The organism is Piscinibacter gummiphilus (genome assembly GCF_032681285.1).
Taxonomy (GTDB): Bacteria; Pseudomonadota; Gammaproteobacteria; order Burkholderiales; family Burkholderiaceae_C; genus Rhizobacter; species Rhizobacter gummiphilus_A.
On the sequence record NZ_CP136336.1, the window covers coordinates 3,078,922 to 3,304,049 of the forward strand.

211 protein-coding genes and 2 tRNA genes (2 of these 213 only partly in view) are annotated in these 225,128 nt (G+C 68.0%); 93 read left to right on the forward strand and 120 right to left on the reverse strand.

Going from position 1 to position 225,128, the window contains the following annotated elements:
• The 4 genes in view from tssM to tssJ are tightly spaced (at most 41 nt apart) and all read right to left on the reverse strand, a layout consistent with a single transcriptional unit that may run on beyond the window.
• Positions 1-2,328: the 5' portion of a type VI secretion system membrane subunit TssM gene (gene tssM / locus RXV79_RS14335; RefSeq protein ID WP_316698399.1), read on the reverse strand. Its footprint begins 1,269 nt before the window's first position; the window shows 2,328 of its 3,597 coding nt (coding positions 1-2,328); it begins with the start codon at positions 2,326-2,328; the stop codon falls past the left edge of the window.
• Positions 2,325-3,644, reverse strand: a complete 1,320-nt coding sequence (locus RXV79_RS14340) for a DotU family type VI secretion system protein (RefSeq protein ID WP_316698402.1) — start codon at positions 3,642-3,644, stop codon at positions 2,325-2,327. Before RXV79_RS14340 ends, tssM begins: the two co-directional genes overlap by 4 nt.
• 41 nt (positions 3,645-3,685) lie before the next feature.
• Positions 3,686-5,017 (reverse strand): type VI secretion system baseplate subunit TssK, encoded by a 1,332-nt coding sequence (gene tssK, locus RXV79_RS14345; RefSeq protein ID WP_316698405.1) that lies wholly within the window; start codon positions 5,015-5,017, stop codon positions 3,686-3,688.
• Between the two features lie 33 nt (positions 5,018-5,050).
• Complete coding sequence (gene tssJ, locus RXV79_RS14350; RefSeq protein WP_316698407.1) at positions 5,051-5,548, reverse strand: type VI secretion system lipoprotein TssJ; 498 nt, start codon at positions 5,546-5,548, stop codon at positions 5,051-5,053.
• Between the two features lie 188 nt (positions 5,549-5,736).
• Here tssJ and RXV79_RS14355 point away from each other — a divergent pair, with 188 nt between their 5' ends.
• Complete coding sequence (locus tag RXV79_RS14355; protein ID WP_316698409.1) at positions 5,737-7,470, forward strand: murein transglycosylase A; 1,734 nt, start codon at positions 5,737-5,739, stop codon at positions 7,468-7,470.
• Between the two features lie 11 nt (positions 7,471-7,481).
• Here RXV79_RS14355 and RXV79_RS14360 read toward each other — a convergent pair whose 3' ends face one another.
• From RXV79_RS14360 to RXV79_RS14370, 3 genes are all read right to left on the reverse strand, one after another.
• Positions 7,482-7,913, reverse strand: a complete 432-nt coding sequence (locus tag RXV79_RS14360; RefSeq protein WP_316698410.1) for a hypothetical protein — start codon at positions 7,911-7,913, stop codon at positions 7,482-7,484.
• Between the two features lie 108 nt (positions 7,914-8,021).
• The gene (locus RXV79_RS14365) at positions 8,022-8,582 is read right to left on the reverse strand and encodes a dihydrofolate reductase family protein (RefSeq protein WP_316698413.1); all 561 of its coding nucleotides are present in this window, start codon (positions 8,580-8,582) and stop codon (positions 8,022-8,024) included.
• Positions 8,583-8,626: 44 nt separating this feature from the next.
• A complete protein-coding gene (locus tag RXV79_RS14370) occupies positions 8,627-8,998 on the reverse strand; it encodes a cupin domain-containing protein (RefSeq protein ID WP_316698415.1) in 372 nt (123 codons plus the stop codon).
• Positions 8,999-9,046: 48 nt separating this feature from the next.
• On the opposite strand from RXV79_RS14370, the gene RXV79_RS14375 reads away from it, so the two are divergent.
• Positions 9,047-9,508, forward strand: coding sequence for a MarR family winged helix-turn-helix transcriptional regulator (locus RXV79_RS14375; RefSeq protein ID WP_316698418.1), 462 nt, complete (start codon positions 9,047-9,049; stop codon positions 9,506-9,508).
• 142 nt (positions 9,509-9,650) lie between these two features.
• Here RXV79_RS14375 and RXV79_RS14380 read toward each other — a convergent pair whose 3' ends face one another.
• On the reverse strand, positions 9,651-10,562 hold the full coding sequence (locus RXV79_RS14380; protein ID WP_316698419.1) for a LysR family transcriptional regulator: 912 nt from the start codon (positions 10,560-10,562) through the stop codon (positions 9,651-9,653).
• 124 nt (positions 10,563-10,686) lie between these two features.
• Here RXV79_RS14380 and RXV79_RS14385 point away from each other — a divergent pair, with 124 nt between their 5' ends.
• Together RXV79_RS14385 and RXV79_RS14390 are read left to right on the forward strand one after the other, a co-directional pair.
• Positions 10,687-11,589, forward strand: a complete 903-nt coding sequence (locus RXV79_RS14385; RefSeq protein WP_316698420.1) for a DMT family transporter — start codon at positions 10,687-10,689, stop codon at positions 11,587-11,589.
• Complete coding sequence (locus tag RXV79_RS14390) at positions 11,586-12,422, forward strand: hypothetical protein (protein WP_316698422.1); 837 nt, start codon at positions 11,586-11,588, stop codon at positions 12,420-12,422. Before RXV79_RS14385 ends, RXV79_RS14390 begins: the two co-directional genes overlap by 4 nt.
• A gap of 64 nt (positions 12,423-12,486) precedes the next feature.
• Here RXV79_RS14390 and RXV79_RS14395 read toward each other — a convergent pair whose 3' ends face one another.
• From RXV79_RS14395 to RXV79_RS14415, 5 genes are read right to left on the reverse strand one after another with little or no spacing between them, the layout of a single operon-like run.
• Positions 12,487-13,449 (reverse strand): ABC transporter substrate-binding protein, encoded by a 963-nt coding sequence (locus RXV79_RS14395; protein WP_316698425.1) that lies wholly within the window; start codon positions 13,447-13,449, stop codon positions 12,487-12,489.
• 39 nt (positions 13,450-13,488) lie between these two features.
• Positions 13,489-14,538, reverse strand: coding sequence for an ABC transporter permease (locus RXV79_RS14400; RefSeq protein ID WP_316698428.1), 1,050 nt, complete (start codon positions 14,536-14,538; stop codon positions 13,489-13,491).
• The gene (locus RXV79_RS14405) at positions 14,519-16,000 is read right to left on the reverse strand and encodes a sugar ABC transporter ATP-binding protein (protein WP_316698430.1); all 1,482 of its coding nucleotides are present in this window, start codon (positions 15,998-16,000) and stop codon (positions 14,519-14,521) included. The genes RXV79_RS14400 and RXV79_RS14405 overlap by 20 nt, the downstream gene beginning before the upstream one ends.
• Positions 16,001-16,016: 16 nt before the next feature.
• Complete coding sequence (locus RXV79_RS14410; RefSeq protein WP_316698431.1) at positions 16,017-17,207, reverse strand: Gfo/Idh/MocA family protein; 1,191 nt, start codon at positions 17,205-17,207, stop codon at positions 16,017-16,019.
• Between the two features lie 11 nt (positions 17,208-17,218).
• Positions 17,219-18,274 carry a sugar phosphate isomerase/epimerase family protein gene (locus RXV79_RS14415; protein WP_316698432.1) on the reverse strand — a complete coding sequence of 352 codons (1,056 nt, stop codon included), beginning with the start codon at positions 18,272-18,274 and terminating at the stop codon, positions 17,219-17,221.
• Positions 18,275-18,492: 218 nt separating this feature from the next.
• On the opposite strand from RXV79_RS14415, the gene RXV79_RS14420 reads away from it, so the two are divergent.
• The 4 genes from RXV79_RS14420 to RXV79_RS14435 are packed head-to-tail and all read left to right on the forward strand — an operon-like array spanning position 18,493 to position 21,697.
• Positions 18,493-19,386, forward strand: a complete 894-nt coding sequence (locus RXV79_RS14420) for a sugar phosphate isomerase/epimerase family protein (protein WP_316698433.1) — start codon at positions 18,493-18,495, stop codon at positions 19,384-19,386.
• Positions 19,387-19,399: 13 nt separating this feature from the next.
• Entirely contained in the window at positions 19,400-19,918 is a 519-nt protein-coding gene (locus RXV79_RS14425) for a VOC family protein (RefSeq protein WP_316698435.1), read from the forward strand.
• Positions 19,905-20,702, forward strand: a complete 798-nt coding sequence (locus RXV79_RS14430; RefSeq protein ID WP_316698437.1) for a FadR/GntR family transcriptional regulator — start codon at positions 19,905-19,907, stop codon at positions 20,700-20,702. The genes RXV79_RS14425 and RXV79_RS14430 overlap by 14 nt, the downstream gene beginning before the upstream one ends.
• 8 nt (positions 20,703-20,710) lie before the next feature.
• Positions 20,711-21,697, forward strand: a complete 987-nt coding sequence (locus tag RXV79_RS14435; RefSeq protein WP_316698438.1) for a hydroxyacid dehydrogenase — start codon at positions 20,711-20,713, stop codon at positions 21,695-21,697.
• Between the two features lie 9 nt (positions 21,698-21,706).
• Here the strand turns inward: RXV79_RS14435 and RXV79_RS14440 are convergent, their stop codons facing one another.
• Positions 21,707-22,741, reverse strand: a complete 1,035-nt coding sequence (locus RXV79_RS14440) for an NAD(P)H-dependent flavin oxidoreductase (protein ID WP_316698440.1) — start codon at positions 22,739-22,741, stop codon at positions 21,707-21,709.
• Between the two features lie 153 nt (positions 22,742-22,894).
• Here RXV79_RS14440 and RXV79_RS14445 point away from each other — a divergent pair, with 153 nt between their 5' ends.
• Positions 22,895-25,285 carry a penicillin-binding protein 1A gene (locus RXV79_RS14445; protein ID WP_316698442.1) on the forward strand — a complete coding sequence of 797 codons (2,391 nt, stop codon included), beginning with the start codon at positions 22,895-22,897 and terminating at the stop codon, positions 25,283-25,285.
• A 69-nt stretch (positions 25,286-25,354) separates the two neighbouring features.
• Here the strand turns inward: RXV79_RS14445 and RXV79_RS14450 are convergent, their stop codons facing one another.
• Both RXV79_RS14450 and RXV79_RS14455 read right to left on the reverse strand, forming a co-directional pair.
• Complete coding sequence (locus tag RXV79_RS14450; protein ID WP_316698443.1) at positions 25,355-25,807, reverse strand: PA2169 family four-helix-bundle protein; 453 nt, start codon at positions 25,805-25,807, stop codon at positions 25,355-25,357.
• Positions 25,808-25,868: 61 nt separating this feature from the next.
• Positions 25,869-27,269: a sigma-54-dependent transcriptional regulator gene (locus tag RXV79_RS14455; RefSeq protein WP_316698444.1), complete on the reverse strand. Its 1,401-nt coding sequence runs from the start codon at positions 27,267-27,269 to the stop codon at positions 25,869-25,871.
• A 304-nt stretch (positions 27,270-27,573) separates the two neighbouring features.
• On the opposite strand from RXV79_RS14455, the gene RXV79_RS14460 reads away from it, so the two are divergent.
• Complete coding sequence (locus RXV79_RS14460) at positions 27,574-28,557, forward strand: SDR family oxidoreductase (protein WP_316698445.1); 984 nt, start codon at positions 27,574-27,576, stop codon at positions 28,555-28,557.
• A 7-nt stretch (positions 28,558-28,564) separates the two neighbouring features.
• Here RXV79_RS14460 and RXV79_RS14465 read toward each other — a convergent pair whose 3' ends face one another.
• Positions 28,565-29,971 carry a sigma-54-dependent transcriptional regulator gene (locus tag RXV79_RS14465; protein WP_316698446.1) on the reverse strand — a complete coding sequence of 469 codons (1,407 nt, stop codon included), beginning with the start codon at positions 29,969-29,971 and terminating at the stop codon, positions 28,565-28,567.
• Positions 29,972-30,109: 138 nt separating this feature from the next.
• On the reverse strand, positions 30,110-32,572 hold the full coding sequence (locus RXV79_RS14470; RefSeq protein WP_316698448.1) for a hybrid sensor histidine kinase/response regulator: 2,463 nt from the start codon (positions 32,570-32,572) through the stop codon (positions 30,110-30,112).
• A gap of 225 nt (positions 32,573-32,797) precedes the next feature.
• Between RXV79_RS14470 and rpoN the strand changes: the two genes are divergently transcribed.
• The 12 genes from rpoN to RXV79_RS14530 all read left to right on the forward strand — a co-directional run bounded on the left by rpoN (position 32,798) and on the right by RXV79_RS14530 (position 48,847).
• Positions 32,798-34,231, forward strand: coding sequence for an RNA polymerase factor sigma-54 (gene rpoN / locus RXV79_RS14475; RefSeq protein WP_316698450.1), 1,434 nt, complete (start codon positions 32,798-32,800; stop codon positions 34,229-34,231).
• Positions 34,232-34,262: 31 nt separating this feature from the next.
• Entirely contained in the window at positions 34,263-37,079 is a 2,817-nt protein-coding gene (locus tag RXV79_RS14480; protein ID WP_316698452.1) for an ABC transporter transmembrane domain-containing protein, read from the forward strand.
• Positions 37,079-37,573 carry a hypothetical protein gene (locus RXV79_RS14485; protein WP_316698454.1) on the forward strand — a complete coding sequence of 165 codons (495 nt, stop codon included), beginning with the start codon at positions 37,079-37,081 and terminating at the stop codon, positions 37,571-37,573. The genes RXV79_RS14480 and RXV79_RS14485 overlap by 1 nt, the downstream gene beginning before the upstream one ends.
• Positions 37,574-37,632: 59 nt before the next feature.
• The gene (locus RXV79_RS14490; RefSeq protein ID WP_316698456.1) at positions 37,633-38,379 is read left to right on the forward strand and encodes an SDR family oxidoreductase; all 747 of its coding nucleotides are present in this window, start codon (positions 37,633-37,635) and stop codon (positions 38,377-38,379) included.
• On the forward strand, positions 38,379-39,008 hold the full coding sequence (locus RXV79_RS14495) for a cysteine hydrolase family protein (protein WP_316698457.1): 630 nt from the start codon (positions 38,379-38,381) through the stop codon (positions 39,006-39,008). Before RXV79_RS14490 ends, RXV79_RS14495 begins: the two co-directional genes overlap by 1 nt.
• A gap of 74 nt (positions 39,009-39,082) precedes the next feature.
• Positions 39,083-40,873: a carbamoyltransferase family protein gene (locus tag RXV79_RS14500; RefSeq protein ID WP_316698459.1), complete on the forward strand. Its 1,791-nt coding sequence runs from the start codon at positions 39,083-39,085 to the stop codon at positions 40,871-40,873.
• A complete protein-coding gene (locus RXV79_RS14505; RefSeq protein ID WP_316698462.1) occupies positions 40,870-41,850 on the forward strand; it encodes a glycosyltransferase family 2 protein in 981 nt (326 codons plus the stop codon). Before RXV79_RS14500 ends, RXV79_RS14505 begins: the two co-directional genes overlap by 4 nt.
• The gene (locus RXV79_RS14510; protein WP_316698465.1) at positions 41,847-42,803 is read left to right on the forward strand and encodes a glycosyltransferase family 4 protein; all 957 of its coding nucleotides are present in this window, start codon (positions 41,847-41,849) and stop codon (positions 42,801-42,803) included. The genes RXV79_RS14505 and RXV79_RS14510 overlap by 4 nt, the downstream gene beginning before the upstream one ends.
• A 16-nt stretch (positions 42,804-42,819) precedes the next feature.
• Positions 42,820-46,302, forward strand: coding sequence for a response regulator (locus RXV79_RS14515; RefSeq protein WP_316698467.1), 3,483 nt, complete (start codon positions 42,820-42,822; stop codon positions 46,300-46,302).
• A 21-nt stretch (positions 46,303-46,323) separates the two neighbouring features.
• Positions 46,324-47,154 (forward strand): CheR family methyltransferase, encoded by an 831-nt coding sequence (locus tag RXV79_RS14520; protein WP_316698470.1) that lies wholly within the window; start codon positions 46,324-46,326, stop codon positions 47,152-47,154.
• Positions 47,151-47,732, forward strand: a complete 582-nt coding sequence (locus RXV79_RS14525; RefSeq protein WP_316698472.1) for a chemotaxis protein CheB — start codon at positions 47,151-47,153, stop codon at positions 47,730-47,732. The genes RXV79_RS14520 and RXV79_RS14525 overlap by 4 nt, the downstream gene beginning before the upstream one ends.
• Entirely contained in the window at positions 47,729-48,847 is a 1,119-nt protein-coding gene (locus RXV79_RS14530; protein ID WP_316698473.1) for a hybrid sensor histidine kinase/response regulator, read from the forward strand. The genes RXV79_RS14525 and RXV79_RS14530 overlap by 4 nt, the downstream gene beginning before the upstream one ends.
• 21 nt (positions 48,848-48,868) lie before the next feature.
• On the opposite strand, the gene RXV79_RS14535 is transcribed toward RXV79_RS14530, so the two are convergent.
• Positions 48,869-49,603: an esterase/lipase family protein gene (locus RXV79_RS14535; protein WP_316698475.1), complete on the reverse strand. Its 735-nt coding sequence runs from the start codon at positions 49,601-49,603 to the stop codon at positions 48,869-48,871.
• Between the two features lie 204 nt (positions 49,604-49,807).
• On the opposite strand from RXV79_RS14535, the gene RXV79_RS14540 reads away from it, so the two are divergent.
• Positions 49,808-50,179 carry a four-helix bundle copper-binding protein gene (locus tag RXV79_RS14540; protein ID WP_316698476.1) on the forward strand — a complete coding sequence of 124 codons (372 nt, stop codon included), beginning with the start codon at positions 49,808-49,810 and terminating at the stop codon, positions 50,177-50,179.
• Positions 50,180-50,242: 63 nt separating this feature from the next.
• Here RXV79_RS14540 and RXV79_RS14545 read toward each other — a convergent pair whose 3' ends face one another.
• A complete protein-coding gene (locus RXV79_RS14545) occupies positions 50,243-50,671 on the reverse strand; it encodes a CBS domain-containing protein (RefSeq protein WP_316698477.1) in 429 nt (142 codons plus the stop codon).
• Positions 50,672-50,798: 127 nt separating this feature from the next.
• On the opposite strand from RXV79_RS14545, the gene RXV79_RS14550 reads away from it, so the two are divergent.
• Genes RXV79_RS14550 through RXV79_RS14565 form a run of 4 tightly spaced genes read left to right on the forward strand, consistent with a single transcriptional unit; the run spans position 50,799 to position 54,968 of the window.
• On the forward strand, positions 50,799-52,103 hold the full coding sequence (locus RXV79_RS14550; protein ID WP_316698478.1) for a glycosyltransferase family 4 protein: 1,305 nt from the start codon (positions 50,799-50,801) through the stop codon (positions 52,101-52,103).
• An 8-nt stretch (positions 52,104-52,111) separates the two neighbouring features.
• Positions 52,112-52,741, forward strand: a complete 630-nt coding sequence (locus RXV79_RS14555; RefSeq protein ID WP_316698480.1) for a D-glycero-alpha-D-manno-heptose-1,7-bisphosphate 7-phosphatase — start codon at positions 52,112-52,114, stop codon at positions 52,739-52,741.
• Positions 52,738-53,901 carry a lipopolysaccharide heptosyltransferase II gene (waaF, locus tag RXV79_RS14560; protein WP_316698481.1) on the forward strand — a complete coding sequence of 388 codons (1,164 nt, stop codon included), beginning with the start codon at positions 52,738-52,740 and terminating at the stop codon, positions 53,899-53,901. The genes RXV79_RS14555 and waaF overlap by 4 nt, the downstream gene beginning before the upstream one ends.
• Entirely contained in the window at positions 53,898-54,968 is a 1,071-nt protein-coding gene (locus RXV79_RS14565) for a glycosyltransferase family 9 protein (protein WP_316698483.1), read from the forward strand. The genes waaF and RXV79_RS14565 overlap by 4 nt, the downstream gene beginning before the upstream one ends.
• Here the strand turns inward: RXV79_RS14565 and RXV79_RS14570 are convergent.
• From RXV79_RS14570 to RXV79_RS14605, 8 genes are all read right to left on the reverse strand, one after another.
• Positions 54,953-55,774 (reverse strand): mechanosensitive ion channel family protein, encoded by an 822-nt coding sequence (locus tag RXV79_RS14570; RefSeq protein WP_316698485.1) that lies wholly within the window; start codon positions 55,772-55,774, stop codon positions 54,953-54,955. The genes RXV79_RS14565 and RXV79_RS14570 overlap by 16 nt on opposite strands.
• A 19-nt stretch (positions 55,775-55,793) precedes the next feature.
• A complete protein-coding gene (locus RXV79_RS14575; RefSeq protein WP_316698487.1) occupies positions 55,794-56,120 on the reverse strand; it encodes a plasmid stabilization protein in 327 nt (108 codons plus the stop codon).
• Between the two features lie 25 nt (positions 56,121-56,145).
• Positions 56,146-56,634, reverse strand: coding sequence for a superoxide dismutase family protein (locus tag RXV79_RS14580; RefSeq protein ID WP_316698489.1), 489 nt, complete (start codon positions 56,632-56,634; stop codon positions 56,146-56,148).
• 217 nt (positions 56,635-56,851) lie between these two features.
• Positions 56,852-57,901, reverse strand: a complete 1,050-nt coding sequence (locus RXV79_RS14585; RefSeq protein WP_316698491.1) for a class I SAM-dependent DNA methyltransferase — start codon at positions 57,899-57,901, stop codon at positions 56,852-56,854.
• A gap of 27 nt (positions 57,902-57,928) precedes the next feature.
• Positions 57,929-59,023: a CaiB/BaiF CoA transferase family protein gene (locus tag RXV79_RS14590; protein WP_316698493.1), complete on the reverse strand. Its 1,095-nt coding sequence runs from the start codon at positions 59,021-59,023 to the stop codon at positions 57,929-57,931.
• Positions 59,020-60,183, reverse strand: a complete 1,164-nt coding sequence (locus tag RXV79_RS14595; RefSeq protein ID WP_316698494.1) for an acetate--CoA ligase family protein — start codon at positions 60,181-60,183, stop codon at positions 59,020-59,022. The genes RXV79_RS14590 and RXV79_RS14595 overlap by 4 nt, the downstream gene beginning before the upstream one ends.
• Positions 60,184-60,306: 123 nt before the next feature.
• The gene (locus RXV79_RS14600) at positions 60,307-61,158 is read right to left on the reverse strand and encodes a CoA-binding protein (RefSeq protein WP_316698496.1); all 852 of its coding nucleotides are present in this window, start codon (positions 61,156-61,158) and stop codon (positions 60,307-60,309) included.
• Between the two features lie 19 nt (positions 61,159-61,177).
• Positions 61,178-62,326, reverse strand: coding sequence for an acyl-CoA dehydrogenase family protein (locus RXV79_RS14605; protein WP_316698497.1), 1,149 nt, complete (start codon positions 62,324-62,326; stop codon positions 61,178-61,180).
• A 175-nt stretch (positions 62,327-62,501) separates the two neighbouring features.
• Here RXV79_RS14605 and RXV79_RS14610 point away from each other — a divergent pair, with 175 nt between their 5' ends.
• Positions 62,502-63,476, forward strand: coding sequence for a Bug family tripartite tricarboxylate transporter substrate binding protein (locus tag RXV79_RS14610; RefSeq protein ID WP_316698499.1), 975 nt, complete (start codon positions 62,502-62,504; stop codon positions 63,474-63,476).
• A 2-nt stretch (positions 63,477-63,478) separates the two neighbouring features.
• Positions 63,479-64,453, forward strand: a complete 975-nt coding sequence (locus RXV79_RS14615; RefSeq protein WP_316698500.1) for an NAD(P)H-dependent flavin oxidoreductase — start codon at positions 63,479-63,481, stop codon at positions 64,451-64,453.
• Here the strand turns inward: RXV79_RS14615 and RXV79_RS14620 are convergent.
• The 9 genes from RXV79_RS14620 to cysS all read right to left on the reverse strand — a co-directional run bounded on the left by RXV79_RS14620 (position 64,438) and on the right by cysS (position 73,468).
• Positions 64,438-65,691, reverse strand: a complete 1,254-nt coding sequence (locus RXV79_RS14620; RefSeq protein ID WP_316698501.1) for a c-type cytochrome — start codon at positions 65,689-65,691, stop codon at positions 64,438-64,440. The two genes, RXV79_RS14615 and RXV79_RS14620, sit on opposite strands and share 16 nt — an antisense overlap.
• Complete coding sequence (locus RXV79_RS14625) at positions 65,688-66,383, reverse strand: c-type cytochrome (RefSeq protein ID WP_413816612.1); 696 nt, start codon at positions 66,381-66,383, stop codon at positions 65,688-65,690. The genes RXV79_RS14620 and RXV79_RS14625 overlap by 4 nt, the downstream gene beginning before the upstream one ends.
• A gap of 54 nt (positions 66,384-66,437) precedes the next feature.
• Entirely contained in the window at positions 66,438-67,556 is a 1,119-nt protein-coding gene (locus tag RXV79_RS14630; protein ID WP_316698502.1) for a metallophosphoesterase, read from the reverse strand.
• A gap of 114 nt (positions 67,557-67,670) precedes the next feature.
• A tRNA-Ser gene (locus tag RXV79_RS14635) sits at positions 67,671-67,763 on the reverse strand.
• Positions 67,764-67,812: 49 nt separating this feature from the next.
• On the reverse strand, positions 67,813-69,081 hold the full coding sequence (locus RXV79_RS14640; RefSeq protein WP_316698503.1) for an aspartate kinase: 1,269 nt from the start codon (positions 69,079-69,081) through the stop codon (positions 67,813-67,815).
• Positions 69,082-69,116: 35 nt separating this feature from the next.
• A complete protein-coding gene (gene tilS, locus RXV79_RS14645; protein WP_413816613.1) occupies positions 69,117-70,433 on the reverse strand; it encodes a tRNA lysidine(34) synthetase TilS in 1,317 nt (438 codons plus the stop codon).
• On the reverse strand, positions 70,402-71,373 hold the full coding sequence (locus RXV79_RS14650; RefSeq protein WP_316698505.1) for an acetyl-CoA carboxylase carboxyltransferase subunit alpha: 972 nt from the start codon (positions 71,371-71,373) through the stop codon (positions 70,402-70,404). The genes tilS and RXV79_RS14650 overlap by 32 nt, the downstream gene beginning before the upstream one ends.
• Before the next feature lie 63 nt (positions 71,374-71,436).
• Positions 71,437-72,075, reverse strand: a complete 639-nt coding sequence (locus tag RXV79_RS14655; protein WP_316698506.1) for a DNA-3-methyladenine glycosylase family protein — start codon at positions 72,073-72,075, stop codon at positions 71,437-71,439.
• Positions 72,076-72,079: 4 nt separating this feature from the next.
• The gene (gene cysS / locus RXV79_RS14660; protein ID WP_316698508.1) at positions 72,080-73,468 is read right to left on the reverse strand and encodes a cysteine--tRNA ligase; all 1,389 of its coding nucleotides are present in this window, start codon (positions 73,466-73,468) and stop codon (positions 72,080-72,082) included.
• Positions 73,469-73,764: 296 nt separating this feature from the next.
• Between cysS and RXV79_RS14665 the strand changes: the two genes are divergently transcribed.
• The 6 genes from RXV79_RS14665 to RXV79_RS14690 are packed head-to-tail and all read left to right on the forward strand — an operon-like array spanning position 73,765 to position 78,683.
• A complete protein-coding gene (locus tag RXV79_RS14665; protein WP_316698509.1) occupies positions 73,765-74,772 on the forward strand; it encodes a tetratricopeptide repeat protein in 1,008 nt (335 codons plus the stop codon).
• 5 nt (positions 74,773-74,777) lie between these two features.
• Positions 74,778-76,025, forward strand: coding sequence for a L,D-transpeptidase family protein (locus RXV79_RS14670; protein ID WP_413816698.1), 1,248 nt, complete (start codon positions 74,778-74,780; stop codon positions 76,023-76,025).
• Entirely contained in the window at positions 76,025-76,585 is a 561-nt protein-coding gene (locus RXV79_RS14675; RefSeq protein ID WP_413816699.1) for a peptidylprolyl isomerase, read from the forward strand. The genes RXV79_RS14670 and RXV79_RS14675 overlap by 1 nt, the downstream gene beginning before the upstream one ends.
• Before the next feature lies 1 nt (position 76,586).
• Positions 76,587-77,087, forward strand: coding sequence for a peptidylprolyl isomerase (locus RXV79_RS14680; protein ID WP_316698512.1), 501 nt, complete (start codon positions 76,587-76,589; stop codon positions 77,085-77,087).
• 20 nt (positions 77,088-77,107) lie between these two features.
• Complete coding sequence (locus tag RXV79_RS14685) at positions 77,108-77,899, forward strand: UDP-2,3-diacylglucosamine diphosphatase (RefSeq protein ID WP_316698513.1); 792 nt, start codon at positions 77,108-77,110, stop codon at positions 77,897-77,899.
• 4 nt (positions 77,900-77,903) lie between these two features.
• Positions 77,904-78,683, forward strand: coding sequence for a M90 family metallopeptidase (locus RXV79_RS14690; RefSeq protein ID WP_316698515.1), 780 nt, complete (start codon positions 77,904-77,906; stop codon positions 78,681-78,683).
• 41 nt (positions 78,684-78,724) lie between these two features.
• Here RXV79_RS14690 and clpA read toward each other — a convergent pair whose 3' ends face one another.
• Together clpA and clpS are read right to left on the reverse strand one after the other, a co-directional pair.
• Positions 78,725-81,025 (reverse strand): ATP-dependent Clp protease ATP-binding subunit ClpA, encoded by a 2,301-nt coding sequence (clpA, locus tag RXV79_RS14695; protein WP_316698516.1) that lies wholly within the window; start codon positions 81,023-81,025, stop codon positions 78,725-78,727.
• Entirely contained in the window at positions 81,022-81,378 is a 357-nt protein-coding gene (clpS, locus tag RXV79_RS14700) for an ATP-dependent Clp protease adapter ClpS (protein WP_201803153.1), read from the reverse strand. Before clpS ends, clpA begins: the two co-directional genes overlap by 4 nt.
• Positions 81,379-81,595: 217 nt before the next feature.
• Between clpS and RXV79_RS14705 the strand changes: the two genes are divergently transcribed.
• Positions 81,596-81,865, forward strand: a complete 270-nt coding sequence (locus tag RXV79_RS14705; RefSeq protein ID WP_316698519.1) for a cold shock domain-containing protein — start codon at positions 81,596-81,598, stop codon at positions 81,863-81,865.
• A 100-nt stretch (positions 81,866-81,965) separates the two neighbouring features.
• Here RXV79_RS14705 and icd read toward each other — a convergent pair whose 3' ends face one another.
• Positions 81,966-83,219: an NADP-dependent isocitrate dehydrogenase gene (gene icd, locus RXV79_RS14710; protein WP_316698521.1), complete on the reverse strand. Its 1,254-nt coding sequence runs from the start codon at positions 83,217-83,219 to the stop codon at positions 81,966-81,968.
• A 138-nt stretch (positions 83,220-83,357) separates the two neighbouring features.
• On the opposite strand from icd, the gene RXV79_RS14715 reads away from it, so the two are divergent.
• On the forward strand, positions 83,358-83,528 hold the full coding sequence (locus tag RXV79_RS14715; RefSeq protein WP_296718190.1) for a hypothetical protein: 171 nt from the start codon (positions 83,358-83,360) through the stop codon (positions 83,526-83,528).
• A 131-nt stretch (positions 83,529-83,659) separates the two neighbouring features.
• Complete coding sequence (locus RXV79_RS14720) at positions 83,660-84,103, forward strand: DUF192 domain-containing protein (RefSeq protein WP_316698522.1); 444 nt, start codon at positions 83,660-83,662, stop codon at positions 84,101-84,103.
• 70 nt (positions 84,104-84,173) lie between these two features.
• On the opposite strand, the gene RXV79_RS14725 is transcribed toward RXV79_RS14720, so the two are convergent.
• The 3 genes from RXV79_RS14725 to RXV79_RS14735 form a co-directional block, all read right to left on the reverse strand.
• Positions 84,174-84,755 (reverse strand): superoxide dismutase, encoded by a 582-nt coding sequence (locus RXV79_RS14725; protein ID WP_316698524.1) that lies wholly within the window; start codon positions 84,753-84,755, stop codon positions 84,174-84,176.
• Positions 84,756-84,843: 88 nt separating this feature from the next.
• The gene (gene xseA, locus RXV79_RS14730; protein ID WP_413816700.1) at positions 84,844-86,112 is read right to left on the reverse strand and encodes an exodeoxyribonuclease VII large subunit; all 1,269 of its coding nucleotides are present in this window, start codon (positions 86,110-86,112) and stop codon (positions 84,844-84,846) included.
• Between the two features lie 25 nt (positions 86,113-86,137).
• A complete protein-coding gene (locus tag RXV79_RS14735) occupies positions 86,138-86,323 on the reverse strand; it encodes a hypothetical protein (protein WP_316698528.1) in 186 nt (61 codons plus the stop codon).
• Between the two features lie 174 nt (positions 86,324-86,497).
• On the opposite strand from RXV79_RS14735, the gene RXV79_RS14740 reads away from it, so the two are divergent.
• The 7 genes from RXV79_RS14740 (at position 86,498) to RXV79_RS14770 (ending at position 91,185) form a co-directional block, all read left to right on the forward strand.
• On the forward strand, positions 86,498-87,139 hold the full coding sequence (locus RXV79_RS14740; RefSeq protein ID WP_316698529.1) for a MotA/TolQ/ExbB proton channel family protein: 642 nt from the start codon (positions 86,498-86,500) through the stop codon (positions 87,137-87,139).
• 11 nt (positions 87,140-87,150) lie between these two features.
• On the forward strand, positions 87,151-87,570 hold the full coding sequence (locus RXV79_RS14745; protein WP_316698530.1) for an ExbD/TolR family protein: 420 nt from the start codon (positions 87,151-87,153) through the stop codon (positions 87,568-87,570).
• A 54-nt stretch (positions 87,571-87,624) separates the two neighbouring features.
• On the forward strand, positions 87,625-88,638 hold the full coding sequence (gene lpxK, locus RXV79_RS14750; RefSeq protein ID WP_316698532.1) for a tetraacyldisaccharide 4'-kinase: 1,014 nt from the start codon (positions 87,625-87,627) through the stop codon (positions 88,636-88,638).
• Positions 88,639-88,648: 10 nt separating this feature from the next.
• A complete protein-coding gene (locus RXV79_RS14755) occupies positions 88,649-88,855 on the forward strand; it encodes a Trm112 family protein (RefSeq protein ID WP_316698533.1) in 207 nt (68 codons plus the stop codon).
• The gene (kdsB, locus tag RXV79_RS14760) at positions 88,852-89,604 is read left to right on the forward strand and encodes a 3-deoxy-manno-octulosonate cytidylyltransferase (protein ID WP_316698535.1); all 753 of its coding nucleotides are present in this window, start codon (positions 88,852-88,854) and stop codon (positions 89,602-89,604) included. The genes RXV79_RS14755 and kdsB overlap by 4 nt, the downstream gene beginning before the upstream one ends.
• Before the next feature lie 87 nt (positions 89,605-89,691).
• A complete protein-coding gene (adk, locus tag RXV79_RS14765; protein WP_316698537.1) occupies positions 89,692-90,345 on the forward strand; it encodes an adenylate kinase in 654 nt (217 codons plus the stop codon).
• An 81-nt stretch (positions 90,346-90,426) separates the two neighbouring features.
• Positions 90,427-91,185: a 3-hydroxyacyl-CoA dehydrogenase gene (locus RXV79_RS14770; protein ID WP_316698539.1), complete on the forward strand. Its 759-nt coding sequence runs from the start codon at positions 90,427-90,429 to the stop codon at positions 91,183-91,185.
• A 2-nt stretch (positions 91,186-91,187) separates the two neighbouring features.
• On the opposite strand, the gene RXV79_RS14775 is transcribed toward RXV79_RS14770, so the two are convergent.
• The 13 genes from RXV79_RS14775 to RXV79_RS14835 form a co-directional block, all read right to left on the reverse strand.
• On the reverse strand, positions 91,188-92,399 hold the full coding sequence (locus RXV79_RS14775) for a tetratricopeptide repeat protein (protein ID WP_316698540.1): 1,212 nt from the start codon (positions 92,397-92,399) through the stop codon (positions 91,188-91,190).
• A 5-nt stretch (positions 92,400-92,404) separates the two neighbouring features.
• Positions 92,405-92,836, reverse strand: coding sequence for an ExbD/TolR family protein (locus RXV79_RS14780; RefSeq protein WP_316698541.1), 432 nt, complete (start codon positions 92,834-92,836; stop codon positions 92,405-92,407).
• Positions 92,837-92,846: 10 nt separating this feature from the next.
• Positions 92,847-93,275 (reverse strand): ExbD/TolR family protein, encoded by a 429-nt coding sequence (locus RXV79_RS14785; RefSeq protein WP_316698542.1) that lies wholly within the window; start codon positions 93,273-93,275, stop codon positions 92,847-92,849.
• Positions 93,276-93,296: 21 nt separating this feature from the next.
• Positions 93,297-94,109 (reverse strand): MotA/TolQ/ExbB proton channel family protein, encoded by an 813-nt coding sequence (locus RXV79_RS14790; RefSeq protein WP_316698544.1) that lies wholly within the window; start codon positions 94,107-94,109, stop codon positions 93,297-93,299.
• 29 nt (positions 94,110-94,138) lie between these two features.
• On the reverse strand, positions 94,139-94,801 hold the full coding sequence (locus RXV79_RS14795) for an energy transducer TonB (protein ID WP_316698545.1): 663 nt from the start codon (positions 94,799-94,801) through the stop codon (positions 94,139-94,141).
• Positions 94,801-97,599: a TonB-dependent receptor plug domain-containing protein gene (locus RXV79_RS14800; protein WP_316698546.1), complete on the reverse strand. Its 2,799-nt coding sequence runs from the start codon at positions 97,597-97,599 to the stop codon at positions 94,801-94,803. The genes RXV79_RS14795 and RXV79_RS14800 overlap by 1 nt, the downstream gene beginning before the upstream one ends.
• A gap of 135 nt (positions 97,600-97,734) precedes the next feature.
• Positions 97,735-99,570 carry an ABC transporter ATP-binding protein gene (locus RXV79_RS14805; protein WP_316698548.1) on the reverse strand — a complete coding sequence of 612 codons (1,836 nt, stop codon included), beginning with the start codon at positions 99,568-99,570 and terminating at the stop codon, positions 97,735-97,737.
• Complete coding sequence (locus RXV79_RS14810) at positions 99,557-100,993, reverse strand: ABC transporter permease (RefSeq protein WP_316698550.1); 1,437 nt, start codon at positions 100,991-100,993, stop codon at positions 99,557-99,559. Before RXV79_RS14810 ends, RXV79_RS14805 begins: the two co-directional genes overlap by 14 nt.
• A gap of 7 nt (positions 100,994-101,000) precedes the next feature.
• Positions 101,001-101,984 (reverse strand): ABC transporter permease, encoded by a 984-nt coding sequence (locus RXV79_RS14815; protein WP_316698552.1) that lies wholly within the window; start codon positions 101,982-101,984, stop codon positions 101,001-101,003.
• Positions 101,981-104,221 (reverse strand): ABC transporter substrate-binding protein, encoded by a 2,241-nt coding sequence (locus RXV79_RS14820; protein ID WP_316698553.1) that lies wholly within the window; start codon positions 104,219-104,221, stop codon positions 101,981-101,983. The genes RXV79_RS14815 and RXV79_RS14820 overlap by 4 nt, the downstream gene beginning before the upstream one ends.
• Before the next feature lie 12 nt (positions 104,222-104,233).
• Entirely contained in the window at positions 104,234-105,169 is a 936-nt protein-coding gene (locus tag RXV79_RS14825; RefSeq protein ID WP_316698554.1) for an LD-carboxypeptidase, read from the reverse strand.
• Positions 105,135-105,728: a tRNA adenosine(34) deaminase TadA gene (tadA, locus tag RXV79_RS14830; RefSeq protein ID WP_316698555.1), complete on the reverse strand. Its 594-nt coding sequence runs from the start codon at positions 105,726-105,728 to the stop codon at positions 105,135-105,137. The genes RXV79_RS14825 and tadA overlap by 35 nt, the downstream gene beginning before the upstream one ends.
• Positions 105,725-105,949, reverse strand: a complete 225-nt coding sequence (locus tag RXV79_RS14835; RefSeq protein WP_316698556.1) for a hypothetical protein — start codon at positions 105,947-105,949, stop codon at positions 105,725-105,727. The genes tadA and RXV79_RS14835 overlap by 4 nt, the downstream gene beginning before the upstream one ends.
• A gap of 60 nt (positions 105,950-106,009) precedes the next feature.
• On the opposite strand from RXV79_RS14835, the gene RXV79_RS14840 reads away from it, so the two are divergent.
• Entirely contained in the window at positions 106,010-107,074 is a 1,065-nt protein-coding gene (locus tag RXV79_RS14840) for a DUF72 domain-containing protein (RefSeq protein ID WP_316698557.1), read from the forward strand.
• Here the strand turns inward: RXV79_RS14840 and RXV79_RS14845 are convergent.
• The 4 genes from RXV79_RS14845 to RXV79_RS14860 are packed head-to-tail and all read right to left on the reverse strand — an operon-like array spanning position 107,060 to position 110,421.
• Complete coding sequence (locus tag RXV79_RS14845; RefSeq protein WP_316698558.1) at positions 107,060-107,728, reverse strand: 2'-5' RNA ligase family protein; 669 nt, start codon at positions 107,726-107,728, stop codon at positions 107,060-107,062. The two genes, RXV79_RS14840 and RXV79_RS14845, sit on opposite strands and share 15 nt — an antisense overlap.
• A gap of 14 nt (positions 107,729-107,742) precedes the next feature.
• Positions 107,743-108,171 carry a DUF3830 family protein gene (locus tag RXV79_RS14850; RefSeq protein WP_316698559.1) on the reverse strand — a complete coding sequence of 143 codons (429 nt, stop codon included), beginning with the start codon at positions 108,169-108,171 and terminating at the stop codon, positions 107,743-107,745.
• Positions 108,168-109,634 (reverse strand): dihydropyrimidinase, encoded by a 1,467-nt coding sequence (hydA, locus tag RXV79_RS14855; protein ID WP_316698561.1) that lies wholly within the window; start codon positions 109,632-109,634, stop codon positions 108,168-108,170. Before hydA (RXV79_RS14855) ends, RXV79_RS14850 begins: the two co-directional genes overlap by 4 nt.
• A gap of 58 nt (positions 109,635-109,692) precedes the next feature.
• Positions 109,693-110,421, reverse strand: coding sequence for a maleate cis-trans isomerase family protein (locus tag RXV79_RS14860; RefSeq protein WP_316698562.1), 729 nt, complete (start codon positions 110,419-110,421; stop codon positions 109,693-109,695).
• A gap of 70 nt (positions 110,422-110,491) precedes the next feature.
• On the opposite strand from RXV79_RS14860, the gene RXV79_RS14865 reads away from it, so the two are divergent.
• The 8 genes from RXV79_RS14865 to RXV79_RS14900 all read left to right on the forward strand — a co-directional run bounded on the left by RXV79_RS14865 (position 110,492) and on the right by RXV79_RS14900 (position 119,701).
• Complete coding sequence (locus tag RXV79_RS14865; protein ID WP_316698563.1) at positions 110,492-111,226, forward strand: GntR family transcriptional regulator; 735 nt, start codon at positions 110,492-110,494, stop codon at positions 111,224-111,226.
• 190 nt (positions 111,227-111,416) lie between these two features.
• Positions 111,417-112,940: an amidohydrolase family protein gene (locus RXV79_RS14870; RefSeq protein WP_316698564.1), complete on the forward strand. Its 1,524-nt coding sequence runs from the start codon at positions 111,417-111,419 to the stop codon at positions 112,938-112,940.
• Entirely contained in the window at positions 112,937-113,683 is a 747-nt protein-coding gene (locus RXV79_RS14875) for an aspartate/glutamate racemase family protein (RefSeq protein ID WP_316698565.1), read from the forward strand. Before RXV79_RS14870 ends, RXV79_RS14875 begins: the two co-directional genes overlap by 4 nt.
• Positions 113,680-115,068, forward strand: a complete 1,389-nt coding sequence (locus RXV79_RS14880) for an amidase (protein ID WP_316698566.1) — start codon at positions 113,680-113,682, stop codon at positions 115,066-115,068. Before RXV79_RS14875 ends, RXV79_RS14880 begins: the two co-directional genes overlap by 4 nt.
• Positions 115,069-115,272: 204 nt before the next feature.
• Entirely contained in the window at positions 115,273-116,337 is a 1,065-nt protein-coding gene (locus RXV79_RS14885; protein ID WP_316698567.1) for an ABC transporter substrate-binding protein, read from the forward strand.
• A 27-nt stretch (positions 116,338-116,364) separates the two neighbouring features.
• Positions 116,365-117,279: an ABC transporter permease gene (locus tag RXV79_RS14890; protein WP_316698568.1), complete on the forward strand. Its 915-nt coding sequence runs from the start codon at positions 116,365-116,367 to the stop codon at positions 117,277-117,279.
• A gap of 1 nt (position 117,280) precedes the next feature.
• A complete protein-coding gene (locus RXV79_RS14895; RefSeq protein WP_316698569.1) occupies positions 117,281-118,078 on the forward strand; it encodes an ABC transporter ATP-binding protein in 798 nt (265 codons plus the stop codon).
• Positions 118,079-118,156: 78 nt separating this feature from the next.
• The gene (locus RXV79_RS14900) at positions 118,157-119,701 is read left to right on the forward strand and encodes an amidohydrolase family protein (RefSeq protein ID WP_316698570.1); all 1,545 of its coding nucleotides are present in this window, start codon (positions 118,157-118,159) and stop codon (positions 119,699-119,701) included.
• 11 nt (positions 119,702-119,712) lie between these two features.
• Here RXV79_RS14900 and RXV79_RS14905 read toward each other — a convergent pair whose 3' ends face one another.
• The gene (locus RXV79_RS14905; protein ID WP_316698573.1) at positions 119,713-120,690 is read right to left on the reverse strand and encodes an NAD-dependent epimerase/dehydratase family protein; all 978 of its coding nucleotides are present in this window, start codon (positions 120,688-120,690) and stop codon (positions 119,713-119,715) included.
• 99 nt (positions 120,691-120,789) lie between these two features.
• Here RXV79_RS14905 and RXV79_RS14910 point away from each other — a divergent pair, with 99 nt between their 5' ends.
• The 3 genes from RXV79_RS14910 (at position 120,790) to RXV79_RS14920 (ending at position 124,516) form a co-directional block, all read left to right on the forward strand.
• Positions 120,790-121,332: a TetR/AcrR family transcriptional regulator gene (locus tag RXV79_RS14910; protein WP_316698574.1), complete on the forward strand. Its 543-nt coding sequence runs from the start codon at positions 120,790-120,792 to the stop codon at positions 121,330-121,332.
• Positions 121,310-121,852: an SOS response-associated peptidase gene (locus RXV79_RS14915; RefSeq protein ID WP_316698576.1), complete on the forward strand. Its 543-nt coding sequence runs from the start codon at positions 121,310-121,312 to the stop codon at positions 121,850-121,852. Before RXV79_RS14910 ends, RXV79_RS14915 begins: the two co-directional genes overlap by 23 nt.
• Before the next feature lie 486 nt (positions 121,853-122,338).
• Positions 122,339-124,516 carry a GNAT family N-acetyltransferase gene (locus RXV79_RS14920; RefSeq protein WP_316698578.1) on the forward strand — a complete coding sequence of 726 codons (2,178 nt, stop codon included), beginning with the start codon at positions 122,339-122,341 and terminating at the stop codon, positions 124,514-124,516.
• A gap of 308 nt (positions 124,517-124,824) precedes the next feature.
• Here RXV79_RS14920 and RXV79_RS14925 read toward each other — a convergent pair whose 3' ends face one another.
• Positions 124,825-124,977 carry a hypothetical protein gene (locus tag RXV79_RS14925; RefSeq protein WP_316698579.1) on the reverse strand — a complete coding sequence of 51 codons (153 nt, stop codon included), beginning with the start codon at positions 124,975-124,977 and terminating at the stop codon, positions 124,825-124,827.
• Between the two features lie 273 nt (positions 124,978-125,250).
• Between RXV79_RS14925 and RXV79_RS14930 the strand changes: the two genes are divergently transcribed.
• Positions 125,251-126,462: a hypothetical protein gene (locus RXV79_RS14930; protein WP_316698581.1), complete on the forward strand. Its 1,212-nt coding sequence runs from the start codon at positions 125,251-125,253 to the stop codon at positions 126,460-126,462.
• 222 nt (positions 126,463-126,684) lie between these two features.
• Here the strand turns inward: RXV79_RS14930 and RXV79_RS14935 are convergent, their stop codons facing one another.
• Positions 126,685-128,073, reverse strand: coding sequence for an aminotransferase-like domain-containing protein (locus tag RXV79_RS14935; protein ID WP_316698583.1), 1,389 nt, complete (start codon positions 128,071-128,073; stop codon positions 126,685-126,687).
• A 291-nt stretch (positions 128,074-128,364) separates the two neighbouring features.
• On the opposite strand from RXV79_RS14935, the gene RXV79_RS14940 reads away from it, so the two are divergent.
• Genes RXV79_RS14940 through RXV79_RS14975 form a run of 8 tightly spaced genes read left to right on the forward strand, consistent with a single transcriptional unit; the run spans position 128,365 to position 135,386 of the window.
• Positions 128,365-128,847 (forward strand): MSMEG_0572/Sll0783 family nitrogen starvation response protein, encoded by a 483-nt coding sequence (locus RXV79_RS14940; RefSeq protein ID WP_201812159.1) that lies wholly within the window; start codon positions 128,365-128,367, stop codon positions 128,845-128,847.
• A gap of 1 nt (position 128,848) precedes the next feature.
• Entirely contained in the window at positions 128,849-129,841 is a 993-nt protein-coding gene (locus RXV79_RS14945; RefSeq protein ID WP_316698587.1) for a Nit6803 family nitrilase, read from the forward strand.
• Entirely contained in the window at positions 129,834-130,958 is a 1,125-nt protein-coding gene (locus RXV79_RS14950) for an MSMEG_0568 family radical SAM protein (protein ID WP_316698588.1), read from the forward strand. Before RXV79_RS14945 ends, RXV79_RS14950 begins: the two co-directional genes overlap by 8 nt.
• Positions 130,959-130,969: 11 nt before the next feature.
• Positions 130,970-131,539, forward strand: coding sequence for an MSMEG_0567/Sll0786 family nitrogen starvation N-acetyltransferase (locus tag RXV79_RS14955; RefSeq protein ID WP_316698590.1), 570 nt, complete (start codon positions 130,970-130,972; stop codon positions 131,537-131,539).
• A 7-nt stretch (positions 131,540-131,546) separates the two neighbouring features.
• The gene (locus tag RXV79_RS14960) at positions 131,547-132,575 is read left to right on the forward strand and encodes a sll0787 family AIR synthase-like protein (protein WP_316698592.1); all 1,029 of its coding nucleotides are present in this window, start codon (positions 131,547-131,549) and stop codon (positions 132,573-132,575) included.
• The gene (locus RXV79_RS14965) at positions 132,572-133,762 is read left to right on the forward strand and encodes an MSMEG_0565 family glycosyltransferase (protein WP_316698593.1); all 1,191 of its coding nucleotides are present in this window, start codon (positions 132,572-132,574) and stop codon (positions 133,760-133,762) included. The genes RXV79_RS14960 and RXV79_RS14965 overlap by 4 nt, the downstream gene beginning before the upstream one ends.
• 10 nt (positions 133,763-133,772) lie before the next feature.
• Positions 133,773-134,063, forward strand: a complete 291-nt coding sequence (locus RXV79_RS14970; protein WP_316698594.1) for an MSMEG_0570 family nitrogen starvation response protein — start codon at positions 133,773-133,775, stop codon at positions 134,061-134,063.
• A 21-nt stretch (positions 134,064-134,084) separates the two neighbouring features.
• Positions 134,085-135,386, forward strand: a complete 1,302-nt coding sequence (locus RXV79_RS14975; RefSeq protein ID WP_316698595.1) for an MSMEG_0569 family flavin-dependent oxidoreductase — start codon at positions 134,085-134,087, stop codon at positions 135,384-135,386.
• On the opposite strand, the gene RXV79_RS14980 is transcribed toward RXV79_RS14975, so the two are convergent.
• From RXV79_RS14980 to RXV79_RS15020, 9 genes are all read right to left on the reverse strand, one after another.
• Complete coding sequence (locus RXV79_RS14980) at positions 135,383-135,880, reverse strand: ureidoglycolate lyase (protein WP_413816614.1); 498 nt, start codon at positions 135,878-135,880, stop codon at positions 135,383-135,385. The genes RXV79_RS14975 and RXV79_RS14980 overlap by 4 nt on opposite strands.
• Before the next feature lie 9 nt (positions 135,881-135,889).
• Positions 135,890-137,302 carry a dihydropyrimidinase gene (hydA, locus tag RXV79_RS14985; protein WP_316698599.1) on the reverse strand — a complete coding sequence of 471 codons (1,413 nt, stop codon included), beginning with the start codon at positions 137,300-137,302 and terminating at the stop codon, positions 135,890-135,892.
• Positions 137,299-138,477, reverse strand: coding sequence for an amidase (locus RXV79_RS14990; RefSeq protein WP_316698601.1), 1,179 nt, complete (start codon positions 138,475-138,477; stop codon positions 137,299-137,301). Before RXV79_RS14990 ends, hydA (RXV79_RS14985) begins: the two co-directional genes overlap by 4 nt.
• Positions 138,478-138,482: 5 nt before the next feature.
• Positions 138,483-140,087: an ABC transporter substrate-binding protein gene (locus RXV79_RS14995; RefSeq protein WP_316698602.1), complete on the reverse strand. Its 1,605-nt coding sequence runs from the start codon at positions 140,085-140,087 to the stop codon at positions 138,483-138,485.
• 39 nt (positions 140,088-140,126) lie between these two features.
• Positions 140,127-141,596, reverse strand: coding sequence for an amidase (locus tag RXV79_RS15000; RefSeq protein WP_316698603.1), 1,470 nt, complete (start codon positions 141,594-141,596; stop codon positions 140,127-140,129).
• A 13-nt stretch (positions 141,597-141,609) separates the two neighbouring features.
• Positions 141,610-142,617, reverse strand: coding sequence for an ABC transporter ATP-binding protein (locus RXV79_RS15005; RefSeq protein ID WP_316698604.1), 1,008 nt, complete (start codon positions 142,615-142,617; stop codon positions 141,610-141,612).
• Positions 142,614-143,576, reverse strand: a complete 963-nt coding sequence (locus RXV79_RS15010) for an ABC transporter ATP-binding protein (RefSeq protein ID WP_316698606.1) — start codon at positions 143,574-143,576, stop codon at positions 142,614-142,616. The genes RXV79_RS15005 and RXV79_RS15010 overlap by 4 nt, the downstream gene beginning before the upstream one ends.
• Before the next feature lie 85 nt (positions 143,577-143,661).
• Entirely contained in the window at positions 143,662-144,525 is an 864-nt protein-coding gene (locus RXV79_RS15015) for an ABC transporter permease (RefSeq protein WP_316698608.1), read from the reverse strand.
• 2 nt (positions 144,526-144,527) lie between these two features.
• Positions 144,528-145,541 (reverse strand): ABC transporter permease, encoded by a 1,014-nt coding sequence (locus tag RXV79_RS15020; protein WP_316698609.1) that lies wholly within the window; start codon positions 145,539-145,541, stop codon positions 144,528-144,530.
• Between the two features lie 266 nt (positions 145,542-145,807).
• Between RXV79_RS15020 and RXV79_RS15025 the strand changes: the two genes are divergently transcribed.
• Together RXV79_RS15025 and RXV79_RS15030 are read left to right on the forward strand one after the other, a co-directional pair.
• Complete coding sequence (locus RXV79_RS15025) at positions 145,808-146,305, forward strand: GlcG/HbpS family heme-binding protein (protein ID WP_201812144.1); 498 nt, start codon at positions 145,808-145,810, stop codon at positions 146,303-146,305.
• An 18-nt stretch (positions 146,306-146,323) separates the two neighbouring features.
• On the forward strand, positions 146,324-146,989 hold the full coding sequence (locus tag RXV79_RS15030; RefSeq protein WP_316698611.1) for a cupin domain-containing protein: 666 nt from the start codon (positions 146,324-146,326) through the stop codon (positions 146,987-146,989).
• On the opposite strand, the gene RXV79_RS15035 is transcribed toward RXV79_RS15030, so the two are convergent.
• Genes RXV79_RS15035 through RXV79_RS15070 form a run of 8 tightly spaced genes read right to left on the reverse strand, consistent with a single transcriptional unit; the run spans position 146,967 to position 155,413 of the window.
• Complete coding sequence (locus RXV79_RS15035; RefSeq protein WP_316698612.1) at positions 146,967-147,638, reverse strand: response regulator; 672 nt, start codon at positions 147,636-147,638, stop codon at positions 146,967-146,969. The genes RXV79_RS15030 and RXV79_RS15035 overlap by 23 nt on opposite strands.
• On the reverse strand, positions 147,628-149,697 hold the full coding sequence (locus RXV79_RS15040) for an MASE1 domain-containing protein (RefSeq protein ID WP_316698613.1): 2,070 nt from the start codon (positions 149,695-149,697) through the stop codon (positions 147,628-147,630). The genes RXV79_RS15035 and RXV79_RS15040 overlap by 11 nt, the downstream gene beginning before the upstream one ends.
• Positions 149,698-149,729: 32 nt before the next feature.
• Positions 149,730-150,197, reverse strand: a complete 468-nt coding sequence (locus RXV79_RS15045) for a RidA family protein (RefSeq protein ID WP_316698615.1) — start codon at positions 150,195-150,197, stop codon at positions 149,730-149,732.
• A complete protein-coding gene (locus RXV79_RS15050; RefSeq protein WP_316698616.1) occupies positions 150,194-150,955 on the reverse strand; it encodes a cysteine hydrolase family protein in 762 nt (253 codons plus the stop codon). Before RXV79_RS15050 ends, RXV79_RS15045 begins: the two co-directional genes overlap by 4 nt.
• A 10-nt stretch (positions 150,956-150,965) precedes the next feature.
• A complete protein-coding gene (locus RXV79_RS15055) occupies positions 150,966-152,024 on the reverse strand; it encodes a BMP family ABC transporter substrate-binding protein (protein ID WP_316698618.1) in 1,059 nt (352 codons plus the stop codon).
• 47 nt (positions 152,025-152,071) lie between these two features.
• Positions 152,072-152,944 carry an ABC transporter permease gene (locus RXV79_RS15060; protein WP_316698619.1) on the reverse strand — a complete coding sequence of 291 codons (873 nt, stop codon included), beginning with the start codon at positions 152,942-152,944 and terminating at the stop codon, positions 152,072-152,074.
• On the reverse strand, positions 152,937-153,938 hold the full coding sequence (locus RXV79_RS15065) for an ABC transporter permease (protein WP_316698620.1): 1,002 nt from the start codon (positions 153,936-153,938) through the stop codon (positions 152,937-152,939). Before RXV79_RS15065 ends, RXV79_RS15060 begins: the two co-directional genes overlap by 8 nt.
• Entirely contained in the window at positions 153,935-155,413 is a 1,479-nt protein-coding gene (locus tag RXV79_RS15070; protein ID WP_316698621.1) for an ABC transporter ATP-binding protein, read from the reverse strand. Before RXV79_RS15070 ends, RXV79_RS15065 begins: the two co-directional genes overlap by 4 nt.
• Before the next feature lie 133 nt (positions 155,414-155,546).
• Between RXV79_RS15070 and RXV79_RS15075 the strand changes: the two genes are divergently transcribed.
• Positions 155,547-156,335 (forward strand): cysteine hydrolase family protein, encoded by a 789-nt coding sequence (locus tag RXV79_RS15075; protein WP_316698622.1) that lies wholly within the window; start codon positions 155,547-155,549, stop codon positions 156,333-156,335.
• A 9-nt stretch (positions 156,336-156,344) separates the two neighbouring features.
• Here the strand turns inward: RXV79_RS15075 and guaA are convergent, their stop codons facing one another.
• From guaA to ltrA, 4 genes are all read right to left on the reverse strand, one after another.
• Entirely contained in the window at positions 156,345-157,949 is a 1,605-nt protein-coding gene (gene guaA, locus RXV79_RS15080) for a glutamine-hydrolyzing GMP synthase (protein WP_316698623.1), read from the reverse strand.
• A gap of 23 nt (positions 157,950-157,972) precedes the next feature.
• Positions 157,973-159,238 carry an MFS transporter gene (locus RXV79_RS15085; RefSeq protein ID WP_316698624.1) on the reverse strand — a complete coding sequence of 422 codons (1,266 nt, stop codon included), beginning with the start codon at positions 159,236-159,238 and terminating at the stop codon, positions 157,973-157,975.
• A 120-nt stretch (positions 159,239-159,358) separates the two neighbouring features.
• Entirely contained in the window at positions 159,359-160,828 is a 1,470-nt protein-coding gene (guaB, locus tag RXV79_RS15090; protein ID WP_316698625.1) for an IMP dehydrogenase, read from the reverse strand.
• A gap of 168 nt (positions 160,829-160,996) precedes the next feature.
• Positions 160,997-162,697: a group II intron reverse transcriptase/maturase gene (gene ltrA / locus RXV79_RS15095; protein WP_316698626.1), complete on the reverse strand. Its 1,701-nt coding sequence runs from the start codon at positions 162,695-162,697 to the stop codon at positions 160,997-160,999.
• 1,106 nt (positions 162,698-163,803) lie between these two features.
• Here ltrA and RXV79_RS15100 point away from each other — a divergent pair.
• Positions 163,804-164,361, forward strand: coding sequence for a DUF4124 domain-containing protein (locus tag RXV79_RS15100; RefSeq protein WP_316698627.1), 558 nt, complete (start codon positions 163,804-163,806; stop codon positions 164,359-164,361).
• Between the two features lie 2 nt (positions 164,362-164,363).
• Here the strand turns inward: RXV79_RS15100 and RXV79_RS15105 are convergent, their stop codons facing one another.
• Together RXV79_RS15105 and RXV79_RS15110 are read right to left on the reverse strand one after the other, a co-directional pair.
• A complete protein-coding gene (locus tag RXV79_RS15105) occupies positions 164,364-164,672 on the reverse strand; it encodes an RnfH family protein (RefSeq protein ID WP_316698629.1) in 309 nt (102 codons plus the stop codon).
• Positions 164,659-165,114 carry a type II toxin-antitoxin system RatA family toxin gene (locus tag RXV79_RS15110; RefSeq protein ID WP_316698630.1) on the reverse strand — a complete coding sequence of 152 codons (456 nt, stop codon included), beginning with the start codon at positions 165,112-165,114 and terminating at the stop codon, positions 164,659-164,661. The genes RXV79_RS15105 and RXV79_RS15110 overlap by 14 nt, the downstream gene beginning before the upstream one ends.
• Positions 165,115-165,161: 47 nt before the next feature.
• Here RXV79_RS15110 and smpB point away from each other — a divergent pair, with 47 nt between their 5' ends.
• Positions 165,162-165,626, forward strand: coding sequence for an SsrA-binding protein SmpB (gene smpB / locus RXV79_RS15115; protein WP_316698631.1), 465 nt, complete (start codon positions 165,162-165,164; stop codon positions 165,624-165,626).
• Between the two features lie 90 nt (positions 165,627-165,716).
• On the opposite strand, the gene RXV79_RS15120 is transcribed toward smpB, so the two are convergent.
• From RXV79_RS15120 to RXV79_RS15150, 7 genes are all read right to left on the reverse strand, one after another.
• Positions 165,717-166,904, reverse strand: a complete 1,188-nt coding sequence (locus tag RXV79_RS15120) for a PLP-dependent transferase (protein WP_316698632.1) — start codon at positions 166,902-166,904, stop codon at positions 165,717-165,719.
• A 3-nt stretch (positions 166,905-166,907) separates the two neighbouring features.
• Positions 166,908-168,296 (reverse strand): 30S ribosomal protein S12 methylthiotransferase RimO, encoded by a 1,389-nt coding sequence (rimO, locus tag RXV79_RS15125; RefSeq protein WP_316698633.1) that lies wholly within the window; start codon positions 168,294-168,296, stop codon positions 166,908-166,910.
• 31 nt (positions 168,297-168,327) lie between these two features.
• Entirely contained in the window at positions 168,328-168,912 is a 585-nt protein-coding gene (gene phaR / locus RXV79_RS15130; protein WP_316698634.1) for a polyhydroxyalkanoate synthesis repressor PhaR, read from the reverse strand.
• A 99-nt stretch (positions 168,913-169,011) separates the two neighbouring features.
• Positions 169,012-169,308 carry a hypothetical protein gene (locus tag RXV79_RS15135; protein ID WP_316698635.1) on the reverse strand — a complete coding sequence of 99 codons (297 nt, stop codon included), beginning with the start codon at positions 169,306-169,308 and terminating at the stop codon, positions 169,012-169,014.
• A gap of 70 nt (positions 169,309-169,378) precedes the next feature.
• Positions 169,379-169,453, reverse strand: a tRNA-Val gene (locus tag RXV79_RS15140).
• A 43-nt stretch (positions 169,454-169,496) separates the two neighbouring features.
• Positions 169,497-171,752 carry a RelA/SpoT family protein gene (locus tag RXV79_RS15145; protein WP_316698636.1) on the reverse strand — a complete coding sequence of 752 codons (2,256 nt, stop codon included), beginning with the start codon at positions 171,750-171,752 and terminating at the stop codon, positions 169,497-169,499.
• A 7-nt stretch (positions 171,753-171,759) separates the two neighbouring features.
• Entirely contained in the window at positions 171,760-172,626 is an 867-nt protein-coding gene (locus RXV79_RS15150; protein WP_316698637.1) for an alpha/beta fold hydrolase, read from the reverse strand.
• A 62-nt stretch (positions 172,627-172,688) separates the two neighbouring features.
• On the opposite strand from RXV79_RS15150, the gene RXV79_RS15155 reads away from it, so the two are divergent.
• A complete protein-coding gene (locus RXV79_RS15155) occupies positions 172,689-173,459 on the forward strand; it encodes a 3-hydroxybutyrate dehydrogenase (protein WP_316698638.1) in 771 nt (256 codons plus the stop codon).
• A gap of 3 nt (positions 173,460-173,462) precedes the next feature.
• Here RXV79_RS15155 and RXV79_RS15160 read toward each other — a convergent pair whose 3' ends face one another.
• Genes RXV79_RS15160 through RXV79_RS15170 form a run of 3 tightly spaced genes read right to left on the reverse strand, consistent with a single transcriptional unit; the run spans position 173,463 to position 176,741 of the window.
• On the reverse strand, positions 173,463-174,164 hold the full coding sequence (locus RXV79_RS15160) for an SIMPL domain-containing protein (protein ID WP_316698640.1): 702 nt from the start codon (positions 174,162-174,164) through the stop codon (positions 173,463-173,465).
• A 14-nt stretch (positions 174,165-174,178) separates the two neighbouring features.
• The gene (locus tag RXV79_RS15165) at positions 174,179-175,339 is read right to left on the reverse strand and encodes a DUF1501 domain-containing protein (RefSeq protein ID WP_413816701.1); all 1,161 of its coding nucleotides are present in this window, start codon (positions 175,337-175,339) and stop codon (positions 174,179-174,181) included.
• 10 nt (positions 175,340-175,349) lie between these two features.
• Positions 175,350-176,741: a DUF1800 domain-containing protein gene (locus tag RXV79_RS15170; protein WP_316698643.1), complete on the reverse strand. Its 1,392-nt coding sequence runs from the start codon at positions 176,739-176,741 to the stop codon at positions 175,350-175,352.
• A gap of 176 nt (positions 176,742-176,917) precedes the next feature.
• On the opposite strand from RXV79_RS15170, the gene ompR reads away from it, so the two are divergent.
• The 3 genes from ompR to RXV79_RS15185 all read left to right on the forward strand — a co-directional run bounded on the left by ompR (position 176,918) and on the right by RXV79_RS15185 (position 180,100).
• Positions 176,918-177,652 carry an osmolarity response regulator transcription factor OmpR gene (gene ompR / locus RXV79_RS15175; RefSeq protein WP_201813413.1) on the forward strand — a complete coding sequence of 245 codons (735 nt, stop codon included), beginning with the start codon at positions 176,918-176,920 and terminating at the stop codon, positions 177,650-177,652.
• 76 nt (positions 177,653-177,728) lie between these two features.
• The gene (locus tag RXV79_RS15180) at positions 177,729-179,057 is read left to right on the forward strand and encodes a sensor histidine kinase (RefSeq protein WP_316704118.1); all 1,329 of its coding nucleotides are present in this window, start codon (positions 177,729-177,731) and stop codon (positions 179,055-179,057) included.
• The gene (locus RXV79_RS15185; protein WP_316698645.1) at positions 179,054-180,100 is read left to right on the forward strand and encodes a metallophosphoesterase; all 1,047 of its coding nucleotides are present in this window, start codon (positions 179,054-179,056) and stop codon (positions 180,098-180,100) included. The genes RXV79_RS15180 and RXV79_RS15185 overlap by 4 nt, the downstream gene beginning before the upstream one ends.
• Positions 180,101-180,107: 7 nt before the next feature.
• On the opposite strand, the gene ispF is transcribed toward RXV79_RS15185, so the two are convergent.
• A complete protein-coding gene (gene ispF / locus RXV79_RS15190) occupies positions 180,108-180,608 on the reverse strand; it encodes a 2-C-methyl-D-erythritol 2,4-cyclodiphosphate synthase (protein WP_316698646.1) in 501 nt (166 codons plus the stop codon).
• Positions 180,605-181,297 carry a 2-C-methyl-D-erythritol 4-phosphate cytidylyltransferase gene (gene ispD / locus RXV79_RS15195; protein WP_316698648.1) on the reverse strand — a complete coding sequence of 231 codons (693 nt, stop codon included), beginning with the start codon at positions 181,295-181,297 and terminating at the stop codon, positions 180,605-180,607. The genes ispF and ispD overlap by 4 nt, the downstream gene beginning before the upstream one ends.
• Positions 181,298-181,398: 101 nt before the next feature.
• Here ispD and mfd point away from each other — a divergent pair, with 101 nt between their 5' ends.
• Positions 181,399-184,839 carry a transcription-repair coupling factor gene (gene mfd, locus RXV79_RS15200; protein WP_316698650.1) on the forward strand — a complete coding sequence of 1,147 codons (3,441 nt, stop codon included), beginning with the start codon at positions 181,399-181,401 and terminating at the stop codon, positions 184,837-184,839.
• Positions 184,840-184,856: 17 nt separating this feature from the next.
• A complete protein-coding gene (gene serB, locus RXV79_RS15205; protein ID WP_316698652.1) occupies positions 184,857-185,567 on the forward strand; it encodes a phosphoserine phosphatase SerB in 711 nt (236 codons plus the stop codon).
• Positions 185,568-185,573: 6 nt separating this feature from the next.
• On the opposite strand, the gene RXV79_RS15210 is transcribed toward serB, so the two are convergent.
• From RXV79_RS15210 to RXV79_RS15220, 3 genes are all read right to left on the reverse strand, one after another.
• Entirely contained in the window at positions 185,574-187,130 is a 1,557-nt protein-coding gene (locus RXV79_RS15210; RefSeq protein WP_316698653.1) for a methyl-accepting chemotaxis protein, read from the reverse strand.
• A 165-nt stretch (positions 187,131-187,295) separates the two neighbouring features.
• A complete protein-coding gene (gene rraA, locus RXV79_RS15215) occupies positions 187,296-187,793 on the reverse strand; it encodes a ribonuclease E activity regulator RraA (protein ID WP_316698655.1) in 498 nt (165 codons plus the stop codon).
• A 103-nt stretch (positions 187,794-187,896) separates the two neighbouring features.
• Positions 187,897-188,967, reverse strand: coding sequence for a PhnD/SsuA/transferrin family substrate-binding protein (locus RXV79_RS15220; protein ID WP_316698656.1), 1,071 nt, complete (start codon positions 188,965-188,967; stop codon positions 187,897-187,899).
• Positions 188,968-189,299: 332 nt separating this feature from the next.
• Between RXV79_RS15220 and RXV79_RS15225 the strand changes: the two genes are divergently transcribed.
• Both RXV79_RS15225 and RXV79_RS15230 read left to right on the forward strand, forming a co-directional pair.
• Positions 189,300-190,532: a SorT family sulfite dehydrogenase catalytic subunit gene (locus RXV79_RS15225; protein WP_316698657.1), complete on the forward strand. Its 1,233-nt coding sequence runs from the start codon at positions 189,300-189,302 to the stop codon at positions 190,530-190,532.
• Entirely contained in the window at positions 190,529-190,843 is a 315-nt protein-coding gene (locus tag RXV79_RS15230) for a SorU family sulfite dehydrogenase c-type cytochrome subunit (protein WP_413816615.1), read from the forward strand. The genes RXV79_RS15225 and RXV79_RS15230 overlap by 4 nt, the downstream gene beginning before the upstream one ends.
• Here RXV79_RS15230 and RXV79_RS15235 read toward each other — a convergent pair whose 3' ends face one another.
• Positions 190,844-191,383 (reverse strand): Lrp/AsnC family transcriptional regulator, encoded by a 540-nt coding sequence (locus RXV79_RS15235; RefSeq protein WP_413816616.1) that lies wholly within the window; start codon positions 191,381-191,383, stop codon positions 190,844-190,846. It abuts the gene before it with no gap.
• A 46-nt stretch (positions 191,384-191,429) separates the two neighbouring features.
• On the opposite strand from RXV79_RS15235, the gene yedA reads away from it, so the two are divergent.
• Complete coding sequence (gene yedA / locus RXV79_RS15240; RefSeq protein ID WP_413816617.1) at positions 191,430-192,335, forward strand: drug/metabolite exporter YedA; 906 nt, start codon at positions 191,430-191,432, stop codon at positions 192,333-192,335.
• Here the strand turns inward: yedA and RXV79_RS15245 are convergent.
• Together RXV79_RS15245 and RXV79_RS15250 are read right to left on the reverse strand one after the other, a co-directional pair.
• Positions 192,313-194,025 (reverse strand): thiamine pyrophosphate-binding protein, encoded by a 1,713-nt coding sequence (locus RXV79_RS15245; protein ID WP_316698662.1) that lies wholly within the window; start codon positions 194,023-194,025, stop codon positions 192,313-192,315. The genes yedA and RXV79_RS15245 overlap by 23 nt on opposite strands.
• Entirely contained in the window at positions 194,022-195,269 is a 1,248-nt protein-coding gene (locus RXV79_RS15250; protein ID WP_316698663.1) for an MFS transporter, read from the reverse strand. The genes RXV79_RS15245 and RXV79_RS15250 overlap by 4 nt, the downstream gene beginning before the upstream one ends.
• 90 nt (positions 195,270-195,359) lie before the next feature.
• Here RXV79_RS15250 and RXV79_RS15255 point away from each other — a divergent pair, with 90 nt between their 5' ends.
• Positions 195,360-196,214, forward strand: a complete 855-nt coding sequence (locus tag RXV79_RS15255; protein WP_316698664.1) for an AraC family transcriptional regulator — start codon at positions 195,360-195,362, stop codon at positions 196,212-196,214.
• A gap of 9 nt (positions 196,215-196,223) precedes the next feature.
• Here the strand turns inward: RXV79_RS15255 and RXV79_RS15260 are convergent, their stop codons facing one another.
• Positions 196,224-196,667, reverse strand: coding sequence for a cache domain-containing protein (locus RXV79_RS15260; RefSeq protein WP_316698666.1), 444 nt, complete (start codon positions 196,665-196,667; stop codon positions 196,224-196,226).
• A gap of 537 nt (positions 196,668-197,204) precedes the next feature.
• On the opposite strand from RXV79_RS15260, the gene RXV79_RS15265 reads away from it, so the two are divergent.
• The 5 genes from RXV79_RS15265 (at position 197,205) to RXV79_RS15285 (ending at position 201,968) form a co-directional block, all read left to right on the forward strand.
• Positions 197,205-198,491 (forward strand): roadblock/LC7 domain-containing protein, encoded by a 1,287-nt coding sequence (locus RXV79_RS15265; protein WP_316698667.1) that lies wholly within the window; start codon positions 197,205-197,207, stop codon positions 198,489-198,491.
• Between the two features lie 151 nt (positions 198,492-198,642).
• Positions 198,643-199,527 (forward strand): hypothetical protein, encoded by an 885-nt coding sequence (locus tag RXV79_RS15270; protein WP_316698669.1) that lies wholly within the window; start codon positions 198,643-198,645, stop codon positions 199,525-199,527.
• Positions 199,528-199,674: 147 nt separating this feature from the next.
• Entirely contained in the window at positions 199,675-200,781 is a 1,107-nt protein-coding gene (gene nadA / locus RXV79_RS15275; protein ID WP_316698671.1) for a quinolinate synthase NadA, read from the forward strand.
• A gap of 7 nt (positions 200,782-200,788) precedes the next feature.
• Positions 200,789-201,655, forward strand: a complete 867-nt coding sequence (gene nadC / locus RXV79_RS15280; protein ID WP_316698673.1) for a carboxylating nicotinate-nucleotide diphosphorylase — start codon at positions 200,789-200,791, stop codon at positions 201,653-201,655.
• A 28-nt stretch (positions 201,656-201,683) separates the two neighbouring features.
• Complete coding sequence (locus tag RXV79_RS15285; RefSeq protein ID WP_316698675.1) at positions 201,684-201,968, forward strand: late competence development ComFB family protein; 285 nt, start codon at positions 201,684-201,686, stop codon at positions 201,966-201,968.
• Positions 201,969-201,991: 23 nt separating this feature from the next.
• On the opposite strand, the gene RXV79_RS15290 is transcribed toward RXV79_RS15285, so the two are convergent.
• Positions 201,992-202,810: a crotonase/enoyl-CoA hydratase family protein gene (locus RXV79_RS15290; RefSeq protein ID WP_316698676.1), complete on the reverse strand. Its 819-nt coding sequence runs from the start codon at positions 202,808-202,810 to the stop codon at positions 201,992-201,994.
• 167 nt (positions 202,811-202,977) lie between these two features.
• On the opposite strand from RXV79_RS15290, the gene RXV79_RS15295 reads away from it, so the two are divergent.
• From RXV79_RS15295 to RXV79_RS15310, 4 genes are read left to right on the forward strand one after another with little or no spacing between them, the layout of a single operon-like run.
• Complete coding sequence (locus RXV79_RS15295) at positions 202,978-203,943, forward strand: hypothetical protein (RefSeq protein WP_316698677.1); 966 nt, start codon at positions 202,978-202,980, stop codon at positions 203,941-203,943.
• Positions 203,944-203,961: 18 nt separating this feature from the next.
• Entirely contained in the window at positions 203,962-204,783 is an 822-nt protein-coding gene (locus RXV79_RS15300) for an enoyl-CoA hydratase (protein ID WP_316698679.1), read from the forward strand.
• A complete protein-coding gene (locus RXV79_RS15305) occupies positions 204,784-206,466 on the forward strand; it encodes a class I adenylate-forming enzyme family protein (RefSeq protein ID WP_316698680.1) in 1,683 nt (560 codons plus the stop codon).
• Between the two features lie 28 nt (positions 206,467-206,494).
• Complete coding sequence (locus RXV79_RS15310; RefSeq protein ID WP_316698681.1) at positions 206,495-207,463, forward strand: NAD(P)H-dependent flavin oxidoreductase; 969 nt, start codon at positions 206,495-206,497, stop codon at positions 207,461-207,463.
• Between the two features lie 7 nt (positions 207,464-207,470).
• Here RXV79_RS15310 and RXV79_RS15315 read toward each other — a convergent pair whose 3' ends face one another.
• Both RXV79_RS15315 and RXV79_RS15320 read right to left on the reverse strand, forming a co-directional pair.
• Complete coding sequence (locus RXV79_RS15315) at positions 207,471-208,748, reverse strand: cytochrome-c peroxidase (protein WP_316698682.1); 1,278 nt, start codon at positions 208,746-208,748, stop codon at positions 207,471-207,473.
• A gap of 3 nt (positions 208,749-208,751) precedes the next feature.
• Positions 208,752-209,195: a FixH family protein gene (locus RXV79_RS15320; protein WP_316698684.1), complete on the reverse strand. Its 444-nt coding sequence runs from the start codon at positions 209,193-209,195 to the stop codon at positions 208,752-208,754.
• Between the two features lie 89 nt (positions 209,196-209,284).
• Here RXV79_RS15320 and RXV79_RS15325 point away from each other — a divergent pair, with 89 nt between their 5' ends.
• Positions 209,285-210,085, forward strand: coding sequence for a helix-turn-helix transcriptional regulator (locus RXV79_RS15325; RefSeq protein ID WP_316698686.1), 801 nt, complete (start codon positions 209,285-209,287; stop codon positions 210,083-210,085).
• Positions 210,086-210,088: 3 nt separating this feature from the next.
• On the opposite strand, the gene nadB is transcribed toward RXV79_RS15325, so the two are convergent.
• Positions 210,089-211,750, reverse strand: a complete 1,662-nt coding sequence (gene nadB, locus RXV79_RS15330; protein ID WP_316698688.1) for an L-aspartate oxidase — start codon at positions 211,748-211,750, stop codon at positions 210,089-210,091.
• A gap of 166 nt (positions 211,751-211,916) precedes the next feature.
• On the opposite strand from nadB, the gene RXV79_RS15335 reads away from it, so the two are divergent.
• A complete protein-coding gene (locus tag RXV79_RS15335) occupies positions 211,917-213,197 on the forward strand; it encodes a hypothetical protein (protein WP_316698690.1) in 1,281 nt (426 codons plus the stop codon).
• A 57-nt stretch (positions 213,198-213,254) separates the two neighbouring features.
• On the opposite strand, the gene clpB is transcribed toward RXV79_RS15335, so the two are convergent.
• The 4 genes from clpB to RXV79_RS15355 form a co-directional block, all read right to left on the reverse strand.
• The gene (gene clpB, locus RXV79_RS15340; protein WP_316698692.1) at positions 213,255-215,846 is read right to left on the reverse strand and encodes an ATP-dependent chaperone ClpB; all 2,592 of its coding nucleotides are present in this window, start codon (positions 215,844-215,846) and stop codon (positions 213,255-213,257) included.
• A gap of 61 nt (positions 215,847-215,907) precedes the next feature.
• Positions 215,908-216,297: a fluoride efflux transporter CrcB gene (gene crcB / locus RXV79_RS15345; RefSeq protein ID WP_316698694.1), complete on the reverse strand. Its 390-nt coding sequence runs from the start codon at positions 216,295-216,297 to the stop codon at positions 215,908-215,910.
• Positions 216,294-216,776, reverse strand: coding sequence for a molybdenum cofactor biosynthesis protein MoaE (locus RXV79_RS15350; protein WP_316698696.1), 483 nt, complete (start codon positions 216,774-216,776; stop codon positions 216,294-216,296). Before RXV79_RS15350 ends, crcB begins: the two co-directional genes overlap by 4 nt.
• A gap of 19 nt (positions 216,777-216,795) precedes the next feature.
• Complete coding sequence (locus RXV79_RS15355) at positions 216,796-217,626, reverse strand: alpha/beta hydrolase (protein WP_316698697.1); 831 nt, start codon at positions 217,624-217,626, stop codon at positions 216,796-216,798.
• Between the two features lie 295 nt (positions 217,627-217,921).
• Here RXV79_RS15355 and dapA point away from each other — a divergent pair, with 295 nt between their 5' ends.
• Positions 217,922-218,809 (forward strand): 4-hydroxy-tetrahydrodipicolinate synthase, encoded by an 888-nt coding sequence (gene dapA / locus RXV79_RS15360; protein WP_316698699.1) that lies wholly within the window; start codon positions 217,922-217,924, stop codon positions 218,807-218,809.
• Here dapA and RXV79_RS15365 read toward each other — a convergent pair.
• The 7 genes in view from RXV79_RS15365 to RXV79_RS15395 are tightly spaced (at most 23 nt apart) and all read right to left on the reverse strand, a layout consistent with a single transcriptional unit that may run on beyond the window.
• Positions 218,806-219,432 (reverse strand): HAD family hydrolase, encoded by a 627-nt coding sequence (locus tag RXV79_RS15365; RefSeq protein ID WP_316698701.1) that lies wholly within the window; start codon positions 219,430-219,432, stop codon positions 218,806-218,808. The genes dapA and RXV79_RS15365 overlap by 4 nt on opposite strands.
• Entirely contained in the window at positions 219,429-219,680 is a 252-nt protein-coding gene (locus RXV79_RS15370) for a MoaD/ThiS family protein (protein WP_316698702.1), read from the reverse strand. The genes RXV79_RS15365 and RXV79_RS15370 overlap by 4 nt, the downstream gene beginning before the upstream one ends.
• Complete coding sequence (gene glp / locus RXV79_RS15375) at positions 219,677-220,918, reverse strand: molybdopterin molybdotransferase MoeA (RefSeq protein ID WP_316698703.1); 1,242 nt, start codon at positions 220,916-220,918, stop codon at positions 219,677-219,679. Before glp ends, RXV79_RS15370 begins: the two co-directional genes overlap by 4 nt.
• On the reverse strand, positions 220,884-221,420 hold the full coding sequence (gene mobB / locus RXV79_RS15380; RefSeq protein WP_316698705.1) for a molybdopterin-guanine dinucleotide biosynthesis protein B: 537 nt from the start codon (positions 221,418-221,420) through the stop codon (positions 220,884-220,886). Before mobB ends, glp begins: the two co-directional genes overlap by 35 nt.
• 2 nt (positions 221,421-221,422) lie before the next feature.
• On the reverse strand, positions 221,423-222,814 hold the full coding sequence (gene thrC / locus RXV79_RS15385; RefSeq protein ID WP_316698707.1) for a threonine synthase: 1,392 nt from the start codon (positions 222,812-222,814) through the stop codon (positions 221,423-221,425).
• Positions 222,815-222,837: 23 nt separating this feature from the next.
• On the reverse strand, positions 222,838-224,148 hold the full coding sequence (locus RXV79_RS15390; protein ID WP_316698709.1) for a homoserine dehydrogenase: 1,311 nt from the start codon (positions 224,146-224,148) through the stop codon (positions 222,838-222,840).
• A gap of 10 nt (positions 224,149-224,158) precedes the next feature.
• On the reverse strand, positions 224,159-225,128 hold the 3' portion of the coding sequence (locus tag RXV79_RS15395; RefSeq protein WP_316698711.1) for a pyridoxal phosphate-dependent aminotransferase. The gene runs 260 nt beyond the window's last position; 970 of the gene's 1,230 nt are visible here — the last part of the coding sequence; its start codon lies beyond the right edge, outside the window; it ends in the stop codon at positions 224,159-224,161.

Sequence of the window (225,128 nt, forward strand, 5' to 3'; positions counted from 1 at the left end):
GGTGAGGTAGAGGCGGCGCACCTCGTCGTTGAGCTGGAGCTTGATGTCCATGTTCTTCAACGCATCCTGGCGCTTGCTGTCGGTCACGCCCAGCACCCAGCTTTCTTCGTCGGCGAGCTGGCCAGACACCCGCTCCACCTCGCGCTGGAAGCCCTTGTGGTAGCCGTCGTGCGTGAAGAAGCCCGGCACGCCCTTGGTCAGCGGCTGGCCGCTGCCGCGCGTGAACACGAGCGGCGCGCCGGGGCCGGCCTTGCTCACGACGGTGAAGTCGGGGAACTCCGCGCCCAGGCCCTGCCGCTTCATGCGGCGGTAGATGCGCTCGGTGAGCGGCGTGGCCACGAGCCGCGCGCGGGTCTGCGCCACGAGATTCTTGTCTTCGGGCAACGGCGAGACGACCGCGCCTTCGGCCAGCAGTGCATCGAGGTGCGATTCGAGCGCGGCACGCTGCTCGGTGGTCACCGAACGAGGCAGCGTCAGCTCCCATTCGGCGGTGACGTAGAGCTTGAGCGCCTTGGGGTCGAAGCGCTCGGGGTCGTACAACATGATGTACGCCTTCAGCGCCTCGTACTGCGGTTCGGGGTTGTCGTTGCCGGTCTTGAGCTGCTCTTCGATGCCGAGCGCGATGCGCGGCAGCACGGCGTCGATCAGCATGCGGCGGTAGGCCTGCTGCGAGGCGGCGTCGAGCTTCTTGCCCTGATAGAGGCCGAAACCCAATGACCACGGCACCGAGTCGCCGATGCTCGCGCGCGCCAGGTCGCGCGTGGCTTCGAGCGCCGGCAGCAGCACCAGTACGTCGGGCGAGTTGCGATTGGGCGTGGCCTGCACGAGCTTCTTCACCTCTTCGGCGGCCAGGCCGACCTTGTCGACGTAGCGCTGGTTGCCGAAGTAGCTGATGCCCCACGCGGTGACGACGGCCGCGCTCACGAGGCCGATGGCCACATAGGCGCCAAGCGCGAGGAAGCCGCGGCGGCGTTCCCACTTGAGGTCGGTGCCGGCGAGCCCGCTCTCGGAGAACACCACCTCCTTCAGCAGGCGCTGGAGGAAGTAGCTCTTGCCGCTCGACTGGTTGGGCGGCACGACGGTGCGCTCGAGGCGATACGTGCGCGCGATGCGGCCCAGCATGCGGTCGATCGGCGTGCCTTCCTGCGTGCCGCTCACGAAGTACACGCCGCGCAGCAGCGGGTGGGCTTCGAACTGCGAGGGCGAGAAGACCTGCTCCAGGTAATCCCTCAGCAAGCCTTTGAGGGCCTCGAACTGCTGCGGGAAGGCGTAGATGCGCGCACGGCGGCCGGCGTCGCGCTCCAGTTGCAGCTTGCCGATGAGGCCATCGGTCAAACGCTTTTCCAGCGCATCGAACTCGGCGCTGAACGCCGACAGATCCGTGCGCTGCTGCTTGTCGAGCTTGAACGTGAAGCCCCACGGCGCGGCACGCGTGTCCTTGTCGACGTCACCGAGCGTCTCCATGAAGCCCGACAGCAGGTCGGTCTTGGTGACGAGCAGGTAGATCGGGAAGCGCATGCCCAGGTGCTGGTGCAGCTCCTGCAGGCGGGCCCGCACGGTGGCGGCGTGCAGCTGGCGCTCGGCGGCGCTTTGCGTGAGCAGGTCCGTCACCGAGACGGTGACGAGCACGCCGTTGAGCGGCTGGCGCGGGCGGCTGCGTTTGAGCAGGTCGAGGAAGCCTGCCCAGGCCTTCGCGTCGGTGTCCTTGTGGCTGTCTTGGGTGGTGTAGCGGCCGGCGGTGTCGATCAGCACGGCCTGGTCGGTGAACCACCAGTCGCAGTTGCGGGTGCCGCCCACGCCCTTGATGGAATGTTCGCCCGAGGTCGCCGCCAGCGGGAAGTTGAGCCCCGAGTTGACGAGCGCCGTGGTCTTGCCCGAGCCGGGCGCGCCGATGATCACGTACCAGGGCAGCTCGTACAGGTACCGCTTGCCCACGCGCGAGGAGAGCCCGCTCCACAGGCCCGAGATGCCGCCCTGCGGCTGTTCGAACTTGGCGGTCTTGAGCGTCTGCAGCGCCTTGGTGAAGCGCTCGTTGAGCGTCTTCAGCTCGGCATCGCCCGCGCTTTCGGTCGCGGCCGGCGCGAGCAACTGGTTGACCACCTTGTCGTTCCTCTTGCGCGACGCGACGAGCTTCCACACCTGGCGCAGCACGATCAGCAGCACGATCAGGCCGATGAAGACGAGCCGCGCGGTCGTGCTTTCGAGCGGCCGCCAGTTGCCGATGGCCACCAGCGGGCCCACGATCCAGATGACGAGCGACAGGGCCAGCAGGCCCAGCACCAGCAAGACCCAGGGGTTGAAGATGATGCCGAGGATCTTCTTGATCATGATCCGGCTCCGCGCGTCACGAACAAGGTGATCTCCACTCGGCGGTTGAGGGCCCGGTTGGCGGGCGTGTCGTTGGTGGCCACGGGCTCGCCATCGGCGCGGCCTTCGGCGCGCACACGGTCGGCGGGCAGGCCGTTGCCGACGAGGATCTCGCGCACGGTCTTGGCCCGCTCCTCTGACAGGTGCCAGTTCGACGGGAAGCTCGCGGTGCGGATGCGCACGTTGTCGGTGTGGCCGGTGACCACCACCGCACCCGGCACCTGCTTCAAGGCTTCGGCGATGCGCTTCATCAGCGCTTCGCGGTCGGCCGTGAGCGAAGCGCTGGCCGGTGCGAAGAGCCCGTCGCCGCGGATGGTGACCACCGAGCGATCGACCTCGTCACGCACCTGCACCTGCTCGCCCTTGATGTCGGCCACGAGGAATTGCGCCAGGCGCGGCTTGGGCGCCGGCAGCTTGACGGGCGGCTGCGGCGGGTTGAGCCTCAGCTCCTGGATGCGGCCAAACACCGGGTCGGACTCACCGCTCAGCTTGAACGCGAGCAGGCTGTAGATGGCCACCAGCAGCAGCGCCACCACGGCGGCCGTGACCCACAGCGGCAGCCAGGTGAGCATGCTGCGCTTGCTGGGCTTCACGCCTTCCCAGTTCTGCGCGAGCGCGGGCGCATAGGCGCCCCGCTCCTTCTGCAGGATCTGCGCAAGCCGCTCGCGCACCGCTTCGAGCTGCGCCTTGCCACCATCGAGCACGCGATAGCGGCCTTCGAAGCCGAGCGAAAGCACGGCGTAGATGAGCTCGAGAAGATCGCGGTTGGCAGCGGGGTTCTCGGCCAGCTTGGCCATCAGCTGGAAGACCTTCTCGCCGCCGCCCGTCTCGTTGTGGAACATCGCGAGCAGGCTGTGCCGGCCCCACTGACCTGAGGCGCCCCAGGGCATGGTGGCTGCCACTTCATCGAGCAGCGTGCACAGGATGTAGCGCGCGGCCAGCACCCGCTCGGGCGCGATGCCTTTGGCGCGGGCGGCCGCCTCGAATTCGCGCACACCCTGCGCCATCGACTCGCGCAGCGCGGCCGGGTCGGCGAGGTGGGTGGTTGCGCGCACCTGCGGCACGAGCGCGAGCAGCGGGTTGGCAAGGGCGACGAGCGGGTTCAGGCCACTCTCGGGCGTGCCGATGTCGGCGGCGACGTCAGCGCCCGACGCGCCCATGCGCGGCATGGCCGCCGCGGGCGCCGGGGCCGCGGCGCGCCCGCCGGGCGTGGGCATGATGAACGTGCGGCCGGTGTCGATGTCGGCGAACGGGTCGTCCGGTGTCGGGTTGCTCATCGCAGGCTTTTGTGTCGGTTTGTGGTGTCAGGAGAGCAGCACTACTTGCGGATGGCCCACAGCTCCAGTTCGAGCCCGGGGAAGTCACCCGCGGTGTGCATCGCGAAGCTGCCGTTCTGCTCGATCGGCTTCCACAGCTCGCCACCGCGGTCGAGTTCGAAGTAGAAGTAGCCCGCGTGGAAGGGCAGCTGGCGCGGGGCCACCGGCAGCGCACGCAGGCCGATGCCGGGCAGCTGCAGGTTCACGAGGTCGCGGATCTTCTCGGGCGGGCCGATCTTGGTCTGTGCCGGGAAGCGCTGGCGCAGCTGCTCGCCGGGCAGTTGCGCGTTGACGGCGAGCACGAAGGTCGCGCCGCGGGCCAGCTCCAGGTCGTTGACCACCGCGGTGCGCACGCCATGCTTGCGGTCGACGAGGTCGATCTGCAGCGCGTTCTGCTCCAGCACTGCGGTGAGCATGCCGCGCAGCGCGTCGAACACCGGCGTGAAGGTGCGTGCGAGGTCGTCGTGCCGGTACGGCGGGAATTCGGGCGGGCGCCGGGCGCTGCTGGAGAGGGTGGCCAGGTCGCCGGCCAGGCGCAGGCAGTCGCCATGCAGCTCGCGCGGGTGCGCGACCGGCGTGGCCGCGTGCTGGCTGAAGATGGGCTCATTGCGGTTGAGCGTCTGCAGCATCAGGAAATCGGCCATTTCCGAGACGCCGTGGCTGAGCTGGCCCATGCGGCCGGCGAGCTGCTGCGCACGTTGGAGGATCAACCCGTGCAGCAGCGAAGCGGTGGCCGAGAGCTGCGCGGTGGCATCGATGGCCACCTGCGGCGCGATGTAGTTGCGCTCCAGCGTGACTTGCCCATCGCTGCGGCGCTCGGCCACGAAGGCCACCCCGAGCAGCGCGTAGGCTTCGCCTGCCTCCTTGGCGCGCACGAGGCGCAGGCGCAGCCGGCCGGTCTGGATGGTCGTGGGTTCGTCGGACGCGTCGGTGTTGTCGCGCACCTCTTCTTCGATGGCGGTGAAGCGGGCCAGTTCGCCATCGCCCGTGCCGAAATCCACCTCGTTCAAGCCCTCGCGTTGCAGCGGCAGCGCGAGGTAGATCAACTCGCCCTTCACATCGGGCGGGATTTCGAGCGGCGCGGGCAGTGGGTCAAGCTGCGGCATGGCGAAGGGCGTGCCGTCGGGCAGCATGCCGCTCGCCCGGGTGAGGCCCACCTTGCCGAGCGCGAGCAGGCCTTCGTCGATCTCCAGGTCGGCAAAGCCCCACGCGAACGGCGAGACGCAGCGCGCACGCGCGTCGACCAGCCGTTCGAGGTAGCGGGTTTCCTGCTGGAAATGATGGGGCTGCAGGAACATGCCCGAGGACCACACGACTTTGGCGCGCCAGCTCATGGGTTGTGTCTTCTGAAGATGAGGATGTCTTGCTTACTTCGGTGACGTGCGCTTGGCCTGGATGACGATGCCGTCGAGGCCGATCTCGAGCACGTTCTTCTTGCCGGCCACCACCGGCACCACGGCACGCCAGCGCGCACGCTCCAGCTCGCGGAAGGCGGCCATCACGCCGATGAACTTGGTGTCGGGCGAGAGCGGCTTGTTGATGGGCTTGGTGTCGCCCGGGCGCAGCACGAATTCTTCGCGGCTCACGAACTCGGCGGCCAGCACCGCCTGGTCTTTCTCGAACAGCGACACGAAATCGGCCTGCTCGAAAAGCGTGGGCGCCTTCAGCTCGAAGACCCGCACCACCACCGGTGACGGGCGGCGCCGCGCATCGGGGTTGACCTGGGCCGACGCCACCACCGTCGTGCTCAGCGTGGCCGGGCCGCTGCTGAACATCCCGCAGCCGGGCAAGGCCACCGCGGCCGCGGCACCGGTGGCCGAAAGCAGCCAGCGGCGGCGGTCTTGGAGAAGAGACAGGTGGGTCATGTGCGAGCTTCGAGTTCGTCGATCGTTCGTCGGAAAGACAGGGGCGCGCGTGGCTCCCCCGAGAGTCGACCGCAGAATACCGGCAGCGCCCGGGCGCACCGCGTGACGAAGGTCATCCGGCCTGGCGCCAGGGCCCGGTTGACGAAGGTCAGTTGGACCGCCGCCACGCAAGGCCTAGGCTTCTCACCATGAATCGCTCGCTGACCTGTGCCGCCGCCCTGGGCCTGACGCTCGCCGTCGTGGCCGGCCTTGTCGGCTGCTCGTCCAGCAAGCCACCGCCCGCCCCCACCGCCCCGCAGCCCGTGGCCTCGCCCTCGCCCGCCCTGACGAACACGCCGCCTGCGCGCCCGCCCACCGGCGCGGCCAAGGCCGGCCCCAAGGGCCCGAGCGAGGTGCGCACGCGCAATGCGATGTTCAAGCTCGCCAGCTACGAAGAGCTGCCCGGCTGGCAGGACGACGACATGCGCGCCAGCTGGAGCGCGTTCCGCAACTCCTGCGACGTGCTGCAAAAGCGCGACGACTGGCGCGAGATCTGCACCTCGGCCAGGACCGTGCCCCCCACCACCCGCGCGATGCGCAGCTTCTTCGAGAGCCGCTTCACGCTGTTGCGCATCCTGCACACCGATGCGCGTGGCGATGGCGACGTGACCGGCTATTTCGAGCCCCTGCTCGAAGGCCAGATGCAACGCGATGGCGAGTTCAGCACGCCGGTGCTGGGCGTGCCGCGCGACCTCTACACGATGGACTGGTCACGCGTGCCCAAGGCGCAGCGCCGCTCGGTCGTGCGCGTGAGGGCGGACGGCAACCTGCTCTTCCCCGCCCAGCCGGGCGACGCCGCCACTTATGCGATGGACCTGCGCCGCTTCGAGCTCGACGACCGCGACCGCCGCCTGCGCGTGCGCTTGGTCGGCAAGGCCGGTGCCGCCGACGCACGCGTCGAGCCCTACTACACCCGCGCCGAACTCGAAGCGCTCGGCCTGCCGCAGGGCATCGACGCGCCGGTGGTGGTGTGGGTGAATGACCCGCTCGCGCTCTACGCGATGCAGGTGCAGGGCTCCGGCCGTGTGCGCATGCCCGATGGGCAGATCATGCGGCTGCAATACGCCGAGCAGAACGGCCACCCGTTCAAGCCGCTGCGCGTGGTGCCAAAGCAAAAAATGCGCATCGCCACCCGCGGCATCGGCGGCACTGAGGGCCCCGAGCAGCCCGACAGCTTCGTGATCGAGGGCGACACCGCCGAAGTATCAGCCGACGACGCGCCCGTGCTGACCCGCGGCATGTCGGTGAGCAAACCCGCCCAGGGTGGCAGCACGACGACTGCTGGCAACAGCGCCGCCAAAGACGACCCGCTCGTCGACGAACTGCTGAAGGGTGCGCGCAAGTCGCCCAGCGCCCCCGCGAAGCGCCCTGCCCCGGCCGCGATGCCGGCCAAACCCGCCAATCCCGCCCAAGGCTCCGTGGCCGGCCGCCTGTCGGCCGACCCGAGCTTCGTCTTCTTCAAGAGCGTGGCCGACCGGCCCGCGAGCGAAGGCCCGCAAGGCGCGCTCGGCGTGCCGCTCACGCCAGGCCGCTCGGTCGCCGTCGACCCCCGCGTCACCCCGCTCGGCTACCCCGTCTACCTGAGTGCGCCGGCCCCCAAGGGCTCGGCCATCTCAATGCAGCGCCTGGTGTTCGCGCAAGACACCGGCGGCGCCATACGCGGTGCAGTGCGGGCCGACTACTTCTGGGGATTCGGCAGTGAGGCCGGCCAGATGGCCCGCTCCACCAAGCACCGCGGGCAGATGTGGGTGATGTTGCCCACCGCCGAGGCCAACCGTCTCGCCACCAGCAAGCTCGTGACACGCGGCGTGTCAGCCGGCCCTGCCCTCAGCGACAACTCGTGCCTGGTGCCCGACGGCGAGTTCTGCGCCGAGGTGGATTGAGGGCGCGCGCCTCACAGCACATGCCACTGCGCAAGCGTGCCGAAGGCATGCAGCGCCCCCATGGCTCCGCACAGGGCGGACGACACCCACCAGAAGGTATCCGAGTTGCCGGCGAACATGGGCTTGAGCAGGGGAAACGCCAGGGCCCGGCCGAGGTAGATGCCCGAGATGAGCACCAACGCGAGCTTCGTCAGGGGAAGCGCGCCGATGACGCCCGCCCCCGACAACGCGTAGGCCGACCAGCCGAAGAGCATGACGGCGATCGTCAGCGTGACGAGTGCGGGCTGCAGCTTCCTCGCCTCCACCGCCCGGGCGATGCGCTCGCCAGCGCCCATGACGCGATAGGCCGGAGCACCGAGAACGATGCAGGCGAGGTGGGCGAGCGCGGCTGCGGCGCTGAGCGCGGCGCCGGCGATGAGGGCTTGGGAGCCGAGGTTGGACATGGTCTTGGGGTGAGCGCTGAGGAGAACGCCGCGGGCGGGAGTGTGCGCCGTCGTCCCCTGGCCGCAAGAGGCCCGAGTATGGGGCTCGCGCTCGATCGCGTGGGCGGTTCAGCCGCTTGAGCGCCGGTAGTGCATGGCGACCGCACCGTTGCCGAGCGGCGTCGCCGAGAGCAGCTCGAGCCGCCGAGTGCCGGGCAGCCCACCTTCATACAGCGTCGGGCCGTGGCCGGCGATCCTGGGGTGAACGAGGAACTGGTACTCATCGATCAGGCCCAGCCGGTCCAGCTCGGTCGCGAGCTTGCCGCTGCCCAGCAGCACGCCGGCCGCGGTCGCGTCCTTGAGCCTTTGCACACCCGAGCGCAGGTCGCCCTCGATGTGGTGGCTGTTGGTCCAAGGGAAGGCCGTTCGCGTCGTCGACGCCACGTACTTCGGCTTGGTCTCCAGCTTGACTGCCCATTCGCGCACCGCTGGCGGCGCTTGCACATCGCCCCGGGCGACCGCCGGCCAGTAGCTCTCCATCATCTCGTAGGTGGTGCGGCCCCACAGCATCGCCCCTGCCTCGTCCATGAGGCGGGTGAAGAAGGCATGCGTCTCGTCGTCGGCGATGCCCTCCTCGTGGTCGACGCAGCCGTCGAGCGTGAGGTTGAGGCTGAAGGTCAGGCGTCCCATGCAAGTCTTCTCCGAGTCGGGTGGGCCGCTGGAGTGTCGCCGGTTCACGCGGCCCAGGGCGGCGTGAATGCAGGCCGGTCCTCGATCACCGCCTGCCCGCCGACGGGGAACACGGCCAGGGCCCGGAACGGCAGCGTGCCCGTGTTCGACAAGGCCAAGGTCTGACCGGCGGCGACGACGAGCGCGCTGCCGGCAGCAAGCTCGTGGTGTTGACCGTCGACCTCGGCGAAGGCACACCCCTCGAGCGCGACGAAGGTCTCCTCGCGCGTGAGGCGGTGGGGCGAGCCCGCGACGCCGGGCTCGACGGTGACTTCCCAGACGGCGTTTTCGCGGGAACCTCGAGTCGGCGACGACAAGGTCGTGAAGCGGATGCCAGGAAGGCTGAAGGTGGGGGCTTCGGAGCGGAGCAGCAGCATGTGGATTCCTCGATATACTTAACCTTAGTTTATTAACCGAGGATAACGATGTCAAGCCCTGAACCGCTGGACTTTGGTGTGCTGCTGAACGTCGCCTTCGCGGCCTTCAGGGAGGCGCTCGATGCCGACCTCGCTGCGGCGGGGTTCGACGACATCGGCACCTCGTTCGGCTACGTCTTCCGGCTGCTGGCCGAGGTGCCATGCAACCTGAGCGAGCTGGCGGCGCAGCTCGGCATGAGTTCGCCTGGGGCGCTGAAGGTGGTCGACGACATGGTGGCCAAGGGCTATGTGTCGCGCAGCACCGATGCCGACGACCGACGCGTCAAGCGGCTCGCCTTGACCGCGCGTGGTCGTGCTGCGTTGAGCCGGGCGCGGGCTTTCCACGCCAGGTACGAGCAGGCCGTGGCAGAGCGACTCGGCGCACGCGAAGTGGCAGCAACGCGCAAGGTGCTGGAGGCCATGGCCGCCTCGCAGGGCGAACGCGGCGGTCGGATGCCGCGTCCCGTCTAGCGTTCGCCATGGAATACGTCCTCGTCAGCGCTTGCGTGCTTGGCAGTACGGTCCGGTACGTCCCTGACGGCAGCATCGGCACCACCCTCGTCCAGGCTCGACCATCTGCATCTTCTCGCGGCGCAGACACGCCCTTGACGGTTCACGGCGGGGCCAGGCTGCCCGGCGCCGTGAGATCGATGCTTTGCAGCCGCTCGACGAACCATGACAGCGCCGGCCCGCCTTCCGAGCCACGCCAGGCCACGCTGAGCTGAAGGCGGGGCTTGGGCGCGGCCACCTGCAGCGGCACGAGCTGCCCCTGTGCGATCGGCATGGCGGCGATGGGCTCGGGCAGGAAGCCGACTCCCAGGCCCGCCACCTGCGCGGCAAGCTTGGCATGCAGGCTCGACACGGTGAGCACGTCGGCAGCCTCGGCGATGCCCGTGGAACGCGGCGCGCCGCCGCGGGCGGAGTCGGCCACGACGACCACGCGGTGGCGGCGGATCGTCGCGACCTTGATCGGCTGCTTCTCGCGTGCCAGGGGATGATCTGGCGCCACGGCGAACACGAACGGCAGCGAGCCGATCGGGCGATGCGTGATGTCGGGGGCGCCGCGCGATTCGAGCTCGGTCACGGCCACGTCGGCACGCCGCGAGACGAGCGACTCCCACACGCCGCCCAGCACCTCGGTGCGCATGCGAATGCGCGTCGGGTGGCCGGCGCGATAGAAGTCGGCCACCGCGGCGAGCACCGTCTCCAAGGGCACCAGATCGTTGACCGCGATCTCCAGCTCTGCCTCCCAGCCGTCGCCGAGGCTGCGCACGCGCCGTTCCATCGCGCGCGCCGCATCGAGCACGCCGCGGCCTTCGTCGAGCAGCAAGCGCCCCGCGTCGGTGAGCTTGGCGCGGTGGCCGCTGCGGTCGAAGAGCTGGACGCCCAGGTCGTCCTCCAGCTTCTTCACGGTGTACGACAGCGTCGACGTGGTCCGGTGCAGCTCATCGGCAGCCGCTGCAAAACTGCCGCGCCGCTCGATGGCGTCGACCACCTGAAGTGCGTCGAGGGTGAGGCGGAGCATGCGGGTGGTCGTTCGATGGCTTCGATGGAGTTGGGCGAATTTATCCGTTTTCATTCGCAACGGCCGACCACCATCATGAAGCTCTCGATGCCACGCATCGGTCGACTTCACGATGGAGCAAACCATGACGACGCTCTTGCTGCTGCTCAACGGCTCGTTGATGGCCGGCATCTACGCCTTGGCCAAGGCCGGCACCGCTTCTGCGCTCGGGGTGCTGGCCTGGCAGCTTCTCTTCGCCACCACCGCCCTCACCGCCGTGGCCAGCTGGCGCGGCGAGCGGGCGGCTTTGACCCGCGCGAACCTCCGCTATGCCGCCATCGCCGGCATGCTGGGCATGACCGGCCCGAGCCTGGTGACCTTCTGCGCCCTGGCCCGCGTGCCGGCGGGGTTCATCGGCGTGATCGGCGCGCTGGCGCCGATGTTCACCTACGCACTGGCACTGGCGCTGCGCATCGAAGCGCTGCGCACGCTGCGCGCCGCGGGCATCGTGCTCGGCCTGGCCGGCGTGCTTGGCCTGCTGCTCCCCGCGGGCAGCCTGCCTGGCGATGGGTCGTGGCCGTGGGCGCTCGCGGCCGTGGCGAGCCCCCTGCTCCTGGCCGCAGGCAACCTGTTCCGTTCGCTGGCGTGGCCGGTGGGGCTTGCCCCGCTCGGCGCGGCGAGCCTGATGCTCGCCGTGCAGGCGCTCGTGGTCGTGCCGCTGGCGATCGCGCTGGGGCACTTCCAGTGGCCGCTTCCCGTCGGCGCACCGGCCGACGTGATGCTGCTGGGCGGTGGGCTGCTGACAACGATCTTCTACCTCGGCGCCTTCGAACTGCAGCGCCGCGGCGGCCCCGTGATCGTCGCCCAGCTCGGATACGTGATCACCGCGGCGTCGCTGCTGCTCGGCGCGGCCGTGTTCGGCGAACGCTATCCCGTCACGGCCTGGCTGGCCATTGCGGCGGTGCTCGGCGGGCTGTCTCTGGTCAACCGCGCGCAGCCAAGCCCTTCAACCCCCCACGCCCTGCAACCCTCGGATCGTCGATCATGAAACACACGAACTTCCTCCACCGTCTCGCCAGCCTCGCCGTGCTGTCGGCCAGCCTCACCGCCGCAGCATTAGCCGCACCGGTACCCGATGCCGACGGCTACATCGCACTCCACTACAGCGACGGCACGCCCGCATCCGTCGGCCTCGACGCCGTCAATGCGCGGCTGCGGACTGTCGGCGTGCGCGTGAGCGAAGTGGCGATCCCGGCCGCCGCGAAGCCGCTGCTGCAAGCCTCGCGCACCCGCGCCCTCAACACAGAGCAGGCGTCGGCACTGCTCGGGCACTTTGCGCTCGGGCGCAAGGAACTGGTGCAAGAGATCTCGCGTGCCGGCCGTGCCCCGGAAATGCCCCGTGGCGGTCATCTGCAGACCTCCGAACCCGGCGTCGCGCCCTATCCGAAGGTCTACGACATGAAGGCGCTCGACCAGCCGACCACGGCGTTCATCCAGCGCAAGTTCGGGCGCTTGCACGTCAACAGTTCCGAAGCCGGTGTCGGCATCGACGAGGTGATGACCATCGTCTCCGGCGGGCCCTACACATGGTTCTTCGTGTTTCCGAATGACGTGGTGGGCAAGCTGCGCTTCGGTCGCGTCGGCGATCGAGGCGTCGCCTGGCGCATCAGCTACCCGGGCCTCGTGCCGCACGGCGGCTTCTTCGACGCCCCGGACGGACTCGTGGTGGCCTACGCGCATGGGCCCGCATCCTTCGTGATGCGCTACGACGACCCGAGCGTCGACGGCGCCGCGACCCTCGGCGACAACCCCTGGATCGACTTCACCTCGGAGCGCCCGCGGCTGCTGTCGGCGCCCCGCGCAACGACCAAGCCGCATTGAGGCCGAATGAAAAAAGGGGCGCCCGACCTCGGCGCCCCGAACAGGGTTCCCCCAAACGGAACGCTCAGAACGGAGAGGCGGGCTCGTAGTACTTGGCCGCGTTGTCCTTCGTGATCAGCACCGACGGGATGATCGTGGTGGCCGGCATGGTGGTGCCCTTGGCGCGCGCTTCCGCCGTGAGCTTCATGGCGTCGGCAATCATGCTCGGCGAGTAGGTCACGTTGGCGGAGACGATCTTGTCGCCATCCATCACCTTCTTGATGTACTCCTTGGAGCCGGCTCCGCCCAGCACCAGCTTGATGTCGGTTCGCTTGGCCTGCTCGATGGCCTTCTGCACGCCTACGGCCATGTCGTCGTCGGACGCCCACACCGCGTCGATCTGCTTGAAGCGCGTCAGGTAGTCCTGCATCACCTTGAAGGCATCGTCGCGGTTCCAGTTGCCGTGCTTGGCATCGAGCACCTTGATGTCGGGGTACGAGGCCTTGAGCACCGCGTTGAAGGCGTCGACGCGCTGGTTGTCGATGACGGTCGGAATGCCGCGCAGCACCACCACGTTGCCCTTGCCGCCGAGCGCCTTGCCCATGTACTCGGCCGCCACCTTGCCGAAGCCCGGGTTGTCGCCGGCCACATAAGCGCTTTGCGCGCTGGCGTCGGTGAGGCCGCGGTCGACCACGGTCACGAAGACGCCCTTGCTCTTCACCTGCGCCACCGGCTTGGTCAGCGGTGCCGATTCGAAGGGCAGGATCACCAGCGTGTCGATCTTGTTGGCGGTGTGGAGGTCCTGCACCTGGTTGGCCTGCTCGGTGGCCGAGCCGGCCGTCTTCACGATCACCGTCATGCCGGGGTACTGCTTCTCCAGCTCGGCCTTGGTGCGGTTGGCCCAATACACGACGCCGCCGGTCCAGCCGTGCGTCGCGGCCGGGATCGACACGCCCATCGTGACCTTGTTCTGCGCCATCGCGGCAGCGCCGGCCACGAGGGCGGCGAGAGCGATGGCGGTGCGGATGGCGAATCTTCTGTTGTTCATGCTTGTCTCCTCGTCTTGAGGTCTGTGGGTGGAAAAACGTCAGCGTCGCGCGCGCTGCATGAACGCCACGACGATGATCACGAAGCCCTGCACCGCCGCGTTGAGGTACACGCTGATGATGCTGGTGAGGTTGAGGATGTTGCTGATGACCGAGAGCAGCACTGCGCCGATCACCGTGCCGGTGATGCTGCCCGCGCCGCCCTTGAGCGCCGTGCCGCCGACGATCACCGCGGCAATGGCTTCGAGCTCCCACAAGAGGCCGGTGGTCGGCGAGGCCGAGCCGAGGCGTGGCACATACAGCAAGGTGGCGATGCCCACGCACACGCCGAGCAGCACGTAGGTGATGACCTTGATGCGGTCGACGTCGACCGCCGCATAGCGCGCGACCTGCTCGTTGGAGCCGATCGCCTGCACGTAGCGCCCATAGGCCGTGCGGTTCAGGATGAGCCCTCCGGCCACCGCGGCCACGAGGAACACCCAGACCGGGATCGGCACACCCAGGAGGCTCGCGTAGTACACCGGGCTGTAGACGTCGGACAGCGCGTTGTCGAGCGTGATCGCCCCGCCGTTGGCGAAGTAGGTGAGGTAGGCGCGGAAGATGCCGAGCGTGCCGAGCGTCACGATGAAGGGCTCGATGCGGCCCTTGGTGATGAGCAGCCCGTGCGCGAGGCCGAACACGGCCCCCAGCAGCACCGCGAAGACCATGCCGAGCACCACCACCAGCAGCGGCGAGCCCACGGTGGCCGCCATGGCGTTCATCGCGAGGATCACCGAGCCGGCGATGAGCGCGGCCATCGAGCCCACCGACAGGTCGATGCCGCCCGAGATGATGACGAAGCACATGCCCACGGCAATGATGCCGATGAAGGCTGTGCGCGTGAGCAGGTTCATCGCGTTGTCGAAGCTCGCGAAGTCGCTGTTGAGCAGCGTGCCGGCGATGCACAGCAGCACCAGGCCCAGCAAGGGGCCCATGCTCCGCAGCCGCCCGTCGCGGCGCAGCCAGGCCTGCAGGCGCGCGCCGGGGCTCGCGCCGTCCGCCGCCGTGTGGGTGGAGACGGCCACGCTCGAATCAGTGGGTGCCGGTGGCATGTGCGATCAGTTCCTCTTCGGTCAGGTGGTCGGCGGCCAAGGTGGCCTGCAGGTGGCCTGCGCGCATCACCGCGACGCGGTGGCACAGGCCGATGAGTTCCATCAGCTCGGACGAGATCACGACCACTGCGCGCCCTTCGTCCGCCAGCTTCTGGATCAGGAAATAGATCTCGCGCTTGGCACCCACGTCCACCCCACGGGTGGGCTCATCGAGCACCACCACGCGCGGGTCGGGCTGCAGCACCTTGGCGATGGCGAGCTTCTGCTGGTTGCCACCCGAGAGCGCCGAGGCCCGGCTCTGCGGGTTGCCGCGAATGCCGAAGTCGGCGATGGCCTTCTTGAGCGCGGCCTGCTCCGACGCGCTGTCGAGCAGCGGCTTTGCATGGCTCGCCAGGTTCATGAGCGTGAGGTTCTGGTAGAGCGGAAACGCGACGTGCAGCCCTTTGCCCTTGCGGTCTTCGCTCAGGTAGGCCACGCCATGTTGCAAGGCCTCGCGCGGGTTGCGAAAGCGCACCGCACGGCCCTCGATCTCCACCTCGCCCGCCGACACGGGACGAAGCCCCAGCAACCCTTCGAAGAGCTCGGTGCGCCCCGCACCCACGAGGCCGGCGAAGCCGAGGATCTCGCCCGGGCGCACCTCGAAGCTCACGCCCTGCGCCCAGCCCGGCACGCTGAGGCCCTGCACCCGCAGCAGCGGCTCGCCTTGTGGAGCCGCTCGGCGCTCGGGGAACATGTCGGACAGTTCGCGCCCGACCATGAGGTTCGCCATGCGCTGGCGCGACAGGCCGGCGGTCGGCTCGCGCGCCACCAGGCGGCCGTCGCGCATGACCAGCACCTCGTCGGTGATGCGCTCCACTTCATCGAGCTTGTGCGAGATGTAGAGGATGGTCACGCCCGACGCCTTGAGCTGCGCAATGAGCGCAAAGAGGCTCTGCGTCTCGCTCGGCGTGAGCGTGGCGGTGGGCTCGTCCATCACCAGCAGCCGCGCCTGCCGCGCGAGCGCCTTGGCGATCTCGACCAGCTGCTTCTCGGCCACGATCAAGTCACCCACGCGGCGCCCCGGGTCGACCTGCAGGCCCACTTGCTCGAGCACCCGGCGCGAGGCTTCGCGCATCGCGGCGTCGTCGAGCCAGAGCCCGCGGCGCAGCTCACGGCCGAGGAAGATGTTCTGTGCGATGGTCAGGTCGTCGGCGAGGTTGAACTCCTGGTGGATGAGCACCACACCGGCGCTCTCGGCATCGCGCGAGCCGGCAAAGCGGCAGGGCTTGCCGTCGATGAAGAGCTCGCCGCCGCTGGCCGCCTCGTACCCAGAGAGGATCTTCATCAGCGTCGACTTGCCGGCGCCGTTTTCCCCCAGCAGGCCGTACACCCGCCCGGGTTGCAGCTCGAAGCTCACCCCGTGCAACACGCGCACCGGGCCGAAGTCCTTGGTGATCTCGGCGAATCGGACGTGGAGGCTCATGCTGCGGCGTCTTCCATCACAGGGCGAGCTGCGCGTCGACCCAGCGGCCGTCGGCGCGGCTCGACTCGACCACGGCCTCGATGAATTTCATGCCCCGCGCACCGTCTTCGACGCTCGGCACCAGGCAGGCCCGCGGGTCGGGCGCACGGCCTTCCCAGCGCGCGTGGATCTGCTCGGCCACGTCGCGGTAAAGCTGCGCAAAGCCTTCGAGGTAGCCCTCGGGGTGCCCCGAGGGGATCCGCGAGGCGTATTGGGCCGCGGCGCCCGCCGCGCTGCCGCCGCGGGTGATGAGGCGCGGCGTCTGGCCGAGCGGCGTGAACCAGAGGTGGTTGGGCTGCTCCTGGCAGAAGTCGAGGCCGGCCTTGCTGCCGTAGACCCGCACCCGCAGCGCGTTCTCGTTGCCCGGCGCCACCTGGCTGCACCACAGCATGCCGCGCGCGCCGCTGGTGTAGCGCAGCATCACATGGGCGTTGTCGTCGAGCCGACGCCCTTCCACGAAGCTCTGCAGATCGGCGCTCACCGCCTTCAGCGTGAGGCCCGAGATGAAGCGGCCCAGGTGCTCGGCATGGGTGCCGATGTCGCCGAGCGAGCCGCCGGCGCCAGCTTGTGCCGGGTCGACGCGCCACGCCGCCTGCTTTTGCCCCGTGGCTTCGAGGCCGGTGCTCAGCCAGTCTTGCGGGTACTCGGCGTGCACGAGGCGGATCTCGCCCAGCTCGCCCGCCTGCACCATCTCGCGGGCCTGCCGCACCATCGGGTAGCCGCTGTAGTTGTGCGTGAGCGCGAAGAGCCGCCCGCTGCGCTTCACGCGCTGCACCAGATCCATCGCCTCGGCGAGCGTGGTGGTCACCGGCTTGTCGCAGATCACGTCGATGCCGGCGTCGAGGAAAGCGCGGGCGATCGGCGCATGCAGGTGGTTGGGCGTGACGATGGCCACCGCGTCGATGCCGTCTTCACGCTCGGCCTCTCGCTGCGCCATCTCGCGGTAGTCGGTGTAGCTGCGGTCGGGGGCCACGTGCAGCTCGGCGGCGCTCGCGCGAGCCCGATCCGGCTGCGACGAGAGCGCACCGGCCACGAACTCATAGCGGTCGTCGAGGCGGGCGGCCATGCGGTGCACGCCGCCGATGAAGGCGCCCTGCCCGCCTCCCACCATGCCGAGGCGAATGCGCCGCGGCGTCGCGCCCTGGGCGCGAGATGCTTCGATGGTCATCGCGCGTCCTCTCAGGCCAGGCCCAGGATCTTGCGGTTCTTGGCCTGGTCGACGCCGCTCGCCGCGAAGTCGTCGAAGGCACGGTCGGCCACGCGGATGATGTGATCGGCGATGAAGGTGGCGCCTTCACGCGCGCCGTCTTCCGGGTGCTTGAGGCAGCACTCCCATTCGAGCACCGCCCAGCCGGGGAAGTCATACGCCGCCATCTTCGAGAAGATGGCCGGGAAGTTGACCTGCCCGTCACCCAGCGAGCGGAAGCGCCCGGCCCGGTTGACCCACGACTGGAAACCGCCGTACACGCCCTGGCGGCCGGTCGGGTTGAACTCGGCGTCCTTCACGTGAAAGATCTTGATGCGGTCGTGATAGAGGTCGATGTACTCGAGGTAGTCGAGCTGCTGCAGCACGAAGTGGCTCGGGTCGTAGAGCAGGCAGGCGCGCTTGTGCTGGTTCACGCGGTCGAGAAACATCTCGTAGGTCACGCCGTCGTGCAGGTCTTCGCCAGGGTGGATCTCGTAGCAGACATCGACGCCGCTCGCGTCGAACGCATCGAGGATCGGGCGCCAGCGCTTGGCCAGCTCGTCGAACGCGCCCTCGATCAAGCCCGCCGGCCGCGGCGGCCATGAGTACAGGTAGGGCCAGGCGAGCGCGCCGGAGAAGGTGGCATGCGCCGTGAGCCCCAGGTTCTCGGACGCCTTGGCTGCATAGAGCATCTGTTGCACGGCCCACTGCTGGCGCCGGGCCGGGTTGCCCCGCACCTCGGGTGCGGCAAAGCCGTCGAAGCCCTCGTCGTAGGCGGGGTGCACCGCCACGAGCTGGCCCTGCAGGTGGGTCGAGAGTTCCGTGATCTCGAGCCCGTGCCGCGCGAGCGTGCCTTTCACCTCTTGGCAATAGGTCTTGCTCTCGGCGGCCTTCTGCAAATCGAAAAGGCGACCGTCCCAGCTCGGCATCTGCACGCCCTTGTAGCCGAGGCCGGAAGCCCACGCCGCGATGGCGTCGAGCGAATTGAACGGCGCCTGGTCGCCCGCGAACTGCGCCAGGAAGATGGCGGGGCCCTTGATCGTCTTCATGCCTTGTCTCCTTCTGTCGGCGAACCTTGTGCCTCGTTCGCTCGGGGTCGGATGATCGCGCCGCAGATCGGCGGAGTCAACATCTGGTCTGACCAGTTGACACCCAAGCCGCCGCTTCCTAAGCTCGGGCCGGCTCGGTTTCAGCCCGGGCGAACCAGTAAAGTCCTCCTTCATGCCGAGGTGGCGCAGCCATGCGCGCCTGGCCCGAAGGAGACACCATGCACATTGCGGCCCACAACTGGATGCGCGCCGAACCCATTCGACGAACCATGGAGCGCCTGCGCGCACACGGCATCGACGCCCTCGAGATCGCGGGCGAGCCCGAGCAATACGACACCCGAGAGGTGCGCGCGCTGCTGAAGGAACACGGGCTCACCTGCTGGGGCGCCGTGACGCTCACGCTCGGCGAACGCAACCTCGCCGCACGCGACGCGGCGCGCCGCGAAGCCACCGTCGACTACATGAAGCGCGTCGTCACGATGGTCAAGGAGCTCGACGGCGAGATCGTCTCGCTCGTGCCGCTCACGGTAGGCAAGGTGGTGCCCGAAGCCTCGGCGGAGGACGAGTGGCGCTGGGTGGTCGAAGGCGTGAAGGCCGTGCACGAGCATGCGCGCCGCGAAGGCGTGCGCATCGCCATCGAGCCGCTCAACCGCTTCGAGACCTACCTCATCAACCGCACCGACCAGGCCCTCGCGCTCGCCGACGCCGTGGCACCCGACTGCGGCGTGTGCCTCGACGTCTTCCACATGAACATCGAGGAAGCCGACCTGCACGCCGCCTTCCGCCAGGCCAAAGGGCGCATCTACGACGTGCACCTCGCCGACAGCAACCGCTTCGCGCTCGGCATGGGCCACCTCGATTTCCGCGCCATCCTCGACACGCTGCGCGAGGTCGACTACACCGGTGCGCTGTCGCTGGAGTTCGTCGCCACGCTCGACCGCACGCCGGCCAATCCCTACGGCGCGCAGGCCGAGACGAGGCCGGTCGACATCTCGCCCGAGCAGAAGCAGTTCCTCATCGACCACGGTTCCAACCTGCTGTCGGACGAGTTCTACACCTCGCTCTTCACCCGCTCGATGGACGTGCTGCGCCCGCTGGTCGCGCCCCGCTGATTACCTGCCTGCCATGCTCTTCGGAAAACTCTTCCACACCGGCCTGCGCACCGCCGACCTCGCCTCGAGCGTGCGCTTCTACACCGACGTGCTGGGCATGGTGCAGGTGCCTCGACCGCCGTTCGACTTCCCCGGCGCGTGGCTGGCACCGGCCCAGGCCGGGGCCGAGGCCACCATCCATCTCTACGCGGGAGACGCTGCGCGCGAGCCCGATGGTTCGGTGCTCACCGGCTCGGGCGCCATCGACCATCTCTCGATCGTCTGCGGCGGCTACAGCGCCTTCCGCGCGCAGTTCGAGCGCTTCGGCCTGCCCTACCGCGAGAACCTCGTGCCTGGCACGCCGCTGTGGCAGCTCTTCGTCTACGACCCCAATGGCGTGCAACTGGAGCTGACCTTCCACGCCGCCGCCGAGCGCGAGCCGGTGCCGGTGATCTCACCCGAGCGTCTCTACAAGCCGCGCGAGCGCTGGTTCGAGCCGGCGGCCTACCGGCAGTTCTCCACCCCATCCAAGGACGACCATGGAAGGCCTTGAACAGACCGCCCGACTGCTGCACATGATCCGCGAGCGCGGATTCAAGCCCGGCGACAAGCTGCCCTCGGAGCGCGACCTGGCCGAAGAGTTCAACATGAGCCGCAGCGCCTTGCGCGAAGGGCTCATCCGCCTCGACACGCTGCGCATCATCGAGTGCCGCCCGAAGTCGGGCATCTACCTGCAGCCCTACGGCGCCGAGCGCAGCATCGAGGCGATGGTGCTCTTCGCCGAGACCAACACGCCGCTCTCGGCGGCCGAGGTGGCGCAGTCGGTCGAGCTGCGCAGCGTGCTCGAAACCGAAGCGCTGCGCCTGGCCTGCATGCGCCGCACGCAAGACGACCTCGACCGCATGCAGGCGCTGCTGGCCGAGAGCGAAGCCATCATCGAGCGCGGCGAGAGCCTGGCCGACCTTGACGCCGAGTTCCACAAGGCCATCGTCGCCGCCACCAAGAACGATGTGCTGCTGCGCTTCATCAACGTCTTCTATCGCATGTCGCGCCAGCGCCGCGAGATCTACTTCGACACGCCCACACAGAGCAAACGTTCGCACGCGCAGCACCTGGCGCTGTACCGCGCCATCGAGCGGCAGGACGCCGAAGCCGGCCTGCGCATCCTGCGGCGCCACCTGAAGGGCGTCGACACGTACTTCCGCATGTTCTTCTCCGAAGGCCCGGGCCAGGGCGGCAACGGGCACGACACCGAGGCCGTCGCCCCGGCCAAGGCCAGTGGCCGGCCGGCGAAACCGAAACGAGCCCTGGCCGCAGCGGCCACGGCGCGGCGTTGAGCACCGCCTTGCCGCGCGTTCTGCTCACGAACGCGATCCACCCCGAGGCGCACGCGAGGCTCTCCCGCTCGGCCGAGGTCGTCGTCGCGCCCGACACGGCGGCAGCCACGCTGCGCCACGCGGCCGCCGGCTGTGAGGTCGTGGTGGTGCGCGCCCAACTGCCCGACGACATCTTCGAGGCGGCGCCCTCGCTCATCGGCGCGGTGCGCCACGGCACGGGGATCGACATGATCCCGCTCGACGCCGCCACCGCACGCGGCGTGCTGGTCGCCAACGTGCCGGGCGTCAACGCCAACGCCGTGGCGGAACACGTGCTGCGCAGCATGCTCGCACTGGCGCGGCAGACGCCCCAGGTATCGGCAACGCTGAAGGATGCGGGCTGGGCGGCCGCTCGCGCCGCCGCCGAACGCGGGGTCGAGCTGCGCGGGCGCACGCTCGGTGTGGTGGGCTTCGGCCACGTGGGCCAGGCGGTGGCGCGGCTGGCGCACCTGGGCCTGTCGATGCGCGTGCTGGCACACAGCCGCTCGCCGCTTCGAGACGACACGCACGCGACGGCCGCCCACTCGCTCGACAACCTGCTCGCGCAAAGCGACGTGGTGGTGCTCGCCTGCCCGCTGACCGATCAGACGCGCGGCCTGCTGGGCGCCTCGCAGCTCGCGCGCATGCGCCCCGGCAGCTGGCTCGTCAACGTGGCGCGAGGCCCGGTCGTCGACGAAGCGGCGTTGATCGCCGCGTTGCGCTCCGGCCATGTGGCGGGCGCCGCGCTCGACGTCTTCGACACCCAGCCTCTGCTTGCCGGCCACGCGTTCTGGCAGATGCCGCATGTGATCGTGACCCCGCATGCCGCCGGCGTGTCGGAAGACAGCATGCGGGCGATGGGCCTCGGCGCCGTCGAGGCGGTGGAGCACCTGCTGCGGGGCGTTTGCCCGCCGACCTGCCGCAACCCGCAGACGCTGCCGGCATTCAAGCTGCGCTGCCAGCAACGCCGGGGCTGACGGGCAGCGTCACAAGCCTCGTGCAAGCGCCCGGGTGAGCGTGCCGGCATCCACGCCCTCGAGGTTGCCCACGCGCTGGCCCGACCACAGAGGCGTGAAGTCACCGATGCCGCGGGCCTCGGCCGCCGCACGCAGCGGTGCGATGGCGGCCGTGGCCGTCGGGAACTCGGGCGCATCGGGCGAGAGCGGCCCCACTTCGCGCATCACCCGGTTCACGATGCCGCGCGCCGGCCGGCCCGTGAAGAGGTTGGTGAGCGCGGTGTGGCGGGCCTGCGGGCTGCGCAGCGCCGCTCGGTGCAGCGCCGAGGTTTGCGCTTCGGGGCAGAGCATGTAGGCCGTGCCCACCTGCACCGCCGAGGCGCCGAGCGCCATCGCGGCCTTCACGGCATTGGCATCCGAGATGCCGCCCGCCGCGATCACCGGCACGCGCACGGCCTGCACGATCTGCGGCAGCAGCGTCATCAGGCCTTGCTGGCGCGTGAGGTCGTGGTCGAGGAAATGGCCCCGGTGACCACCGGCCTCCAGGCCCTGCGCGATCACAGCGTCGACACCGTGCTCCTGCAGCCACAGCGCCTCATCGACCGTGGTGGCCGACGAGAGGATGCGCGAGCCCCAGCTGCGCACACGCTTCATGAGCTCAGGCGCGGGCAGCCCGAAATGAAAGCTCACGATCGGCGGCTTGAAGGGCTCGATGAGGTCGGCGATCTCGCTGCTGAAAGGGTTGCGGCCGGCACCGGCGGGCACCTTGTCGATGTCGATGCCGTACTCGGCGTGGTAGGGCGCGAGGCGCGCGCGCCACCGGGCTTCACGCACGTTGTCGGGCGCGGGGTTGGTGTGGGCGAAGAAGTTGACGTTCCAGGTGCCGCCGTGCGCGGCCAGCGCCTTCAGCTCGTCTTGCAGCGCCTGTGGCGCGAGCATGGCCGCGGGCAACGAACCCACGCCACCCGCTTCGATCACCGCGATGGCCAGCCGGCTCGTCTGCACACCGGCCATCGGCGCCTGGATGATGGGCAGCTCGGTCTTGAGCAGGTCTTGGATGGGCATGGGTCGTGTTCCTCTGGGCGTCGTCAAGATGGGATGCGCTTCATCGTACCCCTGCCGTCACGACAGCGTCGGCGCAAAAGCCGAGCGCCGCTGACCGCGTGATGGCCCGCCGTCCTACAGCTTTCGCGCACCGGCCGCATCACCATGCCGGCCATGCCACCGCCCGAGATCGACCCACCGCAGCCCTCTCCTTCACGAGCGCCGCACGCCAGGCGATGGCATGCCGCCCGCATCGCCCTCTGGGCGGGCCTGGGAAGCGCGCTCCTGGCCGCCGCGGCCGGTGCCGCCTACCTCACCCACCTCGCGCGCAACGCCCCCGGCGTGCAGGACCTGCGCGAAGTCACCTCGGCGCGCCCTTCGGTGCTGCTCTCGGCCGATGGCGAGACGCTCGCCACCTTCAGCCGCGGGCCGTCGCAGCGCGTCACCGTCGACGAGGTGTCGCCGCACCTCATCCAGGCCCTGCTCGCCACCGAAGACCACCGCTTCCACGAGCACGGCGGTGTCGACTACAAGCGCCTCGTGGCGGCGCTCTACAACACCTGCATCGGCCGCACGCAAGGCGGCTCCACGCTCACGCAGCAGCTGGCGCGCAACCTCTTCCCCGAGGAGATCGGCCGCAGCCGCTCGCTGCACCGCAAGCTCAAGGAGCTGGTGACGGCCTTGCGCATCGAGCAGCATTACAGCAAGCGCGAAATCCTCGAGGCCTACCTCAACACTGCGCCATTCCTCTTCAATGCGGTGGGCGTGGAGATGGCCGCGCACACCTATTTCAACAAGCCCGCTTCGGAACTGAATGAAGTGGAAAGCGCCACGCTCGTGGGCATGCTCAAGGGCCCGCGCTACTACAACCCGGTGCTCAACCCCGAGCGCGCCCGCGAGCGACGCAACCTGGTGCTCGCGCAGATGCAAAAGCGCGGCTCGCTGGAAGCTGCACGCTTGCGGCAACTCGCCGCGCAGCCGCTGCGAGTGAGCCTCAACCGCTACGCCGACGCACCCGGCCCCGCGCCGCACTTCAGCGGCCATGCGCGCAAGTGGCTCCTGGCCTGGGCCGAGACCACCGGGCACGACCTGTACGCCGACGGCCTGGTGATCGAGAGCACGCTCGAGATGGACCTGCAGCGCGCCGCCGAGGAGGCCGTGGCCCGCCAGACCGAAGCCCTGCAGCAGATCGCCAACGTCGAGTGGAGCCAGGCCGAGCTGGTGGAGACCTCGCTCAACGGCGCGCGCCTGCCACGCCGCGCCGAGCCCTTCGGCTACTTCTGGAAGCAGCGCCCGGAGTTGCTGGCCGCCGCGGTGCGCGAAACGCCCGAGTTCCGCCGCGCGGTGGACGGCGGCGCCAGCGAAGCGCAGGCCGTGCGGGAACTGCTGTCCGACAAGGAATGGCTCTCGTCCCTCAAGGCCCGCAAGACGCGACTCGAAGCCGGTTTCGTGGCGATGGACCCGACCACCGGCGAGGTGAAGGCCTGGGTCGGCAGCCGAGACTTCGCACAAGACCAATACGACCACGTCGCACAGGCCGCGCGCCAGCCGGGCTCCACCTTCAAGCCGCTGGTCTATGGCGCCGCGCTCGAAGGCGGCATCCGCCCGCAGCGCGCCTACCTCGACCAGGCCGTCGAGATCCGCAGCAGCGATGGCAGCGTGTGGAAGCCCACCGACATGACGGCCCCGAGCGGCCTGCCCATGACGCTGCGCGACGGGCTCGTGCACTCGCGCAACATCGTCACCGCGCAGGTGATGCAGGACGTGGGCGTCGACCGCGTGGTGGCGTTGGCCAAGGCGTCCGGCGTGAACCAGAGCCGGCTCGACCCGGTGCCTTCGCTTGCGCTGGGCACGAGCCCGGTCACGCTCCTGGAGATGGTCAACGCCTACGCCACCATCGCGCACGAAGGCGTGCGGCGCGAGCCGCTCGTCATCAAGCGCATACGCGACCGCGAAGGCCGCGTCATCGCCGAGTTCGGCTCGTCACCACGGCGCGCGATGTCGCCCGACACCGCGGTCACGCTCGTCGACATGCTGCGCGGCGTGGTCACGCAAGGCACCGGCACCATGGTGCGCACGCGGTTCGGCATCACCCAGGCCGACGTGGCCGGCAAGACCGGCACCACGCAGAACAACACCGACGGCTGGTTCATCCTCATGCACCCGCGCCTGGTGGCCGGCGCGTGGGTCGGGTTCAACGACTCGCGCGTGGCGATGCGCAGCAACTACTGGGGCCAGGGCGGCCACAACGCCATCCTGCTGGTGGGCGACTTCTTCCGCGACGCGCTGCGTAGCGGTCTGGTCGACGCCCGCGCGCGCTTCGCGAGCCCGCAGACGCCGCAGGCCGTGATGGCCAGCTGGCCGGCCGTGGCCGACGAGCGTGAGGGCGCGTCCATCGCCCGGCTGGAAGTGCAGCCCGACACCAACCCCGACACCGCCCCGCCCGAAGATGCGCCGCCCAAGACCTCGCAGGAGCTCGATCAGCTCATCCAGACCATCGGGCGGCGCGAGGCGTGGTCGTCGTCAGGCTCGGCCGCCGGCGCGGCCATGTCGGTCACGCGCTGAACCGCTTCCTCACCAACGCACCATGAAAAAGGCCGGCATGATGCCGGCCTTTTCGTTGCAGTGCGACCGTCAAGCCGCCTTGTCGATGTCCCGCAGGCGCTTGATCTGATCGTGGTTGGCCTGCACGCCAAGCTGCTGGCGCGCGACGACCGCCCTCACCGACTCGGGCAGCGCTTCTTCCTTCAGTGCGGCGCGGTAGCGGGCAAGCGCAGCGTCTTCGCCTCGCTCGCACTCTTCGAGCATCGCGTGGTCGCTGTAGCCCGAGAGCGAGCCGCGCACCGCCACCCAGCCACGGTGCAGCGCGCCGGTGGCCGAACCGCCGGCGTCGGGCTTGCCGCCGTACTCGACCACCAGTGTCTGCAACTCGCCGGCGGCCGCGCGGCATTCCTCGGCGCGGCGCAGGAAGAGGTTGCGCAGGTCGCTCGACTTCACGTGCTTGGCGCACGCGGTGAAGCCGAGCTCGCCGTCTTTCGAGGTTTCGATCAGGTCGTTCAAGGTATCGACGATGTCATCGTGACTCATGGGCATTTCTCCTTTCAGTACTGCCAGAGGAGGCCCGCCACGAAGCGATTCGCCGCGGGCCCTAGTGCCCCTCCTCCACGGCCGTCTGGTTGGCCAAGGTGCCATCCGGCAAGGCTGCGTACTCCTTCAGCCGGTTGTAGAGGGTCTTCAGGCTGATGCCCAACGCTGCAGCGGTCTTTTCCTTGTGGTTGCCAAGGTGCTCCAGCGTTGCAAGCGTCACCCTGCGTTCGATCTCGGCAAGTGCTGTTCCGACCTGGATGGTCAGCGACGGCACCGCGGGCTTGTCCGACACGCCGGCGGCCTGTACAGGATCGCCCGGCAGGCAGGCGTCGTGGATCAGGGTGTCGGTGGCCATCACGTAGGCGCGGCACACCATGTTGCGAAGCTCACGCACGTTGCCGGGCCACTTGTAGGCCGACAGGCGTTGCAGCGCGGCGGGCGCGAACTGCTTGCGCTGACCTTCGCGCTTGGAGATCTGGTCGAGGAAGTGCTGCGCCAGCAGCGGAATGTCTTCCGCGCGCTCGCGCAGCGGCGAGAGTGCGATCGGGAAGACATTCAGGCGATAGAACAGGTCTTCACGCAGCTTGCCGGCCTTCACCGCATCCATCGGGTCGCGGTTGGTGGCGGCGACGAGGCGCACGTCGGTCTGCTGCACGGTCGTCGAGCCCACGCGCATGAAGGTGCCGGTCTCGAGCACGCGCAGGAGCTTCACCTGCAGGTCGAGCGGCATCTCGGTGATCTCGTCGAGGAAGAGCGTGCCACCGCTCGCGCGCTCGAAGAAGCCCTGGTGCTGGCGGTCGGCGCCGGTGAAGCTGCCCTTCTCGTGGCCGAAGATCTCGCTTTCGATCAGCTGCGGGGAAATGGCACCGCAATTGACGGCAAGAAAGGGTCGGGCGCGGCGGCGGCTGAGGTCGTGCACCGTGCGGGCCACGACCTCCTTGCCGGTGCCGCTCTCGCCGGTCACGAACACCGTGACGTTGGTGCAGGCCACACGCATCACCTGCTCGTACACACGGCGCATCACCGGCGAGCGGCCCCACAGGGCGCCGAAGTGGCCTTCCTTTTCCAGCTTGGCTTCGAGCTCCTGCGCTTCGTGCTGGAGCGGGCACGGCGCGCTGATGCGCGAAATCAGCTTCTGCAGCTGCTGGGGGGCGACGGGTTTGACCAGGTAGTCGGCCGCGCCGCGGCGCAGCGCCTGGATGGAGGTGTCGAGGCTCGCATGCCCGGTGACCAGCACCACTTCGGTCTGCGGCATGGAGCGGGTGTCTTCCAGCAGCTCGAGGCCGTTGCCATCGGGCAGCACGAGGTCGAGGAAGATCAGATCGGGCGGTTGCAGCGCGATCTGGCGGCGTGCGTCGCGAAGCGAGCCCGCCGTGGCGACGGTCATTCCTTCGGTGGCAACAAGCATGGCCAGGGTTTCGGCCGAATCGCTGTCGTCGTCAATAACCAGGACGTGTGGCATTCCGTTTGCTCCAGTACATCTGAATCGGTTGGAGAGGCAACCCGGTAGGGATTGCCGCGTGGTCTCCTTTGTCCGCGAAGCCAGTCTTGTGGCCTGGATCGCGGCGCTGTTGTCGTGACAGATATGCGTCGTGTCGAAGGCTTCATCTTGCCCAATGTGTGCAGAAAGCCGCGTCAGGGCGTGCCGATTTGCTTGTGGGAATCCGCTTACACGGCAACCACATCCGCTTTCAAAAAACGGAAAGATTTGCCGCCGATTTCACATGCCGGCATCTCCCCAATGACCCCATTTCACGGAGGCCTGCATGCCTGAACCCCGAGACAAACCCACCGTGCACAAGCAGCGCGACATCCAGCGCAGCCAGGACGAGCGCGACAAGGCCGCCAAACCCGAAGCGAAGCAGAAGGAATCGCAGCCCGTGCAGGCCGGCCTTCGCGAGCAGCCCGGCAAGCTGCCCGCGCAGCACCTCGAGAAGCCCGGGCTCGAAGCCGATCTCGAACTCAAGCCGCGTTTTCTCGCGCCCGACTACGAAGGCAGCCGCAAGCTGCAGGGCATGGCCGCACTCATCACCGGCGGCGACTCCGGCATCGGCCGTGCGGTGGCGGTGCTCTTTGCCCGCGAAGGCGCCGACGTGGCCATCGTCTACCTCGACGAGCACGAAGACGCCGAAGAGACCCAGCGCCACGTGGAGCACGAAGGCCGGCAGTGCGTGCTGATCCCGGGCGACGTGAAAGACCCCGCTTTTTGCCGCAAGGCGGTCGACCAAGCCGTGCAGGCCTTCGGCAAGCTCGACATCCTTGTCAACAACGCCGCCTTCCAGGAGCATGCAGCCTCGCTGGAAGACATCACCGACGAGCGCCTCGACGAAACCCTGCGCACCAACGTGCACGGCTACTTCAACATGGCCCGCGCCGCGCTGCCGCACCTGCGAGAAGGTGCCAGCATCATCAACACCGGCTCGGTGACGGGGCTCGAGGGCAGCCCGCAGCTGCTCGACTACTCGGCTACCAAGGGCGCGATCCACGCCTTCACCAAGTCGCTCGCGAGCAACCTCATCTCCAAGGGCATCCGCGTCAACGCGGTGGCGCCCGGCCCGGTATGGACGCCACTCAACCCGGCCGACAAGCCGGCAGAGAAGGTCGCCGAGTTCGGCAGCCAGACGCAGATGAAGCGCGCCGCGCAGCCCGAAGAGCTGTCACCGGCGTACGTGTTCCTCGCGTCGCCGGTGTGTGCAAGCTACATCACGGGCATCGTGCTGCCCATCACGGGCAGCGTCGGGGCCGAATAGCCGGCCCTCAGTCCGGCGCGCTGCTGCTGGCCTCGGCCTGCCGCAGCGCCGCCGCCGCTTCCTCGGCCGAGTATTCCTTCAGACGGTTGTAAAGCGTCTTCAGGCTGATGCCGAGCACGGCCGCGGCCTGCTCCTTGTGGTGGTTGTAGTAGCGCATGGTGGCGAGGATCAGCTGCCGCTCCGCCTCGGCCATCGAGGTGCCGATGCGGATGCGCAGCTCGTCGCCGCTCAGCGCCACCGACATCGCCTCGCGCTCGGGCCCGTTGACCGGCAACCACTCCTCGCCGATCACGCTGCCTTCGGTCATCACGTAGTTGCGCTGTACCACGTTGCGCAGCTCGCGCACGTTGCCCGGCCAGCGGTAACGCAGCAGCTTGGCCCGTGCGCCGGGCGAGAAGGTCTTCACCGCGCCTTCGCGGCTGCTCACCTCCGCCACGAAATGCTCGGCGAGCAGCTCCACATCGCCACCCCGCTCACGCAGCGTGGGCAGCGCGATCGGAAACACGTTGAGCCGGTAGAACAGGTCTTCACGCAGCTTGCCGGCCTTCACCGCCTCCATCGGGTCGCGGTTGGTGGCGGCGACCAGGCGCACGTCGGTCTCCTGCACGACGGTGGAGCCCACGCGCATGAAGGTGCCGGTCTCCAGCACGCGCAGGAGCTTCACCTGCAGCGCAAGCGGCATCTCGGTCACTTCGTCGAGGAAGAGCGTGCCGCCGTTGGCGCGCTCGAAGAAGCCCTGGTGCTGGCGCTCGGCGCCGGTGAAGCTGCCCTTCTCGTGCCCGAAGATCTCGCTTTCGATGAGCTGCGGCGAGATCGCGCCGCAGTTCACCGCAAGAAACGGGGCGTTGCGCCGCCGGCTCAGGTCGTGCAGCGTGCGCGCGACGAGTTCCTTGCCGGTGCCGCTCTCGCCGGTGATGAGCACGGTGACCGCCGTGCCGCTCACGCGCGCGATCTGCTCGTAGATGCGCTGCATCGGCGTGGAGCGGCCCCACAGGTGGCCGAAGCGGCCGCTGCGCTTCCACTCGTCGGTGAGGCCCTGCAGCTCGGCTTCGAGCGCCTTGGGTTGGATGATGCGCGAGAGGATGCCCTCGAGCTGGCGCGCGGTCACGGGCTTGATGAGGTAGTCGGCCGCGCCCAGGCGCAGCGCTTCGATCGAGGTCTCGAGCGAGGCATGGCCGGTGATGAGCACGACCTGCGTGTTGGCGATGGATTGCGGGTCGTCGAAGAGCGAGAGGCCGCTGCCATCGGGCAGTTGCAGGTCGAGCAGCACGAGCTCAGGTGGGTCGAGCGCGATGTGGCGCCGGGCCTCACGCAGGCTCTGCGCCGTGGCCACCGTGAAACCCGCCTCCGCCACCAGCGCCGCCATCATGCGAGCCGCATCCACATCGTCTTCCACCACCAGCACGCGACTCATTCAGTCTCCGACTTCATTCGATTCCACCCGACTCTAGGCGGCTCACTCTCACGCTTCAACGGAAATCGCAAGCCCCCGCGCGTTGATGGGTCATCGCCCTCGCGCACGCGGTTTGCTCTTAGCGTCTTGCCCATCGCATCACGCATGCATGTGTGCTCCGTCGCGCAGCCAGCGTCTCAGCTGCTGCGCATCCACCGGCTTGACGGCATGCAAGTCGAAGCCCGACCTCATCGCACGCTGCACGTCTTCGTTCTGCCCGTAGCCCGAGACCGCGATCATCCGCCCCGCGTAGCCACGCGAGCGCGCGGCGAGCGCCAGTTCGAAGCCATTGAGGCCGGGCAGGCCGATGTCGACGATGGCGACATCGGGCCATTCGGCGAGCAGCGTCTCCAGGCCCGCCGTGCCGGTGTTCTCGCCGCTCACCTTGTGGCCGTCGAGCCGCAGCAGGTCGCACATCGATTGCAGCGAATCGGGGTTGTCTTCCACCACCAGCACGCGAAGGCCCGGGCGCACGGCGCTGTCGGTGTGTGCCGGCGCGGCGCGTGCCGCCTCCACCCGCGGCAGGCGCACCTCGAAGCGTGAGCCCGCAGTCGAGCTGGCGGCACTCACCGTGCCGCCGTGCAGTTCCACCAGGCGCTTCACGAGCGAGAGCCCGATGCCCAGGCCTCCGGCCCTGCGATCCAGCGTGCGCTCGCCCTGCACGAAGAGATCGAACACCCGTGGCAGCAGGTCCGGCGCGATGCCGTCGCCCTCGTCGACCACGCTGAAGATCACCTCGCCTTCCTGTGCGCGCACCTCCACGCCGATGCGCCGCCCGACCGGCGTGTACTTGATCGCATTGCCCACGAGGTTGGTCACCACCTGCTCCAGGCGAGACGCATCGGCCATCACCCACGCTTCGTCGAGCTGGCGCTCGATGGGGTGCCGCGAGGTGTCGCCGGTGATCGTGAGCATGTCGAGCGTGCGCCGCACGAGCAGTGCGAGATCCATCGGCTCGCACACCAAGCGCTCCTTGCCCGAGAGGATGCGCGTCATGTCGAGCAGGTCACCGATCATGTGCGAGAGGTGCAGCGTCTGGCGGCGGATGATGCCGCGGGCACTGCGCGCCTTGGCGTCCGGCATCTCGCCGTGGTGCAGCACCTCCACCGCCGTCGAGATCGCGTTCAGCGGGTTGCGCAGCTCGTGGCCCAGCATGGCGAGGAACTCATCCTTCGACTGGCTGGCGGCCTTCAGCTGCTCGTGCGCTTCCACGAGCTGGGCCTCGACCTCCTTGCGCGCGCTGATGTCGACCATGGCGGCGATGGCGCCACGCGGGCGCCCTTGCGCATCGCGCAACGGCACGGCGTTGGCAATGGCGTGCACCACCGGCCGGTGCGGCGCGCGGATCTCCAGCTCCGTCACCGCCACCGCCTGGCCGGTGCGCGCGGCCACGCACAGCGGCATCTCGTGGGGCAGCACCGGCCGCCCCTCGTGGAAGACGCTCGGCTCCGCGTCACCGCCGCGGCGGCCGAAGAGCTGCACCATCGTCGCGTTGCGCAGCACGTTTTCGCAGTCGCGGTCCTGCGCGAAGGCGAGGCCGATGGGTGAGCTGTTGAAGAGCGTCTCGAATTCGTCGGCCTTGCGCCGAAGCACATCGCGCGCCGCCTGGTCTCGCTCGTGCGAGGCTTGCAGCGCGTCGCGCAGCGCCGCGATCTCGCGCACGTGCACCGTGCCCAAACGGGCCGCGCCACCGTCGCGCGCCAGTGCCTCCAGCGGGCGCCGGATGCGCCGCGCGAGCAGCAGCGCCATCGTCACACCCAGCAGCAGGCAGGCCGCCGCCGTGGCCCAGGCGATGCCGATGGAGCGGATCTGCCCGGCCGCCACCGGCGCCGTGGCCATGTCGCGGCGCACGCCCCAGCCGGCGAGCAGCACGCTGCGGGTTGCGGCATCCGTGCTCACGCCGGGGACAGCCGTGTCGGGCAGGCGCTTGCCCACGTGCTGCGGGTCGGTGGAGCGTGCGATGACACGCCGCTCGCGGTCGAAGAGCACGCTGTAGCCCTCGCTCGGCGCCGAGCGTTTGACGATCACCTGCCAGGCGGCCCAGGACACCCACACGCCGAGCCCGAAGCGCAGGTTGCCATCGATCACCACGGGAATCGCGATCACGGTCGCGGCCTGCCCGCTCGGCGGGTGTTGGAGCAGGTTGCTGACGAGCGGCTTCTCGTCCCACAGCATCTGGCGAAAACCTGGCACCGGGGGCAGCGTGCCGCGACGCGCAGCGCCCGTGGTGTCGAAGATGACGAGGCCACGCGTGTCGGTGAGGAAGCTGCCCTTCCAGCCGCTGCGCAGCGGCCCACGCCCGGCGATGGCACGCTCGAAGTCACGCACGTCGCCATGCCGCAGCGATTCGGAGAGCGCCACGATGCGCAGCGCCTCGATCGTCGCCTGCATTTCGTTCTCGACGGCCTCGGCCAGCACCTGGGCCTCGCGGTCGAGGTCGAGGCGCAGACGCTGCTGCTCGCTGCGCATCTTCTCCAGCAGCAGGTACGACATGAGCAGGGCCACGGGCACCGTGGCCACGAGCAGCATGGCCACGAAGGCGGTGCGCAGCGAGACCTTCATCGCCACCCGCCTTCGCGCGCAGCGGCACGCCGTTTGCTGCAAAAGCTGCCGGTGACCGGAAAAGTCTTCCGCCGGCGCGCCACCCGGCGTGCCGCGCCGCGAACGCCGCAGCGCGAGCAATCACGGGGCCTGCCGCCCGTCACGCCGGGCCCGCCGCCGCCAAGGCACGGTCGTTGCATTGAGGCTTGCCCATCTTTGGCTCTCACACGGCTTTCAATGACCTCGATGTACTTGCATACCGAGCAACGCCAGCAGCAAGGGCTTTCGCCGCGTTTGCAGCAAGCGGTGCGCCTGCTCCAGTTGTCGTCGCTCGATTTCGCGCATGAAGTGCAGGCCGCCGTCGACAGCAACCCCTTCCTCGACACGGTGGACGACGAAGCGCCCGACGAAGCTGCCGCCGCCGCGCCCGACATGCCGCTGCCCGAGGCCACGCATGCCGACGCCCTGGAAGCGCCGGCCGTCACCATGGCCGACGAGGGTGGCGACGCCCAGGACAGCTGGCAGACCGCCGGCCCGTCCGACACCCCGCGCAGCGACGACCTCGACGCCTCGCCGATGAACCGCGTGGCCGCCGAGACCTCGCTCAGCGAATACCTGCTGCGCCAGTTGCATGTGCTGCCCATCCCGCCGCGCGACATGCTGCTCGCCGAGGCCATCGTCGAGTCGCTCGACGACGACGGCTACCTGCGCATGGACGACCTCTCCGAGCTGATCCCCGTGATCGAGCTCGACCCCGCCGTCACCGTGCCCGAGTTGCAGATCGCACTCAAGCGCGTGCAGTCGCTCGAGCCTGCCGGCGTGGGCGCGCGCAGCGTGGTCGAGTGCCTGCTGCTGCAACTCGACGGCATCGAGGACGCGCGTGAGCGTGAATTGGTGCGCCTCCTCGTGTCGGAAAAACTCGAGAGCCTCGCGCACAAGGATGCCGCAACGCTCGCCAAGCAACTGGGCCGCCCGGTCGACGAAGTGGCCGCGGCCTGTGCCCGCATCCGCCGCCTCGACCCGCGCCCCGGGTGGCGCTTCGGCTCGGCCGACATCCGCTACATCACGCCCGACGTGATCGTGAAGAAGGTGCGCAACAACTGGACGGTGTCGCTCAACCCCGCCATCGTGCCCAAGGTGCGGCTGCACCGCGTGTACGCCGAGATGTTCCAGCGCCACCAGCAGGCGCAGCACCCCGAGCTCGCCTCGCAGCTGCGCGAGGCCCGCTGGACGCTGCGCAACGTGGAGCAGCGCTTCGCCACCATCCTCGGCGTGGCGCAAGCCATCGTGAAGCGCCAGCACCACTTCTTCGACTACGGGCCGCTCGCGATGAAGCCGATGGGCCTGAAGGAGATCGCCGAGGAGGTGGGCGTGCACGAGTCGACCGTCTCGCGCGTCACCAACAACAAGTACATGGCCACGCCGAGCGGCGTGTTCGAGCTCAAGTACTTCTTCTCGCGCGCGATGACGGCCACGAGCGGCACCGCGTTCTCGGGCACCGCGATCCGCGGGCTCATCAAGGACATGATCGAGAACGAGAAGCCCGACAACCCGCTGTCGGATGCCGAGATCACCCGCCAGCTCGCACAGCAAGGCTTCGTGGTGGCGCGCCGCACGGTCACCAAGTACCGCCACCTGTTGAAGGTGGAGCCGGTGGAGCGGCGGCGCAACGGCACCTGAGGCGGGCACCGCGCTTGCCGCGGCAGGCGCAATGACCCCTTCGCACAACCGCCGCCGCGTCCTTGCCGGCCTCTGGGACGCCGCCTGGCTTTACCGTCGCCGCACGCTGGCGGCCATCGGCCTGCTGTTGCTGGCGAAGGTGGCCACGGTGTGCGTGCCGCTGCTGCTGAAAGCCATCGTCGACCAGTTCAGCCGCCCCGAAGGGCTGGCGCAAAGCGTGCCGCAAAGCGCTGCGCCCGACCTGCCCGCCGGGCAGATCGTGCTCGTGATCCCGGTCTTCCTGCTGCTGTCGTATGCGCTGCTGCGCTTCGCCGGCACGCTCTTCACCGAGCTGCGCGACCTGGTGTTCGCTCCCGTGACGCGGCGCACGGTGATCGCGATGTCGCAGCGTGCCTTCTCGCACCTGCTCTCCTTGAGCCCGCGCTTCCACGTGCAGCGCAACACCGGCTCGCTGATCCGCGACGTGGAGCGTGGCACCGCAGGCGTGGGTTTCCTGCTCGGTGCCGGGCTCTTCACCGTGGTGCCCACGCTGGTGGAATTCGTCGGCGTGCTGCTGGTGATGGCCAGCGGCTACAGCCTGTGGTTCACGCTCATCATCATGGTGACCTTCGTGGTCTACGGCGCGGTGACGATGGGGCTCACGCAGAAGCGAGAGCTGCGCCAGCGCCGCGTCAACGAGATGGACTCGCGCGCCAACGGCCGGCTGGTCGACAGCCTGCTCAACTACGAGACCGTCAAGACCTACGCCCGCGAAGACTACGAGCGCCGCCGCTACGCCGAGATCTGCGACGAATGGGTGCGCGGCAGCGTGCACAACCAGCGCGCCCTCTCGGGCCTGCACATCAGCCAGAGCGCCATCATCGCGGGCGGCGTGGCCGCGGTGATGATGCTTGCCGCCGAGCAGACGGTGCGCGGCGTGATGACAGTGGGCGACCTCGTGCTCGTCAACGCCTACGTGATCCAGATCTGCATGCCGCTCAATGCGCTCGGCTTCGTGTTTCGCGAGGCCAGCGATGCACTCGTCAACACCGAGAAGCTCTTCAACCTGCTCGACCAGCGACCCGACATTGCCGACCAGCCTGGCACGCCGCCGCTGCAGGTGAAGGAAGGCGTGGTCAGCTTCGAGAACGTCGACTTCTCGTATGAGGCCGGCCGCCAGGTGCTCTACGGCGCCTCGCTCACCATCGGCGCCGGGCAGACGGTGGCGGTGGTCGGCGGCAGCGGCTCGGGCAAGTCGACGCTCGCGCGCCTGCTGCTGCGCCTGTACGACGTGAACCAAGGCCGCATCACCGTCGACGGGCAGGACATCCGCCACACCACGGTCGGCTCGCTGCGCGAGGCCATCGGCGTGGTGCCGCAAGACACGGTGCTCTTCAACGACACCATCGCCTACAACATCGCCTACGGCCGCCAGGGCGCCGGCATGGCCGATGTGATCGAAGCGGCCAAGGCCGCGCAGGTGCACGAGTTCATCCTCTCGCTGCCGCAGCAGTACGAGACGACCGTCGGCGAACGGGGGCTCAAGCTCTCGGGCGGCGAGAAGCAGCGCATCGCCATCGCACGCGCGTTTCTCAAGAACCCGCCGATCATGATCTTCGACGAGGCCACCTCCGCGCTCGACACCCGCGCCGAGCGCGCCATCCAGAGCGAACTCGACCGCATCGCCGAAGGCCGCACCACCCTCGTCATCGCGCACCGGCTCTCCACCATCGTCAACGCCGACGAGATCGTGGTGATGGACAAGGGCCGCATCGTCGAGCGCGGCAAGCACGACGACCTGCTCGCCCACGGCGGCCTCTACGCCCAGCTGTGGAGCCTGCAACGCCAGCAGGCGCAGTTCGAGCGCCTGGAGCGGCAGCTGGCGCGCCAGCCGGTGAACCTCGTGGCGCTGGTGGCAAACGCGATCGACGGGCTGCGCGAAGCGATCGACGCACGCCAGGTGCGGCTCTACACCGATGTCGACATCGACAACGCCAGCGTCACCGGCGACCCCACCACACTCGCGCAGGCGCTGCGCGAGGTCTGCGTCTGGGCCCTCGACGCCACGCCGGTGGGCGGCCGCGTGGCGATCAAGCTCGACCGCGTGGAGGGCCGCGTGCGCCTGAGCGTGACCGACGGCCGCGATGCCGCGTCGTCGCCCCACCTGGCGGCGAGCGACTGGCAGCGCCCGCACGGCACCGACACGCCGGTCGACCCGATGGAGCTGCGCTCCACGCTCGAGCGCCAGGGTGGCACCTTCCACATCGAGCCGCCCGGCTCCGTCAAGGGCATGCGCTACGTGATGGAGCTGCCGCTCAGGGCGGTGACCGTCGAGCCCGCCGCGCCGGCGAGGGGCGAAGAGCCCCCGATGCACACACCGGCCGACCCCTTGCAGGGCCTCTCGATCATGGTGATCGACGACAACGCCGATGCACGCGAAGCGCTGGGCATGGTGCTCTCGGTGCAGGGTGCCGAGGTGCTGTCGTTCGGCCGCGGCCACGATGCACTCTCGTGGCTGGCCAGCCACCCGAGCGGCCAATGGCCCGACCTGCTGGTGTGCGACATCATGCTCGACGAAGAAGATGGCCACACCGTGATGCGCCAGGTGCGGCAGCTCGAAGAGGAGCGCCACGTGCCGCTCGATCGCAGCATGCCCGCCATCGCACTCACGGGCTTGGCCGAAGCCGGCGACCGCATGCGCGCGCTGATGGCCGGCTTCCAGGTGCACCTGGTCAAGCCGGTCGAGCCCGACGAGCTGATCCAGACCCTCTTCAACCTCGCCGGCCGCCACGGCGGCGACTCGGCGCCGGGAGCCCTGCCGCCCACCGGCATGCCGCCTCCTGCATCCCCCAGACCGGAGATCCACTGATGAGCACCACCGGAAGCTATTTCGCCGACCGCGCCGCCGCCCAACGCGCGGTGCAGATGGCGCTACCCATGATCGAACCCGCGATGCGCGAGCCCGGCGTGTGCGGCAGCGGCTTCCTGGTGATCGTGGTGATGGACCCGGCGCTGCACCCGGGCGACTGCCCGTTCGACGACGCCGTGCTGCTCGAACACTGCATCGGCGACCGCACGAAGTGGGACGCCGACTATGCCGCCTTCGCCCGCGGCAAGGCGCGCCTGTCGTGGCAGCACCGCACGGGCAGCGCCGAGCTGCAGTCGGCACGCGCGCATGCGTTGCGCGAGGGCGAAAGCATGCTCTGGGGCAGCGTGTGCCTCGACGGCATCGTCGTCGGCGTGAGCGGCGCCGAAGCCTGGTGGGACGAAGCCTTCGCCACCGCCGTCGCGGCCAACCTGCGTGCCATCGCGAAGGAGCGCCACGCGGCCCTGCTGAAAGACCGCCAGCTCTGGGTGGACTGAGCGGAAGCGGCACGCCGCCTGCTCCTTTGCGTCAGCTCATTCCACTAACGGGAGACCTCATGTCCAACACCCCCAGCCTGCAAGGCCAAACGATCATCATCACCGGCGGCAGCCGCGGCCTCGGCGCAGCCATTGCGCAGGTGCTCGGCGAAGAAGGCGCCCTTCTCGTCATCGCCGACCTGGCGCTGGAACGTGCGCAAGACCGCGTGGCCGTGCTCGCCGAAAGCGGCATCAAGGCGCTGGCCATGCCGCTCGACGTGGGCGACGAAGAGCAGGTGCGCCAGGTGATCTCGGCCACGCGCGAGCGCTTCGGCCGGCTCGACGCGGTCATCAACAACGCGGCCATCGACATCACCGTGCCCATCGCCGAGCTCACCAGCACCGACTGGGAGCGCGTGGTGCAGACCAACCTCACCGGCCCCTTCCTCATGGCCAAGCACGCCGCGGCCGCGATGGGCCCGAAGACGGCCAAGGGTGGCGGGGGCCACATCGTCAACATCGCCTCCACCGCCTCGAAACGCGCCTGGCCCAACGCAGCGGCCTACCACGCCACCAAGTGGGGGCTGCTCGGCCTCTCGCATGCGCTGCATGCCGAGCTGCGCCCGCAAGGCATCAAGGTTTCGGCGGTGGTGGCGGGCGGCATGCGCACGCCCTTCCTGCTCGACCGTTTCCCCGACATCGACCCCGGCGTGCTGCAAGACCCGCTCAACGTGGCCCGCACCGTGCGCTTCGTGCTCACGCAGCCCGACGAGACCGTGATCCCCGAGATCACGGTGCTGCCGATGCGCGAGACCTCCTGGCCCTGATGGCCACACGCGGCACGCTGCAGACGCGCACGCCGCGGCGCCCGGCGTTCGCAGTCGATGGCGGCGGCACGCGCCTGCCGCGCAGCGCGACGGTTCTGCTGCTGGTCGACTTCATCAACCCACTGGCCTTCGACGGCGGAGAGCAGCTCGCCGCGCCGGCGCTCGCCGCCGCCCGCGCCACGAAGCGCCTGAAGGCGCGCCTGGCACAAGACGGTGTGCCCACCATCTACGCCAACGACAACTACGGCGTGTGGCGCTCCGACTTCCACGACATCCTCACGTATTGCGCCACCCGGCCTGGCGCCACCGGCCGCATGGCCGAGTGGCTCGCCCCGGGGCCCGACGACCTGGTGCTGCTCAAGCCGCGCCATTCGGCCTTTTTTGCCACCCCGCTCGACCTCGTGCTGTCACAGATGCACGCCCGCACCCTGGTGCTCGCCGGCCTTGCTGCCGACATCTGCGTGCAGATCACCGCGATGGACGCGACGCTGCGCGGCTACGAGCTGTGGGTGCCGGCCGACTGCACCGCCGCCGAAAGCGAACCGGCCAAGAAGGCCGCGCTCGCCTACATGAAACGCGTGCTCAAGGCCGACGTGCGGCGCTCGTCCTCGCGCCCGCCGCGCGCCTGAGCGGCACACCGTTTGCCTGAATCGTTTTCGCTTGCCGCTCGTGGCAGGCACGCCATCAGGAAGCTTCTCCATCCATGATCACGCTCGGGCTGAATGCCGCCTTTCACGATTCGTCGGCTGCCCTGGTGGTGGATGGTGTGGTGGTCGCAGCGGCCGAAGAAGAGCGCTTCACCCGCATCAAGCATGGCAAGCGCCCCGTGCCGTTCTCGGCCTGGGAGCTGCCGTTCAACGCCATCGACTTCTGCCTCCAGCAGGCCGGCGTGACGCTCGCCGACGTCGACCACGTGGCCTACAGCTACGACCCCAAGACCTTCCTCGGCGAGCGCCACGCCCCCACGATCACGCTGCCGCTGGAGCCCTCGGCCGCCGACCACGGCGACTGGGAAAGCCCCTGGGACCCGCTCTTCGCCGCCTACATCGTCAACGCACCGCGCCAGCTCGCCGATGGCTGGCCGCACCACCTGCGCAAGCGGCTGAGCGGTGTGAAAGCCACAAGCGCGCCCTACCGCTGGCATTTCGTCAACCACCACACCTGCCACCAGGCGAGCGCCTTCCTCGCCGCGCCCTACCCGCGCTGCGCGGTGATGACGCTCGACGGCCGCGGCGAGCACGCCACCACCACCTACGGCCGCCACCGCGACAGCCGCTACGAGCCGATGGGCGAGGTGCTGATGCCGCATTCGCTGGGCATGCTCTACGAGCAGATGACCACGCACCTCGGCTTCCTGCATTCAAGCGACGAGTACAAGGTGATGGCGCTCGCCGCGCTCGGCACACCGCGCTTCGCCAGGCGGCTGCGCGACGCCATCCACATCGGGGCCGACGGCCAGTACACCATCGATCCCATCGACCTCACCGCCATCGCGGGCCCGGCGCGCGAGCCCGGCAGCCAGATGGCCGAGGCGCACCTCGACCTTGCCGCCTCGCTGCAGGACGTGCTCGAAAGCGTGGTGATCGAGCTGTGCGCCTGGCTGCGTGAAGCCAGCGGAGAGCGTTACCTCGCGATGGCCGGTGGCGTGGCGCTCAACTGCGTGATGAACGCCCGCCTGCGCGACAGCGGCATCTTCGACGGCATCTGGGTGCAACCCGCCGCGGGCGACGCCGGCACCGGCCTCGGCGCGGCACTCTGGGTCGACGCTCGCGAGCGCCGCGGCCTGGCGCCCACCGACGCGAAGGAGCAGGCGGTCAACACCTTCGCCCCCCGCCGCTGGCAGATGGATCACCCCTACCTCGGCCCCGCCTACGGCGACGACGAGATCGAGCAGCTGCTGAAGTGGGCCAAGCTGCCCTACCGCCGCTGTGAAGACCTCGCGGCCGAGACGGCCGAGCTGCTGGCCGCCAACCGCATCGTCGGCTGGTTCCAGGGCCGCATGGAGTTCGGCCCGCGATCGCTCGGCGCGCGCTCCATCCTCGCCTCGCCCATCGACCCGGCCATGCAGGCCCGCCTCAACGAACTGAAGGACCGCGAAGACTTCCGCCCGGTGGCGCCCGCGGTGCCTGAAGAAGAACTGGGCAACTGGTTCCGCCCGGCCGAGGCCAACGGCGGCCAGTCGCCCTTCATGCTCTTCATCTACGACCTCGCACCCGGTGCCGCAGAGCGCATTCCCTCGGCCTGCCACACCGACCGCACGGCCCGCGTGCAGACGGTCAATCGTGACACCAACCCCCGCTTCCATGCGCTGCTGAAGGCCTTCGGCAAGAAGACCGGCGTGCCGGTGCTGGTCAACACCTCGTTCAACGTGCGCGGCGAGCCCATCGTGTGCTCGCCCAAGGCGGCGATCGAGGCGTTCTTCAGCACACCGCTCGATGCACTCTCCATCGGCAGCTTCCTCGTCGAAAAGCCAAGCCTGCAGCCAAGCACATGACGCCGAGAATTTCCGTTGTCATTCCCACCTACAAACGCCCGCAGCTCCTGCTGCGCTGCCTCAAGTCCGTCCTGACCCAGCGCTTCGAGACCGACGCCTACGAAGTGATCGTGGTCGACGACGGGCACGACGACGCGACGAAGCACCTCGTCGAGTCGCTCATCAACGGTGCCCCGCTCGCCGCCGAGCTGCGCTACCTGCGCCCGCCCATCGGCCGTGGCCCGGCGGTCGCGCGCAACGTAGGCTGGCGCGCGGCGCGCGGTGCGCTCGTGGCCTTCACCGACGACGACACCGTGCCCGCCCGCGACTGGCTGGCCGAAGGCGAACGGGTGATGGCCAAGCACCCCGAGTGGGTGGCGATGTGCGGCCGCGTCAGCGTGCCCATCCCGGGCGAAACCACCGACCATGCGCGCATGACGGCTGGCCTGGCCAAGGCCGAGTTCGTGACGGCCAATGCCTTCGTGCGCCATTGGGCACTCGAGAAGGTGAACGGCTTCGACGAGCGCTTCGCCCGCGCCTGGCGAGAAGACTCCGATCTGCAGTTCCGCCTCATGGCCGAGGTCGGCCACGTGGGCCGCAGCGCGCGCGCCGAGGTCGTGCACCCCGTGCGCTCGGCGCCCTGGGGCCTGAGCCTCTCGCAGCAGCGCAACACCTTCTACGACGCGCTGCTCTACAAGAAGCACCCGCGGCTCTACCGCGAGCGCATCCGCCCGGTGCCGCCGTGGAATTACTACCTGATCGTGGCGCTCGCGTTCGCCGCACTCGTGCTGCTCTTCTTCCGCCAGATCGAGTGGGCGATGGGCAGCCTGGCGGTGATGGTGGTGCTCGTGCTGCACCTCGCCTTCGAGCGGCTGCGAGACACCAGCCACCGGCTGCCCCATGTGCTGGAGATGCTGGCCACCTCGGCGCTGATCCCCTTCCTTTCGGTCTACTGGCGGTTGCGCGGCGCCATCCACTTCAGGGTGCTCTTCCTGTGAACACGCCAAAGCGCCGGCTGCGCATCCTGACCTGGCATGTGCACGGCAACTATCTCTACTACCTCACGCAGGTGCCGCACGACTTCTACCTCGTGACCGACGCCGAGCGTTCCACGCACCACAGCGGGCGAAGCGGCATCCTGCCCTGGGGCGACAACGTGCACGAAGCGCCGGTCGAGCAGATCGCCGGCATGCCCTTCGATGCGATCCTCTTCCAGTCGCGCGACGCATGGGAGCGCGAGCAGCACCTCATCCTCTCGGAGGCCCAGCGCCGCCTGCCGCGTCTCTACCTCGAGCACGACCCACCGCAGCAGCACCCCACCGACACCCCGCACTGGGTGGACGACCCGGCCGTGCTGCTGGTGCACGTGACGCACTTCAACCAGCTGATGTGGGACAACCGGCGCACGCCCAGCCGGGTGGTCGAGCACGGCGTGAAGCCGCTCGCGAGCGTGCCCTGGACGGGCGAGATCGAGCGCGGGCTGGTGGTCGTCAACAACCTCGACCGCCGTGGCCGCCGCCTGGGGCTGGACGTCTACCAGCAGGTCGCGCCACAGGTGCCGCTCACGCTCGTGGGCATGGGCAGCGAGCGCTGCGGCGGCGCGGGCGAGGTCTCGCACCACGAGCTGCCCAAGCGCATGGCCGCACACCGCTTCTTCTTCAACCCGATCCGCTACACGAGCCTCGGCCTGGCCATCATCGAGGCCATGATGGCCAGCACGCCCATCGTCGGCCTGGCCACCACGGAGCTGAGCACCGTGATCAGGAATGGAGGCAATGGCATCATCGACACCCGCGTCGACGCCCTCGTCGCGGCGATGCGCGAGCTGATGGCCAACCCTGCCGAGGCGCGGCGCCTGGGTGAAGCCGGCCGACGCACTGCACAGGAGCGCTTCCACATCGGGCGATTCGTCGACGACTGGATGCGCGTGTTCCACGAAGCCACGAGTTAAAAATCACAAGACACTCATGAGCGCGACCCCGATGAGCAGCCCAGCCCCCCGCGACCCGTCGCCCTCCCCAGCCGGATGGCGGCCCGGGCTCAAACTGCCCCTGCCGCCGGCCACGCTCCTGCTCTACATCGTCAAGGCGCTGGCGGTCGTGCTCATCACCATCGTCTGGCAGCAGGTGATGGAAACGCGCGGCAAGGCCGCTGAAGGCATCGCCCGCACCAACCAGGTCATCGAACAGCTGCAGACGGTCATCGGCAGCATGAAAGACGCCGAGACCGGCCAGCGTGGCTTCCTGCTCACCGGCCAGGAGAGCTACCTCGCGCCGCACATCGAAGGCAAGACCTCGGTGTCGGCCCGGCTGGAGGCGCTGCGCAAGCTGATGGAGCGCGACCCGGCCCAGCTGCAGCGCACCGACACGCTCGAGCGCCTGGTGGCCGACAAGCTCGCCGAGATGGAACAGACCATCGTGCTCACCCGCAACGGCGACCGCGAAGGCGCCATCGCGATGGTGCGCTCCGACCGCGGGCGCTCGACGATGGACCGCATCCGCACGGTGGTCAACGACATCGAGCAGGAGGAGCGCAGCCGCCTGTCTACGCAGCAGGAGCGCTGGCAGACGGCCGTCGAGTACTCCAACTTCGTCACCTGGGCGGCGGCGGCCGTGCTGCTGTCGCTCATCCTGTATTCCGCATACCGCTCCTCGCGCGAGCACCTGGCCCGCGAAGGCCAGCTGTGGCTGAGCGCGGGAGAAGCATCGCTTGCCGGCACGCTGCAAGGCGACCAGCGGCTCGACGTGCTGGGCCAGAACGTGCTCGGTTTTCTGGCCAACTACCTCGGCGCGAAGGTCGGCGCCGTCTACACCGTCGAGCCCGACGGCCGGCTGCAGCGCGTGGCCACCTATGCCGTCGACCCCGGCGAGCGCCCCGAGACGCTTCAACCCGGCGACGGGCTCCTCGGCCAGGCCGCGAAAGACAAGCGCCTGCTGCACGTCGTCGACGTGCCCGAGGGTTACCTGAGGGTGAGTTCCAGCCTCGGGCAGGGCTCGCCGCGCGAGCTCTTGATCGCCCCGGCGGTGATCTACGGCCGGGTGCAGGCGGTGATCGAACTCGGCTTCCTGCAGCCGGTGTCGGAGCCGCAGCGCCGGCTGCTGGCCGAAGCCTCCGAGCAACTCGCCATCGCCGTGCGCGCCTCGCGCGACCGCTCGCAGCTCGAAGAGCTGCTGGAAGAGACCCAGCGCCAGGCCGAGGAGCTGCAGGCGCAGCAGGAAGAACTGCGCGTGAGCAACGAAGAGCTCGAAGAGCAGGAGCGCGCACTCAAGGCCTCGCAGGCGCAGATGGAAGTGCAGCAGACCGAGCTGGAGCAGACCAACTCGCAGCTCTCGGCCCAGACCACTCTGCTCGAGAATCAGAGAGACGAGCTGGCGCAGGCGCAGGCCACGCTGCAGCAGCGCGCCGACGAGCTGGAGCGCGCAAGCCGCTACAAGACCGAGTTCCTTGCCAACATGAGCCACGAGCTGCGCACGCCGCTGAACTCGACGCTCATCCTCGCCAAGCTGCTCGCCGACAACCCGCACGGCAACCTGAGCGAAGAACAGGTCAAGTACGCGCAGACCATCTCCGGTGCCGGCAACGACCTGCTCACGCTCATCAACGACATCCTCGACCTCTCGAAGATCGAGGCCGGCAAGGTGGAGGTGCATGTCGAGAACATCCCGCTCGCGGCCGCCGTCGAAGGGCTCGTCAAAGCGCTGGAGCCGCAGGCGAAGCAGAAGGGGCTGGCGCTCTCGTTCGGCATCGGCGAAGACGTGCCCTCGCACCTGAAGACCGATGGGCAGCGCCTCGGTCAGATCCTCAAGAACCTGCTCTCCAACGCACTCAAGTTCACCGAAAGCGGCGAAGTCTCGCTGCGCGTCTCGCGCGAAGCCGGCGGCGTGGCCTTCGCGGTGCACGACACCGGCATCGGCATCGCCGAGAGCCAGCAGGAGCTGATCTTCGAAGCCTTCCGTCAAGCGGATGGCAGCACCCACCGCAAGTACGGTGGCACCGGGCTGGGGCTCTCGATCTCGCGCGACCTCGCCCGCCTGCTGGGCGGCGACATCACCGTGCAGAGCACGCCAGGGCGCGGGAGCGTCTTCACCCTGCACCTGCCTGACGCACGCTCGAACGGCGTGCCCATGGCGCCCCGCCCACCGGCGCCGGCGCCCGTGGCCGAGACGCCGCCGCAGTACGTCTCCCACGCCGCGCCTCGCGCGCCGGCCGCGCCGCAGATCGAAGACGACCGCGCCAGCCTCACCGTCAACTCGCGCACCGTGCTCGTGATCGAAGACGACCCGCGCTTCGCGCTGATCCTGCGCGACCTGGCGCGCGAGATGAGCTTTCAGTGCGTCGTCACGCACACCGCAAGCGACGGCCTGGCCGCAGCCGCCATGTACCGGCCGCGCGCCATCCTTCTCGACATGAACCTGCCCGACCATTCCGGCCTGGGCGTGCTCGACCAGCTCAAGCACAGCGCGCAGACGCGGCACATCCCGGTGCACATCCTCTCGGTGGCCGACTACACCCACGAGGCGCTGGAGCGCGGCGCGCTCGGCTACGACCTGAAGCCGGTGAAACGCTCGCAGATCATCGAGGCGCTGCAGCGGCTGGAGGCGAAGTTCTCGCAGGGCATCCGCCGCGTGCTGGTGGTGGAAGACGACGCCCGCCAGCGCGAGAGCATCGAGCACCTGCTGCGCAACGTGGAGGGCGTGCAGATCACCTCGGTCGAAACCGGCGCCCAGGCGCTCGACGCGCTCAAGGGCACGACCTTCGACTGCATGGTGATGGACCTCAACCTGCCCGACCTCAGCGGCTATTCGCTGCTGGAGCGCATGGCCGAGCAAGACGACAAAGGCGACGGCGCCTTCCCCCCGGTGATCGTCTACACCGGCCGCTCATTGAGCTCGGACGAAGAGCAGCAGCTGCGCCGCTTCTCGCGCTCGATCATCATCAAGGACGCCCGCTCGCCCGAGCGCCTGCTCGACGAGGTGACGCTCTTCCTGCACCAGGTGGAGTCGGCCCTGCCCGCCGAAATGCAGCAGATGCTGCGCAACGTGCGCGACCGCGACAGCACGCTCGAAGGTCGCCGCATCCTGGTGGTGGAAGACGACGTGCGCAACGTCTTCGCGCTCACGAGCGTGCTGGAGCCGCGCGGCGCGAGCGTGGTGCTGGCCCGCAACGGGCGCGAGGCGCTCGACATGCTGGCCAAGACGCGCGAGCCGCAGCAGGCTCCCATCGACCTCGTGCTGATGGACATCATGATGCCGGAGATGGATGGCCTCACCGCCATGCGCGAGATCCGCAAAGACGCGGCCTGGAAGCGCCTGCCCATCATTGCGCTGACTGCCAAGGCCATGCGCGACGACCAGGAGCGCTGCCTGGCCGCCGGTGCCAACGACTACATCGCCAAACCGCTCGACGTGGAGAAACTCCTGTCGCTGGTGCGCGTGTGGATGCCCAAGTGACACCAACCGAGCACCCAGCCCATGCCCACCACTCGGGACCAGGACATCGAGCTTCGCCTGCTCATCGACGCGATCTTCCACAAGTATCACTACGACTTCCGCGGCTACGCCACAGCCTCGCTCAAGCGCCGCATGGGCAGCGCGATGACGCGCTTCGGCTGCAGCACGCTCTCGCAGCTGCAGGACAAGCTGCTGCACGACCCCAGCATCTTCCCGCCACTGCTCGACTACCTCACCGTGCAGGTGAGCGAGATGTTCCGCGACCCGAGCTACTACAAGGCGCTGCGCGACGAAGTGGTGCCGCTCTTGCGTACCTACCCCTCGCTCAAGGTCTGGGTGGCCGGATGCAGCGCGGGCGAAGAGGCGTATTCGATCGCCATCCTGCTGCGCGAAGAGGGGCTGCTCGAGCGCACGCTGATCTACGCGACCGACATCAACACCGACGCGCTCAAGCGTGCCGAGGCGGGCGTCTACCCGCTGGAGCAGATCGCCCTCTACACGCAGAACCACCAGAAGAGCGGCGGGCACTCGTCGCTGTCGGACCACTACACCGCGGCGTATGGCCGCGCGGTGTTCGACAAGAGCCTGCGCAAGCAGATGGTCTTCTCCGACCACAGCCTCGCGACCGACAGCGTGTTTGCCGAAGTGCACCTCGTCTCGTGCCGCAACGTGCTGATCTACTTCGACCGCCAGTTGCAGGACCGCGCGCTCGGCCTCTTCAGCGAGGCGCTGTGCCGCAAGGGCTTCCTCGGCATCGGCAGCAAGGAGTCGCTGCGCTTCTCGGTGCACCGCGAGGCCTTCGAAGACTTCGTGCCGCAGGAGCGGATCTTCCAGCGCAGGAGCGAGGCATGAGCGCCGCGGGCATCGAGGCGGTCGTGATCGGCGGCTCGGCGGGCGGCGTCGACGCGCTCGCCGTCATGTTGCCGGCGCTGCCGGCCGCCCTGCCCGTGCCGGTGATCGTGGTGCTGCACCTGCCCCGCGAGAAGCCCAGCCTGCTCGTCGAGATCTTCTCCCGCCAGTGCGCCCTGCCCGTGCAGGAGGCGCAGGACAAGGCGCCCATCGAGCCCGGCAATGTGTACTTCGCCCCGGCCGACTACCACCTGCTGGTCGACCACGGCCCGAGCTTCGCGCTCTCGGTCGACGAGCCGGTGCACTACTCGCGCCCGTCGATCGACGTGCTCTTCGAAACCGCCGCCGACGTCTACGCCGAGCACCTGCTCGCCGTTGTGCTCACCGGCGCCAGCCAGGATGGCGCCGCCGGCCTCGCCGCCGTGCACCGCGCCGGCGGCACGACCGTCGTGCAGGAACCGCAGGAAGCCCTTTCCCCTTACATGCCCGAATCTGCGTTGCGTACGAGTCCGGTGGACCACGTGCTCCCGTTGGCAGGCATCGCCCAACTGATCGGCGGCCTTGCCGCAAACCGCACATGAACCTGGACAACCGTCACCCTGCGCCGCGCCCGAAGGTGAAATGCCTGCTGGTCGACGACCTGGCGGAAAACCTGCACGCCCTCTCGGCTCTGCTGGCCGACGACGAGGTGGAGCTGCTGCAAGCCCGCTCGGGCACCGAGGCGCTGGAAATCCTGCTCGTGCACGACGTGGCCCTCGCCCTCATCGACGTGCAGATGCCCGAGATGGACGGCTTCCAGCTCGCCGAAATGATGCGCGGCGTGCAGCGCACGCGCGACGTGCCCATCATCTTCGTCACGGCCGGCAGCAGCGACCGGCACCGCCAGTTCCAGGGCTACGAAAGCGGTGCGGTGGACTTCCTCTTCAAGCCCATCGAGCCGCACATCCTCAAGAGCAAAGCCGAGGTCTTCTTCCAGCTATGGCGCCAGAAGCAGCAGCTCGCGTGGGAACTGCAGGAGCGCACGAATTCGCTGCGCATCCAGGAGATGTTCACGGCCGTGCTGAGCCACGACCTGCGCGGGCCGCTCTCGGCCATCCAGCTCTCGGCCAAGATCCTCGAGAAGCGCTCCGACGAAGACGCTCAAACCATCGGCGGGCGCATCGCCCGCAGCGCCAAATGGATGGGCCGCATGATCGAAGACCTGCTCGACGTGACCCGCGTGCGGCAAGGCCACGGCATCCCCATCACCCGCACGCCGGTCGACCTGGCGTCCGTCGTGCAAGGCGTGGTGCAGGAGCGCCTGGTGCTCTCACCCGACCGGCACGTGAACGTCGAAGCCGAGGGCGACCTGCACGGCTCGTGGGATGGCGACCGCCTGGTGCAGGTGGCCTCGAACCTCATCGGCAATGCGCTGCGGCACGGCACCGGCGACACGGTGACCGTGAAGCTCGATGGCCGTCATGCAGACCGGGTGGTGATGTCGGTGCTCAACGACGGGCACATCCCCGCGGAGCTGTTGCCGTCGATCTTCGACCCCTTCCGGCGCGGGCAGCGGCAAAGCGCACGCACCGAGGGTCTGGGGCTGGGGCTCTACATCGTGCAGCAGGTCGTGCAGGCGCACGGCGGGTCGATCCAGGTGTCGTCGGAACCGGGCCAGCCCACACGATTCGACGTGCGGCTGCCCCGGGCGATCTGAGTCAGCCGGGTTCCGGTCGACTCACGAGGTGACGCCGACCTCGCTGCGCGCCAGCCGGCCCGCCACGATCCGCAACACCTGCGGATTCCACGGCAAGCCCATGTGGCTGCCCTCCACTTCCACGTTCTCGCCTTCGTCGCAATCGCCGTCGAGCAGGCAGGTTTCCCACGCCACCACGCCGTCGGTGCGCGAGTAGATGGAGGTGGTGGGCACCGGCGGCGTCTCGCGCAGGCGTGCGGCGAGCTTGTCGTCGACGAGCGGCGCGCTGCCGTTCACGAGGCGATAGAGCCAGCCCACGTTCGTCTCGCTGCCGCGCGACAAGAAGGGCGTGCCCAGCGTGATCACCTGCCGTACCAACGGTGACTGCAGCTTCGCGATCTCGCGTGCATAGATGCCGCCGAGGCTCCAGCCGATGAGGCTCACCTTGCGGTTGTGCAGCGTCGCCACGCCACGCACGTGGGTGGCGAGGTTGTGGAGCCACTCGTCGATGTCACCCTTCGGGCCGGTGTTGAAGCCCTGTTCCCAGTCGTAGACCGCATAGCCCAGCGCTTCGCAGCAGTTGCGCAGCGGCACCAGCGAGCGTTTGTCGGCGGCAAGGCCGGGGAAGATGATGACCGGGTGACCGTCGCCCTCGGGCAGGGCTTCGCGGTCCATCAGGTGCATGCCCGCGTATTCGATCACCGCTCGAAACGGCTCCACACCCAGCAATGCCAGTGACGGGGCGACCACCTGGGGGGCAACCATCATCTTGTTCATGTGCTTCTTCCTTTCGAGAGAGTGCGGTCGACGTTGCCGCGAATGGTGAGCGAGACCGCGCCTCTCGCCCATCGGTGGCCCACACCATTTGCATGTGCGAATTCGCCTACGCAGTCTTCCTGACCGGGCGCCCTTCTTCCACCCGCACTCGTGGGGAATGCACCTTGCCGGCCAAGGGTTCCCCCACGTTTGAAGGAGTCCGACATGGCCACCTCCCACCAGAGCTGCATCGATGCCTGCAATGCCTGCGCAGATGCCTGTGACCGCTGCGCCATCGCCTGCCTGCAGGAACCGCAGCCCAAGCTGATGGCGCGATGCGTTGCGCTCGACATCGACTGCGCGCAAGCCTGCCGCCTCGCGGCCGGCTACATGGCACGCGGCAGCGCACTCGACAGCGCCGCCTGCGCTTTCTGCGCGATGGTCTGCCTCGAATGCGCGAAGGAATGCGACCAGCACGCGATGGACCATTGCCAGGCCTGCGCCGACGCGTGCCGCGCCTGCGCCCGCGAATGCGCGGCGATGGCACAACGCCCCGCCCGGCCCGAGACGGCGGCCGGCACGCACTCGCACCATTGAGCTGACCGCCCCCTTCGCTGCCGCAAAGTTTGCGGACAGCCGCAAAGTGCGGCGGCCCGGGGTTCAGCGGTCCGGTTGCGAGGGCGTCGAGATCTCGCGCAGCGCCTCGTCGGCCTGCGCGGTGTCGTGCGTCGCGAGGTCGCCGAGCGAGACGATGCCCACCAGCTCGCGGCGGGCGTTGAGCACCGGCAGGCGGCGCACCTGCATGTCGCTCATCTGATGGGCCGCGGTGGCGGTGCTGTCATCTTCGCTGACCCAGCGCACCCGCTCGCTCATCACGTCGGAGACGCAGGTCTCCGACGGGCCCTGACCGGCCGCGACCGCGCGCACGGTGATGTCGCGGTCGGTGATCATGCCCAGCAACTCCTTGCCGCTGCACACCGGCAGCGCGCCGACGTTGAGCTCGTCCATCAGCTGGGCAGCACGCTGCAACGATTCCTCCGGCGCAATCACCTCGACGTTGCGCGTCATCACCTCTGAAACGGTCTGCATGGCACCTCTCCTTTTGCAACGGCCTTGAACACGGAAGGCCACGGCAAGAAGCCGGCAACCCGCATTCCGGCGCCACGGAACGCCTCTTGCCGAGGGGACTTCAACCTTGCAGTACACGGAGACCGCCATGAACGAGAACCTGCGCATCGCGTTGATCAGTGAACACGCCTCGCCGCTCGCCATGCTCGGCGGTGTGGACGCGGGCGGCCAGAACATCTACGTGGCCCACCTGGCCGATTGCCTGGCACGCGCCGGTCATCACGTGGACGTGCTGACCCGCCGCGACGACCCCGAGCTGCCCGCCTCCGTCGACCTGCGCCCCGGCGTGCGGGTGGTGCACATCGACGCCGGGCCCGCGACCTTCGTGCCCAAGGAGCAGCTGCTCGCGCACATGCCCGAGTTCGCCCGCGCGAGCGAACGGCTGCTGCGCCACAGCGTGCCCTACGACGTGGTGCATGCCAATTTCTTCATGTCGGGCCTGGTGGCACGGCACCTCAAGCACACACTCGGCACGCCGTATGTGATGACCTTCCATGCCCTCGGCCTCGTGCGCCGCGAGCACCAGCAGGAAGCCGATGCCTTCCCCCTCGAGCGGGTCGACATCGAGCGTGCCCTCGTGCGCGATGCCGATGCGGTGATCGCCGAATGCCCGCAAGACAGCGCCGACCTCGTGCGCCTCTACGACGCCGACCCCGAACGGCTGACGATGGTGCCCTGCGGCTTCGACCCGCTCGAGTTCAAGCCCACCAACAAGGCCGTGGCACGCGCTGCGCTCGGCCTGCACCCCGACGATTTCATCGTGCTGCAACTCGGCCGCCTGGTGCCGCGCAAGGGCATCGACAACGTCATCCGCTCGCTCGCGCACCTGCCGCGCCACGTGCCCGGCCGGGTGCTCGTGGTGGGCGGCGAATCGCGCGAGCCCGACGAGCGCCTCACCCCTGAGATCGCCCGCCTGCGCGGCGTGGCCGTCGAGTACGGCGTGGCCGAGCGTGTGAGCTTCGCCGGCCATCGCCGCCGCGAGGAGCTGCGCCTCTACTACGCCGCGGCCGACGTGTTCGTGACCACGCCGTGGTACGAGCCCTTCGGCATCACGCCTCTCGAAGCGATGGCCTGCGGCACGCCGGTGGTGGGCAGCGAGGTCGGCGGCATCCAGTATTCGGTGAGCGACGGCGTCACTGGCTTCCTCGTGCCGCCCAACGACCCGGCGGCGCTGGCCACGAAGCTCACCGAGCTGTACGAGAACCCCGCACTCGCGCGTGCGATGGGCCGCGCGGGCATCCGCCGCGCGCGCTCAATGTTCACCTGGCAGCAGGTGGCGCAGCAGCTCATCGAGGTGTACGAGAGCGTGCGGCAGCCGGTGTCGATCGACCTGCCCGAGACGGCCTGGCGGCAGCTGCCGCTGCTGCAGTCCGAGCGGGCCATCGCCCCATGACACCCACCATGACATCTGCCTTCGATGACCTGCGGCCGGAGCCACCGCGCTCGCCCGCCGTCTTCCTCGACAAGGACGGCACGCTCGTCGAGAACGTGCCCTACAACGTCGACCCCGCCAAGCTGCGCTTCACGCCCCACGCCTTCGACGGCCTGCGCGCGCTGCAGGCAGCCGGCTTCAAGCTGGTGGTCGTGACCAACCAGCCCGGCATCGCCTTCCACTTCTTCGACCGCGCGTCGCTCACGCGCCTGCAGCGCGCGATGGAAGCGCGGCTCGCCGCCGAGGGCATCGAGCTCGCCGGCTTCTACGCCTGCCCGCACGCACCGGCCGCGCCGCGCATGGCCGGCTGCCTGTGCCGCAAGCCCGCGCCGGGCCTGCTGCACCAGGCGGCGCAAGCGCTGCACCTCGACCTCGCGCGCTCGTGGATGGTGGGCGACATCCTCGACGACATCGAAGCGGGCCAGCGCGCGGGCTGCCGCAGCGTGCTGCTCGACGTGGGCAACGAAACCGTCTGGCGCATGTCGCCGCTGCGCACGCCGCATGCGCGCTGCCAGGACCTGCTGCAAGCCGCCGACCACATCCTTGCCGCCAGCTGCGCGGCCCCCTCCGCCTCTGCCCTCGCCCAGGAAACCGAATGAACTCCGCTTCTGCCGTCCATCCGAACACCCGCTGGAACGCCTGGCACGCCGCACGCAACATCCTCGTCGTGCGCCTCGACAACCTGGGCGACGTGCTGATGACCACGCCCGCCATCCAGGCCATCCGCCAGAGCTCGCCGCAGGCGCGCATCACGCTGCTCGGCTCGCGCTCCGGCGCCGCCCTCGCGCGCCACGTGCCCGCCATCGACGACGTGATCACCTATGACGCGCCGTGGGTCAAGGGCGCCTCGCACGGCGACCTGACCGACCGCCGCCTGCTCACCACGTTGCGCCGCGGCCATTTCGACGCCGCGATCATCTTCACCGTGTGCACGCAGAGCGCATTGCCGGCCGCGATGATGTGCCGCCTTGCGGGCATTCCGCTGCGCCTCGCGCACTGCCGCGAGAACCCCTACGACCTCGTGACCGACTGGGTACCCGACCGCGACGAGTGCCGGGAAGGCATGCGCCACGAGGTGGCCCGTCAGCTCGACCTCGTGCGTGCGGTCGGCTTCCACACCGCCAACGAGCGCCTCGTCTTTCGCTATGCCGCCACCGACGTGCTCAACATGCGGCGCAAGTTCACCGCCGCGGGCGGCGACTTGAACCGCCCGTACATCGTGGTGCACCCGGGCGCCACCGCCGTCTCGCGCCGCTACCCGGCCGAACGCTTCGGCATCGCCGCCGACGGCATCAGCCGCGACACCGGCTGCCAGGTGGTCTACAGCGGCGGGCACGACGAGCAGGCCCTGGTGGCCAGCGCCCGCGCCGCGATGTCGGCGCCTTCGATCTCGCTCGCGGGCCAGCTCACGCTCGGCGAGCTGGCCGCGCTGATCGCGGGTGCGCAAGTCACGGTGTGCAACAACAGCGGGCCGGCACACATCGCCGCCGCGCTCGAAACACCGGTGGTCGTGCTCTATGCGCTGACCAACCCGCAGCACACGCCATGGCGCGCCAGGGCCCACGTGCTCAACCACGACGTGCCCTGCCGCGACTGCCTGAAGAGCACCTGCCCGCAGGGGCACCACGACTGTCTGCTCAAGGTGCAGCCCGACGAGGTGATGGAAGCCGCGCTCGACCTGATCGAGGCGCCACCTCCGGTGTGGGCACCACCGCTGCCCCTGCGGGCCGCCACGCCGGCCCTTGCCGCCCTCGGATGATCGACCTCGGCGGCGCGGCGCCGCGCATCGGCGTCTTCCGCGCGCTGGTGCTCGGCGACATGCTGTGCGCCACGCCGGCGCTGCGCACGCTGCGGGCCGCGTGGCCGCAGGCGGAGATCACGCTCATCGGCCTGCCGTGGGCCGAGGCCCTGGTCGACCGCCTGCCCTCGCTCGACCGGTTCATCGCCTTCCCCGGCCATGCCGGCCTGCCTGAGCGCGCCGCCGACGAGGCGGCCTGGCCTGCCTTCGTCGACGAGCTGCGCTCGCACCGTTTCGACCTGCTGCTGCAGATGCACGGCAGCGGCGGCATCACCAACCCGCTCGTGGCCGGCTGGGGCGCGCGTCACTGCGCGGGCTTCGCCGAGCCCGGTGCATGGCGACCCGAGCCCCAGCTCTTTGCACCGTGGCCGGTGCGCGGCCACGAGATTGAGCGGCTGCTCGCGCTCACCGATCGGCTCGGGCTGGCGCGCCAGGGGCTGTACCTGGACTTCCCGCTGCGCGACGACGAGCGCGGCGCGGTCGCCGCACGCTGGCCGGGCCCGAACGTGTGCCTGCACCCGGGCGCGCAACTCGCCTCGCGGCGCTGGCGGCCCGAGCGCTTCGCGGCCATCGGCGACCTGCTCGCCTCGCGTGGCTACGAGGTGCTCATCACCGGCACCGCCGGCGAAGCGGCGATCGCGAACGAGGTCGCCGCCGCCATGCACGCCCCTTCGCAAGTGCTCGCCGGGCAGACGACGCTGTGGACGCTGGGCGCGCTGATCGAGCGCTCGGCACTGCTCGTGTGCAACGACACCGGCGTGTCGCACATCGCTGCCGCTTTGCACACACCCAGCGTGGTGGTGAGCCTGGGCGCCGAGGTGTCGCGCTGGGCGCCGCTCGACCGGCAGCGCCACCGCGTGCTGTGGGAGCCCGTGGCCTGCCGGCCTTGCGCGCATGCGGTGTGCCCGGTGGGACACGGCTGCTCGACCGGGCTCGAACTGCGGCGTGTGGCCGACGCCGTGCTGCAGGTGCTCGACACCGCGCCGGCGCGAGTGCGCCAGCCCGAGACGGCTCAGGCCGCGTACTGAATTCCGGCCGCGCGCACGCGCTCGTCGATCAGCCGGTTGAGCTCGCTCGTGAGATGGCGCCGCACCGGCCCGCGTGCGGCGTGCCACACGCACAGCTCGAAGTGCAGCGAGCCCGCCGCCAGCGTGGGGCGCAGTACCTCGGGCCCCGGGTCCTTCAGCACCTCGGGGTGGCTGCGGGCAGCCTCCATCATGATGTTCTCGACCTGTACCGGGTCGCTGCCGAAGGCCACGTGCACCGCCACCCGCAGTCGGATGGGCGCCTCGGCGTAGACGAGGTTGGTGACCTGGTCGGTGATGAACTTCTGGTTGGGCACGAGGATGGCGATGTTGTCGTGCGTGACGATGGTGGTGCGGCGTGCGCCGATGTCACGCACCGTGCCTTCGATGGTGGCCATCTCCACCCGGTCGCCCACCTTGATGGGCCGCTCGACCATGATGATCACGCCGCTCACGAAGTTGCTGAAGACGTTCTGCAGGCCGAAGCCCACTCCGACGCCCAGCGCGCCGGCCACCACGCTCAGCGCGGTGAGGTTCACGCCCGCGTTTTGCAGGATGAGCATGAAGCCGACGATGAGCACCAGGTAGCGGAGCATCGAGCCCAGCGCCTGGCGCGTGCCTTCGTCGAGGTGCGTGCGGGTGAGCGCACGCCGGATCAGCCAGGAGCGCAAGGCCCCGGCCACCCAGAAAAGGGCAATCAGGAAGACCGTGACCTTCGCGAGCGAGGAGACGGTGAAGGTGGCGCTGCCGAGGGTGAAAAGCTGGAAGTCGTAGTCGCGCCAGGCGGAGAGCCACTCGGGAAACTGCATCTCGCGGTGGGACGTCGGGTCAGCGGCCCACGGCCTTTTCGAGCTGGGCCTTGGTCATGCTCGATCGACCCTTGATCCCACGGCTCTTGGCCTCGTTGTAGAGCTGGTCGTAGGTGCGCCCGCCCGCACCGCTGTGCGAACGTTTGCCCCCGCGGTGGCCCGACGACACGTCGTCGATCGAGCTGCGGCTCACCTCGCGCGCCTCGCCGTGGCGGGCGCGCTCCTTGTTGACGGTGCGTGCCGCAATCTCCTCGGCGAGCTTCTCGCCCTTGCCGCTCGACTTCAGGCCGTCCTTGATGTGCTGGTCCTGGCGCTCGCGCTTGTCACTCCAACGGTTCTCAGGCATGGCTTGCTCCTTGCGGTTGTGTCGATCACATCTGCTTGGGGATGGTCTTGCTGCCTTCGGCGTTGCCGCCGAGGCCGCCGGGCTTCACGGGCGAGGCGATCACGCCGCAGGCGATGCGCTTGCCGCTGTTGCCCGAAGGCTGGGTCATGTAGTCGTCGGGATCGGCGTGCACGACGAGCGCCTTGCCCATCAGGTCAGCCGCCCCTGCACCGAGCAGCGTGCCTTTCACCTCGAAGCTTGTGGCCGCCACGCCGGCGGCATCGGCCTTCAGCGACGGCAGGTCGCCGGCATGGTGATCGGCGTGCGGGGCGCCGTGCGGCTTGCCCTGCGGGTTGAGGTGCTCACCGGCGCTGCTTGCATCGGGCGCCGAGCAGTCGCCCTTCTCGTGAACGTGGAAGCCGTGCTCGCTGTTGGGCGTGAGCCCCGAGACGCGGGCCCGCACCACCACACGGTCGCCTTCCTGCGCCATGCGCACGAGCCCATTCGCCTTCTGGCCCGCGGTTGGGTTCAACATGACAACGGCGCTGGGCGGCTGGGGTGTGCTCGCGCACCCCGCGAGCGCCGCGACCGCGACAGGTGCCGCCAGGAGAAAACTCGTGCGGATCGAAAAAACTGACAGCGACAACATGGCGACCTTCGCATCTCGGTGAGGGATGCGACGATGGTCGCGCGCAGGCAGCTCGCCTGCTGTAGGACGACGCCGGAACGCGGCGTCGGCATGCGTGTGAAGTTCAGCCGCAGCGTTGCAGGTGCACCAGCAGGCCTTCGATGGGCACGCGTTGCTCTTCGCGCACCGTCTCGCGCGAGACGCGCAGCGGCTCGAAGCCGTGGCGCTCGGCGAGCGTGCGCAGGTAGGCCTCATGGTGGGCATAGCGCAGGCTCGGCTGCAGGCTGAAGCCCACTGCCTCGGGAGCCCCCGAGGTCTCGGCTGAGAAGCAGAACACGCCACCCGCAGGCACCACACGCTCGAGCGCGGCGAAGACCGGCGCGAGGTCGCCGAGGTAGATGAACACGTCGGCCGCGAGCACGAGGTCGTGTCGCTCGGGGGTGTGGGCGAGGTGCTCGACGATCTCGCCCAGGTGCAGCTCGTCGTAGACACCGCGCGAGCGCGCCTGCTCGAGGATGCGCGGCGACAGGTCGATGCCGCTCAGGCGCTGCACGAGCGGGCGCACCAGCGGGCCGCACAGGCCGGTGCCGCAGCCGAGGTCGAGCGCCGAGCGGAAAGGCGCGGGGTGCAGCTGCGACAGCGGCGCGGCCAGCCCTTCGGGCACCCGGTAGTGCAGCACGTCGACCAGGTGATGGTCGAAGTCGGCGGCGTAGTCGTCGAAGAGGGCCTGCACGTAGGCCACGGGCGAGCTGGGCGGTGCAACGGCATCGCCGAGGCTCGCGAGGCAGTAGGCCATCAGCTGCGCGTCGGCGCCGAGTGCGAGCGCCTCGCGGTAGGCCAGGCGAGCCGCTTCGAGCTGGCCGCTGTCGCGCAGCAGGTCGGCCTCCTCCACCAGCTTGCCGAGCGCCGCGCGGCGGTGCAGCAGCGCATCGGCATTGCCTGGTTCCTGGGCCAGCACCTCGTCGGCGGTGGCGATGGCTTCGGCATGCCGGCCAAGCGCCACGCGCGTGGCGGCGAGGTTGACGAGCGTCGACACACGGCCCGGCACATGGCGCAGCGAGTTCTCGAACGCGCGCTCGGCCTCGGCGGCCCGCCCGGCCTGCAGGTGAGCGAGGCCCTCGAAGAAGGCGGCCTTGGCCTGCTCGAAGGCAGCGGAGTCTGGGGGGTGCGACATGGCCGGCGATTATCCCGGCCGCGGGTGTCAGGCGGTCTGCGCGTGCGTGGGCGGCTCGCCCACCCCTTCCATGCGCACCGGGAAGCGGCACAGGGCGCCGCTGCCGGTGGCGGTGTACAGGTCACGGGCGCCGAACTGCTCGGCGTCGGGCAGCTCGTTGGGCGACAACACCTCGTGCACCGGCACATCGGCTCCGGCGAGCAGCGCCACGGCCTGCGCGCGCGACATGCCGCTCAGGGCAGCCCCGATGTCGCAGTTGATCGCCTCGGCATGCGGCATGCGCTTCGCATAGATCGCAAACGCGTCGCCTTGCCAGGCGTCAAGCGCGAGCACCTGCACGAGCGACTTCCAGAAGTGATCTTCCAGCGCGGCCACGCTCAGCGGCTCGCCCCCGGCACAGGTGAAGACGCCGTAGCCCGGCCGCGCACTCACCGTGCGGCTCTGCGCCGCGAGGTCGGTGGCACCGTTGTGGCGGAAGGCCACGAGGCGGGTGTTCATCCAGTGCAGCATGCAGTCGGTGAGCGACACGTCGAGCCGCTGGCCCCGCCCGCTGCGCTCACGCTGGAAGAGCGCGGCGTTGACGGCGGCCAGTGCGTAGACCGCACCGCCGAGATCGGCCACCGGCACGGCGAAGGCGGGTGCGCCGCTGCCGCTCGTCAAGGCGAGCGAGCCGCTGGCGGCGAGGTAGTTGATGTCGTGCCCCGGCCACTGCGCGCGCGGGCCGCTCGCGCCATAGCCGGTGAGCGAGACGTAGACGAGCCTCGGGTTGCGCGCGACGAGCGTGTCGTAGCCGAGGCCCAGGCGATCGAGCACGCCGGGCCGATAGGCCTCGACCAGCACATCGGCCTCGTCGGCCAAGGCCAGCACCCCCGCCCGCTGCGCGTCGCTCTTCAGGTCTGCCTGGAAGCAGCGCTTGCCGCGGTTCATTGCCTCGAAGAGCGCGGGGGCCATGCGCCGCGCCGCGTCGCCATGCGGCGGGCGCTCGGCCTTGAGCACGTCGGCGCCGAGTTCCACCATGCTCTGGGTGAGAAAGGGGCCGGGCAGCAGCTCGCTGAAGTCGAGCACCCGCACGCCCGCGAGCGGGCCACCCTCCGCGGCCCGGGGCAGCCAGGCGGCGCTCATCGCGGCGCCTTCAGTCGGCCGACGATCACCGCATCGAGCGCATGCGCGCCCCGCCCCACCGGGCCGACCCACACCGGGTTCAGGTCCATCTCGTCGATCTGCGCGGCATGCGCCGCGACGAAGTCCGACACCTTCAGCAGCAGGTCGATGAGCGCCGGCACGTCGGCCTTGGGCCGGCCGCGCAGGCCATTGAGCAAGGGGAAAGCGCGGATCTCGCGCACCATCGCCTCGGCGTCGCGGCGCGACAGCGGCAGCACGCGGCGCGTCACGTCTCGGAACAGCTCCACATGCACGCCGCCGAGGCCGAAGGTCAGCACCGGGCCGAGCACCGGGTCGCGGCTCACGCCGACGAGCGTCTCCACGCCGCCCGCCGGGGCCATCGCCTCGATGAGCAGGCCGTCGATCGTGGCGTCAGGGCGGTTCGCGTACACATTGCCGTGGATGCGCTGCCAGGCTTCGCGCAAGGCGTCATCGTCGGCGATGCCGAGCATCACGCCGCCCACCTCCGTCTTGTGCGTGATGGCGGTGCTCAGCACCTTGGCGACGACCGGGTAGCCGATGCGCTGCGCGACCTGCACTGCCTCATCGGCGCTGCGGGCCACGCCCGATGCCGGCACACCGATGCCCGCCGCACGCAGCAGAGCCTTGGCATCGTGCTCGTTGAGCGTGCTGGCCTCGCCGGAAGGCGCGTCTGGCGGCATGCGCAGCAGCAAGGGCTCGAAGGGCGCGGTGCCGGGCGTCTGCTGCGCCACCCATTCGGCCCATTCGAGCCAGCGCTTCACCGCTTTCACCGCCTTGCCGACCGAGCCCACCGGCACCATGCCGGCCTCGGCATACACCTCGACCGCGTCGCCGCGGCGGCTGCTCATCCACACCGGCACGATGGGCACCGCCGTCTGCCGCTGCACGCGCACGGCGCTCTCGGCGACCTTGATGGTGACGTCGCCATAGTCGATGGTCACCGGGAAGAGCACCAGCGACACGCTCGGGTCTTCGCACACCGCGAGCAGCGTCTTGTCGATGAGCTGCGGGTCGGTGATGACCGCCGTGGTGGTGTCGACCGGGTTGCCGATGGCGGCATACGAGGGCAGGCTCTCGGCCAGCAGCCGGGTCGTGGGCTCGGCGAAGTGCGCGAGCTTCAGGCCGGCCTGGCCGACCATGTCGGCGGTGAGCGCCGAGGCGCCACCCGACGAGCAGTAGATGGCAATGTCGCGCCGCGTCTTCGGCGGCTTCGCGCGTGCGATGAGCGCGGCGGTGTCGGCCAGCTCGTCGATGTCGTCGACCTAGATCACGCCCAGTTGCCTGAAGAGCGCACTGTTGACCTCGGCCAAGCCGGTGAGCGAGCCGGTGTGCGACATCGCCGCCTTCTGCCCGTAAGCCGAGCGGCCGACCTTGAGCGCGATCACCGGCTTGCCGTTGGCCGCAGCACGCTGCACGGCACGCACGAACTTGCGGCCGTCCTTGATGCCTTCGATCAGCGTGACGATGACCTCGATGCCGTCGGCATCGGCCATGTGGGCGATGAAGTCGCTGACCTGCAGGTCGACCTCGTTGCCCGACGAGCACCACAGGCCGATGCCGAGGCCCCGGTCCATCGCCTGCAGCACGTTGCGGCCGAGGCCGCCGCCCTGCGTGGCCAGGCCGATCGGGCCGCGGCGCAGGTCGTACTGGAACGAGGGCGAGAAGGTGAAGCCCAGGCGCTCGTTGATGTTGCACAGGCCCGGGCAGTTGGGGCCGTAGACGCGCAGCGATGACGACACGACGATGCTGCGCATCTCGTCCTCGAGCGCCTTGCCGGCCGGCCCCGCTTCGCCGAAGCCGGAGGTGTAGACGATGGCGAAGCGCACGCCGCGCGCTGCGGCCTGGCGCAGCGCGGGGTTCACATGCACCGCCGGCACCGAGACGAGCACGAGATCGGGCGTACTCGGCAGCGACGCGATGTCGGGCCAGCAGCGCATGCCGGCCACGCTCTCGCGCTTCGGGTTGACGAGCATCACCTCGCCCTTGAAGTCGGAGTGCTTCAGCAGGTTGATGAGAGCGCGGCCGCCGATGCTGCCAGGGTCGTCGGAGGCGCCCACGAGGGCGACGGAGCGCGGCGAGCATAGGAGGGAGAGGTCTGGGAGCGTGTCGTGCATGGGGACTGCTGGAAGCAAATCAGGAGATCGCGTTGATGCCCAGGATCTCGCGGCCGATGATGAGCGTCTGTATCTCCGTCGTGCCCTCGGGAATCATGCCGCCGCGGGTGTCGCGGAAGATGCGCTCGATGGGCAGGTCGGTCGAGTAGCCGCTGCCACCGTGCACCTGCAACGCCATGCTCGCGACCTCGTGCGCCGACTCGGTGGCGTAGAGCTTGGCGATGGAGCAGGCCTGGCGCACGTCTTGCCCGCGCTGCAACGCATGAGCGGCGCGGTAGCCGAGCGCACGCGCGGCCTCCACGCGCACCGTCATGTCGACGATGTGCTTCTGCACCAGCTGGTAGCTGCCGATGAGGCGGCCAAACTGCTTGCGCTGCTTGACGTAGTCGATCGACAGATCGAGCGCCGCCTGCGCCGCACCCACCGCACCCATCGCGATGTTGAGGCGCGCGGCGTCGAGCCCCTTCAGCGTGCCCTTCAAGGCCTGGCCTTCCTGGCCGACGAGGTTCTCCTTCGGGATCTCCACGTCGTTGAAGCCGAGCTCGGCGGTGCCGGTGCAGCGCAGCACCATGGTGTCGAGGCGGCGCACGTCATATGGGCTCTTCGCGCGCTCCACGATGAAGGCCGACAAGGCCCCGTCGCAGGTAGGGCTGTAGGTGCGCGCGACGATCATGGCCACGTCGGCGAAGGCGCCGTTGGTGATCCACATCTTGCGGCCGTTGATGACCCAGTGGTCGCCTTTCAACTCGGCGCGGGTCTGGATGCCCGCGATGTTGGAGCCGGTGTCGGGCTCGGTGAGGCCGGTGCAGACCTTCAGCTCCCCGCGCAGCGCAGGCTTGAGGAAGCGCTCTTTCTGCTCGGGAGTGCCATGCGTGGCAATGCGGTTGATCGAGCCGTTGGTGATGTTGCACATGGTGCGCAACGAGAGCCAGTGGTAGCCGGCCTCTTCCATCATCATGGCCCAGGTGGGGTAGTCGATCCCCATGCCGCCGTCTTCCTCCGACAGCGTGCCGCCGAGGTAACCGAACTCGGCCAGCCGCGGCAACAACTCGAACGGGAAACTGCGCTCGGCCTCGTGCTTCGTGATCAAGGGCACGACCTCGGCCTTCATGAAGCGCCGGATGCTGTCGCGCAGCGTGACTTGATCGGCGTTCAGATCGATGCTCATCGTCCTGCATGTCGTGGTGTGGGTTCGCCGAATGGTGTCGTTCGAAGAGCAGAACGGCACGTGGGGCAAACGTGCATGCACGGTAGCGAATTCGCTTGTTAGTCTGCAAGTATCTTTTCTCCAGAGCAGTGCGGTGCGCTGCGTAGAACGACCCAAGACGACGAAAGGAAATGCGATGACGAAGTTGCGTGTCCTGTTGATTGCAGTCGCCGCGCTGGTGCTCGCCGACATGCCCGCGCGAGCACAGACCTACCCCACCAAGCCGATCACCTGGGTCGTGCCCTTCACGCCGGGTGGTGTGACCGACACCACCTCGCGCGCCATCTCCAAGAAGATGGGTGAGGTGCTGGGCCAGGCCTTCGTGGTGGAGAACCGGCCCGGCGTGGGCGGCTCGCTCGCCACCGAGCAGGTGGCCGGTGCACCGGCCGATGGCTACACCGTGCTCTACGCCACCTCGGGCACGATGGCCGCGAACCTCGCGCTCTACAAGAACCTCAAGTACCAGCCGCTGCGAGACTTCGTGCCGGTGCACGGCATGTTCATGTCGCCCACGGTGCTGGTGGTCGAGGCCTCGCGGCCCTACAACAGCATGCAGGAGCTGATCGCCTTCGCGAAGGCGAACCCCGGGGTGCTCAATTACGGCTCGGCTGGGCCCGGTACCGGCACACACCTCACGAGCGAGATGGTGCAGGCCAAGACCGGCGTCAAGATGACGCACGTGCCCTACAAGGGCAGCACGCCCGCACTGCAAGACCTGCTCGGCGGCCGGCTCGACCTGATGTACGACTACACCGTGACGCTGCTGCCGCACATCAAGGCCGGCAAGCTGCGCGCACTCGCGGTGATGGGCAACAAGCGGCTGCCGGCGCTGCCCGATGTGCCGACGATCGCCGAAGCGGGCTTTGCGGGGCTGGAGTCGAGCAGTTGGTCGGGCATCGTGGTGCCGGCTGGCACGCCACCCGCGGTGGTGAAGAAGCTCTCGGCTGCGATGCACACCGCGCTCACCGACAAGGCGGTCGTGGCACCGTTCGAAGAGATCGGCAGCCAGCCGCTCGTCGACCACGACGAGAAGAAGTTCAAGGCCTTCATTGGCGACGAGATCAACAAGTGGGCCGAGGTGGTGAAGGTCTCGGGAGCGACGCTCAATTGACCGTGGCCGCCCGCACGCCTCGCCTGCCCTTCGCCCACCGGCTGTCGCTGCCGCTCATCGCCGCGCCGATGCTGCGCGTGAGCGGCATCGAGCTCGTGTCGGCAGCGTGCGCGGGTGGCGTGATCGGCTCGTTCCCCACGCCCAACTGCCGCTCGGTCGACGAGCTCGACGCGTGGCTCTCGCGCCTCGCCCAGGAAGCACGCGACGCGGCCGAGGCCGGCAGGCCGAGCGCCCCGTGGTGCCCCAACCTCATCATGCGGCGCGACCCCGCGCAGCTGCGCCAGGACATCGACTGCCTCCTGCGCCACCGCACCGAAGTCGTCATCACGAGCGTGGGCTCGCCCGCAGCGGTGGTGCCACAGCTGCGCGACGGCGGCTGCCTGGTGCTGGCCGACGTGGCCTCGCTGCACCACGCCGAGCGTGCGATCGAAGCGGGTGTGGATGGGCTGGTGCTGCTGACGGCCGGCGCCGGCGGGCAGACGGGGTGGACCAACCCGTTCGCCTTCGTGCGCGCGGTGCGCAGCTTCTTCGACGGGCCGGTGGTGCTCGCGGGCGGCTTGTCAGACGGCGTGTCGCTGTATGCGGCCATCGCGCTCGGCTGCGACCTCGGCTACATGGGCACGCGCTTCATCGCCACGCGCGAGAGCATGGCAAGCGACGCCTACAAGCAGATGCTGGTGGCGAGCCGCCTCGACGACGTGCACCTCACGAAAGCGTTCACCGGCCTGCAGGCCAATTTCCTCCGCCCCTCGATCGTGGCTTCGGGGCTCGACCCGGCCACCTTGCCCGAGAACCTCACGCCAGCCGAAGCACGCGAGCGCTACGGCGGCGGCGTCGGCCCGCACGAAGGGCCGCGGCGCTGGGCCGACGTGTGGAGCGCGGGGCACTCGGTGTCGGGCGTCGACGACGTGCCGACGACGGCGGCACTGATCGAACGGATCGGGCGGGAGTACGCGGCGGCTCAGCGCTCTCTGTAACGCGACACCTCGAAGGCCGACACCGGCGCCGCCTGGTTGCCCCAGGCACTGCGCACGTGCGAGAGCAGCGCGGCCATGTCGTCGTCACTCAGCGTGCCGGCAAAGGGCGGCATGCCGAAGGGCCGGGGGTTGCCCGCGGTCGACGGTGCGAAGCCGCCTTCCATCAGCACCCGCACGAGGTTGGCCGGTGTCTTCATCGTCACGGCGCGGTTGCCGGCAAGCGCCGGGTACAGACCCTTGGCGCCCTCGCCTGCGGCGCCGTGGCAGCCGGCGCAGTGGTCGCCGTAGAGCTTCTCGCCGCGCGCGAGGTCGGGCTCGGGGCCTTGCGGGCTGGTCACGCGGGTGCTCGTGGGCGGCAGGCTGCGCAGGTACTCGGCCATCGCCAGCAGGTCGTCGTCGCGGAGGTGCTGGGTGCTGCCGATCACGACTTCGGCCATCGGCCCGAGCACCGAGGCACGCGGGCTCACGCCGGTCTTGAGCAGCGTGGCGGTCTCCTGCGCGGGCCAGTCGCGCACGCCGGCCTCGTGCGGGTCGCTGAGCGACGGGGCGTACCAGTTCTGCACCGGGATCAGGCCGCCGCTCAGGTCGAGCGTGCCGCCTGTCGCGCCGAGCGCGTTGCGATGCCCGTGGCAGGCGTTGCAGTGGCCGAGGCCGCGCACGAGATAGGCGCCGCGGTTCCATGCAGCCGTCTGCGAGGCTTCGAGCGTGTGCGTCTCGGGCTTGAAGTAGAGCGCGCGCCAGACGCCCAGGGCGGCCTGGGTGCCGAAGGGGAAACGCATCGCATGCTCGCGGTTCGCCTTGGCCACGGGGGGCAGGCTGCGCAGGTAGGCATAGAGGGCGTCGGAATCGGCGCGCGTCACCAGCGTGTAGTTGGTGTACGGGAAGGCGGGCGACAGCAGGCGGCCGTCGCGCGAGCGGCCGTTGTGCATGGCGCGCCAGAAGTGCGCGGCGCTCCACTGGCCGAGGCCGGTGGCGGGGTCGGGCGTGAGGTTGGGGCTGTAGAGGGTGCCGAAGGGGGTGTCGATGCCACGGCCGCCGGCATAGGGCACGCCGCCCCGCTCGGTGTGGCAGCCGGCGCAATTGCCAGCGCGGGCGAGGTATTCGCCGCGCTGGATCAGCTCGGGCGTGGCCACCACGGCCGCGTCGTCGAGCGGATCTTCGCCTCGCAGGTTGAGGCCGACGAGCGCGCCGGCCAAGAGCAACACAAGCGCCACGACGATGAAGAGTGCGCGTGTCATCGTGCAGCCCCCTCCCCGCCCGTGCCGCCGCAGCCCATGGGCAAGGGCGCCGGCAAGGCGGCGGCCGGTTTCGCCGACGCGGGCAAGGGCTGCGCGGCAAGCCAGTGCGACACGGCGCTCACGTCGTCAGCGGTCAGCGCCTTGGCGATCTGCGCCATGCAGTCGGGTGCCATCGCGCGGCGGCTGCCCGACTTCCACGCGCCGAGCTGGCCGGCGATGTAGTCGCGCGGAATGCCCAGGAGACCGGGCAGGTGCGGCGTGACGCCGGTGAAGCTCGCGCCGTGGCACTGCGCACAGGCGGGGATCTGGCGCGCTGGGTCACCGCGCAGCGCGAGCGCTTCGCCGCGCGCGAGCACCTCGGCCGACACCTGCGCAGGCCGCGGCGGTGGGTACGGCAAGTCGAGCGAGGCGAAGTGCTGGGCGATCTCGCGCAGGTAGGCGTCGGACAGCGGATCGATCAGCCGCGTCATCGGCAGGTAGTGGCGCCGGCCGTCGCGAAAGTTGGCGAGCTGGTTGTAGAGGTAGCCGGCCGGCTTGCCGGCGATGCGGGGGTAGTAGCCGTCGCGCGCGGCGCGGCCCTCAGGGCCGTGGCAGCCAGTGCAGGCCAGCACCCGCTGGGCCATGCTGTCTTCGACCGCCATCGCGGACGTCGACAACAGCAGGGACACGAGCAACGCGCAGATGGATTTCATGGGGCGTGAGCTTAGTGGCCGCAGCGGTGCCGGTGACTGGACAAATTGTCCCAGTCAGTCGCCGGCAGGCACCAGGCGCAAGCGTGTGATCTCGGACGGCGCACCGAGGCGCTTGGGCGGCCCCCAGTAGCCGGTGCCGCGGCTCACGTAGACCCACAAGCCACGCAGGCGGTGCAGGCCTGCAGTGAACGGCTGCTGCAGCGGCACGAAGAAGTTCCAGGGGAAGAACTGGCCGCCGTGCGTGTGCCCGGAGATCTGCAACTGGAAGCCGGCGCGTTCGGCCCCCTCGGCGCTGCGCGGCTGGTGCGCGAGCAGCACGCGCGTGGCATCGGCCGGTGCACCGGCCAGGGCACGCTCTGGATCGCTGCGATGGGCAGGGTCAAAGAGGTGGGCGGTGTAGTCGGCCACGCCTGCCAGCACCAGGGGCGAGGCACCGTGCTGCAAGACGACATGCTCGTTCAGCAGCACACGGATGCCGAGCCGCTTCAGCTCTGCGATCCACGCGTGCGCGCCGGAGTAGTACTCGTGGTTGCCGGTGACGAAGAAGGTGCCGTGGCGCGAGCGCAGCTCGGTGAGCGGCGCCACATGCGCGCTCAACTCGCGCACGCTGCCGTCGACCAGGTCGCCGGTGACGGCCACCATGTCGGCGTCGAGCTGGTTCACCCTGTCGACGATGGCGCGCAGGTACGAGGCCTTGATCGTTGGGCCGACGTGGATGTCGCTGATCTGCGCAATGGTGAAGCCTTGCAGCGAAGCCGGCAGGCCGGCGATGGGCACCTCGACATGGACCACGCGGGCACGGCGGCGCGCGTTGACGAAGCCCCAGAGCGTCACGAGTACGGCGATGACGGGCACTCCTTGCCCTGTCCAGCGGGCGAGTTGAGCAGAGGCTCCGGCGATCGAACCGACCAGCAGCACCAGCTCTCGCAGCAAGGTCAGCACCAGGAGTGACGAAAAGAGCCCCATGAAGACGAACCCGACCCACGCGAAGGCCTCGGCGGCCTGGCGGTTCTGCATGCGCCGGGAGGTCATGCTGAGCGGCATCAGCACGGCCGAGGCGACGAGCACCAGCGCGAGGCCCCACGCTGCCGCACTGTCCAGCTGAGGCACGAGCCGCCAGCCGATGTAGAGATGCAGCAGCGCGACGATGAACGAGATGGGGGTGATGGACATGGCGCAGGTTGCTGTCGACGGAAATCGACAGATGGGCTCGACTGTGCGCCAGTTCAATGGAGAGGGAAGCCCAGACGCAAAAAAGCCCCAAGAGCGGGGCTTTTGCTATCTGGCTGGCGGAGTCGGAGGGATTCGAACCCTCGATGCAGGTTTTGCCCACATACTCCCTTAGCAGGGGAGCACCTTCGGCCACTCGGTCACGACTCCAGCACAGGGCGGCATTCTAGTTCAGAAGATCGCCCTTAAGTCGGAACGCTCAAGCAGGTTGTTGCTCGAGGTCGAACGCCTTGTGGAGCGCACGCACGGCGAGCTCCATGTACTTCTCGTCGATCACCACGCTGGTCTTGATCTCGCTGGTGGTGATCATCTGGATGTTGATGCCCTCTTCCGAGAGACAACGGAACATCTTGGCGGCCACGCCCACGTGCGAGCGCATGCCGATGCCCACGATGCTGACCTTGCAGATCTTGTTGTCGCCGGTCACTTCCTTGGCGCCCATCTGCTGCAGCACCTTGTTCTTCAGCAGGTCGACGGTGCGGGCGTAGTCGTTGCGGTGCACGGTGAACGAGAAGTCGGTCTTCCCGTCGTGCGACACGTTTTGGATGATGACGTCGACGTCGATGTTGGCCTCGGCCACGGGGCCCAGGATCTGGAAGGCGATGCCGGGCTTGTCGGGCACGCCGGCGACGGTGATCTTGGCTTCGTCACGGTTGAACGCGATGCCTGCAACAACGGCTTGTTCCATTTTTTCGTCTTCCTCAAAAGTGATCAGGGTGCCGGACTTGGCCTCTTCGGCGAGGTCGATGTCCCAGGGGGTGAAGCTGGAGAGCACGCGTGTCGGCACGCGGTACTTGCCGGCGAATTCGACCGAGCGGATCTGCAGCACCTTGGAGCCGAGGCTGGCCATTTCGAGCATCTCTTCGAAGCTCACGGTGTGCAGGCGGCGTGCCTCGGGCACGATGCGCGGGTCGGTGGTGTAGACACCATCGACGTCGGTGTAGATCAGGCACTCATCGGCCTTCATCGCGGCCGCCACGGCCACGGCCGAGGTGTCGGAGCCGCCCCGACCGAGCGTGGTGATGTTGCCCTTGTCGTCCACGCCCTGGAAGCCGGTGATGACGACCACCTTGCCGGCGGCCAGATCGGCACGCACGCGCTTGTCGTCGATGCTCTGGATGCGGGCCTTGGTGTACGACGAGTCGGTGGCGATGGGCACCTGCCAGCCCGCGTAACTCACGGCTTGCAGGCCTTCAGCCTGCAACGCGATGGACAGCAAGCCCACCGACACCTGCTCGCCGGTGGAGGCGATCATGTCGAGCTCGCGCAGCACGCCGTCGCTCGCGATTTCGGGCGACAGCTCCTTCGCCAGGCCCAGCAGGCGATTCGTCTCGCCGCTCATCGCCGAGGGCACGACCACCATTTGGTGCCCGGCGCGCGCCCACTTGGCCACGCGTTTGGCGACATTGCGAATGCGCTCCGTGGAGCCCATGGAAGTGCCGCCGTATTTGTGAACGATGAGTGCCATGAAAAGAGCCGGTCAAAGGAGGGAAACCGCGCATTTTAGCCGCGCTGCCAACGCAGGCGCAGCTGCGGCTGGCCGGGCAGCGCCAGCACGCGTGCATCAATGCCCAGGCCGGGCACGAAGACCAGCTGGCCGCCGCTGTAGAGGAGCGGGCCGTCACGCTCCCAGGCTGGCACGTCGGCAGCCTGGTACTGCTTCTTCAGGCTGCGGGCCGGGCGGCCGACGCCGGCCATGAACTGCTCTCCTCCTTCGCGCCTGCGCAGGTCGATCCTGGCCAGCCAAGCGGGGTGGACGCCGTCCTGCCGGACGCGGGTGGCCACCAGTTCACCGCCCCACCCCGGGAGCGGATAGCGGCCGGGGCCGGAGATGTGCAGCAAGCTCTCTGGTGCAGACATGACTGGCCCCGCGGCAGGGACGAATGCCAGCCGCCCGCGACGACGATGCAAGGTCCCTTGCGGTGATTGCCATTGGGCATCACCGGCACCGGGCAGCTCGGATTGCAGGCGCTGCAGCAGCGTCGAACTGGGCAGCGCCCCGGCTTCGCGCTGAAACCAGGTGCGCAAGGCGTTGACCTGCCGCGGTGCGCTGAGCGTCCGCCACGTGTTGACCTTCAGGCCACGGGCATCCGCAATGTCGGCGAGATCCATGGCGGCCAGTTCGGCCAATGCGTCGGTCGCCTGAGCGGCCCAGGTGGCCGCATCGGCCAGGCTGGCCTCGGCCTGCGGAAAGGCTTTCACCAGCGCAGGCCACACATCGAGCCGCAGGCGGTTGCGGGCAAAACGGGGCTGGTCGTTGCTGTCGTCATCGACGAAGCGCAGGCGGTGATGCCGCACGTAGGCCTCGATCGCCGAACGCGACTGCTGCAGCCACGGGCGGGTCCATGTCACGCCCTCGCGTTCGATCGTCTCCGGCATCCCGGCGAGCCCGGCGACACCCGCGCCGCGCAGGGCCTGCAGGAGCAGCGTCTCGGCCTGGTCGCGCTGATGGTGGGCCAGCAGCACGAGGGTTGCGCCCTCCTGCAACGCCATCTCGCGCAACGCGCGATAACGCTCGCGACGCGCCCAGGCTTCCACGCTTTCCCCCGTGGCCGGTTTGTGCGTCAGTCTCTGCGTGCACAAGCGCACCGGCAGACCCTGCCTGCGCCACCGAGCGCACTGCCGCTGCGCATGGGCGAGCCAATCGTCTGCGTGCGGACTCAGCCCGTGGTGGATGTGGAGTGCAAGAACTTCAACGCCCTGCCCCACCGCAGCGGTGGCGGTGGCATGCAGCAGGGCGGTGGAATCGCGGCCGGCGCTATAGGCAACCGCGATGCGTGGCGCGGGCTCAGCGGTCGCTGGTGTCCGTGAAGCGGCCATAGGACTGCAGTCGCTCATAGCGACGCTGCAGCAGTTCCTTGGGCTTGAGGTCGACGACCTGGCGCAGCGCGTCGTTCAGTGCGCGCTTGAGGAACGCGCACATCTGCTTCGGGTCGCGGTGGGCGCCACCGACCGGCTCGTTGACGATCTTGTCGACCAGCCCCAAGGCCTTGAGCCGGTGTGCCGTGATGCCCAAGGCTTCAGCGGCGTCGGATGCACGCTCGGCGGTCTTCCAGAGAATCGAGGCACAGCCTTCCGGCGAGATCACCGAGTACACCGCGTACTGCAGCATCAGCACCTGATCGCCGACGCTGATGGCCAGCGCACCGCCGGAGCCACCTTCACCGATGATGGTCACGATGATGGGCACCTCGAGCTGGGCCATCTCGAAAATGTTGCGGCCAATGGCCTCGGACTGACCACGCTCTTCGGCCCCGATGCCGGGGTAAGCCCCGGGCGTGTCGACGAACGTGAACACCGGAAGGCCGAACTTCTCGGCCAGCTTCATCAGGCGCAGGGCCTTGCGGTAGCCCTCGGGGCGCGACATGCCGAAGTTGCGCATCGCGCGCTCCTTCGTGTCTCGGCCCTTCTGGTGACCGATGACCATGCAGGCTTGGCCGTTGAAACGGGCGAGGCCGCCGACGATGGATTGGTCGTCGGCGAAATGACGGTCGCCGCGCAGTTCCTGGAAGTCAGTGAAGACCTCGTTGATGTAGTCCATCGCATACGGGCGCTGCGTATGCCGCGAGATCTGCGTGACCTGCCACGGGGTCAGGTTGGAGTAGATGTCCTTGACGAGCTGCTGGCTTTTCTTGCCCAGGCGGTCGATCTCTTCGGAGATGTCGACGGCCGATTCACTTTGTACGTAGCGCAGCTCTTCGATCTTGGTTTCAAGCTCGGCAATGGGTTGCTCGAACTCGAGGAAGTGTCGTTTGCTCATCCGTCAGGATCCCGGTGTGTTGACGCGCAGGGCGCGCGTTGTGCATGAGGCGAGACAGGTGTCTCAGTAAGCCACAGGCAGAGGGTCGAGGCTGCGCCAAATGTACCACGTGGCCACCGAGCGAAAAGGGGCCCAGGCGTCGCCAACTTCACGGGCTTCGGCCCTGGAAACGGGCTCGCCGCTGAAGTAGTTGAGGCTGATGCCCTTGATCAAGCCGACGTCGTCGAGCGGCAGCACATTGGGCCGCATGAGGTGGAAGATCAGGAACATCTCTGCCGTCCAGCGGCCAATGCCGCGAATCGCAACAAGCTCGTCGATGATGGCTTCGTCGTCCATCTGCTGCCACTGGCGCACATGGACTTTCCCCGACTCGAAATGCTGGGCCAGGTCGAGCAGGTATTCCACCTTGCGAGCCGACAGGCCGGCACTGCGCAGCACCGTGGCTTCGATCTGCGCCACGGCTGCGGGCAGCACGCGTGTGGGCGCGCCATCCATCAAGGCAACGAAGCGATCCCATACCGCCTGTGCGGCCTTGACCGAGATCTGCTGGCCAACGATGGAGCGCGCCAAGGTCGTGAACGCGTCACCGCGGCTTTGCAGTTGCCCTTCCCCGCACTGGGGAATGAGCTTGCGCATCACGCGGTCACGTTTGGCGAGGTGCTTGCACGCCTCGTCCCAATAGTCGGGGGTGACGGTACGCACCTGATCAGGCCTTGGTCCAGGTGGTGCCTTGCGGCGAGTCCTGCAGCACGATGCCTTGTGCGAGGAGGTCCTTGCGGATCTGATCGGCGAGCGCGAAGTCGCGCGCCTTCTTCGCGGCCGCGCGCTCGTCGATCCTGGCCTGAATCGTGGCATCGTCGATGCCGGCGCCACCCTGCAGATAGGCACGCGGGTTCTGCTGCAGGAGGCCGAGCACGCCGGCAAGACCCCTGAGCAGGGCGGCCTGCTCGGGCGAGCGGGTGCGGTTCACGTCGCCGGCCAGTTCGAAGAGGACGGCCACCGCTTCCGGTGTGCTGAAGTCCTCGTTCATCGCTTCGCGGAAGCGTGCAGCCTGCGGCTGTGCCCAGTCGATGGGTATGGCGGGCACGTCGAGGTCGAGCAGCGCGGTGTAGAGGCGGCGCAGGCCGTTGCGCGCATCGTGCAGGTTCGCATCGCCGAAATTCAGCGGGCTGCGGTAGTGCGTGCGCAGCATGAAGAAGCGCAGCGTCTCGCCGTCGTAGTGCTTGAGCACGTCGCGGATGGTGAAGAAGTTGCCGAGCGACTTCGACATCTTCACGCCTTCGCCCTCGTCGTTCACGACGTTGAGAAAGCCGTTGTGCATCCAGAGGTTGACAAAGCGCTTGCCGGTGGCGCCTTCGCTCTGCGCGATCTCGTTCTCGTGATGCGGGAACTGGAGGTCCATGCCACCACCGTGGATGTCGAACTGCTCGCCGAGGAGCGCGCAGCTCATCGCCGAGCATTCGATGTGCCAGCCCGGGCGGCCAGGGCCGTAGTCGCTGGCCCACTTGGCGTCGTCGGGCTCGGTGGGCTTTGCCGACTTCCACAGCACGAAGTCGAGCGGGTCGTCCTTGCCATCGAGCACGGCCACACGCTCGCCGGCACGGAGTTGGTCGAGCGACTTGCCTGAGAGCTTGCCGTAGCCCTCGAACTTGCGAACCGAGTAGTTCACGTCTCCATTCGGCGCGCGATAGGCCAGGCCCTTGCGCTCCAGCGTGCTGATCATCGCCAGCATCTGCGGCACGTATTCGGTGGCGCGCGGCTCGTGCGTGGGCGGCTCGATGCCGAGCGCGGCCACGTCTTCGTGCATCGCCTGCGTCATCTCGGCGGTGAGCTGGCGGATCGGGATGTTGCGCTCGAGCGCTCGCTTGATGATCTTGTCGTCGATGTCGGTGATGTTGCGCACGTAGGTGACGCGGTAGCCCGACACCCGCAGCCAGCGCGCCACCACGTCGAAGGCCATCATGAAGCGCGCATGGCCAACGTGGCAAAGGTCGTAGATCGTCATGCCGCAGACGTACATGCGCACATGGTTGGGCTCGATGGGAGCGAACACCTCGGTCTGGCGGGTCAAGGTGTTGAAGATGCGCAAGGTCATCGGATGAACTGGGAGCTGGAAGGTGCCCGATGCTGTGAAATTCAACCGGCCGGCTTCATGCCGAAGCACCGGCGCTGGGGCTGTTGAACGGCTGTCGAACAGTGGGCCTGCGATACAATTTTCGGAGTATAGCGGCCGGGCTTTCGAGGGCGTTTACGTCATTTCCCCTCTTTCAAGCGCCCACCGAAGGCTCGCCCAAGCCCCCAGGCACCACAGCTCGGGGCAACCAACCCACCTTCACGACGCCGATGGCACGTCTACCCTCCCCGCTTCTGAGCCTTGCCGTCGCGGCCGCGATGACCTTCGCCGCGGGCGCGCATGCCGATGAGTACGCCGATGTCGATCGCCTGTTCAGCGCTGGCCAGTGGGCCGAGGCCGTGCAGAAGGCCGACCAGTTTCTCGCAACCCACCCGCGCGATGCCCGCATGCGATTCCTGAAGGGCCTGGCGGTCGCCGAGCAAGGCAGAAGCGTCGAGGCCACGGCCATCTTCGTGAAGCTGACCGAAGACTTTCCCGAACTCCCCGAGCCCTACAACAACCTTGCCGTGCTCTACAGCAAGCAGGGGCAGTACGACCAGGCGCGGCGTGCGCTGGAGTCGGCCATCCGCACCAACCCGAGCTACGCCACCGCCTACGAGAACCTGGGCGATGTGTACGCCAAGCTCGCAAGCCAGGCCTACTCGAAGGCGCTGCAGGTGGACGGCAACAACACCGCGAAGGTCGGCCCGAAGCTCGCGATGATCCGTGACCTCTTCACGCCGAAAGCCTCCGCGCTGGCGGTGGCGAGCACGAAGCCCGTCACGACTGGCAAGCCGTCGGCACCGCCCGCTCCCGCACCCTCTCTCACACCCTCTCCCACGCCGGCTCCTGCCCCCGCACCCGCGACGGTCGCCAAGGCCGCCCCCACGCCCCCGGCCGCACGTCCCGCACCTGCTGCGCCGCCCGCACCCGTGGCACCCGCCTCCGGCAATGCCGAACAGGAGGTGCAAGCCGCCGTGCAGGCCTGGGCCAGCGCATGGAGCCGCAAGGACGTCGAGGCCTACATCGGCGCCTACACACCCTCGTTCACCGGCGGCAAGAGCCGCAAGACATGGGAAGCCGAACGCCGTGCGCGCATCGAAGGCAAGCGCAGCATCTCGGTTGCACTCAGCGCGGTCGAGACTCGCGTGCAAGGCGACAAGGCCGTGGTGCAGTTTCGGCAGCAGTACAACGCCGATACGCTCAAGGTCTCCAGCCGCAAGACGCTCGAGCTGGTGAAGGTGTCGGGCCGCTGGCTGATCCAGAAGGAAAGCACCGGCTCGTGAGCCCCGTGGGATTGGCTCGACTCATCGGGGTGGCACGCAAGGCCTCGCTCGGCACGGCCGTCATGGCGGCCTGCGCGCTCGTCGCCCCACCGCTCGCGCTCGCGGCCCCACCCACTGCGAAGAGCAGCGTGGCGGCGCCACAACCCGCATCGCCCGAGGCGAGGCTCATCGACGTGTATCGCCTCATTCGCGCCGGTGACACACGCCAGGCGCTCGCCAAGGCAGAGTCGCTCTCTCGCGATGTGCCCAACTTCCAGCTCGCCCAGCTGGTCTACGGCGACCTGCTGCTCACGCGTCGCGGCAAGCTCGGGTCGCTCGATGTGGCGCCGTCGGAACTGCCGGCCTCGGCCGCGTCCAACTGGGCCCAGCTGCGGCAAGAAGCGGCCGTGCGCCTGGCCGCCCTCACCGAGCGCCCGCCGAGCCACGCCATTCCGCGCCAGTTCATCGACCTGCCGACCAGCACCCGCCATGCGATCGCCGTCGATGCCAGCCGCTCGCGGCTCTATCTCTTCGAGAACGATGCGCAGGGCCTGCGGCTCGTGGCCGACCACTACGTCTCGCTCGGCCGCCTGGGCGTCGACAAGAAGGAGCAAGGCGACCAGCGCACGCCCCTGGGCGTGTACTTCATCACCAGCCGCCTCGAAGCCCGCCAGCTGAAGGACTTCTACGGCCCGGGCGCGCTCACGCTCAACTACCCCAACGAATACGACCGTCGCCGCGGCAAGACCGGCGGCGGCATCTGGCTGCACGGCGTGCCGCCCGAGAACTACGCGCGTGCACCGCAAAGCACCGACGGCTGCGTGGTGCTCGCCAACGACGACTTGCTGCGCCTCCTGCGCGACGTGTCGCCGCGCCGCACGCCGGTCATCATCGCGCCCAGGATCGAATGGGTAGCGCAGAGCCACACCGAGCGCGAGCGCACCGCCGCGCGCGCCCTGGTGGAGCAATGGCGTCAGGCGCGCTCCCGCGGCGACATGAGCAAGCTGATGTCGTTCTACTCAGCGCAGTTCACGAGCGGCAGCGCCGACCTCGCGCAATGGTCGCAAACGGTGAGCCGCGAAGTGAACGCGGCGCGCGGCCGCGAGTCCGAGCTGAAGGAGCTGTCCATCCTGTCGTGGCGAGACACCAGCGAGGTGCTGATCGTGACCTTCGGTGAAGTGCTCAAAGGCCAGGTCAGCGGCCCCATGAAGCGCCAGTACTGGGGCAAGGAGGGTGGACAATGGAAGATCTTTTTCGAAGGAGTGATCGGATGATGAAAACCCGCTGGTTGCCCGTGTTCGCTGCTGCCGTGATCGGCCTCGGCGCGAGCCTTGCTGCCCATGCCCAGAAGGTCAAGCTCGCCACCTCGATGGGCGACATCGTGGTCGAACTCGATGCGGCCAAGGCGCCCAAGACCGTCGACAACTTCGTGCAGTACGTGAAGGCCGGCCATTACGACGGCACCGTGTTCCACCGCGTGATCGATGGCTTCATGATCCAGGGCGGCGGCATGACGGCCGACATGAACGAGAAGAAGACCCGCGCGCCCATCCCGCTCGAAGCCGACAACGGCCTGAAGAACATGCGCGGCACGATCGCTATGGCCCGCACTAGCATCCCCGATTCGGCCACGTCGCAGTTCTTCATCAACGTCAACGACAACGACGCGCTCAACGCCCGCGGCCCGGGCAACGGCTACGCCGTATTCGGCAAGGTCGTCTCCGGCATGGACGTGGTCGACAAGATCCGCCTGGTCAAGACCGGCAACAAGCCCCCTCACGCCAACGTGCCTGTCGAGCCCGTCGTGATCAAGAAAGCCACCCTGGAGAAATGACATGAGCAAATCCATCGAACTGCAGACCAACAAGGGCAACATCCGCATCGAGCTCGACGAAGCGAAGGCACCTGCGACCGTCGCCAACTTCGTCTCCTATGTGGAAAAGGGCCACTACGACGGCACGGTGTTCCACCGCGTGATCAAGAGCTTCATGATCCAAGGCGGCGGCTTCGAGCCGGGCATGAAGCAGAAGCCCACCGACGCGCCGATCCAGAACGAAGCCAACAATGGCCTCAAGAACAACCACTACACGATCGCGATGGCGCGCACGAGCGCCCCGCACTCGGCCTCGGCGCAGTTCTTCATCAACACCACCGACAACGACTTCCTCAACTTCAAGTCGGAGTCGCCCAACGGCTGGGGCTATGCCGTGTTCGGCAAGGTGGTCTCCGGCCAGGAAGTCGTCGACGCCATCGAAGGCGTGAAGACCGGCAACCGCGGCGGCCACGGCGACGTGCCGCTCGAAGACGTGGTCATCACCAAGGCTGTCGTCGTCTGACGGAAGGAGCACGCGGCGCGATGAGTGAAACGCTTTCCGCGCCGCCTGAGCTTCTGGCCGATGCGCACTGGCAGCGCATCGACTTCATTTCCGACCTGCACCTGAGCGCCGACACGCCGCGCACCTTTGAGGCCTGGGCCTCGTACCTGCGCGATACCCCGGCCGATGCGGTGTTCATCCTCGGCGACCTGTTCGAGGTGTGGGTCGGCGACGATTCCCGTTTCGAGGGCTTCGAGGCCGCATGCGCGCAGGTGCTGCGCGACGCTTCGGCAAAACGCAGCCTCGCCTTCCTGGTGGGCAACCGCGACTTCCTCGTCGGTGACGCGCTGCTGAAGGATTGCGGCGTCACCGCCCTCGCCGACCCGACGCTGCTGCTCGCCTTCGGCCAACGCGTGCTGCTCACCCACGGCGACGCCCTGTGCCTCGCCGACACCGAGTACCAGGCATTCCGCGCGATGGTGCGCAGCCCTGCGTGGCAGGGGCAGTTTCTCGCGCAACCGCTGGAAGCACGCCGCGAGTACGCGCGCCAGGTGCGCCAGCAGAGCGAAGCGCGCAAGACCTCGCAAGCGTCACCCCAAGAATGGGCCGACGTGGACGTGCCCGAAGCGCAGCGCTGGTTGCGCGCTGCGTCGTCGTCGACGATGGTGCACGGCCACACACACCGGCCTGCATCGCAGCCGCTGGGTGACGGCTGCGAGCGGCATGTGCTGTCCGATTGGGAACTCGACCACCGCCCCCACCGCGCCGAAGTGCTGCGCCTCACGCACCAAGGCTTTCAGCGCCTGCCGCTCACCCAAGCGCTGGCGCCCTGACCAGATGGTGCTTGCCGCCTGGCGCCGTTGGCGCGAACGCCGCACGCTGGCCACACGGCCCATCCCCGACGCGATGTGGCGGTCGACCCTCGCGCGCTATGCCTTCCTCGCGGCGCTCCCGCCCGGCGACGCACAACGCTTGCGCGACATGGCCACGCTCTTCCTCGCGCAGAAGGAGTTCACTGGCGCAGGTGGCCTCGAGGTCACCGACGACATGGCCGTGACCATCGCCGCCCAGGCCTGCCTGCCGGTGCTCGAGCTCGGCCTGCACTGGTACGACAGCTTCGTGACCATCGTGCTGCACCCCGACGAAGTGGTCGCCGCGCGCGAGGTGACCGACGAGTTCGGCATCGTGCACCACTACGAGGAAGCCCTGGTCGGCGAAGCCTTGGGCGATGGGCCGATGATGCTCAGCTGGCGTGGCGTCACCGATGCCGCCCACACCGACGGGCCGGTCTACAACGTCGTGATCCACGAATTCGCCCATGTGATCGAGCTGCGCAGCGGCGATGCGACCGGCATTCCGCCTCTGCCGGACGCCGCATCGCGGGAACACTGGCGGCGCGTCATCGAGGCGAGCCACTTGCGTCTCGTGCGCCGAATCGATGCCGGCGCCGACACCGTGCTCGACCCGTATGGCGCCGAGTCGGTCAGCGAGTTCTTCGCCGTGGCCTGCGAAGGCTTCTTCGTGGCCGGTGCGGCCTTGCGCGAGGACGACCCCTACCTCTACGAACTGCTGAAGGGCTTCTTCCGGCAAGACCCGGCCGAGCGACAGGCCCCATGAAAAACGGGGCCCGAAGGCCCCGTTCGATGCGCGGAGAAAACTCAGGCCGTGGCCGGCTCCGCCTTGGGCTTGTCGCTCTTCTTCGGCGGCTGGATGTCGAGCACAACCTTGCCTTCGGCATCGAGGTCGACCGCCAGGCGGCCCCCGTCGACCAGGCGGCCGAAGAGCAACTCGTCGGCCAGTGCACGACGGATCGTGTCCTGGATCAGACGCTGCATCGGTCGTGCGCCCATCAGCGGGTCGAAGCCCTTCTTCGCCAAGTGCTTGCGCAGGGCGTCGCTGAAGGTCACTTCGACCTTCTTCTCGGCCAGCTGAGCTTCCAACTGCAGCAGGAACTTGTCGACCACACGCATGATGATTTCTTCATCGAGCGCGCGGAAGCTGACGGTCGCATCCAGGCGGTTGCGGAACTCCGGCGTGAACAGACGCTTGATGTCGGCCATCTCGTCACCCTGCTCGCGCGAGGTGGTGAAGCCGATGGTCGCCTTGTTCATGGTTTCGGCGCCCGCGTTGGTCGTCATGATGATGATGACGTTGCGGAAGTCGGCCTTGCGCCCGTTGTTGTCGGTCAGCGAGCCGTGGTCCATGACCTGCAGCAGCACGTTGAAGACATCCGGGTGCGCCTTCTCGATTTCATCGAGTAGCAGCACCGCGTGCGGCTTCTTCGTGATCGCTTCGGTCAGCAGGCCACCCTGGTCGAAACCGACATAGCCCGGAGGCGCGCCGATCAGGCGGCTGACCGCATGGCGCTCCATGTACTCGCTCATGTCGAAGCGGATCAGCTCGATGCCGAGGATGAACGCGAGCTGCTTCGCAACCTCGGTCTTGCCGACGCCGGTCGGGCCGCTGAAGAGGAACGAGCCGATCGGCTTGTCGGGCTTGCCGAGGCCAGACCGCGCCATCTTGATGGCAGCCGCCAGCGCTTCGATCGCCGGCTCCTGGCCGAAGACCACGCTGTTGAGGTCGCGCTCCAGCGTCTTGAGCTTGGAGCGGTCGTCGTTCGACACGCTGGTCGGCGGGATGCGCGCGATCTTCGCGACGATCTCTTCGACCTCGTTGCGGGTGATGGTCTTCTTCTGCTTGCTCTTGGGCAGGATGCGTTGCGCAGCACCGGCCTCGTCGATCACGTCGATCGCCTTGTCGGGTAGGTGGCGGTCATTGATGAACTTGGCGGAGAGCTCGGCCGCGGCCTGCAGCGCGCCCAGCGCGTACTTCACGCTGTGGTGCTCTTCAAAGCGCGACTTCAGGCCCTTCAGGATCTCGACCGTCTGCTCGACCGAAGGCTCGACCACGTCGACCTTCTGGAAACGACGCGACAGCGCCGCATCCTTTTCGAAGATGCCGCGGTACTCGGTGAAGGTGGTCGCGCCAATGCACTTCATCTGGCCCGAGCTGAGCGCGGGCTTGAGCAGGTTGCTCGCGTCCAGCGTGCCGCCCGACGCGGCACCCGCGCCGATCAGCGTGTGGATCTCGTCGATGAAGAGCACCGCGTTCGGCTGGTCCTTCAGATGCTTGAGCACGCTCTTCAGGCGCTGCTCGAAATCACCGCGGTACTTGGTGCCGGCGAGCAAGGCGCCCATGTCGAGCGCGTACACCTGCGCATCGGCCAGGATCTCGGGCACCTCGCTCTGGGTGATGCGCCAGGCCAGGCCCTCGGCGATGGCAGTCTTGCCCACGCCGGCTTCGCCCACCAACAGCGGGTTGTTCTTGCGGCGGCGGCACAGGATCTGGATGACACGCTCGACCTCGTGCTCGCGGCCGATCAGCGGGTCGATCTTGCCGTCGCGGGCCATCTGGTTGAGGTTCTGGGTGAACTGGTCGAGTGGCGAACCCTTGGATTCGCCCTCTTCCTTCTCGCCTTCGCCGCTGGAACCTTCGTTCGACTTCGGCTGCTCGGGCGGATCGGTCTTCTTGATCCCGTGGGCGATGAAGTTCACCACGTCGAGACGCGTCACACCCTGCTGGTGCAGGTAATAGACAGCATGCGAATCCTTCTCGCCGAAGATCGCGACCAGTACGTTGGCGCCGGTCACTTCCTTCTTGCCGCTGCCGGTGGACTGCACGTGCATGATCGCGCGCTGGATCACGCGCTGGAAACCGAGCGTCGGCTGGGTGTCGACCTCTTCGGTGCCGCCCACCGTGGGCGTGTTTTCCTTGATGAACTGCGCCAGGCTCTTGCGCAACTCATCGATGTTGGCCGAGCAGGCCCGCAGAACCTCGGCGGCCGACGGGTTGTCGAGCAGCGCCATCAGCAGATGCTCGACGGTGATGAATTCGTGGCGCTGCTGGCGCGCCTCGACGAACGCCATGTGCAGGCTGACCTCAAGCTCTTGCGCAATCATGCGGCCTCCATAATGCATTGCAGTGGGTGACCGCCACGCCGGGCAGCAGTCAACACCAGTTCGACTTTCGTGGCCGCCACGTCCTTGGTGTAGACACCGCAGACACCACGGCCTTCCTTGTGCACCTTGAGCATGATCTGCGTCGCGGTCTCGAGGTCGCGTTTGAAGTATTCCTGAAGCACCATCACGACAAACTCCATCGGGGTGTAGTCGTCGTTGAGGAGCACCACCTGGAACATCCGGGGCGGCTCTGTCTTGGCCGTCTTGCGCTCGGCGACAACCGCACCCTGGCCGCGCTCGGGCGGCGGCACAGCCTTGGGAGGCTTGGGCGGTGGAGGGGTGTCGTCAGGCATGGATTCATTCTAATGAGTTGGTGCTTTGCGCTTCAGTGTCTGGGATATTGCGCCGAAGCAGCCCAGCACAAGGGCACAAATGCATCACAGCAGCCCTTCTTTTGAAGCCATACCGCGGCGCGTCGAGAGCCATTCAAGATGGATGCCAGGTCGGGGTAAGGCACCTTGACAGCCCCAAAACCCAGACTAAGAATGCCGCGGTTCTAGGGAGGAGCCCATGGCTTTTGGAACTGTCAAGTGGTTCAACGATGCAAAGGGTTTTGGCTTCATTGAACCGGAGGGTGGGGGTGAGGATGTCTTTGCCCATTTTTCTGCCATCAAGATGGATGGCTTTCGCACCTTGAAGCAGGGCGGCCGTGTCAGCTACGACGCGGTACAGGGCCCCAAAGGCCAGCTGGCCCAAAACATCTGCCCGCACGACGCGCTCGATGCGCCGCCCGTTCCGGCAGCCATGGCACCCGGCGTGGGCGTCAGCGCAAGTCTCTAGTTTGTAGCGACTGGCTGCTGCGTCCCGCGGCCGACGCCTCGCCCCTTCTGGCCACAAAAAAGCCCACCGTGCGGTGGGCTTTTTGCTGAGCCGGTCGGGATCACATGTTCTCGATCATGACCTGGCCGAAGCCGGAGCACGACACCTGCGTCGCGCCGTCCATCAAGCGGGCGAAGTCGTAGGTGACCTTTTTCGAGAGGATCGACTTCTCCATCGAGCTGATGATGAGGTCGGCCGCTTCCGTCCAGCCCATGTGACGCAGCATCATCTCGGCCGAGAGGATCTCGGAACCCGGGTTGACGTAGTCCTTGCCGGCGTACTTCGGGGCGGTGCCGTGGGTTGCCTCGAACATGGCAACCGAGTCGCTCAGGTTGGCGCCCGGGGCGATGCCGATGCCGCCGACCTGCGCCGCCAACGCGTCGGACACGTAGTCGCCGTTCAGGTTGAGCGTGGCAATCACCGAGTACTCCGCCGGGCGCAGCAGGATCTGCTGCAGGAAGGCGTCGGCGATCGAATCCTTGACGGTGATCTCCTTGCCCGTCTTCGGGTTCTTGAACTTGCACCACGGGCCGCCGTCGATCAACTGGGCGCCGAATTCCTTCTGCGCCAGCGCGTAGCCCCAGTCACGGAAGCCACCTTCGGTGAACTTCATGATGTTGCCCTTGTGCACCAACGTCACATTGGGCTTGTCGTTGTCAATTGCATACTGGATCGCCTTGCGCACGAGGCGCTCGGTGCCTTCGCGCGAGACCGGCTTGATGCCGATGCCCGAGGTGTTCGGGAAGCGGATCTTCTTGACGCCGAGTTCCTCTTGCAGGAACTTGATCAGCTTCTTGGCCTTGTCGGTCTCAGCTTCGTATTCGATGCCGGCGTAGATGTCTTCCGAGTTCTCACGGAAGATCACCATGTTGGTCTTCTCGGGTTCCTTCACCGGCGACGGCACGCCCTTGAAATACTGGATCGGGCGCAAGCAGACGTAGAGATCGAGTTCCTGGCGCAGTGCGACGTTCAGCGAGCGGATGCCACCGCCCACGGGCGTGGTCAGCGGGCCCTTGATCGAGACGACGTAGTCGCGCAGCACTTCGAGCGTCTCTTCCGGCAGCCACACATCGGGGCCGTAGATCTTGGTCGACTTCTCGCCGGCATAGATCTCCATCCAGTGGATCTTCTTCTTGCCGGCATAGGCCTTGGCCACCGCTGCATCGACCACCTTGATCATCACGGGCGTGATGTCGAATCCGGTGCCGTCACCCTCGATGTAGGGAATGATGGGCTGGTCGGGAACGTTGAGCGAGAAGTCGGGGTTAACGCTGATCTTCTGCCCGCCTTGAGGGACTTTGATGTGCTTGTACATGCTGTCGGCTCCGGACTGCGATAGGTAACGAAAGATTCTATGCCACGGACTCTGTCAACCGACTGACAAGCCCTCGCGTTGACTGCCAGCCGCGCGATGAGCGCGCGGCGGATCCAAAACTTTCGAAAGGTAAATCAAATGAACAAGCTTCTGGCCGCTCTGATCGCTTCCCTCTTCGCCGTTGGCGCCTACGCTGCTGACGCCGCCAAGCCCGCCGCTTCCGCCGCCAAGGCCGAAGCCAAGGCTGAGAAGAAGGCCGAAGCCAAGGCCGAAAAGAAGGAAGCCAAGAAGGAAGAAGCCAAGAAGTAATCAGCGCTTCGCTGAATACCGATGGCCGACTGCCGGCAACGGCAGTCCCTGCGAAAACGCCCGGTTCCGCCCGGGCGTTTTTCATGGCGGCTTCACGATAATCGCCGCATCCTCTTCAGCCGAGCTTCGCCATGTTGAAACGCCTCCTGCTGAGCTGCTGGCTCGTGATAGCCGCAGCCCCTGCACTTGCACAAAACGCTCCTCAAAGCCTGCCGACCATCAAACTCGGCGCTGGCATCCACAACATCGTGGCCCAGGTCGCACAGAACCCCGAGCAGCGCGCCACCGGCCTGATGTTCCGCACCTCGATGCCCACCAACGAAGGCATGCTCTTCGTGTTCGAGCAGCCGGCCAAGCAGTGCTTCTGGATGAAGAACACCTTGCTGCCCCTCTCGATCGCCTTCATCGCCGACAACGGCACCGTGCTCAACATCGAAGACATGAAGCCGCAGTCGCTGGACTCGCACTGCTCCGTCGAGCCGGTGCGCTACGTGCTCGAGATGAACGTCGGCTGGTTCGCCAAGCGTGGCATCAAGCCCGGCACCAGACTCACGGGCGCGCCCTTCGGCTCCTGAGTCGTCGCGACACAAAAACAAAAAGGCCGGTCAGTGACCGGCCTTTCTCATGGTCGCGAGAGCGTCGCGATCAGGCGAAATTCTTCGCCGCGAAGTCCCAGTTCACCAGCGAGTTCAGGAACACCTCGACGAACTTCGGGCGCAGGTTGCGGTAGTCGATGTAGTACGCGTGCTCCCACACGTCGATGGTCAGCAGCGCCTTGTCGGCGGTGGTCAGCGGGGTGCCGGCGGCGCCCATGTTGACGATGTCGACGCTGCCGTCCGGCTTCTTCACGAGCCAGGTCCAGCCCGAGCCGAAGTTGCCGACGGCGCTCTTGGTGAAGGCTTCCTTGAAGGCGGCGTAGCTGCCGAACTTCTTGTTGATGGCCTCGGCCAATGCGCCGGTGGGCTCGCCGCCGCCTTGCGGCTTCATGCAGTTCCAGAAGAAGGTGTGGTTCCAGATCTGCGCGGCGTTGTTGTAGATGCCGCCCGACGAGGTCTTGATGATCTCTTCGAGGCTCTTCGATTCGAACTCGGTGCCCTTCTGCAAGTTGTTGAGGTTCACGACGTAGGCGTTGTGGTGCTTGTCGTGGTGGTACTCGAGCGTTTCCTTGCTGAGGTGCGGCACCAGGGCATCGTGAGCGTAGGGCAGCGGCGGCAGTGTGTGTTCCATGAGCGAGTCCTTTCGGGGCAGACGAGAGAAAGTCGCGGGCATTGTAGGCACGCGCACGCGAAGCCGCGCGCACCCTCACGCAGACGGGTTATTCGACGATGCGCCGCTGCACGCTGAGGATGGCGGCGCGCACCTGGCCGTCGGCGAGTTCTGCCGTCACGGTCTTCCCGGCGGTCAGGTCGTCGACGCTCGTGAGCGCATGACCTTGCTCGTCGCTCAGCCAGGCATAGCCACGGGCCAGCACCTGCCGTGGGTCGAGCGCGGTCAGGCGCGCCTGCAGGGAGGCGAGACGCTGGCGATGCGAGGCCAAGGCCACCGTCGCCGAACGCGACAGACGCCGCTGCGACTCGCTGCAGGCCTGGCGCTGCTGCGGCACGTGCCGCGCGGCGCGCGCCTGAAGGCGCTGGCGCAGCAACGCCACGCGCTCGGCCTGCCGCCGCACCACATCGGCCGGGCGACGCAGGCGCAGGGTGGCCCGGTCGAGCCGCTGGGCCTCGGTGTCGATCACCTGGTGGACACGGCGCTGCATCACGCGGGCCACCGCCGCAAGCAAGGCGAGCCCTTCTTCCTGCGTGGGCGAGGCCAGCTCGGCAGCGGCCGTGGGCGTGGGCGCGCGGACGTCCGCCGCCAGGTCGGCCAGCGTCACGTCGGTCTCGTGCCCCACGCCGCACAGCACTGGAAGGCCACACGCCACGATGGCACGCACCACACGCTCGTCATTGAACGCCCACAGGTCCTCCAGCGAACCGCCGCCTCGGCACAGGACGATCAGGTCGACCTCGCGGCGGCGGTCGGCCGTCTGCAGCGCCTCGACCAGGGCCTTCGGCGCTTCGTTGCCCTGCACGAGGCTTGGATAGACCACCACCTCCACATGCGGCGCGCGGCGTGCAAAGCAGGTCAGCACGTCATGCAGCGCTGCGGCGCCCAGCGAGGTGACCACGCCGATGCGACGCGGAAAGCGCGGCAGCTCGCGTTTGCGGCCGGCGTCGAAGAGCCCCTCGCCTTCAAGCCGCGCGCGCAGTTTCTGGAACTGCTCGAACAAGGCGCCGGCACCGGCGCGCTGCATCGCCTCGATGACGAACTGCAACTCCCCGCGTGGCTCGTAGACGGCCAGCCGCCCACGCGCCTCGACCAGTTGGCCATCCGCCGGCGCGAAGTCGAGCAGGCTGGCGGCGCGCCGGAACATCGCGCAGCGCAGCAGGCCGGCGTTACCGTCCGCGTCTTTCAGGCTCAGGTAGCAATGGCCGCTTCCCGCGCGCGAAAAGCCCGACACCTCACCCCGCACCGTGCACGACGCGAAGCGCGCAGCAAGTGCATCCGAGACCGCGTGCACGAGCCCCGCCACGCTCCAAACCATGCGCTCGGTGCGCGCAAACAAGGGCTCAACCACGGGCAAACCCAGCGTTGATGCGGGTCGAGAACTCCACAAGCGCGCCAATCAAGGCATGGCGAGCCGTTTTGGCTGTCACGAGGCTTTCACAATCGTGCAAGCTATTGATTTTCAAAGGATTTTCTTTGCCTAAGTTTTGAGCAAACTGTCGCAGCGCTTGATTTTTCGCGGCTTGCACGCGTGCGACCCTCGGTTGCCCACAAAGTTATCCACACTTGCAGTGGACGACCGCGCGAAGTGATTTCAAGGCAGCGGCGCGGTCACAACAGGCAACGATCGGATGGGGTGACAAGCGCGGCCAGAAGGCCATAATCGCGCCTCCCGCTTGGGGGCTGACTCGGAGAGGACAGGATTGTTTTCGATCATACAAGCCGCTGGCTGGCCCATCTGGCCCTTGCTTCTGTGTTCCGTCGTAGCGCTGGCGCTGATCATCGAAAGGCTCTCCAGCCTGCGCACTGCGCGGGTCGCGCCGCCCAAGCTGCTCGATGAGGTCGTGTCCGTCACCCGCGCCCACCTGCCCGGCGCCGACGTCGTCAACAAGCTGGCCGAGAACTCCATCCTCGGGGCCGTGCTCGCGAGCGGGCTGCGCACGGTGATCGCCGACCCACGCCTCACCGAGCCGGTGCTGCGCGCATCGTTCGAATCGGCGGGCCGCGTGGCGGTGCACCGCATGGAGCGCTACATGAACACCATCGGCACCATCGCCTCGGCCGCGCCGCTGCTGGGGCTGATGGGCACCGTGATCGGCATGATCGAGATCTTCGGCTCGCAGGCCCCGACCGGCGGCTCCAACCCGGCGATGCTGGCGCACGGCATCTCGATCGCGCTCTACAACACCGCCTTCGGTCTGATGATCGCGATCCCCTCGCTCATCGCCTACCGCTACTTCCGCGGGCGCATCGAGGAATACACCCTCGAGATGGAGCAAGCCGCCGAGCGGCTGGTGCCGCACCTGATGCGCTTTTCCGTGCCGCCGGTGAAGAAGGCTCCCTGAGGCTCATGGCGATGAACTTCCGCAAGCACCTGCGCGATGACCCCGAGATCAACCTGATCCCGTTCATCGACGTGCTGCTGGTCGTGATCATCTTCCTGATGCTCTCGACCACGTATTCCAAGTTCACCGAACTCAACGTCACGCTGCCCACGGCAGATGCCGACCGCCCCAAAGACAACCCGCGCGAAATCATCGTCTCGGTCTCGGGCGATGGGCGCTACGCGATCAACCGCAAGCTGATCGAAGGCCGCAGCGTGGACCTGCTGGCCGGCGAGCTGGCTGCCGCCTCCGAGGGGTCGAAAGACGTGGTGATCATCATCTCGGCCGACGCCACGGCGGCGCACCAGTCGGTCATCACGGTGATGGACGCGGCCCGCCGCGCCGGGCTGCCCAAGCTCACCTTCGCCACCCAGGCCAACCAGGGCCGTTGAGGCACAGGCAGCAGCCTCGCGGCGCTGCCTCCTCCCTTCGCACCACAACTCACCGTGCCGGCCGCATCCCAACTGCAAGAGGCCTGGCTCACGCGCGGTGCCACGGCATGGCTGCTGTGGCCGTTGTCGTGGCTCTATCGGGGCTTGGTCGCGCTGCGCCATGCCGGCTACCGCCTCGGGCTGCTGCCGACACACCGCCTGCCGGTGCCAGTGATCGTGGTGGGCAACCTGATCGTGGGCGGCGCCGGGAAGACGCCGACGACGATGGCGCTCGTCCAGATGCTGCGCGCGATGGGGCATCGGCCCGGGATCGTCTCGCGCGGTTACGGCCGGTCGAGCGACGAGCCCCGGCTCGTCACCCGCGACACGCCCGCCGACGCCGCCGGTGACGAACCGCTGCTGATGCACCTGCGCACCGGTGCACCCGTGGCCGTGGGCGCAGACCGCGTCGCCGCAGGTCGACTGCTGCTCGGCGCCCACCCCGAGCTGAGCGTGCTGGTCAGCGACGACGGCCTCCAGCACCTCCGCCTCGCCCGCGACGCCCAGGTGATCGTGTTCGACGAGCGCGGCGGCGGCAACGGCTGGCTGCTGCCGGCCGGCCCCTTGCGCGAGCCGGTGCCTGCCGAGGTGCCACCGCGCAGCCTCGTGGTCTACAACGCCGCGCGCCCCAGCACGCCCCTGCCCGGACACCTGGCCGTGCGCCACCTGCGAGGCCTCACCCTGCTGGCCGACTGGTGGGCCGGCCGCGCAGCCACGTCCGACGCCTTCGCGGCCCTGCAAGGCCAAAGCGTGGTCGCCGCCGCGGGCATGGCGCGTCCTCAACGCTACTTCGAGATGCTGCGCGCGCAGGGCCTGCGGATCGACGAACTGCCGCTGCCCGACCATCACCCCTTCACCACCCTGCCCTGGCCCGCCAGCACCGCCGACGTCGTCGTCACTGAGAAGGACGCCGTGAAGCTGCGCCCCGAGCGCATGGGCACCACGCGCGTGTGGGTCGCAACGCTAGACTTTGAGATCGACGCTGCGATCGCGTCGCAACTGCTGCCCTGGCTCACGCCCACCACCTGAAGGACCCGACATGGACACTCGACTGCTCGAGCTCCTGGTATGCCCGCTCTGCAAGGGCCCCCTCGAACACCAGCGCCCGCCGACCCACGCGCTGCACGAACTCGTCTGCCGCGCCGACCGGCTCGCCTTCCCGGTGCGTGACGGCATCCCGGTGATGCTCGAGTCCGAAGCCCGCTCCACCGACAGCCCCGCGCCCGCGCCGGAGGCCGCTGCGTGAAGTTCACCGTCCTCGTGCCGGCACGGCTCAAGTCGACGCGACTGCCGCGCAAAGTGCTGGCCGACCTGAACGGGCTGCCGATGGTGGTGCGTGTGGCCCAGCGTGCCGCGCTCTCCAACGCGGCGCGCGTGGTCGTCGCGGCCGATGACGACGAGATCGTGCAAGCCTGCCGCGCGCATGCGGTCGATTGCGTGCTGACCGACCCCGAGCATCCGACCGGCAGCGACCGCCTGGCCCAGGCCTGCGCCCTGCTCGGACTCGACGGCGACGACGCCGTCGTCAACGTGCAAGGCGACGAACCGATGATCGACCCGGCGCTGATCGACGCCTGCGCCGCGCTGCTGGCCGCCCGACCCGAATGCGTGATGAGCACTGCGGCCCACGGCATCGACCACGTCGATGAGCTGCTCAACCCCAACGTCGTGAAAGTGGTGCTGGATGGCTCGGCACGCGCGCTCTACTTCTCGCGCGCTCCCATCCCCTGGTGGCGCGACGGCCACGCGCAGGGCGTCACCCAGCTCCCACAGCCCGCGCCGCTGCGCCACATCGGCATCTACGGCTACCGCGCGAGCTTCCTGCGCCGCTTTCCGCAACTGCCAGCCTCGCCGCTCGAAGCGATCGAATCGCTCGAGCAGTTGCGGGTGCTCTGGCATGGTGAGCGCATCGCGGTACACGTGAGCGAAACCCGCCCCGGACCGGGCATCGACACCCCCGAAGACCTGGCGCGTGTGCGTCAGCTTCTCGTATGACCCCCATGCTATTCTCGTTGGCAGCTGAGGCCTGACCGCTCTGCAGGCACTGACAAGATTCCATACATAGAGATAGAGGACACCCCCATGAGACTCATCCTTCTGGGCGCACCCGGCGCCGGGAAAGGCACACAAGCGGCGTTCATCTGCCAGAAGTTCGGCATTCCGCAGATCTCCACCGGCGACATGCTGCGTGCTGCAGTCAAGGCCGGCACGCCGCTCGGCTTGGCTGCCAAGAAGGTGATGGACTCGGGCGCGCTGGTCAGTGACGACATCATCATCGGCCTCGTGAAGGAGCGCATCGCCCAACCCGATTGCGCCAACGGTTTCCTGTTCGACGGCTTCCCCCGCACCATTCCCCAGGCCGATGCGATGAAGGCCGCCGGCGTGAAGCTCGACGTGGTGCTCGAGATCGACGTGCCCGATGCCGCGATCATCGAGCGCATGAGTGGCCGCCGCACGCACCAGCCCTCGGGCCGCACCTACCACGTGAAGTTCAACCCCCCCAAGGTCGCCGGCAAGGATGACGTGACCGGCGAAGACCTGGTCCAGCGCGAAGACGACAAGGAAGAAACCGTCAAGAAGCGCCTCGAGGTCTACCAGAGCCAGACCCGCCCGCTGGTCGACTACTACGCCAAGTGGGCCGCCAACGGCGATGCCAACGCCCCGAAGTACCGCAAGATCTCGGGCACGGGCACGGTCGACGAGATCACCGCGCGCGCCCTCGAAGCGCTGAGCTGATCTGCCGCACGAGAGATCGCATCCAACGAAAGCCGCTCCACCGAGCGGCTTTTTTCATCCAGCACTCACAAGGAGCACATCATGGACATCGCAGGCAAAGTCTTCATCGTCACCGGCGGCGCATCGGGCCTGGGCGAAGGCACGGCGCGCATGCTCGCGGCCAATGGCGGCCAGGTCCTCATTGCCGACCTCCAGGCCGAGCGCGGCGAAGCCATCGCCCGCGAACTGGGCGGCCGCTTCGTGCGCTGCGACGTGAGCCAGGAGGCCGACGGCCAGGCCGCCGTGGCCGCGGCCGTCTCGATGGGCAAGCTGATGGGCCTGGTCAACTGCGCCGGCATCGCACCCGCCGTCAAGACGGTAGGCAAGGAAGGCGCCCACCCGCTCGCGCTTTTCAGCAAGGTGGTCACGGTCAACCTGATCGGCAGCTTCAACATGATCCGCCTCGCGGCCGAGGCGATGTGCCGCAACGAGCCCGAACCGACCGGCGAGCGCGGCGTGCTGATCTCCACTGCGAGCGTCGCCGCCTACGACGGCCAGATCGGCCAGGCCGCGTACTCGGCCTCCAAGGGCGGCGTGGTGGGCATGACGCTGCCGATTGCGCGCGACCTCGCCCGCAACGGCATCCGCAACATGACGATCGCCCCGGGCATCTTCGGCACGCCGATGCTGTTCTCGATGCCGCAGGAGGTGCAGGACGCGCTCGCTGCAGGCGTGCCCTTCCCGAGCCGGCTGGGCACGCCGGCCGACTACGCCAAGCTCGTGCACCAGATCATCACCAACGACATGCTCAACGGCGAGGTGATCCGCCTCGACGGCGCGATCCGCCTGGCCCCACGCTGACGCTATTTCTGGCGGGCGACGAGCCCCCAGAGCCGCGCCAGATCGGCCGTGCCGTCCTGGCCGCCTACCGTCTTGAGCACCGCCTGCGCCTTGGCAGGGTCGCCCGCCGAAAGGTAGGCGATGCCAAGGTGCAGCTTCGCGTCGTGGGGCCGCTTGAGGCCGCCCTTGGCGATGCCCTGCTCCATCAGCGCGAGGCCCTTCTTCGGCTCGCCGAGGAAGGTCTCGGAGAAGCCGAGATTGACGAGCTCGTCGCCTCCCCGCGCTGAGGCGGCCTGTGTCTCGCGCGCCGCCAGACCCTGCTTCTCTTCGGCCGCGCGCTTGGCCACGAGCTCCTTCAAGCGGCGGTGCCGGTCGGCCTCGGCAGGCGTGCCGGTGCCGAGCACGCCCGCCGCAAAACCCTTGTCGACCACCTGCTGCCCTTCGCCCGGCAAGCCCGCCTGCACCGCGAGCTGCGCCATCTCCATGTAGTCGTTGGCGTTGCGCATGCTGCCGGTGGCGAGCATCAGGCGGTAGGTGTCGAGCGCGAGCCGGTCGCTGAAGCCGGGCTTGCGCTGCAGGCGCGCGAGCATGTCGCTCCAGTACTGCTTCTTCGGGTAGTGGGCGACGAGGTGCTCCATCGCCATCACCTGGGCCGAGGCATCGTTCGCACGCTGCGCTGCATTGAGCAGCAGCGTGAGCCGGTCTTCGGGCGTCACGCGGCCGGCCTTGTCATCGGCCTGCACCTCGACCACCAGTTCCTTCGCCGCACCGGCGTAGTCGCCCGCGAGGTATTGCGACTGGATCACGAGGGTGCGGATCTGCGCGTTGCTGCCGCCTTCGGCCAGGTAGCGTTTGCCCCAGACGATTGTCTTGGCGTAGTCCTTCGCGCGGTAGAAGCTGCCGGCCAGCGACTCGAGCATGCGCAGCTGCTCGGCCGCGGGCAGCTTGCCGCTCGCCTTCAGCGCTTCGAACGACCGGGCCGCCAGCTCGGCATCACCGGCTCCCGAGGCCGCCGCGATGCGCATGCGCTCGACCATGTAGCTCTCGCCGGCCGTCTTGTTGGGTACCGCCTCGGCATCGCGCACCTTGGCCAGCGCGTCCTTGTACTTCTGCGCCTTGATGAGCTCCTGCGCGGCCTGCAGCGGCTTGCCCACCTCGGGGCGCAGCGCCTCCTGCGCGTGGGCAAGGGCTGCGGCCACGACGAGAGACGCCAGCGCGAGTCGAATCGTCTGCATGTACGTCACTTCACGAACTGCTCGTTGCCCACGATGCCAAGCTTGGTGACGCCCAGGCGCTGCGCACTCGCGAGCACCGCCGCCACGTCCTTGTACTCGACGAGTTTGTTGGGGCGCAGGTGCACCTCGGGCTGGTCGGGCAGCGCGGCGGTGGCCGACAGCCGCGCGTCCAGCGCCATCCGGTCGGGCAGCGCCTCGCCGTTCCAGAACACCGTGCCGTCGAAGTCGACATCGATGGTCACAACCTGCGGCGGCGCGCTCGGCGGCGGCGTGCCGGTGGGCATGTTGAGGTTCACCGAATGCAGCTGGATCGGGATCGTGATGATCAGCATGATGAGCAGCACCAGCATCACGTCGATCAGCGGCGTGGTGTTCATCTCGACCATCACGTCGGGCTCGTTGTTGGCATGGCTGCCGGGGCCGAGGTTCATTGCCATGTCGTTTCCTTCAGCCGCGCGGCGGCGGCTCGGTGACGAAGCTCACCTTCTGGATGCCCGCCCGCTGGCAAGCGAAAACCACCCGCCCCACCGACTCGTAGCGCGACTTCTCGTCGCCCCGGATGTGCACCTCGGGCTGCGGCACCATCACCGCCACCTTCTTCAGCCGCGCCACGAGCGCCTCGTTGTCGGCCACCGGCACCGCGTTCCAGAACACGTCACCCTCCTTGGTGACCGAGATCTCGATGTTCTCGGGCTTGGTCTGGCGCGCGAGGTTGGTTTCCTTCGGCAGCGAGACGGCCGCGTTCTGCGTCACCACCGGCACGGTGATGAGAAAGATGATGAGCAGCACCAGCATCACGTCGACGAGCGGCGTGGTGTTGATGGTCGACAGCACCTCGTCTTCATCGCCGTCGCCGGCCCCGACATTCATCGCCATCGCATGGCCTCCTGAAGCCGGTCAGCGCGCCGCGGCGCGGCTGCCGAGCAGCACACCGTGCAGGTCGGCGCCGAAGCCGCGCACCGACTCCATCGCCACCTTATTGCGGCGAACCAGCCAGTTGTAGCCCAGCACCGCGGGCACCGCGACCGCAAGGCCGATGGCCGTCATGATGAGCGCTTCGCCCACGGGGCCGGCGACCTTGTCGATCGACGCCTGGCCGGCAATGCCGATGGCGGTGAGCGCGTTGAGGATGCCCCACACCGTACCGAAGAGGCCGATGAAGGGTGCCGTGGAGCCCACGGTGGCAAGCACGGCCAGGCCGTCTTGCAGGCGGCTGTGCACCGTGTCGACGGCGCGCTGCACGCTCATGCCGATCCAGGTGTTGCGGTCGATGTTGGCGGTGAGCTCGCCCGAGTGGTCGCGGCCCGCTTCGATGCCGCTCTCGGCGATGAACTGGAACACGCCGTCGGGCTTCAGCGTCTTCAAGCCATCGGCGAGCGTGGCCGACTTGAAGAAGTTCGCACGGGCCAGCTTCGCTTCGGCTGCAAGCTTCGCGCTTTCGATGAGCTTGGTGACGAGGATGTACCAACTCGCCAGGCTCATCAGCACCAGCAGGCCGAAGGTCAACAGCGTGACCTTGTCGCCCTGCATCAGCATGTGCTTGAGGTCGTAGGGGTTCTCGACACTTTCCTTGGTGACGGCAGGCACGGCAACGGAAGGCACGGCCACGGGGGCCGAGGCCGGCGCCTGGGCGTGCGCGGGCGCCGCGGCAAAGGCAGCGGCGAGCAGCAAACCGGCCGCGAGCGAGTGGAGTTTCTGAAGAATGGACATCGTGGTTCCGATCTGCTGCGAAAGAAAAATCACTGTGAGTTGTAGGTGAGAGGGAGCAGCACGCCAGTCACCTCCTGAGCCTGCCCGATGCACTTGAACTGCGACACCATCTCGATGCTGTGGCGGTTGAAGGCGCGATGCGTCGACTTGACGATGGCCACGTTCTTGACCTCGCCCGTGGTGGCGATGGTGAACGACACCGTGACCTCGCCCGCATCGAGCTGCGCACGCCGGGCTTCCCGCGGGAAGCCGCCGTCCAGCAGGATCTGCTTGTACCCGGGGCAGATGGCCAGCAGCGAAGGCGGGGCCGGTGGTGCAGGCGGCGCAGACGCCACGGGGGCTGGCGTCACCGGCGCAATCGGCACAGGCGCAGGAGGAGGCGGCGTGGGTGTCGCCGTGATGGTGGGCGCCGGAGGCGGCGGCACGGCCACCTGGATCTCCGGCGGCGGGATGAACGGCGGCGGCGGTGCCTCGAGCTTGGGCGGCGGCGGTGGCGCCACCTCGGGCGGTGGGGGTGGCTTGGTGATCTCTTCGATCACCTTGGTCTCGATGGGTGCGCGCACCACCTCGATGTCCTTGCGCGACAGCCCCGTCATCAGGCCGAAGATCAGCACCACGTGCAGCGCGGCCACGAATGCGATGCCGACGAGCCGGCGCTGCCGGGCCGCTGGGCCCTTCGAAAAATCCTTCATCAGAACTTGTACGACGCGTTCACATACGCGGTTCGGCCGACCGACGAGTAATAGCGGTCGTCATAGCCGAACTGCTGGCCGCGGTTGCCACCGCCCGACGAGATCGACAGCGGCGGCTTGGTGTCGAACACGTTCAGCAGGCCCACGGTGACCACGAAATCCTTGCGGGGGTTCCACTGGGTCTGCCAGTCGAGCGTGACGTGGCGCTTCACGGGCAGGCGGATGTCTTCGTAGTTGCCGGTTGGGTTGCCCGAGGCGTCGAGCTCTTCCACGGTGCTCGTCGAATCGAGATAGCCCGAGCGGAAATTCGCGGTGAAGGTGTGGGCCCAGTTGCCGTGCTGGAAGGTGTTGGCCCAGCTCCCGAGCCAGCGGAAGGTGACGACCCCGAGCGCCTCGTCGCCGCCACCGATGGCCGAATACTTGCGGCCGGTGGGCGTGAGCTGGCGCTGCTCGCGGATCATGTAGGTGAGGGCCACGCGCGACGTGAGCGAGGCGAAGGGCAGGCGCATGCGGCCGGTGGCGTCGATGTCGAGGCCAGTCAGGCTGTCGGTGCCGAGGTTCTTGTTGTCGGCCAGGAAGGCCACGTAGACGTTGCCGGTGCCGGTCTCGGTGCGGGTCGTCCACGAGTTGGCGTACAGGTCGGGGTTGGCGAAGACCTCTTGCTCGGTGAGCTGGCCGATGGTGTTCTTGACGCGCACGTACCAGAGGTCGGCCCCCAGCGAGACATCGCGCCCCGGCTCGAAGCGGATGCCGACGGAGCGCTGGCGCGACTTCTCGGGCTTAAGTTCGGTATTGCCCGCGGCGATCACGTCGTACTGCGAGGGGCCAGGCCGGCAGGTGGCGCCCAGCGACGTGGCGATGGCCTGCAGCTCGGGGGTGCAGGTGTAGTCGTCGAAGGTCACGCCGTAGTTCTGGCGCGGTGCCTTGATCTGCGGCACCGTTGGCGCCCGGAAGCCGGTGCCGACCGAGCCGCGCACCATCACCTCGCGGTTGGGCCGCCACTGGAAGCCCGCCTTGGCGGTGGTCGCCTTGCCGAAGTCGTCGTAGCGGTCGTGGCGCAGCGAGGTGATGAACTCCAGCCCCTTGGCGGCCGGCACGATCAGCTCGCCGAACGCGCTATAGCTGTTGCGCGACGACGTGTACGGGATCGACTGCGCGGCATCGCCGAAGCGCTGATCGCACTCGAGCGGGTCACCCGGAGGCGCCGACGGGTCGCACAACGTGCCGGCCACCGGGTCGGCGAGGCGGCCCTGCGCGTAGAGGCTGGGCCGCGAGGCGAAGGATTCGCGCTGGAATCCCACGCCCGCACCAAGCATCAGCGGGCCGGCCGGCAAGGTCATCAGCTCGCTCGAGGCCCGCACGCCGACGGAGTCGAGCTTGGAGATACCGCCGTCCCAGTAGCCCTTGTAGTTGATGGAGTTGAGCGCCGCCATCCCCGCAGGCGATTGCTGCCCGGGGCCCACGAAGGGGTCTAGGAGGCCGCTGTTGGCCACCCGCGACACCGCCAGCGCACCCGGCAGGCCGGCGATGTTCTGCACCGACTTGCTCTCCGAGTGGGCGTAGAAGGCGTTGTAGTCCCAGCCCATCAGCAGGCCGCGCGAGCCGGCCGAGAAATCAAAGAACTTGGCCTTGTCTTCGTAGGTGCGGTTGCCGAGGTCGAAGATGCGGTAGTAAGCCTCGCTGTCGCCCACCACGCCGTTGGGCAGCAGGTAGGTGTTGTGCAGGGCGCTGCCGGCGGGGATGGAGATCGTCCCGGGCACGGGCGCAATGCGCGAATTCATGGTCGATTCGGAATACAGCCAGTCGACATAGGGCGTCTGGTCGCCAACCTTGAAGTTCACCGAGCCGAGCACGCTGCTGCGCTTGCGGGCCGGGTAGACCTCGAGTTCGCCGACGAAGTTGAAGGCGCAGTAGTCGCCGAAGTCGCTGACGAGGAAGGTCTTGTCGGGGCAGCGGCCGTTGGCCACGTAGTAGGGGTTGAAGAGGTAGTCGTCGCTGTCGTCGGCCGGCGTGCCGTTGTCGTGGTACGCGTTGGCCGGGATCGCCGCCGCAGTGACCTGTTGCACGCGGTAGTTCTTACCGCCGTGGCTGAAGCGCACCTCGGCCGAGTTGCCGAAGTCGCGCTTCACCGAGTCGAGCCGGGTGCGCTCGTCGTGCGACAGCGACAGCATCACGTTGAAGCCGTCTTTCTCGAGCGAGCCGAAACCCTTGGTCGCGCTCACCCGCTTCTCGCGCGCACCGCCGCGTGGGAACGAGAGGCCGACCGAGACGTCGCCTTCGTCGGTGTTGCGGCGGGTGATGAAGTTGACGACACCGGCGATGGCGTCGGCGCCGTAGAGCGCCGAGGCGCCATCGGTCAGGATCTCGATGCGCTCGATGGCAGCCACCGGCAGCGCGTTGAGGTCCATCGCAGCGGCAAAGCCGGTGAGCGTCTGCCCGCCGAACTGCGCCATGCGGTGGCCGTTCAGCAGGACCAGCGTGCGCGTATCGCCCAGGTTGTGCAGCGACACCGTGGTGATGCCCCCTGCCCCGCCGCCCACGCCGGCAGATTCGTTGAACGAGCCCTGCACATAGGTGAGCCGCTGCAACAGGTCGGTCACCGAAGTGGCGCCCGTGCGGGCGATGTCTTCCTTCTTGAGGATCTGCACCGGCAGCGCCGACTCGGCGTCGATGCGCCGGATCGCCGAACCGGTGATCTCCACGCGCTCCAGCTGCGGCTGCGCACGCACCGACCCGACGGCCAGCGCGCCGCCCACGGCGATCATGGCCGCCGAGCAGATCTTGGTTCTTGTAGACATGGGGGCTCCTGGAAAATCGATCGCGATCGTGCAAGGCCCGTGCCGATCCCAACCGACGTGTCTCTTTGTGCGTGTCTCTTGTTTCGTGCCAGAGATCAACCTCGGATTGTCTTCAATGGCAGTGGCAGCGTCTCTCTAGAGTATCCCCAAGATGCGCGGCACCGCCGCGAGCAGGCTGCGCGTGTAGGGGCTCTGCGGCCGGTGCAGCACCTCGTCGGTCGGCCCGGCTTCCTCGATGCGGCCGTGCTGCATCACCACCACCCGGTCGGCGATGTACTCGACGACCCCGATGTTGTGCGTGATGAAGAGGTATGACACGCCCAGCTCGCGTTGAAGCTCGCGCAGCAGGTTGAGGATCTGCGCCTGCACCGACACGTCGAGTGCCGAGGTGGGCTCGTCGCACACGATGAGCCGCGGCTTGAGTGCGAGCGCGCGGGCAATCGCGATGCGCTGCCGCTGGCCACCCGAGAACTCGTGCGGGTAGCGCTGCAGCGCCTCGCGGCGCAGGCCCACCCGCTCGATGAGCGTGGCCACCTCGTCGCGTCGCGTTTCGGCGGCGAGATCGGGTCGCAGCGACCGAAGCCCTTCTTCCAGCAGCTCGGCCACGCGCATGCGCGGGTTGAGCGAGCCGAACGGGTCCTGGAAGATCATCTGCACCGAGCGACGCGCCTCGCGCAGCGCGTCGCCCTGCAACGAGAAGAGGTCGCGCCCGTCGAGCAGCGCGCGGCCTTCGATCTGGGCCTGGCGGCGCAGAAGCTGCACGATGGCCTTGCCGGTGGTCGTCTTGCCGCAGCCCGATTCGCCGACCAGGGCGACCGTTTCACCCGCGTCAACCTTGAACGACACCTCGCGCACGGCGGTGAAGTGTTGCCCGGCCCGCTGCAGCAAGCCGGTGCGAATGGGGAAGTGGACCGACAGCTGCTGCACCTCGAGCAGCGGCTGGCCGGCCACGCGTTGCGCCGCGGGCGCAGCTGCGGCGACGGGCTGTGGCGGCGGCGCAGGCGTGGGTGTGGCGCCCTCGCGGTAAAGCAGGCAGCGCACCGGGTGATTGCCGCCCGTCTCATACAGCGGGGGCGGCGTGGTGTGGCACTCGGGCATCACCCGGTCGCAGCGCGGCGCGAAGCGGCAGCCGGTGAAGGCTTGCGACAGCGGCGGCACGCTGCCGCCGATGGCAGCGAGCTTCTCGCCACGGCGCGCCGCATCGGGCAGCGCGCTCAGCAGCAGCTTCGCGTAAGGGTGTCTCGGCGCACGGAAGAATTCCTCGGCCCACGCCACCTCGATGATCTGGCCGGCATACATCAGCGCCACCCGGTCGGCCATGCCGGCGACCACCGCGAGGTCATGCGTGATGAGCAGGAGGCCCATGCCCTTCTCGCGCTGCAGGTCCTTCAACAGATCGAGGATCTGCTTCTGGATGGTGACGTCGAGCGCCGTGGTCGGCTCGTCGGCCACCAGGAACTCGGGTTCGGCGGCAAGCGCGATGGCGATCATCACTCGCTGCTTCTGCCCGCCGGACAGGCGGAACGGGTACTCGTCGATGCGGCGCTCGGGCTCGGGGATGCCCACGCGTCGCAGCCAGTCGATCGCCTTCGCACGCGCCGCCTCGCCGCGCAGATCGGTGTGCGCCTCGATGGCTTCGACGATCTGGTCGCCCACCCGCATCACCGGGTTGAGGCTGGTCGCAGGCTCCTGGAAGATCATCCCGATGCGCCCACCACGCACGGCGCGCATGCCGGATTCGGGCAGTGCGAGCACGTCGTCGCCTTCCAGGCTCACCTGGCCCTGCGTGATGCGGCCGTTCTCGGGGAGGAGGCGCATGAGGGCGAGCGCCGTCATGCTCTTGCCGCAGCCCGATTCGCCGACGAGCGCGAAGGTCTCGCCACGGCGGATGGTCAGCGCCAGGCCATCGAGCGCCTGGACCAGGCCCTCGTCGGCGGCGAGCGCCACCTTGAGGTCGTCAACCTGCAGCATGTTTTCCGGCCTTGAGTCGTGGGCGGAAGTTGCGGGCGCGCGGGTCGAACGCATCACGCACCCCATCGGCGAAGAGGTTGGCCGACAGCACCAGCGTGACCATGAACACGAAGGCGGCGGCGAACGACCACCACACGGTGGGCTCGCGGTTCATCTCGTTGCGCGCGAGATTGATCATGCCGCCGAAGCTGCTGGTCCCGGGGTCGACCCCGACGCCCACGTAGGTGAGCACCGCTTCGTAGAGGATGAGGTCCGAGAACGCCAGCACCGTGGTGATGAGCACCAGGTGCATCACGTTGGGCAGGATGTGGCGCGCCATGATGCGTGTATCGCTCACGCCGAACGCGGTGGCGGCCTGCACGTATTCGAGCTCGCGCAGCTTGAGCGTCTCGCCGCGCACCAGCCGGCACAGCGTGGCCCAGCCGGTCACGCCGAGCACGATGCACAGGAGCAGGATCTTGAGGTCGGAGCGCTCGGCGCCGGTCTCGAACATCTCGGGGTTCTTGTCGAGGAAGACCTGCACCATCAGCACGCAGGCGGCGATGAGCAGCACGTTGGGCACCGAGCTGAGCGTGGTGTAGAGGTACTGGATGACTTCATCGACCCAGCCCTTGAAGTAACCCGCGAGGATGCCCAGCACCACCGCCAGCGGCAGCGTGGCCAAGGTCGACAGGCCCCCGATCACGAACGCGGTGCGCACGCTCTTGAGCGCCTGGTACAGCACGCCGTTGCCGGTGCGGTCGGTGCCGAACACGTGGTAGTGGTTCATCAGCGCGACCAGCACGCCGCCGAGCAGGCACACCACCGCGAGCGTGGCGGCGGTGGCGCGCAGCGGGTAGCGGGTGCGGTCGGAGGCGATGTCTCGCAGGGCCTGCGCGACGCCGCCATGCGCGCGGCGCAGCACCGTGGCCACGGCCAGCAGGAGAAGCGCGAACACCGCCGCGCCGCCGAGCAGGCCGAAGATCACACGACGCGCCACGTCACCCGACCACTCGGTCGCCGGGTCCTGCAGATGCGCCCCGCCGAACTTGAGCCGCGGGTACTGCCGCACCGTCTGGCCATCGACGTTCACGCTCTCCTTGCTGATGCCATGCGTGCCGAGCGGCGCCGAGTAGGTGGCCTCGCGCATCTCGATCTGGCGTGCCAGCACCACGTCGAGCAAGGACATGGTGCGCGTGTCGTAGTAGACCTGCCCGCCCTGCGGCGGCAGCGCGCGGCGGAAATGCACGCTGTCGAGCGCCGTCACGAGCCCGAAGAGCACCAGCAGCACACCCGCACTCAAGGCCGCCGGGTCGAGCATCACCTTCTTCCAGTTCGCCTGCAGCGTGGGCTGGCGCCGCACGTGCCAGACGTAGGCGGCCAGCGCCAACGCCAGCACGTAGAGCGCCACGTCGGTCCAGAGGAAAACCAGCTTGAAGCCCATGATGCGTTCAGGTGAGCCGCACGCGCGGGTCGACCCAGGTGTAGGCCAGGTCGATCAGCACGTTGCTCGCGATGTAGAGCGCAGCGCCAAGGAAGACCATCGAGCGCACGATGGCGAAGTCCTGCCCCGAGATGGCTTCGATGACGAAAGTGCCAAGGCCCGGAATGCCGAAGAAGCTCTCGAACACCAGACTGCCGAGAAACACATACGGCAGGTAGGAACCGGCGCTCGTGATGATCGGGATAAGCGCGTTGCGCAGCACGTGGCGCAGCAGCACCCAGTGCTCGGCGATGCCCTTGGCGCGCGCGGTGCGCACGTAGTCCTTGCCGACCTCTTCGAGCAGCATCGCGCGGTAGAGCCGCGCCTCGCCACCCAGGCGCGCCAGCAAGGACAGGAAGACCGGCAGCAGCAGGAATTTCACCGCGTCCAGCCCCGGCGCATAGCCCGAGATCGGCACCAGCCGCAACACCCGCGCAAACAGGTACTGTCCGACGATGATGTAGAAGAGCGCCGAGATCGACAGCATCAGCACGCACAGCACCACGCCCCAGAAGTCGATGCGCGAGTGCCGGAAGAAGACCAGCAGCACCGCCATGCCCGTGCTGAAGATGAGCTGCAGGATGAACACCGGCACCGCCAGCTGCAGGCTCACGCCCATGCGCACCTTGATCTCGTGACCGATGTCGACCGCGTTGCGTGCATCCGACCGCCCGAACTCGAGCGCCATCAGCGAGACCGAGCGCTCCCACACGATGGTCTGCGTGAGCTTCTCGCGGCCCTGCGCCTTGTCGTTCCAGTAGAGCGGCTTGTCGTAGCCGCGCTCGGCCTTCCACTTGTCGATCTGCTCCTGCGTGACGCGCTTGCCGCCGATGTTGAGCCGCGCCATGTCGTCTGGCGTGTTGACGGTGAAGAAGAGGAAGAACGTAAGCAGGTTGACCCCGACGAGGATCAGCAGCGCATAGCCCAGGCGGCGCAGCAGGTAGCTCGTCATGCTGCGCGCACCTGAGGTTTGGCCGTGCGCTGCTCGCGCAGGCAGTAGCTGCGCCGGGCGATCCAGCCCAGCCACACCAGAAGCGGCACCGCGGCGAGCACCGGCCACCAGACCGGGTGGTTCCACTCGGCCTGTGCCTTGGCCCGCGCGCCTGCGTCGACGCGGTAGTACTTGGCGAGGTCACGCACCACGATGGTCGGCTTGCCGTTGTGCACCCAAGACTGGAAGGCCAGGCCCACGTAGGGGAAGTAGCCCCAGGCCCAAGGCGCGTCTTGCTGAGAGATGGCAACCATGCGGTCGATCACCTTCTGCTTCTCGGGCCCGTCGTCGAGCGTCTGCAGCTGCTCGTAGAGGCGGTCGTATTCGGCGTTCTCGTAGTTGGCCGCGTTCTCGCCCTCGTGCTTCACCTTGCCGTTGGGGCCGTAGAGCAGGAAGAGGAAGTTCTCGGCATCAGGGTAGTCGGCGAGCCAGCCCCACCAGAAGATCTGGTGCGTGCCCTTGTGCACCTTGTCCTGGAACTGGTTGTAGTCGGTCGCGCGGATCTCGAGCTGGATGTCGATCTTGGCGAACTGGCGCACCATCCAGTCGAGCTCGGCCTTGATCTCGGGCGTGGGCGCGCGCTGGAAGTCGTAGTTCAGCACCAGCGGGCGGCCGGTCTTGGCATCGCGCCCGCCTGGGTAGCCGGCTTCGGCCATCAGCGCCCTTGCGTCTTCGATCGGGCGGCGCACGACCTTGCCGTCGACCATCTTGTGCGTCACCGGGTTCATGCCTTCCACCGTGCCGTGGCGACCGCCAAACACGCCCGGCGGCACCACGCTGTGCGCCGCCTCGCCACCCTTGTTGCGGAAGATGCGGCCGTAGCCCTCTTCCCAGTCGATGGCGATCGAGATGGCCTGGCGCAGCTTGCGGTTGCGCACCTGCTGCGCTGGCGTGTCGCCCTTGCCCACCACCGGGTCGAGCCAGTTGAAGCCGAGGTACCAGTTGTTGATGTCAGTGGTGATGGGGAAACGGTAGCCGCGCTGCTCGTACTCCTGCCGCACCGCATCGGAGTCTTCCATGTCGACGCGGAAGTCGATGCCCCACTCGGGCCGCTCGATTTCGGGCACGTCGAGGTAGCCCTGCTTGAACTTCTGCTTGCGCGGCACCTTCTCCTTCTCGATGGTGGAAACGATCTTGTCCACGAAAGGCATGGGCTTGCCGCAGTCGTCGAGCAGGCCCGCCTCCTTGTCGCCGGGCATGCCCTCGCACGGATAGGGCTCGCCCCGGTAGTTGGGGTTGCGCTTCAAGACGTGGCGGCGATCCTGCACATACTCGGCCATCATGAAGGGGCCCGTGCCCACCGGCCACTGGTTCCACGACAGGCTGTTGCCCGCCATGCCGGGGCGTGCGTAGAAGGCGTCGGCCTCCCAGGGCACCGGGGCGGTGAAGGTCATCGCGAGCCAGTATTTCCACTGCGGGTACTTGCCCTTGATGCGGATGCGCAAGGTGTACTTGTCGAGCGCGGTCACGCCTTCGAGCGGCCACTGGCGGAAGTCGAGAAAAGGCTTGTCTTGCGATGAGGCCGGCAGGCCGGCGCGCAGCTTCGCGTCTTCGGCGCGCACCAGGGCGCCGTATTCCTTGAGGCCGAGGATGTAGGCCGAGAAGGTGGCGAACACCGGCGCCTCAATGCGTGGCGTGGCGTGGCGCTTGAAGGCGTAGACGTAATCGTCGGCCACCAGCTCGCGCGTGCCGGTCTTCTCGAAGTCGAAGGGCGAGCGCTTGTCGCCCAGCTGCTCGCGCGTGAGCTGGTGGTAGAGGTAGCGGCCCTGCTCGTCTTTCGCGAACGCGGGGTGCGGCGCGTAGAGGATGCCCGGCTTGATCTTGATGTCGTACACGCTCTCGGCGATCTGCGCGGCGGGCGCGTCGGCCGGCAGCGGTTTGCGGTCGGCCGACAGGTACACCGGCTGCACCACCGCCTCGGCCGCCTTCGGGATCAGCTCGTAGGGCCGCTTGAGGTAGTGGTACCCGTAGAGCGGCTCGTAGATCGAATAGGTGTAGGGCGTCTCGGGGTTGCTGTACGACGCGGTGGGGTCGAGGTAGCGTGGGGACCGCTCGTCGAACGAGTTGAAGAGCGTGTTTTCCTTCTCAGCGCCTGCGGGATACGGGCTGTTGTTGCAGCCGCCGAGCAGGGCCACCACGAGACCTGGCCCGACACACAGCGCGAGCGAGATCCGGCGTGCGAGGCAGCGTGGTTGCATGGGTGCAAGGCGTCAGTGGTCCCAGCCCATGAGCACGTCGCGTGCCTGTACCAGGAGCGTCACCTTGGCGCCCACCGGCATCGTCACCTTGGTCGGCACATGGCCGAAGGGCAGCCCGGTGAGGATGGGCGTCTTCGTCTGGCTGCGCAGGTACTCGACCACGCCCTTGAGCGAGTAACCCCGGTCGAGCGGCGACTTCTTGAACTCGTTGAAGCTGCCCAGCACCACCGCCTTCTGCGCATTCAGCACACCGGCCTGGTGCAATTGCAGCAGGCTGCGCTCGATGCGGTACGGGTGCTCGTTCACGTCTTCGAGGAAGAGGATGCCGCCCTTCACCTTCGGGAAGTGCGGCGTGCCGAGCAGCGCGTTGAGCACGCAGAGGTTGCCGCCCCACAACACGCCCTTGGCCTGCAGGCCGTCGAAGCCCGCCTCGGTGCGAAAGCCCACGGCTTCGAGCGCGCCCGTCATCGCTTCCACGAAGCAGTCTTGCGTGATGTCGTCGACCGTCTCGCCGCCGAAGTCGCCCACGGCCAGCGGGCCGGCCCAGCTCTGCGCGCCGGTGTGGGCGAGCAGGCCGAGTTGCAGTGCCGTCATGTCGCTGTGGCCGACCCAGCGCGTGCCGTGGGCCACGCTCTTGGCGATGAGCTTCCAGTCGATGCGGTCGAGCAGGCGGGTGAGGCCGTAGCCGCCGCGCGTGGCGAGCGCGATGTCGGGCCGGGCGCGGGCGATGCGGTGCAGCGCGTCGAGTCGCACGTCGTCATCGCCGCCGAAGCGCTGGTGCCGGGCAAGCGCCGCTTCGTCCACCGACACCTCGAAACCCTGTGCGGCCAGGCGCCTGGCGGCCAGCTTCAGCGGGGCGGCCTTCAGCACCACGCCGGCCGGCGTGAAGAGCGTGAGGTGCTGCGGGTGGGCCTCAGCTGCGTGGTGGTGATGGTGGTGGTGGCTCAACTTCGACAACCTCTCCGGTCGGTATCACGTCAATCGTGTCAGGGGCGGCGCCGAACTCGCTGTCGCCGGGCTCGGCAGGCAGGGCCCGGCGCTTGCGGTACAGCTCTCGCCGCTCGGCGAAGAAATCGCGCAGCACCTTGCCGCACTCGTCGGCCAGCACGCCGCTTTCGATCTGGGTGTGGTGGTTGAGCTGCGGCACGCCAAACAAGTCGACCACCGAGCCCGCGGCGCCGGTCTTGGGGTCGGTGGCGCCGAACACCACGCGCTTGAAGCGCGCGTGCATCAGCGCCATCGCGCACATGGCGCAGGGCTCGAGCGTCACGTAGAGCTCGCATTCGGGCAGGCGGTAGTTGCCGAGCAGCGTGGCAGCGTGGCGCAGGGCCACGATCTCGGCGTGGGCGGTCGGGTCGTGCTCGGTGATGGGGCGGTTGTAGCCGGTGGCGATCACCTGCCCGCCTTTCATGATCACGGCGCCCACCGGCACCTCGCCCACCAGCCACGCGTTGTGGGCCTGGTCGAGCGCGATGCGCATGGCGTGTTCGTCGGCGGGGGTGCTCATTTGTCGGCGGCTTCGGTGCGGCGGGCGGCGTCTTCCAGGGCCTTGTTGACATCCTGGCGCACCTGCTCCTGGAGCTGCACCGCCTGCTGCTGGGCGGACGCTCCGGGTGCACTGGCGGCAAGCGGCGAGACGGCCGTCGCCGTCTTCACCGAGCGGCTCGCCACCACCGCCACGACGACCAGCACCAACAGCAACGACACCACACCGAGCACAGCCTTCATGATCGCCCTGCAACCTGGGAAGCCCGCACTGTAACCGGCAGACCGTATGCTGCGGCCTCGATGCAAGACAGCCTGTTCCCGGAAGAAACGCAGCTCGCCGCACCGCGGCCGGCCCCCGCTCCTGCTGCCACACCCGTGGCAGCGCCGGAAGCCCCGAGGCGCCGCGGCAGCAAGGTCCTGCCCTGCCCGCCCGACGAGTCGCTCGTGGCCCTCGCCCGCGAGCTGCCGCCGCGGCTTCGCCTCGGTGGCTCGTCGTGGAGCTACCCGGGCTGGAGGGGCCTGGTGTGGGAAGGCGACCACAACGAATCCAAGCTGTCGCGCGAAGGGCTCACGGCCTATGCGCAGCACCCGCTCTTTCGCAGCGTCTGCATCGACCGCAGCTTCTACCGCGCACTCACGGCGCAGCAATACGCCCGCTACGCTGCGCAGGTGCCCGACGACTTCCGCTTCGTGGTGAAGGCGCCCGCCTCGGTCACCGATGCCACCGTGCGCAGCGAAAACGGCCGCGCGGTGCAGGAGAACCCGGTGTTCCTCAACGCAGAGATCGCGATCCGCGAGTTCGTGGAGCCCGCGCTCGACGGCCTCGGCACCAAGCTCGGCGTGCTGGTGTTCCAGTTGAGCCCGCTGCCCCTGCCGCTGTTGGCGAATCTGGACGAGGTCTTCGCCCGTCTGCGCGCCCTCCTGCAAGCCCTGCCCTCGCTGGCCGCCGCGCCCGACGCGGTGGTGGCGGTGGAAGCGCGCGACCCGGAGTTCCTGACGCCAGCCTTCGCCGCCCTCTTGCGCGACTGCGGCGCGGCCTTCTGCCTCGGCCTGCAGGCCAAGATGCCACCCATCGACGGCCAGCTGCCCATGCTGCGGGCGATGTGGCCCGGCCCGCTGGTCTGCCGCTGGAACCTCAACCCGGTCAATGGCGCATACGGCTACGAGTCGGCCGAGAAGCGCTACGCGCCGTTCGACAAGATCGTCGACCCCGACCCGCACACCCGCGACACGCTCGCCCGCGTGATCGCGGCGACCACGGCCGCGGGGCACAACGCCTTCGTCACCATCAGCAACCACGCCGAAGGCTGCGCGCCGCTCACGGCCGCGTCGCTGGCGCAGGCGGTGGTGTCACGAAGGGGTTGATGCGCCCTGCAAGGGCCAGCGTGCGAGCGGCACGTGGCGCGCTTGGCCGATCAGGCTGTCGACCAGCGCGAAATCGTTCACCCGCCACACGATAGGCCCTACCGGCTGCGGCGGCAAAAGCTGGCCGTCATACAACAAGGTGACGTGCGGCGTGAACGTGTCGTCGACGAGCTCGCCGAGGCCTTGTCGCACAAGCGCCTCGCTCAGGCCGCGGCGAAAGTCCATCAGCGCGGCCAGCCCCGCCTCGCTACCGCGCAGCACGAAGGGCCGCTTGCGCGGGCGCCCAGGGAAGCTCACGGCCTGATCGAAGACCACGTCGAACGGGGCGAAGCGCAGCGCCGAGGCCGCTGCAGCCAGCCCATCCACCAGCGCGTGCGGCAAGCCGACGTGATCGCCGAAGAAATGCAGCGTGACGTGAAAGCGCGAGGTGGCGAGCGGCCGTCCCTTGAGGCCGTGCTCGGCCTTCAGGCGATTCGCGAGCTCGGCAATGGCCGCCGCGGCAGGCGCGTCAGGCAGCAGTGCGAAGAAGAGCCGGTCGGTCGGCCGCCTGGGCGGCTCGGTACTCGGCGAAAGCGGATGTTCGGCCATGCACTCGCTTACGGCGTTGAAGCGTGCGATGACGGTATCACGCGGCGCCCGCTCGGGCTGCCCCAACCGGAGGCCGCCATCTACGTTGGCACTACCCAATCGAACACGACGTCCTGAATGCCCTGCAGCAGAACCTTGCGGCCAAGCGCCGGCAGCTGCTCTCTCCCTTCGACGATGCTCAGAAAATGGTTGCCTGCCAACGGCCCCATCTTGCTGGCAAAACTGCAGGCGCCGTAGGCGATCAACAGTTCCGTTTCGCTGAAGCCTCCCGGGTAGAACAGCACGTCACCTGCCGACGGGTGGCTGGTGTGGTTCTCGTAACCCACGCCCAGCTGGAAGTCGCCCAGCGGGACCCACACCGCTTCACCGCTCCATCGCACATGGATGATCCTCTGCCGATAAGGCAGCAGCTTGGCGAAGGCCGCAAAGGTGGCCGGCGCATCGGGGTGGGCCTCGGCGACAAAGCGGTACCCCGCAGCGACGATCTGCAGACGTTGCGGCAGGCTCATGCGTCCATCTCCACCCAGCGCCGCCAGCTCTGCTCGCGCGGACGTGGGCGTGCCGCCTCCGGACGTTCGCAGTGCAGGAACTGGCCCGCACCGGCGCGGCCGAGGAACCTTTTGCCGTCCCAGACCACCTCGCCGCGCAGCAGCGTCATCGCGGGCCATGCCTGCAGTTCGCGGCCTTCGTACGGCGTGTAGTCGGCGGCGTGGTGCAGCGCCTCGTTGCGGATGGTGTAGGGCATGCCCGTGTCCCAGACCACGAGGTCGGCGTCGCTGCCGACGGCAATGGTGCCCTTGCGCGGGTACAGGCCATACAGGCGCGCCGCGTTGGTGGCGGTGAGTGCGACGAACTGCTGGAGGGTGAGGCGCCCGGTGAGCACGCCTTCCGAGAACAGCAGGCCCATGCGCGTCTCGATGCCGGGCACGCCGTTGGGGATGTAAGGGAACTCCGGTTCCCTGCCGCCCAGGCGCTTGCCGCCTGCGTCGTTGTCGTAATTGAAGGGCGCGTGGTCCGACGAGAGCACGGTGAACAGGCCATCGGCCAGGCCGTCCCAGATCACCTGCTGGTTGGCCTTGTCGCGCGGCGGCGGGCTGCACACGCAGCGTGCGCCGTGGAAGCCCGGCAGGGCCAGGTCGTCCTGCGTGAGGAAGAGGTACTGCGGGCAGGTTTCGGCAAACACGTTGAGCCCCTTGCCGCGCGCCCAGCGGATCTGCTCCACCGCCTCGGCACCCGACACGTGCACCAGCAGGATGGGCACGTCGACCAGCTCGGCGAGCGTGATGGCACGGTGCGTGGCCTCGCGCTCCACCGGCGAGGGGCGCGACAGGCCGTGGAAGCGCGGCGCCGTCTTCCCCACCGCCAGCAGGCGCTCGGTGAGGTAGGTGATGGCGTCGGTGTTCTCGGCGTGGACCATCACCATCGCGCCATGCAGGCGCGCCACCTCCAGCAGCTCGAGGATCTGCCGGTCGTCGAGCTTCATGTCCTCGTAGGTCATGTAGAGCTTGAACGAGGTGTAGCCCTTGTCGATGAGCGAAGGCAGTTCTTCGCTCATCACCATCGGCGTGGGGTCGCTCACGATCAGGTGGAAGGCGTAGTCGACGCTCGCCTTGCCCTCGGCACGGCGGTGGTAGTCGTCGACCGCCGCCTGCACGCCCTGCCCCTTCTGCTGCGCCGCGAACGGAATCACGGTCGTAGTGCCACCGCAGGCCGCCGAGCGGGTGCCGGTCTCGAAGTCGTCTGCCATGCGCACGGGCGGCAGCATCGGCTGGTCGATGTGACAGTGCGAGTCGACACCGCCGGGGGTGACGAAGCGGCCGGCGGCATCGATCTCGCGGGTGTTGGGGCCGGCCTGCAGGCTTTCACCCAGCGCAGTGATGCGCCCGCCGGTGATGCCGATGTCGCAGCGGAAGAGGTCGGCGGCGGTGGCGGCCTGCGCATTGCGCACGATCAGGTCGAAGGCGGTGCTCATTGGGAAACCTCCGTGCTCCGCACTGCGGTGCGAGCCCCTTCGGGCGGCCGTGCGGTGCTCATGCGATCTCCTCCGCGAAAAGGCTGCCCCAGCCCTGCACGCGCCGCGTGTCCACGCCGCACATCCGCAGCGACTTCCACACCGCGGTGCTCACGGTGTCGTAGACCGGGATGCCGAGTTCCGCTTCCAGCGCCGGCGCGAGGTGAGCCGCCCGCAGGTTGGTGCAGAAGGTGGTGAGGCACTGCGGCTTCGCCTTCGCGACGTCGCGCGACATGCCGATCAGTTGCTCGGGCGTCACCTCCGAGAAGCTGAAGTTGACGCTCTGATTCAGGTGCTGCTCGGCCACGCATTCGAAGCCGTGGCGCGCGTAGTTGGCGACGATGGCCGCCTGCACGTCGTGCAGGTAGGGCGTGACCAGGCCGAAACGCTTGCGCTGCGTCTTCTCCATGATCTCGTTGAGCGCCAGCACCGAGGTGCAGCAGCGGATGCCCACCTCCGCCTCAATCCGCTGGCACAGCGCCACGTCGGCGTCGAAGCCCAGCCAGCCCGACGAGGTGCCGTTCCACGCGATCACATCGACACGCGCATCGGCCAGGAGGCGCGCCGCCTCGAGGATCGGCGCCATGTCGAACTGGCCCAAGGCTTGTGGCTTGAGCGAGATCTCGGTCACGCGGAAGCGCCCGAAATGCGCGCTGACCTCGGGCAACCCGGCCAGCATGGCCGAGGTGATGGGCTCCAGCGCAGTGTTGGAAGACGGGGTCAGCATCCCCAGCAGAACGCGCTTCATGCGCGCCACCCGCAAACGTCCCTACAATTTTTCATTGCCAGCCTCTCTGGTTTCGTCGACAAAATCGCACATGCCTGCACACAAAGCCGCTCGCAAGAGTGTTGCCACCCCTTCCGCGACTCCACTGCCGAGCGGCGCCATCGTGCGCAGCGCCATCTACGACCGCATCCTCCAGGCGGTGCTCGAGCACCGTCTGCCGCCGGGCACCAAGCTCGTGGAAGACCGCCTGGCCGAACTCTTCGACACCAGCCGCGCGCAGGTGCGCGACGTGCTGGCGCGCCTGGCCGACGAGGGTGTGGTCACCACCATCCCGAACCGGGGCGCGTTCATCGCCTCGCCCACACCGGAAGAAACGCGCGAGGTGTTCGAGGCGCGGCGCCTCATCGAGCCGGCGCTGGTGCGCCGCTTCATCGCCCGGCGCGACGACGCGGCGGTCGAGAAGCTGCGCGCCCTGGTCCTCGAGGAGCAGCAGGCGCGCACCCGGCAGGACCGGCCGACCATGGTGCGCCTGTCGGGTGAGTTCCACATCCGCCTGGCCGAATACGCCGGCAACCGCATGCTCGAACGCAGCATGCGGGCGCTGGCCTCGCTCACCTGCCTGTCGATCTTTCTCTACGACGCGCCGCACGCCACCGCCTGCCGCGAAGACGAGCACGAGCTGCTGCTCAATGCCATCGCCCGCCGCCGCGCCGACCGAGCCGCCGAGCTGATGCTGGAGCACCTGGCCCACATCGAGGCCTCGCTCGACCTGCGCCTGCCGCGCGACGAGGCGGTGGACCTGGCCGCGGTGCTCATGCCGCGCTGAGCCGCGGGCGGCTGGCCGAGTCGGATAAAGGTGCGCCGGTCTGCACCGGCATGGTTCACTGCGCACTATTTGTCGGCATACCAATTGTGGATTGTCGACAATACGCACGCTTCATGCCGACATTCAGGGCCTGAAGTGATGGCACGTTTCTTGTGTCATGCAGGGCCATGCTTGGCCGAGACACCTGTTCATGACACCGCGCCGGACCCTCCTGCGCGGCGCGCTGGCGCTCGTCGGCGATGAGCTGAGCTTCGACCGCCAGCCGCGCGACGTGCTGGTCGCGGATGGGCGGATCCTGGCCATCGAGCCCGCCGGCCGCATCGAACACGCCGACGAGGTGATCGAGTTGCCCCAACGCCTGCTCGCTCCCGGTCTCGTCAACGGCCACCAGCATTCGCACGAGCACTTTCAGCGCGGGCGCACCGAGAACCTGCCGCTGGAGCTGTGGATGCACCTGGTGCGCACACGCATCCCGGTGAAGCTGACCCCACGGCAGGTGTACCTGCGCACCATGATCGGCGCGATCGAATCGCTGCGCACCGGCTGCACGACGCTGGTCGACGACCTGGCGCTCGGCCCGGCCATCGCCCGCGACCAGATCGATGCCGCGCTGCAGGCCTACGACGACGCCGGCGTCCGCGCCCTGGTCGGCTTCGCGATGATGGACACGCCCATCGTCGACAACTTTCCCTTCGTCGACGAGCTGGTGCCGGCCGAACTGCTGGCCGAGCTGCGCGCCACCCCGCGGCCGAGCACCGATGCGCAGTTGGCGCTGGTGCAGGAGCTGGCCGCCGCGCGCCACCCGCAGCAGCGGCGTGTGGGGGTACTGGTCTCGGCCTCGGCCCCGCAGCGCTGCACAGACCACTACCTCAAACGACTGCGCGCGCTGGCCGACGAGCTGGCGCTACCCGTCATCACCCACGTGCAGGAGACCCGTCTGCAGGTGGTGACCGGCCAGCTCTTCCACGGCAGCACGCTCGTCGAGCACCTGGACCGCATCGGCTTCCTGAAACCCGCCACCAGCCTCATCCACGCGGTGTGGCTCAACCCACGCGAGATCGCCGCACTGGCCGAGAGCGGCGCCACCGCGCAGCACAACCCGTGGAGCAACCTGCTGCTCGGCTCGGGGGTGCAGCCGGTGCGCGAGTTGCTCGAAGCTGGCGTGAACGTGAGCCTCGGTTCCGATGGCTCCTGCTCCACCGTCACCACCAACATGCTGCAGACGGTGGGCAGCGCCGCCGGCCTGTCCAAGCTGCGTGGTGACGAGCCCTCGCGCTGGCTCAGCGCGCGCGAAGCGTGGCACGCCGGCACGCTGGCCGGTGGGCGTGCATTGGGTTTCGGTGACTCCCTCGGCAGCCTGCGGGTCGGTGCGCGTGCCGACCTGGTCGGCTACCGGCTCGACAGCGTGAGCTTCACGCCGTTCAACGATCCGTTGCGCCAGCTCGCGTATGCGGAGCGCGGCGCAGGGGTCGATTTCGCGATGGTCGATGGCGAGGTTGCGATGCGCAGCAGCCGCCTCACCCGCATCGACGAGGCGGCGCTGCTGGCCGAGATCGAGCACGAGTTCCATGGGCTGGCCGATCGCTACCGCGAGGCCGAAGCGTCGACGGCGCCGGTGCTGGCGGCGATGGAAGCGATCTACCGCCGCTCGCTCACGCTGCCGGTGGCCGGCGACACCTTCGCGGCGCGGCTCGCACCGCTCAACCCGGCATGAAGCTGCTGCTCCTCAACCCCAACACCACGCAGGCCGTGACCGATGCCGTGCTGGTGGCGGCACGTGCCGCCGCACGACCGGGCACCGAGTTGAAGGCGGTGACCGGCCGCTTTGGCCCGGTGGTGATCGGCTCGCGTGCGGAGAACGCATTGGCCCATCACAGCGTGCTGCAACTCGCCGCCGAGCACGCGCACGACTGCGACGCCGTGGTGCTGGCCGTCTCGCTCGACACCGGCCTCTGGGCCTGCCGCGAGCTGCTGAAGGTGCCGGTGATCGGCATGACCGAGGCCGGGCTGCTGGCGGGCTGCAGCGTGGCGACCCGCATCGGCCTCATCACCTACGGCAGGCGCATGGGCCCGCTGTACCGCGAGATTGCCGAGGGCTACGGCCTAGCGTCGCGCCTGGCCTGCATTGCCACGCTGGACGTCACGCCGCAACAGACCTTCAGCGAGCCGCAGGCGGTGCGCGATGCGGTGCTCACTGCGGCACGGCAGCTGGTGCAACACGATGGCGCCGAGGCGGTGCTGCTGGCCGGTGCGGCCATGGCCGCGATGGCGGCCGATCTGCAGCCCGAGATCGACGTGCCCTTGCTCGATGGCGTGGCCTGCGCGGTGGCGCTCGCCGAAGCACACGCCAATCTCAAGCTGCCGAAAGCACGCACCGGCAGCGTGTCGAGCACCGGCGGGCGTGAGGTGCGGGGCGTGTCGCCCGAACTGGCGAACCTGTTCGCGCAACGGCCATGAACGCGCCGCACACCTGGACCGCCCGCGACTGCGCCCAGCGCGTGAAGGCGCGCGAGCTGAGCGCCGTCGAGGTGGCTCGCCACTTCATCGAGCGCGTGGTGCAACTCAACCCCGCGCTCAACGCCATCGTGCAGTTCGACGCCGAGACAGTGATCGCCGAAGCACGCCGTGTCGATGAACGAATGGCAGCGGGCGAGTCGCTGCCGATGGCCGGCGTGCCCGTCACCATCAAGGACAACCTCTGGGTCGAAGGCCGCACCGTCACCCAAGGCTCGCGCCTCTTCGCTGACTTCGTCGCGCCGCGCGATGCCTGGGTCGTCGCGCGCCTGCGTGAGCTGGGTGCCGTCATGCTTGGCATCACCAACTGTTCCGAGTTCGCCTGCAAGGGCGTGACCGAGAACCTCGTCTACGGCCCCACGCGCCACCCGATGGACAACACGCTCACGCCCGGCGGCTCGTCGGGAGGCGCGGTGTCGGCGCTGGCCGCAGGACTGGGCTTGCTGGCGCTCGGCACCGATGCCGGCGGCTCCATCCGCCGGCCCGCCGCGCACTGCGGCCTGGTCGGGCTCAAGCCCTCGCAGGGCGTGATCCCCCACCCCTGGGGCTTCGCCGAGCCGAACTACGGCGTGTCGGTGATCGGTCTCGCCGCGCGCAACGCGGGCGACTGCGCGTGGCTGCTCGACCACCTGGCCGGCTTCGACAACGGCGACCCAAGCGCACCGCCCCTGAGCGTGGCGCTTCAAGCGCACGCCACCACGGCCATCGAAACCCCTCGCGAACTGCGCATCGCCTGGAGCCCGCAACTCGGCTGCGGCTACGCCATCGACGCCGACGTGCTGTCCGCCCTCACCGAGCGGGTAAACGCGCTGCGCGAGGCCGGCTGGTCGGTGACCGAGACTGACCCGCCGTGGCCCGACGGCATCCGCGAATACCCGCTCGCCGCCTTGCAGCACGCCGGCCTGCACACGCTCTACGGCGACGCATTGAAAACGCGCCGCCACGACATCGACCCTGACCTCGCCGCGCAGATCGACGCCGGTGCCGCCATCACGCCCGACGAAGTGGCCCGTGTGCTGCGCCTGCGCGAACGCATCGTCGCCGGCCTCTCGCGCTTCTTCGATTCATACGACCTCTTGCTGTGCCCCACCGCCCCGGTGACCGCGTGGCCGCTGAGCCAGATCGGCCCGCCGGTGATCGGCGGTGCACCGGCCGGCCCCCGCGGCCACGCCGCCTTCACCCCGCTCTTCAACTACTGCGGCGTGCCCGCCTGTTCGGTGCCCGCCGGTCTCGTGCGTGGCCTGCCGGTCGGCTTACAGGTCGTCGCACCACGCTTCGAAGACGCGCGCGTGCTGCAGATGGCCGCCCTCGTGGAGCGCCTGTCATGAGGCGCACCGCACAGCTTTGGGGACACAAGTTTGGTATGCAAATTGCACGTCAACGATCAGCGCAGGGCTGCAAGGGCCCTCTTGGTTGGCGTGCCGAGCGAAACGTGTGCATCACGGCGCTGGCAGTCCCCGGCGACCGTGATCCACCGTTGTGTGTCATCAGCAACGTGCACCTGGCCCAGGTGCTTTTCAACGGAGATCACCATGTTTGAGCGTGTCAGCAGCCCCTCTTCTTCCCTGACATCCCGCCGCAGCTTCCTCAAGAGCAGCGGCATCGCCGGCGCGACCATCGCGCTGCCGGCCGGTCTGGCGAGCACCCTGATGCCCGGCCTCGTCAGCGCCCAGACGCAGACCGTCATCAAGGCCACCCACGGCTCGGGCCTGTGCAACCTCGCCTTCTTCCTCGCCAAGAAACGCGAGCTCTCCAAGGCCGACGGCGTCACGCTCGACTTCGTGGTCACGCCCACCAATGCCGACATCGCCACGCTCTTCGGCGCGGGCCAGGTCGACATGTCGGTGATCCCGTACTCGAACTTCCTCACGCTGTACGACGCCGGTGCGCCGGTCAAGATCGTCGCCGGTGCGGGTGTCGACGGCTGCATCCTCATCGCACGCGAAGGCATCAAGAGCGCGGCCGACCTCAAGGGCAAGACCCTCGGCACCTTCCAGGCCGACACGCTGGAAGTGCTGCCCTACGACTACCTGAAGAAGGCGGGCCTGAGCTTCAAGGACGTGAAGGTGCGCTACTTCAACACCTCGCCGGAAATGGCCCAGGCCTACAACGCCGGCGCGGTGGATGCCATCTGCCACATCGAGCCCTACGCCACGCAGTGCCTCACCGCCCGCAAGGGCTCGACCGTGCTCAGCGACGGCAGCGACATCTACGGCAAGTACTACTCCGATTGCGTGCTGGCCGTGCGCACGCCGCTGATCGAGAAGAACCCGAAGGCGGTGAAGGCGGTGATCAAGGCCATGATGGTCGCGCAGAGCCAGGCCGAGGCCGACCCCGAGGCCGCACTCAAGGACACCGTGGGCACCTACTACAAGACCTCGATGGAGGCCGCCCGCCTGGCCGCAAGCAAGCAGCCCATCATGATCGACCAGCGCAAGAACACGCAGTTCATCCTCGATCGCGGGCAGTCGATGAAGGAGCTGGGCTACGTGAAGAAGCTCGCGCCGCGCGCCGCCATCGACTGGACGCTGCTCGACCAGGTCATTGCCGAGAACCAGAGCCTGTACGCCGGCCTCAAGCTCAAGACCACGGCCTGACCCGCGGCGCATGCAAAGGAACCCTTCATGTCTGCGCTGCCCATGACCGGCATCGACTCCACCCAGGGCAGGCCGGCTGCCCGCCCCCCGGGCCCCAGCTCGGCCACCCGCCAGAAAGCGCTCGCCCTCCTGCGGGGCACGCTCTGGTGGCTGGCCTCGGTTGGCACCTTCGTCGCGATCTGGGAATTCTGCTGGTGGCAAGGCCTGGCCGACCCGCTGATGCTGCCGCCACCGCACATGTTCCTGGCCAACCTGCCCGAGCAGTTCAAGTTCTTCGACCCGGCCGGCGCGCGCAGCCTGGAAGAAGACGGCGGCGGCCTGCTGTCGGTGCTGATCGTGATGGCCTGGACCTCGATGCGCGTGGTGCTGGGCCTGGCCATCGGCTTCGTGGGGGCCGTGGGCGTGGGGGTGGCGATCCGCTACTTCCCCGTCTTCGGCAAGCTCACGCTGCCCACGCTCACGCTACTCACGCCGATCTCGCCGGTGGCCTGGCTGCCGGTCGCGATCTTCATCTTCGGCATCGGCAACGTGCCGGCGATCTTCCTCGTCTTCATCTCGGTGTTCTTCATCATCGTGCTGTCGACGCTCTCGCAGATCGACTCGGTGCCGGCGGCCTACCTGCACGTGGCCCGCATCATGGGGGCCAACAAGCACCAGCTGTTCCGCCACGTCATCCTGCCGACCATCCTGCCCTCGCTCTTCATGACGCTGCGGCTCAACCTTTTCGCGGCGTGGATGGTGGTGCTGATCGCCGAAGCGGTGGGCGTGGGCTCGGGCCTCGGGCAGATCGTGATGATGGCGCGCAACACCTTCAACGCGAGCCTGGTGTTCTTCACCATGACGCTGATCGGCCTGCTCGGCTTCGCGTTCGACCGCGGCCTACTGTGGGTGCAGCAGCGCGTGTTGTGGTGGGTGGGCCCGTCGGCCGTGGGAGGCAAGTGAGATGAGCACCAAGCGACCCCTCATCAGCCTGCGCAACGTGCGCAAGGTCTGGAATCCCGACACACCCAAGGCGCTCACCGCCATCGACGGCCTGTCGTTCGACGTGGCGCCGGGCGAGTTCGTCGTGCTGCTGGGCCCCTCGGGCTGCGGCAAGAGCAGCCTGCTCTACATGGTGGCCGGGCTCGAATCGGCGAGCGACGGCGAGCTCGAGTGCGACAGCCTGCCCATCACCGGCCCCAGCACCGACCGCGGCATGATCTTCCAGGAAGCCTCGCTCTACCCTTGGCTCACGATCGCCGACAACGTGACCTTCGGCCTCAAGCTGCAGGGCGTGTTCCCCGAGAAGCGCCGCCGCATCGCGCAGGAGCTGCTGCTCAAGGTGGGCCTCGCCGATGCCGCCGACAAGCGGCCCGACGAGCTCTCGGGCGGCATGCGGCAGCGTGCGGCACTGGCCCGCGCGCTCGCCATGCGGCCCAAGGTGCTGATGATGGACGAGCCCTTTGCGGCGCTCGACATCCAGACGCGCGCCAAGATGCAGGGCCACCTGCTCGAAGTGTGGCGGGCCAGCGGCGCGAGCGTGCTGCTGGTCACCCACTCCATCGAGGAGGCGCTGGCATTGGCCGACCGCATCGTGGTGTTCACCGCGAGGCCCGGCCGCATCAAGGAGATCGTGCCGGTCGACCTGCCGCGGCCGCGCTCGATGCGCGACCCGCAGGTGATCGCGCTGCAGCAGCGCCTGGCCGACCTGCTGGCCGACGAAGTGGACCGCGCCTTCCTCGAACAGGAAGCCGCGGTCTGAGCTCGACATGAAGACCGCCACGCCGCCGGCCAACGCACCGGCGGCGCGGCCAAGCTCAACCCCATTCAGGAGAAAGACATGACAGCAGCCCTGGTTCGCGCCAAGTGGATCGTCACCGGCGTGCAAGACCGCCACACCCCCCACATCGTCAGCGACGGCGCCCTCGTGCACGAGCACGGCAAGGTGGTCGCCGTGGGCCCGTTCGACGAGATGCGCCAGCGCTTCCCCGATGCGCCCGTCACGCAGTACCCGCGGCACATGCTGCTGCCGGGTTTCGTCAACAGCCACCACCACGTGGGCCTCACGCCGCTGCAGCTCGGCTCGCCCGACTACGCGCTGGAGCTATGGTTCGCGAGCCGCATGTCGGCACGCGACGTTGACATCCACCTCGACACGCTCTACTCCGCCTTCGAGATGATCGCCTCGGGCATCACCACCGTGCAGCACATCCACGGCTGGATGCGCGGCAGCTTCGAACAGGTGCACGGCGCATCGAGCGCGGTGCTCAAGGCCTACCAGGCCATCGGCATGCGCGCCTCGTACTGCTATGCCGTGCGCGAGCAGAACCGCCTGGTCTACGAAGATGACGCCAAGTTCTGCGCCAGCCTGCCGAGCGACGTGGGCGTGCCACTTGCCGAGCACCTGAAGCAGGCCACGCTGAGCTTCAGCGATCACATGAAGCTCTACAAGATGCTGCGCGACGAGAACGTGGGGCAGACGCTCACGCGCATCCAGCTCGCACCCGCCAACCTGCACTGGATCACCGATGACGGGCTGATGACGCTGGTGGAGCAGGCCAAGGCCGACGACGTGCCGATGCACATGCACCTGCTCGAGACCGTCTACCAGAAGGAATACGCCCGCCGCCGCACCGGCACCACCGCCGTCAAGCACCTGCACAAGCTGGGCGCGCTCGGGCCGTGGATGACGCTCGGCCATGCGGTGTGGCTGACCGAGGAAGACGTGGAGCTCGTCGCGCACAGCAAGACCTGCGTGTGCCACAACTGCAGCAGCAACTTCCGCCTGCGCAGCGGCGTCGCGCCGGTGAACGAATTCGAGAAGCGCGGCGTGACGATCGGCATGGGCCTCGACGAAGCCGGCATCAACGAAGACCGCGACATGCTGCAGGAGATGAAGCTCGCGCTGCGTGCGCACCGCGTGCCGGGCATGAACGACGACGACGTGCCGAGTTGTCCGCAGGTGCTGCGCATGGCGAGCGAGCACGGCGCCAAGACGACAGCTTTTCGCGGGCAGATCGGCCGGCTCGACCCGGGCATGCAATTCGACGCGGTGGCCATCGACTTCGACGCCGCGATGTACCCCTTCCAGGACGACGACATCCCCCCGCTCGACGCCCTCATCCAGCGCGCCCACCAGCGCCATGTCGACACGGTCTACGTGGGGGGCGATCCGATCTACAGCCAGGGCCGCTTCAAGTACATCGACCGCGACAAGGTGCTCGGCCAGATCGCCGAAGCGCTGTCACGCCCGCGCTCGCCCGACGAGGTGAAACGGCGTGAGCTGTCAAAGGCGGTGTTCCCGCACGTGAAGCAGTTCTACGCCAACTACCTGGAAGGCGAGCCTGCGCGACAGCCGTTCTACGCGCCGTCGTCACGGACCTGAGACCTCCAGCCCTAGGCTGCGAGCATCGCCCGCAGCCCAAGCTCGCGAGACATCACGGGCCGATAGCCCAGCTCACGCTGCGCCTTGGCGATGTCGACCGTGAAGGGCGCGCCGATCAGCCGCAGCATCTGCCGCGTGATCGGCGGCTCGCCCTTGCGTGAGAAGGTGCGCCACACCCACTCCATCACGCTCGCCATGACCCAGGCCACCGGCAAGGGGGCAGAGGCTTTCGGCGGCGCGATGCCGCGGGTCTGCAAGAGACCGGAGATCACGTCCTTGAGCGTGCTGTCGGCACCATCGCTCACGAAATAGGCCTCGCCGCCACGGCCCTTGTGTACCGCCAGTTCGAGCGCGTGGCAGACGTTGTCGACATGGGCGGTGGACATGGCCTGCGAGCCATCACCGACCCAGCGGAATTGCCCCGCCTTCACCGTCTCGACCATGTGCGCAAGCGTCGGCATGCCCGCACCCCAGATCATGGGCGGGCGCACCACCACCGTTTCGAACACGCCGGGCCGGTTGGCGCCCAGCACGAGCGACTCGCTCCTCGCCTTCGAGGCGCTGTAGGGCGCCCAGGCGCGCTCGTGGCGCGGCAGCGATTCGTTGGCGCGCAGCATCGGCGCCATGTCACCCATCACCACGGCCGCCGCGCCGAGCTGCACGAAGCGCTTGACCGACGCGCGCTGCGCCGCCTGCAACAGCATCGCCGTGCCGTCGACGTTGGACCGCTCGAACTCAGCCGGGTCGCCCCAGAGCTTGAAGTGCGCCGCGACGTGGAAGACCGCGTCGCACCCCTCGCAGGCCTGCGCCAGCGAGGCTGCATCGTCGAGGGAGCCGCGCACCGGCTGCGCCCCCCGGCTGCCTACAATCCGGGCCGCCTCTTCACTGCGTGCCAGTGCTCGTACGTGCCACCCTTGGGCGACCAGACGCTCCACCAATCGGCCACCCACGAAACCTGATCCACCCGTCACGAGGCATGTCGTCGTCATCTGTCGCTCCTATATCAACGATATACGAATAGTATGTCGCAGGCATAGTGCTGTCAAGGACCGGCGTTTTCGGCGCTTTGCGAGTTTTCGAGGACAGGCATGGACACTGGAACGGCAATACTTGACGCAGCCTCGGCCCTGCTCGACGCGCAGGGCCCCGCTGCGCTGACGACGCGCGCCATCTGCGACGCCGCCGGCATCAAGTCACCCACGCTGTACCACCACTTCGGCGACAAGGACGGGCTGGAGCGCGCCCTCATCCAGCGCGGCATGGCCGACTTCATGCGGCGCAAGCAACAGGCGATCGCGTCAGCCGACCCGATGGACCAACTGCGCGCCGGGTGGGACATCGCCCTCGAATTCGCGCTCAAGCGCCCTGCCCTCTACTCGCTGCTGGCCCATCACGCTCGCCTGGAGCCGGCGCTGCTGGACGACGCCTACGCCGTGATGCAGGCGCGGGTGCAACGCCTGGTCGACATGGGCCGGCTGCGCGGGCCTGTCGAGGCGACGGCGCGCACCATCTGGGCCGCCTCGCAAGGCGCGCTCTCGCTGGTGCACCGGGGGTTGCCGCGCAAGGAGATTGAAGCGACGAGCGGGGTGCTCTTTGAGGCGGTCATTCGTGCGCTGGCGCAGGCACCTTGATGTTGGGTTGCAAGACCTGACCCCGGGCGCTATTGCGCACAACGCGCGCAGAGAGACCGTGGCCACGCTGAAGAGCTTCAAGCCGGCGTGGAGCAAGGCCCAGCGCTGCATCATCCCGGCCGAAGCGATCTATGAGCCGCGCTACTGTGGCACCGTCGAGAAGCCCGGCAAGTCAGTCCGCTACCGCATCAGCCAGCCGGGTGACGTGCCGCTGGGCATCGCGGGCATCTACCAGCGCTGGACAGAGCCACGTGGCGACAAGTCCTTCTTCACGTTCACCATGCTCACGGTGAATGCGGACGGGCACCCCTTCATGCAGGACTACCACAAGCCAGGCGATGAGAAACGCATGGTGGTCATCCTCGATCCGAAGGACTACATGGCCTGGCTCACCTGCCCGATTGACGATGCGCCGAAGTTCTTCAGACAGTGGATGGGCGCGCTTGTGGGCGAGCCTGCGCCGCCGGCGCGAGGCGTCAAGACGGCGCCACCGCCGCCGCCTCAACAGGAGTTGTTCTAGCGGCCTGGTGTGAGGGCATTCGTTGCGTCCGCCTCAGCATCTGTGTCGACGGCTAGTGTGCAGCGGTTGCGGTCCTGGGCCGCGGGCCGGGTGAACGCCCCTTTTTGCTGCATTGCTGTCGACCGCGAAGCGTTCTTAGGGGCGCGCTATTGACGCAAGGCCCCATTCATGGGCAACGGTTGGACTACGTTGGCAAGCGTCAGTGCGACGGCGACCACCGAACGGGCTGTCTGCGCCGCGAGCGTGCACGGAGAAGGCTGCATCGAAGTTTCTCCAGCTCACCATAGGAACCGGACAGGCTCACCGGGTGAGCCTGTCCGGGTTGAGCATGGGCAGATGCTCTTACTCTCCGACGCCAAAACAACCCGAGGCTTTGATCGCGGGAGCAATCGCGGTCGAGTCTTGCCGCTATCGGGTAGTCCCTTCACCGGACGATGCTCCGCTACAGTTGATCCATCGGTCCGGAGTGGCTGGGGAGGAGAACTAGTGGCGAGCAGACAAGAGGCACAGACGCTGATCTTCGAGACTGCCTCGGAGGTTGCGCCGTTCATAGACGAGGTCATCGAGGCTGCAAACCGTGAGCGCCTCGCGCTAGGCTTCCTTCCGGCGAGCCTGTTCAAAGAGCAGGCGCGCAAAGGCAATCTGTTCGTGGCGGTCAGACTGAGGGAGGGGCCAAAGCTCGCCTACGCGGGGCACCTCATGTTCGATGCGCGCCGAGCGCATGCCTCGGTGCTCCAGCTCCACGTCATCCCTGAACTCCAGGGTCGCGGCGTTGCCCAACGATTGCTCGGAAGACTGAAGGCTCACCTTGAGGAGCTGGGTTTCATCTCGATTCATGCGCGTGTCGCTGAGGATCTGAAGCAGGCGAACAGGTTCTGGGAGCGCAATGGCTTCTACGTCCAGAGCATTGCTCCTGGCGGCAAGGCACGGGATCGCACCATTCTGATCCGATCTCACGAGCTCACATCGCAGCAGTTGTTTGAGCGCAGCGGCATCACCGGGCAGAACCCTTTCGGACTTGATATCAGTCATCGCACTGAGCGGCCGATCTACTTACTCGATTTGAACGTGCTCTTCGATTTTGGGCCCCGAAGGCCCCGCAGAGATGCTGCAGTAGACCTGTTCCGAGCCGAGCGGTTCGGCTCCTGTGAGCTTGCGCTCAGTTCAGAGCTTCAAGAAGAGTTGGTTCGCAATCTGTCCGCGCCGGGCCGCACCGATCCCATGCTCGCCTGGGCGACCACCTTTATCACCTTCCCGGCTCCGCCGAAGGTCGACAAGGAGCGCTTGCTTGCTGATCTCGGAGGCATCGTGTTCCCGACGTCAGCAAAGGAAGGCGCATTCACTCCCAACGAAAAGTCCGACCTCACGCATCTGGCTACAGCGATCCACCATCGCCTGGGTGGGTTCATCACCAGTGATGACGCCGTGCTGGCCGCAGCGCCGGTACTGGAGGTGCGATACGGCATCGACGTCATTTCACCGACGGCGTTCCAGCCCGCAGAAAGGTTCGAAGCCGATCGTGAAGAAATGCTGGAAACCGGTAACGCTGGAGAGTCCATCATGGTGACGGCTTTCCCGGCTACCGGCGAGAGTGAGCTGCGCCAGATGCTGACGCGTCTGGGCATTGCCGATGCTGACGCGATCTCGCTATGGGGTGCCGCAGATTCGACCGAACGGATCATCCAGCGAACCGCTGTCCTGTCGGAGGGACGCCTTGTGGGATACCTTGGGTGCACTATGCAAGTTGAAGGGTCGACCATTTTTGGTCGGCTTGCCATAGACGAACGCCAACCAAATGCAACGCAAGCAGCACGGCTGCTGCTCAACAAGCTGCTGACGAAGGCCTGCGATGCGTCGCCCGCTCAGGTTCGGGTGCACCTGGCACCGCGGCAGGTCGTCGCTCGCGAGGTTGCGGCGGTGCTCGGCTTTGCTGGCTCTGAGGACGGTGCCGTGCTTTCCAAGCTGGTGATCAACCGTGTTGTCACTCTGAAGAATTGGTCGACAACAACCTCCGGGCTGCACGAACTGGCCAAACTGAGGTTGCCCGCTTCTTGCCCCTCGTTCAGAGACTTCGATCAACAGGTCGAGGTACATTGTCCAGATGGCAATCGCCGCTTTGTTCGGCTTCAGGAGCTGGAGTCAGGTCTGTCGCCCGCGATCTTCTGCCTGCCCGGCCGCAACGCCGTCATAACGCCCATCCTGCGCGAGTTTGCCGAACCGCTGCTTGGACATTCTCGACAAGACAGTTTTTTGCCGCGCTCGCGTGCATCACAGTACAGCGAACGACACTACATCAGCAGCAAGAAGACGCTGAAGCTTTTTGCACCCGGAACCATCATCCTGTTCTACGAGTCGAGCAAGGGCGGCGGCTCAAGCTCCATCGTAGCGATTGCGCGTGTTCGTCGTGCATACCTTAAGGCCGACAAAGCAACGAACGCTTCAGACTTGGATCCTTCGGTGCTCAGCGCTGAGACGCTGTCGATGATTGGTCTCTCGGAGCTGAAGACAGTGACCGCCTTTGATAATGTGATTCACCTTCCTCGACCCGTAGGTCTGGCCAGCCTGAAGCGGCTCGGCTGCGGCGAGTCGACCCAGCTGATTACGACGCGTCGTATAACGCCTGAACAGCTCGAGAGAATCCTTGAAGAAGGCTTCGCACAATGACAACCACCCACGCACTAATCTCACTGGAACAGCGCTTCGCCGACGGAATTCTGCGATCAACTAAGCGAGTGGAGCTTCGGCGCCGGCCTATGCGCCTGGAGGTGGGAACGACGATCTGGATGTACGTCAAAGTGCCTGTGGGAAAGGTCGTTGGGTCAGCCCAGGTGCACTCAACGCACGAACTAGCCCCTTCCACGCTGTGGCGCCGGTATGGTGACGTCTCAGGACTGGCAAGAGGCGAGTTCTACGACTACTTCTATGGCCTCTCGAAGGGCTTTGTTGTCCTTCTCACGAACCCCAAGCGACTGTCAGAACCAGTCAGTCTCGATCAGCTGCGCGAATTGAACGGCGCCTTTCAGCCACCTCAGTTTTTTCAGCACCTCGCCAATGATGGCCCGTTTGTCTCGGCGTTCACGCGCAAAGTCAGCGACCGCCAAGCTCCACGAGCGCGCGATGTGCAAGAGCCGCAGTTCCAGGGTGTCTGCACTGTATAGAGTTGGTATCGAGGGCACCCGTGCTTCACGGCTTCGTATGACGCGCGAGCTGAGCTCGAGACGCGAGAACGACGTATGAGGATCGGAGCGGAACGGCGGCTGCCTAAACAAGCTGGAATTCGACGCACGGGACGCGAACGACCGAGCTCAGCCTTGATCATCCGAAGTGGAGTTCAGTCGGCAAATCTGCAGCGAGAGCCGAATTCGAACGCCTGGCAGTGGACTATTGGAGAGGGCTAAATGGGAGTTGTCAGAGAGTACGCAGAGTGCACTGTCTGTGGATCAAAGCTGATCCTGCGTGTGGGTGTCAGCGTTGAGAACAGTTGCACGCATACCTTTGACTGCCCGAACTGCCACACCCCAATTTCCATCGATCTCAAAACTGGTGGACCTGGTGAGGCTTGGGTGGAGGGTCGCGAGAATGCCAAGGTGATTGCTGAGGAAGACGGCATTGAGTCAATCGTGAATCTGCACCCGGCATTTGCGTTCAAACGTTCAGACTATCGATCGAAACTTGCTTTCGCATCTGGGTACCACATCAGCCTGACACACGGCAAGATGCGCCTCGTCGACGGCAAATTCCAGGACTTCGCAACTCAATTCGAAGTTCCGGACACGCCCCAGGTCTGGTCTCTAGTTAGAAGCGTGATGGTGCTTGCGCTCAAGAGCGACCCCGGCAAAATCCTCCAGAAGCAGATTGGTGCCTACGAAGCTGCCCGCAAGATTCACAAGCCGCACTTCACTTGTCCGACATCATTCAAAGTCGTTGCTTCGTTCTTTGACGACATCTTCTATCCCGCGATAGGCGGACTGCGGTCGCCGCTCCGGGCCTTCGTCCGCGCAGCGGCACAGGCTCATCCATCGGAGCTCGCGCGATTGAAGAAGTACTATCGATCAGATGTTCAAGCACAGGCCCTGGAGCGATACCTCGCCACATTCGGGGACTACTTTCGAATGTTCGATCAGTTTCGACAGGTACTGACACATGTACGTGTCGGCAGCGAAGATGTCGATGACTTGATCGTGGGCTCGAAGCGATTCGATGAGATCAAGCTCTACTACGGCCAAGCGTACGAAACCCTCACCTCAAGCTATACGACGCTGGCCTGCCTGAACAACATCTCGGCCGGGCGGCCGTTCGACGAATTCAAGTCAATGTCTCTCGCGAAATTTGTGAATGACGTCGACAAAGCAAAGAGATCGAATCCGTTTGCAGACGAGCCCACGCTTAGCGCGTTCACGAGATTTGAAAACAGCGGGCTGCGGAACGGTTCACATCACGCTTCGATATGGCGCGAAGGAGATTTCATCAAGTTCCGAAGCGGCGGGACAGGGGCTGAAAGGGACATCGCTTACAGCCGATACATGCATATATGCAATGGCATCACAATCGCTATTGCCGCATTGCTGTTAGTTGAACTCGAATTCTTCAGCGACATCGCCCTAGAGTAGAGATCAAGGATCAGAAACACCGTGAAGTAACGCGAGGACCTTTCGCCTAGTGAAGGCCGCTAGCCGACTTTCAGTACAGGCGGTGGCCGCTGGCGATCGACGCGCGCTAGCGGTGACTCGGGATGTCTCTGAGCACGCGTACTTCGGATCAACGTAAGTATCGACAGGTGTTTGCTCGTAAAGAGCGCTGTCACTGAGACGCGTCACTACAACGAGCGCAGATCACTCCGACAGCTCCGCCGCCCCGAGCGCCCGCGCCACGGCCCGCAACGCCCGCCCACAGTCATCCCGATTTAACCCACCCCCCAAACACAGCCGCAACCCTTCCGGCGGCTGCCGATCCGTCGAGAACGCACTGGCCGCCACCGCCGCCACCCCCAGCTCCCGCAACGCACTCGCAATCTGCGTAGCCGACGACCCCGCGTTGGCATCCCCTTCCGGCAACGGCAGCCACCCATGGAACCCCTGCGGGTGCACCCGCAGCCCATACGCCCCGAGCCGCTCGCGCATCAGCGCACTGCGCCATCCGCACTCCGCCCGCACCGCCGCCAGCACCTCGCGCCCATGCCCCTGCTCGAGCCAGTGCGAGACCACCGCGTTGATGAAGGGCGAGGCCATCACCGTCGTCGCGCGCAGGGCGCCGGCCAGGCGTTGCTGGGCGGCGTGCGTGGGCGCGAGCGCGTAGGCCACGCGCATGCCGGCGCCCAGCCACTTCGAGAGGCCGCTGATGTAGTAGGTCAGCGCGCCGGCGTAGTCGGCCAGCGCCGGCGGCGTGGCGGCGGGCAGCATGCCGTAGGCGTCGTCTTCGATGATGGGGATGCTCAAGCGCAGCGCGATGTCGGCAATCTGCTCGCGGCGGCGCATGGGCAGCGTGGCGGTGGTGGGGTTGTGGATGTTGGGGCAGAGGTAGATCGCGCCCACGGGCGTGCTCTTGCACGCGGCCTCCAGCTCCTCGGGCACCAGGCCGTGCTCGTCCATCGTGATGGGCAGGAGCTGGGTGCCAAGCTGCGCCGCAATGGCCTTCAGGCCGGGGTACACCAGGCTCTCGACGCACAGGCTCTGGCCGGGCTTCACCAGCATCGACACCAGCGCCAGCAGCACGGCGTGGATGCCCGGCGCCACCAGCACCCGGTCGGCCTTGGCCTCGGGCACCCACTGCGCGAGCCAGTGCGCGGCGAGCTCGCGATCGTGCGCGGTGCCGCCAAAGTCTTGGTAGCGCATCAGGTCGTGCAGCGTCGAGTGGGTGATGGCCTCGGCGGCGCTCTGCTGCAGCGCCTGCATCGCGGGGTGGTCCTCGATCTCGGGCGGCATGTTCATCGTCATCTCGGCGCCGGTGCCGGCGCGCAGCGGCAGGCCGATGAAGGAGCCGCGCACGTACGAGCCCATGCCGGGGCGTGAGGCGATCAACCCGCGCTCGCGGGCCGAGGCGAAGCCGCGCACCACCGTCGTGTAGTTGAGCTGCAGCGTGATGGCCAGCTCGCGCAGCGGCGGCAGGCGCTGGCGCGGGGCCAGGCGGCCCTGCTGCAGGTCTTCGGCGATCAGCTCGGGGATGAGCTGATACGCCGGCAGGCTGCTGTGGCGGATGCGAGCAATCCAGTGCGTGAACGGCATGGCCCAGTGTGCCTGTCGCACGGCTTGATTGCACGGCCCTGCCCTCGTGATGCGCGGCCATTCCAGGTGCACGCCAGCCATTGATCGGGTGCATTGATTGCATCGGCTGCTGTCTGATGGTGCGGGCCGCATCGGCGTGCCTGCGGTGGGCCTTCGTGACGGGCCGTGACCATGACGCCCCGTTGATCGCATGTTGATCGGCCGCCCGCGCCGCGGCGTGGCATGTCGCTCGCAAAGAGAGGAGCGTCCGGCGCCGTGCCGGCCCATCACCACCACGCGAGGACTCATCCCATGCCCAAGGTCACCCACCCCGCCGCCCAGAAGGGCGATTTCCTGGTCGACTACGAAGAGAAGGTGTTCGAGGACGTCAAGGCCAAGCCCGGCGAAAAGGCGCTGGTCACCTTCCACACCGTGGCCTTCGAAGGCTCGATCGGCTTCGTCAACCTGCTGCAGGCCACGCGCCTGCAACGCAAGGGCTTCGACACCTCGATCCTGCTCTACGGCCCGGGCGTCACGCTGGGCGTGAAGCGCGGCTTCCCCAAGCTGGGCGACGCGGCCTTCCCCGGCCACCAGAACTTCAACGAGCAGATCGGCAAGTTCATCGCCGAGGGCGGCAAGGTCTACGCCTGCCGCTTCGCGCTGCAGGCGCTCTACGGCCACGGCGAAGGGGCGCTGATCGAAGGCATCCGCCCGATCAACCCGCTCGACGTGCTCGACATCGTGCTGCTCCATCGCAAAGAGGGTGCGTTCATCCTCGACACCTGGACGCTCTGAGATGAGCACGAAGCCGAAGTCGGTGCGCGCCGCGGCGGCCCAGATCTCGCCCGATCTGGAGAGTGCCGACGGCACGCTCGCCCGCGTGCTCGAGACCGTGCGCGAGGCCTCGCGCAAGGGCGTGGAGCTGATCGTCTTCCCCGAGACTTTCGTGCCCTACTACCCTTACTTCAGCTTCGTGCAGCCGCCAGTGCAGCAGGGGCCGGCGCACCTGCTCCTGATGGAGCGCGCGCCCACCGTGCCGGGGCCGCTGACCGATGCGGTGGCGGCCGCCGCACGCGAGGCCGGCATGGTGATCGTGCTCGGCGTCAACGAGCGTGACCACGGCAGCCTCTACAACACGCAGGTGATCTTCGACGCCGACGGGCGCCTCTTGCTCAAGCGCCGCAAGATCACGCCGACCTACCACGAGCGCATGGTGTGGGGCCAGGGCGATGGCGCCGGGCTCACCACTGTCGACACCCGGGTGGGCCGCGTGGGCGCGCTGGCCTGCTGGGAGCACTACAACCCGCTCGCCCGCTATGCGCTGATGGCGCAGCATGAAGAGATCCACTGCGCGCAGTTCCCCGGCTCGCTGGTCGGGCAGATCTTTGCCGACCAGATGGGCGTGACCATCCGCCACCACGCGCTGGAGTCGGGCTGCTTCGTCGTCAACGCCACCGGCTGGCTGCACGAGGCGCAGGTGCGCGCCGTCACGGCCGACGAGAAGCTGCAGGGCGCGCTGCGCGGGGGATGCCACACCGCCATCGTGTCGCCGGAAGGCAAGTACCTCGCCGAGCCGCTGACCGAAGGCGAAGGCCTGGTGATCGCCGACCTCGACATGGCACTCATCACCAAGCGCAAACGCATGATGGATTCGGTGGGCCACTACGCACGCCCCGAGCTGCTGAGCCTCGTGATCCGCCGCGATGCGACCAGCACCACGCAGCCGTGGCCCTCCGTGCCCTCTCAAGAAGCCGCTCTCCCGTTGCCCGAAGGAGCCCCCCATGACTGAAGCCCTCGCGATGCCGGAGGCCTCGCGCGCCCTGATGACCGAGCTGCAGTCGCAGGGCCTGCGCCTGCTCGACCCTGCTGCTGGCGCAGCCAGCCGCCGCGGCGGCGCCGGCCCGTCGGACCACAAGGCGGTGACGGTCGACGGCGTGACGCTGATGGTGCCGGTGCACACGCACACCGCCTTCAGCTCGCCCTTCGTCGCCGACGCGCCCGGGCCCGATGGCCGCAGCGTGCTTCGGCGCGGCAGCATCCCGATCGCGAGCGTGAGCTTCCCGCGGCAGCCACGCTTCTATGCGCGCAGCACGGCCGACGGCATTCCGTATTCGCACATCGCCACGCTGCACGGCAGCGACGTGCTCGCCACCACCGTGCTGCAGACCTGCATCCGCTACGAGAGTCGGCGCAAGGCCTGCCGCTTCTGCGCCATCGGCCAATCGCTCGCGGCCGGCCGCACCATCGCGCACAAGACACCGGCGCAGCTGGCCGAGGTGGCCAAGGCCGCCGTCGAGCTCGATGGCGTGAAGCACATGGTGATGACCACCGGCACGCCGCCCACGCCCGACCGTGGCGCGAAGGTGCTGTGCGAGAGTGCCCAGGCCATCCGCGCGGCGGTCGACCTGCCGCTGCAGGCGCAGTGCGAGCCGCCCGACACCAATGCGTGGTTCCAGAGCCTGAAAGATGCGGGCGTCGACACCCTGGGCATGCACCTCGAAGTGATCGGCGACGAGCTGCGCCGCGAGATCCTGCCCGGCAAGGCCGAGGTGCCGATGAGCCGCTATTGGGATGCGTTCGAGGCGGCGGTCGAGGTGTTCGGCCGGGGCCAGGTCAGCACCTACCTGCTCGCCGGCCTGGGCGACAGCGCCGAGCTGCTGCTGTCGACCAGCGGGCGGCTGCTGGCGATGGGCGTCTACCCCTTCGTCGTGCCCTTCGTGCCCATCAGTGGCACGCCGCTCGAAGACCGCCCCGCCCCGTCGGCCGAGTTCATGCGCAGCGTGCTGGAGCCGCTGGGCCGGCTGGTGGCCGATGCCGGCCTGCGCGCCGGTGACATCAAGGCGGGCTGCGGGCGTTGCGCGGCCTGCTCCACCTTGTCGCGCTACGAAGCCCCGCTCGCCGTCTGAAGGAGCACACGATGCAGCTTCACGCCTTCGATCCGCAGCCCTGGTGCGAGCTCGACCCGTCCTACACGCCGCAGGGCTTTCGCATCCAGTGGGCCAGCGACGCGTGGATGGAACGCGAAGCACTGGCGCTGCGCCGGCAGGTGTTTTGCGAAGAGCAAGGCCTCTTCGTGCGCGACGACCTCGACGAGATCGACCGCCATGAGCCGAGCACGCGCTCGCTCGTCGCGCTCACCTGCCTGGCCGGCGAGGCCGACGAGGTGATCGGCACAGTGCGCATCCACCAGGCCGCCCCCGGCGTGTGGTGGGGCTCGCGGCTCGCGGTGCGGGCCGACTGGCGACAGCACAAGCGGCTGGGCTCGAGCCTCATCCGCCTGGCGGTGAGCAGCGCGCATGCGCTCGGCTGCGACGAATTCCTCGCCCACGTGCAGGCGCAAAACGTGCCGCTCTTCCAGCGCCTGAACTGGGAGCTGCTGGAGATGCGCGAGCTGCACGGCCGGCCGCATGGCTGGATGCGCGCCTCGCTCGCGCACTACCCGCCTTGCGCCACGCCGTATGCCGGCTTCGTGCTCACGCAAAACTGACGCGGCGATGAACCACCTGACGCAACTCGCCGAGTCGCTGCGCCAGAGCCGCGGCTTCGCACACAAGCGCGACATCGCCGCGGTGCTGCCGCAGCTCGGCGCGGTGGCCGGCATCACGAGCGTGCCGAACGGCGACGACTGCGCGGTGCTGCCCGATGCCACCGGCGACGGCCACCTGCTGCTCGCCATCGAAGGCCTGGTGCAGGACTTCATCGCCGCCATGCCCTGGTTCGCCGGCTACAGCGGCGTGATGGTCAACCTGAGCGACATCGCCGCGATGGGCGGGCGCCCCACCGCCGTGGTCGACGCCTTGTGGGCGGCCGACACCGAGACGGCGCAGCAACTCATCGCCGGCATGCGCGCCGCCTGCGAGCGCTATGGCGTGCCGCTGGTCGGCGGGCACAGCAACCTGCACGCCGGCCACGGCCAGCTCGCGGTGGCCGTGCTCGGCCGCGCCAGGCGGCTGATCAGCAGCTTCGCGGCGCGGCCCGGCGACCGGCTGCTGATGGCCGTCGACCTGCGCGGTGCGTGGCAAGGCGGCCACCCGTTCTGGAACGCCTCGACCTCGGCGCCGGCCGAGCGCCTGCGCGCCGACCTCGCACTGCTGCCGCAGATCGCCGAAGCGGGCCTGTGCGATGCCGGCAAGGACATCAGCATGGCCGGCGTGCTGGGCACGCTGCTGATGCTGCTGGAGTGCTCGGGCGCCGGCGCGCACGTGGACCTCGCGCGCCTGCCGCTGCCGCCGGGCACGCCCGGCTGGCACGAGACCGGCGATGCCGCCTTCGCCGCGCACCTGCGCTGGCTCTGCGCCTTCCCGAGCTACGGCTACCTGCTGAGCGTGCGCGAAGCGCAGGCCGAGGTGGTGCAGGAGGTGTTCGATTCGCACGGCATCGCCTGCGCCGACATCGGCACCGTGCAGCCCGGCTCTCGCCTCACGCTGCAGTTGGGCAACGCACAGACGATGCTGTGGGACCTGGCGGCCGAGCCCTTCATCGGCGCCACGCCCACGCTGCCCACACACAAGGCCGCTGCATGAACATCGCCCTGCTCACGCACTCGGTGCGCCCGCGCGGTGGCGTGATCCACACGCTGGAGCTGGCCGACGCGCTCTCGCAGCGCGGCCACCGCGTGACCGTGATCGCCTCGGCCGAGCCGGGCGAGACGCTGTTTCGCGCGACGGCGTTTCCGGTCGAGCTGATCCGCCTGCCGGTGCTGACCGGCGACCTGGTCGAGCAGGTGCGACAGCGCATCGAGGCCTTGGTGGCGGCCCTGCCCGCGGTGCTGCAGCGAGGCGGCTTCGAGCTGCTGCATGCCCAAGACAGCGTGAGCGGCAACGCCCTCGCCTTGCTGCGCGAGCGTGGCGTTCGCGTGCCGCACTGCCTGCGCACCGTGCACCACCTCGACGTCTTCGCGCAGGAGACGCTCAACCGCTGGCAGGCGCGCGCCTGGCGCGCCGCCGACGGCGTGGCCTGTGTCAGCGACACCTGGTGCGCGCATTTCCGCGAGCACTTCGGCGTGTCGCCAGCGCGCATGTTCAACGGCGTCGACCTGCGCCGCTACCGGCCGGTGGCCGACGCGCTCGATGGGCCGCGCCTGCAGTCGCTCGGGCTGGCGGACGAAGCCGGCCCGGTGTGCCTGCTGGTCGGCGGCGTGGAGGAGCGCAAGAACACCGTGCGGGTGCTGCACGCCTTCGCCACCCTGCGCCGCGACGACCCTGCATGGGCGCACGCCCGCCTGGTGGTGGCCGGCGGCGCCAGCATGCTCGACCACAGCAGCGCCCGTCGCGCCTGGCAGCAGGCGCTGGGCGAGCTGGGCCTCGCCGAAGGCCCCGGCGCGCCCGTGCTGCGCACCGGCCCGCTGCCCGACGAGATGCTGCCCACACTGATGCGCCGCGCCGACGTGCTGGCCATGCCGTCGCTCGTCGAAGGCTTCGGCCTCGTCGCGCTCGAAGCACTCGCCTGCGGCACGCCGGTGCTGGTCTCCAGTCGCCCGCCGTTCACCGAGCACCTGCGTGATGAGGCCGCCGTCGCGTGGTGCGACCCGGAGCGCATCGAGTCCATCGCCGCCGGGCTGCAATCGGCCGCGCGCATGCCCAAGCTCGACGCGCCGCCGGCCGTGTGCCTGGCCCATGCGTGGGAGCGCAGCGCGGCGCTGCACGAAGCCTGGTACCTGCGCACGCTGCGCGAATCGATCTCCACGCCGGCCGAAGCCATCACAACCTGAGACCGACCCCATGCCCGCCATGCACTACCGCCTTCGCTGGCCCGATGCCAGCGAGACCGTCTGCTACTCGCCCTCGCTCGTGATCCACGACTACCTCACTCCGGGCGAGGACTACCCGCTGCCCGAGCTGCTGCAGCGCGTGCGCGAGGCCACCGCCATCGCGAGCGAGCGTGTGCGCGAGAAGTTCGGCTTCGCCTGCTCGCGCGCCGCCGACCAGCTGCTGCAGACCGAGGCGCACGCCGCCCCCTTTGTCGATGACGCCGAGGCCCGCGTGCGCGTGGTCGCGTTCGAACCCGCCTGAGCTTTCACGAGGAGTCCCGTCATGAAGAACCCCACCCTGCCCCATCACGAAGTCGTCGTCGTCGGCGGCGGCCAGGCCGGCCTGTCCATCAGCCATGGCCTGAAGGCCGAAGGCATCGAGCACGTGGTGTTCGAGAAGCACCGCGCGATGCACGTGTGGCGCACCCAGCGCTGGGACAACTTCTGCCTCGTCACGCCCAACTGGCAGTGCGCGCTGCCGGGCCATCCGTACCGCGGCGACGACCCGCATGGCTTCATGAAGCGCGAGGAGATCGTGCAGTACCTCGATGCGTTTCGCGCGCACGTGGATGCGCCGCTGCGCGAGGGCGTGGCGGTGGAGCTGGTGAAGCCACTGCCCGAAGGCGGCTTCCTCGTGCGCAGCAGTGAAGGCGAGTGCACCGCGCAGCAGGTCGTCGTCGCCTCGGGCGGCTACCACGAGCCCATCGTGCCGCGCCTGGCCGAGCGGCTGCCGGCGCAGGTGGTGCAACTCCATTCGGCGCAATACCGCAACGCCGCGCAGTTGCCGCCCGGCAAGGTGCTGGTGGTCGGCTCGGGCCAGAGCGGCGCGCAGATCGCCGAAGACCTGCACCTCGCCGGCCGCGAGGTGGTGCTGGCGGTGGGCGATGCACCGCGCTGCGCGCGCTTCTACCGCGGCCGCGACGTCGTCGACTGGCTGGCGGACATGGGCTACTACGAGATGCCGGTGGGCCAGCACCCGCTGCGCGAAGGCGTGCGCGACAACACCAACCACTACGTGACCGGCCGCGACGGCGGGCGCGACATCGACCTGCGCCGCTTCGCCATCGAAGGCATGCAGCTCTATGGCGCGCTCACCGGCCTCGATGTCGATGGCGCCACGCTGCGCTTCGCCCCGCGCCTGCGCGAGGTGCTGGACCAGGCCGACCGCACCTACAACGGCATCAACGCCTCGATCGACCGCTACATCGACGAGCAGCGCCTGCAGGCACCGCCCGCCAGCGTCTACGAGCCGGTGTGGCAGCCGGCCGAAGAGCGCGAGACCTTGTCGCTGACGGGTGCCGGCATCACCAGCGTGCTGTGGTGCATTGGCTTCGCACCCGATTTCCGCTGGCTCGATGCGCCCGTCTTCAACGGCCGCGGCCACCCGGTGCACGACCGCGGGATCACGCGCGTGCCGGGCCTCTACTTCATCGGCCTGCCGTGGCTGCACACCTGGGGCTCGGGGCGCTTCTCCGGCGTGGCGCGGGATGCGGCGTTTGTCGTGCAGCGCGTGACGGAACTGCGCTCGACGAAGGTGAGAACAACGGTCGCGCCAAACGCGCTCGTCGATCTCGCGGTCGTCTAGAGCGCCGAGCCGATCCAGATGTCGTTGGCTGCCAGCCGCGCCTCGTCGCAGTTGTTCCCTCCCCCTGCCCGGTCAATCACCAGGAAATCGCACGGCGCCTCCAGCGCAAGCAAGGGGTGGTGCCAGGTGCCTGGAGCGTAGTTGACGCCCTGCCCGGCCTGGGCGGTGAAGCAGCGCAGCGTGCCGAGGTCGGGCGCGTCGGCCCCTTCGCAGACCACCACGAGGTAGGGCCGGCCCGACATCGGAATGAAGGCCTGGCTGCCCAGCGGGTGGCGTTCGATCACCGAGAGGGAGAAAGGAAGCTCGCGCGGCAACGCGCGGAAGATGCTGAGCTTCGGCCGGCCGCCCTCGCGGTCGACGTCGATGCGGGCCAGGTCGTCGTAGCGCTCGGCGTAGCCATCGTTGATGGTGCAGTGGCGCGAGGCCGACGCGACGTCGATGACGTCACCGAAGCGTTTGAAGGACGCCGCCGTCAAGGGCTCGAAAGACAACACCCGCCGCATCTAGAACGCCCTCACCTCGCCGCGCCGCACGAACTGGCCCATGCCTTCGCGGCCTTTCCATTCGGCGCCGTCGACGATCAGCTCGCCGCGCAGGAACACCTTCTCCACCCGACCCTGCAGCGTGCGCCCTTCGAGCAGCGTGTAGTCGCACTGGCTGTGCAGATGCTCGGCATGGATGGTCTGCGTGGCGTTGGGGTTGAAGAGCACCACGTCGGCGTCGCTGCCGATGGCGATCGTGCCCTTCTTCGGGAACAGGCCAAAGAGCTTGGCCGGCGTGGTCGAGGTGAGCTGCACGAAGCGGTTGAGCGACAGGCGGCCCTGCATCACGCCGATGTCGTAGAGGCTCACGAGGCGCGTCTCGATGCCCGGTGCGCCGTTGGGGATGAGCGAGAAGTCGTCCTTGCCGCGCATCTTCTGCAGCTGGTAGCCGAGGTGGCCTTCCTTCATGCAGAAGGGGCAGTGGTCGGTCGCGATCACCTGCAGGTCGTCGTAGCGCAGCGCACGCCAGAGGTGGTTCTGGTCGTCGGTGGTGCGCAGCGGCGGCGTCATCACGTATTTGGCGATCTCGAAGTCGTCGCTCGAATACACCGAGTCGTCGAACAGCAGGTAGTGCGGGCAGGTCTCCGCAAAGACCGGGATGCCCTCGTCGCGCGCCGCCACGATGTGCTTCAAGGCCTGGTTCGACGACACGTGCACGAAGTAGATCGGCGCTTCGGCCAGCTCGGCGAGGCGGATGCCGCGGTGCGTGGCTTCGCCTTCCATCAGCGCCGGGCGGGTCATCGCGTGGTAGCGCGGGGCGGTGTGGCCGGCGGCGAGCGCCTCCTTGATCAAGAGGTCGATGACCGTGCCGTTCTCGGCATGCAGCGCGACCATGCCGCCATCGGCGCCCACCTGGCGCAGCATCTGGAAGATGGCCGCGTCGTCGGCCATCATCACGCCGGGGTAGGCCATGAACATCTTGAAGCTCGTCACGCCCTCGTGGCGCATCGCGTGCTTCACGTCGGCCAGCACCTGGGCGTCGACACGCGTCACGATGCAGTGCAGGCTGTAGTCGATGCAGACCTGAGGCTCGGCGCTGCGCTGGGCGCGGGCGATGGCTTCGAGCGGCGAGTCGGCGGCGGTCTGCAGCGCGAAGTCGACCACCGTGGTGGTGCCGCCGAAAGCGGCTGCCTTCGTGCCGCTGGCGAACGTGTCGCAGGTGATCGTCGGGCCGATCACGTTTTCCAGGTGCACGTGGGTGTCGACGCCACCGGGCAGCACGTAGAGGCCGCTCGCATCCACCACCTTCACCTCGGGCCCGACGGCCATGTCGCGCGCGATGGCGTGCACGATGCCGTCTTTCAGCAGCACGTCGGCCAGGTAGTCGTCGGTGGCGGTGATGACCCGGCCGCCGCGGATCAAGGTGGTGCTCATCGCAGCATGGTCCTTTCGAGTTCGCGCGCGAGCGAGAGCAGGAGCTGGTCGCTGCCACGCGGGCCGATCAGCGAGATGCCAACCGGGATGCCCTGGCTGTGCGCCAGCGGCAGGCTCACCTGCGGCAGGCCGGTGAGGCCGGCGATGCAGGTGAGCTGGAGGATGCGGCCGACCGCCTGCTGCATCTCGGGCAGCGTCGCGTCGCGCCGGATGGGGAGGATGGGCACGGTGGGCAGGCACAGCAGGCGGTGGCCGCCCAGCAGCTCGTCGAGCCGCTCGCGCACGGCGGCCCGCACCAGGCGCGAGGGCGCCACCTCGTCTTCCTGCAGCGCCTGCGCCTGCAGCAGCGTCTGCGCCACGTCGTACGAGAACACCGGGTTGTGCTGCGCCACCCAGGGCGCGAAGGTGCGGCCGAACTCGAAGCACTGCTGGCGCTGCTGGTGCGCGCACCAGAGCGCGAGGCCCTCGGGCGCGAGCGTCACCGCGTGCAGCTCGGCCACACGTGGCGCGAGCTGCGTGAGCGCCCCGTGGAAGGCGGCCTGGACCGGCTCATCGCACAAGGCCACGAGATCGCTCGCCACCAGCAGTTGGTCGGTGCGGCCAGTGCCGCCCGGCGGCAGCAGCACCTCGCCCACACGCTCGAAGGTGGCCGCATCGGCCGCGAAGAAGCCGGCCGTGTCGAAGCTCGGCGACTGCGTGACCATGCCCTCGACGGAGATGGCGCCGTGCGTCGGCCGCAGGCCATAGAGGCCGCAGAAGCTCGCCGGCGTGCGCACCGAGCCACCCGAGTCGGTGCCGAGCGCGATGTCGGCCAGGCCACACGCCACCGCAGACGCCGAGCCGCTGGATGACCCGCCGGGCACCCGGTCGGGCGCACGGGGGTTGAACGGCGTGCCGTCGAAGCGGTTGATGCCCAGGAGGCCGAGCGAGATCTCGTCGGTGATGGCCTTGCCGACGAGCGACGCGCCTGCATCCAGCAGCCGCTGCACGGCCCACGCATGCGCGGTGGCCGGCGCGTGCGTGGCCGCCCAGGTGGGGTTGCCCGCCCCCGTGACATGGCCCGCCACGTCGAACAGATCCTTGGCCGCAAAGCGCAGGCCCGCGAGCGGCCCTTCGGCCGCACCGGCCACCCTCACGTCGGTCTGCGGGACGAAGGCGCCCGCCTCGTCTCGCATGCCCGTCATTCCTTGTAGAACTTCCGGAAATCCGGGTGGGTGTGGAACCAGTACTCGAAGCCCTGCACGTTCTTCTGCATCGCAAAGTCGGAGAAGCGCGTGTACAGCGGGATGCGCGGCAGGTCGGTCATCACGATGTCGACCATCTTCTGCAGGCTGGCCTTGTAGACCTTGTCGTCCGACGCGAAGCGGGCGATCTCGATCTGCTCGTCGAGCACCGGGTTGGTGTAGTTGGCGGTGTTGAACACCGCGTTGTTCTTGCCGTCGAAGTTCCAGAAGAAGAAGTACTCGGGGTAGTCGAGCCAGCCGTAGAACTCGGCGATCACCATCGGCATGGTCTTGCTCGCCATCTGGGCAAACCAGTTGGAGCCCGGCACCTTCTCCAGCGTGACCTCCACGCCGATCTTCTTCAGCGACTCCTGGATCAGGATGGCGGTGGGCTCACGCACCGTGGCTTCGCTCAGGTCGAACGACAGCGTGGTCTTGAAGCCGTTGGGGAAGCCCGCTTCGGCCAGCAGCGCCTTGGCCTTGGCGAGATCGGCCGTGTACTTGATGGGCACGGGCCACGTCGGCGCGTAGGGCTTGCTCGGGTCGCCGCCGAACATGCCGACACCGCGGTTGTAGAGCGCACTCGACAGGATTTCCTTGTAGGGGATGGCGTACGAGATGGCCTGGCGCACCTTCGGGTTGTCGAAGGGTTTGATCTTGGTGTTCATGTCCACGAAGATCAGGTCGTTCTGCACCGGCACGCCGATCACCTTGACCTTGGGGCTCTGCGCGAGCTCGGCGTAGTCCTTCGGCGGCAGGCCGACGGAGATGTCGACGTCACCCTTCTCCAGCAGCGCCCGGCGCGTGCCGGCCGAGGCGATCTGGCGGTAGATCACTTTCTTGAGCTTGGGCAGCGGGCCCGACTTCCAGTCGTCGAAGCGCACGAAGACCGTCTGCTGCCCCGGCGTCCACGACTCGATCTTGTAGGCGCCGCCGCCCGCGCCATTGCGCGACACCCATTCCAGCGCCCATGGGTCGGCCGCGGTCGCATGCTTCTTGGCGAGCGTGGAGTTCACGATCACCGGCACCGGCACCACCAGGTCGGGGAGGATGAGCTTGTTGGGCTTGTCGAGCGTGATGCGGAAGGTGTAGTCGTCGACGACCGAGAACTTCTTCGGGTCGTCGAGCGAGCCGGCCGCCATCTGCACGGCCGGGAAGCCGCCTGCCGCCACCGCGCGGTCGAAGGACCACTTCACATCTTTCGCGGTGACGGGCGTGCCGTCGTGGAACTTGGCGTTCTTGCGCAGGAAGAAGGTGTAGACCTTCTTGTCGGGGCTGATCTCCCAGCGCTCGGCCAGCTCGGGCGTGAGCACGGTGGCGTCGTAGGAGGCGTTGCCGTCGGGCAGCTTCTTCTGCCCGTGGCTCACCAGCCGGTCGTACACATGCCAGGCGACCATGCGGCTGTGGTCGTTGGCGGTGGGCACCATCGTGTCGAGGCCGTTCGGGCCCATCTCCGAGACGATGACGAGGGTGTCTTTCGGTGGGGCCGCGAGGGCGGGCATCACGAGGGCGGCCGCCAGCAAGGCCAGGGCGGCGCTGCGGCGAAGTGTGGTGAGTGGCATGGCGATTCCTTGCGATGGGTGTGAGGTGAACGGGAGACGTCAGAGACCGAGTTGATCGAGCAGCGCGGGCCAGTGCTGCGCCCACGGCCGCGCCTGCTCGAAGGCGGCACTCGCCCTGAGCACGGTGCGGTCGTCGAGGTGGCGGCCGATGATCTGCAGGCCGACCGGCAGGCCGTCCTTCGTGAAGCCGGCTGGGATGGACGCTGCCGGCTGCCCGGTGAGGTTGGCTGGGAAGGTGAAGCACAGCCAGTCGGCGTTGCGGCCCATGCGGCCTTCGATGATCTCGGGGCCCTGCATGTGCACCGGGAACGGCGGCACCGCGAGGGTGGGCGTGATCAAGAGGTCGTAGTTCGACATGAAGCGCCACATCGTGTTGCAGATGGCCTTGCGCTGGGTGTGCGCGTCGGTGAAGTCGGCGCCGGTCCATGGCTTCATCACCAGGTCAACCAGGTGCGGCGAGATCTCGTGCTCGCGGCCGGCGATGAGCTTGCGCATGCCGGTGAGGTCGGTGTCGGCGGCGACGAGCGTCCAGAAGGTGGCACCGGCGTCAGAGCGCCAGCCGGGGTTGGCCCGCTCCACATGGCAACCGAGTTCCTTCTCGAACACCGCCACCGCTTCGCTCACAACACGCCGCACCTCGGGGTCGACGGCGGCATAGCCCCAGTCTTCGCTGTAGGCGATGCGCAGGCCCTTGATGCTCGACGGCTGCGCGGCCTCGAGGTAGTCGAAGTCGGCCGCGGGGATGGAATAGCGGTCACGCGGGTCGGGGCCGGCGATCACGCTCAGCATCAGCGCCGAGTCGGCCACGGTGCGGCTCATGGGGCCGATGTGTTCCAGCGTCTCCCAGCTCGACACGCCGGGGTAACGTTCATCGCGGCAACCGGGGTACAGCGCGACGCGCCCCATCGAGGCCTTGATGCCGTAGAGGCCGCAGTGCGCAGACGGGATGCGCACCGAGCCGCCACCGTCGCTGCCGATGGCAAAGGGCGCGACGCCGGTGGCCACCGAGGCGCCCGAGCCGGCGCTCGACCCGCCCGAGGTCATCGCCAGGTTCCACGGGTTGCGCGTGGTCTCGAACACCGGGTTGTGGCCCACGCCGCTGTAGCCGAACTCGGGCACGTTGGTCTTGCCGATGATCACCGCGCCGGCGGCCTTCAGGCGCTCGACCACGATGTCGTCTTCGTCGGGAATGAACTCCTCGTAGAGCTTGGAGCCCATCACGGTCTTGATGCCCTTGGTGGCCACCAGGTCCTTGATGCCGATGGGCACGCCCGCGAGCGGGCCGATGGGCTCGCCTTTCGCGATCTGCGCATCGACCGCTTTCGCGGCCGCCCGTGCCACCTCCGGCGTGGGGGTGCAGAAGGCGTGGATGTGTGGCTCCAGCACGTCCATGCGGCGCAGCACGGCCTCGGTCACCTCGGTGGCCGAGAGCTCCTTGGAGCGGATGCGCTTGGCCAGCGTGACCGCGTCCATGCGGCAGATGGCGTTGTCGGCGGATGAGTCGCTCATGGGAATCCTTTCTTCACGCGAAGTGGCAGGCGGCGAAATGGCCCTCGCCCATCCGTCGCAGCACGGGCATCGCCGTCACGCAGCGGTCGGTGCCTTTCGGGCACCGGCCATGGAAGCGGCAGGACTGGGGGTCGGGGTCGATGGGGCTTCGGGGTGAGCCTTCGAGCCGCAGGCGCTGCTCGCCGCGACGCGCGGGGTCGGGAATGGCGGCGATCAGCGCCTGGGTGTAGGGGTGGGCAGGTGCGGTGAAGAGCGTTTCGGCCGGCGCCACCTCGACCACCTTACCGAGGTACATCACCACGATGCGCTCGCACAGCAGCCGCACGACGTTGAGGTCGTGCGAGACGAAGAGGTAGCTCATGCCCAGGCGCCCGCGCAGTTCGTCGAGCAGGCGCAGGATCACCGCCTGCACCGAGACGTCGAGTGCGGAAGTGGGCTCGTCGAGGATCAGCAGCGAAGGCTCCACCACGATGGCGCGCGCGATGCCGACACGGGCGCGCTGGCCGCCTGAAAGCTGATGCGGGTAGCGCAGCACCAGCTCATCGGACAGACCGACCATCTCGGCGGCGCGGCGCACACGGGTGTCGAGCTCGGCACGATCGCGAATCTTCAGCAGGCGGCGCAGCGGGTCGGCGATGGCGTCGAACACGCGCATCGACGGGTTCAGGCTTTCGGTCGGGTCCTGGAAAACCATCTGGATGCGCGCACGCAGCGGCGAGCGCGCGAGCTGGCGGGGAGTCATCGCGCTCAGGTCTTGGCCGTCAAACAGCACGCGGCCCGAGGTGGGCGTGATGAGCTGGGCGAGCAGGCGCGCGAGCGTCGACTTGCCGCAGCCCGATTCGCCCACCAGGCCCACGCATTCGCCGTGGCCGATGCTCAAGCTCACCTCGTCGACCGCATGCAGCAGCTTGCCGCCGCTCACGGGGTAGTGCTTGACGAGCTTTTGCACCTCCAGCAGCGCAGGCGGGGCTGGCGCGTCCAGCGCAGCGCTCATGTCGTGCAGGCGTTCGGGCATGTTCATAGCGGGTGACGGCAGCGCACGCGATGGCCCGGGGCGAGTTCGACCCAGGCGAGGGGCGCCTCGCTGCAGGCCGCCGTGGCGCGGGTGCAGCGGTGCTGGAAGCGGCACACCGGCAATTCGCCGCGCAGGTCGGGCAGCTGGCCGGGAATGGCCGACAGGCCCATCAGCGTGGTCTGCGGCGTGGGCGTGGCGGCGAGCAGCTGCCGGGTGTACGGATGCGCGGGCGAGCGCAGCAGCGCCTCGGTGGGCGCCACTTCCACCAGATGACCGGCGTGCATCACCGCGATGCGGTCGCAGTACTCGCCCGCGAGGCCGAGGTCGTGCGTGATGAGGAGGGTGGCCATGCGCTGGCTGCGGCTCATGTCGCGGATCAGGTCGAGGATCACCGCCTGGGTGGTGACGTCGAGCCCGGTGGTGGGCTCGTCGGCGATCAGCAGGGCCGGAGTGCAGGCGAGCGCCATGGCGATCATCACGCGCTGGCACATGCCGCCCGAGAGTTCGAAGGGGTAGGCGTGGTAGCGGCGCTCGGGGTCGGGGATGCGCACGCGTGCGAGCGCCTGCACGGCACGCTGCTTCAGGTCGTCGCGCTTCACCGCGGCGTGGCGGCCGAGCACGTCTTCGATCTGGTGGCCCACCTTGCGGATCGGGTTGAGCGCGGTGCGTGGGCTCTGGAAGATCATCGACAGCTCGCGCCCGCGGAGCTCGCCGAGCGCCGAGGGCGTGGCCTTGAGCAGGTCGGTGCCACCGAAAGTGATGGCGCCGCCTTCGATGCGCGCCGCGTCGTCCTGCAGGCCCATCACGGTGTAGGCCATGACGGACTTGCCGGAGCCGCTCTCGCCAACCACGCCGACGATCTCGCCGCGCTCGATGCTGAGCGAGACGTTCTCCAACGCCTTGACTGTGCCGTGGCGCGTGCGGAAGTTGAGCGACAGGTCGCTCACATCGAGGAGCGCGCTCATGACTGCCCCTCGTCCGATGGGTACATCGGCCGATCCCCCGAGGGGATGCGGGCCGGCTTGGGAGCGGCCCGGCGCTCGGCCCGCCTCATGTGCGCCTCCGCGGGTCGAGCAGGTCGCGCAAGCCGTCGCCCAGCAGGTTGAAGCAGAACACCGCGAGCACCAGCGCCATGCCGGGGAAGGCGAAGGTCCACCACTCGCCCGAGATGATGTTGCTCGCACCTTCCGACACCATGATTCCCCACTCCGGCGTGGGCGCGCGCACGCCCAGGCCGATGAAGGACAGGCCGGCCGCGTTGAGGATGGCCCAGCCCATGTTGAGCGAGGCCTGCACCGCCATCGGCGGCAGGATGTTCGGCACGATGTGGTGCATCAGCACCTGCAGCGGCGTGTTGCCGCCCATGCGCGCCGCCTCCACGTAGCCCAGGTCGCGCCGCACGTTGACCTCGCCGCGGGCGAAGCGGAAGTAGAACGGCAGGTTGATGACGATGGTCGCGATGATGATGTTGAGCACGTTGTTGCCCAGCGCCGCGACGATCCCCATGGCCAGCACGAAGAGCGGGAAGGCCATGATGGTGTCCATCAGCCGGCCCAGTACACGGTCGGTCCACCCGCCGAAGTAGCCGGCCAGCGCACCGAGCGCGAGGCCGATCGCGAACGACAGCGCCACCGCGGAGATGGCCATGCCGAGGTCGAGCCGGGCGGCGACGATCACGCGGCTCAGGATGTCGCGGCCCAGCGCATCGGTGCCGAACCAGTGCGCAGCCGAGGGCGGCTGCAGGCGCGCCGTGCCGTCGGTCATCAGCGGGTCGTAGGGCGCGAGCCAGGGCCCGAAGAGTGCGCACAGCAGGAGCAGCGCGAGGATGACGACCGCGACCAGCGTGAGCCGGTTCTCGCCGAAGACGTAGCGGGTGTTGCGGGCGACGAGGGTGAAACGTGCGGCGAGTTGCATGGTCACCCCTCGAAGCGCACGCGCGGGTCGATCAGCGTGCTGGCGATGTCGATCGAAAGATTGAGCAGGATGTAGAGCAGCGCCATCATCAGCACGAAGCCCTGCACCGCGGCGTAGTCCGACGCCAGCACCGCGCTCACCGCGTAGGCGCCGATGCCCTGCCAGCCAAACACCTGCTCGATCAGCACGTTGGAGCCGAGCAGGAAGCTGAACACCATGCCCATCACGTTGACCAGCGGCAGCAGCGCATTGCGAAACGCGTAGGTGAAGATCACCGTGCGCGGGGCCAGGCCGCCGGCGCGCGCGGTGCGCACGAAGTCGGAGCCGAGCGCGCCCAGCATGGCGGCGCGGGTGATGCGCGCGATGGGCGCCAGCGCGAAGAGGCCGAGCGCGATGGAGGGCAGCACGAGCTGGCCGGCCGCGGCGCGGAAGGTGGCGCCGTCACCGGCGAGCAGGCTGTCGACGAGGTACGCGCCGGTCACCGTGGGCGGCGGCGAATTGAGGATCTCGTTGAGCCGGCCCACCGGCTGCGGCGCCAGGTCGAGCAGGAAATAGAAGACATACACCAGCAACAGCCCGACGAAGAAGGTGGGGAAGGCCGAGCCCACCGTGATGCTGCCGCGGCACAGGTGATCGACCCACGAATCGGGCTTGGTTGCGGCCAGCACGCCCATCGGGATCGCGAAGGCGAGTGCGAAGACCAGCGCGCACACGCTCAGCTCGAGCGATGCAGGCAGGCGCACCAGCAGGTCGTGCAGCACCGGCTGGCCCGTGGTGAGCGAGGTGCCGAGGTTGCCCTGCGCCAAGTCACCGAGGTAGCGGAAGAACTGCTCGATGAGCGGCTTGTCGAGCCCAAGCTTGGCGCGGATCTGCGCGATCGACTCGTCGTTGGCCGCCGGCCCGGCGAAGTAGGCCGCCGGATCGCCCGGCAGCGCGTGCGACAGGAGGAAGGTGATGACGACGATGCCCGCCAGGCTGGGCAGCGTGCCGAGGAGTCGTTTCCAGACGAAGGCCATGCGGCACGCCAACGCATATCGCATGCCAATGTGGCGGCGCACCAAACGGGCCCATGCGTCTCGTGACTTGCCACAGAGGCATGTCGGCTGAGCCCGCCCTTATGTGGGGCCGACTGCTTTCGCCGATGGCACGCCAGCGGGGCGCACCCGTTCCGCGCACGCGCACTTTCAAGATGCACAGGAAAGTGACTTGACTGACAATGCCAGTGCATGCAGCGATGGCGCAGCGCTTGCTTCGGCCATCGAAGAGGACAAGGAGAGAGCCCATGAGCGACGACACCACCCCGGCCCGGCAGCTGACCCTGCATGGCGCGCAGCGTGTGCTGCAGGCTGCCATCGCCCACGCGCACGCCATCGGCCAGCCGATGTGCATCGCGGTGGTCGACCTGGGCGGCAACCTGCTCGCCTTCGCGCGCATGGATGGCGCCAAGGCGCTGAGCGTGATCTCGTCGACCAACAAGGCGCGCACCGCGGCGCTTTCAGCCGCGCCCACCGGCGGGGCGCATGCCGACGTGGAGTTGCAGGTCACGCTCGCCCATGAATCGAAGTGGACCAACCTCATCGGCGGGCTGCCGATCCGTGTCGACGGGTTCGTCGTCGGCGCCGTGGCGGCAGGCTCGGGCACAGGCGCGCAAGACCTCGCCGTCGCACGCGCCGGCGCGGCGGCGATTCCCGGCGCCGACCTCTACGACGACTTCACGCCAATGGGTGCGGAAGACACGGGCATCATCCGGGGCTCGCACCCGCTGCCGGTCCGCAGCTGAGGGCACATCACACATCTCATGGCCACTTCCGCAAAGACCTCGACGCGGCCGCCCGCCGCCAAGAAGAAGCCGTCCACGGCTCGCAAGACAAAGACCGCCGCGGCCGCGGCGCCACCACGCCGCGACGACCTGCAGGTCGGCGGTCGCCTGCGCCATGCGCGCCTGCTCGCCGGCATCCGCATGCGCGACCTCGCCGACAAGGTGGGCTGCACCGAGAGCATGGTCTCGAAGATCGAGGCCGGGCGCGTGGTGCCCTCGCTGCCCATGCTGCAGCGCCTGGTCGATGCGCTCGGCCGCGACCTCGCCTCCTTCTTCGGCTCCGACCCGAATTCGCCGGCCATGGTCCTGCGCAACGGGCAACGCCCGGTCGCCCACACCGACCCCATCCGCGAAGGCCAGCGCGTGAGCTATGAGCGCCTGGTGCCCTTCGGGGCCGGCAACCTGCTCGAAGGCAACATCCACGTGGTGGAGCCCGGCGGCCTGAAGCACGACCCGATCACGCACCAGGGCGAAACACTCGGCTACGTGCTCGATGGGCAGATCGAGCTGACAGTCGAGGCGACCAGCTACACGCTCAACGCGGGCGATTCCTTCTTCTTCAAGAACCACCTCACCAACAGCTACCGCAACCCGGGCACCGTGACCGCACGCGTGCTGTGGGTCAACACGCCGCAGGTTCACTGAGCTTGAACGCCGCCCGGGCCAGGTCGCCCGAGGTGCGCAGGCCCAGCTTGCGCTTGATGTTGGCGCGGTGCGTCTCGATGGTGTGCACGCTGCGGTGCAGGCTGCGCGCGATCTCGCCGGTCTTGAGGCCACGGCCGATGAGGCGCAGCACTTCCATCTCGCGGTCGCTCAGGCCACCGACGGCGCCGCCCGCGGGGTCGCTTCGCTCGTTGCCGCTCGCCAGGCGCGTGAGGATCTCGCTCGCCACCGTCTCGCTGAGGTAGATGCGCCCCGCGCGCACCTGCCGCAACGCGGCCACGATCTTGCGCGTGGCCTCCTGCTTCATCAGGTAACCCCTCGCACCGGCCCGCAGGGCACGCTCGGCATGCAGGCGCTCGTCGTGCATCGAGAGCACGAGGCACTGCAAGGCGGGGTGGCGTGCCTTTGCCCGGCGGATCAACTCCAGGCCCGACTGCTCCTCCAGCGACAAGTCGACGATCGCGACATCGGCGGGTTGATCGGCCAGCACGGCCAGGGCTTCGTCGACCGTGCCGGCTTCCGAGCACGCCTCGAAGTCGCTTTCGCGGCCCACGAGTTGCGCGATGCCATGCCGCAGGATGGGGTGGTCGTCGACGATCAGGACGCGGGTCTTCTTCGTGTCAGCGTTCATGCAGGGACCTCCAGGTGACCTCGACCTGCCACGCGCCATCGCTGGCACCGGCATGGAAGGTGGCGCCAATGAGCTGTGCCCGGTGCCGCATGATGCGCAGCCCGATGCCCCGCCCTTCGCTCTGGCCGGCCGTCGTGGCCGACAGGGGATTGCTCACGCGTAGCGTCAGCGCGCCCGCCTGCTGCCCCAGCGCAATGCCGATGGCCGCACCCGGTGCGTGCTTCACCGCGTTGTTCACCGCCTCCTGGGCCACGCGGTAGAGGTGAACCGCCGCGATGTGGTCAGGCGCGTCGACCGGGCGTGGGCAGTCGAGCGTGCAGGTGCGGCGCAACTGGCGCTCGGTGTTCTCGGCCAGCTGCTGCAGCGCCATCATCAGCCCGCCCTCCTCCATCTCGACCGGGTAGAGGCCGCGCGCCAGCAGCCGCGTCTGCGCCACCGCCGACGACAGCATCGCCTCGACACGCTCGGCGCTCGCCTGGGCGTCGCGCGCCCCGGCCGCTTCGAGGTCGCGGGCCAGCAGCTCGGCCTGGATGGCGGTGGCCGTCAGGTGCTGGCCCAGGCCGTCGTGCAGGGCCTGGCCGAAGCGCTGCTGCTCGCGTTCGCTGACTGCTATCAGCTCGTGTTCCAGCCGCTGCCGCTCGGCCATCTGCACCTGCAGCGCGGCGTTCGCTTCGGCCAGGGCCTGGGTGCGCTCGGCCACGCGCTGCTCGAGATGCCGCCGCGCCTGGCGTAACGCATCCGCCGCCTCCACACGAGCACTGACGTCAATGCCCGAGACGATGGCGTGCGTCATGCTGCCGTGTTCGTCGCGCAGGGCGGTGGCCGTCCAGCTCACGGTGATGGGCGGGCCGCGGTGGCGGCGCAGCGGGCTTTCGAGCTTCTCGCTGTCGGCGAGCCTCAGGCGCAACAGCTCGGCATGGCCGCTGACCTTGGCGTGGTGCTCGGCCGGGATCAGCGCCTCTTCGAAGCGCTGGCCGACCAGCGTGGCCGAGCTGAAGCCGGTCGCACGTTCGAAGCTGCGGTTGACGCGCTCGATGCGGCCCTGCCCGTCGAGCACCACCACCAGCGCGCCCTCGGCGTCGAGGATGGCGGAGCCGAAGTCGCGGTCGCGGATGGCCTGCGCACGGGCCCGGTCGCGCTCGCTCTGGCTGGCGGCGAGCAGCAGGCTCGTGACGGTGATCACGTTCGCAAACACCCACCAGCGCACCAGGCTGCTGGTGAGCCCGCCGTCCACGAAGGGGCCAGCCCCGCGCACCGTGCCCCACACGGCGGCAAGCGTGACGAGCAGCGTGAGCAAGGTGGCCCCGCGCTGGCCGAAGCGCAGCGCCGCCCACACCGCGAGGGGGAACAGGGCGAGCGATGCGGGGTAGTAACCCGGTGCGGGCGTGAGGCCGTGCAGCAGCGCGCCACCGAACACCAGCTCGCACAACAGGCCCAGCAGCACGAGCAGCGCGCCGGCTTCCGCCACCTGCGCGCGCGTCCAGGTGGCGGACGCGCTGCGACACCAGATGAGCAGGAAGGGCGTGAGCACCACCACGCCAGCGGCGTCGCCCATCCACCATTGCAGCGCCACGGCGGCCCAGGCGTCGGTGGGCACACGCCCGTCGAGCCACAGCGCCGTCGGGCCGATCACGGCGCTCAGCCCGGCGCAGGCGGTGCCGAGCAGGATGAGGCTCACCACGTCGCGCACCCGCTCCAGCGCCTGCGCGAAGGCGGTGCGGCGCAGGCCACACCAGCAGGCGAAGGTCTGGGCCAGGTTGCCGAGCGAGATGCCGGCCACGGCGAGCAGCGACGCGCCGGTGCCGGCATTGGCGATCAGGTCGCCGAGCACGATGCCCGGCCACAGGCCCGGGCCCCAGCGCAGGAAGACGAAAAGGCTCAGGCCGGTCGGCGCCCACACCAGCGTGACGTTGGGGGCGATGCTGGAGGTGGCCAGGCCGAGCCGGGCCGCCGCACCGTAGAGCAGGCCGAAGAGCAGGCACCAGCAGGCCCAGCGCCAGCGGGCCTGCCCGCCGGTCGGCCAGGCGCTGAGGGTGGCAGGCAGTCGCAAGGAGGCCATTCCGCGAACGTGCATGAACCGTGCCGAGGGCGTCAATCGGTCTCGAAGATGGCGTCGACCTCGACCGCCGCACGCCGTGGCAGCGAGGCCACGCCGATGGCGGTGCGCGCGTGGCGCCCGAACTCGCTTCCCCACAGCGCCGCGAAAAGGTCGGACGCGCCGTTCACCACCATCGGCACGAACTCGAACTCCGGCTCGCAGTTCACGAAGCCCCCCACCCGCAGGCAGCGCTGCACACGGCCGAGGTCGCCCTCGCAGGCGAGCTTCAGGCAGGCCAGCAGGTTGAGCGCGCACAGGCGCGCGGCCTGCTGGCCCTGCTCCACCGTGAACTCGCGGCCGAGCTTGCCGACGTAGGGCACGCTGCCGTTCCACTCGCACACCTGGCCGGCGAGATACACGGTGCGGCCGCTGCGCCGCCAGGGCACGAAGTTGGCAATCGGCGTGGGCGGCATCGGCAGCACGAGGCCCATCTCCGCGAGCTTGTCTTCGACGGCGCTCATGCCTTCAGGCCCGACAGCAAGGCACCCGAGTCCGTCATGAAGCCATACAGCAGCTTCACGTTGTATTCGGTGGCCTGCATGCAGAACGGCGGCGAGGTGGTGCCCACGCAGTCGCGCAGCATCAGCACGTCGTAGCCGAGGAAGCTCGCGTCTTCCAGCGTCGTCATCACGCACTGGTCGGCGTTCACGCCGGCGAAGAAGAGCGTGGTCAGGCCCATGTTGCGCAGGATGGAGTCCAGCTCGGTGTCCCAGAAGCCGCTGAAGCGGTGCTTGGTGACGTGGATGTCCTGCTCGCCCGGATTCAGCTCGTCCACGATCTGCGCACCCCACGAGCCCTTCAGCAGGATCTCGGCGCCGCCGGGAATGCGCTCGCCGAGGCCGGCGCCCTCCCCGTCCTGCGTGTGCGCGTGCAGCAGCGAGGGGTGGATGTTGAGCAGGTCGCGGCGCACGCCCCAGTTGAGCCACACGATGGGCACCCCCTGCGCCCGCAGCGCGGGCACGAGCCGGCGCAGCGGCTCGATGGGGGCGCGGTCGGGCGTGATGTCGATGCCGCGGTAGTCGAGGTAGCCGCCTTTCGCGCAGAAGTCGTTCTGCATGTCGACGACGATCAGCGCGCTGCGGTTGGCGTCGACCGTCACCGCCTGCGGCTCGGCCGCAAGTTCGACCGGCCGCACCGGCCGGCGTTCGGCGCGCGTGAGGTCGCAGTGCGCGGCGCTCACGCGCCAGCGGTTGGCGAGGTGGGAACCCATCGGTTTCATGGCGGGCTCCTCACTGCACCGTGCCCACGACGCCCTTGACGAAGAAGTTCATGCTCTCCAGCTGCTCCATCGGCATGCGCGTGCCGGCCGGCAGGATGGCCTTGCCGTCCTGCCCGGTCATCGGGCCCGACCAGACGATGAACTTGTCCTTGAGGATGTCGTCCTTCTTCGCCAGCACGGTCTTGCGCACGCCCTCGGGCACGGCCGGGCCGAAGGGGTCGAGCACCACGGTGCCGTCTTTCAGGTCGCCGCGCACGTGGCTCGGCTTCCACTTGCCGGCCTGGATCTCCTTCGTCAACTTGAGCATGGTCGGGCCCCAGTTCCACGAGGCACCGGTGAGCACGGCCTTGGGTGCGAGCTTCGACACGTCCACATCCTTGCCCACCATGTAGATGCCGCGCTTCTCGGCGGTCTGCGCGATGGTCATCGGGCTGTCGACCTGCTCGCCGATCACGTCGATGCCGGCATCGGCGAGCGAGTTGGTGGCCTCGGCCTCCTTCGGGGGCTGCAGCCAGCCGCCGGTCCACACCACCGTGGTGGTGGCGTTCGGGTTCATGGCCTGCGCGCCCAGCGTGAAGGCGTTGATGGAGCGCACCACCTGCGGAATGGGAAACGCGGCGATGAAACCCAGCTTGCCGCTCTTGCTCACCGCACCGGCAGCCATGCCGGCGAGGTACATCGCGTCGTCGCTGTTGGCCCAGTAGGTGCCGACGTTGTCGCCGGTCTTCAGGCCACCGGCGTGCAGGAAGGCGACCTTGGGGTACTTCTTGCCGAGCGCGATGGCGTAGTCGAGGTAGCCGTAGCTGGTGGCGAAGATGATGCTCGCGCCGCCCTGCTTGATCATGCGCTCCATCACCTTCTCGACCTCGGCTGTCTCGGGGATGTTTTCCACATGCAGGGTCTTGGTGCCGGGGATGTTTTTCTCGACGAACTTGCGCCCAAGATCCATCGAGGTGTTGTAGCCGTAGTCCTTTTCGGGGCCGACGTAGATGTAGCCGATGGTGGCGGCGTGGGCGATGGCGGTGCCGGCGGCGAAGGCGAGCACGGCGAGGTGGCGAAGCAGTTTCATGGGGCGGTCCCTCCTGGGGTTGACGAAAGGTGATCGGGCAAGAGCGGTCATCGGGCGAAGACAGCACGCAGGGCCTCGGGCCCGCCGCCGCCCTTGAGGCGCGCGCAGGTGACGGCGAAGACGACGAGGCTTGCGAGGTAGGGCAGCGTGTGCAGCAGGTGCGCCGGCACCGCGCTGCCGCCGGCCTGCAGCCGCAGCGACAACGCTTCGGCCAGACCGAACAAGAGCGCGGCCGGCAGCGTGAGCCAGGGGTTCCAGCGCGCGACGATCACCAGCCCCACCGCGATCAGGCCGCGGCCAGCCGTCATGCCTTCGGCCCAGGTGCGCGTGTGGTCGATGGAGAGCGCGGCGCCGCCCAGGCCCGAGAGCACACCCCCGGCCGCGATGCCGGCGACGATCACCTTCCACGGCGTGATGCCGGCGGCGCTCGCCGCCGGAGGCGACTCGCCGACCGCGCGCCACACAAGGCCGGTGCGGGTGCCGTAAAGCCAGAGCCCGATCAGCGGCACGAGTGCGACCGCGAGCCACAGCGTGGGCGTCGTGCCACCAGCACCGAGCGCGAAGCCTTCGATGCGCAGGCCGACGAGGCCGCTGCCGGCATACGCACTGACGCCGAAGCCGAGCATCAGCACCGCGAGGCCACTCGCGAACTGGTCGGCGCGTGCGGCCACCGTCAGCAAGGCATACACCGCCGACAGCAAGGCACCCGCCGCCGCGCCGGCCACCATGCCCAGCCAGGGCTGGCCGCTCACGGCAGTGACGCCGTAGCCTGCCACCGCGCCGACCAGCATCTGCCCTTCCACCCCGAGGTTGATGCGGCCCACGCGCTGCGTGAGGCACTCGCCCAGCAGCACCAGCAGCAACGGCGCGGCGCTGCGCAAGGCCGAGACCGGCAAGCCCTGGAGCAGGGTGTCAGCCACCGGCGCCTCCCTTTTTCCAGGCACCCGCGCCGAGCATCGCGACGAACATCAGCCCCTGCACCACCAGCACCGCCGACGAGGGCACGCTGGTCATCATCTGCAGCCCGTCACCCGCGGCGAGCAGGCCACCGACCAGGAGCGCGAGCGCCATCGCCGGCAGCACACGATTGCCGGCCAGCCACGCGACCAGGAATCCCGACAGGCCCGCGCCATTGGCGAACGAGGCTTGCAGGCGGCCCTGCACGGAAGAGGTCTCGGCGATGCCCGCCAGCCCCGCGAGGGCGCCACCGATCACCATCGTCAACAACACCTGGCGCGTGACGCTCAAGCCTGCGAGCGGCGCGAGGCGCGGGTTGCTGCGCAGCACGTCCAGCACCAGGCCCCAGCGGCTGCGGGTGAAGAGCAGGTGCAGCGCGATGCCGAGCACCAGCGCCACCAGCAGCCCCACATGCACCCGGCTCTCGCCCAGCAGCGGCAGGCGCGCGGCCTCGGTGAAGTCGATGCTCGCCGGCCAGCCCTGGCTCTGCGGGTTCTTCCAGGGGCCGTAGACCAGCCAGGTGACGAGCAACGCCGCCACGTAGTTCAGCATGAGCGTGGAGATCGTCTCGTTCACGTCGGCCACCACACGCAGCAGCGCCGGCACCAGGGCCCACACCGCACCGCCGATCACACCGCCCAGCAGCACCAGCGACAGGCTGGAAGGCGCGAGCAGCATTGCGCCGGTGCCGGCCAGCGCGCCGAAGTAGAGCTGGCCCTCGGCACCGACCGACACCAGCCCGAGGCGCGCCGGCACCAGCGTGGCCAGCGCGCACAGGAGGATGGGCGTGGCACGCAGCAGCGATTCGCCGACCGCGTAACCGCTGCCGACACTCGCCTGCGCAATGGCCACGAGCATGTCGATCGGTCCGCGGCCGATCAGCAGGAAGAAGGCGCCAGCGAGCGCGGCGAATCCGCCCAGGGCGATGGCGCTGCGGTGAAGGCGCGCGGCGTTCATGCGGCCACCTGCCCGGCCATGCGCGCACCCAGCTCGGCCGGTGTCGCCTGGGCCGCGTCGAACAGCGCGATCACGCGGCCCTCGAACATCACCGCGATGCGGTGCGCGTGCCGCAGCAGATCGTCGAGGTCTTCGCTGATCCACAGGACGGCGCTGCCGCTGCGCGCCAGGCCGAACAGCGCGTCGTAGACCTGCGCTGTGGCGGAGACGTCGAGGCCCATCGTCGGATAGCACGCGACGACAGCGGCAGGTGCATCGGCCAGCTCACGCGCCGCCACCAGCTTCTGCAGGTTGCCACCGGACAGGTGGCCGGCCAGCGCCTGCGGTTCGGCCGGCCGCACACCGAAGCGCGCGATGAGCGGCACCGCACGCAGCGCCAGCTCGGCACGCGAGGGCATGAAAGGCAAGGTGTTGATGCGCTTCAGCGCAAGGTTCAGCGCCAGCGTGAGCTCGGGGGCCACTGCGTTGCGCAGCGGCTCGGGGGCGATGTAGCCCAGTTGCGGCGTCGGCTCCGGCGCGAGCCGCGGTGCCCGCAGGCGATGACCATCGAGGATCACCTCGCCGGCCGCCAAGGGCAGCGCACCCGCGATGGCCTCCGCCAGCTCCGTCTGCCCGCTGCCCGACATGCCGGCGATGCCCAGCACTTCGCCGGCGCGCACGATGAGGTCCACCCCACGCGCCACGCCTGCCGACACACCGCGCAGTTCGAGCCGCACGGCCGCGTTGGCGGCAGGCGCATGCGGCGCCCGCACCGCAGGCGGGGCGCGGCCGACCATCCACTCGACGATCTGCGCATCGCCCGCGTCCTGCGCATCCGCCTGCGCCACCACCCTCCCGGCGCGCATCACCGCCACCCGGTCGGCGCAGGCGCGCACGTCGGCGAGCTTGTGGCTGATGAGCACGACCGCGAGCCCACGCGCCGTGAGATTGCGGATCAGGCCCCACAGCCGCTCGGCTTCCGACGGCGTGAGCACCGCGCTCGGTTCGTCGAACACCACGCAGCGGGCATCGCGCAGCAGCACCTTCGCGAGTTCGACCAGCTGCATCTGGCCCACTGGCAACTGGCCCACACAGGCATCGGGGTCGACACCTGGCGCGATAGTCTTCAGGTGTGCATCGATCGCCGCCAGCCGTGATGCGCGCATGCCAATCCACCAGGGCGCGGCCGGCTGCACGAGCACCAGGTTCTCGCGCACGGTCAAGGCCGGCACCAGACTGAACTGCTGGAACACCATGCCGATGCCGAGCGCCATCGCATGACGAGGCGAAGTGATCGCGTGCGCTTTGCTGTCGATCTCGATGCGGCCGGCATCGGGCAGGTGCACGCCGTAGAGCATCTTCATCAGCGTGCTCTTGCCCGCACCGTTTTCGCCGAGCAGGGCCAGCACTTCGCCTGGGCGGATCTCGAGCGTCGCATCGTCGACAGCGCAGAGCGTGCCGAAGCGTTTGGTGAGGCCGACGAGCTTCAGGTGCATGGCTGCACTCTAGAAACGACGCCTCGGGGCGGACATCAGGCCGCGCGTGGTTTCGGGGTAGTGGATTCCGTGATGTCGACGCCAGCGCACGCAATTTGCATGGCCGAACTCACACCCACATCCAGGAGCCCTCATGGCGCATCGCACGACAGACACCCCAGGCGCGCTCGGCGTCTTTGCCAACACGCACTGGATCGCCTCGCCCGAAGAGGTCGACTTCGCGCCCGCCCCCGCGCCTCAGCGACGCTTGCGGCTGAACGCAGAGCCGCAACGGGTCGTGCTGGACCTGCAGCGCACCGCCATCCTCGTGATCGACATGCAGAACGACTTCTGCTCGCCGGGCGGCTGGGTGGAACACATCGGTGGTGACCCCCTACCCGACCGCGCACCGATCGAGCCGCTGCGCCAGCTGCTGCCGGCGCTGCGCGCCGCCGAGGTGCCGGTCGTGTGGGTCAACTGGGGCAACCGGCCCGACCTGGCCAACATGCCGCCCAATCAGATCCACCTCTACAAGCCGCACGGGCACGGCATCGGGCTGGGCGACCCCTTGCCGGGCAGCGGCGCGCGTGTGCTGGAGAAAGGATCGTGGGCGGCGGCCGTCGTCGACGAACTCAAGCCGGTGGCGGGCGACATCGAGGTCGACAAGCACCGCATCAGCGGCTTCTGGGACACGCCGCTCGACAGCATCCTGCGCAACCTCGGCGTTCGCACACTGCTCTTTGCCGGCGTCAACACCGACCAGTGCGTGCTGCACTCCCTGACCGACGCCAACTTCCTCGGCTACGGCTGCGTGCTGCTGTCGGACTGCTGCGCCACCACGTCGCCACCCTTCTGCACCGAGGCGACGCTTTGGAACGTCAAGAAGTGCTTCGGGTTCGTGAGCGATTCGCGGCGGGTCCTGGAGGCGCTCGCGGCGGCGTGAGGCCTCAGGTCACTCCCACTCGATGGTGGCTGGCGGCTTGCTCGACACGTCGTAGGTCACGCGGTTGATGCCGCGCACCTCGTTGATGATGCGGCCCGACACCCTCTTGAGCAAGCTGTAGGGCAGCTCGGCCCAGTCGGCGGTCATGAAGTCGCTGGTCTGCACCGAGCGCAACGCCACCACGTAGTCGTAAGTGCGGCCGTCGCCCATCACGCCCACGCTCTTGACGGGCAGGAAGACGGTGAAGGCCTGACTCGTGAGGTCGTACCAGCTCTTGCCACTGGCGGGGTCGATGGCGGCGCGCAGCTCTTCGATGAAGATCGCATCGGCACGGCGCAGCAGGTCGGCATATTCCTTCTTCACTTCGCCGAGGATGCGCACGCCGAGGCCTGGGCCGGGGAACGGGTGGCGGTAGACCATGTCGTGCGGCAGGCCGAGCGCCACGCCCAGCTCGCGCACTTCGTCCTTGAAGAGTTCGCGCAGCGGCTCCAGGAGCTTCAGGCCCAACTGCTCGGGCAGGCCGCCCACGTTGTGGTGGCTCTTGATGGTGGTGGCCTTCTTGGTCTTGGTGCCGCCGCTTTCCACCACGTCGGGGTAGATCGTGCCTTGGGCGAGGAAGGTCGCGCCTTTGTGGCCCTGCCCGCTTGCCTTGAGCTTCTCGGCCTCGGCCTTGAAGACGTCGACGAAGAGCTTGCCGATGATCTTGCGCTTCTGCTCGGGCTCGGGCTTGCCGGCGAGTTCACCCAGGAAGAGATCGCTGGCGTCGACGCGGATGACCTTCGCGTGCAGCTTGCCGGCGAACATGTCCATCACCATGTCGCCCTCGTTCAGGCGCAGGAGGCCATGGTCGACGAACACGCAGGTGAGCTGGTCGCCGATGGCGCGGTGGATCAGCGCCGCGGCCACGCTCGAATCGACACCGCCCGACAGGCCGAGGATCACCTCTTCGCTGCCAACCTGCTCGCGGATGCGCGCCACGGCTTCTTCGATGTAGTTGCCCATGACCCAGTCGGGCTTGGCGCCGCAGATGTCGAGCACGAAGCGGTTGAGCAGGTCGCGGCCCTTCACGGTGTGCGTGACTTCGGGGTGGAACTGCACCGCGTAGTAGCCGCGCGACTCGTCGGCCATGCCGGCGATCGGGCAGCTGGGGGTCGAGGCCATCAGCTTGAAGCCGGGCGGCAGCTTGGTGACCTTGTCGCCGTGGCTCATCCACACCTTGAGCATGCCGTGGCCTTCGGTGGTGGAAAAGTCTTCGATGCCCTGCAGCAGCCTGGTGTGGCCGTGGGCGCGAACCTCGGCATAGCCGAACTCGCGGTGCGTGCTGGCCTCGACCTCGCCGCCCTGCTGCACCGTCATCGTGAACATGCCGTAGCAGATGCCAAGCACCGGCACGCCCAGGTCCCACACCGCCTGCGGGGCGCGCAGCTCGTGGTCCTCATACGTGCTGGCGTGGCTGCCGGAGAGGATGATCCCCTTCGGCTTGAACTCACGGATGAATTCGTCGCTCACGTCGTTGGGGTGGATCTCGCTGTAGACGTGAGCTTCACGCACACGGCGGGCGATGAGCTGGGTGACCTGGGAGCCGAAGTCGAGGATGAGGATCTTGTCGTGCATGGTGCGGGCTCGGGTGTGGAGGCTCAGACGTTCGGTTGCGGTGCCGGCTCAGCCGGCCGGCGCGAGAAATGCCACAGCGCGACCGCCGTGGACGAGGCCATCAGGACGGCGCAGAAGAAGAACGGCGCACCGGCCCGCCAATCGCTCGGCGGCAGGTGCGACACCGCGCCGAGCAGCGAGGTGCCGATGACCGGGCCGATGATGAACATGAGGCTGGTCAGCGCTGCCACCGCGCCCATGGTGCGGCCCTGCGTGGTGGCATCGGCCGCGTTGGAGACGAGCGACTGCATCGACGCCTGCACTGTGAAGCCGAAGAGATTGAGTGCCATCACCGCGTACATCATCCAGCCCTGCGTCGCCAGCGCCCACAGCACGTAGCAGCAGGTGGCCGAGATGAGGCCCATCGTCGCGAGGCGGCGCGCACCGAAGCGCGCCAGCAGCCGCTTGAGCAGCACGCCTTGCACCAGCACCGACAGCACGCCCACCGCAAAGAGCGACCAGCCGTTCTCCAGCGGCCCCCAGCCGAAGCGGAAGCCGGTGTAGAGCACCCACGAGCTGCGCAGGATGGAATCGGTGAGCGCACCGAAGGCCACCACCAGCACGAGGATGCCCACGCCTTCGAGCTTGCTCAGCTGGGTGAGCGCCTGGATCGGGTTGAGGGCACCCCAGGTCAGCGGCTTGCGGTACTGCACGGCCAGCGACTCGGGCAGCACGAAGTAGCCATAGACGAGGTTGAGCAACGCCAGCACGCCCGAGGCATAGAACGGCAGGTGGATGTCGATGGCACCCAGCAGGCCGCCCATCACCGGCCCGAGGATGAAGCCGAGCCCGAACATGGCGCCGACCTGGCCGAAGCGGCGAGCCCGGTCTTCGGGCGTGGTGATGTCGGCAACATAGGCGTTGGCGATGCTCACGTTGGCCTGAAGAGCGCCGCTCACCAGGCGGATGGCCACCAGCTGCCCGAGCGTGGCGGCCAGCGCCGTGCCGAAGTAGCTGAACGCGAAGCCGCAGAAACCCAGCAGCAGCACAGGCCGGCGGCCGTAGCGGTCCGACAGCGCGCCGAGCACTGGTGCGCTGAAGAAGTTGGCCACGCCGAAGGTGAACATGATCGCCCCGAACCAGAACGCCTGCTCCGCGCGGTCGCTGGTGAAGCGGCCCACGAGCTCGGGCAGCACGGGGATGATCAGGCCGATCGACACCATGTCGATCAGCACCGTCAGCAGGATGAAGCGCATCGCCGCGGGGCGGTCCGCGGCGATGGGCGGCTGGTTCAGAGAAGAATCGGTCACTCGGGATTCACTTCACAGCAAGTCGGCAGGGAGCGGCGGGCCGAGCGCCGGGCCGCTCCCAAGCCGGCCCGCATCCCCTCGGGGGATCGGTCGGCGTACCCGCCGGCCGAGGGGCTTCATTCACTCCATGCGGTAGTTGGGCGCTTCTTTTGTGATCTGCACGTCGTGGACGTGGCTCTCGCGGATGCCGGCAGACGTGATCTCGACGAACTCGGCCTTGTTGCGCATGTCGTCGATGGTCGCGCAGCCGCAGTAGCCCATCGACGCACGGATACCACCGGCCATCTGGAAGATGATGCTGACGAGGGAACCCTTGTACGGCACGCGGCCTTCGATGCCTTCAGGCACGAGCTTGTCGGCGTTGGGGTTGGCGCCGGTGTTGTCCTGGAAGTAGCGGTCGGCCGAGCCTTGCTGCATGGCGCCGATCGAGCCCATGCCGCGGTAGCTCTTGTAGCTGCGACCCTGGAACAGCACGATCTCGCCGGGCGCTTCTTCGGTGCCGGCAAACATGCCGCCCATCATCACCGTGTGCGCGCCGGCCGCGATGGCCTTGGCGATGTCGCCCGAGTAGCGGATGCCGCCGTCGGCGATCAGCGGCACGCCGGTGCCGGCGAGGGCCTTGGCCACGTTGTCGATGGCGGTGATCTGCGGCACGCCCACGCCCGCCACGATGCGGGTGGTGCAGATGGAGCCAGGGCCGATGCCGACCTTGACACCATCGGCACCCGCCTCGACGAGCGCCAGGGCCGCCGCGCCGGTGGCGATGTTCCCGCCGATCACGTCGACCTGCGGGTAGTTCTGCTTGACCCAGCGCACGCGCTCGATCACGCCGGCACTGTGGCCGTGGGCGGTGTCGACCACCAGGGCGTCGACGCCGGCCTTGACCAGCAGCTCGACCCGCTCTTCGGTGCCCTCGCCCACGCCAACCGCTGCGCCGACACGCAGCTTGCCTTGCGCGTCACGCGCGGCATTGGGGAAGTTGGTCTGCTTGGTGATGTCTTTCACCGTGTAGAGGCCACGCAACTCGAAGGCGTCGTTGACGACCAGCACACGCTCCAGCTTGTGCTTGTGCATCAACGCCTTGGCTTCGGTGAGCGTCGCGTTTTCGCCCACGGTGATGAGCCGCTCGCGCGGCGTCATGATCTCGCTGACGGGGATGTCCATGCGCGTCTCGAAGCGCAGGTCGCGGCCGGTGACGATGCCGACCACCTTGCCTTCGTCGACCACCGGGAAGCCCGAAATGCCATGCTGGCGCGACAGGTTGATCACGTCACGCACCGGCACGCGGGGCGCGATGGTGATGGGGTCGCGCAGCACGCCCGACTCGTAGCGCTTGACCCGCGCCACCTCCGAAGCCTGCTGCTTGGGCGACAGGTTCTTGTGCACGATGCCGATGCCGCCCTCCTGGGCGATGGCAATGGCCAGCCGCGCCTCCGTCACCGTGTCCATGGCGGCGGACACCAGGGGCAAGTTCAGTCGGATGTTGCGGGAGAGGTGGGTGGAGAGCGAGGTGTCGCGCGGCAACACCTGGGAGAACGCCGGCACCAACAACACATCGTCGAAGGTGAGCGCTTTGCCGAGAAGGCGCATGAGGAAGCTCCTGAGGAGGGTAGGAACCAGTCATTGCTGACTGATTCCCCCCTAAGAACCGGACTTGCGACTTTCACCGCATCCGGCTCAAGCACAACATATGTGCGGGCTAGGGGAGCACGTGATTGTATCAGTCACCCCTGACTTACGTTTTCCCGCACCTAAGCCTCAATCAGAGGCCGGCTTCGCAACTGTCAAACCTAGGGCGTGCAGTTGAACATGACACACCGGATGCAGAAGTACCCGGTTGGACAACGCGTTGGACCCGCCCTTCACCTGAGCGATCAGGTGATGGTCGTGCCAACCCGTTTCTTCCGTGATGGCTTCGCCACAACGGACGCAAGCGCCATGCTGCGAGAGGAATAGCGTCGCCCATTGCTTGCGATAGGCCATGCTTTTCAGCAGCCGTTTCGCTCGCAGGTCTTCGCCATACGCTTCCCACTCGGGGTCGAACGGGTTGTACCCGCCCATGACCTTCCGATGCCTGACGATTTCCGTATCGGCAAGCCGATACAGCCGCGCCCATCGCGCCTCACCTTCATCGGATCGAATCCGCGCCGCGAATTCGCTCCTGCCTTCGATGCGTGACCAATACTTCTCTGTCACCCATCGTGGGCTCTTCTTCGGATGTCTCCGACGTGCCCAGCGTGTCAACCGCCACCAAAGTAGCGAGTCGAGTCTGCGGAACGTCTCCTTTGCGACCACCGGGTGGTGGTACTGCGCCCAACCCCGAAGGACTGGGTTCAGCAGCTGGATCAGGTCCACCTGTTTCACCATCGCATTGGCCTTCACGATCCCCTTCACCTTGCTGTAGAACGCTTGCACGTTCTTCTTGCTTGGCTTGATCAGCAGGGTTCCCGAGTACTTCCGGAAATTCCAGCCTAGGAAATCGAACCCTTCGTCGATGTGAGTCACACGGGTTTTCGCCACGGATAGTCTCAACCCTCGTTGGGCGAGGAATGTTTCCACCCACGGCTTGACGACGCTTTCGAGAATGTCTTGCGACATTCCGGTGATCACGAAGTCGTCCGCATAACGAACCACATTGACCTTGAGCTTCTGGACTTTCGACTTGCCCACCGTCGCCACAAGATGCGCGACGAGGCCCGTCTCCAATCCATTCAGCGCCAAGTTCGCCAGTGTTGGCGAGATGATGCCGCCCTGCGGCGTACCCGCATCGGTGCTTGTCAGCTGGCCCTTGTAGACCACTCCTGCCTTCAACCACTTGTTGACGATCACCTTGTCCGCGAGGACATGGCTCACGAGCCACTCGTGGTTGATGTGATCGAAGCAGCCTTCGATGTCCGCCTCCAGCACCCAAGGAGCCGCAGCTTTCTGGGATAGGCAGACGAACAACTGACTCATGGCATCGGCCGTTGAGCGATTTCTCCGAAAGCCGTAGCTATTCGGATCGCTCTGCGACTCGACGACTGGTTCCAGACTCAGCAGGTGGAGAGCCTGCATCGCCCGGTCCTTCATCGTTGGAATGCCCAGCGGGCGTTCCTTGCCGTTTGACTTGGGGATGAAGACCCGCCGTAACGGCGCAGGTCGGTATCCCCGTTGCTGCTTCAAAGCACTGACAGCCTCCCATTTGCGGGTCGGCGTATCCCACAGCTCGCGGTCGACGCCTGCCGTCCGCTTGCCCTGGTTTTCAGTCACTCGTCGCACCGCCAGTGCCCTGGCGCTGAACGAGCGGGTCAGCGACCGTTGCAGAGCTTTCACCCTGCGCCAATCGCATTCCTTCGTAGCCTTCGCTATCCGAATTTGCATCGCTCTCACCTGCTGATCCGCGCGGTGCCAATCAATGGCGTGCCACTCGGCCGGCAGATGCGAGGACGCAGAATCATCGGGATCGATGATTGCTTCCATGCTTTCCTCGTTGGTTGCCCTTCGAGGACGCACGACTCCCCGAAGGGACGTGCATCCCCTCGGGGTGTTAGAACTCAGCAACCGGCTAACGACGGTTGCACCACGTGGAAGTGGGCCTGCTTTCGCAGCGGAGCATCAGCTCCTATCCCGGCGATTACAGCCGGGCCTTCGCTTTTTCCACGATCCCATACCCCCTCGTCCGACAGGTCGCCTTGCGGCTTCCCTGCCCTTGCACCGAAGTGCGCAGGCGGACGGTGGGGCTTACCACGTTCCTCTGATCGCCGACAGCGCGGTAGTGATCCGCGATGCCTGTCCGTTTAGGGTCCATCTTTCCCGGGGCCGCCTCGTGGCGATGTGCTCTCTTTTGCGACGAGCGCAACCGGCGGCGTGCCTTTTGGCTATGGCCTGACAGCAGGTTTGGCCATTCAATTCTTACCCGGGTTCAGTCGATGGTTCACGTGAGTTACCCATGCGGAACTAGCCTAGCCCCTCCTCCGCCGTCCTGCTGGCAGATTCCAATCACCCCTCGCGGAAATGATCGCCACCGAAGTGGGAGACATTGTTTGACGGGCTTCACACACGGCCGTTACCAGCCATGCATGCCGTCGTAGGCTACTGTTGATCGCACAACAGGTCGTGGCTGGCAGATGCCAACACGACAAGGCGAAGAGAGACTTTCGTCGCTCTATGGAGAACCATGCTTTCGTCTCACGACGTAGCGAACATTCCGTACCGGCAACGCCCGCAGCTTCGTCACGGTCCACTTCCGATACTGCTGGAAGTTTCCCGTCACATGCACCCTGTTCGGGTGTGGCTCCTCAGGCATCTCAGCCTGCGAACTGGTCCGAAAACCAGATCTATCTAGGGCTGCATAACCCCGCAGCTAGGGAGAGCAACACAGACGTGTCGCACCGCAAAAGCGAATTATACGGACGCCGGACGCCCTCGCCTGGCTGGCCATCGCAGCCTTGACGCAACGCCGACTTGGCTGGCTTCACGGGAATAGTTCACGGAATCGGCGAGGTCATTGAAACCATTGGCGACAAAGCCCGCACGGAGGCGCCACGCCGAGCGTTAAGGAGCTTTTGCACGACTACACTTTCAGGATGAAATTCGCTCGTTCGCCTCGCGTTGTTCGGCTCGCGGCCGTGACCGCCGCAGCCCTGTTTGCCTTTGGCCTGAGCCAGCCGGCCGCAGCCCAGTGGAAATGGAAGGACAAGACCGGCCGCGTGCAGTACAGCGACCTGCCGCCGCCGCCGAACGTCAGTGAGTCCGAGATCCTGCAGCGCCCGAGCGGTGCCTCGGCGCGCAAGCCGCCGCCGTTCGCAGCCAACAGCGCCCAGGCCGCCGCCGCGGCAATGGCGGCTTCGGCCGCCGCCTCCGGCGCCGACGGCGCCGCCAAGGGCGTCGACCCCGAACTCGAGGCCAAGCGCAAGAAGGCCGCCGACGAAGAAGGCGCCAAGCGCCGCGCCGAGGAAGAAAAGCAGAAAGCCGCTAAGGCCGAGAACTGCCAACGGGCCAAAGGCCAGCTGCGCGCGCTGGAAGACGGCATGCGCATGGCGCGTGTCAACGAAAAGGGTGAGCGCGAAATCCTCGACGACAAGGGCCGCGCCGAAGAGACCAAGCGCGCCCGCGACGTCGTCGCCAGCGACTGCGCCCGCTGATCTCAGCCCGCCTTCTTGGCCCGGTGGCTGCGATAGCGCAGGCGCCGCGCTTCTTTCGGGTCCACCTTGAGCGGGCGATAGAGCTCGACGCGATCCCGATCCCGCAGCGGATGTTCCAGCCCACGCGTTGCCCCCCACACTCCTACTGACACCCCCCCTGGCGTGAGTTCTGGATGGGCAGCGAGCACGCCGCTTTGAGTGATGGCATTGCCGACACAACTGCCCGGCGGCAGTCGAAGTACCCAGCGCTCCACACGCCCCGGCTCCGGGCTGTACGCCACCTCGACGACCAGCAACTCAGCGCTCGCCATACACCTGAGCGGCCCGCTTCACGAAGGCATCGACGAAGGTGTTGGCCACTTTGTCGAACACCGGGCTCACGACCAATTCCAGCGGGCGGCTCGAGAACGCGTAGCGCAGATCGAACTCGATCTTGCAAGCCGGCACCGGGTTCGCACCGGGCAAAGCGAGCGGCACGAAACGCCAGGCGCCGTCGAGCACCGAGAACGGCCCATCGACCAGGGACACGGTCACGCTGCTCTCGGCCACATGCTCGTTGCGGGTGGTGAAGGCATGGCGCAGGCCGCCGTAGGCCAAATGAAGCTTGGCCGTCATGCCGGTGTCGTCTCGGGTCAGGACCTCGGCCTTTTCGCACCACGGCAGAAACTGCGGATAGGACGGGATGTCCACGACAAGCGTGTACATCTCAGGGGCCGAATACGTGAGGAGAACGGACTTCCGAACCTGCTTCATAGAATCGAAGGATTGTATTGAGGGCCAAGTGCCCCCACCTGTGCCCCATGTCCATCGCTGAAAACCGCCGCGCCCGTTTCGACTACCACCTCGAAGAGAAGTACGAGGCCGGCATGGTGCTGGCCGGCTGGGAGATCAAGGCCATCCGCGCCGGCCAGGTGCAACTCACCGATGGCTACGTGGTGATCCGCGATGGCGAGCTGTTCCTGATCGGCTGCCGCATCAACGCCTTGCGCAGCGCCTCGTCCCATGTGAACCCCGAGGCCGACCGAACGAAGAAGCTGCTGATGCACAAGGCGGAGATCAAGCGCCTGATCGGCAAGGTCGAGCAGAAAGGCTTCACTCTCGTACCACTCGACCTGCACTACAAGGGCGGGCGGGTGAAGGCCGAGATCGCGCTCGCCAAGGGCAAGGCCGAGCACGACAAACGCAACACCGAGAAGAAGCGCGACTGGGAGCGGGAAAAGGGACGACTGATGAGACACAAAGTCTCATCAGGTCCGAAGGACTGACACGCGAAGCGGGTCATCGGCACTTTCGGCGAAGCCAAAAGGGCCGGCTGATGAGGCACAAGGTCTCGTCCGGTCCCACGAAGGAGTGAGTCAAGGCCCGAGGGCGTGCAGGGCCTGCTGACAGTCGTGGATGAGGTCGCCCACAGCCTCCAGGCCCACCGAGAAGCGCACCAGCGTCCCACTGTAGGCCGGCTCGTGCCGCATGCCCTTCAGGTTGTAGGGAACCGCCAGGCTCACCGGCCCGGCCCACGAGTAGCCGATCTTGAAGATGCGCAACGCATCGATGAAGGCGTACACCTGCTCCGGGCTGTAGCGCTCGTTGAACACCACCGAGAACAGACCCGCCGCCCGCGTGCACAAGCGCTGCCAGCACTCATGCCCCGGTGACCCGGGCAAGGCGGGGTGCAGCACCTGCACCACCTCGCGCCGCTGCGACCACCAGGCGGCCAGCGTGCGAGAGGCGGCATCCTGCGCTTCGTAGCGCAGCGCAAGCGACGGCAGGGAGCGCAACACCAGCTCCACATCGTTGCCGCCCACACCCCAGCCCATGCGCATGTGGCAGAACTTCAAGATCAGATGCAAGGCTTCGTCGCGCGTGGTCACCGCGCCCATCAGCACGTCGCCGCCGCCCGAGGGGTACTTGGTCAGCGCCTGCACGGACACATCCACACCCAGGGCATCGCCACCTGGCGTGAGGTCGAACGGGTTGAACGCGATGCCGGCGCCCCAGGTGTTGTCAAGCGCGACCTTGACGCCCCGCTCCCGCGCCAACTTCACCAGCGCGGGCAGGTCCGGGAACTCCATGGTCACCGAGCCCGCCGCTTCGAGCCACAGGAGCTTGGTCTGCGGGCCGATCAGGGCCGCGAGGCCTCGCGCATCCATCGGGTCATAGAAGCGGTGCGTGATGCCCCAGCCCGCGAGCTCGTTTCGGGCCAGCTCCTTGCTCGGCCCATAGGCGTTATCGGGGATCAACACCTCGTCGCCCTGCTTCAGGAGCGCCATGTCGACCAACGTGATCGCCGCGAGGCCGCTGGGCACGAGCAGGGTTTGCAAGCCACCTTCCAGCGTGGCGATGCGCTCCTCGAGCGTGAAGGTCGTCGGCGTGCCATGCAGGCCGTAGGTGTAGCCGGTCTTGGATCGCCAGTTGCGCGCCTGCAGCGCCGCCACGTTCGGAAAGACGACCGTCGACGCCTTGTGGACGCCGGGCGCCACGGCCTCGAAGCCCGCCGGCGGCACGTAGGGGTGATGGATGAGCCCGGTGCGCTTGTCCTGGCTCATGGTTCAGATCGGCTGGGCGATGAGGTCATGCCCACGGGTGTCGACGATGCGGGCCTGCGTGAATTCACCCACTTTCAGCGTCTTCGACAACTTCTGCGGCGCAAGCAGCTGCACCGTGCCGTCGATCTCGGGCGCATCGGCGTAGCTGCGGCCCACGCCGCCCTTCTTGCCCATCGCCGGGGCCGAATCGACCAGCACCTGCATCGTCGCCCCCACGCGGCTGCGCAGCTTGGCCGCCGAGACTTCTTCGGCAACGGCCATGAAGCGGGCACGACGCACTTCGCGCACCTCAGCAGGCACAGGGTTCGGCAGCTCGTTGGCGGTCGCGCCTTCCACCGGCGAATAGGCGAAGCAGCCCGCGCGGTCGATCTGCGCCTCGCGCATGAAGCCGAGCAGGTGCTCGAACTCGGCGTCGGTCTCGCCCGGGAAACCGGCGATGAAGGTACTGCGCACCACGAGCTCGGGGCACACCTCACGCCAGCGCAGTAGCCGGTCGAGGTTCTTCTCGCCGTTGGCCGGGCGCTTCATGCGCTTGAGCACGTCGGGGTGGGAATGCTGGAACGGCACGTCGAGGTACGGCAGGATCAGCCCTTCGGCCATCAGCGGCAGCACCTCGTCGACGTGCGGGTACGGATAGACGTAGTGCAGGCGCACCCAGGCGCCATGCTGCTGCGCCAAGGCACCGAGCTTCTCGCACAGGTCGAGCATGCGGGTCTTGACGGGTTTGCCATCCCAGAAGCCGGTGCGGTACTTCACGTCGACGCCGTAGGCGCTCGTGTCCTGGCTGATGACGAGCAGTTCCTTCACGCCGGCCTCGAACAGCCGCTGCGCTTCGGAGAGCACATCGCCGATGGGCCGCGACACCAGGTCACCGCGCATGCTCGGGATGATGCAGAAGCTGCAACGGTGGTTGCAGCCTTCGCTGATCTTCAGGTACGCGTAGTGCTTGGGTGTGAGCTTGATGCCCTGCGCCGGCACCAGGTCGACGAACGGGTCGTGCGGCTTGGGCACGTGCTTGTGCACGGCATCCATCACCTCGTTCGTCGCGTGCGGGCCGGTCACGGCGAGCACGCTCGGATGCATCTGCTGCACCAGGTTGCCGCCGCCGTCACCTGCCTTGGCGCCCAGGCAGCCAGTGACGATCACCTTGCCGTTCTCGGCCAGCGCCTCGCCGATGGTGTCGAGGCTTTCCTTCACCGCATCGTCGATGAAGCCGCAGGTGTTGACGATCACGAGATCGGCCCCCGCGAAGGTCTTGGAGGTGTCGTAGCCCTCGGCGCGCAGTTGCGTGAGGATGAGCTCGGAATCGGTCAGCGCCTTGGGGCAGCCAAGCGAGACGAATCCGATCTTGGGGGCCACGCCCGTGGGCGCAGCGAGGGTGTCTTCTGTCATCCGGGGATTTTCCCCCGAAACGACAGGCGGGTCAGCGCTTGGGCCCGCCGAAACCGGGCATCCCCGGGAAGAAGGTCTCGGCCTGCTTGGTCATCTGCTCCTGCATCTTCTCGAACATGTTCTTCGACTGCTCGAGGTAGCTGCCCATCAGGTTCTGCACGCCGGGGGCCTGGCCGTTGAGGAACTGCGTCCAGACCTCGGGATTCATCATGTTGGCGTCGTACAGACCCTTGGACTGCTCGGCCAGGTTCTTCTGGATGTCGGTGAAGGTCTGCAGGTTCTTCTCGAGGTAAGACCCCATCATCCCTTGCATGGCATGGCCGTAGAACCGGATGATCTGCGCCAGCATCTGCGACGAGAACATCGGCACGCCGCCCGTCTCTTCTTCCAGGATGATCTGGAGCAGGATGCTGCGGGTGAGGTCATCGCCGGTCTTGGCATCGCGCACCACGAAGTCCTGGCCTTCGAGCACCATCTTCTTCACGTCGGCCAGCGTGATGTAGCTGCTGGTCTGCGTGTCGTACAGGCGGCGGTTGGGGTACTTCTTGAGAACGCGCTGGCTGTTGCCGTCGGTGCTGCCGTCTTCGGAAGCCGATGGGCGGCGGGATTGGGCCATTCAATGAACTCCTGTCTCACCTGTGTGCAGGCGTGCAAAAAGATTCTAGGAGCCCGCTTCTGCACCCTGCGAAGGGTTTTCCCGGCAGGCTGGGGGCACTCACGCAGGGTCTTCGTTTGGCGACGACTCCGGATCGAAGGGCTGCACGCCCAGGCGTCTTGTCGTTGCGTCGACCGCGGCAGAAAGCTTTGCCAGCTTCTGGTTCAACCCCTGCCAGTTGCGGATGCACTCGTTCACCGGGTCCATCGGGTAGTAGAGCTTGTGCTGCTTCTCCTGCGCGGCAGACAGCGCGAAGCGCACCAGGTCGTTGAGCTGGAAGGCGTAGTCGGCCATGAGCGCACGGGTCTCGGCCACGTGCGCATCGATCATCTGCTGGCGGCGGGGCGTCATGTCCATCGGCAAGCTCCGAGGGAGAAAGAGAAAGAGCCCGTTCCTTGCGAAACGGGCTCTTCAGGTCTGACGTGTTTGGTGGGCGATGAGAGGGTCGAACTCCCGACATCCTCCACGTCAAAGAGGCGCTCTACCACTGAGCTAATCGCCCGAGCCCGTGACTATAACACTGGTCTTGGCGGCTCAGAAGCCCGTCATTTGCGACGGGCGCCACGCACCCCGGGAATTCGCGCCACGGTGGCCAGCACCTGCGCGAGGCGCGCCGAGTCGGCGACCTCCACGGTGAAAGTCATCCACGCCGTGAGGCCGAGCGGGCCCTTGAGCGTCTGGGTGCTCACGCCCGTCACGTTCATCTTGTCCTTGGCAAAGACTTCGGAGATGTCGCGCAGCAGGCCTTGCCGGTCGGCGGCCTCTACCAGCACATCGACCGGATACAGCGCTGGCTTGTCGCCACGCGCTGCCCCCCAGGCCACGCTGATCACGCGCTCCGGGGTGCGCGCAGCCATCTGGCGGAAGTTGATGCAGTCGGCTCGGTGAATGGCCACCCCTTTGCCACGCGTCACGTAGCCACCGATCGGATCTGGCGGCGCCGGCCGGCAGCAGCGGGCCAAGCTCGTGAGCAGGCTCTCCACACCCACCACCAGCACCCCGCCCTTGCCCGGCCCCTCGGCACTCGGCTTGCGCAAGGTGATCGTGTCGTCGGCCGGCGGCGCGGGCTCGGCCGGGCGCAGCAGGTTCTCGATGTTGCGCAGGGAGAACTCGTCCTTGCCCACCACTTCGAACAGGGCATCGGCATTGCGAAACCCGAGCTGCGTGGCCAGGTCGTCGAGCTTCATCGCCGTGCGGCCTTCGCGTTGCAGCAGCTTCTCGACCGCCTCGCGCCCACGGGCGATCGTGTCCTGCAAGGCCAGCGCGTTGAACCAGGCCCGCACCTTGGCGCGCGAACGCGGGCTCTGCAGGTAGCCGAGCTCCGGGTTCAGCCAGTCGAGCGAGGGACCGCCTTCCTTGATCGTGTTGACCTCGACCGTCTGGCCACTCTGGAGCGCCGTGTTGAGCGGCACCATCACGCCATCGACCTTCGCGCCGCGGCAGCGGTGGCCCAGGTTGGTGTGCACCGCATAGGCGAAATCGATGGGCGTGGCGCCCACCGGCAATTCGATCACCGACGCCTGCGGGGTGAAGACGTAGATGCGGTCGTCGAACACGCCTTCCTTGAGCTCGGCCTCCCCCGCCCCGTCATGGCCAGCTTCGACGAAATCGCGCTCCCACGCGAGCAGTTGCCGCAGCACCGCCTTGCGGGCCTCGGCCACCTGCGCGTCGAAATCGCCCGCCGCGCTGACGCCCGCATACCCCTTCGCCCCGGCTTCCTTGTAGGCCCAATGCGCCGCCACGCCGTGCTCCGCATGCTCATGCATGGCCCGCGTGCGGATCTGCACTTCGACCGGCCGCTCCAGCGCGTCGAGCACCACGGTGTGCAGCGACTGGTAGCCATTCGGCTTCGGCTTGGCGATGTAGTCGTCGAATTCGCCCGCGACCGGGCGCCACAACTCGTGCACGCGGCTCAGCACCGCATAGCAGTCGCGCACGTCGGCCACGATCACGCGCACCGCGCGCACGTCGAACACATGCGCGATGTCGAGGCCCTTGCCGCGCATCTTTTTCCAGATGCTGTAGAGGTGCTTGGGGCGCCCCTGCACTTCGGCCTGGAGGCCGGCACGCGCCAGCTCGTCGCCGAGCCGCTGGCGGAACGCCTCGACGCCCTGTTCCCGCTCGACGCGCTTCTCGTCGAGCAGCTTGGCCACCATGCGGTACGACTCGGGCTCGAGGAAGCGGAATGCCAGGTCCTCCAGCTCCCACTTGATCTGCCAGATGCCCAGGCGGCTCGCCAGCGGCGCGAACACCTGCATCGACTCGCGCGCCAGCAGCGCCGGGCACGGCTGCTTGCTCAGGGCATAGTGCCGCAGCGTCTGCAGGCGCGATGCGAGACGCAGCAGCACCACGCGCAGGTCACGCGAGAACGCAAGCAGCATCTTGCGCACACGCTCGGTCTGCTCGGCGCGCTTCTCGTCCTGCACGCGAGCTTCACGGGCGGCACGCTGGATCTGCACCAGCTTGCGGGTGTGGGTGACGAGCCCGGCATACGACGGCCCGAAGGCCTTGCTCACCATCTCGTCGGGCTTGGCGAGGTAGTCGCCGGCATAGACGAGGTAGGCGGCCGCCCCCATCGACGGCGCGGCGCCGATGCCGAGCAGGATGTTGGCCACACCCTCGGCGTGCACGAGTGCGTCTTCGCCGGTGTCGAGCACCTGGCCGGTCAAGAGCGGCTCGGCAAACGCGCGGGCGCGCGCGAGCTGGGAAACCTCGGCCTCGCGGCTGTCGTCGGGGTCGACGTCGGCGAGTTGGACGATGGCGGCAGCCGGTGTGCGGCCGTCCGACGGGCCTGTCTTCATGGGCACGTCATGGCCGGAGCAGGAACTCCCGCACCGCCGAGACCTGGTCACCCGAATGCAGCATCGGGGCGTGGCCCACGCCAGCGAACTCGCGCAGCTCGGCCTTGGGGCCGCGCTCGGTCATCGCCTTGGCGGTGGCAGGCGACAGCAGATCGGAGTCCGCCCCCCGCAGCAGCAGCACGCGGCAGCGCAAGCTCTCGTACATCGCCCACACCTGCGCTTCACCCGCCTTCACCAGCTCGGGCGTGAGGCCGCGAAACGGCACCGCCACGTTGAGGTCGTAGTGCGGAACGAATCCGTCGCCGTCGGCCTTGATCATGGGCCGCGTCAGCGCCAGCCATTGCTCGCGGGTGTGCGGGCCGAAGCCCTGCGAGATGGCCCAGAGCGCGTCGGCCGCTTCCTCCAGGCTCTTCCACCGCACAGGTGCGCCCAGGTAGGTTCCGATGCGTGCGAGCGCATCGAGTTCGACCACCGGCCCCACGTCGTTCAGCACGAGGCGAGACACCGGCGAGTGCTTGAGCGCGGCCACCACGAGCCCGATCAGCCCGCCCATCGAGGTGCCCACCCAATGCACCGTGGCGGCGTTCAGCCGCGCGAGCAGCGTGACCATGTCTGCCGCGTAGGCTGGAATCTGGTAGCCCGAGGGATCTGCCAGCCAGTCGGACTGGCCGCGTCCGACCACGTCGGGGCAGACGACGCGGTACTCGGCGCTCATGGCCTGCGCGAGCGTGTCGAAATCGCGCCCCTGCCGCGACAGGCCATGCACGCACACCAGCACCTTCGGGTTGGCCGGGTCGCCCCACTCCCAGTAGGCCATGCGGTGCAGGCCCTGGCTGTCAAGGCATTGCACATGGTTCAGGCGTGGTTCGTGCATGGGCTGAGATCTGTCGGCGGCTCTAAGATTCGCCGCACTGTATTTCAATCGGAGGTTCGACCATGCTGAAAGGGAAAACTGCTCTCGTCACCGGCTCCACCAGTGGCATCGGGCTCGGCGTGGCGCTGTGCTTCGCGCGCCAGGGCGCCAACGTGGTGCTCAACGGCTTCGGCGAGGTTGAAGCGGCCAAGGCGCAAGTCGCCGCTCTCGGCGTGAAGGTGGGCTACCACGGGGCCGACATGAGCAAGCCCGCCGAGATCGAGGCCATGATGGCCTACGCCGAGAAAGACTTCGGCGGCGTCGACATCCTCGTCAACAACGCCGGCATCCAGCACGTGGCGCCGGTGGAAGACTTCCCCGTGGCGAAGTGGGACGCCATCATCGCCATCAACCTGAGCTCCGCCTTCCACACCACGCGCCTGGCCATTCCCGGCATGCGCAAGAAGAACTGGGGGCGTGTGATCAACATCGCCTCGGCACACGGCCTCGTGGCCTCGGCGCAGAAATCGGCTTACGTGGCAGCCAAGCACGGCATCGTCGGCTTCACCAAGTCGATTGCGCTGGAAACAGCCACGACCGGCATCACGTCGAACGCCATCTGCCCCGGCTGGGTGCTGACGCCGCTGGTGCAAAAGCAGATCGACGACCGCGCGGCGCGCGAAGGCATCCCGGTCGAGAAGGCGAAGGTCGAGCTGCTGGGTGAGAAGCAGCCGTCGCTGCAGTTCGTGACGCCCGAGCAGTTGGGCGAGCTGGCGGTGTTCCTGAGCTCACCCGCCGCCGATCAGATCCGCGGCGTGGCCTGGAACGTCGACGGCGGCTGGGTCGCGCAGTAAGAGCTATTTGGTGAGCTGAACGGTGCCGTTGACCGTCACGGTCACGGTGCCCTTGCCCAGCTCGACGGGCAGCGCCTCGGACGCATCCGACATCGTCTTCGCCCGCATCATCGGCGCGGCGGCGTACATCGGCGGCTGGTCGCTGTTGACCTGCACTTCGCGCAGCGTGTAGCCGCTGAAGCCGAATTGGCGTGCCACGTCGGCCGCCTTCGCACGGTACTGCGCGATGGCCTGGCCGGTGACGTCGCTCTCCACCTTCTCGCGCTGCTCGCGCGACAGCGAGGTGCCCACGCGCGCCACCGTCATGGTGTTGATGCGGCCGGTGAGCTGGGCGATGCCGGGGATGTCCTTGCCTTCGAGGGTCAGCTCGGCGGTGCCTTGCCAGCCGGTGATGCCGCCCTTGTTCGAATAGCGCGGGAAGAGCGAGAAGTTGCCAGTGCGCACCTCGATCTGGCCCGGCTTGGCGGCCTTCTTCGCTTCGTTGAGAGCGGCATCGAGAGCCTGCTTGAGCTGCGACTGCACCGCGCCAGCCTCGGTGCCTTCGCGCGTGGTCGAGAGGGTCACGCTCAGCACGTCCTTGTTGACCTCGAGGCTCGCGCTGGCAGACAAGCCGACGACGTTCTGAGGTGGCGGCTGGTCGGCCCATGCGGTCGAACTCGCGAGTGCTGCGGCGAGCGTCAAGGCCAGGGCGGAAGTGCGGGTCATGCAAGGTCTCCTTTTCAAACTTCAAGAAATGGCAACAGGTCAAACGTGCCGCGCACCACGGTTTCGGGGTTCACCCCCCACCAGCGGCGCGCGATGGTCGCATAGAGCTGCCGAAAGTCTGCGGTGTGGACAAGGTTCTGGTTGCCGTCGAGCCGGTCGAGATCGGGCATGGTGCCGACGAACCGGCCGCCACGCACCGAGCCCCCCATCACGAAGTGCGGCGCGGCGGTGCCGTGGTCAGTGCCACCGCTCTGGTTCTGGCGCGCACGGCGGCCGAACTCGGAATACGTGACCACGAGGGCGCGCTCCCACGCGCCAGCCTCCACGAGGCCTGCCTTCAGGGCGGCGAGCCCTTCGGCCAGTTGCTTGAGCAGGTTGGCGTGTGTGGCCAGTTGCCCGCGGTGGGTGTCAAAGCTGCCGTGCGTGAGGTGGAACACCGGCACACCGCCCTTGCCCTTCTGGCCGGCAACGATCTGGCAGGTGGCGCGCACGGCTTGCCCGAAGTTGTGGGTGGGGAATTCGGTGTTCATCGCACCTGCCCCAGGCCCGCGCAAACCTTCGGCCGCCTGCAGCACGCCCGACTCCACGCGCAGCACATGCTCCAGCGCCGCATTGCCCTGCACGTGGGCCGGTCGCACGAGGCGCGCCTGTGTCACGAAGGCTTCGGGGTTGGTGAGCGACACCGCATTCGCGCCGGCCAGTGCGCCGAGGCTTGCGCTGCCGATGGCCACGCCCTCGGTCGTGAAGCGCGCGCTTTCGCGCAGACCCGCCGACATGGCGCGCGCCACCCAGCCTTCGTCGAGGTACTCGGTCGCGCGGGAAGCCGTGTCCCAGATCTCGATCGAGCGAAAGTGCGACAGGTTCGGCTGCGGGTAGCCGAGCCCGAGGAGCACGGCGAGTTCACGCTTCTCCCACATCGGGATCAGCGGCGCGAGTGACGGGTGCAGGCCCAGCGCGCCATCGAGGCGCAGCACCTCGTCGGCCTTCAGCGCGAGGCTCGGGCGCAGTTGCGCATAAGCCGGGTGCGCGTAGGGCACGACGGTGTTGAGCCCGTCGTTTCCGCCCTTCAGCTCCACCAGCACCAGCACACGCCCGGCCGCAGAAGCCGCGGCCTGGGCCCAGCTCAGCGCGGGGAACGCAAGCCCACCCAGCGAGAGCAATTGACGACGATCGATCATGTGAGCCTCACTTCAACTGAAACGCCGGGTCCAGGCTCATCGCCCGCAGGTACGACAGGCCCACCGTGCCGGCCGGCACCGGGTGCACGGGCGCCGTGGCCAGCACGGCCTCCACCAGCTTGCCGCGCGCCGCCTCATCGGGCTCGCGGTCGGGCCAGGCGCCGAGCGGCTTCAGCCACGGCTCTGCATCAAAGCGCACACCGAAGCCGCCTGGTTGCATGCCCCGACCCATCTCCATGCGTGGCTGCTCCACCGCGCGGAAAAGACGCTCGGTGAACCGTTTCCGGTCGAGCAGCGTCGTGCTCGTGATCCAGTCGGTGTAGCCGGGCCAGCCCTTCACATTGGGCGGGCTGAAGAGCATCTGCCCCTGCCGCGCCGTGACGCCCACGAGCGCCTGGGCGTTGTCAAGCTCGATCTCGAATTGCCGCAGCGTGCCCACCGCGAGCTCGACCGGCGACTTGATCAGCACGGCGCGGTTCTGTGGCGCCCAGAACGCCGGGCTCAGCAGCAGTTCGCGCAGGGCGACGTCGGTGCGCCAGCCACTCTCGCGAAAGCGCTGCGCGACGGGCTCCACCACCTTCGCATCGGGCACCGGCGAGACGAACTCGCGCCAGAGCTTGGAGACGATGAAGCGAGGCGCGGCCGGCTGGTCGAGCATCACGTCGAGCGCGGCATCGGCATCGAAGCGGCCCCGCTGGCCCAGCAGCGTCTTATCGCCGCGGTCGTGCTGGCGTGGTCGGAAACGCGCCGCCCACGCTTCGCGGTCGACCGCCCAGCCCGAGAAGGCGCGGGCCGCTTCCTTGATGTCCTGCTCGCTGTACTGCCCCTCGCCCAGCGTGAAAAGCTCCATCACCTCGCGCGCGAAGTTCTCGTTCGGCGATTCGGCCCGGTTCGCCGCGCCGTCCAGGTAGATGAGCATCGCCGGGTCGCGGGCCACGCCGTGCAGCAGCTCGCGGAACGATCCCAGCGCATGGCGCCGCAGCAGCTGGTGCTGGATGTACATGCCCTGCGCTTGCCGCACCTTCTGCACGGAGGTCGCGAAATGGTTGTGCCAGAAGAGCGCCATGCGCTCGGCCAGCGGCGTGGGCGAGTCACGCATCTCCTGCAGCCACCAGCCAGCCAGTGCCACGGTGTCGGCGCGCAACTGGCGCAGGGCTTCCTTTCGGGCGTCGACGTCGCCTTGAGCGCGCAGCGGTGGGCGGATCGGCTCGCGGGTGAAGGCCGGTGCCGGCTGCCGTGGCTCGGCGCGTCGTGCTCCCGCGAGCAGCCGATTCACCGCCTCATCGGGCGCGAGCCCCGCCCATGCCGACACTTCGCCCGGCGACGGCATGAATCCCGTGCGCCCCAACAGGTGGCGTGCATCGGCGGCCGAAAGCCGCGAAGGAAGGGTCGTGTTCATGAGCGAACCTAACGTTGCCCCGGCCGCGTTGGCCGACACGTCGGCAAGGGCTTCACAAAGCTTTGCTTCCCCTCCCGGCCCGGGCGTCATAGATTTGTAACAGGTGGTCAGGCACCCCGAAAACACCGTTTAAACCTGAGCACAATCGCCGCTGTTACAAATAAGGAGACGCCGCCATGACGCCCACGCCCAATGCCCGCCCCGACCGCGTCGTCGTGGTCGACGACGATGCCCGCATTCGCGACCTGCTGCGCCGCTACCTGACGCAAGAAGGCTTCGAGGTGCTGCTGGCGGAAGATTCGAAGGCGCTCAATCGCGTGCTCACCCGCGAGACGGTCGATCTCATCGTGCTCGACCTGATGCTCCCGGGCGAAGACGGCCTCTCGATCTGCCGCCGCCTGCGCGCCGCGAACGACGTGACGCCCATCATCATGCTCACCGCCAAGGTGGAAGACGTGGACCGCATCGTGGGCCTCGAAGTCGGCGCCGACGACTACCTGCCCAAGCCCTTCAACCCGCGCGAGCTGCTCGCCCGCATCCACGCCGTGCTGCGCCGCCGCCCCGCGATGGAAGCGCCGGGCGCTCCCGCGAAAGACGCACAGACCGTCACCTTCGGCCCCTTCGAGTTTGACCTGGCCCTGCGCCGCCTGTCGAAAGACGGCGAGCAGATCGCGCTCACCACCGGCGAGTTCTCCATGCTCAAGGCCCTGGTGCGCCACCCGCGCCAGCCGCTCAGCCGCGACAAGCTCGCGCAGCTGGCCCGCGGCCGCGAGTTCGAGCCCTTCGACCGCAGCCTCGACGTTCAGATCTCTCGCCTGCGCAAGATGATCGAGCCCGACCCGTCTCAACCTCGCTACATCCAGACCGTGTGGGGCGTGGGCTATGTCTTCGTCCCTGATGGCGCGGCCTGACCGGAAGAAGCCGGGCAAGGGCTCCAAATCGGGGCCTTTTTTTGCACCCACGGTCCCCGACGGTCTGCCGGATCTCGTGCCTCGCAAGGCCGTTGCGCTGAGCCTCTTCTGGCGCACCTTCTTCCTGCTGGCGATCCTGTTGCTGGGCGGCGTGTTCGCGTGGGTGCAGACCTTCCGCGCGCTCGAATTCGAGCCCCGCGCGGTGCAGCAGGCGCAGCAGGTGGCGAGCCTCGTGAACCTGTCGCGTGCGTCGATGAAGTACGTCGACGACATCAACCGCGTGACGCTGGTCAAGACCATGGCCGCGTCGGAGGCGGTGAAGATCGTGCCGCGCGAGCCCAACGACAAATGGGAACCCTTCGAAGGCGACCGTTTCTCGAAGGCCATCAGCGACGAGCTGCATTCGCGCCTGGGGCCCGACACGGTGATTGCCGGCTCCGTCAACGGCGTCGCCGGTCTGTGGGTCGGCTTCTCGGTCGAGAAAGACGCCTACTGGCTGCAGGCCGACCCGACCAAGGTGCGCATGATGGCCGGCAGCAGCTGGGCGCTGTGGGTCACGATCGCCCTGCTCGCCACCGTGCTCGGCTCGGCGGCGATTGCGCGCCTCATCAACCAGCCGCTGCGCGACCTGTCGTTCGCCGCCAGCCGCATCCGCGATGGCGAATACGAATCGCAGCTCGACGAGAACACCCTCACGAGCGAGATCCGCCAGGTCAACATGGGCTTCAACCGCATGGCCCGCGAGCTGGCCAAGGTGGAAGAAGACCGCGCCGTGATGCTCGCCGGCATCTCGCACGACCTTCGCACGCCGCTCGCGCGCCTGCGGCTCGAAGCCGAGATGAGCGTGCAGGACGAAGAAGCCAAGAAGAACATGGCGATGGACATCGACCAACTCGACGCCATCATCGACAAGTTCATGGACTACGCCCGCCCTGGCGAGACCAAGCTGGTGCCGGTGCATGTGTCGAGCCTGGTCGAGCGCGAGATGCAGGGCTTCCGCGACCCGTCGCAGATCCGCATCAGCTCGCGCGTGGCGATCGATGCCAAGGTGATGGCTGATGAAGTCGAACTCGGCCGCGTGTTCCAGAACCTCTTCGAGAACGCACGCCGCTACGGCCGCTCCACCGACACGGGCATCGCGCGCGTGCAGGTGAGCTATGCCCGCACCGGGCCGTGGGTGATCCTCTCGGTGCGCGACCACGGGCCCGGCGTGGCGCCCGAGAAGCTCAAGCAGCTCACCACGCCTTTCTTCCGTGGCGATGCAGCGCGCACCGCGGCCACGGGCGCCGGTCTCGGCCTTGCCATCGTCGAGAAATCGGTCGCGCGCATGGGCGGCAGCTTCGAACTCGCGAATGCGATGGACGGTGGGCTCGTCGCCCACGTGCGCCTCAAAAAGGCGCCATGAGGCGAGCCGGTCGCAAACCCGAACCGTCCCTGATCAGCGCGCCGCGGCGCGCGGCCATCATCAGCCTCACGGCCCTCGCCACGCTCTTCGTGCTGCTGCTGTGGCACGACTTCCGCAACACCTGGATCTCGCCCGGCTACGAGCGCCACACCCTCTTCCACCTCTCGGTCTACTGGGGCTTGTGGCTCGTGTGGCCGCTACTCGCGTGGCTGGGCTGGCGGCTCGGGCGCGCAGTGCGGGCGCGGCGCATCGCCGCCGCGCTCGTGGCCGGCTCGGCCTTCGCGACCGGCGCCGCGCTGGCCTGGGCCCGATTCATCGAACCGCAGCGGCTCGTGGTGCGCGAGACACGGCTTGGGCAGCAGTGCGGCGCGCAGGTGGCCTTGATCTCCGACATCCACTTCGGCAAGTTCACCCGCGAGCGCGAGCTGAATCGCCTCGTGGACCGGCTGAACACCTTGCCCATCGATGCCGTGCTCGTGGCTGGCGACTGGACGTACGGGCCGCCACACGACCTGGCGGCGGCCTTCGCGCCGCTCGCGCGGATCAAGTACCCGGTGTTCGGCGTGCTGGGCAACCACGACGAGCAGATGCCCGGACCACCCGTGGCGGATGAACTGCGCGAGGCCCTCACCGCCTTGAACGTGAAACTAATCGACGGCAAACGGGTGTGGCTGGGTCGCTGCACCCTCATCGGCATCGGCGACCTCTACGCCGGCATCGCCGACAGCCAGGTGCAGCATCTGCAACTCGACCCGCCGGCGAACCCCGCAGAACGCCGCGTCGTGCTCACGCACAACCCCGACGTCGCCACGCTGATGAAGCCCGGAATGGCCTCCCTGGTGCTGGCCGGCCACACCCACGGCGGGCAGGTCTACGTGCCCGTGCTGACGCAGCTCATGCTGAAGCGGAACACCCGCGGTGCCTACGAGCAGGGCCTCTACCCGCTGCCCGACACCCGCCTCTACGTCACGCCCGGCATCGGCACCGACATCCTGCCGCTGCGCTTCCTCGTGCCGCCGACGATCGATGTGCTGTCGCTCTAGGGCCTGATCAAGCCTTGACCAGCAGGCACACCGCGCGTGCCTCGATCGACTCGCCGCGCCCCACCGGCCCCATGTTCTCGGCCGTCTTGGCCTTCACGTTCACCTGCTCGACCGGAATGCCGAGCGCGATGCCGATGCGCTGACGCATGGGCTGGATGTGCGGCGCCATCTTCGGTGCCTGCGCGATGATCGTGCTGTCGACGTTGCCGATGATCCAGCCCGCCGCCTTTACGCGCCGCCCCGCTTCGGTGAGCAGCGCGAGCGAATCGGCGCCACGGAACTGTGGGTCGGTGTCGGGGAAGTGGCGGCCGATGTCGCCCAGCGCGGCGGCGCCGAAGAGCGCGTCGGTGATCGCATGGCACAGCGCGTCGGCATCCGAATGGCCCTGCAGGCCATGCGTGTGCGGAATCTCCACGCCACCGAGGATGAGCTTGCGGCCGGTCACGAGTGCGTGCGTGTCCCAACCTTCACCGATGCGCCAGCGCGGCACTTGGGGTTTGAGCGTCATGGGCGTGTCCTCAACAGGCGTTCGGCCAATGCGAAATCCGCAGGCCAGGTGATCTTGAAGTTTTCCATCGAGCAGGGCACGAGCAGCGGCGCGTGGCCGAGGGCTTCGATGGCGCTGGCTTCGTCGGTGACGGCGTCGCCGGCATGGGCCAGGGCTTCCTGCAGCAGCCCGATGCGGAACATCTGCGGCGTCTGCGCCGCCCACTTGCGGGCGCGGTCGACGGTGGCGCTCACGCGGCCCGCCGTCTCGGCCTTCAGTGTGTCGGCGAGTGGCAACGCCAGCAGGCCGCCGACGGCGTCGTTCACGCACGCGTCGATCAGCGCGTCGATCCACGCCGGCTGTACCAGGCAGCGGGCCGCATCGTGCACCAGCACCCAGTCGTCGGCATTCGCACCGCGTTCGCGCAAATGGGCCAGCCCGTTCGCCACGGTCATCGCGCGGCTTGCACCGCCGACCTTGGCGACCCACGCGGTCGTGCCAGTCACGTGTTTCTCGAACTGATCGTCCCGCGGGCTCAGCACCACGAGCGTCTGGCGCAGGCGCGCCACCCGGGCCAACGCGTCGAGCGTGTGCCGCACCATGGGCTTGCCTGCCACCGCGGCATATTGCTTCGGCCCGCCGGCACCGGCGCGTTCACCGATTCCAGCGCAAGGCACCAAGGCGTACAGATCGATGGGAGATGCGCTCATGTCAGCAGGCCGGAAAGGGGCCGAATTCTATAATTCGGCCTCGCATCGCCCCGGGGGACCGCCCAACCGGGGCGTGTTTGTTTTGTGTTCGCCCCCCACGCATGCAGCTGCCTTCGCTCGCCCCCGGAAAACGCTTCACCTTGCCCCGCCCCGTCGGCTCGGCCGATGCCTTGCTGCTGGCGCGCTTTGCGCAAGCCCAGAAGCGCGAGGGGCGCATCACCGCGATCGTGACCGCCGAGCCGGCCGACACCCAGCGGCTCGAAGGCGAGCTGCCCTTCTTCGCCCCCGAGCTGCGCGTGGCCGTGTTCCCCGATTGGGAGACGCTGCCCTACGACACCTTCTCGCCGCACCAGGACCTGATCTCCGAGCGCCTGGCCACGCTCTGGCGCATCCAGCAGGGCGAGGTCGACGTGGTGCTGATGCCGGCCTCGACCGCGCTCGTGCGACTGGCGCCGCCGAGCTTTCTCGCCGGCTACACCTTCCATTTCAAGCAAAAGACAAAGCTCAACGAAGCCGCGCTCAAGGCGCAGCTCACGCTCGCCGGCTACCAGCACGTGAGCCAGGTCGTGTCGCCCGGCGAATACGCGGTGCGGGGTGGTCTGATCGATCTCTTTCCGATGGGCTCGCTCGTGCCCTACCGCGTGGACCTCTTCGGCGACGAGGTCGACAGCATCCGCACCTTCGACCCCGACAGCCAGCGCAGCCTCTACCCCGTGCCCGAGGTGCGCCTCCTGCCCGGCCGCGAATTCCCGATGGACGAGGAAGCGCGCGCCAAATTCCGCGCGCGTTGGCGCGAGAAGGTCGAGGGCGACCCGACCAAGGTGCGCATCTACAAGGACATCGGCAGCGGCATCGCCACCGCCGGCATCGAGTACTACCTGCCGCTCTTCTTCGACAGCACCGCGCCGATCTTCGAATACCTCGGTGCCAATGCCGCCATCGCGCTGCACGGCGACATCGACGAGGCACTCAAGCGCTTCTGGACCGACACCCGCGAGCGCCACCGATTCCTGCAGCACGACCGCGAGCGGCCGATCCTGCCGCCGGAAGACCTGTTCCTGCGGCCAGAAGATTTCTTCACGCTGGCCAATGCCCATGCCGTGCTCGCGGTGCGCGGCAAGGAGCCGGTCGACTGGGCCCGCCCGCTGCCCGACCTGAGCGTGGACCGGGGCGCACCCGATCCGCTGAAGCGCCTGCAACTGCACCTGGGCGCCACGCCGCACCGTGTGCTCGTGGTCGCCGAAAGCGAAGGCCGCCGCGAGAGCCTGCTGGAACTGCTGCGCGACAACAAGATCGAGCCGCCGTCGGTGAAGAGCCTGGCCGAGTTCGAAGCCGGCGACGAGCGCTACGCGATTGCCGTGGCGCCCATGGCCGAGGGCTTTTTCTGGACTGAGCCTGACAAGAACATCCAGTTCGTCACCGAGACCGAGCTCTTCGCGACGACGCCGACCGCAAGACGCAAGCGCAAGCAGGAGCAGGCGAGCGACGTCAACACGCTGATCAAGGACCTGTCGGAGCTGAAGGTCGGCGACCCCGTCGTGCACCTGAACCACGGCATCGGCCGCTACGTGGGCCTGGAGAACATCGACCTCGGCGACGGCCCGAGCGAGTTCCTGATCCTGGAATACGCGGACAAGGCCACGCTCAAGATTCCGGTCTCGCAGCTGCACCTCATCAGCCGCTACACCGGCGTGAGCGCCGAAGAAGCGCCGCTGCACAAGCTCGGCTCGGGCCAGTGGGAGAAGGCCAAGCGCAAGGCTGCTGAGCAGGTGCGCGACACGGCCGCCGAACTGCTCAACCTCTATGCGAGACGCGCTGCACGCGAGGGTTTTGCCTTCCGCTTCCAGCCGCACGACTACGAGGCCTTTGCCGCGAGCTTCGGGTTCGAGGAGACGCCCGACCAGAAGGCCGCGATCCACGCCGTCATCCAGGACATGGTCAGCCCCAAGCCGATGGACCGCCTGGTCTGCGGCGACGTGGGCTTCGGCAAGACCGAGGTGGCGCTGCGCGCCGCCTTCGTCGCCGTCACCGGCGGCAAGCAGGTGGCCATCCTTGCGCCCACCACGCTGCTGGCCGAGCAGCACTACCAGAACATCGCCGACCGCTTCGGCAAGTGGCCCGTGCGCGTGGCCGAGATCTCGCGCTTCCGCTCCAGCAAGGAGGTCAAGGCCACGCTCGAAGGCCTGGCCGACGGCACCGTCGACATCGTGGTCGGCACGCATGCGCTAATCGGCGACAAGGTCAAGTTCAAGCGCCTGGGGCTGCTGGTGATCGACGAAGAGCACCGCTTCGGCGTGCGTCACAAGGAAGCGATCAAGGCCATGCGCGCCGAGGTCGACGTGCTGACGCTCACCGCCACGCCGATCCCGCGCACGCTGGGCATGGCGCTCGAAGGGCTGCGCGATCTTTCCGTGATCGCCACCGCGCCGCAGCGCCGCCTGGCCATCAAGACCTTCGTGCGCACCGAAGGCTCGAGCGTGATCCGTGAAGCGGTGCTGCGCGAGCTCAAGCGCGGCGGCCAGGTGTACTTCCTGCACAACGAGGTCGAGACCATCGAGAACCGGCGCCAGAAGCTGCAGGAACTGCTGCCCGAAGCCCGCATTGCCGTGGCGCACGGCCAGATGCCCGAGCGCCAGCTCGAAGCGGTGATGCGCGACTTCGTGGCCCAGCGCCACAACGTGCTCCTGTGCTCGACCATCATCGAAACCGGTATCGACGTGCCGAGCGCCAACACCATCGTCATCAGCCGTGCCGACAAGTTCGGCCTCGCGCAGCTGCACCAGCTGCGTGGGCGTGTCGGCCGTTCGCACCACCAGGCGTATGCCTACCTGCTGGTGCCCGATGTCGAAGGCCTCACCAAGCAGGCCGGCCAGCGTCTCGAGGCGATCCAGAACATGGAAGAGCTCGGCTCCGGCTTCTACCTCGCGATGCACGACCTCGAGATCCGCGGCGTTGGCGAGGTGCTGGGCGAGAACCAGAGCGGCAACATGATGGAGGTGGGCTTCCAGCTCTACAACGACATGCTGTCGGAAGCCGTGCGCGCGCTGAAGGCCGGCAGGGAACCCGACCTGCTGTCACCCTTGAGCGCGACCACCGAGATCAACCTGCACGCGCCGGCGCTGCTGCCCGACGACTATTGCGGCGACGTGCACACCCGGCTCTCGCTTTATAAGCGCCTGGCCACCGCCGAGAAGGCCGAGCAGATCGACGCGATGCTCGAAGAGATCACCGACCGCTTTGGCAAGCTGCCGCCGCAGGGCCAGACGCTCTTCGACGTGCACCGCCTGCGCGTGCTGGCCAAGCCCTATGGCGTGACCAAGATCGACGCCGGCAGCTCCGCGATGGTGATCAGCTTCCGCCCCAACCCGCCGATCGATGCGATGCGCATCATCGAGCTGGTGCAGAAGAACCGCCACATCAAGCTCGCCGGCAACGAGAAGCTGCGCATCGAGCGCCAGACGCCCGACCCGAAAGACCGCGCGCAACTGATCCGCGACGTGCTGCGCTCACTCGGCACCCCGACCACCAAGCAACCCGCCTGAACTACGCCACCACGTTCATGTCCGCACAAGAATTCGCCCCCGGCCTCGTCATCCAGCGCTTCACCCCGCCACTCAAGCTCACTGACTTCAAGCTCATTGCGTTCGACATGGACTCGACGCTCATCAACATCGAGTGCGTGGACGAGATCGCCGATGCGGCCGGCCGCAAGGCCGAAGTGGCCGCGATCACCGAGGCCGCGATGCGCGGCGAGATCGCCGACTACAAGGAAAGCCTGCGCCGCCGCGTGACGCTCTTGAAGGGCGTGCCGGTGAGCGCGATGCAGCAGGTGCTCGACCAGCGCCTGCAACTCAACCCCGGTGCCGAAGAGCTGGTGCGGGCGTGCAAGGCCGTCGGCATGAAGGTGCTGCTCGTCTCGGGCGGATTCACCTTCTTCACCGACCGGGTACGCGACTGCCTCGGCATCGACTTCACCCGCAGCAACGTGCTCGAAGTGCAAGACGGCGAACTCACCGGCCGCATGGTCGACCAGCCCTGGGGCGACATCTGCGACGGTGAAGAGAAGCGCAAGATGTTCCTCGCCACTTGCGCGCAGCTGGGCATCAAACCCTCCCAGGGCATCGCGATGGGCGATGGCGCCAACGACCTGCCGATGATGGGCGAGGCCGGCCTCTCGGTGGCCTACCACGCCAAGCCCAAGGTGCGCGAGCAGGCGATGGTCGCGATCAACACCGGCGGCCTGGACCGCCTGCTCGAAGTCGTGCGCTGATCCGGATCAGGCGATCCGGAAGGCGCTGACCGCCTGGCTCAGCGCCTGCGCCTGCTGCTTCAGGCTTTCGGCCGCAGCAGAAGACTGCTCGACCAGCGCGGCGTTGTGCTGCGTGGCGCTGTCCATCTGCGATACCGAGGTGTTCACCTGTTCGAGGCCGGTCGACTGCTCGACGGTTGCGTCAGCGATCGCGCGGATCGTGCCCGACACCTCGCGCACCGAGGCCACCACCTCCTGCATGATGCGGCCCGCGTCGTTGGCTAGGGTCGAGCCCGCTTCCACGCGCTCTTCGCTGTTGCGGATCAGCACCTTGATCTCCTTGGCCGCTTCCGCCGAACGCTGCGCGAGGCTGCGCACTTCGGCCGCCACGACCGCGAAGCCGCGGCCCTGCTCGCCGGCGCGCGCCGCTTCCACCGCCGCGTTCAGCGCGAGGATGTTGGTCTGGAAGGCAATCCCGTCGATCACACCGATGATCTCGCCGATGCGCTTCGACGCGGTCGTGATCTGCTCCATCTGCTGCACCACCTCGCCCACCACCGAGCCGCCCTTTTCGGCGATCTCGGAGGCGCTGGCGGCCATCGTGGTCGCGTTGCGCGAAGCATCGGCGTTGCTGCGCACGGTGCTCGAGAGCTCGTGCAGCGTGGCGGCGGTCTGCTGCACGTTGGCCGCCTGGGCCTCGGTGCGTGACGACAGGTCGAGGTTGCCGCTGGCGACTTCCGACGACGCGGTCGAAATGGACTCGGCGCCCGTGCGCACGCCCGAGACGATGCCCGACAGGTTCTGCACCATTCGCTGCATGCTGGCGAGCAGGCTGGTCTGCTCGTTCTTGCGGGTGGCGATGCGCACCGTGAGGTCGCCCGAGGCCACGCGCTCCACGACCACCGCCACGTCGGCCGGGTCACCGCCGAGCTGGCGCAACACCGAGCGCGTCACCGCGGCGGCGAGGCCAAGGCCCAGCAGCACCGACAGCAGCACACCGCCGGCCAGCACGGCACGGCTGATCTTGTAGGCGCGCTCGCTGCTGGCGGCGGCGGCGTTGCCGCCTTCGATGCTGAGTTCGACCAGGCGGTCCATGCGGGTCTCGACCTGCTGGGCGCGCGGGCGCATCTCCTCGTTCTGCAGCGCCATCGCCGCGTCGTTGCCGTCCTTGCTCGACACCTCGAGCACCTGCTTGGTCACGCTGATGAACGACTCGTTGAGCGGCCCCAGTTCGCCGAGCAGCTTCTTCTGCTCGTCCAGCGTGGCGAGCGCCGCGAATTCTGCAGCGTGCTTGGCGTACTGGTCCAGCGCGGCCGTCACCACGGCGGTGTGGCGGCGCTTCTCGCGTTCATTGGCGGCTGTGGCGTGCTGCAGCGTGACCAGGCGGATGGACTGCAGGTCGGCACGCCATTCGAGCGCGGCGCGCACCGAGGGCATCCAGTGTGACTGCAGGTCGGAGGCAACGTGATTGACCTGCCCCAACTGCCAGACGGCACCGGCGCCCAGCGCCATCGTCAGCACGATGGCCACGCCAAACGAGGCGATCAGTCGATGGGAAAGTTTCAGTCGTTCGAACCAGCTCACGGAAATGCCTCCTAGTGTCAGATGGGGCATGGGTAGCCCGATCCGTGGGATATCGGCAAATCGTGGCGCCGCTATAGCGCGAGCTGGGGCAAAAAACTCAAACCACCGCGGCGCGCCAAGTGGCTCCAAGCCCGGCGCGTTGCTCACGCGACACGCCGCGTCGACTCAGGTCAACGCGGTGGCGCTGACCACGATGCCGTCTTCGTCGGCATACAGCCAGTCGCCGGGGCGCACGGTCACGCCCTGGATCTGCACTACGACATCGCGCTGGCCCTCGTTGCGCTTCTCGGTGGGCAGCGGCATCAGCGCGAGTGCACGGATGCCGAGGTCGCAGAGGGCAAGTTCGGCGCTGTCGCGCACGCACCCGTCGACCACGATCCCGGCCCAGCCGTTCTTGGCCCCGGCCGCCCCCAGGTTGCCGCCCACCAGCGCACGGCGCAACGAGGCCCCGCCATCGACCACCAGCACACGGCCTTCACCCGGCGTGTCGAGCGCGGCCTTCACCAGCGAGTTGTCTTCGAAGCACTTGATGGTGACCGCGCGGCCGGCGAACTTGAGCCGCTTGCCGTAATCCTTGAACACGGGTGGCAGCACGCGAAACGTGCCGTCGGTGTTGTTCTTGTGGGTGTCGCAGAAGTCGCAGGTGGTGAAATCGGGGGTCATGAATGGCGTCCTTCCAAGGCCGTGGGAACCTGCACCGCATCAGCTTGCGGCGGTGCAGCACGGGTGAAGTTTGCCATCGTGCCGGGCATGCCCGGCACCCCTGTCAGTTCTGCGCGACCTGCAGGCCTGTGCTTTCCCACTCGGGCAAACCGCCACGGAACCAGTAGACCTTCTTGAAGCCCGCCGCCACGGCTGCCTTGGAGGCCTTGTACGACTTCCAGCACTCGGCGCCGTTGCACGAGAAGATGGTGGGCTTCTCCTTGTCAAGCTTGGCGAGGTCACGGAAGTCGTCTTTCGCGGGGTCGAAGGCGACGTCTTTCAGGCTCTTCTCGTGGTACGGCACGAACACCGCCTGCGGGATGCGCTTCGCCTTGTATTCCTTCTCCGAGCGCGTGTCGACGATCACCGCACCTTCGGCCACGAGCTTGCGCACGTCGGCCGCCTTCACCACGTCGGCGCCCGGCAGGCTGTTGGGCGTGAAATAGCCCAGCTCGGCCACGGCCTTGTAGGTCGACATGTCGGGCCGCTCCATCACGGGCTTCAGGCCCGACGAGGTGGCGTTGGTGGCGAACCAGCGCGCGAGCTTCTCGCGCGACTTCTCGGGAAGCGTCTTGCGCACCACCACCGACAGACCGCCCGGCACGGGAATCGAGGTCGAGACGGCGTGAAGCGCCGGCCCCCGGGTCTTCACCCAGTCGTTCCATTCGCTCTGGCGCACGACGGTCGCATCGAACACACCCATGTCGACCGCGATCAGGCCGGCGCTCGGCCAGCGCGCAAATTCGACCTGCAGGTTCTGGAACGACAGCCCGGCCGCGTTGAGCATGCCGCGCGCCACGTAGGAGTAGACCGAGTCCTGCTGCGGCAGGTAGAGGCGCCGGCCGCCGAGCGCGGCCACGGTGTAGCTGTCGCGCCGGGTGACGAGCACGTACTGCTCCATCGGGTTGGTGGAGCCGATGAGTTCGTAGCCGCGCGAGAGCGCCGAGGCGGCCACCTGCGGTGGTGCGATGTAGATGTCGACCTCGCCGGTGCGGGTGGCACGCATCACGTCGGTCAGGTCTTCGTTGATGAAGACTTTGGCGGCCTGGCCCGTGGCCTTGCTGATGGCCGATTCGACCGTGGCCGTGACGACGGCGAGCGAGTCTTTCTTGGATGTCGGCTCGACCGCGATCATGGCGGTGAGTTGTGCATGGGCAACACTCGCGCCCAGCGAAAAACAGACAGCGAGTACCTGGCGAATTCCCAACATGACGATGTCCTCCTGCGCGGTTTTGAACCTGCCTTCATTGCAAAGGCAGCACCTTCTTTGTGCGTTCGTTATTTTCGGCAGCACCCGCTTCCGGTTGACAGCACAGGACGAGTAAGGTGTAAGCAATGGATTCAGCGATTTGGCGTATTCCGGCGCGCTGGATATGCTTCGCGCCCGTCAGTCCGCAAGCCCACGCCGCCGCTACGGGTTTTCCAGCACTGCTTTCTTGCACTTACTTTTTGGAGCGATCGACCGCCATGTCCATGCCAACCGATGTCCGCCGCCGTCAACTCCTCGCCGGCAGCGCCGCGCTCGTGGCTGCACCCCTGGCCGGCTGCGCCACGGGCGCACCGACCGCCACTGCGGCACCGGCGCCCGTCGTGCCGCCGGCCGCGCCCGCTGCACCGAAGCTGCCGGCCTACGCCGCCTGGAAAGACGCCGACAGCCTCATCATCCACAGCAGCAGCACGCTCGAGACGAAGCGCAGTTCGATGGGTGCGAGCCTCGTCACCCCGGCCGAGCGCCTCTACGTGCGCAACAACCTGCCGGCCATGCCCGAGAGCGTGCTCGCTGACCGGGACGCCTGGCAGGTCGCCTTCGAAGGTGTCGCCAAGCCGGGCACGCTGACGCTGGCCCAGCTGAAGACTATCGACTTCATCTCGGTGGCCACCGTTCTGCAGTGCAGCGGCAACGGCCGCGGCTTCTTCCCGCACAAGCCGAGTGGCACGCCGTGGAAGGTGGGCGCGGCCGGCTGCGTGATCTGGGCCGGCGTGCCGCTCAAGTCGGTGATCGAGCGACTGGGTGGCGCACAGGGCGGCATGCTCTACATCACCGGCACCGGTGGCGAGAAGCTGCCCGAAGGTGTCGACCCGCTGAGCGTGGTGGTCGAGCGCTCGGTGCCGATCGCCGCGCTGCAAGATGCCATGCTGGCCTGGGAAATGAACGGAGCACCCCTCTCGGTGGCCCACGGTGGCCCGCTGCGCCTGGTTGTGCCCGGTTACCAGGGCGTCAACAACATCAAGTACGTCAAGCGCATCGCGCTCACCCCGAGCGAGAGCAAGGCGAAGATCATGTCGCACGGCTACCGCATGACGCCGATGGGCCAGAAGGCCGAGCCGTCGCAGGCCTCGGTGCTCCTGATGAACGTGAAGTCGTGGATCAACACGCCCTCCGGCGACGGCAAGCTCGCGGCCGGCCCGGCGCAGATCCTTGGCGTGGCCTTCAGCGGTGGCTCGCCGATCAAACGCGTCGAAGTGTCGACCGACGGCGGCAAGACCTGGCGCGATGCCAAGCTCGTCGGCCCCGACCTCGGCCCCTTCGCCTGGCGCCAGTTCGCCATCCAGGCGAACCTGCCGGCCGGCACTCACACCCTCGTCAGCCGCGCCACCGACGCCGCCGGCCAGGTGCAACCGCAGCAGCGCGAGGAAAACGTGTCCGGCTACGGCAACAACAGCTGGGCCGACCACGCCGTGACCGTCGTCGCTGCGTGAACACGCGACGTTGCATCGCCGCGGCCGCCCTGGCCGCGGCCAGCCTGGGCGCGCAGGCCGATGACCGGGAGGCCGGCCGCAAGCTCTTCACGAGCGGTGCGGCCCCCTCGTGCGCCACCTGCCACACCCTGCGCGATGCCGGCGCCACCGGCGAGATCGGCCCGGTGCTCGACGAACTCAAGCCCGACGAGGCACGCGTGGTGCAGGCATTGCGCAACGGGCTGGGCGTGATGCCCTCGTTTCGCGACAAGCTGTCGGACAACGAGATCGCCCTGCTCGCCCGCTACGTGTCGCAGGTAGCCGGGCGCTGATCAAGCCGCCTTCCTGCGGCCGACGGTCGTTTTCGCATCTTCGCGCCGCGGCGGCAGCATCGCGTGGTGCTCGCGCGCCACGTTCAGGATGATCGCGGTGGAGGTCTCGGTGAGCAGGCAGAAGCGGCTCACCACCGTGTCGAGGTGCGGCACGTCGACGACCGCAATCTCGAGGATCCAGCTGTCTTCGCCGGTCACGTTGAAGGCGTTGACAACTTCGGGCGTCTGGCTCACGAGCTTGACCACGCGCGCGTATTCGGCGCGGCCCACGCGCACGAGCGCGCGGATGCCGTAGCCGAGCTTCGAGAGATCGACCGACGCGCGGTAGCCGGTGATGACGCCGGCCCCTTCGAGCTTGCGCACGCGTTCGGTCACCGCAGGCTGGCTCAGGTGCACGCGGCGGCCGAGCTCGGCCATCGAGAGGCGCGCATCGGCCTGCAGCTCGGCCAGGATGCGGGTGTCATAGGCGTCGAGATCGGAGTTCAAGGCAAACCTCGCTTTGTGCTTTGAAACCAGCAAGCAGACGAACGGAAGAAGCATGAGTTTGCCATTCAGGCCAACGCTTTCCTTTCCTACGATGCGGCGCATGGACAGCACCGCCAACCTCGCCTCTTCCACACGCGCCGGGCTCAGCCCGCTGCTGCTGGCCTGCCTGGCCGCCACCTGGATCGTGTGGGGTTCGACCTACCTCGCGATCAAGTTTGCGCTGATCAGCTTCCCGCCCTTCCTGCAGATGGGCTCGCGCTTTCTCGTGGCCGGCTTGTCGGTGCTGGCGTGGATGGCCTGGCGCGGCGCAGCCATGCCGACACGGCGGCAATGGGTGCATGCGCTGGTGGTCGGCGCCCTCATGCTCGGCGGCGGGATGGGCGGGGTCGCTTATGCCGAGCAGACCGTCGGCTCCGGTCTCGTCGTCGCCTTCATCGCCGTGGTGCCGCTGATGATCGCGGCGCTCAACCGCTTGTGGGGCATCAGGCCCGGGCGACTGGAACTGGCCGGCATCGTCGTCGGCCTGTGTGGGGTGCTGATGCTGACCCAGGGCGCTGGCTTCCAGGCCTCGCCCGCAGGCCTGGCCGCCATCGCGATCGCGTGCGCGGCGTGGTCGCTCGGCAGTGTGCTGAGCCAGCGTAGCCTGCCGCTGGCGCCTGGCCTCGCCGGCTTTGCGAGTGAGATGGTCGGTGGAGGTGCCGTGCTGATGGTGATGTCAGCGCTTCGCGGCGAAGCGCCGCAGTGGCCTCCGGAACCTGCCGCGGTGGCCGCGTGGGCCTACCTCGTCGTCTTCGGCTCGCTGATCGCGTTCAACGCCTACATGCTGCTGCTCGCGCGCACGAGCGCGGCGGTCGCGTCGAGCTACACCTTCGTCAACCCGGTGATCGCCATGCTGCTGGGCGTGGTGGTGCTCGGCGAGGTGGTGACCTCGTTCGAATGGCTCGCCGCGGGCGTGGTGCTCGTGGGCCTGGTGCTGCTCTTCCTCAAGCCTTCGCCGAAGACTTGAGCGCGGCGTTGCGGATGGCGGTGAGCGTGCTGCGGCTGGTGCTGACGTCGGCATCGAGCTTCAGGTGCAGCAAGGCCGGCCGCTGCGAGGCGAGCGCTTCGGCAAAGGCCGGCTCGAACTCTTCGGTGCGCGAGAGCGACCACGCCTGCCAGCCGTAAGCCCGCGCGAGCGCAGCAAAGTCGGGGTTGAAGAGGTCGCTTCCGCTCACGCGCCCGGGGTACTCGCGCTCCTGGTGCATGCGGATGGTGCCGTAGGTGCCGTTGTCGACCACCACACTGACGAGGCGCCTGGCGCCGTAGCCGGTGGCCGTGGCCAGCTCCTGGCCGGTCATCAGGAAGTCGCCGTCACCGGCGATGTTGACCACCGTGCGCTCTGGGTACAGCAGCGCCGCCGCCACGGCCGCAGGCACCCCATAGCCCATGGCACCCGAGGTCGGCGCGAGCTGCGTGCGGCCGTGGTGCTGCAGGCCGTGGTAGCGGCAGTAGCGGTGCAGCCAGCCCGCGTAGTTGCCGGCGCCGTTGGTGTAGACCGTGTCGTCGGGCGCGAGCCGCTGGATGGTCTTGATGACGACGGCCATGTCGAGCGGCTGCACGTCTTGCGCAATGTGGTTCGCTTCGTAGTCGGCATGGGCCTCTTCGGTCCATGCCGCCCACGGCAACTGCGTCGGTGCAGTGAGGCCTTCGAGTGCTTTCGCGGCGCTCGCCATCGACGATTGCAGCAGCAGGTCGGCGGCATACACACGACCCAGTTCCTCGGGCCCCGCGTGGATGTGGATGAGCTTCTGCACCGGCCGAGGCGGCTGCAGGAGCGTGTAGCCGCTGGTCGTCATCTCGCCCAGGCGCGGGCCGATGGCGAGCACGAGGTCGGCGTTGCGGATGCGCTCGGCGAGCTTCGGGTTGATGGCAATGCCCACGTCACCGGCGTACTGCGGGTGGCGGTTGTCGAACACGTCTTGAAAGCGGAAGGCGCAGCCGACGGGCAGCTTCCAGTTCTCGGCGAAGCGCTGCATCGCGGCGCACGAGGCGGCGTCCCAGCCGCCACCGCCCACGATGACGAAGGGGCGCCGCGATGCGAGCAGCATCGAGCGCACGTCGCGCAGCCCACCCGGCGCCGGCCAGGCCTGCGCAGGCTCGGCGCGCGGCAGCACCGCGGCGCGGGTCTCTTTCGTGAGCATGTCTTCCGGCAACACCAGCACCACCGGGCCGGGGCGGCCTTGCATCGCGGTGTGGAAGGCGCGCGAGATGTATTCGGGCAGCCGGTCGGCGTCGTGCACCTCGCCCACCCACTTGGCAAAGCCGAGCGTGCCGGGGCCGAACATCTGTCGGTAGTCGAGCTCCTGGAAGGCCTCGCGATCGCGCTGGTCGCTCGCCACCTGGCCGATGAAGAGGACCATCGGCGTGCTGTCTTGAAACGCGGTGTGCAGGCCGATGCTCGCGTTGGTGGCGCCGGGCCCGCGGGTCACGAAACACACGCCGGGGCGGCCGGTCAGCTTGCCTTGCGCTTCGGCCATGAAGGCCGCGCCGCCTTCTTGCCGGCAGGCGATGAAGCGGATCTTGTCGCGGTGTTCATGGAAGCCATCAAGCGCGGCGAGGTAGCTCTCGCCCGGCACGCCGAACACCGTGGTGACGCCTTGCGCCACCAGAGCCTCCACCAGCGCGTGGCCGGCGAGGCGTTCAGAAGAAGTCGTCATGCGGCGACTTTACGGGCCCCGCGCAGTTGTGCAATGCCGATGCCCACGAGCGAGGCCGACGCCACTCCGAGCACGAGGGCGAGCGCGGAGCCGTAGAACACGCCGGAGGGCGAACCGTGGTCGAGCAACGCGCCGAAGACGGGGGCCGCGATCGCGAAGCCCAGGTCCAGCCCGGAGTACACCGTGCCGTAGACACGCCCCGTCGCCCCGGGAGGTGCGGCCTGCTTGATGAGCATGTCGCGCGAGGGGCCGGCGAGGCCCACGCCGAAGCCTGCCAGTGATGCCACCGCGCACGCCAGCAGGCCCGGCAGCGCCCCCGAGGCCACGACCCCCAGCAGCACCGCCGCGCCCATCAGGCAGAAGCCGATGATGCGTTCCAGGCGCTGCGTGCGGCTCACGAGGAAGCCGCCCACCACCATGCCCGCCGCGCCGCACAACATGTAGCCGGTGACGACGAACGCGGTGATCGACAACGGCAGGTCGTACATCTTCTGCAACGCCGGGCTCGCAAAGCTCTGGATCGCGCTCAGCGAGCAGGTCGACCAGAAGAAGAACGAGAAGCACAGCCACACCGAGGGCAAGCGCAGGAAGGCAAGGGGATGCTCGTTCACCGGTGCGGCCGCCTTGGCCGCAGCACCTTCATGGGCCCAACTTCCGGCGCGGTCGTCGATCGCCTCGCGGTGCAGCCACAGCACGGCGATCACGAAGAGCGCCCACACCCCCATGCCGGCCGCGGCAATGCGCCACGACCCGGTGGCCGCCGTGAGGCCTGCGAGGAACACCGGCGCCGCCGCCCAGCCCAGGTTGCCGGTGATGCCGTGCACCGAAAACGCATGGCCCAGCCGCGGCTGCGACACGCGCTTGTTGAGGATGGTGAAGTCGACCGGGTGGAAGGGCGAGTTGCCCAGGCCCGCGAGCATGGCGGCAAGCATCAGCCCTGCGTAGCTCTGGGCGGTGGCGACCGACATCGCGGCGAGCACGAAGCAGCTCAAGGCGACGAAGAGCACCGGCCGAGCGCCGACACGGTCGACCAGAAAGCCTGCCAGCGCCTGCCCCACGCCCGAAACGACGAAGAACACAGACACCAAGAGCCCCAGCTCGGAATAGCTGAAGCCGAAATCGCGGATGAAGAGCGGGAACAGCGGCGCCAGCAGCATGTGGAAAAAGTGCGAGGTGCCGTGAGCGAGACCGATCAGGCTGATGGTCTTCGCGTCTTGCGACAGGGAAATGGAAGCGGAAGTCATGGAAGCAGCGTGAATGCGATTGCCAGGACTCTAGGCGGGGGCAGGTCGACAGAGTTACGATAGTTCGTCAATTTCTATCGAGAAACAGACATGCGCCGCCAGACCCCCACCGATGCCAGCCGCCGGCGCACGAGCGTTCCGCCCGTCGACCCGTTGCGCTACGCGCCCACCGCCGAGCATCCGGTGCGCGCCAAGATGCGCCGCCTCGCGGCCGACACCCACATCGACCCGCACAGCCACCCGTGGGGTCAGCTGGCGTTCTCGGTGACGGGCGTGATCCGCATGACTGCCACGCAGAGCACGTACATCGTGCCGCCCTCGCGAGCGGTATGGATCCCGCCGCATGTGGAGCACATGGTCAACGTGGTGGAAGACGCCGAGATCCGCACGCTCTACCTGCACCAGGACGATCGGCACATCGGCCCCGAGATCGACGCGGGCCCCGATTCGCCCTGGCACCAATGCCGGGTGATCGAGGTGTCGAGCCTGCTGCGCGAGCTGGTCATGCATCTGGGCGTCGAGCCCGGTGCGCTCTCGCCCGGGCACAGGCCCGAGCCGCGCGAACACCACATCATTGCGCTCGTGCTCGACGAGCTGCGCCGCGCGCAGCAGGTGCCCATCGGCGTGGACCTGCCGCAAGACAAGCGCCTGCGCGCCCTGTGCGAATCGGTGCTCGACGACCCCACCCGCTGGAGCACGCTCGAGACCTGCGCCGCCGAGACCGGCGCGAGCGCCCGCACGGTGGCGCGGCTCTTTCGCAGCGAGCTGGGCACGACCTTCCTGCAGTGGCGCCAGCAGGTGCTCTTGGCCAAGGCGCTCACGATGGCGGCGCGCAAGGTGCCGATGGCGGTGATCTCGGCCGAGCTGGGCTACGCGAGCCCGAGTGCGTTCACCGCGATGGTGAGACGCTCGGTGGGCGCGCCACCGAGCGTCTTCTTCAGCTGATCTTGCCGATCACTTGTAGTAGCCGACCGCGCACACCTGGTCGCCCACCTTGGTGACGTAGCTCACCTTGGTGACCGGCTCCTTGGCGCCCGGCTTCGGCCACTGGTATTCGATCTCGTTGATCTCGCCTTCCTTGGCCGAGTCGTACAGGCGCATGCCGAGCGCTTCGCCATCCTGGGCCTTGAGCGTCTTCATGCTCTTGCCGGTCATCCGGGGGTGGGCGCTGAAGTTGCCGTCGGGGCCACCGCAGAACGGGTAGAGGTCGCGGTCACGGAAGCCGTTCTCGCCGAGCGAGATCTGGTTCAGCGCCTTGGCCTTGTCGGCCTTGATCGCCGCCACCGCCTTCTGGAGCATCGATTTGGCTTCGCTTGCGCTGCCTTGGGCAGCGGCAAAGGTCGGGCCGCTTGCAAGCCAAGCGGTGATCGCGAGGGCGGCCAACAGATTCTTTTTCATGGTTATGTCCTTCCTGACATCGAGGGAATATCGCCGTAAATTTGACGGCGACACGGGTTAACCCATTTCCAGCAAGTAAATGGGTATGGAAAGGCCTCTCCGCGAGATGGAGAAACCCACACATTCAAATTCGGAGGTGGTGTGACGGTCAGCCGGCCGCGTATGAGCTGGGCCGGGCTACAGCGCTGCGGACGCAGGCTCAATATCGAGAATTCTGAAACTCAGTCATCGACCACCTTTCGACGCCCGCAAATCGCAATGTTGCAGTGCAAAAGCATGGTATCCCGATATATTTGCACAGCCGATCATTTTTTCTTCTGGAAACAGATGACATGAAGTCGATACCCTGCCGCAACCGCGCCGTGGGTATTTGTTATTAATGACAAACCCATTGCGAGCCCTCAGCCGGCCCCCCTCAAACCAATGCCCCCTTTTCAACCACTGGTTGCAAACCGTGGGATGTGGCCGGCGCGGGACGAGCCTAGACTCCCGCATCAACAGCGCCGTCCACGGCGCGAGGTACGGGAGTACACGACCATGCTCAGCTCGCTATTCGGTGACTTGCGCACCATCCGCGGCAACCCCGCGCCAGAAGATCCGGATCACGGATTCGCCGCCACCGCCATCCTCGAGAGCGTGGCCACCGAGGTCAACGACCGCGGACAGATGGTCGACAGCCACCAGCGCGACCTCGTCGTCTCTGGCTCCCCCGCGCAGGCAATCCGCGACCACTTCACCGCCACGCGATCTGACCTCGACACCGCCACCCGCCTGATCGCGCTCTACGACCCGACCGCCGTGTGGGCGAGCGCCGTCATCAAGGCCTTGTCGGATGCGAGCGGCCGGCCCATCGAGCGGCTGCACCTGCGCGAGCAAGGCACGCTTCGCACGCTCGCAACCATCGAGCGCACCACGCTCGAGCGGCGCAACGAAGACATGCTGCGCATCTACCACGCCGATGTGCGGGCGCCCGGCACCGCCAATGCGGCCGTGCCGCTGGCGCTCATGGAGCGCAGCCACATGACGGCGGTGATCGTCGGCGCCATGCAGCCGCATGCGATTGACGAGATGCTCGACACCCTGCAGGCCGCCGTGCGCCATGCCAACTGGCGTTGCCCCACCCTGCTCTTCATGCTGCCGCCCAACGCGGTGTGGATCGCCAACAAGATCGGCATGATCGAGTGGCCTGCACGCCTGAAGGTGCAGGTGCTCAACGAAGCGCTGACCAGTGCATCGGCCGTGTGGAATTCGCTCTTGGGCATGTGGAACCGCGTGAAGAAGGAGCCCGTGTGGGGCCCGCCACCCGCGCTGGCCCCGGGGCTCGACGGCTTCCAGATCAAGGTCGCCGATCTCTCCAGCACGGGCGCCAGCGTCGCGGGCGCCAAGGTGTCGCTGCCGGTCTCGGCGCCAGCCGCCGCCTATGACGCCACGGTTCCGTTGCGTCGCCCGCTGCTCGACCCCGCCCTCGCTGACCGCGCCCTCGACGTGCTGTCTGCACTCGACGGTCTCTTCGCCTGCGCCGTGGTCGATGCGAGTTCCGGCCTCATCCTGGCCCGGCAGGAGCGCAAGGACCAGCCGGTCGAACTCGACCTCGCTGCCGCCGCCAGCGCGCAGCTCATGCGCAGCCACCAGCATCTCGCGAGGCAACTCGGTCTCACCACCGAGATCGACGAGGTGATGACAAGTGCCGGGCCGCGCCACCATGTGATGCGCAACGCAGCGCGGCACAAGGGCCTCTTTCTCTTCGCCGTGCTCGACAAGCAACGCACCAACCTCGCATTGGCGCGCTACAAGCTGATGGAAGCGGAGCAGAGCCTGGGCTGAGCAGCCGCCGGCACCCAGCCGGCTCGTCGATTCGTGATTTATGCACCACCGATCAAAAATAGCGCCCTTGGCAGGCAAAAACAACCCTCTCCGACCCTGATCGGGTAAGTCACAGGCCGATCTTTTGCACCATCGTGCAAAACTAGATCGCATGGACACACGGACTTCCCTGCAGACCCTCAAGCGCCTGGCCGGCATCGTCGGCGTGGTGGGGGCGGCCCTGTTTGGCACGCAGGCCATCGCGGCCGACTTCAGCGCCACCTACAGCGCGGGTCTCACCACCTACCGCATCAAGGGCACCGAGCCCGCGTCGGGCAAGCACCCGGTCTTCATCTACACAGTCGGCACCACCGAGAGCTACGACAACGGCCAGGCCATGGCCGCGGTGGCCGAGATGTCAGCCAAGGGTTTCGTCGCGGCGGCCGTGCAATACGACAGCAGCCTCTTCGGCACCTGCTCGCAGATCCTCGCCAAGGCGAAGTACATCTACAACAGCGGAAGCTCGAGCAGCGCCGTCGCCAAGCTCTGCGCCCGCAGCACCGCCGATTGCAGCAAGGGCATCGTCGTCGCCGGGTTCAGCCAGGGCTCGGTGATCGCGATCAACGCGAAGAACTACGACACCCGCGTGCGGGCCGCCTACGGCATGGGCTCGCACACGCTCTACACCGTCTACGGCATGACCTCGTGCATGACGCCGGGCAACTACAAGCTGCCCAAAGACAACCTGCGCATCGTCAACGGCCAGAGCGACATCTTCCCCGGCGGCACCGCCACCACCGTGCGCGGCTCGTCCGAGTCGGTCGCCGGCCGCACCTGCGGTGCCCTGGCCTACGAATGCCTGAGCGGCAACGGCAGCGGCTGGATCATGGTCCGCGACACCGCCGTCGGCGATCTCTCGGCCGACCACTGCTACCAGCGCGCCGCGGGCGGCTGCGTGGGCAGCGCCGACGTCCTCGACGCCACCTGGCGCAACGGCTCCACCCAATGGGGCCTGAAAGCGAACCTGAACTGGCTGGCGGCCTTCGCCACGCCCTGAACCGAGTTTTCTGAGCTGTCGTCCCTTCGGGTGCGAGCCGCAAGGCCCGCACCCTTTTTTCTTGCGGCCCACGCACGCCACATGGGTCAGGGTGCTGGGCTACCATGACCGCCCCCGTGCGCTTCACGGACCACCTCACACCCAGCCATGAGCCAAGTGCTGTTCGACTACACGCGGCAAGACGCCACCGGCGCCAGCTGCACCGCCCACGCTTGGGCGAAAGTCCCCGAGCCCCTCACCCCCGACCAGCGGCAGAGCTGGAAAGAGCGCGCCAAGGCGCTGCTCGCGAAGCACCAGGCCGTGCTCGTCGCCCACTACTACGTCGACGGCGACCTGCAAGACCTCGCGCTGGAAAGCGGCGGCTGCGTGGCCGACTCGCTGGAGATGGCCCGCTTCGGCCGCGACCATGCCGCCAAGACGCTCGTCGTCGCGGGCGTGCGTTTCATGGGCGAGAGCGCCAAGATCCTCAGCCCCGACAAGCGCGTGCTGATGCCCGACCTCGACGCGACCTGCTCGCTCGACCTCGGCTGCCCCGCAGACGACTTCGCCCGCTTCTGCGATGCCCACCCCGACCGCAAGGTCGTCGTCTACGCCAACACCAGCGCCGCGGTGAAGGCCCGCGCCGACTGGATGGTGACGAGCTCCTGCGCGCTCGCCATCGTGAAGCACCTGAAGGACCAGGGCGAGAAGATCCTCTGGGCGCCCGACCGCCACCTCGGCCGCTACATCCAGCAGCAGACGCATGCCGACATGCTGATGTGGAACGGCGCCTGCATCGTGCACGACGAGTTCAAGGGCCTCGAGCTCGACCTGCTCAAGTCGCAGCACCCCGGTGCGATGGTGCTGGTGCACCCCGAGTCGCCCGAGAGCGTGGTCAAGCAGGCCGACGTGGTGGGCTCGACCTCTCAGCTGCTCAATGCCGTGGTGCAGGGCAACGCACCGGCCTACATCGTCGCCACCGACAACGGCATCCTGCACCGCATGCGCCAGCTCGCACCGGGCAAGACGCTGATCGAAGCGCCCACCGCCGGCAACAGCGCCACCTGCAAGAGCTGCGCGCACTGCCCGTGGATGGCGATGAACGCACTGCAGGGGGTGGTGAGCTGCCTGGAAAGCGGCACGGGCGAGATCCATGTCGAAGAGCCGATCCGCAGCCAGGCGCTCGGCTGCATCGAGCGCATGCTCGACTTCGTGAAGCGCAACCCCACCGCCACCCAGAAACCGGGCCTCGTGCCCAACATCGGCGCCGCCTGAGCCTGCCATGTACGACAAGAACGAAACCCTCGAACAAGCGCGCGAACGCAACATCAACGATGCGCTGAGCGAAGACATCGGCCGCCACGACTGGACGGCCATGCTCGTGCCCGGCGCACAGCGCGTGAAGGCGCGGGTGCTGGTGCGCGAAGAAGCGGTGCTGTGCGGGCGCGAATGGTTCGATGGCTGCATCAAGGCCCTCGACAACGATGCCCGCATCGAGTGGCACGTGGCCGAAGGTGCGTTGATGGCACCCGACACGCTCGTCTGCCACATCGAAGCCAATGCGCGTGCCCTGCTGTCTGCCGAACGCCCTGCGCTCAACTTCCTGCAGCTGCTCTCGGCCACGGCCACTGTCACGCGCCGCCATGTCGACGCCATCGCCGGCGCCTCGCCCAACCCGCGCGGCTGCGCCGTGCTCGACACGCGCAAGACCATCCCCGGCCTGCGCCAGGCGCAGAAATACGCGGTGCGTGTGGGTGGCGGCCAGAACCAGCGGCTGGCGCTGTGGCACGGAATCCTCATCAAGGAAAACCACATCGCCGCCGCCGGTGGCGTGGCGCAGGCGCTGCGCCGGGCGCAGGCGCTGAATTCCGGCGTCGACATCCAGATCGAAGTCGAGAGCCTCGAGCAGCTGCGCGAAGCCCTCGATGCCGGTGCGCAAAGCGTTCTGCTCGACAACTTCACCGAACCGCTGATGCGCGAAGCGGTGGCCATCACCCAAGGCCGTGCGCTGCTCGAGGTGTCGGGCAATGTGCAGCTGGGCCAGATTCGTGAAATTGCCGCCACCGGCGTCGACCGCATCTCCATCGGCCGCTTGACCAAGGATGTGAAGGCGGTCGACTATTCGATGCGGGTGCTCGAACGTCTTTGAATCGAGATTGCGCCCACGGGGGAACACCATGAGCGCATCTGATTTCGAGTCGATCCACAACCACTACGAGCGGATCATCTTCGAGGCCGTGCTGGCCTCGGCCGCGAAGTACCAGGTGCCGCGCGACCAACTGGCCGACGTGGCCTGCGTGGCGCTGAACCGGCTGCCGCCGCGCTACATCCGCCACGACGTCGACCTGGTCTTCTACCTCACGGAGAACGAGCGCGCCCACAACGAAGTGGCCATCGCCGAGGCGGTGAAGTACGCGTTCGAATTCGTGCAGGCCCGAAGCGCCATGAAGGCGCGCTCATAGTCAAGCGCCATGAAGGATCGCCGTTAGCGACCCTTGAACACCGCGGGGCGCTTCTCGACGAAGGAGCGCACGCCCTCGGCCCAGTCTTCACTCGCGAAGATCTTCTTGCTGATGGCGGCGAAGTCGGCCACCGCAGCTGCGGGGCCTTCTTCCACCGCCTTGATCGCGTTCAGTCGCGTTGCCGTCACCGCCAGCGGCGCCTGTGCCGCGATGCGCTGCGCAATCGCCAGCGCCTCCTCGAGCACCAGCGCATTCGGCACCACCTTCTGCACGAAGTTGAGTCGGTAGGCGGTGGGCGTGTCGAATTCGTCGCCGGTCAGCAGATAGAGCATCGCGTTGCCGAGGCCCGCACGCTCCGACATGCGCAGCGTCGCACCGCCACCCGGCATCAGGCCGCGCTGCACTTCCTTCTGGCAGAAGCGGCAGTCTTCACCCGCCACCACGATGTCGGCCCCCAGCATTAGCTCGATGCCCACCGTGAAGCAGATGCCCTTCACCGCGGCCACCACCGGCTTGGTGCGCCGGCGGTAGCCGGGCTTGCCGAAGTCGTGCGGCTCGACCAGCCCTTCGGGGATCAGCTTCTGACCACGCTCCAGGTGCGACTGCACGGCCGGCATGTCGAGGCCTGCGGTGAAGTGGTCGCCGAACGCATGAAGCACGCCGACGAAGAGCGAGGGGTCGTCGTCCAGCCGCGTGTACGCCTCGCCCAGCTGGCGGAACATCTCGGGCGTCCAGCCGTTGCGCTTGGCCGGGCGGTTGATGCCGATGAGGAGCACGTTGCCGACGACTTGCGTTTCGATGCAGCCGTGGGCTGGCAGGGGCGTGGTGGTGGTCAGTTCCATTTTCGGATTCGGGTTTGTGCGGAGTGTTGGGGTAGACGCGGCCCGAAGCCGCGCGGGGCTTGCATCTTCCGCCATCGCCGCGCCAGCGCCTGACACCCGCGTGACTGTGAAGGCCAATCGCGAAGCCTATGCTCGTCCTCTCTCATTCATCGCTGCCAGGACGATCCATGACCGCCCCCTTCGACACCACCCTCGCCCTGTGCGGCCCACTGCGCCAACCCCGCCAGATGCTCGCCGAGCAGACCTACGGCGGCCACCTGTCCATCCACGACGACAAGACCGCCGGTGACCTCGGCCTCAAGGCCGGCCCCATCGAAGGCCCCACGCATTTCAGCCAGTTCGACCCGCTGCTCGTGAGCCTCTTCGGCAACGCCTGGTTCGAGAGCGGCTGCATCAGCGCGCATTACCAGAACATGGTGGTCGAAGGCGAGGAGGTGCGTGCGTTCGTGCAGCCACCGTCTCGTGGTCAAGGCCTGGGGAGCGAGAAGCTCGTGCGCATCTGGGCCGAGAAGAAAGACGGCACGCCCGTGCTCACCGGCACGGCCTCCGTCGGCGACGTGCCCGATGCGCAACACGAGATCCCGCAGCGCATCGCCAAGCTGCGCCCCGCCCCCGGCCTCGTAATCAACCGCGACCTCAAGGTCGGCCAGCGTGGCGCGCAGAAGGAAACCATCGCCATGGGCTTCGACCAGCACATGGGCGACTACTACCCCTTCACGCTGAACTCGAAGCTCAAGGTCATCACCGAGCCCTCGCCCTGGTACACGGCCGAGGGCGGTGCCTCGTCGCCCTGGGGCCGCGCCATCATCCCGATCGAGATGATCAGCGTGCTGCTCGGCAGCACCTCGGCGCTCGCCGGCTTCAAGGGCAAGCAACCCGCGGTCGGCCTCTTTGCCGGCCAGCAGATCCGTTTGATCAAAGGCCCGCTCTTCGTCGGCCAGTCGTATGACCTGGAACGCGAAATCATCGCCCTGAGCGAAAGCGCGCGCACAGAGTCGTGCTGGATCCGCACCCAGGTCTACGTGGCCGGCACGCGCACGCTGGCGGCCGAGATGATCTTGAACAGCGCGACGCTCAAGGCCTCGTATGCCAACTATGAAAAAGACGCGCGCGAACTCGGCCTCGTGAAGTAAGACGACAGGAGACAGCCCATGACCACGCTCGACACCGGCACGCCCGACCTCCAAGCCACGCTGCACAGCGGCGTGCTCACGCTCACGATGAACCGCCCCGAGGCGCGCAACGCGCTCTCGCGCGCCATGCTGCAGGCCATGCAGCAGCAACTCGTCGCGGCCGAGTTCAACAGCGAGGTGCGCTGCATCGTGCTCACGGGCGCAGGCAAAGCCTTCTGCGCCGGTGGCGACGTGAAGGGCATGGCCGCGGCCGGTGACGGCACGGTGGGCCAGCGCACGATCGACGAAGCCATCCACCAGCAGCGCCACAGCCAGCGGGAAACGGCCGGTCGCCTCTTCAAGATGCCCAAGCCCACGCTTGCCGTGCTGCCCGGTGCCGCGGCTGGCGCCGGCCTCTCGCTCGCGATGGCCTGCGACCTGCGGCTCATGAGCAGCAGTGCCTTCATGACGACCGCGTTCGCAAAGGTCGGCTTCGCCGGCGACTACGGCGGCACCTATTTCATGACGCAGCTCATCGGCGCCGCCAAGGCACGCGAGCTGTACATGCTGTCCGACCGCGTGTCGGCCGACGAAGCCTTGCGCCTGGGCCTCGCCAACTGGGTGGCCGAGCCCGACCACCTGGGCGCGCGCACCAACGAGATCACCGCCCGCCTCGCCATGGGCCCGGCGGTCGCCTACCGGTACATGAAGGAGAACCTCAACCGTGCGATGGCCGGCGAGGTCGACGAGTGCCTGGACCTCGAAGCCACGCACCACATCCACTGCGGGCAGACAGAAGACCACAAGGAAGCCGCCAAGGCATTCGTCGAAAAACGCGAGCCGGTCTTCAAGGGGCGCTGAATGCCCGAACCCATGCTCCGAGCCCAGGCGATCGCCGAACTCACCGCGCCGGGGCAGCCCGGCGAGCTGGTCGACATCGTCGCCCATGGCCGCAAGGTGAAGGCGTTCAAGAACGCCCCGCCCACGCTGCGCGACTACTACGAGCTCTACGTCACCGACCTGCCCTTCCTGATCTACGAAGACGAGCGCTACACCTTCCGCGAGGCGTGGCAGCAGGCCTCGCGCATCGGGCACGTGCTCGTCCACCAGTGCGGCGTGAAGCCGGGTGACCGTGTCGCGATCTCGATGCGCAACTATCCCGAGTGGATGATGACCTTCAGCGCCATCACGTCCATCGGCGCCATCGCAGTGGCGATGAATGCGCACTGGCAGGCCGACGACATGGCCTATGCGCTCGTCGACTGTGGCGCGAAGGTGCTGCTGGCCGACCAGGAGCGGCTCGACCGCCTGGCGCAGAAGCCCGTCGACGGCCTGCAGGTGCTGGCCGTGCGTGCCATCGAGCTCAAGGCCGGCGCGCGCGACCTGAAGGCCGTGACGGCGGCTGTCGGCGATGTGCCGATGCCGCCCGTGGCCATGCACCCCGACGACCTGGCGATCATGCTCTACACCTCAGGCTCCAGCGGCCGGCCCAAGGGCGTGCCGTCGACGCACCGCATGGTGATCACGGCGCTGCTCTCATGGGAGCTCGACTACGCCATCCTCGACAAGGTCAACGGCGTCGTGCGCCCCGAGCCGGTCGAGCAGCCCGGCACCTTGCTGGCGGTGCCGCTTTTCCATGTGACGGGCTTGCATTCCTCGTACCTGGGCAGCTACCGCTTGCAGCGTCGCCTCGCGAGCATGCACCGCTGGGACGCAGAAAAAGCCGCGGAGCTCATCGATCGCGAGCGCCTCACCTCGCTCGGTGGCCCGGCGGCCGTCACCGGCGACCTGATCCGCGTGGCGCAGTCAGGCAAGTACAGCCTGGCCACGCTCGCATCGCTCGGCGGCGGCGGCGCACCGCGCGCACCCGAGCAGGTGCGCCAGATCGACGCGAGCTTTGCGCAGGCCGTTCCCAACATCGGCTGGGGCATGACCGAGACCAACGCCATCGGGGCCGGCATCGTCGGCCAGGACTATCTCGATCACCCCACCAGTTCCGGCCACTGCTCGCAGGTGCTCGAACTGCGGGTCACGGACGAGTCAGGCCGCGTGTTGCCACCCGGCGAGCGCGGTGAACTCTGGGTGCGCGGCACCTCGGTGTTCACCGGCTACTGGAACAACCCCGAGGCGAACCAGCAGTCGTTCGACGGCGACTGGTTCCGCACCGGCGATGGCGCCACCATCGATGCCGAGGGCTACCTCTACATCGTCGACCGCATCAAGGACCTGATCATCCGCGGCGGCGAGAACATCGGCTGCGGCGCGGTCGAAGCGGCCCTCTTGATGCACCCCGAGGTGATCGAGGCCTCGGTCTACGCAGTGCCCGACGAGCGTCTCGGCGAAGAGGTCGGCGCCACCGTCTACGGCACCGACCGGCTCGACGTCGACCAGCTGCGCCGCTTCCTCGAAGCGCACCTCGCAAAGTTCGAGATCCCCCGCTACATCGAGCTTGCGAGAGCACCCCTCCCCCGCACGCCTTCCGGCAAGATCCTGAAACGCGAAATCAAGCAGGCCGCCATCGCCCGCCTCACGACCTCCACCTAGAACTCCCCACCCAAGAGGACTCTCTCCCATGAAGACCCGCATCACCGAACTCTTCGGCATCGAGCACCCCATCATCCAGGGCGGCATGCACTACGTCGGCTTCGCCGAGATGGCCGCGGCCGTCTCGGAAGCCGGTGGCCTGGGCATCATCACCGGCCTCACGCAGCGCACGCCCGAGCTGCTGGCCAAGGAGATCGCACGCTGCCGCGAGATGACGAAGAAGCCCTTCGGCGTGAACCTCACCTTCCTGCCGTCGGTCAACACGCCCGACTATCCCGGCTACATCAAGGCCATCATCGAAGGCGGCGTGAAGGCGGTCGAGACGGCCGGCAACAACCCGCAGAAGTACCTGCCCGCGCTGAAGGAAGCTGGCGTCAAGGTGATCCACAAGTGCACTTCGGTGCGCCACTCGCTGAAGGCCGAAGCCATCGGCTGCGATGCGGTGAGCGTCGACGGCTTCGAGTGCGGCGGACACCCGGGCGAAGACGACGTGCCCAACTTCATCCTGCTGCCGCGTGCGGCCGAAGAGCTGAAGATCCCGTTCGTCGCCTCGGGCGGCATGGCCGATGGCCGCTCGCTCGTGGCCGCGCTCTCGCTCGGCGCCGACGGCATGAACATGGGCACGCGTTTCATCGCGACGAAGGAAGCCCCGGTGCACCAGAACGTGAAGGACGCCATCGTCGCCGCCAGCGAACTCGACACCCGTCTTGTGATGCGCCCGCTGCGCAACACTGAGCGTGTGCTGAAGAACGCCGCCGTCGACCGCCTGCTGCAGAAAGAGCGCGAGCTGGGTGCGTCGATCAAGTTCGAAGACATCGCCGCCGAGGTGGCCGGCGTCTACCCGCGCATCATGAAAGAAGGCGAGATGGACCTGGGCGCCTGGTCGTGCGGCATGGTGGCCGGCCTCATCAAGGACGTGCCGACCGTGAAGGAGCTGATCGACCGCATCATGGCCGAGGCGCACGCGATCATCCACGAGCGCCTCGCCAAGCTCTGAGCGGGCCTCAGCGCAGCGGGTCGATCACCGGCCCGGAAAGCGCTTCGAGGAACGACACCAGGTCACGCAGCTGCGCTTCGCTCAGGCGGATCGGCTGGCGCTCGACGTGCACATGCCCTTCGCGCGCCAGCTCGCTGTGGCCCACCGTCGCGGCCGGTGACGCGACGTAGTGCGCCACCACCGCCTGCAAGCTCGGCAGCTGGCCGGCGTGCATGTAGGGCGGCCTGAGCGCCACGTTGCGCAGGCTGGGGGTCTTGAACGCCCCCTTGAGCGCCGGGTCGGCTTCGTCGACGAGAAAGCGCAGCTCCTCGCAGCCACGGGTCTTGTCGGCATCGCTGTGCGGGCCGAAGCAGTTGAACTCGTCGCGCGATAGCGCGGCGATGGCGCCGGCACGCCCGAGGTCCGGCCGGCCCGGGTCGCGCTGCGGCACCCCGGTGTTGTGGAAGTGCTGGTCGGTGAAGAGCGGCCCGTTGTGACACGTCGCGCACTGCCCTGGGCCGATGAAGGCACGCAGGCCACGCACCTCGGCGGGTGACAGCAGCTGCTGGCCTTGAGCATCACCCGCCAGCGTGGCCTGCACGTAGCGGTCGAAGCGCGAGGCGCCGTAGCTCACCGAGCGCTCATAGGCCGCGATGGCCTTGCCGACGTTGGCGAAGACGCGGTTCACCTCCGCTTGCACCGAGGCAGGCAGGGTGGCCCAGGCGCGGCGCTGCTCCGGTGTGCCGAGCGGGCCGGCATCTGCGGGCCACGCCGCCATGTCGGGCAGGCGGCCGAACACGGCTTCGTACTCGTCGCGGTGATGCTGGCGCACGAGGCGGCTCACGTGCACGCGGGTGGTCGCATGCTCGGCGCCGTCTTCCAGGGGCCCGAGCGCCTGCGACCACAGGCTGTCCTTGCGGCCGTCCCAGAACTTCCACGGGCTGTGGGTCGTCGCGATGATCGGCATGCTGCGGCGCGTGCCGGTGCCCACGCCTTTGCCGACGGGTACGCCGTCCTGGAATTGGCGGTCGGCGGCGTGGCAGGTGGCGCACGACACCTGGCCGTTGGCACTCAGCCGCGCGTCATGGAAAAGCTTGCGCCCGAGCGCCGCCGCAGCAGGCGAGCGCTCGAAGCGGTTCGACGCATCGGCCGGCGCGGGCGGCAGCGCGTCGAGTTGCATCGAGGCGAGCAGCTTCAGCTCCTCGCCGCTCCAGCGGTCGCGCAGCGGCGTGCGGTTGAAACTGAAGCCGCAAAGCAAGAGCACCGCGAGGCTGCCGGCCAACAAGAGGCGGGTCGAGCGGCCCATGGTTCAACCGCCCTTCACCACGGTGTTGAAGGTGACCTTGTCGGCCCCCTGCTCGCCTTGCACCGCGAGCTTGATCTCCCACCAGCCGGTCATGCTGAACTTCATGCCTTCGATGAGGTAACGGCCATCGGCCAGCTCGCGTGTCACACGGGGCCGCGTGGGCAGGCCGTGCCCGTGCTGGGGCATGCCGCCGTCGACGGCGATGCGCGCCTGGCGCACCGGCTGTCCGTCGGGCGTGGCCACGCTCACCTCCCAGGCATGCATCTGGTTGATGGCGGGTGCGCTGGCGGGCGGCTGCAGGCGGATGCGATAGCGGCCTTCCACCGTCTGGCGATCAAGCGATGTGTCGAGATTCGCCGGCGGCGACATGCAGGCCGACACCAGCAGCAGCGCGACGAGTGAGGCGGCCTGGGCGAAGGGCTTGAGGGGGCGGGTGAAGCGGGTCATCGAGGTTCTCCGGTTGCAAAGGGTGTGTGGAAGAATTCTGCGGAGCCGCGCCTCTTGCGGATTGAACGAAAGGGCTGACCTTCGTGGCGATGAACCTGCCTCCCGCCGTGCACCCTGCGCACCAGGTCAGCCCGCCAGCAGCCAAGGCCCTGGCCACCGGCCGCGTGCTTTTCTGGACGGGCGGCAGCCTCTGGATCGGCCGCGGCGAAGGCCGCACCGAGTGGCACAGCCACCATGCCTTGCAGATCGCGCTCGCCCTCGACGGCGTGTGCCTCTTTCGCAGCGAAGGCGACGGGTGGACGGAGTTCAGCGCCGCGCTGGTCGGCCCCGACAGGCTGCATCAGTTCGAGGTGGAAGGCGCGACGGTCGCGCACCTCTTCGTCGAGCCCGAGACGGCCCAGGGCCGCGCACTGCGCCAATGGCTCGGCGACTCGCCGATCGCGGCGCTGCCCGGCGCGCAGGAACGGGCACTGCTCGACTGCCTGCGCCAAGTGCTGCATGCCCCGGCGCCCGCCACCCTCGAGGCGGCGCACCACGCCATCGAGCTTCTCGCAGGCGTGCCGGCACCCGCCGAGCCGGTGGACGCGCGCGTGGCCAAGGCCATTGCGCATGCCCGCGCGCAGCTTCACCGGGGCGTGACGCTCGCCAGTGCGGCCGAGGCCGCGGCACTGTCACCTAGCCGGCTGCGTCATCTCTTCATGCAGGAGACCGGCACGGGCTTTCGCGTCTACGTGCTGTGGCTGCGCCTGAATGCGGCCATCCAGTCGGCGCAGGCTGGCCGCAACTGGACCGAGGCCGCCCACGAAGCCGGTTTTGCCGACTCGGCCCACCTTACGCGAACCTTCAAGCGCATGTTCGGGATCAACCCGGCGGCGCTGGTGCCGGGCTGAGACCTATCGCCAAAGGCCCGTGGGCCCCGCGCCGCGCGGCTGCGGCCCACGCTGCGTGCGCCCCGCAGGCCTCATGAGGATGGTCGGGAAGCTCACCGGCAGCGTCTGCGGGAAGTCACGGCTGAAGTGCAGGCCGCGGCTTTCGTGCCGCATCAGCGCCGAGCGCACGATCAGCTCGGCGCAGTCGACGAGGTTGCGCAGCTCCAGCAGGTCGCGCGTGACGCGGAAGCTGCCGTAGTAGTCGTCGATCTCGCCGCGCAGCAGCGAGATGCGGTGCAGCGCACGCTCCAGCCGCTTGGTCGTGCGCACGATGCCCACGTAGTTCCACATCAGCAGGCGAAGCTCGTCCCAGTTGTGCGAGATGACCACCTGCTCGTCGGAGTTCTCGACCTGGCTTTCGTCCCACGCCGGCAGCACGGCCTGCTCGCACCCGCCCTGCGTGAGGATGCTCGCGGCACAGGTGCGGCCGAGCACCACGCATTCGAGCAGCGAGTTGCTGGCCAGGCGGTTGGCGCCATGCAGGCCGGTGTAGGTGGTCTCGCCCACGGCGTAGAGGCCGGGGATGTCGGTGCGGCCGTGCAGGTCGGTCACCACGCCGCCGCAGGTGTAGTGCGCGGCAGGCACCACGGGAATGGGCTGCGTGGTGATGTCGATGCCGAGCTTGAGGCAGCGCGCGTAGATGGTCGGAAAGTGTTCCTTCAGGAACTCGGCCCCAAGGTGCGTGGCGTCGAGCAGCACGTTGTCGACACCGTGCTTCTTCATCTCGAAGTCGATGGCGCGGGCGACGATGTCGCGCGGGGCCAGCTCGCCGCGCTCGTCGTGCGCATGCATGAAGCGCGTGCCGTCGGGCAGCTTCAGGTGGCCGCCCTCGCCGCGCAGCGCCTCGGTGATGAGGAAGCTGCGCTCCTGCGGGTGGTACAGGCAGGTCGGGTGGAACTGGATGAATTCCATGTTGCCGACCCGGGCGCCTGCGCGCCAGGCCATCGCGATGCCGTCGCCGGTGGAGGTGTCGGGGTTGGTCGTATAGCGGTAGACCTTGCCGGCGCCGCCCGTGGCCATGACCACCGCCGCGGCGGGCAATGTCTCGACGCGCTGGTGGTCGATGTCGAGTGCGTAGACGCCGTAGCAATGCGGCTGCTCGTCGCGCTTGAGGTGGCGCGAGGTGATCACGTCGACCGCCATCCAGCGCTCGCGCAGCTGGATGTTGGGATGTTTGGCCACTTCCTCGAGGAGCACGTCGTGGATGGCCTTGCCGGTGGCATCGGCCGCGTGGGCGATGCGCCGCACCGCGTGGCCGCCTTCGCGCGTGAGGTGCAGGCCGAGCGGGCCCTCGGGGTCGGGCGAGAACGGCACGCCGCGCGCCACCAGCCACTCCACGGCCGCTGCGCTGTGCTCGGCGATGAAGCGGGCGGTGTGCTCGTCGACGAGGCCGGCGCCGGCGTCCTGCGTGTCGCGCACGTGCGATTCGATGCTGTCGTCGGTGCCCAGCACGCCCACGATGCCGCCTTGGGCCCAGGCCGTGGCGCCTTCGTTCAGCTTTCGCTTGGCCAGCACGATCACGGGCTGCTTGTCAGCCAGGTGCAAGGCCACGGTGAGGCCCGCAAGCCCCGCTCCGACGATCACCACGGGAAGCGTGGGCTGAACGGGCGTGCTGGCTTGTGGCATGGGTGATGCAAAGACGCTGGGAGGGCCGGATTCTATCGACGGGCCCCTCCGGCCTTCGTGTTCTTTAGGGATGGGCGTGCCGCCAGCGGTGTGAAAACATGCCCCGGCCACCCGTCACATTTGGAAACAGCGGGCCTACACTGGCGAACCGGCAAGGCGCACCCACATGTCGATCTCCTCCCCACCCTCTTCCGGCCGAGCCGACGAATGGCAGTCCACGCGCGCGGAGACCGCGGTGCCCACGCAGGTCCAGCCGCGCGAGGAAGACGAGACCGACTCCGCACAGCGCGACATCGGCCGCCAGGTGAGCCCCACGCAACGCGAGCTCTTCGTCTCGTGCGACCCGGCCGAGGCGATGCAGCAGCAGTTCGATCACCTGCAGCCCGAGTACATCGCGCTGCACGACATCGGCACCTCGTCGTCGCGCAAGCTGCTGGCCGGCGTGGCGGCCGCCAGCGGGCGCCCGGTGCAGAAGCTCATCGTGCGCCGCCAGGGCTACGGCACGCCGCTCGCCACGCTCGAATTCGTCGACTTCCCGTCGGTCGGGCAATCGTCCCTGCGCCTCTACACCACCGAGACCGACGCCGACACCCACCAGCGCCATGAACTCGCGCGTGTGCTCCTGTGCTACAGCCGACTCGGCGTCATCATGGTCGGCGACCTGCCACCGCACCTCATGGGCTCGTCGTTCGAGCCGCTGCGCGAGGCGATGATCAAACGCGACTGGCGCAACCGGCACCTGCTGCTGCTGCCGCTGGCCAACTCGACCGCACTCAACACCACCGCCACCGAGCTCGGCCGCGGCACCGGCGTGGCGGTGCGCACCACGCCGCAGGTCACGCGCCCGGCCGATGCGTGGTCGTTCATCAGCGGCACCTGGAACCGCCTGCGCGAGCAGATCCACACCGAAGCCGGGCTGGGCCTGCCGCCGCTGCCGGGCGCCAACAGCCGCGCTGCCGCCAGTGGCGCGGCGCCAGACGCTCCCGTGAGCGCCCCCACGCCGCTCTCGCCGCCCGTCATTCCGCCGGTCGCGATGAAGCCGATGCCGTCGACCAGCCCGCGCGAACCGCGGCCAGACGACGGCCCGCTCGCCCGCTACGTGCACCAACTCATCGAGCTGCCGGGCATGGTGAGCGTGGCCATCTTCGAGGTGGCGAGCGGCCAGGCCGTGCTGCATGCCGGTGCCCGCCCCGGCGGCACCGAACTCGGCCAGCACGGCGCCGCGCTGCTGGCTGCCATGGCCCACGCGAGCCGCACGCTCGGCATGGGCCACGCGCTGCCCGAAGCGGCCATCACGCTCGGCACGCACCACCTGGTGCTGCGCGCGGTGCCGCACCACCCGGGGCTTGCACTGCACGCGGTGCTCGACAAGACCCACGCGAACCTCACGCTCGCGCGGCTGCAGATCGGCCGCATGGATGCGGTGCTCGACGCCGAGCGCTCGTAAAAGAAAAGGCCGCGCTCCCTCTCGGGACGCGGCCTTTCGCAGGGTGAGCGGCGAACCTTAGTGCACCGTGCGCTCGAAGCTCAGTTCGCCGTTGGCATTGACCACCACCGGGATCACGTCCTTCGGCCCGAACTTGCCTTCGAGGATCAGCTTCGACACCGGGTTCTCGATGCGCTGCTGGATCGCCCGCTTGAGCGGCCGCGCACCGAACACCGGGTCGAAGCCCGCCTTGGCAATCTCGGCCAGCGCGGCGGGCGAGACGTCGAGCTTCATGTCCATCTTCTCCATGCGGCCCTCCAGCACCTTGAGCTGGATCTTCGCGATGGACTGGATGTTGGCCTGGTCGAGTGCGTGGAACACCACCGTCTCGTCGATGCGGTTCAGGAACTCAGGGCGGAAATGCTGCTTGACCTCGACCCACACCGCGTCGCGGATGGCTTCGGAATCCTGCCCGGCCATCTGCATGATCTGGTGCGAGCCCAGGTTGCTGGTCATCACGATCACCGTGTTCTTGAAGTCGACCGTGCGGCCCTGGCCGTCGGTCAGGCGGCCATCGTCAAGCACCTGCAGCAACACGTTGAAGACATCGGGGTGGGCCTTCTCCACCTCGTCGAGCAGCAGCACGCTGTAGGGCTTGCGGCGCACGGCTTCGGTGAGGTAACCACCTTCGTCATAGCCCACATAGCCCGGAGGCGCGCCGATCAGGCGGGCCACCGAGTGCTTCTCCATGAACTCGCTCATGTCGACGCGGATGAGCTGCTCTTCGCTGTCGAAGAGGAACGAGGCCAGCGCCTTGCACAGCTCGGTCTTGCCGACACCCGTGGGGCCGAGGAAGAGGAACGAGCCCGTCGGGCGGTTGGGGTCGGACAGGCCCGAGCGTGAACGGCGGATGGCGTTGGCCACGGCCGAGATCGCCTCGTCCTGCCCCACCACGCGCTCGTGCAGCTTGGTCTCCATCTGCAAGAGCTTCTCGCGCTCGCCCTGCATGAGCTTCGCGACCGGGATGCCGGTGGCACGCGCCACGACTTCGGCGATCTCTTCCGAGCCCACCATCGTGCGCAGCAGCTGCGGCCGGCCGGCGATGCCGCCCTTCTTCAACTCCTTGGCCTGCGCGTCTTTCAGTGACTTCTCCAGCTCCGGCAGCTTGCCGTACTGCAGCTCGGCGACCTTGTTGAAGTCGCCCTTGCGCTTGAACTCCTCGACCTGGAAACGCAGGCGGTCGATCTCTTCCTTCACGTGCGCAGAGCCCTGCGCCGTGGCCTTCTCGCTTTTCCAGATTTCTTCGAGGTCGGCGTACTCGCGCTCGAGCTTGCCGATCTCGTCTTCGATCAGGCCCAGGCGCTTCTGCGAGGCTTCGTCCTTCTCCTTCTTCACCGCTTCGCGCTCGATCTTGAGCTGGATCAAACGGCGGTCGAGCTTGTCCATCGCCTCCGGCTTGGAGTCGATCTCGATCTTGATCTTGGCCGCGGCCTCGTCGATGAGGTCGATGGCCTTGTCGGGCAGGAAGCGGTCGGTGATGTAGCGGTGCGAGAGCTCGGCCGCGGCCACGATGGCCGGGTCGGTGATCTCCACGCCATGGTGGACTTCGTACTTCTCCTGCAGGCCGCGCAGGATGGCGATGGTCGCCTCCACGCTCGGCTCGCCGACGAGCACCTTCTGGAAGCGGCGCTCCAGCGCAGCATCCTTCTCGACGTACTTGCGGTATTCATCGAGCGTGGTGGCGCCGATGCAGTGCAGCTCACCGCGCGCGAGCGCGGGCTTGAGCATGTTGCCGGCGTCGATGGCGCCTTCGGCCTTGCCGGCGCCGACCATCGTGTGGATCTCATCGATGAAGACGATGGTCTGGCCTTCGTCCTGAGCCACTTCCTTGAGCACGCTCTTCAGGCGCTCTTCGAATTCGCCGCGGTACTTGGCGCCGGCCAGCAGCAGGGCCATGTCGAGCACGAGCACACGCTTGTTCTTCAGCGTGTCGGGCACCTCGCCGGCCACGATGCGCTGGGCCAGGCCTTCGACAATGGCGGTCTTGCCCACGCCGGGCTCGCCGATCAGCACCGGGTTGTTCTTGGTGCGACGCTGCAGCACCTGGATGGCACGGCGGATTTCGTCGTCGCGGCCGATCACCGGGTCGAGCTTGCCCATGCGGGCGCGCTCGGTCAGGTCGAGGGTGTACTTCTTGAGCGCCTCGCGCTGGCCTTCTGCCTCGGGGCTGTCGACCTTCTGGCCGCCGCGCACCGCGTCGATCGCGGCTTCGAGCGCCTTGCGCGTCAGGCCGTGCTCCTTGACGAGGGGGCCGACCGATTTGCTGTCAGCCGCGGCGAGCAGGAACATTTCGCTGGCGATGTATTGATCGCCGCGCTTGGTGGCTTCCTTCTCGGACGCCTGGATGAGCGCACCCGTCTCACGCCCGGCCTGCACCTGCTCGCCGCCCTGCACCTGCGGGAGCTTCTTGATCTCGGCTTCTAGCGAGGCTTGGAGCTTGGCGGTGTTGACACCCGCTCGCTCGAGCAGGGCCTTGGGGCCATCTGTTTGGGCCAGCATCGCGGCCAGCACGTGGACGGGCTCGATGTAGGGGTTGTCGCGGGCGAGGGCCAGGCTCTGGGCTTCGCCGAGGGCTTCCTGGAACTTGGTGGTGAGCTTGTCGAGACGCATGGGTGAAATCCTCCGAATGCAGGGGATCTGAGGCGGCCTCGCCAGTTTTCAAGCTTGCGGTTCAGGCCAGCATGACGCGCATCAAACGAAACCCCAGGGCGGCACACGCGAGGGAACCCACGACGTGGCTCAGGGTATGGAGCAAGGCCCAGCCATAGTCGCCGCGCTGCATGAGGCCGAGCGATTCTCCGGAAAACGCCGAAAAGGTGGTGAGGCCGCCGAGGAAGCCGGTCACGAGCAGCAGGCGCAGCAGCTCATTGGGCGTGCGATCGAACCACACGATGGCCATGCCGATGAGAAAGCCCCCCACGCAGTTGACCAGCAGGGTGCCAAAGGCGAAGCCCGAGGAATGCACGTTGAGCCACAGGCCTGCAGCCCAGCGCAGCACGGCGCCGATGGCGGCACCCAGCGCCACTGCCAGGATCTGCACATAGGGGAATGTCGGTGTCATGCGCCGGCATTCTCGCTGGCGATGCCCCAGCGGGCGAGGGCCTCGTCGTCGTGGATGCGGGCATCGACCCAGCGCGCCCCGTCGGGCGTGTGCTCCTTCTTCCAGAAAGGCGCCTGGGTCTTCAGGTAGTCCATCAGGAACTCGCAGGCCTGGAAGGCCTGGCCGCGGTGGGCGGAGGTCACGGCCACGAGCACGATCTGGTCTTGCGGCTTCAGCGCGCCCACGCGGTGGACGACGCGGGCGGCGCGGATGTCGAAGCGGCGCTGCGCCTCAGCCATCATCGCCTCGATGGATTTCTCGGTCATGCCGGGGTAGTGCTCGAGCTCCATCAGCTGCACGCCCTGGCCGTCGCTGCGGTCGCGCACGGTGCCGACGAAGCTCACGATGGCGCCAACGCCGGGGTCGCCCGCGCGCAGTGCGGCCACCTCGGCGCTGAGGTCGAAGTCGTCGGTCTGGATGGTCACGCGGGCGGTGTTCATGTGGCCTGGGATTGTGGCGTCAGTTGGATTGCATGAAGCGCACGATGGTGTCGACCGTCGCGGCCTCCTGCCCGACGTAGCCATGCGGCGAGCGCCCTTCGCAGGCCCCAAGGCTCGCCTGGCCGGACGGTCCCGCCCCACCTTCGACCGACACCATCTGCTTGCGCGCACTGCCGAGCTGCGCCAGCAGGCGCGGCATCTCGCCCGGGGGCGAACGCAGGCACTGGTCGTGCACATGGCCGATCACGAGCACCGGCACCTTGATGGCCGCGAGCGAGAGGTCGAACACGGTCTGCTGCGTCCACGGCTTCACGCCTCCCGTCGTACCGTGTATCAGCGCCGAGCTGAGCACCACGCCGTCGGGTGCGGCATCGCCTGTCGCGCGAGACGCCACGTTGGCCGCCGAGATCGTGCCGCGGCTGGTGCCGATCACCCACAGCGGCCCTTTCACGCGACGGCGCAGGTCCGCCACCACGAGGCCGAGATCGGCGCCGTGGGCCTCGGTGTTGCGGAAGCCGGCCAGGCCGCCCACGCCCTGGTGGTCGGTCGGCACGTCGACCAGCGCGGTGGCGTAGCCGGCCTCCCGGAAAAGCGAGGCAGAGCGCACGAGGAAGTTGCCGCCGAGCGCCTTGGGGCAACCCTGCGCATCGAGCTTCAGGTGCCCGTCCCCACCCGCCAGCAGCACGAGCGCACCGCGCACCGCCAACCTTTCCGCGGGCCGCGCCAGCGAATACGGCATCTGGGTGCCATCGTGCGTGGCGATCGTCACCCGCTCTCCGCAGGCGGCCACTGCCAAGCCTGGCAGGGCCAAGGCGCACACGAACCAGTGGCGCAGATGACGCAGAAGCATCGCAATCTCCCGGCCGAGAGGGCCTGCGGGAAATTGTGGCACCGCCACGGCGCAACACAGGTCAGAATGGCGCCCATGCTTCTGCGCTGCACTTACATCGTCTCCAGCCCTTCCGGCGGAGCCGCGTGCGCGCTCAAAGCCAAAAAGCAGACGCTCATCTGACCGGAGCGCTGCAGTTCCGTCGTCAGCTGAGCGACGGAACAGACTTCACGGCAGGCCTCCACCCTTCCCCACGCTGAACCCGAGCTCTCCGACGCGGACCTTCATCACGGTCTTTCGTTCAAGGAGAACCCTCGTGGGTCAGTTCGTCGATCTTTCCGGTTTCTGGATTCCCCTCGTCACGCCGTTCCAAGGCGATCAGGTGGACCTGCCAGCCCTGCAACGGCTGGTGGGCCACCTCGCCAAGGCGCCCATCACGGGCTTCGTGGCCTGCGGCAGCACCGGCGAGGCCGAGTCGCTCACGCATGCGGAGCAGCTGGCCGTGCTCGACACCGTGCTGGCCCACGGCCACGACAAGCCGGTCATCATGGGGATGGCGGGCACGCGTCTCGACGACATGCTGCCGCACCTGCACGACATCACCAGGCGCCCCGTAGCCGCCGTGCTGATCTCGGCGCCCTACTACCTGCGGCCCTCGCAGGCCGGCATCGCCGCGCACTTCCGGGCCCTGGCCGATGCGTCGGCGGCGCCAGTGATGCTGTATGACGTGCCGGTGCGCACCGGCGTCCAGATGACGCTCGACACCCTGCTCGGCCTGGCCGCCCATCCCAACATCCGTGGCATCAAGGATTGCGGCGGCGACGAGGACAAGACCCGAGCCCTGGTCGACGACGGCCGCCTCACCGTGCTGGCCGGCGACGACCACCGCATCTTCAGCACCGTGTGCATGGGCGGCGCCGGAGCCATCGCCGCGTCCGGGCACCTGCTGCCGCAGCACTACGCACGCCTCGTGGCATCAGCGCGCGACGGCCGGCTCGCCGAGGCGCGCCGCCTCTACCACGCGCTCGCCCCGCTCTCGCTGGCGCTCTTTGCCGAGCCGAACCCGAGCGTCTCCAAGGCGGTGCTGGCGCGGCAGGGCTGGATGAGCGATGCGCTGCGTCCACCACACAGCCCGGCGTCGGTGGAAGCGGTGCAGCGCGCATGGGTGGCGCTGGAGGCGGCCGAGCGGAAGCTCTCCGCCTAGCTGGCTTCGACGCCCAGGCGCTGCAATGCGAGAATGAGCGCGGCCACGTCGCGGCGCTCGTCGTCGAAGTGCACGGTGTGCAGACCCAGTGCGGCAGCGGTAAGCAGGTTGTCCGGGCTGTTGTCGATGAAGACCGCCTGCTGCGGCTGCACCCCGGAGACGGCCAAGGCGTGCTCGAAGATGCCAGCGCTGTCTTTGCCCATGCCGACAACCGACGACACCACGATCGGGTCGAACACAGCATCGAGCCTCTGGTAGAGGCGCAGATGGTCGATGCGATCGCGCTTGTTGTCGGTGATGAGGCCCACGCGGTAGCGGGTCGCAAGCTGCCGTGCGAGGCTCATCACCTCGTCATCCAGCGGCGTGCTCTCGAAGGCGATGGTGAGGAAGCCGAGCGGGATGTCGCGCTTCAGGGTTGCGCAGACCGATGGCCAGATCGCTTCGTGCGTCGTGCGACCAAGGTTGAGCGCATCGTTATGCGGCTGGAGCGCAGCGCGGATCGCCTCGAACGGCAAGCCGGTCTGCTGCGCCAACGAGCGGCAGGTGGTGAACGAGCCGGTCTTGTCGCGGGTGAGGACGCCGTCGTAGTCGAAGAAGACGGCGCGGATCAAGGCGTCGCTCAACCGCCCGTCACAGGCGGAAAGAAGGCGAGTTCGGCGTTGTCGTGCAGCGCGGCCGACTCGTCGCACAGGGTCTGGTCGAGCGCGGTGCGCACGGCGCGTGTGCGGGCCAGCGCCTGGGCGTGGGCGCCGCCGCGGGCGATGAGCGCGTCGCGCACCTGGGAGACGGTGCTGCCGTCGGTGGCCTCGAGGGTTTCGCCCGCACCGAGGGCCTCGCGCAGCGACGCGAAATAGCGCACGCGAACCTTCATGCCACCCACTCCGCCAGGGCGATGAAGCGCACCGTGTCGCCCGCGCGGATGGGTGTGTCGGGCGGGTTGTCGATCAGGCCGTCCGCCCACACGGTGGAGGTGAGCACGCCCGAGCCCTGGTTGGTGAAGAGGTCGAGGCCGCCACGCTCGTTGCGGCGGGCGCGCAGGAATTCGCGGCGCTTGTCGGCGCGCGGCCAGTCGAAGTCGGCACGCATTGGCACGCCGACGGGCTGCAGCGCGGTCGCGCCCTGCAGTTTCAGCAGCAAGGGCCGCACGGCGAGCAGGAAGGTCACGAAGCTCGACACCGGGTTGCCGGGCAGGCCCACGAACCAGGCCTTCCCCGTCGATTCATCGCCTTCGGCACGGCGCACGCTGCCGAAGGCCAGCGGCTTGCCGGGCTTGATGGCCATCTGCCAGAGGTCGAGCGCGCCTTCGGCTTGCACGGCGGGCTTGAGGTGGTCTTCTTCGCCGACCGACACACCGCCGCTCGTCACGATGAGGTCGTGGCCCTGCGCCGCGCGCCGCAGCGCGTCTCGCGTGGCCTCGAGCTGGTCGGGCACGATGCCGAGGTCGGTGCATTCGCAGCCCAGCGCCTGGATCAACGCACGCAGCGTGAAGCGGTTGGAGTTGTAGATCGCACCCGGTTTGAGCGGCTCGCCGGGCATGGCGAGTTCGTCGCCCGTGGAGAAGAGCGCCACGCGTGGACGGCGCGCCACGGCAAGTGTCGCGGCACCCGCAGTGGCGGCCAGGCCCAGCGCTTGCGCCGTGAGGCGCAGGCCGCGAGGCAAGGCCACGTCATCGCGCGAGAGGTCTTCGCCGCGGCGGCGGATGGCGGTGCCAGGCTTCGGCTCGGTGTTGATGCGCACGCTGCCGTCGAGCGCTTCGCACTGCTCCTGCATCACGACGGCATCGGCGCCGTCGGGCACCAAGGCGCCGGTGAAGATGCGCGCGGCGGTGCCCGCTTGCAGCGGCGCGCCGACCGTGCCGGCCGGAATGCGCTGGCTGATGGGCAATACGGTGCCGCTCGCAGGCACGTCGGCACTGCGCAGTGCATAGCCGTCCATCGCGCTGTTGTCGGCCGAGGGCACGTCGACCAGCGAGCGCACCTCCTGCGCCAGCACGCGGCCCAGCCCGTCGAAGGTGGAGACGATCTCGGTCTCGGCCAGAGGCGACACCGCGCCGAGCAGCCGCGACAGGGCCTCGTCAAGCGTCAGCATCGAAGGGCGAGGTGTATTCATGGCGATCGGCATGGGACAGGAGGAACTCGGCCACCGCCTGCACATCGTCGAGATGGAACACCGGCAGCCCGGTCGGCACCGGCAGATTGTGCGGCGCGTCGGTGGCGACCGCGATCACGAAAGGGTCGTCGGGGTAGTGCGCACGCTCGCCGGTCTCGGCCCGCCACACCTCGATCTTCGTCAGGTCGGCATGCCGGAAGCCTTCGACGATGGCCCAGTCGCACGGCGCGAGTTCAGCCAGCAATTGATGCACGGAGATCTCGGTTTCGACCTCGTATTCGCGGACCTTGGCGAGCCGACGGTTGGAGGCGACCACCACCTCGAAGGCACCGGCTTCGCGGTGGCGATAAGAGTCCTTGCCGGGGTGGTCGATGTCGAAGCGATGATGCGCGTGCTTGATCACCGACACCCGCTGCCCCGCTTGCTTCAGGCAGCCGATCAGCTTCTCGATGAGGGTCGTCTTGCCCGAGCCGGAATACCCGCTGAACCCGACAACTTTCATGCTCAGACGTGTGCGCTGATGTAGCTCTTCACCGCCGCTGCGTCGGCCTTCATCACCTGGAAGCGCTTGGGCAGGTTCTCGATGCCCTTGAGCGCCGCCGGCCGGTCCGGCTCGCGGCCCAGGGCTTCGACGATGGTCTCGGCGAACTTCGCAGGCAGCGCGGTCTCGAGCACGATCATCGGCACGTTGGGCTCGAGGTACTCGCGTGCCACCTTGAGGCCGTCGGCGGTGTGGGTGTCGACCATCAGGCCGCTGTCCTTGAAGGTCTGGCGGATGGTCTCCAGGCGGTCGGCGTGGGTGCTGTGGCCGGAGAGGAAGCCGTACACCGAGATGCGGTCGAACTCGCCAGGGGTCAGCTGGAAATTGCCGGCATGGAACAGCTCGCGCACCCGGTCGGCATTGCGGCCCAGCAGGTCGAAGACGAAGCGCTCGAAGTTCGAGGCCTTGGAGATGTCCATCGACGGGCTCGAGGTCTCATACGTCTCGGCGCTCGCACGCGGGCGGTAGCTGCCGGTGCGGAAGAACTCGTCGAGCACGCGGTTCTCGTTGGTCGCGAGCACCAGGCGTTTGATCGGCAGGCCCATCATGCGCGCCACATGGCCGGCGCAGATGTTGCCGAAGTTGCCCGAGGGCACGGCGAAGCTCACGCGCTCCTGCTCGCTCTTCGTCGCCTGGAAGTAGCCGGCGAAGTAGTACACCACCTGGGCCAAGAGGCGCGCCCAGTTGATCGAGTTCACGGTGCCGATCCGGTGCTTGCGCTTGAACTCGAGGTCGTTGGAGGTCGCCTTGACGATGTCCTGGCAATCGTCGAACACGCCCTCGATGGCAATGTTGTGGATGTTCGCGTCTTGCAGGCTGAACATCTGCGCCTGCTGGAAGGGGCTCATGCGGCCGTGCGGCGAGAGCATGAAGACGTTCACGCCGGCCTTGCCGCGCATGGCGTATTCGGCGGCGCTGCCGGTGTCGCCTGAAGTTGCGCCGAGGATGTTGAGCGTCTCGCCGCGGCGGCCCAGTTCGTATTCGAAAAGGTTGCCCAGCAGCTGCATCGCCATGTCCTTGAAGGCGAGCGTCGGGCCGTTCGACAAGGCTTCGAGGTACAGGCCGGGCTGCACCTGCTTGAGCGGCGTGATTTCCTTCGTGCCGAAGACTTCCGGCGTGTAGGTCTTGTCGACCAGGCGGCGCAGGTCGGCGGCCGGGATGTCGTCGATGTAGAGCGACAGGATCTCGAACGCCAGCTCGGCATACGACAGGCTGCGCCACTTCGCGAGCATCGCGCGGGTGACGATGGGGTAATGCGTGGGCAGGTACAGGCCGCCGTCCGGCGCCAGGCCTTCGAGCAGGATGTCTGAGAAGCGGCGCGGGGTCTTGTCGCCGCGGGTGGAGATGTACTTCATGTGCGGGTGTTGCTCAAAGCGGCTCAGTTGAGCTCTTCCTTGCGGATGCGGACGATCGGGGCGAGCACGGTGGGCAAGGCCTGCATCTGGGCGATGGCCTTGTTCATCTCGCCTTCCACGGTGTCGTGCGTGAGGATGATCACATCGGTCTGGGCTTCGCCTTCGGCCGACTCGCGCTGCAAGAGCGCGTCGATCGAGATGCCGCGCTCGGCCAGGATGCCGGTGATGCGTGCCAGCACGCCGGCCTGGTCAGCCACCTGCAGGCGCAGGTAAAACGAGGTGACCACTTCGTCCATGCCGAGGATCGGCGTGTTGGCGAGCTCGTTTGGCTGGAAGGCGAGGTGCGGCACGCGGTGGTCGGGGTCGGCGGTGTGCAGGCGGGTGATGTCGACGAGATCGGCGATCACGGCCGAGGCAGTGGGCTCCGAGCCCGCGCCCTTGCCGTAGTACAGCGTCGTGCCAACGGCGTCGCCGTGGACCACCACGGCGTTCATCGCGCCTTCGACGTTGGCGATGAGGCGCTTGGACGGGATCAGCGTCGGGTGCACGCGGAGCTCGAAGCCCTTGTCGCGCCGCTTGGTGATGCCCAGCAGCTTGATGCGATAACCCAGCTGCTCGGCGTAGTTGATGTCGGCCGCCTGGAGCTTGGTGATCCCCTCGACATGCGCCTTGTCGAACTGCACGGGGATGCCGAAGGCGATGGCGCTCATGATGGTCGCCTTGTGCGCCGCGTCCACGCCTTCGATGTCGAAGGTCGGGTCGGCCTCGGCATAGCCCAGGCGTTGCGCTTCCTTCAGCACCACGTCGAAGTCGAGGCCCTTGGCGCGCATCTCCGACAGGATGAAGTTGGTGGTGCCATTGATGATGCCGGCGATCCACTCGATGCGGTTGGCGGTGAGGCCCTCGCGCAGTGCCTTGATGATGGGAATGCCACCGGCCACGGCCGCTTCGAAGGCGACGATCACGCCCTTGGCATGTGCGGCGGCGAAGATCTCGGTGCCGTGCACCGCAAGCAGCGCCTTGTTGGCGGTGACCACATGCTTGCCCGCGGCGATGGCTTCCATCACCAGCGTCTTGGCGATGCCGTAGCCGCCGATCAGCTCGATGACGATGTCGATCTCGGGATTGGCGATCACCTCGCGGGCGTCGCCCACGACCTTGGCCCCATCGCCCACCACCGACTTCGCGCGGGCGGTGTCAAGGTCGGCCACCATGGTGATCTGAATACCGCGGCCCGCACGGCGGCGGATTTCTTCCTGGTTGCGCTGGAGCACGTTGAACGTGCCGCTGCCGACGGTGCCGATGCCGAGGAGGCCGACTTGGATGGGTTTCATGTCTTGAGGCTCAGTGATGCCGCTTGGCGTAGTGATGCAGGAAGCGCGCGATGCGGCCGATCGCGTCGGTGAGGTCGTCGCTGTTGGGCAGGAAGACCACGCGGAAGTGGTCGGGCTGCGTCCAGTTGAAGCCGGTGCCTTGCACGATCAGCACCTTCTCTTCGGCGAGCAGCTCGTAGGCGAACTGCTGGTCGTCCTGGATGGGGTACATCTTCGGGTCCAGGCGCGGGAACATGTAGAGCGCGGCCTTGGGCTTGACGCAGGTGACGCCGGGGATGTCGGTCAGGAGCTTGTGCGCAAGGTCACGCTGGCGGCCCAGGCGACCGGTGGGCGCGACCAGGTCCTTGATGCTCTGGTAGCCGCCGAGTGCGGTCTGGATGGCGAGCTGGCCTGGCGTGTTGGCGCACAGACGCAGCGAGGCCAGCATGTTCAGGCCCTCGATGTAGTCCTTGGCGTGGCGCTTCTCGCCCGACACCACCATCCAGCCGGCGCGGTAGCCGCAGGCGCGGTAGTTCTTGCTCAAGCCGTTGAAGGTGACGAAGAGCACGTCATCGGCCAACGAGGCCATGCTGGTGTGCACGTTGCCGTCGTACAGGGTCTTGTCGTAGATCTCGTCGACCAGCACGATGAGCTGGTGCTGGCGCGCCACTTCGATGATGTCGAGCAGCACGCTTTCGGGGTACAGGGTGCCGGTCGGGTTGTTGGGGTTGATGACGACGATGGCGCGCGTGTTCGAGGTGATCTTGCGCTTGATGTCGGCCACGTCGGGCATCCAGTCGGCCTGCTCGTCGCACATGTAGTGCACTGGCGTGCCACCCGACAGGCCTGTGACCGCCGTCCACAGCGGGTAGTCGGGCGCGGGGATCAGCACCTCGTCACCGTTGTTGAGCAGCGCATTGAGGCTCATCGCGATCAGCTCGGAGGCGCCGTTGCCGAGGTAGACGTCGTCGACCGTCACGCCGGTGATGTTCTTTTCCTGG

Coding starts and splice junctions, on each gene's coding strand:
- glp (WP_316698703.1), bottom strand. CDS start 220,918: ATGAATACACCTCGCCCTTCGATGCTGACGCTTGACGAGGCCCTGTCG.
- RXV79_RS14580 (WP_316698489.1), bottom strand. CDS start 56,634: ATGTTGAACCCAACCGCGGGCCAGAAGGCGAATGGGCTCGTGCGCATG.
- RXV79_RS14900 (WP_316698570.1), top strand. CDS start 118,157: ATGACAGCAGCCCTGGTTCGCGCCAAGTGGATCGTCACCGGCGTGCAA.
- RXV79_RS14565 (WP_316698483.1), top strand. CDS start 53,898: ATGATCGACCTCGGCGGCGCGGCGCCGCGCATCGGCGTCTTCCGCGCG.
- RXV79_RS14705 (WP_316698519.1), top strand. CDS start 81,596: ATGGCTTTTGGAACTGTCAAGTGGTTCAACGATGCAAAGGGTTTTGGC.
- RXV79_RS14415 (WP_316698432.1), bottom strand. CDS start 18,274: ATGAAGACGATCAAGGGCCCCGCCATCTTCCTGGCGCAGTTCGCGGGC.
- RXV79_RS14380 (WP_316698419.1), bottom strand. CDS start 10,562: ATGCTCCGCCTCACCCTCGACGCACTTCAGGTGGTCGACGCCATCGAG.
- RXV79_RS14910 (WP_316698574.1), top strand. CDS start 120,790: ATGGACACTGGAACGGCAATACTTGACGCAGCCTCGGCCCTGCTCGAC.
- RXV79_RS15120 (WP_316698632.1), bottom strand. CDS start 166,904: ATGAGCCAGGACAAGCGCACCGGGCTCATCCATCACCCCTACGTGCCG.
- RXV79_RS14535 (WP_316698475.1), bottom strand. CDS start 49,603: ATGAACAAGATGATGGTTGCCCCCCAGGTGGTCGCCCCGTCACTGGCA.
- RXV79_RS15070 (WP_316698621.1), bottom strand. CDS start 155,413: ATGCACCTGAAGCTCGTCGGCCTCACCAAACGCTTCGGCACGCTCTGC.
- RXV79_RS15015 (WP_316698608.1), bottom strand. CDS start 144,525: ATGCAACTCGCCGCACGTTTCACCCTCGTCGCCCGCAACACCCGCTAC.
- RXV79_RS14940 (WP_201812159.1), top strand. CDS start 128,365: ATGCCCAAGGTCACCCACCCCGCCGCCCAGAAGGGCGATTTCCTGGTC.
- guaA (WP_316698623.1), bottom strand. CDS start 157,949: ATGCACGACAAGATCCTCATCCTCGACTTCGGCTCCCAGGTCACCCAG.
- RXV79_RS15305 (WP_316698680.1), top strand. CDS start 204,784: ATGCCCGAACCCATGCTCCGAGCCCAGGCGATCGCCGAACTCACCGCG.
- RXV79_RS15300 (WP_316698679.1), top strand. CDS start 203,962: ATGACCACGCTCGACACCGGCACGCCCGACCTCCAAGCCACGCTGCAC.
- xseA (WP_413816700.1), bottom strand. CDS start 86,112: ATGGTTTGGAGCGTGGCGGGGCTCGTGCACGCGGTCTCGGATGCACTT.
- RXV79_RS15000 (WP_316698603.1), bottom strand. CDS start 141,596: ATGAGCGACTCATCCGCCGACAACGCCATCTGCCGCATGGACGCGGTC.
- RXV79_RS14470 (WP_316698448.1), bottom strand. CDS start 32,572: ATGAAGGTCTCGCTGCGCACCGCCTTCGTGGCCATGCTGCTCGTGGCC.
- RXV79_RS14725 (WP_316698524.1), bottom strand. CDS start 84,755: ATGGAACACACACTGCCGCCGCTGCCCTACGCTCACGATGCCCTGGTG.
- RXV79_RS15075 (WP_316698622.1), top strand. CDS start 155,547: ATGGCGCATCGCACGACAGACACCCCAGGCGCGCTCGGCGTCTTTGCC.
- RXV79_RS15285 (WP_316698675.1), top strand. CDS start 201,684: ATGAGCGCATCTGATTTCGAGTCGATCCACAACCACTACGAGCGGATC.
- RXV79_RS14955 (WP_316698590.1), top strand. CDS start 130,970: ATGCAGCTTCACGCCTTCGATCCGCAGCCCTGGTGCGAGCTCGACCCG.
- RXV79_RS14540 (WP_316698476.1), top strand. CDS start 49,808: ATGGCCACCTCCCACCAGAGCTGCATCGATGCCTGCAATGCCTGCGCA.
- ompR (WP_201813413.1), top strand. CDS start 176,918: ATGACGCCCACGCCCAATGCCCGCCCCGACCGCGTCGTCGTGGTCGAC.
- RXV79_RS14570 (WP_316698485.1), bottom strand. CDS start 55,774: ATGCAGTTTCCCGAGTGGCTCTCCGCCTGGCGCGACTACGACTTCCAG.
- RXV79_RS14495 (WP_316698457.1), top strand. CDS start 38,379: ATGGCCACACGCGGCACGCTGCAGACGCGCACGCCGCGGCGCCCGGCG.
- RXV79_RS14375 (WP_316698418.1), top strand. CDS start 9,047: ATGTCAAGCCCTGAACCGCTGGACTTTGGTGTGCTGCTGAACGTCGCC.
- RXV79_RS14620 (WP_316698501.1), bottom strand. CDS start 65,691: ATGACACGCGCACTCTTCATCGTCGTGGCGCTTGTGTTGCTCTTGGCC.
- RXV79_RS15310 (WP_316698681.1), top strand. CDS start 206,495: ATGAAGACCCGCATCACCGAACTCTTCGGCATCGAGCACCCCATCATC.
- guaB (WP_316698625.1), bottom strand. CDS start 160,828: ATGCGCCTTCTCGGCAAAGCGCTCACCTTCGACGATGTGTTGTTGGTG.
- RXV79_RS14430 (WP_316698437.1), top strand. CDS start 19,905: ATGGAAGGCCTTGAACAGACCGCCCGACTGCTGCACATGATCCGCGAG.
- RXV79_RS14630 (WP_316698502.1), bottom strand. CDS start 67,556: ATGTCCATCACCCCCATCTCGTTCATCGTCGCGCTGCTGCATCTCTAC.
- RXV79_RS15020 (WP_316698609.1), bottom strand. CDS start 145,541: ATGGCCTTCGTCTGGAAACGACTCCTCGGCACGCTGCCCAGCCTGGCG.
- RXV79_RS14875 (WP_316698565.1), top strand. CDS start 112,937: ATGAAGCTGCTGCTCCTCAACCCCAACACCACGCAGGCCGTGACCGAT.
- nadC (WP_316698673.1), top strand. CDS start 200,789: ATGTACGACAAGAACGAAACCCTCGAACAAGCGCGCGAACGCAACATC.
- RXV79_RS14550 (WP_316698478.1), top strand. CDS start 50,799: ATGAACGAGAACCTGCGCATCGCGTTGATCAGTGAACACGCCTCGCCG.
- ispF (WP_316698646.1), bottom strand. CDS start 180,608: ATGACGCTCAAACCCCAAGTGCCGCGCTGGCGCATCGGTGAAGGTTGG.
- RXV79_RS14745 (WP_316698530.1), top strand. CDS start 87,151: ATGAACTTCCGCAAGCACCTGCGCGATGACCCCGAGATCAACCTGATC.
- RXV79_RS14365 (WP_316698413.1), bottom strand. CDS start 8,582: ATGGGACGCCTGACCTTCAGCCTCAACCTCACGCTCGACGGCTGCGTC.
- RXV79_RS15065 (WP_316698620.1), bottom strand. CDS start 153,938: ATGAACGCCGCGCGCCTTCACCGCAGCGCCATCGCCCTGGGCGGATTC.
- RXV79_RS14525 (WP_316698472.1), top strand. CDS start 47,151: ATGAGCGCCGCGGGCATCGAGGCGGTCGTGATCGGCGGCTCGGCGGGC.
- RXV79_RS14400 (WP_316698428.1), bottom strand. CDS start 14,538: ATGCCACCGGCACCCACTGATTCGAGCGTGGCCGTCTCCACCCACACG.
- RXV79_RS14970 (WP_316698594.1), top strand. CDS start 133,773: ATGCCCGCCATGCACTACCGCCTTCGCTGGCCCGATGCCAGCGAGACC.
- RXV79_RS14790 (WP_316698544.1), bottom strand. CDS start 94,109: ATGTCCATTCTTCAGAAACTCCACTCGCTCGCGGCCGGTTTGCTGCTC.
- RXV79_RS15105 (WP_316698629.1), bottom strand. CDS start 164,672: ATGGCGAGCGCTGAGTTGCTGGTCGTCGAGGTGGCGTACAGCCCGGAG.
- RXV79_RS15325 (WP_316698686.1), top strand. CDS start 209,285: ATGAACCTGCCTCCCGCCGTGCACCCTGCGCACCAGGTCAGCCCGCCA.
- RXV79_RS14935 (WP_316698583.1), bottom strand. CDS start 128,073: ATGCCGTTCACGCACTGGATTGCTCGCATCCGCCACAGCAGCCTGCCG.
- RXV79_RS14930 (WP_316698581.1), top strand. CDS start 125,251: ATGGGAGTTGTCAGAGAGTACGCAGAGTGCACTGTCTGTGGATCAAAG.
- RXV79_RS15320 (WP_316698684.1), bottom strand. CDS start 209,195: ATGACCCGCTTCACCCGCCCCCTCAAGCCCTTCGCCCAGGCCGCCTCA.
- RXV79_RS14555 (WP_316698480.1), top strand. CDS start 52,112: ATGACATCTGCCTTCGATGACCTGCGGCCGGAGCCACCGCGCTCGCCC.
- RXV79_RS14715 (WP_296718190.1), top strand. CDS start 83,358: ATGAACAAGCTTCTGGCCGCTCTGATCGCTTCCCTCTTCGCCGTTGGC.
- rpoN (WP_316698450.1), top strand. CDS start 32,798: ATGTACTTGCATACCGAGCAACGCCAGCAGCAAGGGCTTTCGCCGCGT.
- RXV79_RS15040 (WP_316698613.1), bottom strand. CDS start 149,697: ATGGCCTCCTTGCGACTGCCTGCCACCCTCAGCGCCTGGCCGACCGGC.
- clpB (WP_316698692.1), bottom strand. CDS start 215,846: ATGCGTCTCGACAAGCTCACCACCAAGTTCCAGGAAGCCCTCGGCGAA.
- RXV79_RS15145 (WP_316698636.1), bottom strand. CDS start 171,752: ATGAAGACAGGCCCGTCGGACGGCCGCACACCGGCTGCCGCCATCGTC.
- phaR (WP_316698634.1), bottom strand. CDS start 168,912: ATGGCCCAATCCCGCCGCCCATCGGCTTCCGAAGACGGCAGCACCGAC.
- mfd (WP_316698650.1), top strand. CDS start 181,399: ATGCAGCTGCCTTCGCTCGCCCCCGGAAAACGCTTCACCTTGCCCCGC.
- RXV79_RS14680 (WP_316698512.1), top strand. CDS start 76,587: ATGAGCAAATCCATCGAACTGCAGACCAACAAGGGCAACATCCGCATC.
- RXV79_RS14600 (WP_316698496.1), bottom strand. CDS start 61,158: ATGCACGACACGCTCCCAGACCTCTCCCTCCTATGCTCGCCGCGCTCC.
- RXV79_RS14405 (WP_316698430.1), bottom strand. CDS start 16,000: ATGAGCCTCCACGTCCGATTCGCCGAGATCACCAAGGACTTCGGCCCG.
- RXV79_RS15025 (WP_201812144.1), top strand. CDS start 145,808: ATGAGCGACGACACCACCCCGGCCCGGCAGCTGACCCTGCATGGCGCG.
- RXV79_RS15110 (WP_316698630.1), bottom strand. CDS start 165,114: ATGAAGCAGGTTCGGAAGTCCGTTCTCCTCACGTATTCGGCCCCTGAG.
- RXV79_RS14835 (WP_316698556.1), bottom strand. CDS start 105,949: ATGAAGGCTGTGCTCGGTGTGGTGTCGTTGCTGTTGGTGCTGGTCGTC.
- RXV79_RS14995 (WP_316698602.1), bottom strand. CDS start 140,087: ATGCCACTCACCACACTTCGCCGCAGCGCCGCCCTGGCCTTGCTGGCG.
- yedA (WP_413816617.1), top strand. CDS start 191,430: ATGGACAGCACCGCCAACCTCGCCTCTTCCACACGCGCCGGGCTCAGC.
- ltrA (WP_316698626.1), bottom strand. CDS start 162,697: ATGGAAGCAATCATCGATCCCGATGATTCTGCGTCCTCGCATCTGCCG.
- RXV79_RS15035 (WP_316698612.1), bottom strand. CDS start 147,638: ATGAACGCTGACACGAAGAAGACCCGCGTCCTGATCGTCGACGACCAC.
- RXV79_RS14800 (WP_316698546.1), bottom strand. CDS start 97,599: ATGTCTACAAGAACCAAGATCTGCTCGGCGGCCATGATCGCCGTGGGC.
- icd (WP_316698521.1), bottom strand. CDS start 83,219: ATGTACAAGCACATCAAAGTCCCTCAAGGCGGGCAGAAGATCAGCGTT.
- tssK (WP_316698405.1), bottom strand. CDS start 5,017: ATGAGCTGGCGCGCCAAAGTCGTGTGGTCCTCGGGCATGTTCCTGCAG.
- hydA (WP_316698561.1), bottom strand. CDS start 109,634: ATGAGCACCGCCTTCGACCTGATCGTGCGCAATGCGCAGGCCGCCACC.
- ispD (WP_316698648.1), bottom strand. CDS start 181,297: ATGAGCGCATCTCCCATCGATCTGTACGCCTTGGTGCCTTGCGCTGGA.
- RXV79_RS15155 (WP_316698638.1), top strand. CDS start 172,689: ATGCTGAAAGGGAAAACTGCTCTCGTCACCGGCTCCACCAGTGGCATC.
- RXV79_RS14355 (WP_316698409.1), top strand. CDS start 5,737: ATGAATCGCTCGCTGACCTGTGCCGCCGCCCTGGGCCTGACGCTCGCC.
- RXV79_RS15315 (WP_316698682.1), bottom strand. CDS start 208,748: ATGGGCCGCTCGACCCGCCTCTTGTTGGCCGGCAGCCTCGCGGTGCTC.
- RXV79_RS15050 (WP_316698616.1), bottom strand. CDS start 150,955: ATGAAACCGATGGGTTCCCACCTCGCCAACCGCTGGCGCGTGAGCGCC.
- RXV79_RS14610 (WP_316698499.1), top strand. CDS start 62,502: ATGACGAAGTTGCGTGTCCTGTTGATTGCAGTCGCCGCGCTGGTGCTC.
- nadA (WP_316698671.1), top strand. CDS start 199,675: ATGAGCCAAGTGCTGTTCGACTACACGCGGCAAGACGCCACCGGCGCC.
- RXV79_RS14785 (WP_316698542.1), bottom strand. CDS start 93,275: ATGGCGATGAATGTCGGGGCCGGCGACGGCGATGAAGACGAGGTGCTG.
- RXV79_RS14445 (WP_316698442.1), top strand. CDS start 22,895: ATGCCACCGCCCGAGATCGACCCACCGCAGCCCTCTCCTTCACGAGCG.
- RXV79_RS14370 (WP_316698415.1), bottom strand. CDS start 8,998: ATGCTGCTGCTCCGCTCCGAAGCCCCCACCTTCAGCCTTCCTGGCATC.
- RXV79_RS14460 (WP_316698445.1), top strand. CDS start 27,574: ATGCCTGAACCCCGAGACAAACCCACCGTGCACAAGCAGCGCGACATC.
- RXV79_RS15225 (WP_316698657.1), top strand. CDS start 189,300: ATGTCCATGCCAACCGATGTCCGCCGCCGTCAACTCCTCGCCGGCAGC.
- RXV79_RS15255 (WP_316698664.1), top strand. CDS start 195,360: ATGCGCCGCCAGACCCCCACCGATGCCAGCCGCCGGCGCACGAGCGTT.
- RXV79_RS14770 (WP_316698539.1), top strand. CDS start 90,427: ATGGACATCGCAGGCAAAGTCTTCATCGTCACCGGCGGCGCATCGGGC.
- RXV79_RS14780 (WP_316698541.1), bottom strand. CDS start 92,836: ATGGCAATGAACCTCGGCCCCGGCAGCCATGCCAACAACGAGCCCGAC.
- RXV79_RS15250 (WP_316698663.1), bottom strand. CDS start 195,269: ATGACTTCCGCTTCCATTTCCCTGTCGCAAGACGCGAAGACCATCAGC.
- RXV79_RS14885 (WP_316698567.1), top strand. CDS start 115,273: ATGTTTGAGCGTGTCAGCAGCCCCTCTTCTTCCCTGACATCCCGCCGC.
- RXV79_RS15260 (WP_316698666.1), bottom strand. CDS start 196,667: ATGAAAAAGAATCTGTTGGCCGCCCTCGCGATCACCGCTTGGCTTGCA.
- RXV79_RS14665 (WP_316698509.1), top strand. CDS start 73,765: ATGACCTTCGCCGCGGGCGCGCATGCCGATGAGTACGCCGATGTCGAT.
- nadB (WP_316698688.1), bottom strand. CDS start 211,750: ATGCCACAAGCCAGCACGCCCGTTCAGCCCACGCTTCCCGTGGTGATC.
- clpS (WP_201803153.1), bottom strand. CDS start 81,378: ATGCCTGACGACACCCCTCCACCGCCCAAGCCTCCCAAGGCTGTGCCG.
- RXV79_RS14545 (WP_316698477.1), bottom strand. CDS start 50,671: ATGCAGACCGTTTCAGAGGTGATGACGCGCAACGTCGAGGTGATTGCG.
- RXV79_RS14425 (WP_316698435.1), top strand. CDS start 19,400: ATGCTCTTCGGAAAACTCTTCCACACCGGCCTGCGCACCGCCGACCTC.
- RXV79_RS15170 (WP_316698643.1), bottom strand. CDS start 176,741: ATGAACACGACCCTTCCTTCGCGGCTTTCGGCCGCCGATGCACGCCAC.
- RXV79_RS14500 (WP_316698459.1), top strand. CDS start 39,083: ATGATCACGCTCGGGCTGAATGCCGCCTTTCACGATTCGTCGGCTGCC.
- RXV79_RS14505 (WP_316698462.1), top strand. CDS start 40,870: ATGACGCCGAGAATTTCCGTTGTCATTCCCACCTACAAACGCCCGCAG.
- RXV79_RS14450 (WP_316698443.1), bottom strand. CDS start 25,807: ATGAGTCACGATGACATCGTCGATACCTTGAACGACCTGATCGAAACC.
- RXV79_RS14520 (WP_316698470.1), top strand. CDS start 46,324: ATGCCCACCACTCGGGACCAGGACATCGAGCTTCGCCTGCTCATCGAC.
- RXV79_RS15185 (WP_316698645.1), top strand. CDS start 179,054: ATGAGGCGAGCCGGTCGCAAACCCGAACCGTCCCTGATCAGCGCGCCG.
- RXV79_RS14585 (WP_316698491.1), bottom strand. CDS start 57,901: ATGTCGCACCCCCCAGACTCCGCTGCCTTCGAGCAGGCCAAGGCCGCC.
- rraA (WP_316698655.1), bottom strand. CDS start 187,793: ATGACCCCCGATTTCACCACCTGCGACTTCTGCGACACCCACAAGAAC.
- waaF (WP_316698481.1), top strand. CDS start 52,738: ATGAACTCCGCTTCTGCCGTCCATCCGAACACCCGCTGGAACGCCTGG.
- RXV79_RS15270 (WP_316698669.1), top strand. CDS start 198,643: ATGGACACACGGACTTCCCTGCAGACCCTCAAGCGCCTGGCCGGCATC.
- RXV79_RS14455 (WP_316698444.1), bottom strand. CDS start 27,269: ATGCCACACGTCCTGGTTATTGACGACGACAGCGATTCGGCCGAAACC.
- RXV79_RS14605 (WP_316698497.1), bottom strand. CDS start 62,326: ATGAGCATCGATCTGAACGCCGATCAAGTCACGCTGCGCGACAGCATC.
- RXV79_RS14625 (WP_413816612.1), bottom strand. CDS start 66,383: ATGAAATCCATCTGCGCGTTGCTCGTGTCCCTGCTGTTGTCGACGTCC.
- RXV79_RS14895 (WP_316698569.1), top strand. CDS start 117,281: ATGAGCACCAAGCGACCCCTCATCAGCCTGCGCAACGTGCGCAAGGTC.
- cysS (WP_316698508.1), bottom strand. CDS start 73,468: ATGACCTTGCGCATCTTCAACACCTTGACCCGCCAGACCGAGGTGTTC.
- thrC (WP_316698707.1), bottom strand. CDS start 222,814: ATGAAGTACATCTCCACCCGCGGCGACAAGACCCCGCGCCGCTTCTCA.
- mobB (WP_316698705.1), bottom strand. CDS start 221,420: ATGAAAGTTGTCGGGTTCAGCGGGTATTCCGGCTCGGGCAAGACGACC.
- adk (WP_316698537.1), top strand. CDS start 89,692: ATGAGACTCATCCTTCTGGGCGCACCCGGCGCCGGGAAAGGCACACAA.
- RXV79_RS14575 (WP_316698487.1), bottom strand. CDS start 56,120: ATGCCTGAGAACCGTTGGAGTGACAAGCGCGAGCGCCAGGACCAGCAC.
- tssJ (WP_316698407.1), bottom strand. CDS start 5,548: ATGACCCACCTGTCTCTTCTCCAAGACCGCCGCCGCTGGCTGCTTTCG.
- RXV79_RS15355 (WP_316698697.1), bottom strand. CDS start 217,626: ATGCTTCTGCGTCATCTGCGCCACTGGTTCGTGTGCGCCTTGGCCCTG.
- RXV79_RS15010 (WP_316698606.1), bottom strand. CDS start 143,576: ATGAGCGCGCTCCTCGATGTGAGCGACCTGTCGCTCAACTTCCGCACG.
- RXV79_RS14880 (WP_316698566.1), top strand. CDS start 113,680: ATGAACGCGCCGCACACCTGGACCGCCCGCGACTGCGCCCAGCGCGTG.
- RXV79_RS14480 (WP_316698452.1), top strand. CDS start 34,263: ATGACCCCTTCGCACAACCGCCGCCGCGTCCTTGCCGGCCTCTGGGAC.
- RXV79_RS14490 (WP_316698456.1), top strand. CDS start 37,633: ATGTCCAACACCCCCAGCCTGCAAGGCCAAACGATCATCATCACCGGC.
- RXV79_RS14485 (WP_316698454.1), top strand. CDS start 37,079: ATGAGCACCACCGGAAGCTATTTCGCCGACCGCGCCGCCGCCCAACGC.
- RXV79_RS14905 (WP_316698573.1), bottom strand. CDS start 120,690: ATGACGACGACATGCCTCGTGACGGGTGGATCAGGTTTCGTGGGTGGC.
- RXV79_RS14360 (WP_316698410.1), bottom strand. CDS start 7,913: ATGTCCAACCTCGGCTCCCAAGCCCTCATCGCCGGCGCCGCGCTCAGC.
- RXV79_RS15030 (WP_316698611.1), top strand. CDS start 146,324: ATGGCCACTTCCGCAAAGACCTCGACGCGGCCGCCCGCCGCCAAGAAG.
- RXV79_RS14840 (WP_316698557.1), top strand. CDS start 106,010: ATGCAAGACAGCCTGTTCCCGGAAGAAACGCAGCTCGCCGCACCGCGG.
- tadA (WP_316698555.1), bottom strand. CDS start 105,728: ATGAGCACCCCCGCCGACGAACACGCCATGCGCATCGCGCTCGACCAG.
- RXV79_RS14640 (WP_316698503.1), bottom strand. CDS start 69,081: ATGGCACTCATCGTTCACAAATACGGCGGCACTTCCATGGGCTCCACG.
- crcB (WP_316698694.1), bottom strand. CDS start 216,297: ATGACACCGACATTCCCCTATGTGCAGATCCTGGCAGTGGCGCTGGGT.
- RXV79_RS14595 (WP_316698494.1), bottom strand. CDS start 60,183: ATGGTCGGCCAGGCCGGCCTGAAGCTCGCGCACTTCGCCGAGCCCACG.
- RXV79_RS15160 (WP_316698640.1), bottom strand. CDS start 174,164: ATGACCCGCACTTCCGCCCTGGCCTTGACGCTCGCCGCAGCACTCGCG.
- RXV79_RS15335 (WP_316698690.1), top strand. CDS start 211,917: ATGTCGATCTCCTCCCCACCCTCTTCCGGCCGAGCCGACGAATGGCAG.
- RXV79_RS14420 (WP_316698433.1), top strand. CDS start 18,493: ATGCACATTGCGGCCCACAACTGGATGCGCGCCGAACCCATTCGACGA.
- RXV79_RS14960 (WP_316698592.1), top strand. CDS start 131,547: ATGAACCACCTGACGCAACTCGCCGAGTCGCTGCGCCAGAGCCGCGGC.
- hydA (WP_316698599.1), bottom strand. CDS start 137,302: ATGAGCACCACCTTGATCCGCGGCGGCCGGGTCATCACCGCCACCGAC.
- RXV79_RS14990 (WP_316698601.1), bottom strand. CDS start 138,477: ATGCGAGACGAGGCGGGCGCCTTCGTCCCGCAGACCGACGTGAGGGTG.
- smpB (WP_316698631.1), top strand. CDS start 165,162: ATGTCCATCGCTGAAAACCGCCGCGCCCGTTTCGACTACCACCTCGAA.
- RXV79_RS14795 (WP_316698545.1), bottom strand. CDS start 94,801: ATGAAGGATTTTTCGAAGGGCCCAGCGGCCCGGCAGCGCCGGCTCGTC.
- RXV79_RS14720 (WP_316698522.1), top strand. CDS start 83,660: ATGTTGAAACGCCTCCTGCTGAGCTGCTGGCTCGTGATAGCCGCAGCC.
- RXV79_RS15045 (WP_316698615.1), bottom strand. CDS start 150,197: ATGAGCGCCGTCGAAGACAAGCTCGCGGAGATGGGCCTCGTGCTGCCG.
- RXV79_RS15220 (WP_316698656.1), bottom strand. CDS start 188,967: ATGATCGCGGTCGAGCCGACATCCAAGAAAGACTCGCTCGCCGTCGTC.
- RXV79_RS14965 (WP_316698593.1), top strand. CDS start 132,572: ATGAACATCGCCCTGCTCACGCACTCGGTGCGCCCGCGCGGTGGCGTG.
- RXV79_RS14675 (WP_413816699.1), top strand. CDS start 76,025: ATGAAAACCCGCTGGTTGCCCGTGTTCGCTGCTGCCGTGATCGGCCTC.
- RXV79_RS14850 (WP_316698559.1), bottom strand. CDS start 108,171: ATGAGCCTGCCGCAACGTCTGCAGATCGTCGCTGCGGGGTACCGCTTT.
- RXV79_RS14340 (WP_316698402.1), bottom strand. CDS start 3,644: ATGAGCAACCCGACACCGGACGACCCGTTCGCCGACATCGACACCGGC.
- RXV79_RS14860 (WP_316698562.1), bottom strand. CDS start 110,421: ATGAAGCGCGTTCTGCTGGGGATGCTGACCCCGTCTTCCAACACTGCG.
- RXV79_RS15290 (WP_316698676.1), bottom strand. CDS start 202,810: ATGGAACTGACCACCACCACGCCCCTGCCAGCCCACGGCTGCATCGAA.
- RXV79_RS15135 (WP_316698635.1), bottom strand. CDS start 169,308: ATGGACATGACGCCCCGCCGCCAGCAGATGATCGATGCGCACGTGGCC.
- RXV79_RS15350 (WP_316698696.1), bottom strand. CDS start 216,776: ATGAACACCGCCCGCGTGACCATCCAGACCGACGACTTCGACCTCAGC.
- RXV79_RS14465 (WP_316698446.1), bottom strand. CDS start 29,971: ATGAGTCGCGTGCTGGTGGTGGAAGACGATGTGGATGCGGCTCGCATG.
- RXV79_RS14870 (WP_316698564.1), top strand. CDS start 111,417: ATGACACCGCGCCGGACCCTCCTGCGCGGCGCGCTGGCGCTCGTCGGC.
- RXV79_RS14530 (WP_316698473.1), top strand. CDS start 47,729: ATGAACCTGGACAACCGTCACCCTGCGCCGCGCCCGAAGGTGAAATGC.
- RXV79_RS14685 (WP_316698513.1), top strand. CDS start 77,108: ATGAGTGAAACGCTTTCCGCGCCGCCTGAGCTTCTGGCCGATGCGCAC.
- RXV79_RS14410 (WP_316698431.1), bottom strand. CDS start 17,207: ATGACCATCGAAGCATCTCGCGCCCAGGGCGCGACGCCGCGGCGCATT.
- RXV79_RS15150 (WP_316698637.1), bottom strand. CDS start 172,626: ATGCACGAACCACGCCTGAACCATGTGCAATGCCTTGACAGCCAGGGC.
- RXV79_RS14975 (WP_316698595.1), top strand. CDS start 134,085: ATGAAGAACCCCACCCTGCCCCATCACGAAGTCGTCGTCGTCGGCGGC.
- RXV79_RS14395 (WP_316698425.1), bottom strand. CDS start 13,449: ATGAACAACAGAAGATTCGCCATCCGCACCGCCATCGCTCTCGCCGCC.
- RXV79_RS15235 (WP_413816616.1), bottom strand. CDS start 191,383: ATGCTTCTTCCGTTCGTCTGCTTGCTGGTTTCAAAGCACAAAGCGAGG.
- RXV79_RS14945 (WP_316698587.1), top strand. CDS start 128,849: ATGAGCACGAAGCCGAAGTCGGTGCGCGCCGCGGCGGCCCAGATCTCG.
- RXV79_RS14440 (WP_316698440.1), bottom strand. CDS start 22,741: ATGCCCATCCAAGACCTGCTCAAGACCGAGCTGCCCATCATCCAGGCG.
- RXV79_RS14950 (WP_316698588.1), top strand. CDS start 129,834: ATGACTGAAGCCCTCGCGATGCCGGAGGCCTCGCGCGCCCTGATGACC.
- clpA (WP_316698516.1), bottom strand. CDS start 81,025: ATGATTGCGCAAGAGCTTGAGGTCAGCCTGCACATGGCGTTCGTCGAG.
- RXV79_RS15390 (WP_316698709.1), bottom strand. CDS start 224,148: ATGAAACCCATCCAAGTCGGCCTCCTCGGCATCGGCACCGTCGGCAGC.
- RXV79_RS14385 (WP_316698420.1), top strand. CDS start 10,687: ATGACGACGCTCTTGCTGCTGCTCAACGGCTCGTTGATGGCCGGCATC.
- RXV79_RS15265 (WP_316698667.1), top strand. CDS start 197,205: ATGCTCAGCTCGCTATTCGGTGACTTGCGCACCATCCGCGGCAACCCC.
- RXV79_RS15005 (WP_316698604.1), bottom strand. CDS start 142,617: ATGAACATGCCCGAACGCCTGCACGACATGAGCGCTGCGCTGGACGCG.
- RXV79_RS14890 (WP_316698568.1), top strand. CDS start 116,365: ATGTCTGCGCTGCCCATGACCGGCATCGACTCCACCCAGGGCAGGCCG.
- RXV79_RS14815 (WP_316698552.1), bottom strand. CDS start 101,984: ATGACGAGCTACCTGCTGCGCCGCCTGGGCTATGCGCTGCTGATCCTC.
- RXV79_RS14810 (WP_316698550.1), bottom strand. CDS start 100,993: ATGGGCTTCAAGCTGGTTTTCCTCTGGACCGACGTGGCGCTCTACGTG.
- RXV79_RS14515 (WP_316698467.1), top strand. CDS start 42,820: ATGAGCGCGACCCCGATGAGCAGCCCAGCCCCCCGCGACCCGTCGCCC.
- RXV79_RS14390 (WP_316698422.1), top strand. CDS start 11,586: ATGAAACACACGAACTTCCTCCACCGTCTCGCCAGCCTCGCCGTGCTG.
- RXV79_RS15370 (WP_316698702.1), bottom strand. CDS start 219,680: ATGAAGGTTCGCGTGCGCTATTTCGCGTCGCTGCGCGAGGCCCTCGGT.
- RXV79_RS15295 (WP_316698677.1), top strand. CDS start 202,978: ATGACCGCCCCCTTCGACACCACCCTCGCCCTGTGCGGCCCACTGCGC.
- RXV79_RS14590 (WP_316698493.1), bottom strand. CDS start 59,023: ATGAGCGCCGCCTGGCTGCCCCGGGCCGCGGAGGGTGGCCCGCTCGCG.
- RXV79_RS14690 (WP_316698515.1), top strand. CDS start 77,904: ATGGTGCTTGCCGCCTGGCGCCGTTGGCGCGAACGCCGCACGCTGGCC.
- serB (WP_316698652.1), top strand. CDS start 184,857: ATGTCCGCACAAGAATTCGCCCCCGGCCTCGTCATCCAGCGCTTCACC.
- RXV79_RS14820 (WP_316698553.1), bottom strand. CDS start 104,221: ATGCAACCACGCTGCCTCGCACGCCGGATCTCGCTCGCGCTGTGTGTC.
- rimO (WP_316698633.1), bottom strand. CDS start 168,296: ATGACAGAAGACACCCTCGCTGCGCCCACGGGCGTGGCCCCCAAGATC.
- RXV79_RS14775 (WP_316698540.1), bottom strand. CDS start 92,399: ATGCAGACGATTCGACTCGCGCTGGCGTCTCTCGTCGTGGCCGCAGCC.
- RXV79_RS15055 (WP_316698618.1), bottom strand. CDS start 152,024: ATGAAACTGCTTCGCCACCTCGCCGTGCTCGCCTTCGCCGCCGGCACC.
- RXV79_RS14805 (WP_316698548.1), bottom strand. CDS start 99,570: ATGCTGCAGGTTGACGACCTCAAGGTGGCGCTCGCCGCCGACGAGGGC.
- RXV79_RS15245 (WP_316698662.1), bottom strand. CDS start 194,025: ATGACGACTTCTTCTGAACGCCTCGCCGGCCACGCGCTGGTGGAGGCT.
- RXV79_RS14755 (WP_316698533.1), top strand. CDS start 88,649: ATGGACACTCGACTGCTCGAGCTCCTGGTATGCCCGCTCTGCAAGGGC.
- RXV79_RS14865 (WP_316698563.1), top strand. CDS start 110,492: ATGCCTGCACACAAAGCCGCTCGCAAGAGTGTTGCCACCCCTTCCGCG.
- tilS (WP_413816613.1), bottom strand. CDS start 70,433: ATGGCCGCTTCACGGACACCAGCGACCGCTGAGCCCGCGCCACGCATC.
- RXV79_RS14650 (WP_316698505.1), bottom strand. CDS start 71,373: ATGAGCAAACGACACTTCCTCGAGTTCGAGCAACCCATTGCCGAGCTT.
- RXV79_RS15100 (WP_316698627.1), top strand. CDS start 163,804: ATGAAATTCGCTCGTTCGCCTCGCGTTGTTCGGCTCGCGGCCGTGACC.